The 225232-nt window shown below is 66.7% G+C and carries 211 protein-coding genes, 8 tRNA genes, 3 rRNA genes, 1 other RNA gene and 1 pseudogene (1 of these 224 cut by a window edge); 106 read left to right on the top strand and 118 right to left on the bottom strand.

Annotated elements, in window-relative coordinates:
* The 3 genes from hemL to ACZ45C_RS02750 form a co-directional block, all read left to right on the top strand.
* Positions 1–653 carry the 3' portion of a glutamate-1-semialdehyde 2,1-aminomutase gene (gene hemL / locus ACZ45C_RS02760; protein ID WP_460562851.1) on the top strand. Its footprint begins 685 nt before the window's first position, so 653 of the gene's 1338 nt are visible here — the last part of the coding sequence; the start codon falls outside the window, past its left edge; it ends in the stop codon at positions 651–653.
* 184 nt (positions 654–837) lie between these two features.
* Complete coding sequence (gene thsA / locus ACZ45C_RS02755; protein ID WP_460562919.1) at positions 838–2490, top strand: thermosome subunit alpha; 1653 nt, start codon at positions 838–840, stop codon at positions 2488–2490.
* Between the two features lie 399 nt (positions 2491–2889).
* Positions 2890–3546 carry a lactate utilization protein gene (locus ACZ45C_RS02750; RefSeq protein ID WP_460562852.1) on the top strand — a complete coding sequence of 219 codons (657 nt, stop codon included), beginning with the start codon at positions 2890–2892 and terminating at the stop codon, positions 3544–3546.
* A gap of 27 nt (positions 3547–3573) precedes the next feature.
* On the opposite strand, the gene ACZ45C_RS02745 is transcribed toward ACZ45C_RS02750, so the two are convergent.
* The 4 genes from ACZ45C_RS02745 to ACZ45C_RS02730 form a co-directional block, all read right to left on the bottom strand.
* Complete coding sequence (locus tag ACZ45C_RS02745) at positions 3574–4116, bottom strand: KH domain-containing protein (RefSeq protein ID WP_460562853.1); 543 nt, start codon at positions 4114–4116, stop codon at positions 3574–3576.
* Positions 4117–4215: 99 nt separating this feature from the next.
* The gene (rio1, locus tag ACZ45C_RS02740; RefSeq protein ID WP_460562854.1) at positions 4216–5196 is read right to left on the bottom strand and encodes a serine/threonine-protein kinase Rio1; all 981 of its coding nucleotides are present in this window, start codon (positions 5194–5196) and stop codon (positions 4216–4218) included.
* A 106-nt stretch (positions 5197–5302) separates the two neighbouring features.
* Positions 5303–5839, bottom strand: coding sequence for a Holliday junction resolvase Hjc (gene hjc, locus ACZ45C_RS02735; protein ID WP_460562855.1), 537 nt, complete (start codon positions 5837–5839; stop codon positions 5303–5305).
* A gap of 85 nt (positions 5840–5924) precedes the next feature.
* Positions 5925–6464, bottom strand: coding sequence for an NADPH-dependent FMN reductase (locus tag ACZ45C_RS02730; RefSeq protein WP_460562856.1), 540 nt, complete (start codon positions 6462–6464; stop codon positions 5925–5927).
* Between the two features lie 91 nt (positions 6465–6555).
* Here ACZ45C_RS02730 and ACZ45C_RS02725 point away from each other — a divergent pair, with 91 nt between their 5' ends.
* The 4 genes from ACZ45C_RS02725 (at position 6556) to ACZ45C_RS02710 (ending at position 10609) form a co-directional block, all read left to right on the top strand.
* Positions 6556–7959 (top strand): phosphohexomutase domain-containing protein, encoded by a 1404-nt coding sequence (locus ACZ45C_RS02725; protein WP_460562857.1) that lies wholly within the window; start codon positions 6556–6558, stop codon positions 7957–7959.
* A 63-nt stretch (positions 7960–8022) separates the two neighbouring features.
* Positions 8023–9297 (top strand): MFS transporter, encoded by a 1275-nt coding sequence (locus ACZ45C_RS02720; protein ID WP_460562858.1) that lies wholly within the window; start codon positions 8023–8025, stop codon positions 9295–9297.
* Between the two features lie 193 nt (positions 9298–9490).
* Positions 9491–10234 carry a DNA polymerase sliding clamp gene (locus tag ACZ45C_RS02715; protein WP_460562859.1) on the top strand — a complete coding sequence of 248 codons (744 nt, stop codon included), beginning with the start codon at positions 9491–9493 and terminating at the stop codon, positions 10232–10234.
* A gap of 108 nt (positions 10235–10342) precedes the next feature.
* The gene (locus ACZ45C_RS02710) at positions 10343–10609 is read left to right on the top strand and encodes a GIY-YIG nuclease family protein (protein ID WP_460562860.1); all 267 of its coding nucleotides are present in this window, start codon (positions 10343–10345) and stop codon (positions 10607–10609) included.
* 22 nt (positions 10610–10631) lie between these two features.
* Here ACZ45C_RS02710 and hisG read toward each other — a convergent pair whose 3' ends face one another.
* From hisG to ACZ45C_RS02675, 7 genes are all read right to left on the bottom strand, one after another.
* Positions 10632–11522: an ATP phosphoribosyltransferase gene (hisG, locus tag ACZ45C_RS02705; RefSeq protein ID WP_460562861.1), complete on the bottom strand. Its 891-nt coding sequence runs from the start codon at positions 11520–11522 to the stop codon at positions 10632–10634.
* 117 nt (positions 11523–11639) lie between these two features.
* Positions 11640–11713: transfer RNA gene (locus tag ACZ45C_RS02700), tRNA-Lys, on the bottom strand.
* A 48-nt stretch (positions 11714–11761) separates the two neighbouring features.
* The gene (locus ACZ45C_RS02695; protein ID WP_460562862.1) at positions 11762–12445 is read right to left on the bottom strand and encodes a DUF7119 family protein; all 684 of its coding nucleotides are present in this window, start codon (positions 12443–12445) and stop codon (positions 11762–11764) included.
* A 73-nt stretch (positions 12446–12518) separates the two neighbouring features.
* Positions 12519–12719: a dodecin gene (locus ACZ45C_RS02690; RefSeq protein ID WP_460562863.1), complete on the bottom strand. Its 201-nt coding sequence runs from the start codon at positions 12717–12719 to the stop codon at positions 12519–12521.
* A gap of 86 nt (positions 12720–12805) precedes the next feature.
* The gene (locus tag ACZ45C_RS02685; protein WP_460562864.1) at positions 12806–13147 is read right to left on the bottom strand and encodes a DUF7116 family protein; all 342 of its coding nucleotides are present in this window, start codon (positions 13145–13147) and stop codon (positions 12806–12808) included.
* 128 nt (positions 13148–13275) lie between these two features.
* Positions 13276–13521 (bottom strand): DUF5816 domain-containing protein, encoded by a 246-nt coding sequence (locus tag ACZ45C_RS02680; protein ID WP_460562865.1) that lies wholly within the window; start codon positions 13519–13521, stop codon positions 13276–13278.
* 105 nt (positions 13522–13626) lie between these two features.
* On the bottom strand, positions 13627–14001 hold the full coding sequence (locus ACZ45C_RS02675) for a HesB/IscA family protein (protein ID WP_460562866.1): 375 nt from the start codon (positions 13999–14001) through the stop codon (positions 13627–13629).
* A gap of 74 nt (positions 14002–14075) precedes the next feature.
* Here ACZ45C_RS02675 and ACZ45C_RS02670 point away from each other — a divergent pair, with 74 nt between their 5' ends.
* On the top strand, positions 14076–14822 hold the full coding sequence (locus tag ACZ45C_RS02670; RefSeq protein ID WP_460562867.1) for a hypothetical protein: 747 nt from the start codon (positions 14076–14078) through the stop codon (positions 14820–14822).
* A gap of 54 nt (positions 14823–14876) precedes the next feature.
* Here ACZ45C_RS02670 and ACZ45C_RS02665 read toward each other — a convergent pair whose 3' ends face one another.
* From ACZ45C_RS02665 to ACZ45C_RS02615, 11 genes are all read right to left on the bottom strand, one after another.
* Positions 14877–15563 (bottom strand): HAD family hydrolase, encoded by a 687-nt coding sequence (locus ACZ45C_RS02665; RefSeq protein WP_460562868.1) that lies wholly within the window; start codon positions 15561–15563, stop codon positions 14877–14879.
* A complete protein-coding gene (gene phnE / locus ACZ45C_RS02660; protein ID WP_460562869.1) occupies positions 15560–16360 on the bottom strand; it encodes a phosphonate ABC transporter, permease protein PhnE in 801 nt (266 codons plus the stop codon). The genes ACZ45C_RS02665 and phnE (ACZ45C_RS02660) overlap by 4 nt, the downstream gene beginning before the upstream one ends.
* Positions 16360–17160 carry a phosphonate ABC transporter, permease protein PhnE gene (gene phnE / locus ACZ45C_RS02655; protein WP_460562870.1) on the bottom strand — a complete coding sequence of 267 codons (801 nt, stop codon included), beginning with the start codon at positions 17158–17160 and terminating at the stop codon, positions 16360–16362. The genes phnE (ACZ45C_RS02660) and phnE (ACZ45C_RS02655) overlap by 1 nt, the downstream gene beginning before the upstream one ends.
* Before the next feature lies 1 nt (position 17161).
* On the bottom strand, positions 17162–18028 hold the full coding sequence (phnC, locus tag ACZ45C_RS02650) for a phosphonate ABC transporter ATP-binding protein (protein WP_460562871.1): 867 nt from the start codon (positions 18026–18028) through the stop codon (positions 17162–17164).
* 7 nt (positions 18029–18035) lie between these two features.
* Entirely contained in the window at positions 18036–19262 is a 1227-nt protein-coding gene (gene phnD / locus ACZ45C_RS02645; RefSeq protein WP_460562872.1) for a phosphate/phosphite/phosphonate ABC transporter substrate-binding protein, read from the bottom strand.
* A gap of 217 nt (positions 19263–19479) precedes the next feature.
* Entirely contained in the window at positions 19480–20757 is a 1278-nt protein-coding gene (gene hisD / locus ACZ45C_RS02640; protein ID WP_460562873.1) for a histidinol dehydrogenase, read from the bottom strand.
* Between the two features lie 65 nt (positions 20758–20822).
* A complete protein-coding gene (locus tag ACZ45C_RS02635; protein WP_460562874.1) occupies positions 20823–21032 on the bottom strand; it encodes a hypothetical protein in 210 nt (69 codons plus the stop codon).
* 3 nt (positions 21033–21035) lie between these two features.
* Positions 21036–22001 (bottom strand): phytoene/squalene synthase family protein, encoded by a 966-nt coding sequence (locus tag ACZ45C_RS02630; RefSeq protein WP_460562875.1) that lies wholly within the window; start codon positions 21999–22001, stop codon positions 21036–21038.
* Positions 22002–22184: 183 nt separating this feature from the next.
* Positions 22185–22313, bottom strand: a complete 129-nt coding sequence (locus tag ACZ45C_RS02625; RefSeq protein ID WP_460562876.1) for an HVO_2523 family zinc finger protein — start codon at positions 22311–22313, stop codon at positions 22185–22187.
* Between the two features lie 39 nt (positions 22314–22352).
* Entirely contained in the window at positions 22353–22913 is a 561-nt protein-coding gene (locus ACZ45C_RS02620; protein WP_460562877.1) for a hypothetical protein, read from the bottom strand.
* Between the two features lie 132 nt (positions 22914–23045).
* Positions 23046–23621 (bottom strand): cysteine hydrolase family protein, encoded by a 576-nt coding sequence (locus ACZ45C_RS02615; RefSeq protein ID WP_460562878.1) that lies wholly within the window; start codon positions 23619–23621, stop codon positions 23046–23048.
* Positions 23622–23738: 117 nt separating this feature from the next.
* Between ACZ45C_RS02615 and ACZ45C_RS02610 the strand changes: the two genes are divergently transcribed.
* Together ACZ45C_RS02610 and ACZ45C_RS02605 are read left to right on the top strand one after the other, a co-directional pair.
* Positions 23739–25559, top strand: a complete 1821-nt coding sequence (locus ACZ45C_RS02610; RefSeq protein ID WP_460562879.1) for an Hvo_1808 family surface protein — start codon at positions 23739–23741, stop codon at positions 25557–25559.
* A 60-nt stretch (positions 25560–25619) separates the two neighbouring features.
* The gene (locus ACZ45C_RS02605) at positions 25620–26786 is read left to right on the top strand and encodes a nicotinate phosphoribosyltransferase (RefSeq protein ID WP_460562880.1); all 1167 of its coding nucleotides are present in this window, start codon (positions 25620–25622) and stop codon (positions 26784–26786) included.
* Between the two features lie 101 nt (positions 26787–26887).
* Here ACZ45C_RS02605 and ACZ45C_RS02600 read toward each other — a convergent pair whose 3' ends face one another.
* Positions 26888–27490 (bottom strand): TIGR00296 family protein, encoded by a 603-nt coding sequence (locus tag ACZ45C_RS02600; protein ID WP_460562881.1) that lies wholly within the window; start codon positions 27488–27490, stop codon positions 26888–26890.
* Between the two features lie 137 nt (positions 27491–27627).
* On the opposite strand from ACZ45C_RS02600, the gene rnpB reads away from it, so the two are divergent.
* Positions 27628–27960: RNase P RNA component (gene rnpB / locus ACZ45C_RS02595), an RNA gene on the top strand.
* Positions 27961–28003: 43 nt separating this feature from the next.
* Here the strand turns inward: rnpB and ACZ45C_RS02590 are convergent.
* The gene (locus ACZ45C_RS02590) at positions 28004–29455 is read right to left on the bottom strand and encodes an MATE family efflux transporter (RefSeq protein WP_460562882.1); all 1452 of its coding nucleotides are present in this window, start codon (positions 29453–29455) and stop codon (positions 28004–28006) included.
* Between the two features lie 223 nt (positions 29456–29678).
* On the opposite strand from ACZ45C_RS02590, the gene ACZ45C_RS02585 reads away from it, so the two are divergent.
* Complete coding sequence (locus ACZ45C_RS02585) at positions 29679–30269, top strand: TetR/AcrR family transcriptional regulator (protein WP_460562883.1); 591 nt, start codon at positions 29679–29681, stop codon at positions 30267–30269.
* A gap of 22 nt (positions 30270–30291) precedes the next feature.
* Here the strand turns inward: ACZ45C_RS02585 and ACZ45C_RS02580 are convergent, their stop codons facing one another.
* A complete protein-coding gene (locus tag ACZ45C_RS02580; RefSeq protein ID WP_460562884.1) occupies positions 30292–30546 on the bottom strand; it encodes a hypothetical protein in 255 nt (84 codons plus the stop codon).
* Positions 30547–30889: 343 nt separating this feature from the next.
* Between ACZ45C_RS02580 and ACZ45C_RS02575 the strand changes: the two genes are divergently transcribed.
* Positions 30890–31132 carry a ferredoxin gene (locus ACZ45C_RS02575; RefSeq protein ID WP_460562885.1) on the top strand — a complete coding sequence of 81 codons (243 nt, stop codon included), beginning with the start codon at positions 30890–30892 and terminating at the stop codon, positions 31130–31132.
* 190 nt (positions 31133–31322) lie between these two features.
* Here the strand turns inward: ACZ45C_RS02575 and hemB are convergent, their stop codons facing one another.
* From hemB to ACZ45C_RS02560, 3 genes are all read right to left on the bottom strand, one after another.
* On the bottom strand, positions 31323–32303 hold the full coding sequence (gene hemB, locus ACZ45C_RS02570) for a porphobilinogen synthase (RefSeq protein ID WP_460562886.1): 981 nt from the start codon (positions 32301–32303) through the stop codon (positions 31323–31325).
* Between the two features lie 168 nt (positions 32304–32471).
* On the bottom strand, positions 32472–32636 hold the full coding sequence (locus tag ACZ45C_RS02565; RefSeq protein ID WP_199242194.1) for a DUF6757 family protein: 165 nt from the start codon (positions 32634–32636) through the stop codon (positions 32472–32474).
* Positions 32637–32711: 75 nt separating this feature from the next.
* Positions 32712–33509 carry a PHP domain-containing protein gene (locus ACZ45C_RS02560; protein WP_460562887.1) on the bottom strand — a complete coding sequence of 266 codons (798 nt, stop codon included), beginning with the start codon at positions 33507–33509 and terminating at the stop codon, positions 32712–32714.
* A gap of 143 nt (positions 33510–33652) precedes the next feature.
* On the opposite strand from ACZ45C_RS02560, the gene ACZ45C_RS02555 reads away from it, so the two are divergent.
* Positions 33653–33937: a DUF5789 family protein gene (locus tag ACZ45C_RS02555; RefSeq protein WP_460562888.1), complete on the top strand. Its 285-nt coding sequence runs from the start codon at positions 33653–33655 to the stop codon at positions 33935–33937.
* Positions 33938–34000: 63 nt separating this feature from the next.
* Here the strand turns inward: ACZ45C_RS02555 and ACZ45C_RS02550 are convergent, their stop codons facing one another.
* Positions 34001–35050 (bottom strand): DUF5784 family protein, encoded by a 1050-nt coding sequence (locus ACZ45C_RS02550; RefSeq protein ID WP_460562889.1) that lies wholly within the window; start codon positions 35048–35050, stop codon positions 34001–34003.
* 179 nt (positions 35051–35229) lie between these two features.
* Here ACZ45C_RS02550 and ACZ45C_RS02545 point away from each other — a divergent pair, with 179 nt between their 5' ends.
* Complete coding sequence (locus ACZ45C_RS02545) at positions 35230–35397, top strand: DUF5786 family protein (RefSeq protein ID WP_460562920.1); 168 nt, start codon at positions 35230–35232, stop codon at positions 35395–35397.
* A 91-nt stretch (positions 35398–35488) separates the two neighbouring features.
* Here the strand turns inward: ACZ45C_RS02545 and ACZ45C_RS02540 are convergent, their stop codons facing one another.
* The gene (locus ACZ45C_RS02540) at positions 35489–36157 is read right to left on the bottom strand and encodes a DUF7530 family protein (protein WP_460562890.1); all 669 of its coding nucleotides are present in this window, start codon (positions 36155–36157) and stop codon (positions 35489–35491) included.
* Positions 36154–37098 carry an NAD(P)H-binding protein gene (locus tag ACZ45C_RS02535; protein ID WP_460562891.1) on the bottom strand — a complete coding sequence of 315 codons (945 nt, stop codon included), beginning with the start codon at positions 37096–37098 and terminating at the stop codon, positions 36154–36156. Before ACZ45C_RS02535 ends, ACZ45C_RS02540 begins: the two co-directional genes overlap by 4 nt.
* 121 nt (positions 37099–37219) lie before the next feature.
* Here ACZ45C_RS02535 and ACZ45C_RS02530 point away from each other — a divergent pair, with 121 nt between their 5' ends.
* From ACZ45C_RS02530 to ACZ45C_RS02515, 4 genes are all read left to right on the top strand, one after another.
* Positions 37220–38134, top strand: coding sequence for an MBL fold metallo-hydrolase (locus ACZ45C_RS02530; RefSeq protein ID WP_460562892.1), 915 nt, complete (start codon positions 37220–37222; stop codon positions 38132–38134).
* Between the two features lie 103 nt (positions 38135–38237).
* Positions 38238–38843 carry a PspA-associated protein PspAB gene (gene pspAB, locus ACZ45C_RS02525; protein ID WP_460562893.1) on the top strand — a complete coding sequence of 202 codons (606 nt, stop codon included), beginning with the start codon at positions 38238–38240 and terminating at the stop codon, positions 38841–38843.
* Positions 38844–38847: 4 nt separating this feature from the next.
* Positions 38848–39384: a hypothetical protein gene (locus ACZ45C_RS02520; RefSeq protein WP_460562894.1), complete on the top strand. Its 537-nt coding sequence runs from the start codon at positions 38848–38850 to the stop codon at positions 39382–39384.
* Positions 39381–40013 (top strand): IMPACT family protein, encoded by a 633-nt coding sequence (locus tag ACZ45C_RS02515; protein ID WP_460562895.1) that lies wholly within the window; start codon positions 39381–39383, stop codon positions 40011–40013. Before ACZ45C_RS02520 ends, ACZ45C_RS02515 begins: the two co-directional genes overlap by 4 nt.
* A gap of 269 nt (positions 40014–40282) precedes the next feature.
* Here the strand turns inward: ACZ45C_RS02515 and ACZ45C_RS02510 are convergent, their stop codons facing one another.
* Positions 40283–41905 (bottom strand): DNA-directed DNA polymerase II small subunit, encoded by a 1623-nt coding sequence (locus tag ACZ45C_RS02510; RefSeq protein ID WP_460562896.1) that lies wholly within the window; start codon positions 41903–41905, stop codon positions 40283–40285.
* A 94-nt stretch (positions 41906–41999) separates the two neighbouring features.
* Between ACZ45C_RS02510 and ACZ45C_RS02505 the strand changes: the two genes are divergently transcribed.
* A complete protein-coding gene (locus ACZ45C_RS02505; RefSeq protein ID WP_460562897.1) occupies positions 42000–42935 on the top strand; it encodes a S24/S26 family peptidase in 936 nt (311 codons plus the stop codon).
* 119 nt (positions 42936–43054) lie between these two features.
* On the opposite strand, the gene ACZ45C_RS02500 is transcribed toward ACZ45C_RS02505, so the two are convergent.
* Positions 43055–44791 carry a Cdc6/Cdc18 family protein gene (locus ACZ45C_RS02500; protein WP_460562898.1) on the bottom strand — a complete coding sequence of 579 codons (1737 nt, stop codon included), beginning with the start codon at positions 44789–44791 and terminating at the stop codon, positions 43055–43057.
* Positions 44792–45849: 1058 nt separating this feature from the next.
* On the opposite strand from ACZ45C_RS02500, the gene ACZ45C_RS02495 reads away from it, so the two are divergent.
* The 4 genes from ACZ45C_RS02495 (at position 45850) to ACZ45C_RS02480 (ending at position 49247) form a co-directional block, all read left to right on the top strand.
* Entirely contained in the window at positions 45850–46491 is a 642-nt protein-coding gene (locus ACZ45C_RS02495) for an Era-like GTP-binding protein (protein ID WP_460562899.1), read from the top strand.
* Complete coding sequence (locus ACZ45C_RS02490) at positions 46491–46928, top strand: DUF2073 domain-containing protein (RefSeq protein ID WP_460562900.1); 438 nt, start codon at positions 46491–46493, stop codon at positions 46926–46928. The genes ACZ45C_RS02495 and ACZ45C_RS02490 overlap by 1 nt, the downstream gene beginning before the upstream one ends.
* Before the next feature lie 172 nt (positions 46929–47100).
* Positions 47101–47721, top strand: coding sequence for an OapC/ArvC family zinc-ribbon domain-containing protein (locus ACZ45C_RS02485; RefSeq protein WP_460562901.1), 621 nt, complete (start codon positions 47101–47103; stop codon positions 47719–47721).
* A 344-nt stretch (positions 47722–48065) separates the two neighbouring features.
* A complete protein-coding gene (locus ACZ45C_RS02480) occupies positions 48066–49247 on the top strand; it encodes an aspartate kinase (protein WP_460562902.1) in 1182 nt (393 codons plus the stop codon).
* A gap of 29 nt (positions 49248–49276) precedes the next feature.
* Here ACZ45C_RS02480 and ACZ45C_RS02475 read toward each other — a convergent pair whose 3' ends face one another.
* Positions 49277–49747, bottom strand: coding sequence for a hypothetical protein (locus tag ACZ45C_RS02475; RefSeq protein WP_460562903.1), 471 nt, complete (start codon positions 49745–49747; stop codon positions 49277–49279).
* 107 nt (positions 49748–49854) lie between these two features.
* Between ACZ45C_RS02475 and ACZ45C_RS02470 the strand changes: the two genes are divergently transcribed.
* On the top strand, positions 49855–49944 hold the full coding sequence (locus ACZ45C_RS02470) for a hypothetical protein (protein WP_460562904.1): 90 nt from the start codon (positions 49855–49857) through the stop codon (positions 49942–49944).
* Positions 49944–50875: pseudogene (locus ACZ45C_RS02465) on the top strand (DUF7089 family protein). Before ACZ45C_RS02470 ends, ACZ45C_RS02465 begins: the two are co-directional and overlap by 1 nt.
* Before the next feature lie 95 nt (positions 50876–50970).
* Here the strand turns inward: ACZ45C_RS02465 and ACZ45C_RS02460 are convergent.
* Positions 50971–51549 (bottom strand): DUF7090 family protein, encoded by a 579-nt coding sequence (locus ACZ45C_RS02460; protein WP_460562905.1) that lies wholly within the window; start codon positions 51547–51549, stop codon positions 50971–50973.
* Positions 51550–51669: 120 nt separating this feature from the next.
* Here ACZ45C_RS02460 and ACZ45C_RS02455 point away from each other — a divergent pair, with 120 nt between their 5' ends.
* Together ACZ45C_RS02455 and ACZ45C_RS02450 are read left to right on the top strand one after the other, a co-directional pair.
* Positions 51670–52242, top strand: coding sequence for a magnesium transporter (locus tag ACZ45C_RS02455; RefSeq protein ID WP_460562906.1), 573 nt, complete (start codon positions 51670–51672; stop codon positions 52240–52242).
* A complete protein-coding gene (locus ACZ45C_RS02450; protein WP_460562907.1) occupies positions 52239–52835 on the top strand; it encodes a magnesium transporter in 597 nt (198 codons plus the stop codon). The genes ACZ45C_RS02455 and ACZ45C_RS02450 overlap by 4 nt, the downstream gene beginning before the upstream one ends.
* A gap of 27 nt (positions 52836–52862) precedes the next feature.
* Here the strand turns inward: ACZ45C_RS02450 and ACZ45C_RS02445 are convergent, their stop codons facing one another.
* A complete protein-coding gene (locus ACZ45C_RS02445; RefSeq protein ID WP_460562908.1) occupies positions 52863–53306 on the bottom strand; it encodes a DUF2391 domain-containing protein in 444 nt (147 codons plus the stop codon).
* 153 nt (positions 53307–53459) lie between these two features.
* Here ACZ45C_RS02445 and ACZ45C_RS02440 point away from each other — a divergent pair, with 153 nt between their 5' ends.
* Both ACZ45C_RS02440 and ACZ45C_RS02435 read left to right on the top strand, forming a co-directional pair.
* Positions 53460–54137 (top strand): class I SAM-dependent methyltransferase, encoded by a 678-nt coding sequence (locus ACZ45C_RS02440; RefSeq protein WP_460562909.1) that lies wholly within the window; start codon positions 53460–53462, stop codon positions 54135–54137.
* Positions 54138–54356: 219 nt separating this feature from the next.
* Positions 54357–57038: a valine--tRNA ligase gene (locus ACZ45C_RS02435; protein ID WP_460562910.1), complete on the top strand. Its 2682-nt coding sequence runs from the start codon at positions 54357–54359 to the stop codon at positions 57036–57038.
* Between the two features lie 35 nt (positions 57039–57073).
* Here ACZ45C_RS02435 and ACZ45C_RS02430 read toward each other — a convergent pair whose 3' ends face one another.
* The gene (locus ACZ45C_RS02430; protein WP_460562911.1) at positions 57074–58129 is read right to left on the bottom strand and encodes a quinone-dependent dihydroorotate dehydrogenase; all 1056 of its coding nucleotides are present in this window, start codon (positions 58127–58129) and stop codon (positions 57074–57076) included.
* A gap of 147 nt (positions 58130–58276) precedes the next feature.
* Entirely contained in the window at positions 58277–58480 is a 204-nt protein-coding gene (locus ACZ45C_RS02425) for an AbrB/MazE/SpoVT family DNA-binding domain-containing protein (RefSeq protein ID WP_460562912.1), read from the bottom strand.
* 202 nt (positions 58481–58682) lie between these two features.
* Here ACZ45C_RS02425 and ACZ45C_RS02420 point away from each other — a divergent pair, with 202 nt between their 5' ends.
* The 6 genes from ACZ45C_RS02420 (at position 58683) to ACZ45C_RS02395 (ending at position 64854) form a co-directional block, all read left to right on the top strand.
* Entirely contained in the window at positions 58683–59012 is a 330-nt protein-coding gene (locus ACZ45C_RS02420; protein ID WP_460562913.1) for a non-histone chromosomal MC1 family protein, read from the top strand.
* Between the two features lie 461 nt (positions 59013–59473).
* Positions 59474–60943, top strand: a 16S ribosomal RNA gene (locus ACZ45C_RS02415).
* 163 nt (positions 60944–61106) lie between these two features.
* A tRNA-Ala gene (locus tag ACZ45C_RS02410) sits at positions 61107–61178 on the top strand.
* A gap of 275 nt (positions 61179–61453) precedes the next feature.
* Positions 61454–64366, top strand: a 23S ribosomal RNA gene (locus ACZ45C_RS02405).
* Between the two features lie 155 nt (positions 64367–64521).
* Positions 64522–64643, top strand: a 5S ribosomal RNA gene (gene rrf, locus ACZ45C_RS02400).
* The 16S, 23S and 5S rRNA genes sit together here with 2 tRNA genes alongside, the layout of an rRNA operon.
* A gap of 135 nt (positions 64644–64778) precedes the next feature.
* Positions 64779–64854: transfer RNA gene (locus tag ACZ45C_RS02395), tRNA-Cys, on the top strand.
* 494 nt (positions 64855–65348) lie between these two features.
* Here ACZ45C_RS02395 and ACZ45C_RS02390 read toward each other — a convergent pair.
* Complete coding sequence (locus ACZ45C_RS02390) at positions 65349–68192, bottom strand: AAA domain-containing protein (protein WP_460558854.1); 2844 nt, start codon at positions 68190–68192, stop codon at positions 65349–65351.
* Positions 68193–68396: 204 nt separating this feature from the next.
* Between ACZ45C_RS02390 and ACZ45C_RS02385 the strand changes: the two genes are divergently transcribed.
* From ACZ45C_RS02385 to ACZ45C_RS02370, 4 genes are all read left to right on the top strand, one after another.
* Positions 68397–69671: an IS4-like element ISH8B family transposase gene (locus ACZ45C_RS02385; protein WP_010890432.1), complete on the top strand. Its 1275-nt coding sequence runs from the start codon at positions 68397–68399 to the stop codon at positions 69669–69671.
* 181 nt (positions 69672–69852) lie between these two features.
* Positions 69853–72006: a BREX-5 system phosphatase PglZ gene (gene pglZ / locus ACZ45C_RS02380; protein ID WP_460561800.1), complete on the top strand. Its 2154-nt coding sequence runs from the start codon at positions 69853–69855 to the stop codon at positions 72004–72006.
* A 76-nt stretch (positions 72007–72082) separates the two neighbouring features.
* Complete coding sequence (locus ACZ45C_RS02375; protein WP_460561798.1) at positions 72083–72544, top strand: group I intron-associated PD-(D/E)XK endonuclease; 462 nt, start codon at positions 72083–72085, stop codon at positions 72542–72544.
* The gene (locus tag ACZ45C_RS02370) at positions 72541–75456 is read left to right on the top strand and encodes a helicase-related protein (protein ID WP_460561796.1); all 2916 of its coding nucleotides are present in this window, start codon (positions 72541–72543) and stop codon (positions 75454–75456) included. Before ACZ45C_RS02375 ends, ACZ45C_RS02370 begins: the two co-directional genes overlap by 4 nt.
* A gap of 82 nt (positions 75457–75538) precedes the next feature.
* Here ACZ45C_RS02370 and ACZ45C_RS02365 read toward each other — a convergent pair whose 3' ends face one another.
* Positions 75539–76342: a DUF7839 domain-containing protein gene (locus ACZ45C_RS02365; protein ID WP_460561794.1), complete on the bottom strand. Its 804-nt coding sequence runs from the start codon at positions 76340–76342 to the stop codon at positions 75539–75541.
* 209 nt (positions 76343–76551) lie between these two features.
* Between ACZ45C_RS02365 and ACZ45C_RS02360 the strand changes: the two genes are divergently transcribed.
* The 3 genes from ACZ45C_RS02360 to ACZ45C_RS02350 all read left to right on the top strand — a co-directional run bounded on the left by ACZ45C_RS02360 (position 76552) and on the right by ACZ45C_RS02350 (position 78848).
* Positions 76552–77358 carry a hypothetical protein gene (locus ACZ45C_RS02360; RefSeq protein ID WP_460561818.1) on the top strand — a complete coding sequence of 269 codons (807 nt, stop codon included), beginning with the start codon at positions 76552–76554 and terminating at the stop codon, positions 77356–77358.
* 117 nt (positions 77359–77475) lie between these two features.
* Positions 77476–78090: a VOC family protein gene (locus ACZ45C_RS02355; RefSeq protein ID WP_460561792.1), complete on the top strand. Its 615-nt coding sequence runs from the start codon at positions 77476–77478 to the stop codon at positions 78088–78090.
* Positions 78091–78152: 62 nt separating this feature from the next.
* A complete protein-coding gene (locus tag ACZ45C_RS02350; protein WP_460561790.1) occupies positions 78153–78848 on the top strand; it encodes a DUF1028 domain-containing protein in 696 nt (231 codons plus the stop codon).
* 25 nt (positions 78849–78873) lie between these two features.
* Here ACZ45C_RS02350 and ACZ45C_RS02345 read toward each other — a convergent pair whose 3' ends face one another.
* Positions 78874–79827 carry an endonuclease/exonuclease/phosphatase family protein gene (locus ACZ45C_RS02345; protein WP_460561788.1) on the bottom strand — a complete coding sequence of 318 codons (954 nt, stop codon included), beginning with the start codon at positions 79825–79827 and terminating at the stop codon, positions 78874–78876.
* A gap of 107 nt (positions 79828–79934) precedes the next feature.
* A complete protein-coding gene (locus tag ACZ45C_RS02340; RefSeq protein ID WP_460561786.1) occupies positions 79935–80417 on the bottom strand; it encodes an RNA-binding protein in 483 nt (160 codons plus the stop codon).
* Between the two features lie 106 nt (positions 80418–80523).
* On the opposite strand from ACZ45C_RS02340, the gene ACZ45C_RS02335 reads away from it, so the two are divergent.
* The 3 genes from ACZ45C_RS02335 to ACZ45C_RS02325 all read left to right on the top strand — a co-directional run bounded on the left by ACZ45C_RS02335 (position 80524) and on the right by ACZ45C_RS02325 (position 81976).
* A complete protein-coding gene (locus tag ACZ45C_RS02335) occupies positions 80524–81129 on the top strand; it encodes a 2Fe-2S iron-sulfur cluster-binding protein (protein ID WP_460561784.1) in 606 nt (201 codons plus the stop codon).
* 72 nt (positions 81130–81201) lie between these two features.
* Complete coding sequence (locus tag ACZ45C_RS02330) at positions 81202–81528, top strand: hypothetical protein (protein ID WP_460561782.1); 327 nt, start codon at positions 81202–81204, stop codon at positions 81526–81528.
* Positions 81529–81649: 121 nt separating this feature from the next.
* The gene (locus ACZ45C_RS02325; RefSeq protein WP_460561780.1) at positions 81650–81976 is read left to right on the top strand and encodes a NifU family protein; all 327 of its coding nucleotides are present in this window, start codon (positions 81650–81652) and stop codon (positions 81974–81976) included.
* A 103-nt stretch (positions 81977–82079) separates the two neighbouring features.
* On the opposite strand, the gene ACZ45C_RS02320 is transcribed toward ACZ45C_RS02325, so the two are convergent.
* Positions 82080–83552 (bottom strand): ribonuclease FAU-1 family protein, encoded by a 1473-nt coding sequence (locus ACZ45C_RS02320; RefSeq protein ID WP_460561778.1) that lies wholly within the window; start codon positions 83550–83552, stop codon positions 82080–82082.
* A gap of 2 nt (positions 83553–83554) precedes the next feature.
* Entirely contained in the window at positions 83555–83944 is a 390-nt protein-coding gene (locus ACZ45C_RS02315; protein WP_460561776.1) for a DUF7532 family protein, read from the bottom strand.
* Between the two features lie 82 nt (positions 83945–84026).
* Between ACZ45C_RS02315 and ACZ45C_RS02310 the strand changes: the two genes are divergently transcribed.
* The gene (locus ACZ45C_RS02310) at positions 84027–85037 is read left to right on the top strand and encodes a PrsW family intramembrane metalloprotease (protein WP_460561774.1); all 1011 of its coding nucleotides are present in this window, start codon (positions 84027–84029) and stop codon (positions 85035–85037) included.
* A gap of 15 nt (positions 85038–85052) precedes the next feature.
* On the opposite strand, the gene ACZ45C_RS02305 is transcribed toward ACZ45C_RS02310, so the two are convergent.
* From ACZ45C_RS02305 to ACZ45C_RS02290, 4 genes are all read right to left on the bottom strand, one after another.
* Positions 85053–86030, bottom strand: a complete 978-nt coding sequence (locus ACZ45C_RS02305; RefSeq protein ID WP_460561772.1) for an ROK family protein — start codon at positions 86028–86030, stop codon at positions 85053–85055.
* Positions 86031–86100: 70 nt separating this feature from the next.
* Positions 86101–86559, bottom strand: a complete 459-nt coding sequence (locus tag ACZ45C_RS02300) for a universal stress protein (RefSeq protein WP_460561770.1) — start codon at positions 86557–86559, stop codon at positions 86101–86103.
* Positions 86560–86746: 187 nt separating this feature from the next.
* Positions 86747–87130, bottom strand: coding sequence for a DUF5611 family protein (locus tag ACZ45C_RS02295; protein WP_460561768.1), 384 nt, complete (start codon positions 87128–87130; stop codon positions 86747–86749).
* Positions 87131–87218: 88 nt separating this feature from the next.
* Positions 87219–88277, bottom strand: coding sequence for a DUF7093 family protein (locus tag ACZ45C_RS02290; protein WP_460561766.1), 1059 nt, complete (start codon positions 88275–88277; stop codon positions 87219–87221).
* Positions 88278–88467: 190 nt separating this feature from the next.
* On the opposite strand from ACZ45C_RS02290, the gene ACZ45C_RS02285 reads away from it, so the two are divergent.
* A complete protein-coding gene (locus tag ACZ45C_RS02285; RefSeq protein WP_460561764.1) occupies positions 88468–88782 on the top strand; it encodes a 2Fe-2S iron-sulfur cluster-binding protein in 315 nt (104 codons plus the stop codon).
* 134 nt (positions 88783–88916) lie between these two features.
* Here ACZ45C_RS02285 and ACZ45C_RS02280 read toward each other — a convergent pair whose 3' ends face one another.
* From ACZ45C_RS02280 to ACZ45C_RS02240, 9 genes are all read right to left on the bottom strand, one after another.
* Entirely contained in the window at positions 88917–89111 is a 195-nt protein-coding gene (locus ACZ45C_RS02280; protein WP_049984094.1) for a cold-shock protein, read from the bottom strand.
* 646 nt (positions 89112–89757) lie between these two features.
* Positions 89758–89831 (bottom strand) — tRNA-Phe (locus ACZ45C_RS02275).
* A 225-nt stretch (positions 89832–90056) separates the two neighbouring features.
* Positions 90057–90127 (bottom strand) — tRNA-Pro (locus ACZ45C_RS02270).
* An 85-nt stretch (positions 90128–90212) separates the two neighbouring features.
* A complete protein-coding gene (locus ACZ45C_RS02265) occupies positions 90213–92267 on the bottom strand; it encodes a DEAD/DEAH box helicase (RefSeq protein ID WP_460561762.1) in 2055 nt (684 codons plus the stop codon).
* A 144-nt stretch (positions 92268–92411) separates the two neighbouring features.
* Complete coding sequence (locus ACZ45C_RS02260; protein WP_460561760.1) at positions 92412–92942, bottom strand: 50S ribosomal protein L16; 531 nt, start codon at positions 92940–92942, stop codon at positions 92412–92414.
* A gap of 100 nt (positions 92943–93042) precedes the next feature.
* A complete protein-coding gene (gene nucS, locus ACZ45C_RS02255) occupies positions 93043–93774 on the bottom strand; it encodes an endonuclease NucS (protein WP_460561758.1) in 732 nt (243 codons plus the stop codon).
* 83 nt (positions 93775–93857) lie between these two features.
* A complete protein-coding gene (locus ACZ45C_RS02250; RefSeq protein WP_460561756.1) occupies positions 93858–95147 on the bottom strand; it encodes an adenosylhomocysteinase in 1290 nt (429 codons plus the stop codon).
* 116 nt (positions 95148–95263) lie between these two features.
* The gene (locus tag ACZ45C_RS02245; RefSeq protein ID WP_460561754.1) at positions 95264–96562 is read right to left on the bottom strand and encodes a hypothetical protein; all 1299 of its coding nucleotides are present in this window, start codon (positions 96560–96562) and stop codon (positions 95264–95266) included.
* A gap of 198 nt (positions 96563–96760) precedes the next feature.
* Positions 96761–97375, bottom strand: a complete 615-nt coding sequence (locus ACZ45C_RS02240) for an AsnC family transcriptional regulator (RefSeq protein WP_460561752.1) — start codon at positions 97373–97375, stop codon at positions 96761–96763.
* A 128-nt stretch (positions 97376–97503) separates the two neighbouring features.
* Here ACZ45C_RS02240 and ACZ45C_RS02235 point away from each other — a divergent pair, with 128 nt between their 5' ends.
* Positions 97504–97701 carry a heavy-metal-associated domain-containing protein gene (locus tag ACZ45C_RS02235; RefSeq protein ID WP_460561750.1) on the top strand — a complete coding sequence of 66 codons (198 nt, stop codon included), beginning with the start codon at positions 97504–97506 and terminating at the stop codon, positions 97699–97701.
* Positions 97702–97728: 27 nt separating this feature from the next.
* Here ACZ45C_RS02235 and lpdA read toward each other — a convergent pair whose 3' ends face one another.
* From lpdA to ACZ45C_RS02190, 9 genes are all read right to left on the bottom strand, one after another.
* Positions 97729–99156 (bottom strand): dihydrolipoyl dehydrogenase, encoded by a 1428-nt coding sequence (gene lpdA / locus ACZ45C_RS02230; protein WP_460561748.1) that lies wholly within the window; start codon positions 99154–99156, stop codon positions 97729–97731.
* Positions 99150–100916 (bottom strand): dihydrolipoamide acetyltransferase family protein, encoded by a 1767-nt coding sequence (locus tag ACZ45C_RS02225; protein ID WP_460561746.1) that lies wholly within the window; start codon positions 100914–100916, stop codon positions 99150–99152. Before ACZ45C_RS02225 ends, lpdA begins: the two co-directional genes overlap by 7 nt.
* Before the next feature lie 2 nt (positions 100917–100918).
* Positions 100919–101905, bottom strand: coding sequence for an alpha-ketoacid dehydrogenase subunit beta (locus ACZ45C_RS02220; RefSeq protein WP_460561744.1), 987 nt, complete (start codon positions 101903–101905; stop codon positions 100919–100921).
* Complete coding sequence (pdhA, locus tag ACZ45C_RS02215) at positions 101906–103009, bottom strand: pyruvate dehydrogenase (acetyl-transferring) E1 component subunit alpha (protein WP_460561742.1); 1104 nt, start codon at positions 103007–103009, stop codon at positions 101906–101908. It lies immediately after the preceding gene.
* A 287-nt stretch (positions 103010–103296) separates the two neighbouring features.
* On the bottom strand, positions 103297–103701 hold the full coding sequence (locus ACZ45C_RS02210) for a hypothetical protein (RefSeq protein ID WP_004048800.1): 405 nt from the start codon (positions 103699–103701) through the stop codon (positions 103297–103299).
* Between the two features lie 161 nt (positions 103702–103862).
* Positions 103863–104531, bottom strand: coding sequence for an RPA family protein (locus ACZ45C_RS02205; RefSeq protein ID WP_460561740.1), 669 nt, complete (start codon positions 104529–104531; stop codon positions 103863–103865).
* A complete protein-coding gene (locus tag ACZ45C_RS02200) occupies positions 104532–105458 on the bottom strand; it encodes a replication factor A (protein WP_460561738.1) in 927 nt (308 codons plus the stop codon).
* Between the two features lie 248 nt (positions 105459–105706).
* The gene (locus ACZ45C_RS02195) at positions 105707–106357 is read right to left on the bottom strand and encodes an NUDIX hydrolase (RefSeq protein ID WP_460561816.1); all 651 of its coding nucleotides are present in this window, start codon (positions 106355–106357) and stop codon (positions 105707–105709) included.
* 104 nt (positions 106358–106461) lie between these two features.
* Positions 106462–106845 (bottom strand): hypothetical protein, encoded by a 384-nt coding sequence (locus tag ACZ45C_RS02190; protein ID WP_460561736.1) that lies wholly within the window; start codon positions 106843–106845, stop codon positions 106462–106464.
* 102 nt (positions 106846–106947) lie between these two features.
* Here ACZ45C_RS02190 and ACZ45C_RS02185 point away from each other — a divergent pair, with 102 nt between their 5' ends.
* Positions 106948–107904 carry a DUF5787 family protein gene (locus tag ACZ45C_RS02185; protein WP_460561734.1) on the top strand — a complete coding sequence of 319 codons (957 nt, stop codon included), beginning with the start codon at positions 106948–106950 and terminating at the stop codon, positions 107902–107904.
* A 98-nt stretch (positions 107905–108002) separates the two neighbouring features.
* Positions 108003–108410, top strand: a complete 408-nt coding sequence (locus tag ACZ45C_RS02180; RefSeq protein ID WP_460561732.1) for a CBS domain-containing protein — start codon at positions 108003–108005, stop codon at positions 108408–108410.
* Positions 108411–108676: 266 nt separating this feature from the next.
* Here the strand turns inward: ACZ45C_RS02180 and ACZ45C_RS02175 are convergent, their stop codons facing one another.
* A complete protein-coding gene (locus tag ACZ45C_RS02175) occupies positions 108677–109150 on the bottom strand; it encodes a deoxyuridine 5'-triphosphate nucleotidohydrolase (protein ID WP_460561730.1) in 474 nt (157 codons plus the stop codon).
* Positions 109151–109415: 265 nt separating this feature from the next.
* On the opposite strand from ACZ45C_RS02175, the gene ACZ45C_RS02170 reads away from it, so the two are divergent.
* Positions 109416–111401 (top strand): aconitate hydratase, encoded by a 1986-nt coding sequence (locus ACZ45C_RS02170; RefSeq protein ID WP_460561728.1) that lies wholly within the window; start codon positions 109416–109418, stop codon positions 111399–111401.
* A 161-nt stretch (positions 111402–111562) separates the two neighbouring features.
* Here the strand turns inward: ACZ45C_RS02170 and ACZ45C_RS02165 are convergent, their stop codons facing one another.
* The 8 genes from ACZ45C_RS02165 to ACZ45C_RS02130 all read right to left on the bottom strand — a co-directional run bounded on the left by ACZ45C_RS02165 (position 111563) and on the right by ACZ45C_RS02130 (position 121007).
* Entirely contained in the window at positions 111563–112216 is a 654-nt protein-coding gene (locus ACZ45C_RS02165) for a 30S ribosomal protein S7 (RefSeq protein WP_460561726.1), read from the bottom strand.
* Complete coding sequence (locus ACZ45C_RS02160) at positions 112213–112641, bottom strand: 30S ribosomal protein S12 (protein WP_004048726.1); 429 nt, start codon at positions 112639–112641, stop codon at positions 112213–112215. The genes ACZ45C_RS02165 and ACZ45C_RS02160 overlap by 4 nt, the downstream gene beginning before the upstream one ends.
* Before the next feature lie 185 nt (positions 112642–112826).
* Positions 112827–113246: a NusA-like transcription termination signal-binding factor gene (locus tag ACZ45C_RS02155; protein ID WP_460561724.1), complete on the bottom strand. Its 420-nt coding sequence runs from the start codon at positions 113244–113246 to the stop codon at positions 112827–112829.
* On the bottom strand, positions 113246–114460 hold the full coding sequence (gene rpoA2, locus ACZ45C_RS02150; protein ID WP_460561722.1) for a DNA-directed RNA polymerase subunit A'': 1215 nt from the start codon (positions 114458–114460) through the stop codon (positions 113246–113248). The genes ACZ45C_RS02155 and rpoA2 overlap by 1 nt, the downstream gene beginning before the upstream one ends.
* Complete coding sequence (locus tag ACZ45C_RS02145) at positions 114453–117380, bottom strand: DNA-directed RNA polymerase subunit A' (protein ID WP_460561720.1); 2928 nt, start codon at positions 117378–117380, stop codon at positions 114453–114455. The genes rpoA2 and ACZ45C_RS02145 overlap by 8 nt, the downstream gene beginning before the upstream one ends.
* Before the next feature lie 6 nt (positions 117381–117386).
* Positions 117387–119216, bottom strand: a complete 1830-nt coding sequence (gene rpoB / locus ACZ45C_RS02140; protein WP_460561718.1) for a DNA-directed RNA polymerase subunit B — start codon at positions 119214–119216, stop codon at positions 117387–117389.
* Position 119217: 1 nt separating this feature from the next.
* On the bottom strand, positions 119218–120783 hold the full coding sequence (locus ACZ45C_RS02135) for a DNA-directed RNA polymerase subunit B'' (protein WP_460561716.1): 1566 nt from the start codon (positions 120781–120783) through the stop codon (positions 119218–119220).
* Complete coding sequence (locus tag ACZ45C_RS02130) at positions 120780–121007, bottom strand: DNA-directed RNA polymerase subunit H (protein WP_137783077.1); 228 nt, start codon at positions 121005–121007, stop codon at positions 120780–120782. The genes ACZ45C_RS02135 and ACZ45C_RS02130 overlap by 4 nt, the downstream gene beginning before the upstream one ends.
* 329 nt (positions 121008–121336) lie before the next feature.
* On the opposite strand from ACZ45C_RS02130, the gene ACZ45C_RS02125 reads away from it, so the two are divergent.
* Together ACZ45C_RS02125 and ACZ45C_RS02120 are read left to right on the top strand one after the other, a co-directional pair.
* A tRNA-Asp gene (locus ACZ45C_RS02125) sits at positions 121337–121409 on the top strand.
* Between the two features lie 30 nt (positions 121410–121439).
* Positions 121440–121512: transfer RNA gene (locus tag ACZ45C_RS02120), tRNA-Asp, on the top strand.
* Between the two features lie 144 nt (positions 121513–121656).
* On the opposite strand, the gene ACZ45C_RS02115 is transcribed toward ACZ45C_RS02120, so the two are convergent.
* From ACZ45C_RS02115 to ACZ45C_RS02105, 3 genes are all read right to left on the bottom strand, one after another.
* Entirely contained in the window at positions 121657–122661 is a 1005-nt protein-coding gene (locus ACZ45C_RS02115) for a histone deacetylase family protein (protein WP_460561714.1), read from the bottom strand.
* Positions 122662–123093 (bottom strand): histone, encoded by a 432-nt coding sequence (locus ACZ45C_RS02110; RefSeq protein WP_460561712.1) that lies wholly within the window; start codon positions 123091–123093, stop codon positions 122662–122664. It lies immediately after the preceding gene.
* A gap of 94 nt (positions 123094–123187) precedes the next feature.
* Positions 123188–124681 (bottom strand): single-stranded DNA binding protein, encoded by a 1494-nt coding sequence (locus ACZ45C_RS02105; protein ID WP_460561710.1) that lies wholly within the window; start codon positions 124679–124681, stop codon positions 123188–123190.
* Between the two features lie 313 nt (positions 124682–124994).
* Here ACZ45C_RS02105 and ACZ45C_RS02100 point away from each other — a divergent pair.
* Positions 124995–125067, top strand: a tRNA-Arg gene (locus ACZ45C_RS02100).
* Between the two features lie 378 nt (positions 125068–125445).
* On the opposite strand, the gene ACZ45C_RS02095 is transcribed toward ACZ45C_RS02100, so the two are convergent.
* Positions 125446–127272 carry a cation:proton antiporter domain-containing protein gene (locus tag ACZ45C_RS02095; RefSeq protein WP_460561708.1) on the bottom strand — a complete coding sequence of 609 codons (1827 nt, stop codon included), beginning with the start codon at positions 127270–127272 and terminating at the stop codon, positions 125446–125448.
* A 424-nt stretch (positions 127273–127696) separates the two neighbouring features.
* Here ACZ45C_RS02095 and ACZ45C_RS02090 point away from each other — a divergent pair, with 424 nt between their 5' ends.
* The 15 genes from ACZ45C_RS02090 (at position 127697) to npdG (ending at position 142724) form a co-directional block, all read left to right on the top strand.
* On the top strand, positions 127697–128965 hold the full coding sequence (locus ACZ45C_RS02090; RefSeq protein WP_460561706.1) for an urea ABC transporter substrate-binding protein: 1269 nt from the start codon (positions 127697–127699) through the stop codon (positions 128963–128965).
* Between the two features lie 81 nt (positions 128966–129046).
* On the top strand, positions 129047–129970 hold the full coding sequence (urtB, locus tag ACZ45C_RS02085; protein WP_460561704.1) for an urea ABC transporter, permease protein UrtB: 924 nt from the start codon (positions 129047–129049) through the stop codon (positions 129968–129970).
* Positions 129967–131094, top strand: coding sequence for an ABC transporter permease subunit (locus ACZ45C_RS02080; protein WP_460561702.1), 1128 nt, complete (start codon positions 129967–129969; stop codon positions 131092–131094). The genes urtB and ACZ45C_RS02080 overlap by 4 nt, the downstream gene beginning before the upstream one ends.
* Positions 131091–131864, top strand: coding sequence for an ABC transporter ATP-binding protein (locus ACZ45C_RS02075; RefSeq protein WP_460561700.1), 774 nt, complete (start codon positions 131091–131093; stop codon positions 131862–131864). The genes ACZ45C_RS02080 and ACZ45C_RS02075 overlap by 4 nt, the downstream gene beginning before the upstream one ends.
* A complete protein-coding gene (locus tag ACZ45C_RS02070; RefSeq protein WP_460561698.1) occupies positions 131861–132559 on the top strand; it encodes an ABC transporter ATP-binding protein in 699 nt (232 codons plus the stop codon). The genes ACZ45C_RS02075 and ACZ45C_RS02070 overlap by 4 nt, the downstream gene beginning before the upstream one ends.
* Positions 132560–132569: 10 nt before the next feature.
* Complete coding sequence (locus tag ACZ45C_RS02065) at positions 132570–133820, top strand: nicotinate-nucleotide--dimethylbenzimidazole phosphoribosyltransferase (RefSeq protein WP_460561696.1); 1251 nt, start codon at positions 132570–132572, stop codon at positions 133818–133820.
* The gene (locus ACZ45C_RS02060; RefSeq protein WP_460561694.1) at positions 133817–135145 is read left to right on the top strand and encodes a cobyrinic acid a,c-diamide synthase; all 1329 of its coding nucleotides are present in this window, start codon (positions 133817–133819) and stop codon (positions 135143–135145) included. The genes ACZ45C_RS02065 and ACZ45C_RS02060 overlap by 4 nt, the downstream gene beginning before the upstream one ends.
* Positions 135146–135147: 2 nt before the next feature.
* Positions 135148–136200, top strand: a complete 1053-nt coding sequence (gene cbiB / locus ACZ45C_RS02055) for an adenosylcobinamide-phosphate synthase CbiB (protein ID WP_460561693.1) — start codon at positions 135148–135150, stop codon at positions 136198–136200.
* Positions 136191–136997, top strand: coding sequence for an adenosylcobinamide-GDP ribazoletransferase (gene cobS, locus ACZ45C_RS02050; RefSeq protein ID WP_460561691.1), 807 nt, complete (start codon positions 136191–136193; stop codon positions 136995–136997). Before cbiB ends, cobS begins: the two co-directional genes overlap by 10 nt.
* Positions 136997–137722, top strand: coding sequence for an NTP transferase domain-containing protein (locus ACZ45C_RS02045; RefSeq protein ID WP_460561814.1), 726 nt, complete (start codon positions 136997–136999; stop codon positions 137720–137722). The genes cobS and ACZ45C_RS02045 overlap by 1 nt, the downstream gene beginning before the upstream one ends.
* 36 nt (positions 137723–137758) lie before the next feature.
* Positions 137759–138808: an aminotransferase class I/II-fold pyridoxal phosphate-dependent enzyme gene (locus ACZ45C_RS02040; protein ID WP_460561689.1), complete on the top strand. Its 1050-nt coding sequence runs from the start codon at positions 137759–137761 to the stop codon at positions 138806–138808.
* Positions 138801–139631, top strand: coding sequence for an adenosylcobinamide amidohydrolase (locus tag ACZ45C_RS02035; RefSeq protein ID WP_460561687.1), 831 nt, complete (start codon positions 138801–138803; stop codon positions 139629–139631). Before ACZ45C_RS02040 ends, ACZ45C_RS02035 begins: the two co-directional genes overlap by 8 nt.
* The gene (locus ACZ45C_RS02030) at positions 139628–140335 is read left to right on the top strand and encodes a cob(I)yrinic acid a,c-diamide adenosyltransferase (protein WP_460561685.1); all 708 of its coding nucleotides are present in this window, start codon (positions 139628–139630) and stop codon (positions 140333–140335) included. The genes ACZ45C_RS02035 and ACZ45C_RS02030 overlap by 4 nt, the downstream gene beginning before the upstream one ends.
* A 16-nt stretch (positions 140336–140351) precedes the next feature.
* Positions 140352–141938: a cobyric acid synthase gene (locus ACZ45C_RS02025; RefSeq protein WP_460561683.1), complete on the top strand. Its 1587-nt coding sequence runs from the start codon at positions 140352–140354 to the stop codon at positions 141936–141938.
* A gap of 117 nt (positions 141939–142055) precedes the next feature.
* Complete coding sequence (gene npdG, locus ACZ45C_RS02020) at positions 142056–142724, top strand: NADPH-dependent F420 reductase (RefSeq protein ID WP_460561681.1); 669 nt, start codon at positions 142056–142058, stop codon at positions 142722–142724.
* Between the two features lie 54 nt (positions 142725–142778).
* Here npdG and ACZ45C_RS02015 read toward each other — a convergent pair whose 3' ends face one another.
* Both ACZ45C_RS02015 and ACZ45C_RS02010 read right to left on the bottom strand, forming a co-directional pair.
* Complete coding sequence (locus ACZ45C_RS02015) at positions 142779–143714, bottom strand: NAD-dependent epimerase/dehydratase family protein (RefSeq protein ID WP_460561679.1); 936 nt, start codon at positions 143712–143714, stop codon at positions 142779–142781.
* Between the two features lie 93 nt (positions 143715–143807).
* Complete coding sequence (locus ACZ45C_RS02010; protein ID WP_460561677.1) at positions 143808–145418, bottom strand: ABC transporter permease; 1611 nt, start codon at positions 145416–145418, stop codon at positions 143808–143810.
* A 116-nt stretch (positions 145419–145534) separates the two neighbouring features.
* Between ACZ45C_RS02010 and ACZ45C_RS02005 the strand changes: the two genes are divergently transcribed.
* The 3 genes from ACZ45C_RS02005 (at position 145535) to ACZ45C_RS01995 (ending at position 148692) form a co-directional block, all read left to right on the top strand.
* The gene (locus ACZ45C_RS02005; RefSeq protein ID WP_460561675.1) at positions 145535–146116 is read left to right on the top strand and encodes a gluconate 2-dehydrogenase subunit 3 family protein; all 582 of its coding nucleotides are present in this window, start codon (positions 145535–145537) and stop codon (positions 146114–146116) included.
* Complete coding sequence (locus ACZ45C_RS02000) at positions 146113–147753, top strand: GMC family oxidoreductase (RefSeq protein WP_460561674.1); 1641 nt, start codon at positions 146113–146115, stop codon at positions 147751–147753. The genes ACZ45C_RS02005 and ACZ45C_RS02000 overlap by 4 nt, the downstream gene beginning before the upstream one ends.
* 285 nt (positions 147754–148038) lie before the next feature.
* Positions 148039–148692 carry a dolichyl-phosphate hexose transferase gene (locus tag ACZ45C_RS01995; protein ID WP_460561812.1) on the top strand — a complete coding sequence of 218 codons (654 nt, stop codon included), beginning with the start codon at positions 148039–148041 and terminating at the stop codon, positions 148690–148692.
* A gap of 335 nt (positions 148693–149027) precedes the next feature.
* Here the strand turns inward: ACZ45C_RS01995 and ACZ45C_RS01990 are convergent, their stop codons facing one another.
* From ACZ45C_RS01990 to ACZ45C_RS01970, 5 genes are all read right to left on the bottom strand, one after another.
* Entirely contained in the window at positions 149028–150905 is a 1878-nt protein-coding gene (locus tag ACZ45C_RS01990) for an AAA family ATPase (protein WP_460561672.1), read from the bottom strand.
* Positions 150906–151152: 247 nt separating this feature from the next.
* Positions 151153–153390: a DUF7846 domain-containing protein gene (locus ACZ45C_RS01985; protein ID WP_460561670.1), complete on the bottom strand. Its 2238-nt coding sequence runs from the start codon at positions 153388–153390 to the stop codon at positions 151153–151155.
* A gap of 51 nt (positions 153391–153441) precedes the next feature.
* On the bottom strand, positions 153442–154620 hold the full coding sequence (locus ACZ45C_RS01980) for an extracellular solute-binding protein (protein ID WP_460561668.1): 1179 nt from the start codon (positions 154618–154620) through the stop codon (positions 153442–153444).
* Positions 154621–154659: 39 nt separating this feature from the next.
* Positions 154660–155841 carry an alpha-1 4-glucan-protein synthase gene (locus ACZ45C_RS01975; RefSeq protein WP_460561666.1) on the bottom strand — a complete coding sequence of 394 codons (1182 nt, stop codon included), beginning with the start codon at positions 155839–155841 and terminating at the stop codon, positions 154660–154662.
* 22 nt (positions 155842–155863) lie between these two features.
* Positions 155864–156982, bottom strand: a complete 1119-nt coding sequence (locus ACZ45C_RS01970) for a lysylphosphatidylglycerol synthase transmembrane domain-containing protein (protein ID WP_460561664.1) — start codon at positions 156980–156982, stop codon at positions 155864–155866.
* Positions 156983–157095: 113 nt separating this feature from the next.
* Between ACZ45C_RS01970 and ACZ45C_RS01965 the strand changes: the two genes are divergently transcribed.
* Together ACZ45C_RS01965 and ACZ45C_RS01960 are read left to right on the top strand one after the other, a co-directional pair.
* Complete coding sequence (locus tag ACZ45C_RS01965; protein ID WP_460561662.1) at positions 157096–157380, top strand: hypothetical protein; 285 nt, start codon at positions 157096–157098, stop codon at positions 157378–157380.
* A 45-nt stretch (positions 157381–157425) separates the two neighbouring features.
* Positions 157426–157986 carry a rhomboid family intramembrane serine protease gene (locus ACZ45C_RS01960; protein WP_460561660.1) on the top strand — a complete coding sequence of 187 codons (561 nt, stop codon included), beginning with the start codon at positions 157426–157428 and terminating at the stop codon, positions 157984–157986.
* A gap of 84 nt (positions 157987–158070) precedes the next feature.
* Here the strand turns inward: ACZ45C_RS01960 and rpsJ are convergent, their stop codons facing one another.
* The 5 genes from rpsJ to ACZ45C_RS01935 all read right to left on the bottom strand — a co-directional run bounded on the left by rpsJ (position 158071) and on the right by ACZ45C_RS01935 (position 163824).
* Positions 158071–158379: a 30S ribosomal protein S10 gene (rpsJ, locus tag ACZ45C_RS01955; protein WP_004048854.1), complete on the bottom strand. Its 309-nt coding sequence runs from the start codon at positions 158377–158379 to the stop codon at positions 158071–158073.
* Positions 158380–158382: 3 nt separating this feature from the next.
* On the bottom strand, positions 158383–159648 hold the full coding sequence (gene tuf / locus ACZ45C_RS01950; RefSeq protein WP_460561658.1) for a translation elongation factor EF-1 subunit alpha: 1266 nt from the start codon (positions 159646–159648) through the stop codon (positions 158383–158385).
* 210 nt (positions 159649–159858) lie between these two features.
* Complete coding sequence (locus tag ACZ45C_RS01945; protein WP_460561656.1) at positions 159859–160845, bottom strand: homoserine dehydrogenase; 987 nt, start codon at positions 160843–160845, stop codon at positions 159859–159861.
* Positions 160842–161426 carry an amino acid-binding protein gene (locus ACZ45C_RS01940; protein WP_460561654.1) on the bottom strand — a complete coding sequence of 195 codons (585 nt, stop codon included), beginning with the start codon at positions 161424–161426 and terminating at the stop codon, positions 160842–160844. Before ACZ45C_RS01940 ends, ACZ45C_RS01945 begins: the two co-directional genes overlap by 4 nt.
* 208 nt (positions 161427–161634) lie before the next feature.
* Positions 161635–163824 (bottom strand): elongation factor EF-2, encoded by a 2190-nt coding sequence (locus ACZ45C_RS01935; protein WP_460561652.1) that lies wholly within the window; start codon positions 163822–163824, stop codon positions 161635–161637.
* 373 nt (positions 163825–164197) lie between these two features.
* On the opposite strand from ACZ45C_RS01935, the gene ACZ45C_RS01930 reads away from it, so the two are divergent.
* Positions 164198–164842, top strand: a complete 645-nt coding sequence (locus ACZ45C_RS01930) for a bifunctional 4-hydroxy-2-oxoglutarate aldolase/2-dehydro-3-deoxy-phosphogluconate aldolase (RefSeq protein WP_460561650.1) — start codon at positions 164198–164200, stop codon at positions 164840–164842.
* A gap of 97 nt (positions 164843–164939) precedes the next feature.
* A complete protein-coding gene (locus ACZ45C_RS01925; protein ID WP_460561648.1) occupies positions 164940–165245 on the top strand; it encodes a putative quinol monooxygenase in 306 nt (101 codons plus the stop codon).
* Between the two features lie 107 nt (positions 165246–165352).
* On the opposite strand, the gene ACZ45C_RS01920 is transcribed toward ACZ45C_RS01925, so the two are convergent.
* The 6 genes from ACZ45C_RS01920 to ACZ45C_RS01895 form a co-directional block, all read right to left on the bottom strand.
* Positions 165353–169447, bottom strand: a complete 4095-nt coding sequence (locus ACZ45C_RS01920; RefSeq protein ID WP_460561646.1) for a DNA-directed DNA polymerase II large subunit — start codon at positions 169445–169447, stop codon at positions 165353–165355.
* Positions 169448–169463: 16 nt separating this feature from the next.
* Positions 169464–169883, bottom strand: coding sequence for a PPC domain-containing DNA-binding protein (locus tag ACZ45C_RS01915; RefSeq protein WP_460561644.1), 420 nt, complete (start codon positions 169881–169883; stop codon positions 169464–169466).
* A 195-nt stretch (positions 169884–170078) separates the two neighbouring features.
* Positions 170079–170453, bottom strand: coding sequence for a NifU family protein (locus ACZ45C_RS01910; protein ID WP_460561642.1), 375 nt, complete (start codon positions 170451–170453; stop codon positions 170079–170081).
* Positions 170454–170553: 100 nt separating this feature from the next.
* A complete protein-coding gene (locus tag ACZ45C_RS01905) occupies positions 170554–170883 on the bottom strand; it encodes a DUF5783 family protein (RefSeq protein ID WP_460561640.1) in 330 nt (109 codons plus the stop codon).
* Between the two features lie 175 nt (positions 170884–171058).
* The gene (locus ACZ45C_RS01900; protein ID WP_460561638.1) at positions 171059–173785 is read right to left on the bottom strand and encodes a heavy metal translocating P-type ATPase; all 2727 of its coding nucleotides are present in this window, start codon (positions 173783–173785) and stop codon (positions 171059–171061) included.
* Positions 173786–173921: 136 nt separating this feature from the next.
* On the bottom strand, positions 173922–175247 hold the full coding sequence (locus ACZ45C_RS01895) for an amidohydrolase (RefSeq protein WP_460561636.1): 1326 nt from the start codon (positions 175245–175247) through the stop codon (positions 173922–173924).
* 135 nt (positions 175248–175382) lie between these two features.
* On the opposite strand from ACZ45C_RS01895, the gene ACZ45C_RS01890 reads away from it, so the two are divergent.
* Entirely contained in the window at positions 175383–175727 is a 345-nt protein-coding gene (locus tag ACZ45C_RS01890; RefSeq protein ID WP_460561634.1) for a dihydroneopterin aldolase family protein, read from the top strand.
* Positions 175728–175752: 25 nt separating this feature from the next.
* Here ACZ45C_RS01890 and ACZ45C_RS01885 read toward each other — a convergent pair whose 3' ends face one another.
* Together ACZ45C_RS01885 and ACZ45C_RS01880 are read right to left on the bottom strand one after the other, a co-directional pair.
* A complete protein-coding gene (locus ACZ45C_RS01885; protein ID WP_460561632.1) occupies positions 175753–177384 on the bottom strand; it encodes a GTPBP1 family GTP-binding protein in 1632 nt (543 codons plus the stop codon).
* Positions 177385–177568: 184 nt separating this feature from the next.
* Entirely contained in the window at positions 177569–178498 is a 930-nt protein-coding gene (locus tag ACZ45C_RS01880; protein ID WP_460561630.1) for a transcription initiation factor IIB, read from the bottom strand.
* A gap of 162 nt (positions 178499–178660) precedes the next feature.
* Here ACZ45C_RS01880 and ACZ45C_RS01875 point away from each other — a divergent pair, with 162 nt between their 5' ends.
* The gene (locus tag ACZ45C_RS01875) at positions 178661–179218 is read left to right on the top strand and encodes a DUF7858 family protein (protein ID WP_460561628.1); all 558 of its coding nucleotides are present in this window, start codon (positions 178661–178663) and stop codon (positions 179216–179218) included.
* 35 nt (positions 179219–179253) lie between these two features.
* Here the strand turns inward: ACZ45C_RS01875 and ACZ45C_RS01870 are convergent, their stop codons facing one another.
* Positions 179254–180111, bottom strand: coding sequence for a P-loop NTPase family protein (locus tag ACZ45C_RS01870; RefSeq protein ID WP_460561626.1), 858 nt, complete (start codon positions 180109–180111; stop codon positions 179254–179256).
* 113 nt (positions 180112–180224) lie between these two features.
* On the opposite strand from ACZ45C_RS01870, the gene ACZ45C_RS01865 reads away from it, so the two are divergent.
* Positions 180225–181442, top strand: a complete 1218-nt coding sequence (locus tag ACZ45C_RS01865) for an MFS transporter (protein ID WP_460561624.1) — start codon at positions 180225–180227, stop codon at positions 181440–181442.
* A 30-nt stretch (positions 181443–181472) separates the two neighbouring features.
* Here the strand turns inward: ACZ45C_RS01865 and ACZ45C_RS01860 are convergent, their stop codons facing one another.
* The gene (locus ACZ45C_RS01860) at positions 181473–181904 is read right to left on the bottom strand and encodes an HIT family protein (protein ID WP_460561622.1); all 432 of its coding nucleotides are present in this window, start codon (positions 181902–181904) and stop codon (positions 181473–181475) included.
* A gap of 68 nt (positions 181905–181972) precedes the next feature.
* A complete protein-coding gene (rnz, locus tag ACZ45C_RS01855) occupies positions 181973–182905 on the bottom strand; it encodes a ribonuclease Z (RefSeq protein WP_460561621.1) in 933 nt (310 codons plus the stop codon).
* Positions 182906–183021: 116 nt separating this feature from the next.
* On the opposite strand from rnz, the gene ACZ45C_RS01850 reads away from it, so the two are divergent.
* Together ACZ45C_RS01850 and ACZ45C_RS01845 are read left to right on the top strand one after the other, a co-directional pair.
* Positions 183022–183297 (top strand): DUF7538 family protein, encoded by a 276-nt coding sequence (locus tag ACZ45C_RS01850; RefSeq protein WP_460561619.1) that lies wholly within the window; start codon positions 183022–183024, stop codon positions 183295–183297.
* Between the two features lie 67 nt (positions 183298–183364).
* Positions 183365–185311, top strand: coding sequence for an ABC transporter ATP-binding protein (locus ACZ45C_RS01845; protein ID WP_460561617.1), 1947 nt, complete (start codon positions 183365–183367; stop codon positions 185309–185311).
* 33 nt (positions 185312–185344) lie between these two features.
* Here the strand turns inward: ACZ45C_RS01845 and ACZ45C_RS01840 are convergent, their stop codons facing one another.
* Positions 185345–185689 (bottom strand): DUF5789 family protein, encoded by a 345-nt coding sequence (locus tag ACZ45C_RS01840; RefSeq protein ID WP_460561615.1) that lies wholly within the window; start codon positions 185687–185689, stop codon positions 185345–185347.
* An 80-nt stretch (positions 185690–185769) separates the two neighbouring features.
* On the opposite strand from ACZ45C_RS01840, the gene ACZ45C_RS01835 reads away from it, so the two are divergent.
* Complete coding sequence (locus ACZ45C_RS01835; RefSeq protein ID WP_460561613.1) at positions 185770–186543, top strand: creatininase family protein; 774 nt, start codon at positions 185770–185772, stop codon at positions 186541–186543.
* 52 nt (positions 186544–186595) lie between these two features.
* Here ACZ45C_RS01835 and ACZ45C_RS01830 read toward each other — a convergent pair whose 3' ends face one another.
* The gene (locus ACZ45C_RS01830; protein WP_460561611.1) at positions 186596–187015 is read right to left on the bottom strand and encodes a DUF5790 family protein; all 420 of its coding nucleotides are present in this window, start codon (positions 187013–187015) and stop codon (positions 186596–186598) included.
* Positions 187016–187248: 233 nt separating this feature from the next.
* Between ACZ45C_RS01830 and ACZ45C_RS01825 the strand changes: the two genes are divergently transcribed.
* From ACZ45C_RS01825 to ACZ45C_RS01815, 3 genes are all read left to right on the top strand, one after another.
* The gene (locus tag ACZ45C_RS01825; protein ID WP_460561609.1) at positions 187249–187803 is read left to right on the top strand and encodes a DoxX family protein; all 555 of its coding nucleotides are present in this window, start codon (positions 187249–187251) and stop codon (positions 187801–187803) included.
* Between the two features lie 195 nt (positions 187804–187998).
* Positions 187999–189687 (top strand): methyl-accepting chemotaxis protein, encoded by a 1689-nt coding sequence (locus tag ACZ45C_RS01820; RefSeq protein WP_460561607.1) that lies wholly within the window; start codon positions 187999–188001, stop codon positions 189685–189687.
* Positions 189684–190454 carry a bacteriorhodopsin gene (locus ACZ45C_RS01815; protein ID WP_460561605.1) on the top strand — a complete coding sequence of 257 codons (771 nt, stop codon included), beginning with the start codon at positions 189684–189686 and terminating at the stop codon, positions 190452–190454. The genes ACZ45C_RS01820 and ACZ45C_RS01815 overlap by 4 nt, the downstream gene beginning before the upstream one ends.
* A 22-nt stretch (positions 190455–190476) precedes the next feature.
* Here the strand turns inward: ACZ45C_RS01815 and ahbB are convergent, their stop codons facing one another.
* Together ahbB and ACZ45C_RS01805 are read right to left on the bottom strand one after the other, a co-directional pair.
* Positions 190477–191589 (bottom strand): siroheme decarboxylase subunit beta, encoded by a 1113-nt coding sequence (ahbB, locus tag ACZ45C_RS01810; RefSeq protein WP_460561603.1) that lies wholly within the window; start codon positions 191587–191589, stop codon positions 190477–190479.
* A 90-nt stretch (positions 191590–191679) separates the two neighbouring features.
* Complete coding sequence (locus ACZ45C_RS01805) at positions 191680–191838, bottom strand: DUF7317 family protein (RefSeq protein WP_460561601.1); 159 nt, start codon at positions 191836–191838, stop codon at positions 191680–191682.
* Positions 191839–192199: 361 nt separating this feature from the next.
* On the opposite strand from ACZ45C_RS01805, the gene ACZ45C_RS01800 reads away from it, so the two are divergent.
* Both ACZ45C_RS01800 and ACZ45C_RS01795 read left to right on the top strand, forming a co-directional pair.
* On the top strand, positions 192200–193306 hold the full coding sequence (locus ACZ45C_RS01800) for an anthranilate phosphoribosyltransferase (RefSeq protein ID WP_460561599.1): 1107 nt from the start codon (positions 192200–192202) through the stop codon (positions 193304–193306).
* 200 nt (positions 193307–193506) lie between these two features.
* On the top strand, positions 193507–193656 hold the full coding sequence (locus ACZ45C_RS01795) for a DUF7563 family protein (RefSeq protein WP_196219654.1): 150 nt from the start codon (positions 193507–193509) through the stop codon (positions 193654–193656).
* Positions 193657–193683: 27 nt separating this feature from the next.
* Here ACZ45C_RS01795 and ACZ45C_RS01790 read toward each other — a convergent pair whose 3' ends face one another.
* Positions 193684–194517 (bottom strand): NAD+ synthase, encoded by an 834-nt coding sequence (locus tag ACZ45C_RS01790; protein WP_460561597.1) that lies wholly within the window; start codon positions 194515–194517, stop codon positions 193684–193686.
* A 169-nt stretch (positions 194518–194686) separates the two neighbouring features.
* Between ACZ45C_RS01790 and ACZ45C_RS01785 the strand changes: the two genes are divergently transcribed.
* The 4 genes from ACZ45C_RS01785 (at position 194687) to ACZ45C_RS01770 (ending at position 199140) form a co-directional block, all read left to right on the top strand.
* Positions 194687–194989, top strand: coding sequence for a DUF7091 family protein (locus ACZ45C_RS01785; protein ID WP_460561595.1), 303 nt, complete (start codon positions 194687–194689; stop codon positions 194987–194989).
* Positions 194990–195068: 79 nt separating this feature from the next.
* Complete coding sequence (locus tag ACZ45C_RS01780; protein ID WP_460561593.1) at positions 195069–196268, top strand: hypothetical protein; 1200 nt, start codon at positions 195069–195071, stop codon at positions 196266–196268.
* 155 nt (positions 196269–196423) lie between these two features.
* Positions 196424–198343 carry an ABC transporter substrate-binding protein gene (locus tag ACZ45C_RS01775; protein ID WP_460561591.1) on the top strand — a complete coding sequence of 640 codons (1920 nt, stop codon included), beginning with the start codon at positions 196424–196426 and terminating at the stop codon, positions 198341–198343.
* Complete coding sequence (locus tag ACZ45C_RS01770; RefSeq protein ID WP_460561589.1) at positions 198340–199140, top strand: phosphatase PAP2 family protein; 801 nt, start codon at positions 198340–198342, stop codon at positions 199138–199140. The genes ACZ45C_RS01775 and ACZ45C_RS01770 overlap by 4 nt, the downstream gene beginning before the upstream one ends.
* 28 nt (positions 199141–199168) lie before the next feature.
* On the opposite strand, the gene ACZ45C_RS01765 is transcribed toward ACZ45C_RS01770, so the two are convergent.
* Entirely contained in the window at positions 199169–199828 is a 660-nt protein-coding gene (locus tag ACZ45C_RS01765) for a DsbA family oxidoreductase (protein ID WP_460561587.1), read from the bottom strand.
* An 84-nt stretch (positions 199829–199912) separates the two neighbouring features.
* On the opposite strand from ACZ45C_RS01765, the gene thiD reads away from it, so the two are divergent.
* Positions 199913–200842: a bifunctional hydroxymethylpyrimidine kinase/phosphomethylpyrimidine kinase gene (thiD, locus tag ACZ45C_RS01760; protein WP_460561585.1), complete on the top strand. Its 930-nt coding sequence runs from the start codon at positions 199913–199915 to the stop codon at positions 200840–200842.
* Between the two features lie 37 nt (positions 200843–200879).
* On the opposite strand, the gene ACZ45C_RS01755 is transcribed toward thiD, so the two are convergent.
* Together ACZ45C_RS01755 and ACZ45C_RS01750 are read right to left on the bottom strand one after the other, a co-directional pair.
* A complete protein-coding gene (locus ACZ45C_RS01755; protein WP_460561584.1) occupies positions 200880–201677 on the bottom strand; it encodes a ZIP family metal transporter in 798 nt (265 codons plus the stop codon).
* Between the two features lie 80 nt (positions 201678–201757).
* A complete protein-coding gene (locus ACZ45C_RS01750; RefSeq protein ID WP_460561582.1) occupies positions 201758–202597 on the bottom strand; it encodes a hypothetical protein in 840 nt (279 codons plus the stop codon).
* Between the two features lie 146 nt (positions 202598–202743).
* Here ACZ45C_RS01750 and mutS point away from each other — a divergent pair, with 146 nt between their 5' ends.
* The 3 genes from mutS to azf all read left to right on the top strand — a co-directional run bounded on the left by mutS (position 202744) and on the right by azf (position 206838).
* A complete protein-coding gene (gene mutS / locus ACZ45C_RS01745; protein WP_460561580.1) occupies positions 202744–205485 on the top strand; it encodes a DNA mismatch repair protein MutS in 2742 nt (913 codons plus the stop codon).
* A gap of 56 nt (positions 205486–205541) precedes the next feature.
* Entirely contained in the window at positions 205542–205892 is a 351-nt protein-coding gene (locus ACZ45C_RS01740; RefSeq protein ID WP_049984498.1) for a cell division protein SepF, read from the top strand.
* A gap of 76 nt (positions 205893–205968) precedes the next feature.
* On the top strand, positions 205969–206838 hold the full coding sequence (gene azf / locus ACZ45C_RS01735) for an NAD-dependent glucose-6-phosphate dehydrogenase Azf (RefSeq protein ID WP_460561578.1): 870 nt from the start codon (positions 205969–205971) through the stop codon (positions 206836–206838).
* A gap of 41 nt (positions 206839–206879) precedes the next feature.
* Here the strand turns inward: azf and ACZ45C_RS01730 are convergent, their stop codons facing one another.
* Positions 206880–207623 (bottom strand): DUF309 domain-containing protein, encoded by a 744-nt coding sequence (locus ACZ45C_RS01730; protein ID WP_460561576.1) that lies wholly within the window; start codon positions 207621–207623, stop codon positions 206880–206882.
* A 406-nt stretch (positions 207624–208029) separates the two neighbouring features.
* Here ACZ45C_RS01730 and ACZ45C_RS01725 point away from each other — a divergent pair, with 406 nt between their 5' ends.
* The 7 genes from ACZ45C_RS01725 to ACZ45C_RS01695 are packed head-to-tail and all read left to right on the top strand — an operon-like array spanning position 208030 to position 213576.
* Positions 208030–208413, top strand: a complete 384-nt coding sequence (locus ACZ45C_RS01725; protein ID WP_460561574.1) for an urease subunit beta — start codon at positions 208030–208032, stop codon at positions 208411–208413.
* Positions 208410–210122 (top strand): urease subunit alpha, encoded by a 1713-nt coding sequence (gene ureC / locus ACZ45C_RS01720; protein WP_460561572.1) that lies wholly within the window; start codon positions 208410–208412, stop codon positions 210120–210122. The genes ACZ45C_RS01725 and ureC overlap by 4 nt, the downstream gene beginning before the upstream one ends.
* Complete coding sequence (locus tag ACZ45C_RS01715) at positions 210119–210478, top strand: urease subunit gamma (RefSeq protein ID WP_460561570.1); 360 nt, start codon at positions 210119–210121, stop codon at positions 210476–210478. The genes ureC and ACZ45C_RS01715 overlap by 4 nt, the downstream gene beginning before the upstream one ends.
* Complete coding sequence (gene ureG, locus ACZ45C_RS01710; RefSeq protein ID WP_460561568.1) at positions 210475–211098, top strand: urease accessory protein UreG; 624 nt, start codon at positions 210475–210477, stop codon at positions 211096–211098. The genes ACZ45C_RS01715 and ureG overlap by 4 nt, the downstream gene beginning before the upstream one ends.
* Positions 211095–212120 carry an urease accessory protein UreD gene (locus ACZ45C_RS01705; protein ID WP_460561566.1) on the top strand — a complete coding sequence of 342 codons (1026 nt, stop codon included), beginning with the start codon at positions 211095–211097 and terminating at the stop codon, positions 212118–212120. The genes ureG and ACZ45C_RS01705 overlap by 4 nt, the downstream gene beginning before the upstream one ends.
* On the top strand, positions 212117–212824 hold the full coding sequence (gene ureE / locus ACZ45C_RS01700; protein WP_460561564.1) for an urease accessory protein UreE: 708 nt from the start codon (positions 212117–212119) through the stop codon (positions 212822–212824). Before ACZ45C_RS01705 ends, ureE begins: the two co-directional genes overlap by 4 nt.
* Positions 212821–213576, top strand: a complete 756-nt coding sequence (locus tag ACZ45C_RS01695; protein ID WP_460561562.1) for an urease accessory protein UreF — start codon at positions 212821–212823, stop codon at positions 213574–213576. Before ureE ends, ACZ45C_RS01695 begins: the two co-directional genes overlap by 4 nt.
* Before the next feature lie 8 nt (positions 213577–213584).
* Here the strand turns inward: ACZ45C_RS01695 and ACZ45C_RS01690 are convergent, their stop codons facing one another.
* Together ACZ45C_RS01690 and ACZ45C_RS01685 are read right to left on the bottom strand one after the other, a co-directional pair.
* Positions 213585–215540 carry a type II secretion system F family protein gene (locus ACZ45C_RS01690; RefSeq protein WP_460561810.1) on the bottom strand — a complete coding sequence of 652 codons (1956 nt, stop codon included), beginning with the start codon at positions 215538–215540 and terminating at the stop codon, positions 213585–213587.
* Between the two features lie 20 nt (positions 215541–215560).
* Positions 215561–217951, bottom strand: a complete 2391-nt coding sequence (locus ACZ45C_RS01685) for a type II/IV secretion system ATPase subunit (RefSeq protein WP_460561560.1) — start codon at positions 217949–217951, stop codon at positions 215561–215563.
* A gap of 260 nt (positions 217952–218211) precedes the next feature.
* On the opposite strand from ACZ45C_RS01685, the gene ACZ45C_RS01680 reads away from it, so the two are divergent.
* Positions 218212–219198, top strand: coding sequence for a bile acid:sodium symporter family protein (locus ACZ45C_RS01680; protein WP_460561558.1), 987 nt, complete (start codon positions 218212–218214; stop codon positions 219196–219198).
* A gap of 132 nt (positions 219199–219330) precedes the next feature.
* On the top strand, positions 219331–220242 hold the full coding sequence (locus ACZ45C_RS01675) for an HpcH/HpaI aldolase/citrate lyase family protein (protein WP_460561556.1): 912 nt from the start codon (positions 219331–219333) through the stop codon (positions 220240–220242).
* 161 nt (positions 220243–220403) lie between these two features.
* On the opposite strand, the gene ACZ45C_RS01670 is transcribed toward ACZ45C_RS01675, so the two are convergent.
* The 5 genes from ACZ45C_RS01670 to ACZ45C_RS01650 all read right to left on the bottom strand — a co-directional run bounded on the left by ACZ45C_RS01670 (position 220404) and on the right by ACZ45C_RS01650 (position 224583).
* Positions 220404–222155, bottom strand: coding sequence for an L-lactate permease (locus ACZ45C_RS01670; protein ID WP_460561554.1), 1752 nt, complete (start codon positions 222153–222155; stop codon positions 220404–220406).
* 176 nt (positions 222156–222331) lie between these two features.
* Positions 222332–222781 carry an acyl-CoA thioesterase gene (locus ACZ45C_RS01665; protein WP_460561552.1) on the bottom strand — a complete coding sequence of 150 codons (450 nt, stop codon included), beginning with the start codon at positions 222779–222781 and terminating at the stop codon, positions 222332–222334.
* Positions 222782–222973: 192 nt separating this feature from the next.
* Complete coding sequence (locus ACZ45C_RS01660) at positions 222974–223429, bottom strand: pyridoxamine 5'-phosphate oxidase family protein (RefSeq protein ID WP_460561550.1); 456 nt, start codon at positions 223427–223429, stop codon at positions 222974–222976.
* A 127-nt stretch (positions 223430–223556) separates the two neighbouring features.
* Positions 223557–223739 (bottom strand): DUF7560 family zinc ribbon protein, encoded by a 183-nt coding sequence (locus tag ACZ45C_RS01655; RefSeq protein WP_460561548.1) that lies wholly within the window; start codon positions 223737–223739, stop codon positions 223557–223559.
* Between the two features lie 208 nt (positions 223740–223947).
* Complete coding sequence (locus tag ACZ45C_RS01650; protein WP_460561546.1) at positions 223948–224583, bottom strand: helix-turn-helix domain-containing protein; 636 nt, start codon at positions 224581–224583, stop codon at positions 223948–223950.
* 169 nt (positions 224584–224752) lie between these two features.
* On the opposite strand from ACZ45C_RS01650, the gene ACZ45C_RS01645 reads away from it, so the two are divergent.
* Entirely contained in the window at positions 224753–225142 is a 390-nt protein-coding gene (locus tag ACZ45C_RS01645; protein WP_460561544.1) for a helix-turn-helix domain-containing protein, read from the top strand.
* Positions 225143–225232: the final 90 nt, after the last annotated feature.

Genomic DNA, 225232 nt, shown 5'->3' with positions numbered 1-225232 from the left:
CGCTGTTGGTCTTCGACGAGGTGATCACGGGGTTCCGCGTCGGCGGGCTCGGCTGCGCGCAGTCGAAGTTCGGCGTCACCCCCGACGTCACCACTTTCGGGAAGATCATCGGCGGGGGGTTCCCCGTCGGTGCGATCGGCGGAAAAGCGGAGATAATCGAGGAGTTCACGCCCGCGGGCGGCGTGTTTCAATCGGGGACGTTCTCCGGACACCCGGTGACGATGGCCGCGGGAAAGGCGACGCTGGAGTACGCCGCCGAGAACGACGTGTACGAGCACGTCAACCGCCTCGGTCGAAAGCTTCGGGAGGGGATCGCCGACGTCTGCGCCGAGCGCGCGCCCGAGTACACGGTCGTCGGAACCGATTCGATGTTCAAGACGGTGTTCACCCGCGAGACGCCGGCTGACACGACAGACAGCTGTGCGGACGGGTGCCGACAGGACGCCGACTGCGGGCGGTACGACACCTGTCCGAAGACCGGCGCGGACGTGGCGGCCGCGGAGACCGACCGCTGGGAGCGGGTGTTCTGGCAGGAGATGAAAGACCGCGGCGTGTTCCTCACCGCCAACCAGTTCGAGTGCCAGTTCACCTCCTACGCGCACACGGAGGCGGACGTCGAGAAGACGCTCGCGGCGTATCGCGAAGCGATCTGACCTCGCCTGCGGCGACGCTGACTGTCTGTCATTCTTTATAAATACCCGTGATAACGAGCCACACACAGGCGGTGTAACCGCCCCCGTGTGGCGATTTCGCACGGCATGAGCGACAGGTTTATATAGAATCACAAACAATCAATGGGTGATTATGTCTCAGCGACAGCGGATGGGCAATCAGCCCATGATCGTACTTTCCGAGGAGTCGCAGCGCACCTCCGGGAAGGACGCCCAGAACATGAACATCACGGCCGGCAAGGCGGTGGCGGAGTCCGTCCGCACGACGCTCGGCCCGAAAGGGATGGACAAGATGCTCGTCGACTCCGGCGGGTCCGTCGTCGTCACGAACGACGGCGTCACCATCCTCAAAGAGATGGACATCGACCACCCGGCGGCCAACATGATCGTCGAGGTCAGCGAGACGCAGGAGGAGGAAGTCGGCGACGGGACCACCTCCGCCGTCGTCGTCGCCGGTGAGCTTCTCGATCAGGCCGAGGAACTCCTCGATCAGGACATCCACGCGACCACGCTCGCGCAGGGGTACCGCCAGGCCGCAGAGAAGGCCAAGGAGATCCTCGAAGAGGAGGCCATCGACGTCTCCGCGGACGACTACGACACGCTCGTCGAAATCGCCGAGACGGCGATGACGGGTAAGGGCGCCGAAAACTCCAAGGACCTGCTCGCCGAGCTCGTCGTCGACGCCGTGCTGGCGGTCCAGGACGACGACGGCATCGACACGGAGAACGTCTCCGTCGAGAAGGTCGTCGGCAGCTCGATCGACCAGTCCGAGCTCGTCGAGGGCGTCATCGTCGACAAGGAGCGCGTCGACGAGAACATGCCCTTCGCGGTCGAGGACGCCGACGTCGCGCTGTTCGACGGCGCAATCGAAGTGAAGGAGACGGAGATCGACGCTGAGGTCAACGTCACGGACCCCGACCAGCTCCAGCAGTTCCTCGACCAGGAGGAAGAGCAGCTCCGCGAGATGGTCGACCACCTGAAGGGCATCGGCGCTGACGTCGTCTTCGTCGGTGACGGCATCGACGACATGGCCCAGCACTACCTCGCACAGGAGGGCATCCTGGCGGTCCGCCGTGCGAAGTCCGGCGACCTCAAACGCCTCGCTCGCGCGACCGGCGGCCGCGTCGTCTCCAACCTCGACGACATCGAATCCGACGACCTCGGCTTCGCCGGCTCCGTCGCCCAGAAGGACATCGGCGGCGACGAGCGCATCTTCGTCGAGGACGTCGAGGAAGCCAAGTCCGTCACGCTCATCCTCCGCGGCGGCACCGAGCACGTCGTCGACGAGGTCGAGCGCGCCATCGAGGACTCGCTCGGCGTCGTGCGCACGACGCTGCTCGACGGGCAGGTCCTGCCCGGCGGCGGCGCGCCCGAGGCCGAACTCGCGCTGCAGCTTCGCGACTTCGCCGACTCCGTCGGCGGTCGCGAGCAACTCGCGGTCGAGGCGTTCGCCGACGCGCTGGAAGTCGTCCCGCGCACGCTCGCCGAGAACGCCGGGCTCGACCCCATCGACTCGCTCGTCGACCTCCGCGCCCGCCACGACGGCGGCGAGTTCGGCGCGGGTCTCGACGCCTACACGGGCGACGTGATCGACATGGAGGCCGAGGGCGTCGTGGAGCCGCTCCGCGTCAAGACCCAGGCCATCGAGTCCGCCACCGAGGCGGCCGTCATGATCCTCCGCATCGACGACGTCATCGCGGCCGGCGACCTCAAGGGCGGCGGCTCCGACGACGGCGGCGACGAGGGCGGCCCCGGCGGCGCGCCCGGCGGAATGGGCGGCGGCATGGGCGGCATGGGCGGCATGGGCGGTGCGATGTAAGCGAGGTTCTGAAAGAACCTCGAAGCGAGCGGGACGATGCGTCCCGTGAGCGCACGCGACCCGCGAGGAGTGAAGTTCGGTTAACGCCTTCACACATCCACCCCACGCCGACCGCAGCCGTTCCGTCGAACCGCCTCCCGACCGACCGTCGCGCGACCCTTTCGGGTCTCGACGATACGCGATTTTTATCGACGACCGATGTGACGCCCGATCGCTTAGCCGTTGGCTCGTTCTTTGATTCGTGACCGATCGCTCCACCGACACGACGATAACACCGATGTCACCCCCCGACACGGGTGTTCGCGAGCCGTTAAGTGTCGTCCGCGCCTTCAATCGATCACGAGGCGGGTCCGCCGCGAGCGCGCGAGATGCGGCGCGATCCGTTCGATTCCCCTTACAATGCCACAGCAGAAAGCGGACTACACAGACGACACCGAGATCGACGAGACGCTGGACCAGCCTGCCGACGACGCGACCGTCGAGGAGACCGTATCGAACCTCGAAGATCGCGGATTCGACGTGATCGTCGTCGACGACGCCGACGAGGCGCTCGACGCGGTGGAGGCACAGATCCCCGCGGGCGCGTCGGTGATGAACGGCCACTCGACGACGCTCGAAGAGATCGGCTTCGAGGAGTTCCTCAGCGAGGGCGAACACGAGTGGGAGAGCCTCCCCGATGAGATCTGGAGTATCGACGACGACGCCGAACGACAGACCGCACGCCGCGAGTCACAGACGGCCGACTACTTCCTCGGCGGCATCAACGCGATCGCCGAGACGGGCGAACTGGTCGCCGCCGACCTCTCCGGCAGCCGGATCGGGGCGTACCCGTTCGCCGCCGGCAACGTGGTCATCGTCACCGGCACCAACAAGATCGTTCCGACGCTCTCCGATGCGTTCGACCGGCTGGAGTCGGTCGCGTATCCGCTAGAGAACGAGCGCGCACAGGACGCGTACGGCGTCGAGTCGGCGATCGCCAAACAGCTCGTCTACCGCCGAGAGACGGAGGAGGGGCGGACGACGGTCGTCCTCGTGCGCGATCGACTCGGGTACTAACGCGGACTGCCACGCGGTATCGCCGCGCTACTGCGGCGCGTTGAAGCTCACGTCGTCGTCGAGTTCGTTCGACATCCGCTCGAGGTACGAGTACACCGCGCCGTGCGGCGCGCCGTCGAGCAGCATGCCGACCGCGCGGCGGACGACCTCCAGTTCCTCGGGCTGTCCGACCGCGCCGACGGTGGTGCCGTAGACGACGACGTTCGCGCCGGACAGCTCTTCGAGGAGTTCGCGGGTCCGACCGTTTTCACCGATTATCCGACCCTTCTTCCGCTGGAGGTCGTTGTCGTTGCGCGTGTGCTCGGACAGGTCGATCAGATCGAGCGTGCGGAGGTCGTGATCGAGGATAGACAGCGCCGTCTCCGGCGTGAAGCCGCGACCGATCGCTTTGATCACGTCGGGAGCCACCATCGCGGCGACGGGGTCGTCTCGCTCCTCGATGGCGACGCTACCCGACTCCGAGTCGACGTCGAGACGCACGTTCGCCCGCTCTTCTATCTCCCGCATCGTCTCGCCACCGGCGCCGATGACGACGCCGATCCGGTCCTGCGGAACCGTCACGTGTTGCATGCCGGTGGATACCCGGCCGAGCCTTTTAAGCGTGTTCCGCTGCGGACGGCGTGTGGCCGCATGGCGCGCTCTTCGTCGGGGGAGAGGGTGCCGCCGTGGCTACTCGTCGGAGCGGTCGCTCGGTCCGCTCTCCGATGACCCGCTCGATCCGCTCTCCGGCGCTCCGCTCGGATCGGGTTCCGGTTCGGTCGCGTACGCGTGGAGGTCGTCGGGATCGACGTCGACCCCCTGTCTGGTGAAAAAGGCTGCGACGTTCTCGCAGTCGCGGTCGAGGAACTCGCCGGCGTTCGGGTGGTGGACCGTCACCGCCTGTCCCATGTCGATGATAACTAGTTCCCCGTCGTGGATGATCATGTTGTACTCGGAGAGGTCACCGTGGATCAGGCCGGCGCGGTAGAGCCGGCGCATGTACTCGCGGACGACCTCGTAGGCGGTCTCGGGGTTCTCGACGTCGACCTCCGAGAGACGGCGCGCGCGGTCGTCGGCGTGGCCGACCAGTTCCATCACGAGGACGTTCCGCTGGACCGCGATCGGTTCGGGGACTCGAACGCCCGCCGTGCGGGCGCGTTCGAGGTTGGCGAACTCCTTGCGGGTCCATGCCAACACGACGGCCTTCTTGTCGCTCGCGATCCCCTCGAATCGGGGGTCACCCTCTAGGTAGTCGCGCATCTGACGGAAGTTCGAGGAGTTGATCCGGTACACCTTCACGGCGACCTCGCGCTCCGGGTGAACGCCCTCGGGGCCGCCGCCGGCTGCGTCCGATCCCGGCTCGGGGCGCTCACCGGCCTGCCCGCCGAGCGCCTCGAAGACGCTCGCCTCCTTGCCGGTCGACACCGGGCCGCCGAAGGCGTCGACGTAGCCGTCCTGGACGAGCTTGTAGACGGCCGCGAGCGTCGCGTCGTCGAACACGGACTCCTGGAGTTTGAACTGTTCCGTGTTCTTGATCCGCTTGCGGAACTCGTCGAACTCACGGTCCTGCCGGCGCGCGACCCGGTCGGCCTCAGTGTCGGAAACGTCGAGCGTTTCCCACTCGTCCCCCGGGTTGTCAGCCGGCTCCAGCAGGCCGAAGTCCTCGCTCATTCGGGTGGACGTTCGACGCCGCGAGGGATAAGCGAGGGGGTCCGGAGCCGCGCGCGCCTCCGCGCCGCGTCGGATTCGCCGAGAGGGGTCACATCACCGAGATGAATCACAACACGTCGAGCGCGTCCGAGACCGGCATGTGTCCGTCTCGAACCGCCTCAAGGATCTCCCGTCGCTCCGCCGTTTCGGGGTCGTCCCCGCCGTCGCCGCCGACCTCGTCGAGCGTCACTTTCTCCGTCTCGCCGACGAACTCGGGGAAGTCGGTCCCGTCCGCGAGCGCTTTCTCCTTTTTGACGCGATAAGACCCCGCGTCGGTCGTGTACAGGTCACCGGGATGAAAGAAGTACCAGTCCTCGCGGTCGAAGCGGACCGCTATCCGGGCTTTCGCGCCGAAGTTCCGGGCGAAAAACAGCAGGGCCTCGACCTCCTCGCCGGTGAGGTAGATCGGGTTTCCGGCGCTCGATTTCGCCTCGATCGCGTAGAACGTCTCGCCGTCGCCGGCGAGTACGTCGGGCAGTTCCCGCTCCGTCGACGAGCCGCTGGCCGGGGCACGCATCACGGCGAATCCCGCCTCGTCCAGCGCGTTCACCAGCTCTCGCTCGCGGCGGTCGCCCTTCCGGTTAGCGGACACAGTCGTCGTCACCCGATTCGGTCATGGACGCCGTACGCGCGAGGCGCTCAAAAGGGCGGCGAGTCACGGAGCCGCGAGGCGGACACCGCTGTCCCCCTCACCCCCGCATCCGCTCCGCGTGTTCGAGTACGACCCGACCGAGTCGCTCGGTGCGCCGGCGGAGGTCCTCGTCCGTAATCCGTGGGTCGGTGCCGGTCTCGACCTTCGAAGAGGCGCGCTCTATCCCTACCTCGTCGGGGACCGTCCACGCGTGGACGTTTCGAAACGTCGACCGGAGGTGTTCGAGCGTCCCGCCGTAGGAGCCGCCGCCGGCGGTCGCGAGCAGACCCACGGCCGTGTTCTCGTACTCCGTCGAGCCGCAGAAATCGTGGAAGTTCTTGAACGTCGAGGAGTAGGAACCGCGGTAGACGGGGGTGCCCGCGAGCACGCCGTCGGCCTCTCGCACCCGCCGTGTCAGTGCCTCGCTGTCGCCCTGAGCGTCCTCGTCGGGGTGATACAGCGGGAGGTCGACCGCGCCCAGATCGATCAGATCCGTCTCCGCGCCGGCGTCGCCCGCGGCGTCGAGGGCGACGCGGAGCGCCGCTCGCGTCGTGCTCGCCGCTCGGCGGCTGCCGGATATCGCGACGATTCGAGTCATACGTCGGCTTCGGACCGCGGAGACAAAAACGAGGGCGTTCGCCGCGCCGGTCACACCGAGTCTTATTGTCCCCGCCCACGACGTGACGCCCATGGATCGGATTTCCTTCGGAACGGACGGGTGGCGAGCCACCCTCGACGTCTTCACCGATGAACGGGTGCGGATCGTGGGACAGGCGGTCGCGGACCACCTGAAAGCGGCGGGCCACGACGAGCCGGTCGCGGTCGGCTACGACGCCCGTGAGACCTCCGAGGGGTTCGCCGAGAGCCTCGCGGAGGTGCTCGCGGGCAACGGCTTCGACGTGCTGCTCCCCGAACGCGACGTCCCCACTCCGGTCATCGCTCACGCCATCGTCGACCGTGGACTCGCCGGTGCATGCATGGTCACCGCCTCGCACAACCCGCCGGAGTACAACGGCGTGAAGTTCATTCCGCACGACGGCGCGCCCGCGCTTCCGGACGTGACCGAGGACGTGGTCGACCGGCTCGCGGAGCCCGACCTGTTACCCGAGGCCGAGCGCGGCGAGGTCTCCCGCGTCGACCTAGTGGCCAGCCACGCCGCGTCTGCCCGCGCGGTGGTCGGGGGCGTCGCCGGAACCGGTTCCGGCGTCGACCTCTCCGGGCTCACGGTCGCGTACGACGCCATGCACGGGAGCGGGCGCGGGGTCACGGACGTCCTCCTCGAATCCGCCGGGGCCGAGGTGGTCCGGCTGCGCTGTGACCGCGACGTGACGTTCGGCGGCGACTCGCCGGAGCCGAGCGCGGAGCATCTCAGCGAGCTGGCCGACCGCGTCACCGATCCCGAGAACGAGGTCGATCTCGGCGTCGCAAACGACGGCGACGCCGACCGGATCGCCGTCGTCACGCCCGATCGGGGCGTGCTCGACGCTAACCTGTTTTACGCCGCCTGCTACGACCGGCTGCTCGAGACCGACGCCGGTCCCGCGGTCCGCACCGTCTCGACGACGTTCCTCGTCGACCGGATCGCGGAGGCGCACGGCGAGGAGGTGTACGAGACGCCGGTCGGCTTCAAGTGGGTTGCCGAGGCGATGGGCGATCACGACGCGCTGTTCGGCGGCGAGGAGTCGGGCGGGTTCACCCTCCGCGGACACGTCCGGGAGAAGGACGGCGTGTTGATGGCGCTCCTCGCCGCGAGCGCTCACGCCGCGGAGCCGTTCGACGACCGGGTCGACCGACTGCTCGACGAACACGGCCGTATCGCGTCCGGAAAGGTGTCTCTCGACTGCCCCGACGATCGGAAGGAGGGAGTCCTCGCCGACCTGGAAGATCACATCCCCGATTCGGTTCGGGGATCCCCGGTCGCGAAGGTGGTCACCCTCGACGGGTTCAAGCTCCTCTTGGAGAACGGCTCGTGGCTGCTCGTCCGCCCATCGGGAACCGAACCGAAGCTACGCGTGTACGCCGAAGCCGACAGCGACGAGGCGGTGGAGGCGCTCCTCGGCGAGGGACGCGAGATCGTCGAACCGCTGATATAGGGGTCGGACGGGTCGGCGGGGTCGCCCCAAGAGTATTTTCGCCCCCGTGCGAAGTGGGGAAGTATGCAGCTTCTTTCTGACCCGACACGGCGGCGCTGGGTGGCTTGGGGGTCGCTCGTCGGGGTGTTCTTACTCGTCAACATCCACCGGCTGTCGACGGCCGTGCTGTCCGAGCGGTTGATTTCGGCGTTCGGAGTGACGGCGGCCCAGTTGGGAACGCTCCACGCGTCGTTTTTCGTCATCTACGCGGCCGTCCAGATCCCGACGGGGATGCTGGCCGATCGGTACGGTGCACGGTCCGTCGGAACGGCCGGGGCCGTCACCCTCAGCGCCGGTGCGATCGGGTTCGCGCTCAGCGGCGGATACCGCTCGGCGTTTCTCTTTCGGGCGGTGATCGGGTTCGGAAGCGGCGTCGTCTTCATCTCCACGATCAGATTCTGCGCGAACTGGTTTCGGGCCGACGAGTTCGGAACGATGACGGGACTGACCGCGGGGACCGCGGGGCTCGGCGCGATCGTCGCGACGACGCCGCTGGCGTATCTCATCCGGTGGTTCGGCTGGCGGTCGACGATCCTCGCGTTCGCGGGCTTGGGGATCGTCGCGGGAGGGTGCGTCTGGCTGTTCGTTCGTCGATCGCCGGCCGCGGCCGGGCTCGATCCGATCGATAACGTCCCCGAGCGGCCCGCCGTGACGTTCGGCGAAACCGTTCGTCACGTGCGGACGCTGCTCGCCGACCCCGACCAGTGGCTGCTCTCGGTGGTCTTCTTCTGTTCCATGGGAACGATCCTGACCGTGATCGGGCTCTGGGGCGTACCGTATCTGGTCGTCGTCCACGGACTCTCGGTCACGACCGCGTCGTACTACACGCTGATCGGAGCCGTCGGGATGCTGATCGGCGGACCGACGGTCGGGTGGATATCCGACAGGATCGGACGCCGGTTGGCACCGATGATCGCCGGACTCGGACTCTTCGCGGCCGCACTCGGAGTGATACCCATCTTCGGTGCGCCGCCGCTGCCGGTGGTCGCAGTCGTCTACTTCGTGATCGGATTCAGTCTCGGAGTCACGATGCTCTCGCTGCCGGTGATAAAAGAGAAGTACCCGGCCGGGGCCAGCGGTGTCGCAACGGCGACCGTCAACGGGGCCGGGTTCTTCGGCGGGGCCGCACTGCCGCCGCTGATGGGGGCCGTACTCGACCGGTACCGGACCGAAGACGTCGTGGCGGGCGCGGTCGCGTACACCGATTTCGGCTATCGGGTCGCGTTCGCGGTCACGACCGTCGCCGTCGTGCTCGCCATCTGTTGTGCCGTCTGGTTCGCGCGTAGGCGGCGGTCGTGAGTCGCATGGCCGTCCGTCCGATGTCGGTCGCCGGTCCGATCCGTCCGTTCACCGCGGAGCAGTCGACTGAGTTGCCCGCGACGGATCGTCTCAGTCGGTGGCGCTCGAGCCGATCCCGCGGCGGTCGACACGCCGGAGCGATTCCGCTCCGATCGGGTGCCTTTTTAGGTGATACCGCCCTAGCCGAACGTATATGTTCAAGGCCATCGTGGGCGCGTCGACGTTTCAGGACGCGCTCGACTCGGTGAGCGTGTTGGTCGACGAGTGTAAGATCCGCCTGAACGAGGAGGAACTCTCGATCCGGGCGGTCGACCCCGCCAACGTCGGGATGGTCGACCTCACTCTCGAAGCCGCGGCGTTCGAGTCCTACGAGGCCGACGGCGGCGTCATCGGCGTCAATCTCGCCCGCTTAGAGGACATCGCCGGCATGGCCAACTCCGGCGATCTGATCCATCTCGAACTCGACGAAGAGACCCGCAAGCTCCACATCGAGATCGACGGGCTGTCGTACACGCTCGCGCTCATCGACCCCGACTCGATCCGTCAGGAGCCGGACATCCCCGAACTCGATCTCGCCGCCGAGATCGTCGTCGAAGGCGCACAGATCGACCGCGGCATCACCGCCGCCGACATGGTCTCTGATCACATCCGCCTCCGCGTCGACGAGAGCGACGAGGCCTTTTTCATCGAGGCCGAAGGCGACACCGACGACGTCGACCTGAAACTCGCCCGCGAGGACCTCATCGCGCTCACCGCCGGCCCCGCGGACTCGCTGTTCAGCCTGGACTATCTCAAAGACATGAACAAGGCGATACCCTCCGACGCTGAGGTGACCATCGAACTCGGCGAGGAGTTCCCCGTCAAACTCCACTACGGCTTCGCCGAAGGGCTGGGTCACGTGACGTTCATGCTCGCACCGCGGATCCAGAGCGAGTGAGCCGCGGCCGAGCGGTCCATCGCTGAGTCGCCCGACTCGCATCTGTGAGGCCGATCGGGGTGAGACCGTAATCCGTATCTCCTTAGTGTCCGAGGCGCAAGGCGACCCGTGGCCGACCACTACGTGTACGTGATAGAGTGTGCCGACGGGACGCTCTACACCGGGTACACCACCGACGTCGAGCGGCGCGTGACCGAGCACGACTCCGGCGAGGGTGCGAAATACACCCGCGGGCGGACGCCCGTGACGCTGCGGCACGTCGAGTCGTTCGAGTCGAAGTCGGCGGCGATGTCGAGAGAACACGCGGTCAAGTCGCTCACGCGACCGGAGAAAGACCGACTGATCGGTCGCGACGACGGGGGCGGTCAGAGCTGACCGGTGCCGCCCGTGTTTCGGCTCACTCCACCAGACGTTCGATCTCGGTGACGAGGATGCCGCTCGCGCCGACTTCCTTGAGTTCCGCGATCGTCGCGAACACGTCGCGCTCCTCGACGACTGCGTGGACGGCCACCATCCCGTTGCCGTTCTCGTCGGCCTCCACGTTCATCACGGTCGGGCCACCCAGTCCGGGGATCACGTCTTTCACCTCGGCGAGGCGGTCTTTCGGCGCGTTCATCATCAGGTAGCGCCGCCCGTCGGCGGCGAGGACGGACTCGAAGGCCGTCCGCACCTGTTCGACCTTCGGGTCGTCTGCGACGTCGGCGCGGGCGAACAGCCGCACGGACGAGGCGAGCACCTCGTCGATCACGACGAGGCGGTTCACCTGCAGCGTCGTTCCCGTCGAGGTGATGTCGACGATGGCGTCGGCCATGTCGACGTGCGGGGTCAGCTCCGTCGCGCCGGTCACGGTGACCACGTCGGCGTCGACACCCTTCCGGTCGAGGTACTCGCGAGTCACAGTCGGGAACTCGGTGGCGATCGTCGCGCCCGCGAGGTCCTCGACTGCCGTGATGTCGCCGTCCTCCGGTGCGGCGAGCACCAGGCGACAGGAGCCGTACCCGAGATCGAGGAGGTCGACGAGGTCGGCGTCGCCGGCCGTCTCGGGATCGTCGGCGACGCTACCGGACTCCGCGGCCTGATCGAGGCCCGTGACGCCGAGGTCGGCCGCGCCGTCGCTGACGTACTCGGGGATGTCGGCCGCGCGGGCGAAAAGCACCGTCACCTCGGGATCGACCGTGTCCGCGTACAGCTGTCGATCGGCGGTCTCCTCGACGTGGAGTCCGGCGCGTTCCAGAAGCGAGAGCGTCGGCTCGTGCAGGCGACCCTTGTTGGGGACGGCGATGCGCATACCCGACGACTCGTGGGGTGGCGGGGAAACGTTTTCGTCCGGGGCGGAATCGACAGGGGCGGCGAGTGGTACTCACCCGCACAGCACCGCCGCTCGCGATATGCTCGCGACAGGACACGGGCCGGGAGGGATTCGAACCCCCGACCGTCCGGTTAAAAGCCGGACGCTCTCCCTAACTGAGCTACCGGCCCAGACGAAATCGACTACGAGCACACCACGGATAAACGTTTAGAAACGCGCTACGGCGACCGGGGCGCGTCGTCGGAGGCGGCGGCGAAGTAGTCGTCGAGCGCGGCGGCGACGATGTCTCCCGGTGCGCGGCTCTCGTTCGAGGCGCGGCGGCGGAGTTCGACGTACGTGTCGCGCGGGAGGTCGACTCCGACGTGGCCGAGCTGTACGCCCGCCTCGCGGACCGCGCTCTCGACGTCGCTGCCGTCGTTGACCGCCGAGGCGATGGAGCGGACCTCCCGGACCGTCAGGTCGCCGTCGATGGTCGCCCACGCGAGCAGATAGCGGTCGGTGCCGCCGAGCCGCGCGATGTGCTTGGCCGCGCTCGGTGCGATCCGTCCGCTCGCGACCTGTCGGCGAATGGCCTGCGGGAGGTCGTGAACGCGCGCCCACTTGCGGATGAACGCCACGCTCACGTCGTCGCCGGCGCGTTCGGCCGCCGTTTTGTACGACCCGACGCCACGGACGAGCGCCGCGCACGCGGCCGCGCCGCGCAGCATCAACACGTGGTCGTCGTCGCCGACGTCGCCGGCCGCGAAGCGCGCCACCGTCTCGGCCGCCTCGGCGACGCTCTCGGGGTCGTCGGGGTCGAAGCCGACCGCCTCGGCGGCGCGGTCGCCCGTGACCGCCGGGTCCGATCGAACGACCGGCTCGCCGACCGGAGAGCGTCGGTCCGCGCGTGAATCCTCGGTCATGTCGTATTCGTTCGGGGCCGCCTATATAAGCGGTCGGCACTCGGGTAGCTCGATCCCGACTGAGACCGCCACGTCAGTCGGCCAGTTCGAAGGCGATCTCCACTTCGGCCTGATACTCCCTGTCGACCGCGTTCTGTAACTCGACACCGAACTCCTCGACTTCCGCCCAGTAGACGTTTTCGAGGGTGTCCTCGGCTCGGTCGATCGCGTCGTCGGCGGCGGCCTCGAAGCTCTCCTCGCTCGTTCCGATCATCGTGATCTTCTTAAATACCATGTCACGTGCTAATTCGGAACACGGGGATTTGAATGTATCCCCGACCGCAGCCGATCAGGAGAGGCTGGCCGCACCGACCGCGTCGGTCACGGACTGCCCGGTGCGCCTTCCATCACCGCGAAGTCCGCGCCGTCGTCTTCGATACCGATGACCGCCCAGTCGTACGGCGGCTTCTTCGAGACGAGTCGGTCCCGCAGGTCGCCCGCGTTCTCGCGCCACGTGACGAAACACCGCAGCCGGGGCGCGTCGCCGCCGTCCGCGAGATACGTGTCGAGGTCGTCGTCGTCAGCGGGACACAACACCGTCACGAGCACGCGCCGCCACTTCCGCTCCGCGACGAACTCGCGTCCGTCCTCGCTCACGGTGTATCCGAGTTCACGAAAGACGTCTCTGGCCTCCGTCGTCGGTGGGATGCTCGCAGGGGCCATCTACCTCGACGTTGGCCAGCATCCGTGATAAAGTTTCTCACGGTTCTGTCGCGGCGCGAGCACGCGGCGATCGTGGCGGTCCGACACCCATCGCGCGACGCTCTCGAGACCGCCCGCACTCGACGGGTTCACTCGTGGGCCGCGTCCCACTCGTCGGGCTTCTTGATGTTTCCACAGTCGGTACACTGGATCCGACCCATCGTGTCGATCGCGGTGTCGAACGACTCGCAGTTGCCACAGCGGAACCCCCAGCGCGACGATCCGTCGGCGTCTTCGAACACCACGTAGAAGGGGCCGTCCGCGCCGCGTTCGGCCAGCGTCCGGTCGGTGTACACCCGCTCCCCGTCGGTGGTCGTCGAGGCGTCGAGGCTCATGCGACCCGCTACCGTCCGAACGGGCTTAAAAACGCGACTCGAAGACGGACGCGACACGTCGAAAAATGGAGCTACTGCGACCGCCGGAAGCGGAAACGGTGACAGTCACGTCCGGAACGACTCGCCGCAGCCGCACTCGGAGACGATGTTCGGATTCTCGACCTCGAAGCCGGCGGCCTGGAGGCCGTGTTCGTAATCGAGCGTGCTCCCGCCGATGTAGTTCTGGCTCGCGGGGTCGACGAACACGCGGAGCCCGTGGTGTTCGACGACGAGGTCGTCGTCTTCGGGCTTCGTGTCGAACCGCATTCCGTACGAGAGGCCGGCACAACCGCCCTGCTGGACGAACAGCCGCAGCCCGGCCTCATCGGTGTCGAGTCCCTCGCCTTCCAGAAGAGAGAGCGCCTCCGCCGCGGCGTCGGTGGTCACCTCTATCGCCGGGTCGCTCCCACCTCCGTCCGTGTCGACAGTGTCGGTACTCATACCCGTCCGTTCCGTCCGAGCGGGCAAAACCCTGCCGGCGAATCCGCGTTCGGCGTGACCCCGAGTGGTTACACTTGCCAGCCGAGGACGGAAGCGAACGAGCGAAAGAGGGCGGCGTCCGGTACCGTGCGGGCGGCGAACGCGGAGCCGCCAGACCTACCTCGCTCGACGACGACCGGCAAGGCGTGACCGATCCACACGCCGACGCCGCAGACGCCGCAGACGGAGAGTCAAGAGACAGCGACGCCGCCGCCAGCGACGCCGCAGACGCGACATCGGACGCGGAGTCGCCCCCGGAGTCCGACGCCCCGGCCGGCGGCGTCGGCGACCGCGACGCGATCGATCCGGAGACCGTGATGTCGCGGCTCATCGAGGTCGACGCACTGGTCGAAGACGGAGAGACGCTCGGACTCACGGAGTCGTTCCGCGAGGCGATCGACGCGCGGACCGCGTCGATCCGGGAGGAGCCCGACGACACGATCGCCGAGCGGGCGGCCGCGATCGGTGGGGAGGGCGTCACTGGATACGCTCACGACGGGCGGATCATGCTCGCCGGAACGCCCGGCGTGTGGCTCCCCCGGGCGATAGCGATCGCCGAGATCGCGGCCGCGTCGGAGCTTCGCGAGCGGGGCGTCGGCGACGCGCTCTCCCGCGAGGCGGCCCGTCCCGTTCGGATGTTTCTCGACACCTGTCCGGTCTGTGACGGGGCGATAGCGGAGACGACGCTCGGAGAGTGCCGCGACGATCCGAACGGCGACCCCGACCTGTCCGTCCGCGTCTGCGGCGACTGCGACGCGATCGTCTTCGGCGACCAGCGGTAATTGGCCCTCGGCGGAGTCGGGGTCGCGACGACCCGATCGGATCGGGGCGTGCGCTCAGCGGGCTTCGATCAGCGGGGAGAGGTCGCGGAGGCTCTCGATCTCGGCTGCGGGTTCGACGTCGAGATCGAGGTCCGCGTTGTGGTCTCGCCGGATGAAGACGGCGTCGAGTCCGGCGCGCTCGGCGGCGATGACGTCGGTCGCTCGGTCGCCGACGTAGATCCCGTCGGAGGCGTCGAGCGCGTCGAGCGCCTCGTTGAGGTAGTGCGGGTCCGGCTTGCGCCGACGGAAGCCGTCCGGACCGAGGTCCCGACCGCGAGCGACGGCGAACGCGTCGAGCCGGAAGTGATCGACGACGAACGCGACGGTCGAGTCGTAGTTGTTGCTCACGAGCCCGACCGCGGCGCGGTCGGCCAGCTCGTCGATGGCGTCGACGTCGGCGCAGAGTCGCCGCGTTCCGGCCGCCAGTCGTTCGACGGAGCGCGTCGCGCTGCGCTCCTCGCGCGCTCTGAAGAACGCGGCCGGGTCGACGTCGAGCGTCTCGCAGGCGGCTCGGAAGTCGTCGTCGTAGGCGTTTCGCGCCAGCGTCGCGCGCACGTCGTCGCTCGCGTGGAGGTCGCGGTCCGCGAGGACGTCGTCGACCGCGCGGGCGTGGACCACCTCGTCGGTTCCCCAGCCGTCGAGGATCACGCCGTCCATATCGAAGAGGAGCGCCTCCGAATCGAACGCGTCGACCGCCGTCATCGGACCATCCTCCGAGTGGACGCCGAGAGCGCCTCGCTCGCGATCACCACGCCGAGAATGACGATCAGGACGGTCGCGACGGACTGCCACGCGAAGGCGTTGACCGCGCGGAACAGCTGGACGCCGATGCCGCCGGCGCCGACGAACCCGAGGATCGTCGAGTCCCGGACGTTGATGTCCCAGCGGTAGACGCTGAGGCCGACGAGCGCCGGTTTGACCTGCGGTAAGATTCCGTAGAGGAGCACCTGTACCGAGGAGGCCCCCGCGGCGCGGACGGCCTCGACCTGCCCGAAGTCGATCTCCTCTATCTCCTCGCCGAGCAGCTTCCCGAGGAACCCGACCGATCGGAACGCGATGGCGACCGCACCGGCGAGGGGGCCGCTTCCGAACACGACGACGAATATCAGCGCCCAGATGATCGTGTTCACCGACCGACTCACGGTCACGATCAGCTTCCCGAGCCAGTAGGTCGCGGCGTTCGGCGTGGTGTTCTCCGCCGCGAGCAGCGCGACCGGAACCGCGAGCACGAGCGCGCCGGCGGTCCCGAGCGCGGCGATGTGGACCGTCTCGATCAGCGGTCCCACGATCTCCGGGGCGTACGCCAGGTCCGGCGGGTACATCCGCGTGAGGAGGTCGCGTATCTCTCGCGGGACGGTGTCGACGTTCGTGATCCCGGTGTCGAGGTAGCGCCACGACGCGGCGAAGACGACGAACGCGCCGAGGAGTCCGAGGAACCGCCCGATCTGCCGGCGGCGGTCGAACCGGTCCCACGACCGGGACGCGTCGACGCCGGCCATCACTGGTACCTCCGTCTGACGAGCGCGCTCGCTCCCTCCGCGACGAGCACGACCGCGATAATCGCGATGAGGATCGCGGTGACGTACTGGTAGGAGTACCGGTTGAACGCGGTGAGAAGCACCGAGCCGATCCCGCCCGCGCCGACGATGCCGACGATGGTCGAGGTCCGGATGTTGATGTCCCACCGGTAGACGCTGAGCCCCGCGAACCGCGGGACGATCTGGGGGACGACGCCGTAGACGAGCGTCTGCAGCGGGGACGCTCCCGCCGCGCGCACCGCGTCGACGCTCCCCATGTCGATGTCCTCTAAGTCCTCCGCGAGCAGCTTCGCGAAGAAGCCGACCGTCTTGAACGTGATCGTGATGACGCCGGCCAGCGGGCCGAGCCCGACCGCCTTCACGACGAGGATGGCGACGATGATGGCGTTGAGCGCGCGCGAAAGCGAGATGAACCCCCGGTTCAGGTAGTACAGCGGCTTCGGCGAGAGGTTCTCGGCGGCCATGAACGCGACCGGGACGCTGATAGCGATCCCCGTGACCGTCGACACCATCGCCATCGCGACGCTCTCGACCATCTTGTCGACGATGCGCTGGGCCTGCCGCGGCGTCGCCTCCGGCGGGAAGAAGTCGCCGAGGAGCGTGAGACCGCGGCCGAACCCCTCCGCGACGCGCGACGGGTCGGCTCCGACGCCAAGCGCGGACCAGAGGAAGAACGCGACGAGTCCGAGGTAGGTCGCCCACTTGATCTCCCGGCGGCGGAAGGCCGTGGGTCGCCGCCAACTGCGCCGTTCGGCCGCCATCTCAGGACCCACCAGACGCCGATCGGTCCGGCGTTCTCCCGTCGGCCGATACCACCCCGTCCGCGGGCACGGCGGTGTCCGGTGAGGCGGAGTCGGTCACAGACGCCGACTCTGAGGTATCGTCGCCGTCGCCGCCGCGGTAGACGCGATCGAGTGCACCGTCTCGGAGATCGTCCGGCGGTCCGTCGAAGACGACTTCGCCGTCGTGGAGCCCGACGATCCGATCTGCGTACTCAGTCGCGAGGTCGACCTCGTGGATGTTGATCAACACGGGGATCTCCCGCTCGGCGGCGATCTCGGTGAGCAGTCGCATCACCGTGTTCGACGTCTCCGGATCCAGACTGGAGGTCGGCTCGTCGACGAGCAGGATCGTCGGCTGTTGGATGACCGCGCGGGCGATACCGACCCGCTGGCGCTGGCCGCCCGACAGCTCGTCGACGCGCTTGTTTTCCATGTCGCCGAGCCCGACGCGCTCTAAAATCTCATAAGCGCGCTCGACGTCGTCTGGCGGGAACGAGCGGCGGAACGCCTGCCAGCCGGAGACGTATCCCAGCCGGCCCGTGAGGACGTTCTCCATCACCGTGAGCCGCTCGACGAGGTTGTACTCCTGAAATATCATCCCGATGTCGCGACGGGCCTCCCGGAGGCCGTCGTCGTCGAGCGCCGTCAGGTCGGTGCCGTCGAGTTCGATCGATCCCTCCGTCGGTTCGGTGAGGCGATTGATACACCTGATGAAGGTGCTCTTGCCCGCGCCGCTCGGGCCGATCATCGCGGTCGTCTCGCTGCCGCCGATCGAGAGATCGACGCCTTTGAGCGCCTCGTCTCCGGTCGGGTACGTCTTCTGCAGGTCGGTCACGTCGAGTGTCATCGGTCGATCACTCACTCAGCGAGCCCTGCGTGTACTCGACGCCGTTGTACCGCTGGATGACCATGATGTTGTACCAGTGACGCCGGTACTCGATGGGAACGTACTCCTCGTAGCCGGTGCGCTCGGCGTATGCCGTGCCGGCGAAATCGGAGTCGAGCCACGCCGCCCGGATGCCCTCTTGAATGTCGGGATGGAGGTTGTAGCGGTAGGCGACGGGGCCGTTCGGGAACGGGTCCGACGCCCAGACGACTTTGAAATCGTCGAAGCTCAGGTTGCTGTCGCCCTCGACCGTGTCCATGAAACAGGTCGAACATATCGGCCCGGCGTCGTAGTCGCCGGCCGCGATGCCGCGGGTGGTCTGGGAGTGGCCGCCGGAGAAGTTGACCTCGTAGTCCTCCTCGGCGGTCACGTCGAAGTACTGGTCGAACAGCGCCGAGGGGGCCTGGTGGCCGGAGTTCGAGGCCGGCTCCGCGTGAGCCATCCGGACGTCGTCGTCCGCGAAGTCCTCGACGCTCTGGATCTCGTCGGCGTCGGCGCGAGTCGTGGCGAACAGTCGGTAGCCGAACGCGCCGTCGGGCGCGATCCCGGCGGTAAACGGCACCGCGCCGGCGAGGTTGACCGCGAACGCGGTGGTCCCGGTCGAGAAGTTCGCGATGTGGGCCCGCTCGGAGCGCATCGCCTCGACCGAGGCGGCGTAGTTGTTCACCCGGTTGTACTCGACCGGCAGGCCGGTCTCCTCCTCGATCCGGTCGAAGACGGCCGCGAAGTCCTCCTCGTAGCGCCCCTGTACGTCCTCGCTCGGGCTCTCCGTGAACACGAGCGTGTCCGGTTCGAGCCACTCACTCTCGTCTTCGGGCGTCTCCTGAACGGGGTCGCCGTGGGGGACCTCGTCGACCTCGCGGTTCCCCATCCGTTCCAAGTCGGCCTGCGTCCCGCGCTCGTATCCAGACTCGATAAGGGGGGACGACAGGTAGTTGTTCTCCTCCCAGCCTGGGCTCTCCGGGTCGAACGCGCTCGACTCGGCCAGCATCGGGTCGCCCGACTCTCCCGATCCCCCGCCCGAGCCACCGTCTTCCCCGCTGGAACTGCTTGTTCCGACGGTCTCACCGGACGAGCCGTCCTCGCCCGAGCCGCCGGAACAGCCGGCCAGTCCGGCGATCCCGGCCGCGCCGCCCGCCAGAATGAGCCGTCGTCTCGAACTCGTTCCCGTCAATCCGTCGGTGTCTTCCGCCATTACGGATGCACGATGCGAGTTTCGGCGTAAGAAGGCTGCTATGACCCGTATAGGGCGGATGTATCCGGAGGATATTCCTCCGTGACGCTCCGTACGAAGGAGTGCCGAACTGATCGATATATATCGGACAGGAACGGCATGTACGCCTCCGAACACTCCTGAGCCGTCTACTCGAATCGTCGACGTGATCGCCCACTCGAACAGTCGACGTGAGCGTCTACTCGAACCGCTTCCGAACGCTCTCGGCGTGGGCCTCGAGTCCCTCCGCCTCCGCGAGCGTCGTGATCGTTTCGGAGAGCCCGTCGAGCGCGTCGCGGTCGAGCCGCTGGACCGTCGAGGAACGGAGGAAGGTGTCGACGGAGAGCCCGCCGTAGCGCTTCGCGCCGCCGTTCGTCGGCAGCACGTGGTTCGTCCCGGTCGCGTAGTCGCCGGCGGCCACGGGAGAGTACGGCCCGAGGAAGACGGAGCCCGCGTTCGAGATCCGCGAGAGCAGCGCCTCGTCGTCGTCGGCCACGATCGAGAGGTGCTCGGCCGCGTACTCCTCCGCGAACAGCACCGCCTCCGACATCGAGCGGGCGTGCAGAACGCCGGAGGCCTCGTTGTCGAGGGCGGCCCGGATCGTCTCCTCGCGCTCGCGGTCCGCGACCTGCGCGTCGACCGCGTCGGCGACGGCGGCGGCGAGGTCGGCGTCGTCGGTGACGGCCACGACGGAGGCGTTGGGGTCGTGTTCGGCCTGCGCCACGAGGTCGGCCGCGACGAGGCCCGGGTCGGCGGTCTCGTCGGCGAGCACGAGCACCTCGCTCGGGCCGGCGAGAAAGTCGATCTCCACGTCGCCCTGCACGACCGCCTTCGCGGCGGTGACCCACTTGTTACCGGGACCCACGACCTTCTGCGCGTTCGTCACCGTCTCCGTCCCGTACGCGAGCGCGGCGACCGCCTGCGCACCGCCGACCTGGTACACCGCGTCCGCGCCGGCCTCGCGGATCGCCGCGAGCGTGACGGGGTTGAGTTCGTCGGCGGGCGGGGTCGCGACCGCGACGTGGTCGACGCCGGCCACGGTCGCGGGGATCACGCCCATCAGCGCGCTGGAGGGGTACGCCGCCGCGCCGCCGGGCACGTACACTCCCGCGCGGTCGATCGGGCGGAACCGACGGCCGAGTTCGCGGTCGCCGAACTCGTCGCGCCAGTCCTCCGGTCGCTGTCGCTCGTGGAACGCGCGGATGTTGGCGGCGGCGTCGCGGACCGCGTCGAGGACGGGGTCGTTCGCGTCGTCGAGTTCCGCGTGCGCACGTTCCGCGTCGTCGGTGACGTCGATGTTGCCGACGGTCACCCCGTCGAACTCTTCGGAGAACTCCCGGATCGCGGCGTCGCCCTCCTTGCGCACCCGGCCAACGATATCGGTCACGTCGTCGCGCACCGCCTCGACGCCGGCATCGCGCTCGAAGAGGGCGCGGCGCTCGGCCGGCGAGAGGTCGGCGACGGTTCGTACGTTCATACGTCCGTCTCCGCGCCGCGGTCAAAAGGGAATTCCGACTCGTCGCCGGCGAGGACGGATCCCCGTCACTCCAGCGGACGGATCCCCGTCACGTCCAGCGCCGCGCGGACCGAGAGCCCCGCGAGCAGCGCGACGGCGACGAAGAGCGGCGGCGCGGACACCGTCGCGGCGAGGTCATAAGAGCCGACCGTCCGGGTCACGCCGCGAACGATGAACGCCGCACAGCCGAGTCCGAACGCGAGCAGCGTGAGCGATACGAATCGGGACCTGTCCATTGGTCAGTCGGCCTGGGCGACGCCCGGTCCGTGCGGTCCGTGCTCGCGACGCTCGCGTGAAGCGTCGAAGCCGCGACACATCTCGTGGAAGACGGCCTCGGGATCGCGCGTCCACTGCCACTTCCAGCGGGTCCGGACGAGAAGCGAGAGCTTGCGCAAAAAGGGGAGTTCCGGCGTCGTCGAGACGGTGTCGTATCCCAAGTTCCGGATGAGTCGGTGGTGGTCCGCGTACAGCACCGACGCGAGCAACACCGCGAACTGGCAATCCTCTGGGAGGTACTTGATCCCCGCGACGCCCTCCTGGTAGAGCCGCTCGGTACGAGCGAGTTCCGCCCGGATCGCGGCCGCGACGCGGTCGTCGAACTCCAGATCGAGGATCTGTCGTTCGCTCACGCCGTGCGACTCCAACGTCTCGCGCGGGAGGTAGATCCGGTCGCGCTCGACGACGTCCTCGCGGACGTCGCGGATGAAGTTCGTCATCTGGAACGCCTCGCCGAGCTTCGTCGCGTGCGGGAGCGCCCGCGACTCGGACTCCGCGTCCAGGTCCATGATCGCCGTCATCATCCGGCCGACCGCCGCGGCCGACCCGTTCATGTACGTCTCCAACTCCTCGTAGGTCTCGTAGCGATCGGTGTCTACGTCACTTGCCATCGCGTCGACGAACGCGTGAACGTCGGCGTCGTCGATGCCGCGCTCCGCGCGGACAGACGCGAACGCGTCCAACACCGGATCGTCGGCCTGTGTTTCGCCAAGCGCGACCCGGCGGAGCCGGTCGAGTTCCGCCCGCTGCTCGTCTGGCGGCGCGGTGTCGGCGGCGTCGACGATTTCGTCTGCGATCCGAAAGAAGCCGTACAGCACGTACGTCGGGCGGCGGATCCGCTCCGGGAGCACCCGCGTCGCGACGTGGAAGGTCTTGCCGGTGCGGCGTTGGATCCGCTTGCTCCGGGCGACCTGTGTCTTCTCTACCATGCTGCCCTCTGCGGGCCGGCAGGGCGGATCGATAGCGGGTCGCCAGTCATGAAACAAAAGTGGGACTCCACGAACATAACAGTTCTCCCGGTGTCGATTTCGCGGGGAGCACCGCCGTCGAGAGACGCGGACACGGCCGCAAACCGCGTCGCACAGATCGACACTAGCGGGGTATGAACGTGTCTAGTAGAAGGTGTCGCTGCAGTCGTAGACGACACCGTGCGTCGGGCAGACGTACTTGCAGTGCCGATGGTACATCGGCGTCTCGCACATCGGACACGGCCGTCCGCCGGTGGCCTCCGAGTCGTCCATACGGTTCGGTGCGGTCGGAGGGGACATAACGGCTCTCGTTCACTCGCTCGCCAGCGACTCGTAGACCTCCGCGGCCACCGGCTCCTGCCCGAAGGGGAGCGTCAGGACGCCGCTCCACTCGTCGTCCGTGAGCGCCGTGACGCGCGCGTCGTCCAGTTCGACCCGACGCACCTCGGCCGAATCGAGCGTCATCGACACGACGAACCGGTCCGGCTCGTCGGTCGCACCCGCCTCGGCGAGTCGCTCCTGTACCGCGTCGATCCCGTCGTCGGAGAGGGCAACGTACACGAGGTGTTCGCGCTCCTCCGAGATCACGCCCTGCACGCGAGACAAGTCGGCCGCGTCGAACAGCGTGCCGGCGTCGTCGCCGTCGGCGACGAGCGTGGCCTCGAACGGCGCGGACCGGTCGGCGGCGACGGAGTCGGCCGCGCCGTCTCCGCCGGTTTCGCCGGCGGCGGCAGGTCCGATAGCCGGGCCGGAGCCGCCGTCGACCGGGGCGTCTCCCTCGTCGGTGACCGTGGCGGCTCCCGCGAAGCCGATCGCGCCGATCGCGAACGCGGACCCGACCCCGCCGAGCACGCCGCGTCGACTGAGTTCCATGCCCGACCCTCCCCGTCGGAGGTGAAAAGGGTTTCACGCCGATTCACGCGGCTGATAATCGCCATGTTCGCTGTGTTCGCCGGATTCACCGGGTTCGCCGTGTTCGTCCATCGACCGGATGCCAGGTCCGACCTACCCGCCGAACGCCACGTCCCCCCGCGTCGTCGTCTCCCCGAACAACCAGTCCGCGTGGTCGACGGCGTACTCGCGGTGGTCCGCGGTGATGTACCCGAGGGCGTCCTCGACGACGACCGGCCGGTAATCGCGCAGTCCGGCGCTACCGGCGGTGTGGAGCACGCAGACGTTCGCGAGCGTGCCGCAGATCAGGAGGTCGGCGATGCCGTGTGTGTCGAGGTACCCCTCCAAATCGGTCTGATAGAAGGCGTCGTAGGTGTGCTTTTCGACGACGTGATCCTCGTCGCGTACGTCGAAGTCGGCGACGAGTTCGGCGTCCCACGACCCCTCGACGACGTGTTCGCCCCACCGATCGAACTCGTCGTAGTAGTGCGCGTCCGCGAACTGCTCCGGAGGGTGGACGTCGCGGGTGTACACGACGCTCGCACCGGCGTCTCGCGCGCGATCGACGAGCGACGAGACGGGGCCGATAGCCGCCTCGCTCGGCTCCGCGTAGAGGCTCCCGTCGGGGTGACAGAAGCCGTTCTGCATGTCGACGACGATCACCGCGGTCTCGGTCGGGTCGTACGGCATACTCGTTCGTTGGGCGTCACGACTCAAAAAACCGGATCGGTCCGCGTCGTCGCCGGTGCGGACGGGGATCGTGTTCGGACCGACAAACTACTTACCGGGTGGGCTGTAATCGACCATATGCGACGGGTTCACACCCTCTCGTTCGTCCTCGCTGCGATCGCCCTCCTCGCGGTCGGCGTCGGCGGCGTCGCTGCAGCCGACGTCGGCGGCGTCGCTGCGGCCGACGTCGACGACATCACCGCAAGTGCCTCGCCGGCGCTCGAATCCGAGACGCCGGGGACGAGCGCGACGGCCGTACAGAGCGCGACGGCCGCGGCGTGTGACACCGGGGACAACACCGAGCTGATCGGCTGCTGGAACGGGACCCACTACGAGGACGAACTGGCGTTCGATCAGGACGACGGGCTCACAGAGGCGGAGCTGGAGGCGCTGACGCATCTGACGATGGCGCGGGTCGAGCACGTCCGCGAGCGGCCCTTCCGCGCGGCCGTCCCCGTCGAGACGGTCACGCGCTCGGAGTTCGCGAACGGGTCGATGGCGGGTGGCGGAGCCGACGAGACGAACGAGTCGGTCGCGGCGTCTCAGCGCTGGAACGATCAGGTGTGGGAGGCGTTGTTTGTCGTCGGCGAGGATGCGACCGCCGCAGAGGAGATAGACACCGTGTTCGGCGGCTCAGTCTCGGGGTTTTACTCCCCGGCGCAAGACCGGATCGTTCTGGTCGTGCCCGAAGGCGAGGCGGTCCAGATCGACCCGTCGACGCTCGCACACGAACTCGTCCACGGGATGCAAGACCAGTATCACGACCTCACGCGGCCCCGCTACGTGGGAGTCACGCAGGACTCCGACCTCGCCGTCGACGGAATCGTCGAGGGCGAGGCGGTCCACATCGAGGAGCGGTACGCGGCGCGCTGTGCGGACAACTGGACCTGTATCGACGCACCGTCCGGCGGCGGTGGCGGCGGTGGCGGGTCGGCAACCGAGTACAACTTCGGCATCCTCCAGACCGTCCTCCAGCCGTACGCCGAGGGGGCGTTCTACGCCGAATCGCTCGTCGAGTCGGAGGGCTGGTCGGCCGTCAACGAGACGATGACGAACCCGCCGGGATCGACCGCCGAGGTCATCCACGAGCGACCGGCGTACGAGACCCGTGCGGTCGAGTTCGAAGACACGGCGACCGACGGGTGGGAGACGTACCCGAACCAGGGAGTCGACGGCGCGGAGACGGCCGGCGAGGCCTCGATGTTCGTCATGTTCTGGTACCAGAGCTTCGAGTACGGACACGCCGTCCTCGAACCGACGCAGAGCCGCGCGGCGAACGTCCGCATCCACACGCAACCCGACGCGCAGCTCCGGACGCGCGCCAACTACAACTACGCGCACGAGGCTACGGCCGGGTGGGCCGGCGACGAGCTGTACCCGTACCGGAACGACGACGGCGACGAGACGCGCGACGGGTACGTCTGGGTGACCGAGTGGCAGACGCCGGCGGACGCGGCCGCGTTCCGCGAGACGTATCTCACGATGCTGGAGAGTCACGGCGACGGCTCTCACGTCGCGGGCGAGGTGTACGAGATCGACGACGGCGACTTCCCCGGAGCCTACGGAGTGAGACGCGAGAACACCACCGTGACGGTCGCGCACGCACCGGAGCCCGCCGGCGTGCTCGAACTCCGCCCGGGGATCGATCTCGACCTCCCCGTGACCAGCGACGGTGCCGACGGCGACGGGGTCGACAACGGGAGTGAGTTCGACGGGACCGACGGCGAGACGGACGCCACCGACGAACGCGGCTCCGACTCGGAGAGCGGCGACGGCGAGGCCCCCCCGGGCGACTCTGAAGGGTCGGACACGGCCGAGGAGACGCCCGGGTTCGGCGTCGCCGCCGCTCTCGTCGCGGTGATCGCGACGGTCGTCGTCTTCACGCGTCGTCGACGCTGAGACGAGGGGAGGGCCGCTCGACTCGGATGACTTTTCCTCCCCGGCGGACCTACCCCCAGTATGACCGAGTTCGAGTTCGACATCGTCGACGGGGCCGCGATCCGCGACGGCCGCGCGACGGACGCGTACTTCGATCGGACCGAGACCGCCCTCCGGCGGGCGGGACGGAATCCGCGAGTCGTCGCCGAAGTGACGGCCGATCAGTTCCCCGACGGGGAGTTCGAGGTTGTCGCGGGAGTCAAAGACGCCGTCGGGCTCCTCGCCGGCCGTGACGTCGACGTCGACGCGATCCCCGAGGGACGCCTGTTCGACGGCGGACCGGTGATGCGTATCGAGGGTCCGTACCTCGCGTTCGGCCGCCTCGAAACGTCGCTTCTGGGCTTCCTCTCGCACGCGTCCGGCATCGCGACCGCCGCGCTCGACTGCCGGGTGGCCGCGCCGGACGCGCAGGTGCTCTCGTTCGGGGCGCGACACGTCCACCCCTCGATGACCGCGGTCGTCGAACGCTCCGCGCTCGTGGGCGGGTTCGACGGGTTCTCGCACGTCGCCGCGGGCGAACTGATCGGGAGGGAGGCGTCGGGGACGATGCCGCACGCGCTCGCCATCTGCTTCGGGCGGGGCGAGCAGGAATCGGCGTGGCGGGCCTTCGACGAGGGCGTCGACGAGTCCGTCCCGCGGATCGCGCTCTGTGACACCTATTCCGACGAGGTCGACGAGGTCCTCCGCGCGGTCGAGACGCTCGGCGACCGGCTCGACGGCGTCCGACTCGACACCACCGGATCGCGCCGCGGGGACTTCAGACACATCGTCCGGGAGGTGCAGTGGGAGCTCGACGCGCGCGGCCACGGGGACATCGACGTGTACGTCTCCGGCGGGCTGGGCCCCGCCGACCTCCGCGACCTCCGCGACGTGGTCGACGGGTTCGGCGTTGGCGGCTACGTCTCGAACGCGGACCCGGTCGATTTCGCGCTCGACATCGTCGCCGTCGACGGCGACCCCGCCGCGAAACGCGGGAAGCTCTCGGGCGCGAAAGACGTGTATCGGACCGCCGACGGCGCGCACGCGGTCGGCCTCGCGAGTCGGGCGGGCCCCGACGACGCCGAGTCGCTCATGGAGCCCGTGATCCGCGACGGCGAGGTCGTCGACGGCGCGTTCGACCTCGACGCCGCGACGGAGCGGGCGCTCGCAGACGCGGAAGCGGTCGGCTACGGGAGACGAACAGAGTAGCGAGGCCGGGAAAGCCGGCCTCGAAAGCGGGGTGAAACGAGTCTCGAAGCGGGGGACGAAGCCAGTGTCCGATACCGGGGACGAAATCGGAGAACGGACGGCTACAGCTCTTCGACGGCTCCGCCGTCGGCGCGCTCTCGGAACACCTGTCCCTCGATGAGCGTCACCATCGTCTCCTCGTCTTCCCACGCTGTGGGCGAGAGCTTCGCCTTCCGGCAGGCGCGCGAGAGGAACTCGGCACCTGACCAGTCGTTCTCGACGGGGACCGTCGGATAGAGCCACCCGTGTGCGGTACCGCCGTCGACGGCGACGCCGTGGGTCCCGATCTCGAGATCGGCGAGCGGGTCGTTCGTGAGCACGGTGTTCGAGACGACGAACACGGAGACGGTGATGTTGTCGAGCTCCTTGGGTTCGACCTCGGAGCCGCAGGAGTCGCCGGAGGCGGCCTTGATAGCGGCCTCGACGATCGCGTGGCCGAGCTGGTCAGACGTCTCCCACGCGCCGGCACAGCCGCGGAGGCGGCCGCGACCCCGCGTGGACTCGATCCTGACGAACGCGCCAGTTCGGGCGTAAAACGCTTCGCGCATGCTTCCCGGTTGTTCTCGTTGCCCGTGTCGGACGAACGACTCGACCGCTTCCCGCGCGAGTTCGACCGCTCGTGCACCGTCGTCGTACGACAGCTGAACGGTCTGAGCCTCGGACATGAGAGTCTATTACGTTCCTGACGACTTGAACGCTTCCCTTGTCACTCAGTGTCTCACCTCCGCTCGCACCGGATGTGCCCCCGGGTGACCGTCGACGACCGAATCGCTTATTCGCGGCCGACGAGAAACGGGGTTCGGACAGAGGGAGCCCGACTCCCGTGCCTCCGGCATGAGGAAAGTCCCCCCACCGGCCGGACAGGCGACCGGGCACACGCCCGGAGTCGGAGACGGCTGGCTCTGGAACAGCAACGAGACCCCCCGCCTCGACCGATGATCCGCGCGAACCGACCCGCAAGGGAAGGGAGTTAACCCGGTGAGGGCGCGTGGCTCTGCCACGTTCCAGACGGGCGGGAACGGATGGAACGGCGAATCCTCGCCGGTGCAAGTCCGCGCCACAAGGTAGTCCGGCCACGGCGCGGACGCTCAGCCGAATGTCGGGACGAACCGAAGGGGGCTTACTCCCCTCAGTCCGCTCACACGCCGAGCGCCGCGGCCGGAACCGGAGAGCGCGAGTCAGTCGTCTGTCGACTCGACGGCCGCGACGGGATCGTCGACGTCGACGCGCTCGGCGGTGAGGTCGCCATCGCGCCACGTTCCTCGTTGGTACCACGCGTACGCGACGGCCGCACCGATGACGTTCGACACGGCGAACGACAGCCAGATCCCCGTCTCGCCGATCGCGCCGGCCGCGACCCACGCGATCGGGAACCGGACGAGCCCGAGCATCAGGACGGAGATCGCCGCCGCGGTGATCGTCTTACCTGCACCGCGGAAACTCCCCGTGTACGCCCGCATGATCCCGATGAACCCGAACGTCAGCGCGACGATCCGGAGGAACTGCGCGCCGACCGACGTCACGCGGGCCGCGTCGGCCTGATCGGCACCGACGAACACAGACACGATCGGCTCGGGCAGGAAGAACACGACGACGCCAGCGACGGACAGGATGGCGAACAGCGTCTTCGCGGCGAGCGCCGCCGCCCGTTCGGCCCGATCCGGGTTCCCGGACCCGATATTCTGCCCGGTCATTGTCTCGACACCGCGAGCGACCGCGATCGCCGGGAGGAATACCACGGAGAAGACACGTGTCCCGATCCCGTAGGCGGCGACCACCGGATCCGGAAACAGCGCGACGATGAACAGCAACAGGTTCATCGAGACGGCGCGTCCGGTCCCCTCGACGGACGCCGGCAGCCCGATGCGAACAAGTCGGCGCAGGTACGTGAGATCGGGCACCATGTCCCGGATGTTGATCTGCACGCCGCGGGTCCCGCGGAACATGATCGCAAGCCCCACCACGAGCGCCACACCCCGAGAGAACACGGTCGCGAGCGCCGCACCCTCGATCCCGAGCGCAGGGAACGGCCCCCATCCGAAGATGACGAACGGGTCGAGGATGATGTTGAGCACGACGGAGCCGAACATCACCAGCATGGGAGTGACCGTGTCGCCGTAGCCGCGCATGAGCGCGACGAACACGGCGAACCCGAACATCGCGACGAGTCCGAGAGAGATGACCTCCATGTAGCTCGACGCGAGCGGCAACACGTCCTCGGACGCGCCCATCAGATCGAGGAAGGCTCCGACGAACAGGTAGCCGCCGCCGCCGAGGATCACCGAGGCGATTGTCGCGAACGTCACGGTCTGTGAGGCGGCGTACTCGGCCCGATCGCCTTCTCCCGCGCCGGTGTACTGGGCGACGAGCACGCTGCCGGCGACGGAGATCCCCATCCCGAGCGAGATGAGAAGGAACACGAGCGGGAATGCGAAACTGATCGCCGCCAGCGCGTCCGTGCTGTACTGGCCGAGCCAGAACGTGTCAGCGAGGTTGTACGCCGTCTGAAAGAGGTTCGTGATGACGATGGGCATCGAGAGGAAAAACAGCGGCCTCCCGATCTCGCCGGAGGTGAGATCGAACTCGGACGGGCCCTTGAACAGCGCGCCGACGCGGTCGCCGATTCCCATCAGCGGGCGTCCTCCGCGATCCCGGTAGGTAACTCGTCGTCCATCGTGTCCGTACAGTGCTTACTAACTAGTAAGTCAAAAGCGTTCGGAAGCGCGTATATTCGTGAGTTCTTCGAGCAGTAGGCTACTTCCCCGTGTTTGCGGCTGAGGACATCGTAGGTTTTCGAAGGAATTCGTCGGATCAGCGCAACCGTTATCCACCCATGGACGCAATCGACGCCGCATGACCGAGCCACCGGGCGGGGCAGCCGCGGACGGGAACGAGGAGATCATGCGAGCGACCCACCGGGCCCTCCGTGACCACGGCTACGCGGACCTCACGGTACAGCGGATCGCAGACGAGTACGGCAAGTCGACCGCCGCGATCCACTACCACTACGACACCAAAGAGGAGCTGCTCGCCGCGTTTCTCGACCATCTCCTCGCCCGGTTCGTCGATACGATCCGCGACATCGAGACGACCGATCCCGACGCCCGGCTGTCGCTGCTGCTCGATGAACTGCTCGCGGTCCCGTCCGAGACGCAGGGGCTCTCCGTCGCCCTGCTGGAGATGCGGAGTCAGGCTCCGTACAACGACGCGTTCCGCGAGCAGTTCGCACAGAACGACGAGTACCTCCGGTACGTGCTCAAGGCGGTGATAAACCACGGCATCGACGAGGGCGCGTTCGTCACCGTCGACGCCGAGCGGACGGCCCGATCCCTGCTTTCGATCGTCGACGGCGGACGGACCCGAGCCGTGGTGTTCGACGACGCGAGCGAACTCGAACTCGCCCGTCAGGTCGCGAGCGAGTACGTCGACGCGACGCTCCGGTGAGACACGGAGCGATCGCGGGGCGTCACACCACGTCGTCGGGGTGGTGCTCGGCGGCCATCCGCGACGCCTCCGCGGCGAACCGCTCCCGATCGTCGACCGGGGCCTCGCCGAGCGCGCTCTCGTCGACGTCACGGCCGGCCGTGATCCCGTCGCCCGTGACGAGCCGCTGTTCGGCCAGTTCCTTCGTGTGCATCCGTTCGCCGTCCTCGGTGGCGTAGGTGAGCCGCACGAGCCCCTTCGAGTCGAACTGGCGGTCGACGAGCCAGACAGTGGTCATACGCGGCGATGGGTGCCTGCGACGCTTAAAAAGGACGGTCGCGGTGAGTGAACTGTCCAGCGGTGGGGTCCGATCGTGACGATTTCGGTCGGCGCGCGCCTCCGAGTGGCCGACGAGGCTGGGAGGCGTGAGGTGCTGTGCGGTCGGGGGCGGGGCGGGACTCAAATAGGTAGGCGCGAGCCCTCGCGTCTGGGGCTTTGGCGGTATTCACCTCGAGATCGATCGGAGATGGCTGAGCGACGGAGCCGCAACGTGTTCCGATCGGAGCCGGCCGGACTGTGCCGGACGTCCTGACGGAGTACGCGTCGCCAGCGCTTTGTACCGCCTCGTCGAACCGGGAGACATGCGCGTGAAGTTCGACCGCGACACCTGCGTCGGGATGTACCAGTGCGTCGCCGAGTGGGACGCCTTCGAGAAGAACATGAACGACGGGAAGGCCGACCTGCGTGGAAGCGAGGAGGAAGCCGAGGACGTGTTCGTCGTTGACGTGCCCGACGACGAGGAGTTCGACGCCAAGTTCGCGGCGCGAGTCTGCCCGGTCGACGCCATCGAAGTGTACGACGACGACGGCGAGCAGGTCGTCTGAGGGGACTTGGTATTGAGTCCCGCCCCCACCGCAACCGCAGCCTCACGCCTCCCCAACCTCGTCGGTGGTCCTCCGCTTCGCTCCGGACCACCGACTCCCTCGCACCGGCGGCTCGCGGCCCTCCGGGCCGCTCACCGGGGCGCGCCGGAGTGACTAATTAGCAAGAGCGTCGATCACCACCCGCCCCGATTTATAACCGCTCGGCCAGGTCCTCGGCGAAGTACGTCACGATCAGGTCCGCGCCGGCGCGCTTGATCGAGAGCAGCGACTCGTGGGCGGTCGCTTCGAGGTCGAGCCACCCCTTCTCCGCGGCCGCGTGGATCATCGCGTACTCGCCGGAGACGTTGTACGCGGCGATCGGGTGATCGAACTCCCGGCGGAGGTCGGAGACGACGTCGAGGTAGGAGAGTCCCGGCTTCACCATCAGCACGTCCGCGCCCTCCTCGGCGTCGATCCGGGCCTCACGAAGCGCCTCGCGGCGGTTCGCGGGGTCCATCTGATAGTGGCGGCGGTCGCCGAACGCGGGCGCGCCGTCGGCGGCGTCGCGGAACGGACCGTAGAAGGCGGACTCGTACTTGACGGCGTAGCTCATGAGCGCCACGTCCTCGTGGCCCGACGCGTCGAGCGCCTCGCGGATCGCCCGCACCTGCCCGTCCGTCATCGCCGAGGGCGCGACCATGTCCGCGCCCGCGTCCGCCTGTGACACCGCGGTCTCGGCGAGCAACTCCAGCGTCTCGTCGTTTTTCACCGTGAGCGTCGGGTCCGTCTCCGCCGACGCCTCTATCACGCCGCAGTGGCCGTGGTCGGTGTACTCACAGAGGCAGACGTCGCCGATCACGTAGGCGTCGGTCTCCGCGTCGATGCGACGGGTCGCGCGCTGGACCACGCCGTCGTGGGCGTACGCGCGGCTCCCCTTCGGGTCCTTCGACTCGGGGATCCCGAAGAGGATGACCGCCTCGACCCCGGTATCGCGGATCTCCTCGACGCGGTCGACGGCCTCGTCGACCGGGACGCGCTCGTGGCCGGGCATCGTCTCGATCGGGACGCGCTCGTCGGTCGTCGCGTCGACGAACACGGGCGCGACGAGGTCCGCGGCCGACAGGGAGGTCTCGCTGACGAGCGGGCGGACGCCGTCGGTCCGGAGCCGCCGCGGCCGGTCGGTGGGGTGCATGATCGAGGGGTTGGCCCCGGTCGGACTTTTATGCACCGTCCGCGGCGAAGCGGCTCACCGAGAGCGGAGAGAACACGGGTGACGGGACCGGTGAGCGCGGAGTCGGCTCGGGGCGGCGACCGAGTGAGACGGGGTGGCCGGAGGCGGAGATCGGTCCGCGGTCGCCGACTACTCCTGTGATTCGATGTCGATCCGGTCGCGGAGAGAGGCGAGCTCGTCGGACTCCGCGAGCTCCTCGACGCGCTCTTTGAAGTGCTCCTCGCAGAGGCCGACGACCACGCCGCTCTGTTCGGCCTCGTACGTGGCCTCTCGTTCACAGTAGTGACACCGCATACCGTCCACTCTATCGGCGTCGGGCTTAACCCTGTTCGTCGATCGGGACGGTTCGACGACCGCACACTACCCCGGTCACGTCGGGTCCGGCAGGCGGTCTCGGACCGGCTCGAACGCCTCGGCGGTCAGTCCCGCCTCGCCGAGCGTCCGCTCGTGTGCGTCGCTGCCGCCGGTCAAGAGGAGGTCGGATTCAGACGCGACCCGCTCGATGCGACCGTCGTCGACGGCGCGTCCGTACGGGTAAAACCGCTCGACTGCGTCGAGATCTCGGGCGACGTCGAGTGCCGCGTCGACGTCGTCGTAGCGGAACGGATGGGCGAGTCCGACGACCGCGGCCGCCTCGGATAACAGGTCGACGCCGCGTTCGAGATCCGTCACCTCGCGGGCGACGTAGCAGGGGCCGTCGCTGCCGATCAGTTCGTCGAAGGCCTCGGCGTAGTCGTACGGCGCGGCCGACTCGTCGATGGCGCGCGCGATGTGCGGGCGGCCGATCCCCGGGCCCGGTTCGATATCGAGGTCGACTCCCAACCGGTCCTCGACCGCGTCGCAGATAGCGGCTCCGCGTCGCTCCCGGTCGGTCTGGAGCCGCTCGATCTCCGCGTCGAGCGGCGTGGTGTGCTCGACGGCGTAGCCGAGGAGGTCGAGCCGCTCGACGCCGGCCTCGACGCGCAGTTCGACACCGCGTACGACGCGGACGCCGTCGCGCTCGACCACCGGGCGGGTGAGTTCCGGGTGGATCCGGTCGTGATCGGTGACCGCAACCCAGTCGATCCCCGCCTCGCGGGCCGTCGCCGTAAGCTCCGCGAGGGTCATCGTTCCGTCGGAGGCGGTCGTGTGCGCGTGGAGGTCCGCGACGATCCGGTCGGTGTCCATGGACCGGATTCGAGGACGGCGTACTAATCGACGGCGATAGAACCACGGTACCTCACACCAATATAAGGAACTATAATCGACTTCTTCGAACTAAGGTCATACATGGACAATCATTAAGAACCATCGGCGACTCGCGGTAGTTGATGCGCTTGAACGGCGTCGACGACCGACTCGAACGGCACCAATATCCGACGACCTCGGAAGAACTGATCGCGGCCCACGGCAACGCGACCGTAGAGCTCGCCGACGGCTCCGAGCGTCTCGGAGACGTGCTGGAGCGGTTCGGTGAGCAGACGTTCGACGACGCGGAAGACGTGTTCACCACGCTCCGGGCCGGCGTCTGTCACCGCGGGATCGGTCGGCGGTTCTACTCGGACCGCGACCCGACGACCGACGGCGAGGACGGTCCCTCGCCCGTCTCGTTCTGACTGGAAGAGCGGACACCCGTTTCCGTTTTCTGACCGAGACGACCGCCACCCTGTGAGCGACCGCTAGGAGAGCCAGTCTATCGCAGGAGAGAGGTCTATCGGCACCGATCCCTTCCGATACCCCTCGACGCGACCGTCGGGCCGCGCGCGGAGCACGACCGCGGGTCTGTGGCGGACATCGGGTTGCGTCGAACGGACCGTTTCCCACTCCGCGTCCGGGAACGACGAGCAGTCGACGAGGAGCGTGACGCCGCCGCCGTGGGCCTCCAGCTGTCCGCTCGTCTTGGTCTCCGCGGTGTCGCGGACCGCCGCGACCGGGTCGATCGCCGATCGTGCCGACGCCGGCTGCGGACGCGTCACCTCGACGAGCGAGGCGATCCCGGTGTCGGGGTCGGTCGCTCGGAAATCGAGCGAGTGACCCGTCGTCACCTCGATCTCGGGGGTGACCTCGTAGCCGGAACTAGAGAGGATCCACGCGGCGGTGAACTCGGCTATCGTCGCGCTCATCCGCACGATATCGGGCGAGGCCGAAGTCCCGAGTTTCCCGGCCATCGTCTCGCGGTACGGGTCGAGGGTTCCCGGACGGAGCGTCGTCTCGACGAATCCGGTCCCCTCCTCACGGGTCGCGTCGGGAAATCCGGCGGCGTGGTCGCGGAAGAACGCGCGAGTCGTCTCCGCGCCGTCTTTCGAACAGAACACCGGCAGGAAGTACCACGAGACGTGGGGGTACGCCGCGAGCCACGGCTCGTCGTCGTGAAGCGCCGCGAGCAGCTCGCGTTGCGCCCACCGAGAGACGGGGTACGGAACCGCGTCGAAGCCGTACTTGTCCGTCCGCCAGAGTTCACTCGGCGTTTCGGTGTTGCCGAGCCAGTAGCCGACCGGCCCGCCGTCTGCGTCGGGCGGAGGGTCGTCGTCGTTGTCGGTCCAACAGAACAGCGCGTACGATCCGTCGTCCATATCGAACCGACGGGCGTCGTATCCGGAGGGCGAACTGAACCACGGCTTCCCGGCGGTCGCTCCGAGGTTCTCATCGAGCGGACGTTCGAGCGTCGAGCGAACGCGGTCCACGCCCCAACGACCCGGGGCGCGTCTGAATCGGAGCGGTTGTGCCACGTCGGTGGTACCGCGTCCCGTGGTTAATTCGTTCCGGTGGCGGTCGACGCTCACGCGCCGCGTTCACTGGCCGATCCGATTCCACCGAGCGATCCACGTGCTGTCGTTTGTTTCACGGACGATACACTTCACCGATACATATTTACTATATAGCATCCAAGTGAAGATGTACCATGTCAATGGGTGCCTATGACGAAGACGAACACGAGCGTCGCGAGAAGAAGACCAGCGAAGTCGACGCCGATTTCGACGCCGAGCGACCCGAGTATTCCGGGACTCTCACGTACGACTCCGGCGATTCCGCGGAGGCACTCCTCGACAAGTTCCAAGAGCTGAACGGCGCGTGAGCGGAGCGGACGAAGTCTTTTCCAGTTCGATCGACGCCGCGTGACCACGGTATCCGACGCGATCGCACTCACGACTGTGTGAGGCGGGTTCCTACGATAATACGATCGCGGCCGTACAGACGATCGCGACGGCGAGAACGTGCCCGACGACCGCACCGAGCAGTATCGGTTCGGAGAGGAGGAACGGAACCAACGCGAGCTGTAGCGCTGAAAAACCGATGTTCTCGGCGTCGAGTCGCCGAACTGTCGCGGTGGCTTCGGGGTCCAGATCGACGTGGACGGCGCGCCACAGCGCGACGACGGCGCTCCACCACGAGGTGCCGATCCGGTACGTCAGGTCCCACAGGATGAGAAGCGTGAGGTAGACGACCGGAACTGGAGGGTTCAGTCCGAACAGCCGTTCGATGAGGGTCTCGTCCCACGCGAACAGATACGTCATCAGCGCGATGAACGCCAGCACGCCCAACACGATCTCGACGCTCGATCCGAACAGCAGCCGCTTGTGTGACGACGGCGTCGGGAGCAGTCTATTCCGCTCGCCGAGGCGGTGCATCTCGACGCTCCCGGCGGCCGCGATGACCACCGCGACCGTGCCGGCGACGACCGCGTCCCACACGCCGTAGTACCACCCCAGCGCCAAGACGCCGACCTGAAACAGGACGAACTGGATCGCGACCGCGAGCGCTCTGGAGAGACCGAGTCCCGGTATGCCACCGACGAGGCTCTCGTACACCCAGGTGTCGCCGTATTCGCGTGTCATGGTGACATACCTCTCGTGTCAGTGTCGCCGTCCGACGACGGTTCCCGTGGTCGGCACTCGTCGATGGCGCGTGCCACCGCGACCGGAAACGGCGTCAGCTCGACGGGGACGATCTCCCGGATCCGATCGTCTTCGACGATCACGGTGTTCCGGAGTCCCTCGACCAGCGACCGAGCGAGGTACGGGTTCACGTCGGTGACGAAACGGAGCCACGCGGCAGAGAGGTCCGGACTCAACACCGGTGCTCTGAGAATACGCAAGCCGTGACCGAGCTGTCGGCGTGTCTCCCGTAGGATCTCGGCGTACGTCAGCACGTTCGGCCCGCCGATCTCGAAGGTTTCCCCGGCCGTCTCCGGTGCCGTGAGAACGCCGAGGAGATAGGCGATGACGTCGTCGATCGCGATCGGTTGACACAGCGTGTCGACCCACTTCGGCGTGATCATCACCGGCAGCCGCCGCGAGAGATCGTAGACGACCTCGAAACTGGCGCTGCCGGCACCGACGATGATGGCCGCCCGGAGGGTGGTGAGCGCCGGTTCGCCGTCGTCGAGAATGCGTTCGACCGCCCGCCGGGAACGGAGGTGCTCGGAGAGTTCCGCACGGTCCTCACCGAGGCCGCCGAGGTAGAGGACCCGATCGACGTCGGCGGTCGACGCCGCGTCGATGAAGTGGCGTGCACACCGCTGATCCCGCTCGGCGTAGCCGGGACCGCCGTCCATCGAGTGGACGAGATAATAGGCGGCGTCGACGGCGTCGTTTCCGAAGGCAGGGCCGAGCGTCTCCGGCTCGAGGAGATCGCCCTCGACGACCCGGACGCCGTCGGGCGGCGCGTATGCCGAGGCGTCACGGACCAGCGCGGTCACCTCGTGACCCCCGTCGAGCAGCGCCGGCACCAACCGGGTCCCGACGAAGCCGGTCGCACCGGTGACGAGCACTCGCATACGGACCCATCGGAGCGCCGGACAATAATCCCCCGTCCCGCACGAAACGTCGGCGACGACGAGAGAAGGGACGGCGGGCGAGACCGATTGGTAAAAGAGGTCTCAGAGCGGTGCTTGCGGCATGCACGCTGGAGCGTTCGAACCGGTCCGCGGCGTCGACGATCTGTACGTCCACGACACCGGGATGTTCGACACAGACGAGTACGGCGCGGTGTACGTGTACGACACGGATCGGCCGATCGTCATCGACACCGGAACGGGCGGGAACCGAGAGGCGCTGTTCGAGACCGTCGAAGAGATCGGCATCGGTCGAGAAGAGTTGGAGTGGATACTCGCGACTCACGCCCACCTCGATCACGCGGGAGGCGCGGGCCACCTCGCGGAGCGCTATCCCAACGCCGAGGTGCTCGTCCCCGAGAAGGGCGTCAGACATCTCGTCGATCCGGAGGCGCTCGTCAGGGGAACGAAGTCCGCGGTGGGAGACCAGTGGGAGTACTACGCCGACCCCGCACCCGTTCCCGAAGACCGGATATCCGGACTCACGGAGGGCGATCGGATCGACCTCGGTGAGCGGGAACTGGTCGTTCACGAGGCACCCGGTCACGCGCCACACCACGCGGTGTACCACGACCCCGACGCCGACGTCGTCTTCGCGGCCGACGCCGGCGGGATCTACGTCCCGGAGACCGACGAGATAGTCGCGACGAGTCCCCCCCCGCAGTTCGACCTCAACCAGTGTCTCGACGACATCCAAACGATCGACGATCTCGACCCCGAGTACGTCTGCTTCGGCCACTTCGGGCCCCGAGAGTACGATCCGGCGCTGGCCGGCGAAGCCAAGCGAGCGTACGTGGAGTGGGTCGAAGCCGTCCGAGCGAAACGCGAGGAACTGAGCGACGACGACGCCGTCGTCGATCACTTCGAGACTGCAAGTCGGGACCTCGACTACTGGAACCCGGAACGCGCACGGGCGAACGCGAATCTGAACACGCGGGGCGTCCTCGCGTATCTCGACTACGTCGCCGACGAGGAGTGACCGGGAGGAGGGAAGCCCCGTGACGCCGACGCGACGAGCGACGCTGACGGCGACCGGGGACGGAAACGACCTAAACCCTCGACCGCCTACACCCTGCGCATAGATGGGTATCTTCGACACGATCCGCGCCGTGCTCGGGACGAACGCCGAGACGGACGCGACGCGCGAGGCCGATCCCGAGGACCTCTTCGGGATGTCGACCGCGTACATGACGATGGAGGCCGACCTCGGCTACGACCACTGCGGTGAGGCGGCGCTGTGTTTCTCCGGCGTCGATAGCACGCGCTTCGACGACGCCGTCGAGACGGTCGAGGCGATCCTGGAAGCGGGGGAGATCGATACCGGAACCGGATTCCACCGTCACGAGGACGATCACGGCTACGAGTGGTTCGTACTCGAAGACGACGATCCGGAGGACCTCGTGACGAGCGTCCACTTCGCCGCGGACCAGTTCATCGAAGAGGGGTTCGGCTCGCGGTTGCTCGCGGCCGTCTTCGGCTTCGAGGGAAGCGACGGGCCGGTCTACTGGGTCTACTCGTTCCGTCGCGGAGCGTACTATCCGTTCGCTCCCGACGGATCGAACGATCGCAACCAGCGCATCGAGTTCAAGCTCCAGTCCGTGCTCGACGGGGAACTGGGCCTCGAAGACGACGAGTCATACTGGTACCCGCTGTGGCCCGACGCGCCGGGAGACCATCCGTGGGAGTGAGCAGATGAGTTCCGCGAACGGCGACGGAGGCACCGCCAGCGATAGCGGGGAGGTCAGCGTCGATAACGGAGAAGCCACCGTCGATAACGGAGAGACTGCTTCCGGTGGCGGGAGCCGTACGTACCGCGGCCGCGACACGAGGGCGAAACGGGTGCTCCGAGCCGTCGCGGTGCAGGCCGCAACGGTGACCGCGGCGGTTCACGTCCTCTGGGCGTGGCCCCGCCTCGGCGGTCCGGGAGACGTGCGGCCCTACGCGTTCCTGCTCGGCGGCGCGTTCACCGTCGCCGTGGCGGTCGCGACGCTCCGGGCGGGCGAGTACCGCCGACTGTACGCTCTCGGGGCCGGAACGCTCGCGGCGTTCGCCGCCGGCTACGTCGTCTGGCACGGAGCCGCGACGACGTCGTCGCTCGCGACGGATCCGTTGGCGATCGTCGCGGTCGGTGCCGAGACGCTCGGGCTCGCCGCGTTCGTCGCGCTGTACCGGCTTGCGCCGCCGACCGGCGTCGCCGTCGAACGCCGGACGGAGGTGGACGGCGAGTGAGCGAGACGTACCTCACCGTCGAGACGACCGCGACGGCGACGTTCGAGGTTCGGGGCTCGGAGTTCCTCGGTCACGTCGCTCCGGTCGACACCGTCGACGACGCCGAGTCCTTCATCGAGCGGGTCAGAGCCGAGTACGGCGACGCGACGCACAACGTCCCGGCGTACAGAGTTCCGGCCGAGACCGCCACAGAGCGTCGTCTCGGCGATACGACGTTGCTTCGAGAATACTCCGACGACGACGGAGAGCCGACCGGTTCGGCCGGAAAGCCGGCGCTCAACGTGCTCCAGCAGCGTGAGATCCGAAACGTCGTCGCGGTGGTGACGAGGTACCACGGCGGACCGAACCTCGGTGTCGGCGGTCTCGCACGCGCCTACTCGCGCGCGGTGAAAGACGGCGTCGATGCGGCTGGCGTGGTCGAGGATCGGCCGCATCGACGACTGGTCGTCGACACCGAGTACGACGACTCCGGAACCGTCCGCGGCGTGATCGAGTCGGCGGACGTCGCGTTCGACGCCGACTACGACGAGCACGTTCGGTTCGAGATCCGAGTACCGATCGACGAGGTGCACGATCTGGTCGAGCGGCTCAACGACGCGACGAGCGGTCGGATCGATATCGATCGGTAGTCGGAGCTGTGGTCAGTGGGGCGAACAGGCGACGCCGGCGGATTTCCCGCGGTGGTGCGTCGCGCTCCCGTCCAGTGCACCGCGGGCGGTCGTCAGCTCACGGCGACGATGGCTGCGGTATCTGATATGAACTGTCGGATGAGATTTGGACGGGCACGATAGACCGATGGCAATCGGTGAACGACAGGTGAGAGAGAGAGGAATCGGTGAACGACAGGTGACGTAGAGAAATCAGCGACAGGTGTCGAATGGCGGTCGGCAGGCCGTGACTACGTGAACTTGCGGACCGTCATATCGAGAGTGTCGAGATCGAGAATGGGCGCGTAGCCGGCGTCGGGATCGATGTTGACAGATTTCTGGAAATCGGTCTGGGCCTGCCAGCAGCCGGAGTTGACCGCGAGGACGTTGTGGTATTTGCCCCAACCGAGCTTGTGGACGTGACCGGTATGGAATACGTCCGGAACGTCTTCGATGACGAGGTAATCGCGTTCTTCGGGCGCGACGCGAGTGTGCCCTCCGAACTGCGGCGCGACGTGTCGCTTCTTGAGCAATTGGTACATCGCTTTGTGCGGCTCGTCGTAGCTCGCCTTCTCCTCGGGTAGCTCCGCGATCACCTCGTCGAGCGAAACGCCGTGGTACATCAACACGTCGACCCCCTCGACGGTAACGGTGGCGGGGTTCGAGACGATCTGGGCGTCGTGGACGTCCATAATCTTCCGGATCTCGTCGTTGAATCCGGGCTGCGGTTCCGCGAGCCGAACTGCGTCGTGATTGCCCGGAATCATCACGATCTCCGTGTCACCCGGGACTTCCTTGAGATGCTCTGCGAACACCTCGTACTGCTCGTAGATGTCGACGATCTCCAGTTCTTCGTCTTGATTCGGATAGACGCCGACGCCCTCGACCATGTCGCCGGCGAGGAGGATGTACTCGACAGGCTCCGCTTCGGGGGTGTGGAGCCAGTCCGTGAACCGGCTCCACGCGTCGGCCATGAACTCGTCGCTACCGACGTGGACGTCGGAGATGAGCGCGGCCTGCACGTGACGGTCGGCCGCACCAGTCTGATGGGTACGGGGAACGTCGGGGAAATGAAGCGAATCGGCGAACAAGATGCCGGAATCGTCGGCGAGCGTTCCCTCGACCGCGAGACACTCGTCCAGCAGAATCTCGTCGACGACATCGGCGAGGCCCTTGTCTTTCATGATCAGCGCCGGAAAAGTGCCCGTCGTGTCCTCCAGTTCGACGAGCCAGTGACCGGACTTCGTCGACCGAACATCATTAACCAGCCCGATCATCGCGGCGTCGCTGCCGCCGGGCATGTCGGCGATGGCTTCGGCCGGTCGGTGGTTGACGCGCCCACGAAGCAGCTTCGAGAGCCGCTCGTAGCGGTCTCGGAAGGTTCGAACGAAGTCCGCGTACTCGCCGGTCCCGGTGCTGTGTCCGGTCATGTCGTTACCGACCGAAATCTCTCGCTGGGCGGAGTCGCTGGGGGAGTGTGATGCTGGTGAATTTCCAGATCGCGGAGTCTCAGAGCGACGTTCCGCTCCAGACGTCTGGGACCGACCGGTCCCTCCGGCCCGGTCCGATTCGGATGGTGACCCCCCTGTTTCGACTGGAGATCTGTCGGTTGATACGTCCGTACCCGTAGAATTATCCCCGCTCCGAGTTGACCGGTCACTCACCTCCGCCGAGTCGCGGGAGCGGTTCTTGGTGACCGCTCGGACGTGATCGGCGGTGATTCGGAGGGCGTCGTCCGGTGCCTTATCGACGGCAGCGTCGATGGCGGTTGCCGGATCCGGTTCGTTTGCCAGCAGGGTAACCGCCTCGCGTTCGGCGTTGTATCCCCGGCCGGCCAGTTCCCTGACGATACGGGCGTTCGACTCCAGCGGCACGAGAACCGAAAGGGGGGTGCGGCTCAAAACGGTTCCGGGTACGGCCGCAACCGTACCCGGAAGCTTATGACCGAAACCCCGCAACCTGACGGTAATGGACGACGAGGATCGGACGCGATCGGACGAGAATCTCTCCGACGGAACCGATCTGGCGGGCGACGGCGACGATGCGAACGGCATCGACGGTGCGAACGACGTCGGTAGCGGCGGATCAAAGGGGAATGACGACTCCCTCGTGAGCGACGAGAATTCTCATAGCGACGACGCAGTCCGATCGGGGGTACCGCTGGGAGACGACGAGCCGATAAAGAGTGACGAGCCGTCCGAACCGCCCGGTTGGAGCGATCGCGGGGGATCGCCCAGTTCAGGAGGAGATCGCGGGCTGTGGTATCGTTTCCTCCACGACAGAGACGGGGCGTTGATGTGGATCCGGGAGATTCTCTCGAGCGTCGCCATCGTGCTCGTCGTCGGGCTGCTCCTATTCGGCGTCAGCGGCGTGTGGCCGCCGATGGTCGCCGTCGAGTCCGGAAGCATGGAGCCGAACATGGAAGTCGGCGATCTCGTGTTCGTCACCGAACCGGGACGACTCGCGCCCGACGCCGCGGACAACGATATCGGAGTCGTGACCTACGATATCGGCGAGCGCGTCGACTATCGGACGTTCGGCTCGTACGGGTCCGTCGTGATCTACCAGCCGCCCGGACGGACGGCTTCGCCGATCATCCATCGGGCGATGTTTCACGTGGAAGAGGGTGAAAACTGGTACGACCGGGCGGACGACACGTACCACAGCGCCGAGAGTTGTAGCGATCTTCGACACTGTCCGGCCCCGCACGACGGGTACATCACGCTCGGAGACAACAACGGCGTCTACGACCAAGCGAGAGGGCTTTCAGAGCCGGTAAAAGGTGAGTGGGTGACCGGAGTCGCTCGGGTTCGGATTCCGTACCTCGGGTACGTTCGGTTGATCGCAACGGGGAAAGCAGAGCCGGGAGATGCAATCGATGCGGTCGCTGTGACAGGCGTATAGAGATCGGTGACAGGCAAATTGAGATCGGTGACAGGCAAATTGAGATCGGTGACAGGCGAATCGAGAGCGGTGGATCGACGGGCACACATTGCGATCGAATGTCGAAAGTGGTGCGGAGCTCAGTTGTCGAAGCGGGCCTGAACGAACGGCTGTGCGTTCTCGATGTCGCCCAGCCGTGAGTCCGAAAGGAGGACAGCCTCCGTCTCTTCGACTGGAACCGAGAGGCCCATCTCCTTGGTCCGGCCGTAGCGCCCCTTCGAAACGACGACGGCGTTGACGATTCCCAGCATGTCGAGTTCGCTGATGAGGTCGGTGACGCGGCGCTGAGTGAGTACGTCGGCGTCGATCTCCTCGCACAGGCGCTTGTAGATGTTGAATACCTCACCGGTGTTGATGTTGTGAACCCCGTTCTTTTCGAGGAGAATAACCGCGAACAGGACGATTTTGCTCTGCGTGGGAAGCGTTCGGACGACCTCGACGACGCGGTCGAGTTCGATCTTGTCCTGTGCCTGCCGGACGTGTTCCTCGGCGACGATCTCGGCCTGTGAGCGCTCGGCGAGTTCTCCGGCCGTGCGTAGGAGGTCAAGCGCGCGCCGGGCGTCACCGTGTTCCTGCGCGGCGAAGGCCGCACACAGAGGGATCACGTCGTCCGTGAGCGCGTCCTGTTTGAACGAGATGTCTGCGCGGTGCTGGAGGATATCCCGAAGCTGGTTGGCGTCGTACGGCGGGAAGACGATCTCCTCTTCGCCGAGGCTCGATTTGACCCGAGGATCGAGAAAGTCGGTGAACTTCAGGTCGTTAGAGATCCCCATGATGGAAATCCGCGAGCGGTCGAGCTCGGAGTTCATCCGGGAGAGGTTATACAGGGTGTCGTCGCCGCTTTTCTCGACGAGTTTGTCGATCTCGTCGAGCATGATCACGACCACGCGCTCGTGGTAGTCGACGGCCTCGAAGAACGTGGAGTAGACGCGGTCGGTCGGCCAGCCGGTCATCGGGACTTCCTCCATCTCGTCGGCGTCAGTCTCAAACTCCGCGATACGGGCGTCGAGATCGTCGATCGTCGAAAAATCCGAATCCGAGAGGACCTCGGGATCGTCACCCGCCGCAGAGCGGAGTTCCCGAAGTCGGTCGAGCCGGTCGGCGATGACCTGCTGGTTCTTTTCGATGAACGTGTTCGCGAGCTGGGCGAGCACGCGGTACTGCGTGTCGGTCACTTCGCAGTTGATGTACTCGACTTCACACGGGACGTCGTACTTCTGTGATGTCGACTCCAGCTCCTGTGAAACGAACTTGGCGGATGCCGTCTTCCCGGTTCCCGTCTTGCCGTAAATGAGGATGTTAGACGGGGTTTCACCACGGAGGGCAGAGACGAGAATCGTCGCCATCCTGTTGATTTGGTCGTTTCGGTGGGGGAGTTCGTGCGGCGTGTACGATGGACGCAAGACCTCTTTGTTCTCGAAGATAGGCTCTCCGGAGAGAAGGTCGTCGAACAGTCCTTGATTCTCGTCGTCGTCGAGGACGACGCCGTCGAAGTCGACATCGGGTGACGAGCGGTCTCTACCGCCGCTGCCAACGTCGACGTTTTCAACCGTATCGGGAGAGATGTCGGTCGAATCGGATGAAGTGGGATCGCGGGTCGCGTCGAGATCGGGGCCCGACTCGGAGTCGGCGGTCGATGTCGGCTTCGACGCGTCGTCTGGGGATGATAGCTTCGAAGGAGACGCTGAGGATGACGATTCGTCAGCGTCGACATCGATCTCACCGTCGATCTCGGCGTCACCCTCCGATGAATCCTCGCCAGCCCGGTCGCTGTCGCCCGATTCGTCCGCCGGCGGTGTGTGTTCGCCTTCGTCCATGTGAACCCCTCTATTTCAGGTGGAAGATCGACACGCGCAGATGAGGCGTCTCGTGTTCTGGCCTGAAACGTCGACATTCAACGAGTTCGATCGTTCAATGTGTCCAGTTGATGCAGTCGAACCAGACGAATAGGCGGCACAAAAGTGTTGCTCTCCGGACCCGAAACCGGGGGATATCTCGGTTCGGTCGACGGGTTGTCGCATTCGGGAAACGACCCGATCCCACCGCAGGTCAATCCCACCGCAGGTGACACCACAGGCCACATCGCGAGATCTATGCCGGTGTGAGTGGTGTCTCGTTGTTAGGTACAGTGTCGAATTCGAACACGGCCAGGTAGTGGCAGTAGCCCGCTGAGATCGTCTGATGACAGCCACTATATGACACGAATCATAACGCGGTTAGTCTGCACCCCCACACCCCTTTGTTTCGGGTGGAACATGGAATTGGTGGGGAGGGGGTTGGAGGGCGTATACTGTAACAGAGGGTTTTATGTATTATACAGTATAACAGTACCCTCGGTACTCCTGTTTCATAATTTGTAAGGCTATAGTTTGATTATTGAATACAATATACTCCCGAGATTAACGATCCGCCCTCAACCCGCCATCCACCGCTACCGGTTTCCAGTCGAAACGAAGGGGTGGGGGGAGGGAGGCGTCATGGGTGAGAGACGCGTCAGTGGGTGGAAGATGCGTCACGGTAAGACGACGTAACATGTGGAGTAACTCAACAATGAGACGACGCAACGCATGATACAGAGGTCGAGAAACACAGCTAACAAGAACACAAGCAGCGAGAATGCAGGCAGTGAGAACGGAGGATCGATGACTGTGAGAACGGAGGATCGTGAACGCGGTCAGCGAGAGGATCACTCTTCTGCGTAAGCGACGGCATCGGTGACCGTTGTTCACGACCCGTTTCATGTGTCTGACGCAGTTCTTAAGTGAGAGGGGTGTGGATTCTACGACAATTCCCCGAACCGCCGGCAGGTACACCGTACCGAGCGATACCACACGGCACGGAGTGTTTGGGAGAGAACACAGGATTGGAGGTCAGGATGGGACTGCTAACGAATCTCAAAGACAGCATATCACGGGTCACGGACGGGCTGTTCGCAGCCGATGAACCCAAACGAATCGGTATCTATGGACCGCCGAACGCCGGAAAAACGACCTTAGCGAACCGGATCGCACGCGATTGGACCGGTGACGCCGTCGGACCGGAGAGCCACATTCCACACGAAACGAGGCGCGCCCGCCGCAAGGAGAACGTGGAGATCGAACGGAACGGCCGGAAGGTCACGATCGACATCGTCGACACCCCCGGCGTGACGACGAAAGTCGACTACAAGGAGTTCCTCGACCACGACATGGACAAAGACGACGCCGTCCGTCGCTCCCGCGAGGCAACGGAGGGCGTCGCGGAGGCGATGCACTGGCTCCGCGAGGACGTCGACGGCGTCATCTACGTCCTCGACTCCACGACCGATCCGTTCACACAGGTGAACACGATGCTCATCGGGATCATCGAGTCACAGGACCTGCCGGCGCTCATCCTCGCCAACAAGACGGACCTCCCCGGCTCGGACGTCAAACAGATCGCGAACGCTTTCCCGCAACACGAGACGATCCCGCTGTCGGCGCTCGAGGGCGAGAACATGGACGAAGTGTACACGAAGATCGCGGAGTACTTCGGCTGATGCCTGGATCCCCCCCCAACGTCGACGGCGGTGACGCTCCCGCTGACGCCCCCGGGTCCGATGGGGAGTCGTCCGATAGTGGCGTCCGTATCGACATGATAAGCGGGGCTCGAATGCAGGGGCTCACCAGCATGGAGAAGATCCGGCTCATCCTCGACGGCGTCCGCGACGGCAACATCGTCATCCTAGAGGAAGGTCTCTCTCCGGACGAGGAGTCGAAGCTGATCGAGGTAACGATGACCGAGATCAGTCCCGACGATTTCACCGGAATCGAGATCGAGACGTATCCCAAAGCCGAGGCGAACGATCAGAGCTTCCTCGACAAGCTCATGGGACGCGAATCGACCCAGAAGCTCACGGTCATCGGTCCGGCTAACCGCATCGAGACGCTACACAAAGACGAGAACCTCATCAGCACGCTCGTCTCGCGCAAATAACAATAGCCCACGCCTCGAAACCGATTCAGCCGGCGTCCATCACGTCTCATCAACGTTTCCCAGACGACCCACCCAACACCACCCAGACGACCCACCCAACACCACCCAGACAACCCACGCCCACGCTGCTCCCCTCACCACAACCACACCGACCTCACAATCCAACCCATAAATGCCACACCAATGTACCACCTGCGGCCGGACGTTTCCCGACGGATCCAAAGAGATGCTCTCCGGCTGCCCGGACTGTGGTGGCAACAAGTTCCAGTTCAAACCCGAGAGCGCCTCGGATCCTGACGACACCTCACTCGACCGAGAACAACCGACTGGACCCGATCAGTCGACTGCCGACGCGGCCTCATCGTCTGCTTCCGATCCGTCCGCCGCTTCCGATCCGTCCGCCGCTTCCGATCCATCCCCTGCGTCTACGGACGACTCCGAACAGGTTCGCGAACGCACCGAAGAGGACACCGCGCAGGCGAGCGCTCGCTCCGACGTCGTCTCGCCCGACGAACTGGATCGAGCGAGCCGAGACGTCGACGCTCCGTCAGACCACGAGGAGCCGAATCCGGAAGAGTATCCGTCCGACGTGCCCGAAGAGTCCCGCCCGGACATCGATAACCTTCGCGAGGAACTCAACGAACAGTTCGAGAGCATTCGGATCGTGAGTCCTGGACAGTACGAACTCAACCTGATGGAGCTGTACGACCGCCAGGAGTACATAATTTCGCTCCAAGAGGACGGACGGTACGTCATCGAGATGCCCGACGCGTGGGGCATCGGCGACGAGTGATTCGTCTTTGTATCCTCGCGATTTTTATTCCAGTATCCTCTATTCATCCCGTTCTCAGCTAAACGAACAGATCATTCGTATCATTTCAACTCAAGAACTCGAGTTCCAGTCCGCACATTTGTCATTTTTCCTTCCAATGTCGAAGAAGACACAGTTATGCGGCTCCCTCTGATACTGGTGCGCATGTTTACCGATCACGTTACGGACAGCGGCTCCCGGTCGGGTCCGATTTGGACGCGACGACGCCTCGACTCCCAAGCGTTTCCCGTGGAAACTCGCGCACGTCACCAGCGTCACGCAGTTCGCGACAGTCACGATACCGATCACGATCCCGAGGTGCTCGCATGCGCGTAGTCGCCAAGTTCGGCGGGACGAGCCTCGGGAGCGGTGACCGGATCGAACGCGCGGCGGATTCGGTCGCGAACGCGGTCGAGACGGGCCACGAGATCGCCGTCGTTGCGAGCGCGATGGGATCGACGACCGACGATTTACTCGACGATATCACCTTCGAGACGGACGACGCCGACCGCGCGGAGATCGTCTCTATGGGCGAGCGGACGAGCGTCCGAATGCTGAAAGCCGCGCTCTCGGTCCGCGGGATCGACGCGGTGTTCCTGGAACCCGGTCATCCCGACTGGCCCGTCATCACGAACGAGGTCGGTGAGGTCGACGTCGAGGAGACCAAAAAACGCGCGAAACAGATCGTCGATCGGATGGACGGTGTCGTCCCGATCATCACCGGATTCCTTGCCGAGGATCACGACGGCAACGTCACGACGCTCGGTCGCGGCGGATCGGACACGACCGCCGTCATGCTCGGCAACTACATGGACGCGGACGAGGTCGTGATAGTCACCGACGTCGAGGGCGTGATGACCGGTGATCCCCGCGTCGTCGAGGGCGCTCGGAACGTCGGCCAGATCACGGTCGACGAGCTACGGAACCTCTCGTTCCGCGGTGCGGAGGTCGTCGCCCCGTCGGCGCTCTCGTACAAGGACGAGGACCTCGACGTTCGGGTCGTCCACTACCAGCACGGTGACCTGCTCCGCGGCGGCACGCGCATCGAGGGAGAGTTCGAGAGCTTGATCGACATGCGCGAGGAGCCGCTCGCGTGTCTCACGATTGCCGGACGAGCGATCCGAAATCGGTCCGGAATCCTTTCACAGCTCGCGAGCGCGCTCCGCGAAGAGGATATCAACATCGACGCGGTCGCCTCCGGTATGGACTCGGTCACGTTCTACGTCGACGTCGACACGGCCGAGACGGCCGAGGCGCTGCTTCACGAGGCGGTCGTCACCGACGAGGCGCTTTCGTCCGTCACCGTCGCCGATCCGATCGCGGTCATCCGCGTGACCGGCGGCGAACTGCCGAACCGACCCGGTGTCATTCAGGACATCATCGCACCGATCGCCGAGGCCAACATCAACATCATCGATCTCATCACGAGCGCCACCTCAGTCGCCGTGTTCGTCGACTGGGACGATCGGGAGGACGCGCTCGAAATCGTCCAGCAGCGCTTCGACTGACCCGCTCGCTGCCCGTTGCTCTCAAACTCCTACTCTTCATACTCTTCGGTGAGGTCGTCCGCCTCGATCCGGTATCGGGCGGTCTCTCGCCCGGCGAATCGCGGACCGGATCCGACGGCTTCGAATCCCATCTCGGACACCACCGACCGGACATCGTCGTCGACCGGCACGACGACTTCGAGGCTCATACTCTCTCGGGTCGCAAACCGACGAGGCTCGTCGAGCAGTCGACGGACCGCTGCCTCGTCTCCGGCGAAATCACTCACGTGAACGGTGTTCCCGCTCGCGTCGAACGCGACGAATCCGATCACATCGCCTTCGTCCGAGCGTCGTTCGAACTGCTCCGTCCCCGAATCGACTCTGTGTCCCTCTCCCATCGGGTCCGTGACCGCCACCCGGACCGACCGCTCGTGGATCGTATCGATCACGACGCTCCGCGGTCGATCGGTCGCCGCGGCTATGGCGTCACCGTCGGACTCCAGTGCGTCGCGAATCCGCATGCTGCGGCTTCTTCGGCGTGTCAACATAAAACCCACTTCCGACCGGACGACTCGAACGGCCGCATCGAGTGAGGAGGATTTAAGCGAAGGGATACCCGACGAGACGCATGACCAAATCAACCAAGATCGTGCTCGGTACGATCAGCGTCTCGGCAGTCATGTCGGTTCTCATCATCCTCTCGTACGTCTTCGGCTGATGTTCGCGTCCCGCCCGCTCGATGACGAGGTCGACGCGGTCCGGGACCGACACGCCCCCGACTCGCCGGTCCTCGACGTCGACAGTGACTTCGAGACGCTCCCGCCGGCCGCGGCGGAAGATATCGGACTGTTCGTCGACGGCCTCGACCCCGCGTCATTCCCGTCGGAGTGGCTTCCGGCCGAGACCCCGGAGTTGCTCCGAACGTACGCGGGGTCCGAGTTCACGGTTGGACTTCCCGGCGACGGAACCGTCGTCAGGACCACGCAGACGGAGCCACAAGCCGTGCTCGTCAAAGCCCGATCGGAGGGGACACCGGACGATTTCCTCGCGTTTCTGATCGCCGATCGACTGGTTCAGATCGGCGTCGATCCCGCGCCGGGCGCACTCCCGGACGCGACCCCGTCCACGCACCTCCCGGAGAGTTTCCTCCCGTTTTTCGGGAGCGGTACCGTGACCTCGACGCCGCGATCAGGCGTCCGGACCCGGAAATCGGCGAGTCGACGACCGGACAGGGCCCGGCCGACGTCTTTCAGATCGCGACCGCGCTGTTCGACGCGTGGGTCGGACTGTACACTCGAGACGTCTTCGCCACGTGGGGCGACGCGGCGGAGGGAAGAAACGCCGAGGATGGCGGGGCGGCGATCGGTCAGACGCCGTCGCCTCCACGGTCTCGGCTGTTCGACGCGTGGATCGACGCTGGTGACCGCCTCGACGGACGGCTCGGGGACCTCCCCGCCGAGGTCGCTCGCGGTGAGACCGACTTCGCGAGCGCGACGGAGTACGCGTGCTCGGCGGTCCGACACGGACTGGATCTACCCGCGCCGTTCGCCGCACTCGACACCGGGGCGTACCGAGACCGCGGTGCGCTCTACGCGGTGAAGTGGGCGGAGAAAACGTTCGAATCGATGGTTGCCGAGACAGCCGACTGACGTGCCAGTTCGCCCTCAGCGCTGTCGGAGCCGCCAACGCCAGTGCAGTTCACGGCTGGGTACAGATCAGATGTCGTTACGCGTCCATTCTATCTTCAGATCTCGACGGCGACGCGTCCGTTCCCGTCCAGTTCGATGATTCCTTCGAACAACTCCCGGAATCTGTCGAGCGTCGCGACCTCGTGGACCTCCTCGGAGAGGTGGAATATCCCGACCGCGTCGTGTTCGTCGAGAAGGTCGAGGATGTCGGCGGCGGCCTCGTAGACGGCCTCGTCGTCCGCGTAGTACGCCATCTCCGTGAGCGAGTCGACCGAGACGCGCCGCTTCCCCTCGTTTTCCGTCAGGAACCGTTCGACGCGATCGACGACCCCATCGAGGTCGTCGGGAGCGGAGACGTAGAACACGTCTTCCGATGACCGGCGGGAATATCCTCGCTCGACGGAGAGCGTGTCGAGAATCGTCGCTTTCGTCTCGTCTACGTCGTAGTACTCGAGTTTCTGTTCGACCTCGCGGGCGGTCGTCCGCGTCGACACCACGAGAAACGCGTCCGTGTCCGTCTTCAGGAAGTCCGTATCGATCCGGTCCGTCTCGCCGATGCTCGGGTGAATGAGCAGGAGTCCCGTGCCACCGGGGATCGTTTCCGGCCCGTTGTCGATGGCGAGCGAGTAGTCCATACTGACGGGAGTCGACGGACCGACTTAACCGTGCGGGACGCGACAGAACGTGATTCGGACCGTCCCACCGTCGGAGCCACTCGGTCGGTTTTTTCAGCGTTCCCCACATCGGTAGGCGTGATGCCCGGCCACGCGACCGCTCGCGACATCTACCGGCAGGCGCTCCCCGTGATCCTCGTCAGCCTCGTCGCGGGACTGTTCGCGGGGACGATCCTCGGGACCGAGACGATGCGGTCGTTCATCGGGGACGTCCCCGGTCTCCTCCTGTTGTTGCCCGCGTTTCTCGCTACCCGCGGCGGCGTGTACGGCTCCCTCGGTGCGCGTCTCTCGACCGGCCTCCATCAGGGGCTCATCGAACCTCGATTCCAGTCTGACAGGCGACTCACGAACGCGATCGTCGCCTCCTTCGTCAACGGGATGACCGTCTCCGTGTTCATCGCGGTCGTCACGTACCTCTGGCTCGGTCTCCTCGGTTCCGAGGGAAACCTCGTGGAACTCGTCGGGATCATGGTTGTCGCCGGGTTCCTCTCTGCGGCGCTCATGATCTCGGTCCTCATCACCGTCATCTTCGTCGGCTACCGTCGCGGACTTGACCCCGACAACGTGATCGGCCCGGTCGTGACGACGCTCGGTGACGTCTTCGGCGTCCTGTTCCTGCTCGTCGGCGTCGCCGTCGTGGGGGCCGTCGTATGAGCGCGAGCGGGGAGGCCTCGCCGAACGCGGACCGCACACTTCCCGACGAGTGGTCGATCCGGCGGATCGTTCGCACGATGATCCCTCTCTTGGCGGTCCTCTCCGTCCTCCAGCTCGTCTCCGGGACCGTCCTGCAGACGTACGAAGCCACGTTAGTGCGATACCCCGCCCTCCTCGTGCTCGTTCCGGTCCAAATCGGTACGGCGGGAAATCTCGCGTCGATCACCTGCTCGCGGCTCACCACCCAACTGCATCTCGGCACCTACGAACTGAGCGTCACCAACTCGGAGCTACGCGCGAACGCCGGCGCGGTCTTCGCGCTCGCGGGAACCGTCTTCGGCGCTGTCGGCGTCGCCGCGTGGGCCATCGGGCTCGCGCTCGGCGGCGGACTCGGTCTCGGCCGGGTGCTCCTCATCTCGCTGTCGTCAGGAATGATGCTCGCGGGACTCGTCGTGGTCACGAGCGTCGCCGCAGTCGAGGCGTCCTACCGGATCGGACTCAACCCCGACGACACCACCATTCCCGTCGTCACGAACGTCTGTGACATCGCCGGCGTGTTGATCCTCTTTGCCGTCGTCACGCTGGTGGTGTGACGACGCTCTCGTCGCCGGCGTCGTCGATCAGAACACGCTGTCGGCGGTCGCCGCGCCGACGACACTGAAGACGGCCCCGACCGAGACGGCCTTGAACGTCGTCGCCCACAGCTCGGTTCCGGTGACTCCCGCTTCGATGAGGAAGGTGTCTGGCGCGTCGAAAAGCACCGCGAGCACGAGCACCGATCCGAACGCGACGATCATGAGCGAGACGAACCGGACCGGTATCCCGGCGATGTCCCGCTCGTCGTCCGGATCACGACCCGTGTCGGCCCGGTAGAGCGCGGCGTAACCGATGAGAGCGACGATCGCGGCGGTCAGGACTCCCTGAACCCAGTTCATCCCCGCGGCGAGCACCCACACCTCCTCGGTGACGACGAACGGTCCCGCGAGGAGGAACCCACCGACTGCCTGCTGTGCGGAGTCGGCGACGCGGAACTTCGGTCGACGGAGCGCCTTCGGCCGTTTCATGCCCTTCGAAGGGAGACGAACCGGTAAAACATCGACGCTCCGACCGCGTACTCCCCGCCGTCCCCCACCCTCTCTCGGTCCGGCTTCTGGGTCACTTTCGAATTTCGATCTGGCTCCGAACTCGTTTTCACTCGTCCGCGCGTGCGAGCACGCATGAGCGTTCGAGAGGAGTTCGACGACTGGGCGGCGTCGGGGCGTGACCGCGGCATGGAAGACAGGCACTGGCACACAGCGAAGCACGTCCTCGCGCGGATGCCCGTCGAACCGGGCGACGTCGTGTTGGACCTCGGAACCGGGTCCGGCTACGCGCTTCGCGCGCTGCGCGAACGCGGGATCGGCCGCGGGTACGGACTCGACGGCGCACCCGAGATGGCGCGGAACGCCCGCGAGTACACCGACGACGACGCCGTCGAGTTCCTCGTCGGCGACTTCGACGAGCTCCCCTTCGCCGACGGGTCGATCGACCACGTCTTCTCGATGGAGGCGTTTTACTACGCGCGCGATCCGGTTCACACCCTCGACGAGATCCGACGCGCGCTCACCCCCGGCGGCACCTTCTACTGCGCGGTGAACTTCTTCGAGGAGAGCGAGTCGACACACGCGTGGCAGGAGAATATCTCCATCGAGATGACGCGCTGGTCGCGTGCGGAGTACCGCGAGGCGTTCAGGGAAGCCGGACTGTACGTCGCCGAACAGGACGCTATCCCGGACCGCGAGATCGATATCCCGCCCGAATCGGCGTTCCCGACCGACGACTGGGAGAGCCGAGAGTCGATGGTGGACCGCTACCGGACGTGGGGTACGCTCTTGACAGTCGGAGTCGCGCCCTGAGCCGGCCGAGACGCACCGACTACTGTCGACGCCCACGCGGCCGCTTGCGCGCGTGCGCGACTCGACTCTTCCAGTGGACCGCCGTGTTCGATGACCCTCCGTGTCCGATGAACCGCCGTGCCCGACACCCGCCGTGTTCGATGAACCGCCGTGCGCCCTCGGACGACCCTCTACACAACCGAGGCCGTTAAGAGGGAACCACCGGAACGTGAGCGTGAAATGCCCAGTGGTGAGTACGACCCCGACGCCGTCGAGCCGCGCTGGCAACGGCGATGGGTCGACGAGGAGACGTACGCCTACCCCGACGACCCGGTCGATCCGAACACCGTCTTCTCTATCGACACCCCGCCGCCGACGGTGTCGGGGAGCCTCCACATGGGCCACCTGTACGGGTTCACGCTCCAGGACTTCGTCGCGCGCTTCGAGCGCATGAACGGAGGTACGACGTTCTTCCCGTTCGGCTACGACGACAACGGGATCGCCTCCGAGCGCCTGACGGAGGGCGAACTCGATATCCGTCACCAGGACTTCGAGCGACGTGAGTTCCAAGCGAAGTGTCGGGAGGTCTGTGCCGAGTACGAAGAGCAGTTCACCGAGAACGTCCAGTCGCTCGGTGTCTCCGTCGACTGGGACCACACCTACCAGACCATCGAGCCGCGCGTCCAGCGCGTCTCACAGCTGTCGTTCGTCGATCTGTACGATCAGGGCCGCGAGTACCGCGAGAAGGCTCCCGCGATCTGGTGTCCCGAGTGCGAGACCGCCATCTCGCAGGTCGAGACCGAAGACGACGAACAGGACAGCCACTTCCACGACATCTCATTCCCCATCGTGCGCGACGACGCGACCGGCGTCGAGGACGCCGACACCGCCGAGACGTTCACCATCTCGACGACGCGGCCGGAACTCCTGCCCGCGTGCGTCGCCGTCTTCGTCCACCCCGACGACGAGGAGAACCGGTACCTCGTCGGCGAGTCCGCGGAGGTTCCGCTGTTCGGTCACGAGGTACCGATCATCGCCGACGAGCGCGTCGACATGGAGACCGGCTCCGGCATCGTGATGTGCTGTACGTTCGGCGACCAGAACGACATCGAGTGGTACCAGGTCCACGACTTGGACCTCCGTGTCGCCATCGACGAGTCCGGTCACATGACCGCGGTCGCCGAGGAGTACGAGGGGATGCACTCCGGCGAGGCGCGCGAGACCATCGTCGCCGACCTCGACGACGCGGGCGCGCTCGAAGAGCGCCGGGCGATCACGCACACGGTCAACGTCCACGAACGCTGCGGGACGAGCGTCGAGTTCCTCGTCACCGAGCAGTGGTACATCGAGATGCTCGATAAGACGGACGAGTACCTCGATATCGGTCGGGAGATGGAGTGGTCTCCCGAGAAGATGTTCACCCGGTACGAACACTGGGTCGAAGGGCTCCAGTGGGACTGGCTCATCTCGCGCCAGCGCTCCTCCGGTATTCCGTTCCCGGTGTGGTACTGCGCCGAGTGTGACGAGGAGATCATCGCCGAGAAGGCCGACCTTCCCGTCGATCCGCTCTCCGACGACCCGCCCGTCGACGCCTGTCCGGCCTGCGGACACGAGGCGTTCGAACCGGAAGACGACGTGCTCGACACCTGGGCAACCTCCAGTCTCACCCCGCTCATCAACGCCGGTTGGGACTGGGACGAGGAGGCCGAGGAGTTCACGATGGAACACCCCGAACTGTACCGGTTCGACCTCCGACCACAGGGTCACGACATCATCAGCTTCTGGCTGTTCCACACCCTCGTCAAGTGCTACGAGCACACCGATGAGGTCCCCTTCGAGGAGACGATGATCAACGGGCACGTCCTCGACGAGAACCGCGAGAAGATGTCCAAATCCGTCGGTAACGTCGTCGAGCCCGAGACGGTGCTCGAAGAGTTCCCCGTTGACGCCACGCGGTACTGGGCCGCCGGGACCGCCGTCGGCGACGACTTCCCGTTCAAACAGAAGGATCTCCGCGCCGGCGAGAAGCTGATCCGCAAGCTGTGGAACGCCTCGAAGCTCGTCGAGTCGCTGGCTCCGGAGCCGTTCCCCGCCGAACCGGCCGACGAGGACTTCCGCGAACTCGACCGCTGGCTCCTCGCCGAACTCGACGACGAGATCGAACGGATCACCGATCTGCTCGGAAACCGCGAGTTCTCGAAGGCGCGAGACGGCCTCCGGAGCTTCTTCTGGAACACGTTCTGTGACGACTACCTCGAAATCGCCAAACAGCGAGATGACGACGCCGCGGCGTACACCCTCCGGACCGCTCATCGCCGCTTCCTGAAGCTGTTCGCACCGCTTTTAGCACACGTCACCGAGGAACTGTGGCACGACATGTACGCAGACGCGGTCGGCTCGGCTGCTGTCGTCGACGCCGCCGACGGCGCGAGCGACTCGGTCCACCTCGCCGACTGGCCCGACCCGCTCGGAGTCGACGCCGACCACGACGCCGGCGCGGCCGCGACCGCCGTCGTCGGCGTCCTCCGGAAGTACAAAAGCGAAAACCAGCTTCCGCTGAACGCCGAACTCGACGCGGTCGAGGTGTACGCGGACGTCCGGGGCTTCGAGGCGGACATCACGGGCGTGATGCACGTCGCCGATCTCGCGGTTCACCCCGACGGCGACGCCCCGGTCGAAACGGTGGTCACGGGGATCGACCTCGATTACGCCACGGTCGGCCCGAAGTACGGCGATCAGGTCGGCGACATCGAGGCGGCGCTGGCACAGGACGACTACGAGATAGACGACGACGAACTCCACGTCGCGGGCGTCACGCTCCTCGGCGACGAGTTCTCGGTCGAGAAGACGCGGCAGTACCGAGGCGACGGAGAGCTACTCGAGGTTGACGACGTGGTCGTCATCGTCTCCAACGAGGCGTAACGTCTCGTTTCTCGCCCGGAGTTCCCTTCCCCGCACTACAGATCCGCGCCGACGGCCCGTTCGACCGACTCGAACCCGTCCCGTTCGAGCCGGTCGAGTACGCCCCGGTTGATGTCGCGTGCGATAGCCGGACCCTCGTACACGAGTCCGGTGTACAGCTGCACGATCGACGCACCCGCACGTATCTTCTCGTAGGCGCTTGCGGCGTCCGCAATTCCTCCCACGCCGATCACCGGCACGTCCGTCCGCTCGGCGACGAAGCGCACCCGTTCGGTGGCGAGATCCCTGATCGGCTTCCCCGACAGGCCGCCCCGCTCCGCCCGGTGCGGACTCCGCAGGGAATCGGGACGCGACGTGCTCGTGTTGGTCGCGATGACACCGTCAAGACCGAGGTCGTCGACGACGGCCAGCGCCTCTTCGACAGCCGGTTCCGGGAGATCCGGCGAGAGCTTCACGAGGAGCGGTGCAGCACCGGCATCGACGAGCGTTCCGAGGATCTCCTCCAGTGCATCCCGGTTCTGTAGGTCCCGAAGACCGGGCGTGTTCGGGCTGGAGACGTTGACGACGAAGTAGTCGCCCGCGTCGGCCACGCGTTCGTAGGTGTATCGATAATCGTCGGCTGCGTCGGCGAGCGGCGTCGACTTCGACTTACCGATGTTCACTCCGACCGGTACGTCGGGTAGCGGGTCCCGGTCGAGCCGCTCTCCGACGGCGTCTGCGCCCTCGTTGTTGAACCCCATGCGGTTTATCAACGCCTCGTCTTCCGCGAGGCGGAACAGTCGCGGTCGTGGATTTCCGGGCTGGCGCTCGGCCGTGACGCCGCCGATCTCGACGTGACCGAAGCCGAGAGACGCGAGTCCACGAGGTATCTCTGCGTTCTTATCGAACCCGGCGGCGACACCCACCGGGTTCGAAAAGTCGATCCCGAACGCGTTCACGCTCAAGCGGGAGCTGTCGACCGCGTATCGAGAACGGAGAAGCGCCGTGAGCGGCGTCTCTTGTGTGAGCTCCAATAGCCTGTGTGTCAGCCCGTGTGCAGTCTCCGGTGGAAGCCTGAACAACGCCGGCTTCAACAGATCGTACGCGTCCATCGTCTCTGAATCAGTACGAGCAGGTATCAATCCGCCGACCGACGTAGCCCCGTACTACCGGTCTCGCGTGTGAGATGTGTAACTCCGAGTAGTTCGTACTCTCGCCGGTGTGCCTCTCTATCGTGACAAACGCGAACCGCGTGAGACTCAGAAATCGTGTTCGAGATCCTCGGGGCTCGAATCCGCTTTTTGAATGATTATCTTTCCGTCTCTGACCCGGACGAACACCTCGTCGCCGATCTTCATTCCGGCGACAGCAAGCTCGTCTTCGTGGAGATTCACGTGGACGTTGTGATACTCTCCGTCGTCGTCTTTCGCGCCACTCGGGCTGAGCTTCTTTTTACGGACCATCGCGGTTGTACTGGTCGCACTTCGCCATAGCAGGCATATAAGTGTTGGTCACCTACCGCGACGCTCGGAACGCTTCTCGACTGCACGCGCCCGTAATCGCTAGCCCAGACCGATATACTATTTAAATATTTTGCACATCAGCTTTCATTTCCCCGATATATTTATTATGGACTATGTGCTGGGTTCCCATGGAGGATAAACCATGGTACGTGAAGACGGTAAGCGAAACTTCGCCCTTCGAGAAGAAGACGGATCGGAACCGAGCGAGTTCTCTGGAAACATGCCTCGGCAGGCCGCGCTCAAAGCGGCGCGTACTCTCGACCCCGCCCCGTCGGAAGACGAGGCCGAACGGATCACGCTTCGACTCCGCGAGAAGGGGACGAAGAAGGTCCACGAATACGAGGGATGGGCGTGGAAGGACAGCGCTCCGGAAGTCGATGATGCCGACGACGACTTCTGGCTCAACGACCTCAACGACATCACCAAGGCCAACGTCTCGAAACAGGGGATAGAGTACATCGACGAAGCGTAACTGTCGGGCGCTATTTTTCACCCGAGACCAGTGGCAATGCCGTGATATCGATCGAAAATTTTCCGCCCGCAATCGGGGACGTTGTCCGTGTCTCCCCCGTCATGAAACCGCATGACGTGGCGTCGATGCTTCGACGGGGTTAAATACAACCCGGCCATCGTGACTAATGCGAAGAACGCATCCGCGAACTCGGGCCGTTCAACTCGGCCCGGTTTCGCTGGACTTGAAACGCTTCGACGGGTTTATTACCCCTCGAAGGGTACAATCAGGTCCGCGAAGATGAGGATTTCGCCCCCTGCGCTCCGGCGTAAGAGGAAATCTGATGTGAGCCGTGGTCGTTCGGTGTCATCCAGGTCGCTGGATGGACCGGACACCATATCAGACCATGCAATGGTGTGTTGACACCGAGTCAACACCCGCCAACACCCCCTCTGTGCCGGGAACCAGGTACAGAGGTATACATTCCGGTTGATCCTGCCGGAGGCCATTGCTATTGGGATTCGATTTAGCCATGCTAGTCGCACGAGTTCAGACTCGTGGCGAATAGCTCAGTAACACGTGGCCAAACTACCCTTCGGACCAGCATACCCTCGGGAAACTGAGGCTAATACTGGACACCACAGTCCACCTGGAATGAGGACTGTGCCAAACGCTCCGGCGCCGAAGGATGTGGCTGCGGCCGATTAGGTAGACGGTGGGGTAACGGCCCACCGTGCCAATAATCGGTACGGGTCATGAGAGTGAGAACCCGGAGACGGAATCTGAGACAAGATTCCGGGCCCTACGGGGCGCAGCAGGCGCGAAACCTTTACACTGCACGACAGTGCGATAAGGGAATCCCAAGTGCACAGGCATAGAGCCTGTGCTTTTGTACACCCTAGGGCGGTGTACGAATAAGGGCTGGGCAAGACCGGTGCCAGCCGCCGCGGTAATACCGGCAGCCCAAGTGATGGCCGATCTTATTGGGCCTAAAGCGTCCGTAGCTGGCCGCACAAGTCCATCGGAAAATCCACCTGCTCAACAGGTGGGCGTCCGGTGGAAACTGTGTGGCTTGGGACCGGAAGGCGCGACGGGTACGTCCGGGGTAGGAGTGAAATCCTGTAATCCTGGACGGACCGCCGATGGCGAAAGCACGTCGCGAAAACGGATCCGACAGTGAGGGACGAAAGCCAGGGTCTCGAACCGGATTAGATACCCGGGTAGTCCTGGCCGTAAACAATGTCTGTTAGGTGTGGCTCCCACTACGAGTGGGTGCTGTGCCGTAGGGAAGCCGCTAAACAGACCGCCTGGGAAGTACGTCCGCAAGGATGAAACTTAAAGGAATTGGCGGGGGAGCACTACAACCGGAGGAGCCTGCGGTTTAATTGGACTCAACGCCGGACATCTCACCAGCATCGACTGTAATAATGACGACCAGGTTGATGACCTTGTCCGAGTTTCAGAGAGGAGGTGCATGGCCGCCGTCAGCTCGTACCGTGAGGCGTCCTGTTAAGTCAGGCAACGAGCGAGACCCGCATCCCTACTTGCCAGCAGTACTTCACAGTAGCTGGGGACAGTACGGAGACCGCCGTGGCCAACACGGAGGAAGGAACGGGCAACGGTAGGTCAGTATGCCCCGAATGTGCTGGGCAACACGCGGGCTACAATGGTCAGGACAAAGGGTTCCAACTCCGAAAGGAGACGGTAATCTCAGAAACCTGATCGTAGTTCGGATTGTGGGCTGCAACTCGCCCACATGAAGCTGGATTCGGTAGTAATCGCGTGTCACAAGCGCGCGGTGAATACGTCCCTGCTCCTTGCACACACCGCCCGTCAAAGCACCCGAGTGAGGTCCGGATGAGGCACGTTACACGTGTCGAATCTGGGCTTCGCAAGGGGGCTTAAGTCGTAACAAGGTAGCCGTAGGGGAATCTGCGGCTGGATCACCTCCACCGACCCGAGACTCACCCACACGGGTGAGCTCACCTTACGACCGTCTCTTCAGACGGTCACCACTCATGCATGTCTGTGTCCACCCACCCACCGACCTGGACACCCTAGAACGACCACGGCTCACACACACACGCCGACAAAGCCTTCCCCACCAGGGAAGGCGGGCTCATAGCTCAGCGGTAGAGTGCCTCCCTTGCAAGGAGGATGCCCTGGGTTCGAATCCCAGTGAGTCCATGTCCGTTCAGCCAGCTCGAAACGTGCCCCTTAAGGGGACGCCGACGAACTGACTGAACACGACGACCGATGCACCATCCCGGGAAACCGCGGATGGGAAGGGTTCGACGAACGCCCCGCCAGGGCGATTCAATGACGACCGTGTATACGTGCGATCCAGACGTCCACTGAACTCATCCGAGTTCGTGGAACGTCAGTGAACCATATACAGTCGGAACTACTCATACGAGTACTTCTGACACCGTCAGTCACTCTCTTCGGAGAACGACTGACAACACTACTGGCTACTGTGCCAGCTGGTGAATGGCTCGGCTCGAGAGCCGACGACGGACGTGCCAAGCTGCGAAAAGCTCATGGGACCCGCATGGAGGGAACGAACATGAGATCTCCCAATCGGAATCCGTATAACAATTGCCACGCGCAATAGGGAACCCCCCGAATTGAAACATCTCAGTAGGGGGAGGAACAGAACGCAACCGCGATGTCGCTAGTAACCGCGAGTGAACACGACACAGCCCAAACCGAAGGTCTTCGGACCAATGTGGTGTTCGGGTTGACAACCAAAACGCGAACTTCTCTCAGAAGTCTCCTGGAACGGAGCGTGATACAGGGTGACAACCCCGTACGAGAGAACAGTACCGTTGGCGTCAATACCAGAGTAGCAGGGGTCGGATATCCTCTGTGAACAACTCAGGCATCCCCTGAGAAGGCTAAACACTCCTCGAGACCGATAGCGAACAAGTAGCGTGAGCGAACGCTGAAAAGCACCCCGAGAAGGGCGGTGCAATAGGGCCTGAAATCAGCTGGCGATCGAGCGACAGGGCGTACAAGGCGTCTCTCAAAACGACCGAGGAGCGATCCTCCAGTAGGAAGAGAGACGAGCCGGCGTCGTGTCGTGCGTTTTGAAAAACGACCCAGGGAGTGTACCTACATGGCGAGTCTAACCCGTGAACCGGGGAAGGCGCAGGGAAACCGATACGGCCGCAGCATTGCGAGGGCCACCGTGTTCAAGCGCGGGGAGCCACGTGGGTACGACCCGAAACCAGGCGATCTATACACAGGCAGGGTGAAGCGTGGCGAAAGCCACGTGGAGGCCCGTTAGAGGTGGTATTCTACAATATCCTCTCGTGATCTGTGCATAGGGGTGAAAGGCCCATCGAGCCTGGCAACAGCTGGTTCCAACCGAAACATGTCGAAGCATGACCTCTTCCGAGGTAGCCCGCGGGGTAGAGCTACCGATTGGATGACCCGCCTCCGAGAGGAGTCGGCCATCCTGTCGAACTCCAAACCCGCAGGCGCTGTAGACGAAGGGAGTCCGGTGTGCGGGGTAAGCCTGTGCACCATGAGGGGAACAACCCAGAGCCGGGTTAAGGTCCCAAAGTGTAGATTAAGTGCGATTCGAAGGTGGTCTCAAGCCCTAAACAGCCGGGAGGTGAGCTTAGAAGCAGCTACCCTCTAAGAAAAGCGTAACAGCTTACCGGCCGAGGTTTGAGGCGCCCAAAATGATCGGGGCTCAAATCTACCACCGAGACCTGGCCGTGCCCGTGACAGGGCAACCGCGTAGGTTGGCGTACTGTTCGGACGGAAGCTCGGGCGAGAGCTCGCGTGGACCGTTCAGTAACGACAATCCTGGTCACAGTAGCAGCGATAGTCGGGTGAGAACCTCGACGGCCTGATGTGTAAGGGTTCCTCGGCACTGCCACTCAGCCGAGGGTTAGCCGGTCCTAAGACGTACCGTAACTCGACTACGTCAACGGGAAGCTGGTTAATATTCCAGCGCCATCATGCAGTGAACGCCGACGCCGTATGGACCGCTGAGCCGGGCCTTCGCCCGGTCGAATCATGGAAGCTCGTGGACGCCGTCACGGCACGAAGCGAGCGAAACGTGAAACAGCGCAAGTCAGCCGTACATAGGGCCCGTGAAAAGGCAAGCATGATGTCCGTACCAAGATCCGACACAGGTACACTCCCAGAGCAAGGGAAGGCCTGTCGGGAGAACCGACGTTAGGGAATTCGGCAAGTTAGTCCCGTACCTTCGGAAGAAGGGATGCCTGCTCTCTACGGAGCAGGTCGCAGTGACTCGGGCGCTCCGACTGTCTAATAACAACACAGGTGACCGCAAATCCGCAAGGACTCGTACGGTCACTGAATCCTGCCCAGTGCGGGTATCTGAACACCTCGTACAAGAGGACGAAGGACCCGTCAACGGCGGGGGTAACTATGACCCTCTTAAGGTAGCGTAGTACCTTGCCGCTTCAGTAGCGGCTTGCATGAATGGATAAACGAGAGCGCCACTGTCCCAACGTTGGACCCGGTGAACTGTACGTTCCAGTGCGGAGTCTGGAGACCCCCAAGGGGAAGCGAAGACCCTATAGAGCTTTACTGCAGGCTGTCGCTGAGACGTGGTCGCCGATGTGCAGCATAGGTAGGAGACACTACACAGGTACCCGCGCTAGCGGGCCACCGAGTCAGCATTGAAATACTACCCGTCGGTGACTGCGACTCTCACTCCGGGAGGAGTACACCGGTAGCCGGGCAGTTTGACTGGGGCGGTACGCGCTCGAAAAGATATCGAGCGCGCCCGAAGATCATCTCAGCCGGGTCGGGAATCCGGCGAAGAGCGCAAGAGCACAAGATGGTCTGACAGTGTCATTCCCAACGAGTGACGCTGACGCGAAAGCGTGGTCTAGCGAACCTACGAGGCTCCGGAATGGGGCCCGTAGATGACAGAAAAGCTACCTTAGGGATAACAGAGTCGTCACCCGCAAGAGCACATATCGACCGGGTGGCTTGCTACCTCGATGTCGGTTCCCTCCATCCTGCCCGTGCAGAAGCGGGCAAGGGTGAGGTTGTTCGCCTATTAAAGGAGGTCGTGAGCTGGGTTTAGACCGTCGTGAGACAGGTCGGCTGCTATCTATTGGGGGTGTCAAGGTACTTGACGTGAACGAACGTATAGTACGAGAGGAACTACGTTTGGTCGCCACTGGTGTACCGGTTGTTCGCAAGAGCACTGCCGGGTAGCCACGCGACACGGGGTAAGAGCTGAACGCATCTAAGCTCGAAACCCACATGGAAAAGAAGTACCACAGAGGTCACTCGTAGAAGACGAGATCGATAGACTCGGGATGTGCGCGCCGAGGCAACGAGGCGTTAAGTCCACGAGCACTAACAGACCGAAGCCACAATCATACGGCACTGACACCACACTCGCATGAGTTCAGGCGGTAACTGGATCGCACGTACACACGGTTGGCCGATCACACGATCGGAACCACCGACACAGGCGTCTCCCCATGCACACAACACGCATGGAGAGTCTCGGTTCGAGACCGAGAGTCGGCATGAAGGCGGCCAAAGCGGTGGGGCCACACCCGTACCCATTCCGAACACGGAAGTTAAGCCCACCAGCGTACCGGGAAGTACTGGAGTGAGCGATCCTCTGGGAACCGCGGTTCGCCGCCTACCCACTCATACCGGGAGCATATCTCCCACCCACGCCCAGAGACACCGTGTCTCTGGGCTTTTCGTCTATATTGCTGAGTCGCATCGCTCTCTCGCGACCGCTAGGCTTAAACGCTCGACTGCGGTACGTCCGATAGCGCCAAGGTGGCAGAGTCTGGTCAGACGCAGCGGCCTGCAGAGCCGCCCAACGCCGGTTCAAATCCGGCCCTTGGCTTACACCCATTACCCCAAATCCCAAAACGACATTCCCTATTGGGGTCTTTGCGCCGCGATATTGACGAATCAGCACCCGTTTTCACTTGCTGTCGTCGCCGGTGTTCTCTCTTCGCTTCAGGACGTCCCGTAAGGTGCCGACGGTGTTCCGTGGCCCTTGCCGTCGTACCCGTAGGCTTCGAAACTGACGGTGAGTGCGTACGTCTGCGGAATTCGTCGAGAAACCTACCTCGTTGCTCTGCATTAACCAGCAACTGTTAGCGAATCTTCGCTCCCGAGTATCTCGAGAAGTATATGCGTGGAGACGCGATCGGCGACGCAGCAGTCGACCACAGAGAAACGATCGACGTGTATCTCCACACGTGCTACGACGACATCGAAGACATATATCGTGAGAACGTCTTCAAGTTAGAAATTGAGTCGTATTAAATTCAGGTTGGCCGTTTTACTTCCCCTTGTTGTTTGGCAGAACTTCTGCCCCTAATGATTCCTGGACTAATATTCGTTCAGATCCGCATGATATATTTCAAAGCGGGCATCCTCTTCGAGGTCAGGGTTAATATCCTGAACTGGTCCTTCAAGCGCAGGCTCCACGTCTTCGTCAAGCGCACCGATTCGCTGATATAGCTGCTTCCAAGCAAGCTGGTCCTCATAACGATCCGCATCAGGATGTGAGGTCTGGAAGATAGATTCTGAGGCGACGATAATGAGTTTCCGTTTCATCCGACTCGCGGCCACGTTGAACCGATATGGACTCAAGAGGAACTCACTGAGTAGGTTTACATATCCGGGTTCGCTGGCGACCATCGACATGAGGATGAGGTCCCGTTCTCCACCCTGGAACTTCTCGACTGTTTGGGCTTGGACTGCGTCATCAAGTTCCCCTTGTAGCAGATCGCGTTGTGCCGTGAACGGTATAACAACTCCGGCGGATATTTGGTCGTTTTCGATGTCTTCGTCGTCCGGTTCGACGACATCGAACGCATTGACGACTTCTTCCGCAAGCGAACTTTCGATTTCGCTTGTCCGCTCATCACGATCACCCGAATGGATTAAAACCGAGATCCACTGATCTGGATCGGTGAGTTCCTCAACGACTGCTGAGTCACAGTCCCCTTCGGGAATTGGGTCTCGGTCATCAAGACCGCCGAGCTCAATTCCATCTTGGTCATAAAATAGGTCCGTTAGGAGTGCCGCGACCGGTTCCGGAAGACGGAAGGATTGGTCTAATGGATAGATTGGCAGCACTGCCTGTTCTTGCTCGTCAGTACCTAACCCTTCGTCAAGAGATGGCGATTCTCTTTCGATGAAGTCCATCTCCTCGATGTCTCCCTTAAGGAACCTGATGAAATCGAGAGCGGACAGGAAGGGAACTGTTTCCTCGATAGTCTCTCGGGTTTCTTCCTCCCACCCGTGGGCGCGAATTGGTTGCATCTGACGGTGATCTCCGGCGAGTAGTAGTTGACCAGAGTCCCGAAGGAACGCACCAACAAGGAATAACTGCGGAAGACTCATCATGCTCGCCTCGTCGACAACAGCCAAATCGAAGAGGTCGCCCCGCTCCAACTCGAGTAGTTCCCATACTGTTGGGTCCCAGTCACCGTCACGCTCCAGTTCGTCAATGTCGATGTGGAGTGGTGCGATCTTATCGACTGCGCCCCTGATGGAAGTCGGGGGACCGAAGATTATGAATTGCGTCGTACTTTGCTCGTTGAGGACGAACTCATCGTAGAGGTCACGGAGTCGCTGAGCACCATCGTCGTGGTGGTAAGCAATGTGCTCTACAAGTTGGTCGTCTGCCCTCTCGTCGTATGGTTGAGCATCGTCGGGAATATCACTTGGTCGAACACGCACGAGTTTCATCTGCTGGAAGCAGTCCTCATCTCGACAATCCTCTGCCACCGCTCGCACGTTCGAAAACACCTCATCGACGGCATCGTGAGAGAGCGCAGATACCGCACTACTGAACGACCGATCTTTCTGCTCGAACGCGTAAGCACGGCCGAGCACCGCCGGTGTCGTCGTGTAGCTTGTCTTTCCTGTTCCTGGGGGGCCTTGAACTACGACGAGGTGATTGTCTACCTCTCGGATGAACCGCTGCTGTGGTTCGTTCGGTGTGTTATCGATGGATTCTGCCTCCACAAACTGGGTTTCGATGAAACTCCCTGGTCCATTGTCTGGTTCGGGATTCCCTTCAATCAGGTTCTGATTGCAAAACTCAGTGTTCATCTCTTCCCGGTCACCAGTCAGGAGGTCATTCAACCAGTGGAGGACATGATTGTTGTCGCTCCGACCAAGGGCTCGAGAACAGTGATAGCTTACAACGTCGTCGTGAGCCTCATCGAGGATGAACGATGCCCCTTCGTCAATGACGATCTGATTTGCGTCGCCGTCGATTTCCTGAAACCGTGGGGCGTCCGGCCCAGCTTCTGCGCGCGAGACATATCGGTGATGATTATGGAGATAGTCGTGGTAGGAGCGGGGCCACCTATCCCAATCGTTCCAAGGGGCTGCGACGGTGATCTGTCCGTCCTCAATTTCGACAACATGGACTAGCGGCATTCGGGCGATGTCGCTCGCCTTGCCGACCGCCTCCTCGTCTTCAATCGGTGGATGCTGATCGTCGCTAACCGGCGTCATTACAACCCAGTCCCCCTCTGAAATACTACTTTCCGTATGCGTCACGTCGTCCGCTCCGGGTTCCCAGAGCTCTCCTTCAATTTCATTTGTTTCGTCATCTGGTTCCGGCGTGCTCGTACAGCGGAAGAGAACAGAATTCCCTTCAGAGACCCGGTAGGGAATCGATTGTCGCCAATCGCGGCGCAGTTGCCGGTCTCGTGCCCCATGTTCTAGATCCATATACTCCCGCGATGTCAGCGCCAGTTCGGGTTCGTCGAACTCCAGTTCTAGTAATTGATCAAGCGGAAGTGCCTGCTTTGGGACGGTCGAACTCTTATGCCACTCGACAATCGACGCCTCAATGTGTTCAACGGCCTCTGCCATCTTTTCGGCGAGGGCACGAAGATGTCGGGGTTCGAACCGTCTGCCCTCCCCCTCACCATCGCCGGTCCATCGGAACCGATGAATCAATTCCTGGAGTTCTTGCCCCTTCTCCGTGTCGTCGAAGGACTCTGGTTCGATCCAGTCGGGCGTTAGTTCATCGAACGCACCCCAGATATACTCAAGTGGGATGTCGTCCGTGTGACGGTGAGCGAACGGGAACTGGTCTTCATAATTTTCCCCGACTTCCGTTAGCTCCAGTCCAGAGTCGAGGTCGAACGATACCCGGTTACCTTGATTGTAACTGACTACGTTTTCGAAGAGGTGCTCGTCGAACAACGGCGCCAGCGGAAGTTCAACAGGTTCACCGTCGACCTCGTGTTGCCAGGAAAATCTTCGTGGTCCCCATGTTCGGTATCCTGGTGGCCCATCCGTCTTTAGTTAGGAGACGAACCGCGTGACAGTGGCGGCTTATCGAGGCTACTTTTCGGAAGGAATGAGGAGGTGTCGAGTGTGCACAACGAAACCTCCTCATCACGGATTATGCGTCGGCTCACTACACTGTTTCCCTCCGAATTCCTCGAAGAGCACGCCGAGGAACTCGGCGTGGTCGAACGCGACCGCAAGCTCCAGATTCCCGTCTTCGTCTGGGCATTCGTGTTCGGCTTCGCCGCAGGCGAACGCCGAACACTCGCAGGGTTTCGACGCAGCTACAACTCCACAGCTGACGAGCCGATCTCACCGGGTGGGTTCTATCAGCGGTTGACGCCGACGCTCGCGGAGTACTTCCGCGACCTCGTCGAGCACGGTCTCGACGAGGTCGCTGTTCCCGACACTGTTGACGTTGACATCGACCGATTCAGTGATGTAATGATCGCTGATGGAACGGTGTTGCGGTTACACGAGTTTCTCGCTGATCAGTTCGAAGCCCGCCACGAGGAGCAGGCTGGAGCGAAGCTCCACCTGCTCCACAATGCCACTGAACAGACGATTGAACGGATCGACGTTACCGACGAGAAAGCACACGACAGCACGCTGTTCAAGACAGGGTCGTGGCTTGAGAACCGCCTCGTATTGTTCGACCTCGCGTACTTCAAGTACCGACGGTTTGCGCGGATCGACGAGAACGGCGGCTCCTTCGTGAGCCGGCTGAAACAGAACGCGAATCCGGTGATTACGGATGAATTACGGGAATGGCGCGGCCGCGCCATTCCCTTGGAGGGCAAGCAACTCCGTGATGTGCTCGACGATCTCGACCGGACGTACATCGATGTGGAAGTCGAAGTCGAGTTCAAGCGCGGGCCGTACAACGGGACGCGGTCGCTGGATACGAAGCGGTTCCGCGTCGTCGGCGTCCGCGACGAGGACGCCGACGACTACCATCTATACGTGACAAATCTGTCGCGAGAGGAGTTCTTTCCGGCGGATTTAGCGCAGATCTACCGGTGTCGGTGGGAAGTGGAGTTGCTGTTCCGTGAGTTGAAGACGCAGTACGACCTGGACGAGTTCGACACGAGCAACGAGCACGTGGTGAAGATCTTGCTGTACGCAGCGTTGCTGTCACTGCTTGTGAGCCGTGATCTGTTGGATCTGGTCACCGAGCAGGCGGATGATGAGCTCGTGTTTCCACCGGAACGCTGGGCGGCGACCTTCCGGTCGCACGCCCAGCTCATCCTCCACGAACTCGGTGAGCACCTCGGTTATTCGCCACCGCCGCTGTTGGAGCGGCTGATCGAGGACGCACAGAAGATCCACAAGCAACGACCGATCTTACAAGAGACGCTCGCTACCGCTACACAACCGAGGTGTGAGTCTTAACTAAAGACGAATGCTTCCAAATACATTAAAGAGGATTGTGTGGCTCTGTGAGCACACGAACACCAATCATATGCTACGTGCCTTTCCGCGGGGGGACTCCTTTGATTTGCCCGTAATGCGATTAGCACACTTTGTAGTGAGTAGCACTGTATCGTGGCCGCTCGATACGGAGGGCCCGTAAATGCCCGCCACGAAAACCCTTCCTGAGTGCGCCCAAGACGCCATTGAGACGGCAATCACCGACGCTCAGGACGACGACCCGGTCGTCCTCTGGTGGGACGACGGCGGCCACCTCGCGGAGATCGTCGAAAACGTCAGCCACCAACTCGGCTGTCGGTTCCGAGCGGCCGAGCAGACTCCGCTCGAACTTCGGGCCGATGCTCCCCGCGATCGAACCGTCTGGTACGTTCCCCAGCCGAAACGCGACGACGTCGATTGGTTCCGGGACGTCGAGAACACTGGCGGCGTCGTTGAGGCTCATATCGGCAAGCTTGCAGCACGGTGTTTCGAGAACGATCGCCTTCAGTCGGCGTCGATCCGCACCGCCTACGAGGAGGCTGACGACCGTGAACAGGTCGCGACGACGCTCTATCAGGAACTCAACGGTGACGGCGGACTCCCCTCGCTCAACGGTCTCCAGACGAAGATAGTCCTCGACGGCCACGACGATCCCGTCAGGATCGTCCTCGAACACGGCACCGAGAACCTTCCCGATGACCACGATGACCTACTCCAGATCCGCGACCTACTCGTCGACGAGGGCATCGCGGCAGTCGAGGGCGTGACGGACGCGGACGTGATCGTCGACCGAACCCGACGCTTTGCGGTCGCTGAGTGGCTCGTCGACGCTGGCCTCGATGAATCAGCGCTTCCAGCCGAGTACCGTCCGGAGCCCAGTTCGGGACTCGGGATCTCTCGCCCGGACCTGCAGTCGTTGTTGAGCAACGTCGATAGCGACCGAGCCGCGGAACTGGCTAGGACCTACCTCGACCCGAACGCTGTCTTTTGGCACGACGTCCTCAGAACGCACGACGATCCGTGGGATCTCGCCGACTGTCCGGTCGACGCGACGCTCGAACACCAGCTGTGGGACGCCTGGACGCGAACGTTCCGAAACAACGAGTACGAGGCGTGTGTCGATCGGGCGACTGAGCGCCACGACCGTCTCGAGACGACCTACGGCGACGTTCCGTGGACTCGAACGTGGGCGCAAGCGACCGAGGTCGCGAGGCTCGCCCACGAACTCGATACGTGGGAAGAACGCGGCGACACGACTGACGTCGTCGATCTGTACGGCGACGTTGATCGAGGGACGTGGCAGATCGACAACGCCGTGTACAATCTCATCATCTCGGGCGAACCCGAAGCCGAACTCCCCGAGGAACACCCTGCGACCGCGACGCTCGGAGAGTTACGAACCTCCTTGACCGAGTCTCGGTATCTTGAGTACCTCGCCGAACTCGGCGACCTGGTCGTCGACCAGATCGAAGCGGGCTCCCCGTTCGTCGGCGAAAACTACGCCCACCAGTTCTTCGATCAGGAGAAAGAACACCTCCAGAGCGGCCAGAGTGTCGCGCTGTTCATTGTTGACGCACTCCGATTCGATCTCGCCCACGAACTGGCCGCATCCATCCGCCGGACGTTCCCGAGCCTCGAAGTCGACGAGACTCCGTGGGTCGGAACGCTCCCCTCTGATACGGAGTTCGGGAAAGCGGCCCTCACACCGGGAAGAAAGTTCAGCTTCTCCATCGAACTCGAGGACGGCGAACTCGTTCCCAAACGAAACGGTCAGGAGATCACCAATTACCGACGAGAGAAGCTCCTCGCGGAAGACGGCTGGAGCTACATTATGCAGAGCGAGGACGACGATTCGGGATGGACGAACCGCGTCGCCTACTACTGGAACGATCTCGATAAGACCGGTGAAGAGGAACTCACCGACTTCGAATCGGTGTTCTCGGACCGCATCGAGACGATCTCGGAGATCATCTGCGAGAAACTCGACCAGGGTGAGTGGGACCGGGCGTACATCCTGTCTGATCACGGATTTGTCTCGCTACCACGGAGCGTCGACATCGACGACATCTATCCGCCAGCTGATGCCGCAAAAGTGACGAGACGCTGGGTCGCCGGTACTGACCTCGACGACGCACCGGGTGTACTCCTCGACGAGAACGCCCATCTCGGCTATCTCGACGACGACACGGAGATCAGTGTCCTCGCGGATCCGATCCAACGGTTCCGAAATCAGGGGCTTCCCGACGCCCGGTTCTATCACGGTGGCGTCCTCCCCCAAGAGTTCATCTTGAATTTCGTCACGATCACACAGGAGTAACAACAGTGCCCCATCAAACTGTGACCGATGACGCTACTCATCCACCATCTCTGGCCGACTGGAGGCGAACAGCGTAATGAGTCGTAACAGGGGACACGTCGATGGGGAAGTAGCGGAATTCGCCGTCGCGGCCGATCTCGTTCGCAAGGACTGTCGTGTTTCCTATACTCACGGCCTGTACAAGTACGACCTCGTTGCTGACAGAGACGACGAGTTGCTTCGCGTTCAGGTCAAGAAAGCAAATCAGCTGACTGAGTCGCCTTGGAAGTATCGGATCTTCACGGAGCGGTACGAGGAAGGACAGGTCGACATCTTTGCGGGCTATATCGTCGATCTCGACGAGGTCTTCTACGCGACGTACGACGATGTCGGCGCTACGGAGTTCAGGATCAACACAAAGCAACGAGACGACCTTAGCGAATCAAACGCAGCGCGGGCGAAACTCCTCGAAGAATATACGTTCGAACGAGCTATCGAATTCGTACTGGACACTGAGGACTCGTCCGACAAGCGCGATGAGGAGACGAGTGATCGATGAGTACGTTCGAGCCGGGCGAGGCGATCGCCCTCAACGGAACCGCCGCAGAGGTCATCAAGACCTACTCGGTCGGAGATATCGACTACCTTCGGGCGTACGTCGAGGACCAAGGCGTCAAAACGGTCTGTATCGACGACGTCGAAATCGAACCGCAACGCGATTCACTCGCCGAGTTGGAGCCGGCGATAGCTGACCAACTCCATCCCGACCACGATCTCGTCTCGGCCGAATGGTTCGATCTCCGATCTCAGGCTCTGCAACTCCAGATAGCGCACGAACAGGGCCAGCTACTGAGCATCTCGAACTCGTTAGTCCGACTCGAACCCTACCAACTCGACGCGGTCAACTGGGTCACACAAAAGCTCCGTCAACGGGCGCTCATCGCCGACGACGTCGGTCTCGGGAAGACGATCGAAGCCGGACTGGTTCTCAAAGAACTCTCTGCCAGAAATCGTGCTGATCGCGTGCTGTTCGTCGTCCCGGCCCACCTACAGAAAAAGTGGCTCCGAGATATGGACCGCTTCTTCGACATCGACCTCACGCCGGCGGACAGGCAGTGGGTCGAAGGCGAGCGACGCCGCCTCGGGGACGCAGCGAATATCTGGGATCAAGACCACCAACGGATGGTGACGAGTATGGCCTTCCTCCGGCAGGACGAGTTCCAGCCTGCACTCGAGGATTCGTTCTGGGATGTCGTCGTTGTCGACGAGGCACACAAGGCCGCCAAACGTGGTGAATCCCCGAGCCAGACGTCGAAGATGGTCGATCGCGTCACGGGCAACTCCGATTCGCTGTTGTTACTCAGCGCGACGCCCCACGACGGCAAGGGCGAGGCGTTCCGATCGCTCGTCGAGTATATCGACCCGTTCCTCGTCGCGGAGGACCGCGACCTCTCGAAGGACGCCGTCGACCGAGTGATGATCCGCCGTGGCAAACAGTCGATCTACGACGACGACGGAGAGCGGATCTTCCCTGACCGGGACGTCCGGACGGTCGGCATCGAGATGAGCCACGAGGAGCGGCAGTTCTACCGCGCCGTCACCGATTACGTGAAACACGTCTATAACCGCTCCGAGAAGCTGAACGAGCCCGCAGTCGGCTTCGCGATGGCGCTCATGCAAAAACGGCTCGTCAGTAGTATCGGAGCGATTCAGGCGACGTTGAGTCGTCGGTTGCGAGATCTCGTCGACGAACAATCGACGGGGACGGATCTTTCGGAAGAAGCGGCTGCGTATCTTGACGGTGAAGACCTCGACGAAGACGACAAACAGCACGCCGAAGAAGAACTCGCTGGGCTGACCGTTACCGAAAGCGACGCGCAACTCGAAGAGGAGATCCAGACGCTTCGGGATCTCGTCGAACTCGCCGAAGGCATTCCCGTCGACTCGAAAGCCCAGACGGTTCGTCGGTACATCCAACGGCTCCTCGAGGAACAGCCCGACGAGAAGGTACTACTGTTCACCGAGTACCGCGATACCCTCGAGTATCTTCTGGACCTCGTGAAAGACGAACCGTGGGCTGACGAAATTCTCGTCATCCACGGCGACGTCGATACGGAGGAACGTGCTCGCATTGAAGAGGAGTTCAACCACGGTCAGTCCCGTCTACTCTTTGCGACCGACGCGGCGAGTGAAGGAATCGACCTCCAGCACAGCTGCCATATTATGGTGAACTACGAGTTGCCGTGGAATCCGAACCGTCTCGAACAACGGATCGGTCGAATCCACCGCTACGGGCAGGACAAGGAAGTCAAGGTCTGGAACTTCTCGTTCGAGGACACTCGAGAGGGAGAGATTTTTGAGATGCTCCAGAGCAAAGTCGAGAGCATTCGCGGCCAACTCGGCAACACTGCAGACGTCCTCGGGATGCTCGACGACATCAATATGGACTCGCTCATTATGCGATCCATTCGGAACGAGGAGCCTCCGAGTGCAACCAAGGAAGAACTCGAAGACCTCATCGACGAGCGCCAACAGACGCTTCAGGAGTGGTACGAGCGAAGTCTCATCGATACGAGTACGTTCGACCAAGAGAGCCGCGAGGAGATTCAGGAGGTAATGGACGACTCCGAGGATGTCTATGGCAGCGAGGGAGACATCCACGAGTTCGTCGAACGTGGCGTCGAGACGCTCGGTGGCGACGTCGAAAAGGCAGGAACGAGCCTCTATCGAGCGACGCTTCCTGAACCCCTCTACGACGGCACGGACGACGAATATGGGCCGTTCACGTTCAGCCGAGAATTCGCGATGGACCACGAGGGGATCGATTACGTCTCTCCCGATGCCGACCTCGTCCAGCGACTGATGGAGCACGTCCTCGCGACCGAGAACGGCACTGTCGGTTTGAAGCTCCTCCCGTTCGTCGACGAGCCCGGACTCACCTACACGTACCGGGTTGGATTCGAAGACGGGACTGGCGAAGTCATTCGCGAAGAGTTGCTCCCGGTCTTCGTTGACCGCAACCACCACGATCCACGGCATCGATTGGGGGAACGCGTCGTACAGGGCGATAGCATCGAGGGAACTCCGGATATGGAAAGTGTTCGATCGCTCATTCGGGAACAGTCGAAGTTACGCGAAGCTGCGGATAGCTACGTTAGCGGGCACGTCGAGTCGCTTCGAGAAGACCTCTGTGAACGTCGCAGAAGAGAGACGCGACAAGAACTCGATGACCTCGAAGCATACGCCGATGCTGAGCGGCAGCGAATCGAGGAGTTCATCGACGAGTACGAGCGGAAGGCCGAGGCCGGTTCCAATATGGACATCGCGATTCGCGGACAGCGAGAGCGACTCTCTAAACTCGAACGACGGATTGAGGACCGGAGAGCGGAACTCCGGCGGAAGGCGCAGGTGATCTCGGTAGCTCCCTCCGTCGAAGGGCTCTGTCTCACGCTTCCTGTCGACTCCATGTAACTTGTTCGTCTGACTGCCGGCCGTGCGACCGTGGGTGATGACTCGTGGCGGATCGAGTTGACCAGTTGGCGTACGGTCCCGATCACAGATCGGCGGCGTCGAGTACTTCGTGCGGGACGTTCGTCTCGCGGAACTTGGTGGTGTGGTGTGAAAGCTGGTCGGGGCCGACGACGAGGAGGATGTCGACGCCGCGGACCGCGGCCTCCGTCACGCCCTCGACCGTTCCGAACCGGATGTCGGGCTGGATGCCGGCACGCGTAACGAGGGCGTACGCTTCGGTTCCGGTGGTAGCGACGAGTCCGTCTCCCGAGTGCCACTCGGCAATGCGGTCCGGATCGGCGGCGGTCCTGTCGGTGACTTGCGGCACGCGCACGACGGTGACGTATCCGGTCTCGTAGTCCACGACCCCCTCGAAGTCGGTGACGCCGACGGCGTCGCCGCGGTCTCCGCTCGTGACGGCGACGGCGCGCGCCGTGCCGCCGTCGGGATCGGCGTGGAGGACTCCATCGCGCATTACCAACCCGACTTCCGTCCCCTCTTCGATTGGCTCGACCGCGATCGCCGCGTCGACCTCGACGCTTCCCAACACGTCGGAGGTGACTCGCTCCAGATACGCTTCGAGGTTGTCCGTTCGCGAGATGAGCCAGTCGACTCCCTCCTTCGTCACTTCGTACCGTCCTCGGCCGCGTTTGTCCACGTACTCGTGTTCTACGAGATCTCGGACGTAGTCGCTGACGGCCTGCGAGGTCACGCCGATCGTGTCCGCGATCTCGTGTTGGCTCACCGCCGGCTGCCGCGCGGCGATCTCCACTAACACCTGATAGCGCGTCGCGTCGCGCTTGCTGTCGAGAACCTCGGGAGGTGCGTCCCTGTCGGAGTCTGCCATTGGCGATCGTCGACGCTCTACAAGTAAAATTGTACTGTCCCAGCGTGGTGGTTCCACGCGTCCTCTCGGCGCTGTGGGATCGACGTCGGTCCACCGTCGTCCCGGATCGATTCGAATGGGCGCGTCGTTCCCACGGTGTGGCGATTGCGCCCGGCTTAGTAACCGTTATACACCGGGTGACCCATGCTGCAACTATGCAACGACGCGCTGTGGCCGTGTATGCCACGCTCTTCATTCTCATCGCGGGTGTGGCCGGTGTCCTCACTGCGACGGCTGAGAGTCCGGAAATAGCGCTCGAAAACCCAGATTTCGAGGTGTCTGAGGGTGATCCGATCGACGTAGACGGTCAGACGTACACGGTGGCCGGTATCTCCGAGGGCGAAGAGTCGGTCTCGGGAACGCTCGAACGCGAGTTCCAGACGCAGATGTCCGAGTCGTGGGCCAACGAGTCGACGGTGACTATCGACGACACCGAGTGGCGCGTCGAGATCACGGGCGAGGACCCGAGTTCGTTCACGCTCGTCGAGGTTCTCGACCGGCAGGCGATCCTCGAGAGCGACGACTCGGCCGACAACGAGACGGTCACTCGCGATGACGGCGAGTACGTCGCGGTCACCGAGGGTGGCGAGACGACGCTGGTCCCGGTCGAGGAGTACTTCCCGGCACCCGACGAGCGCGCTCTCTCCACCGGCGACACGATCGAGTACCAGGACCGAACCGTGACCGTCGATGAGGTCACGACCGATCAGGCGGTCGTCGTCTGGGAGGGAACGCAGACGGAGACGATAGACGTCGCACAGGACTCCACGGTCACCGTCGGCGAGACCGAGTTCGTCGCGCACTACCCGGACGCATCGACGCTGACGCTGTCGACGGACATCGCCGCCTACGAGGCGCAGGTCGACCAGATCGACCAGCACCAGCGGTACACCAACGGACTCACACGGGTGATCGTCCTCAGCATCCTCTCGACGTTGCTGCTCGCTGCGACCGCGTTCATGCCCTCTCGATACTGAGACGCTCCTCCGATTTTCTCGGCGCGTCCGTCGTGAACTCGCCGCGATAACATCGGTGTCAGCCGATCACCTCGCGGTCCCGTTCGTATTTTTACGTATCCGTCCCGTACCCGACGTATGAGCGAGGACCACTCGGCGCCGGTCACGACAGACCTCCCTGACGCACCGTTTCACACCACAGGCACTGATCACATCACCGTCTGGGGGAGCAACGAGGCCGACACGATCGCGTTCTACCGCGACCTGCTCGGCATGCCGCTCGTGTTACGACAGCCGAACCTCGACGACCCGTCACAGACGCACCTGTTCTTCGATACGGGCGACGGCCGGATCTTGACGTTCTTCGTGAGCGACGACCGCCCCTCCGCCCGCGGACAGCGAGCGGGTACCGGTGCGGTTCACCACCTCTGTTTCAGCGTTGACCCCGACGAGTACGAGGATATCATGGCCGCGCTCTCGGAGGCCGGCAAGGGGTACAACGTGTTCGATCGCGGGATATTCCACTCGATTTACACCCAGGACAACAACGGGCTCGTCATCGAACTCTCGTCTGACAAGTACGAGATCCCGGACGACCGAAAGGGCGAGGTGCTCGCGACGGCACAGCGGATCCGCGAGGAGGACGGCGCCGATTTCGCGCAGGACCGACACATGGAGGCCGCACTGGAGGAACTGGGTCTCCCCGTCAACAAGTACGACCTCCCGGACGCCGACGCGGGCGTCGGCGTCTGAGACGGGTTCGTCTCGGCGCTTCCGAGCCGCACCCTTTTGTCGCGCGACGAGTCAACTCGGACGTGACGTTCAGTATCTGCGTTCGCGAGCGGTACACCGACGACTCCGATGACGGGCAGATCAGATACGGTGTGGCGGCGGCGGCCCGGCTTCCGGGTGTCGGCACGCTGTGTCCGTTCGCGTCGACTGACGGTGCGGTGGCGACCCAGTCGTTCGCCAATCCCGATCTCGGTCGGAAGGGGATCGAGTACCTCGGAGACGGACTCACCGTCGACGACGCGCTTCCGGCGTTGTTGAACGCCGACGACGGTCGACGGAAGCGCCAGCTTCACGGCGTCGACGCCGAGGACGTCTTCGCGTTCACGGGCGAGGGGTGTCGTGACTGGAGCGGTCATACCGTCGGTGAGAACGTCACCGTCGCGGGCAACCTCCTGACCGGCCCGGACGTAATCGAGGACACCGAGGCTGCCTACGAATCGAACGCACACGGAGACGCGCCGCTCGCGGCACGGCTGATAGACGCGCTCGCGGCCGGCCACGACGCGGGCGGGGACCGGCGAGACGACCTCGAGATCCAGTCTGCAGCACTGCTCGTCACGACCACCGAGACGGACGCGGTTGACCCGTACTACAACGACCTTCGGATCGACGCCACGGAGGCGCCGATCGCGGACCTCCGAGAGACCTACGACGCGGCAAAGCGCGGCTACGACGCGGTGATGGAGAAGTACGCGCCCGCGTCGGATGCCACCGAGTAACGCTGTTTTCCCGTTCCCGACTCGGTCAGGGACTCGGAAGCGTTAGCTTCGCGAGCACCGGCAGGTGGTCCGACGGGTACCGCCCGCGGTCGTCGCGGTCGGTCAGCGTCGCGAACGCCGCAACCTCGATGGCGGGCGAGACGAGCACGTGGTCGATCCGTCGCCCGTCGATCAGCCGCACGAAGTCGGTCAGACTCGTCGCCGGTCCGTGTCGGAGGTCGGCGACCGCGGCGGCGTCACGGAGCGCGAGTTGACCGGCGGTCGAGTCGCCTCCGCCGGTCGGACAATCTCTACGCTCGGCGTCCTCGTCGAGGAGGATCTGGTGTGGCCTCGACCCCGGCGTGCAGTTGAGGTCTCCCGCGAGCACTATCGGCAGGGACGGGTCCGTCTCTCCACCCGCCGGAGTCTCGCCCGCGTCCGCGGCGATCGTCGGGAGCCGACGCCGGAGCAGCCGTGCCGACTCCCGACGGGCGTGGTCGCTCACGTGATCGAAGTGGGTGTTGGCGACGAGAAACGACCGCCGCTTCCCGCTGTCCGTCATCTCCGCTCCGACGTGCCCGTCTCCCTCGGACCCGCCTGCGTTGTGCCCCTCCTCGTCGTCACTCCGGTCCGGTCGCACGTGGGCCCACGTCGCGATCCGCGGGTGTGTAGCCTCCCAGTCTACAGATGGCGAATCCGGCGTCGCCGAGAGCCAGAACGTCCCGTGGTCGGCGATCTGCCAGCGATCCGTGCGAACGCCGATCGGACACCCCTCGCCGTCGCCGTCGGCGGTGCGGCCGCGACCGACGAACGCGTACTCCGGGAGGCGCTCGCGGAGGTCACGTCGCTGGTCGGCGATCGGCTCTTGGACGGCGAGGACGTCCGGGCGATGAAAGAGGACGAGACCTGCGACAGCGTCGCGCCGCTCGTGCCACGCGTCGTGATGATCGCTGCGGTTCGCGTAGCGGACGTTGTAGCTCACGACCCGGATCCCGGTCATTATCATCGCAGTCGCGGGGCGTCCGATTAAAAGGTCCGGCGCGTCGGCCGGTGGAACTCCTCGGCTGCTCGGCGCGGCCGCACCGTCGACGGCGCTGTGACGACGCCCTACGCGGAGAACTCGTACAGATCGTCACCGACGTGATGGATCGAGGTGACGACCTTGCCGCTGTCTCCGGCCATCTCGTCGCCGTCGACCATCGCGCGGCCGACTGCGAGCACCTTCTCGTGGGTCTCCTCGGCGATCACGACCAGGTCGCCCTCGCGGATCGCTGGATCGGCCTCGACGATCCCCGGCCGCATCACGTCGGCACCGTCGGAGACGAACGATATCGCCCCGGCGTCCACCGTGACGACCCCCGTCTTCGGCTCGTAGTCGTTCGCGCCCCGAACGGTGAGGAACGGTTCGTCGTCGTCGACGTAGAAGACGGCGGGATCGCCGTCGACCAACACGACCTCGTAGTCGGCGTCGACGAACTCGACGAATTCGAACGTATCCCCGTCGACGTCGACTCCGAGGTGGTCCGCAACCGCCTCGCGGATCGCCGTGATGTCGTCGCTCCGGAGATGGTGCCGAGATTTCACTTGCATGGACGCTCTGTCGACCGCTCGGCCGATAAATGGTCCGTTCCGCGCTGACTCTCACTCGGTTGGACCGATCAAAACGGCCTTATGCCACCTCTCCATATCCGTTCGTATGCTTAACCCACTGGCGATCACGTCGCTCGCGAATCCGCTCGCGATCGTTATCGCGGGGATCGCGACGCTGACCGTGGTCCTCGTCGGCTCGCTGAAGGGGACGGAGTGGGAACCGACGACCGACATCTCCGACACGGTTCTCGAACGGCGCGCGTCGGCGGTTCCGGAGACCGACTTCCCCGAACCGAGTAACCGCGCGATCGGTGGCGGTGGCGGCGGCGGCGCGATTCCCGCCGGCGGAGAGGGAGACGGCGGCGAACTCGAAGACGGAAGCACGGCGAGTTCCGGTCCCGGCGACATCCCCGAAGACGAGGTCGAGTACTTCGAGGTCGAGTTCGTCAAGCAGGGAGAGACCATCGAACTCTCGAACGACCAGCCGATCCTCGAACAGGGCGAAGACCAAGGCTGGGACCTGCCGTACGCCTGCCGACAGGGGCAGTGCGTCTCCTGTGCCGGCCGCATCGGTGACGGCCCGTCCGAGGACTACGTCGAACACGACAACCAGCAGATGCTCGAGGAGGCCGAACTCGACGACGGTTACACGCTGACCTGTGTCGCGTACCCCCGCGACTCCTTCAGCCTCGAGACCGGCGAGGCACCCTAATCGTCCCTGACGCCGTCGCCGAGCGGTCCCGCCGTCGCGACACCCTTTTTCCGTCTCGCGTGAAGGATACGTATGTCTCTCACCACCGTTCTCGGCGGGGGAGTCGTCGCCGCGCTCGCCGTCCTCGTGGCTGCCCTCGTCTACCGCGACGCGGTGCGCGTCGGCGTCGACGTCGGCTCGCCGTCGCTGTGGGCCGCGCTCGTCGTCCTCTCGTTCGGCGCGAGCGCGGTCACGGCGCTCGTCGTCCCCGACGCCCCGCTCCCGGGAGTGCTCGTGTTGGCCGTGATGGGGCCGCTCTTGTACCTCCTCGAACGCGACGACTCGATGCACGACGACGGACCGCCGGATCCGACGCATCTCCCCGGCGGGTCGGACGCCACCGATGACCGCGACGAGTGACCGGTCTGTTGGTCACACGCCGGAACAGACCCGTCGGATCGACGATGACACAGTTCGTTTCGCTCGTCTAGTGTGCTCGCAAACCGCAAGCTTCCATAGGGTCGGGAGCCAAGGCGAGGTAATGAGCGACGAGAGCCTCGCCCAGCGGGTCGAACAATGGATGGTCGGGCAGATGCCGATCATTCAGATGCATGGCGGCACGAGCGTCGTCCGCGAGGCCGACGCCGAGACCGGTGAGGTCGTCGTCGAACTCGGCGGCACCTGCTCCGGCTGCGGCATCTCGAACATCACCGCCGACAACATCCGTCGCGACCTGATCATGGACTTCGAGGAGGTCACGAACGTGACCGTGCGCACCGCCTCCTCCGGCGATCAGGGCGCGTCCACGGTCGAGGGCGGCCGCGGCGGCGAGCTGAAACACGAGACCGAATCTGCGAACCACTTTTAACGATCCCTCCGCCGACCCGGGAGACGCTCGGCCGCTCCGGATCGGCTTCCGACTGGCGTGAGCCTCGCTCCGACTGCGGCTCCGACCGGCTTCCGATCCTCGACTACAGAGCGTTTTCGAGCGCCTCCGCGACGCTTCTGGCTTTTTCCGCCAACGGCTCCGAGACGTCGTCCGCGGCGACCGCCCCCCGGAGGACGTCGTCGTCGACGCGCTCGACGGTCCCGTCGGGTCGCTTCACCACGTCCACGTGGAGGTCGACGTAGCGGGCGGCGTCGGGGAACACCTCGACCGGGGTACAGACGTTAACGTACGTCCCTCTGACCGTTCCGTCGCCGCCGCGGTAGGTCGTCGGGTACCACCACCGACCCTCCTTCAGGCTCGTCTCCGCCACGTCGCCGGCCTCGCGCTGGACTCCCAACCCGTCGTAGGTGCCGCCGCCGGTCATCTCGCGTTCGACGGTGACCGTTCCGTCCGCCTCGACGGCGGTCACCGTCCCCTCGCCGAGCGTGATGACCCGACCGTCGGGTTTGCCGTGTTCGATCCTGAGCGCGTCGCCGTCGTTCGGACCGAACGCGTCAGTCACGACGCCGAACGGGAACTCGGCGTCCGGGTCGGGCTCGCACAGCGCCTCCGCGAGGTCGACGCCCGCGGACGCGTCGGCGGCTCCCGCCTTCACCCGGTGGTGTCCCGGCATCGTCGCGGTCACCTCTCGGCGGGCGCCGTCGAGCCCGAACCGACTCTCCCGCCCGAACCAGACCCAGAACCCGGCGTTCGGCGTCGCTATCGGTCCGTCGCGGAGGCGGTCCCGATCGTCGAGGACGCCGACGCCGCCGGCCGCGTCGACGGCCGAATCCAGCCTTTCGGTCGCCTCGACGGCGCGCCGGAGCCCGGCGTCCAACTCGTCGGTTCCCGCGTCGACCGCGGGCGGCTTCCACGCGGCTCGCCAGCCGTCCGGCGGCTCCAGTCCGAGCAGGTCGACCATGCCCGAGAGTTCGCGCGCGGCCGCGTCGTTCCGGACGTCGACTCGGGTTCCTGATCCCGGTTCGAGCGCGACGAGGTCGCCGCCGACGCGGAGCGAGCCGTCGAGTTCCGGACGCCGGTCCGTCCACGGCGCTGCGGACGCGCGGACCTGGACGCGGACCGGATCCCCGGACTCGACGCGGTCATCGACGTCTCCGTACGGGAGGTACCCCTCGGCGGTAGCGGGGTCGCCACCCTCGGTGTCTTCCGCGCCCTCGTCGTCGACGCGAAGCCGCACGACCGCGCCCCCGCCGAGCGTCTCTGTCACCTCGCCGTCCAGCACCGCGCCGGGCGGGGTCGGATCCGTCCACGCGAGCGTGTCGAGACCGACGCCGGCGAGCAGATCGCGGAGAACCGCGGTCGCCTCCGGATCGCCGTACGCGCCGACGCCCTGTCTGTCCGCCGTCGTCTCCACCCGCACGTCGGGTGGTACGTTCGGAAACGCCGCGTCGAACCGCCGCCGGATCGGAGCGGACGCGTCCACGACCTCGTGGTCCGCCTCCAACAGCAGCCGCGTGAGCGCCGTCGTGTAGATGCCGCGAACGCGCGCGTTCACCGTCACAACACCTCTCGGTCGCGGGCGAATCGGACCCGGTCGTGGACCGTCTCCCCGAGCGAGAGTTCGACGAGGACGGGCTCGTCGCTTTCCGACCGCAACACCCGCCCGCCCTCGATCGGTACGCCCCATCCGTCGAGCGAGAGGTATCCCCGGAGGTCGCTACCGTGAGTGAACAGATCGACGGCGGCCGTCGGGTGTTCCTGGACCGATGCGGTGCTGTGTGCAAGCTCCATGTCCGAGTAGTACGGACCGTCCCCGTCGAAAAATGCCCGGAGCCGCTCGGCGTCCTCGTCGACCAGTTCGGCGACGCGGTCGGACGCCGACGCGATCGCATCGGTGTCGAGTCCCGCCTCGCGGAGCGCCTGCTGGGTCCGGCTGTCGAAGTGCATACGTCCCGTTTCGCGCGCTCGCGTTTCAAATCGACGCTGTCGTCCGTCACCGATTAAGTGTCTGTGGGTTGAACCCGGCGGTATGCCGTCCCAGTCGGATCCGATCGAGTCGCGCGCCGACGACGATCGAGACCTCTACGACATCGCAACGTGGGAAGAGCGGACGTCTCTCGACGGACTTTCGGTCGCGTTACACTGGTTCATCACCCGTTCGGCGAAGGCGTTCGTGGTCCTCGTCGCCCTCCTCGGTCTCCTCACGGTGCTCGGGTCGATCGGGCTCGGACTCGTCTTCGATCCGGCGGTCGCGATTCTCGTCGGGCTGTCCGCGGTCCCGGCGCTCGGATTCGCCGCGTACGTGTACGTCTCGGATGTCACGAGCGGCGAACCGCTCTCGCTCCTCGTCGCGACGTTCCTGTTGTCGATTCTGACCGCCACGTTCGCAGCGGTCCTCAACAGCGTCGCGCAGCCGTACTTTCAGCGGTTCGGGTTCCTCGGCATGGTCGCGTTCTTCTTCGTCATCGTCGGTCCCATCGAGGAGACGGTGAAGCTGCTCGCAGTCCGGCTGTACGCGTACACCGACGCGCGGTTCGACGCGGTCATCGACGGGGCGGTGTACGGCGCGATCGCCGGCCTCGGGTTCGCCGTCATCGAGAATCTCGTGTACATCGCACAGTCCGTCGACCTCGCGGAACTCACCCTCGGGATCGCCGTGCTGGGCGCGGGCGACGGGATCGCGGCGCTTCGCGCACTGGCGGGACCGGGACACGTCATCTACTCCGCGTTCGCGGGGTACTACCTCGGGCTCGCGAAGTTCAACCCCGACGACCGCGGGCCGATCATCGTGAAGGGACTGATACTCGCGGCCGTCATCCACGCCCTGTACAACACGCTCGTCGGCCCCGTCACGACGATCGTCTCTACGGTCACCGGACTCCCGTCCGTCGGCAGTCTGCTCCTGTTCGTCCTCGTGTTCCAAGGCGCGTTCGGGTACGTGTTGTTACAGAAGGTGTGGCGCTACCGCGACGCGTATCTCGACACCCGCGATGCGGTCGATCCCGCGGTCGATCCCGAGCTTACCGAGTTCGAGAACTGAGACGTGCCGCGCCGGCTACGGCGGATTCTCCACTCGGGATCGGTCGCCGGTCCCGCCCGTGAGCGCGCTCGCGAGCGCTCCCTTGACCACGACCTCGTCGCCGAGCGCGGTCAGTCTGATCTCGGGGACGTTGATGAACACCATGTCCGCGAGCTTCTCGCGAACGGGGTCTAAGACGCGATCCGGATTGTTGAGCGCGACCGCGCCGCCGACGCTCACGACGAGCGGGGCGTACGCGTGTATTACGTTTGCAATTCCCATGGCGTTCCAATGGGCGACCTGCTCTATCACGTGATCGGCGAAGGTGTCCTCGCCTGCGGCCTCGAACACGTCGACCGCAGAGAAATCGGGATCTTCGACGGGGAGGCTCGTCTCGATCGGGTCCTCCTCGTGTAGTTCGCGGGCGTACTCCGGGATGTTGTTGCCCGAGCAGTATCCCTCCCAGTGGCCGTCGAGGCCGCACCCGCAGGTCATGAATCCGTGGGGATCGACCGTCATGTGCCCCACTTCACCGGCGTTGCCGTCCCATCCCGAGAGCACGTTGCCGTCGACGGCGACGCCCGCACCGATCCCCGAGGAGATGGTGAGATACACCATGTCGTCCGGGTTGCGGTCGGCGTGAAACCGCTCGCCGATGACGCCCGCGATGGTGTCGTTGTGGAGGTACACCTCGTCGGTGTCCAAAAGCTGTGAGATCGGACCGACGAGCGGGATACGCTCGACCGTGTCCGGAAGGTTCGCCGGGCCCTGAATCACGCCGGCGGCGAGATCGAGCGGACCGATCGAGCCGACGCCGGCGGCCGAGACGTCGCTCGGGTCGATCCCGGCGTCCGCACACGCCCCGCGGACGACGCCTAACACGGCCTCGGTCACGGCGATTCCGCTCGGTCCTCGGGGCGTTCCCCGCGAGTCGCTACCGAGCACGGTCGCGGAACCGTCGCCGACGACCGCCCGGACGTTCGTCGCTCCGAGGTCGACGCCCACGTAGTACATCGGCTAAACGGGCGGACCGGTATCACTTAAGCGGGACGCTTCTTCCGATCCGCCCCGCTCCGGTGTCGGCTTACGCCGCGACCGCTCGAACGAACGTCACCGGACACGGCGCAGAGAGCATGACCTCCTGTGCGACGCTGCCGAACACGGCCTTTCCGGTCGGCGAGCGCTGGCGACCGCCGACGACGACCCGGTCCGCCCCGACCGCGCTCGCCGTCTCGACGACCTCGTCGGCGAGGTCGCCGACCCTCCCGCGGATCGAGTATCGCACGCCGGCCTCGGAGAGCGCGTTCGCGACCGCGCGAGTCGTGGTGTGCCGCTCCGCGACGGCGTCGGGCGTCGAGCCCTCGTCATCCTCGTCGACGCCGAGTTTCGCTCGGACGCTCTCGAACTCCGCATCGCCGAACACGTGGGTCAACACGACTTCCGCGTCCGCCGGCTCCGCCACGGCGACGGCCTCTTCTGCCAGTCGTTCGGTTCGTTCCTCGTCTTCGGTACCGACCGCCAGTACCACTGTCTCGATGCTCATATCTCCTATTGGTACCCGATCGAGTTAAAAGGGGCGCATTTTAACTCAATTTCGAATAAATTTTCATTCGATCGATCCTGACAGTCACCGACGGTACTCCGGCGTCTGACGAAGGCACGTGGTGGTGACCGCCACAGAAAGAACAAGAATACTCGTCGGCCGCGCGATCGGGTGTCCGGTGGGCCGTTCAGTAGTCCGGTGCGTCGTCTTCGACTTTGCGCTTCAGCGAATCGCGTCGCGATTTCGCGTCGCGGCCGGTGGCCTCGAGCAGGAACTCGTTTTTCGCGTCGACGGCGTCGGCGGCGGCGTCGGCGTTGCCCTCGGCGATGACGTCTTCCGCGGGACGCTCTTCGAAGTGGACCGCGAGCTTGTCCTTCTTACTGCCGTACTCGGCCGCGCCGGCTACGATACGCTCGAACACGGGGTTGTCGGGGTCCTCGACGACGTACAGCTCATGGCCCTCCCACTCGTCGATGCCGCTGACCTCACCGAAGTACTCCTCGATAGAGCCCTTCAGGTCGGGCATGCGGTCTCCGAGATGCTCGCCGCGTCGCATCTTGTACTCCTTCATACCGGCACCGTTCGACAGGGGCGCCTAAACCAGTTTCGTCACGGGATTTCGCCGCCGCTGAGCGCCCTCTCGACGCAACGCCGCCCGATCAGATCGGCCGCTCGTCGACGTAGCCTCGCTTGCACTCAGGACAGATGTCGCCCGCCCGCATGGAGTTGCCGTCGGCGGACCGCGTCATCTCACACTCGGGACAGTAGTACTCCGTCGTCACGTCGTCGCTCGCAGTTCCGAGGTCTGGGCTTCCGCCCCGAGTGATCGGCGCTCCGTCGTCGACCGCGGACCGACCCGTGCTGCCGGCTCCGCCCGTACCGCTCGGATCCGGCGCGGTCACGTACTCGACATCCTCATCCGCGGCCGTCTCGGCCGCCTCCGGGGTGAGCCCGCCGCCGAACTCGACGCTCCCGTCCGCGTCGCTGTCGTCGATCTCCGCGCTGAATCCCTCGTCTTCACCCCGTTGCTCGGGCCACGGTGTCGGATCCTCCGCCGCCGACTGCGCCTCCTCGACGTCCGGCCACGCGCCCCGATCCCTGTCGCCGTCTCGGGCGTCACCCTCCTCGTCGAGGATCACGCCGTCGTCGGTTCCATCCGCGGCTCCGTCCGTCGCCGAGGTCTCTGCGCCCCCCGCGTTCGGGTACGCCGCGTATTCGCCGTCGTCACCGAGCGACCCGTCGCCGCCTTCGGCTCCGTCGTCGAGGAGTTCTGCACCCTCCTCGTCGGCACCGACATCCGCTCCGCTTTCGGCCGCAGTCGGTGTGTCGGTCGTCGGCTCTTCTCTCGCTCCCGCGTCGTCCGGTCCGTCGTCGATGATCACCGCGTCCTCTTCGGTCGCGTCGGCGTCGGCGAGATCGACGGCTCCTCCCGATCCACCGAGGTCCGGTTCGGCCGCTCCGCCGGCCGCGGGTTCGGTGGTCGCGACCTCGCCCGCGCCGTCGGACGGCGCGGGCGAGTCGGCCTCGACGGCGGCCTCCTCGGCCAACTGCTCCATGGTCGTGACCTCGGTGTTTTCGCTGACGATCTGCGTCTCGCCGCAGCGAGCGCAGGTTTTCACCTCGGTGACGGTCGTGACGACCTCGTTCCCGTCTTCGTCCCGTTCGCGCTGTAGTTCGGGTTCGTCGAAGTCGTGCCCGAGCAGACACCTGAGTCCCATTATGCCACCTCTGCGGTGCCGAAGAGTAAAAAACGCCCCGTCCAACGTCTGACGAACGGCACACGATGTGGAACCGCGCGGCCGCTACGGTCGCTGCCCTTCGCCGCCCATCCGCGAACGCGATCTGCGACACCGCTCGGCCGACGCGACACAGACTCTTTGTGGGTTGCCCCCATACCACTCGATGTCTATGCCGACAGTATCCTATCAAGGCGAGGAGATCGAGTGCGAAGAGGGAGCCGTCTTACGCGACGTGCTGGCGGAGGCCGGTCTCTCCGTGTACAACGGGAAATCCGAGACGTTCAACTGTCGCGGCATGGGATCGTGCGGTACCTGCGCGGTCAAAATCGAGGGGGAGGTCAGCGAGCCGGACCGCAAGGAGAAGGCCCGTCTCTGGCTCCCGCCGCACCACCCCAGCCACGACGTGCGCCTCGCGTGTCAGGCTCGCGTCCAGGGCGACGTCGAGGTGACGAAGGGCCGCGGACTGTGGGGCCAACACGTCTAGGGTCGTCGCTGCCGCTCAGTGTGTAGATAAGACCCGCAACGGACGAGGTCCGCAGCGCGGGTAGAACGTCTCGGTATCGCGTGTCAGAGCCGTGTTCGGCGTCAGCCGGACCGACCCGCCTAATCGGTATCGGCTTACTGCCGAACGACGTTGGACGCGCGCGGGCCCTTGTCGGAGGACTCGATGTCGAACTCGAGCTCCTGTCCCTCTTCGAGGTCCGGGCCGCCGACGTCTTCCATGTGGAAGAACACGTCGTCGTCTGCGTCGTCAGTCTCGATAAATCCGTAGCCGCCAGTGTCGTTGAAGAAATCAACCTTTCCGGTCGCCATTGCATCTAAACTCACGGCCGGACGAGGCATAACAGTTGCGAGTGTACAGTTACCACGACTACCGGCAGACGTTCGTCTTCCGTATCGGTGCGTATCGCGGCGATCTGTGACCGTACACGCGAACTCGACGATCAAGTACGATCGGATTGTCGGTTCCTCTCCGAAAATGCGTCGAACCCGTGACCCGACTGTATGCGCCTCTCGAACGGCCGTGAATCGTCTCCGTGTCCCCAATTAACACTCTTTCCGCCCTTCACAATAGTTGCGGAATCAAATCTCTCTGTACGAATTACACGACCGTGGCGGTTTTCGCGGTGACAGATTCAGTGAGAGAGAATGTCGCCTCCCCGATTTGAACTCGCCGAGACATTCGCCCTCGCTCCGCTCGGGCTCGCGCCTCGTCTGCTCAAACCGGCTCGGCGTCGTTTCTTCACCCACTCGCTGTCGCTCACCGTCTCGAAATATGCCGCCTCCCCGATTTGAAACGCGTGATACTCTCTTCGGTCGTCTCACTGTTCCCCGCTCGCTTCGTCGCCGGCCTACGGCCGGCTTCCAGCGGGACCTCCGGTCCCGCACGGCTCGCGGGGACGGGAGACAGCTCGATCTTCAGTCGTGACCAACGAATGCGGATCGCGTTGAAAAGGTATGCCGCCTCCCCGATTTGAACGGGGGACAGCTCGATCTTCAGTCGAGTGCTCTCCCAATCTGAGCTAAGGCGGCTCGCACTCGGACCAACGCCGATTCGAGACAAAAGGATTTCGAAAGGCGGCAGCCGGATCGGTCTCGACTGAACTGCTGGCCGCAGTGCTCGCGATATCGCTCACAGCAGTAGAATGGGACCGCCCGGATTCGAACCTCACTCGTTTCGCTCTCGTTGTTCGCTTCACTCCCTGCTTCGAATCCGCTCCACTGCTGCTGCTCGCGGTATCGCTCGCAGCAGCAGAATGGGACCGCCCGGATTCGAACCGGGGTCACGGGCACCCAAGGCCCGGAGTATACCACTAACCCACGGTCCCGCGTCCTTCTATACCCGCATCGGCCGCTAAAGCGTTTCGTTGCGCATCGACCCGCGCGGCCGATTCACACGCGTCCGGTGGCGACTCACTCCTCGTCTTCACGCAGTTCGAGGTCGGCGACGATGTCGTACGGATCCGACCCCTTCCGGATCGCATCGAGGATGAAAAAGGCCTCGTCGGGGGCGAGAAAGTGCCTCGTGATCCCGCGGCCGAGCGGCGTCGGCTCGAAGCCGTCGATAAAGTCCCACTCCAAGAGCTTCCCGATCGCGTGTTTCGTCGGCACCTCGCCGATCATCCGGTCGTTGAGCCGTTTGGCCTTCTTGCCGGCGACGACGACGTTCGCGAGCGTCTCTTCGACCGCGGCGGTCTCGTCGTAGTGAGTCGCCACGTCCTCCATCTCGCCTTTGAGCAGGGTGAACGCCACTTCGTCTTCGGTGCGCTCCATCGAGTTGTGGTAAACGCCGTCGGGCTCGACGAGGAGGTACACCCGACCGCGGTCGTGGTAGTCCGGCCGCCCCGCTCGCCCGAGCATCTGTGAGAACTCCTGTACCGACAGCCACTCGATCCCCATCGCCAACGAGTCGAAGATCACCTGCGAGGCGGGGAAGTCGACCCCCGCGGCGAGCGCGGCGGTCGTGACGACCGCGGACAGATCTTGATTCCCGAACTGCCGCTCGACCGTCTTCCGGCGCTTGTAGTCGAGGCCGGCGTGGTACGGCGCGGAGTCGTACCGGAGCTTCCGACTGATCTCGTGGCAGCGCCGCCGCGAGTTCGTGAAGATGATCGTCTGCCCGCGGTACCCCTTCGACGACTTCGTGTCGAACTCCCGCTTGACGAGCTTGTCGGCGATATCGGCCTTCTCGCGGCTGTCGGCGAAGGTGACGTGTCGCTCGATCGGGACGGGGCGCTCCTCGTACTCGATCAGCGTGGCACGGAGCTTCTCGGCGAGCCACTCGGGATTCCCGACCGTCGCCGAGAGGTAGACGAACTGCGTGCCGCCGTATCCCGAGTGCGTCTCCATCCGGTTCTCGCTGTAGTACTTCAGTCGAGAGATGAGCCCGTCGAGCCGGTGGCCGCGCTCGCCCTCCTTCAGCGTGTGGACCTCGTCGATAACGACCGTCCCCACGTCACCCAGATCCTTGCCGGTCCGGAGCGCGTGGTCGATCCCCTCGTAGGTGCCGACGATCACGTCGGCGTTCGGGTCGAACCGATTGCCGTCGTCGTTCACCCGCGAGGAGCCGACGCGGATCGAGACGTCGAGGAGGTCCCCGTAGCGGTCCTCGAAGTCCTCGTGTTTCTGGTTGGCGAGCGCGACGAGCGGCACCAAAAAGAGCAGCTTCCCGTCACCGTTCAGCGCTCGGTCGATACCGGTCAACTCGCCGATCAGCGTCTTCCCCGTCGCGGTCGCGCTCACGACGAGCTGGTCGTCGCCCTCCAGGAGGCCGTTCCGCACCGAGAGGCTCTGGACGGGGAGCAGTTCGTCGAACCGCCCCTGCACGTGGTCTGCGAGATCGGGATGCAGATCGAGGTCGGCGGTCGACACCGGCGAGATGTCGTCGACGTTCGCCGACACCTCGTCGTACTTCGTGAGGTCCGGGTCGAGCCCGCCCTGCAGCAGATTGACGATCCGGTCGAGATCCCCGGACTCGTACAGTAACTCTTCGAGTCGTTCCTCGGCCGCCCCCGTGAACTCGCCTTTATACGACAGCTCGCGCTCCAGTTCTCGGCGGGCGCAGTCTCGACAGATCAACTCGCCGTTGTGCTCGATCGCGCCGTCGCTCGTGATCGGTCCGTACCGGCCGTCGTTCGCGCACCGGCGACAGGTCCGAACGGTGAGCGCGTCCAGTTGGTAGCCGTCGAGCATCGCTCCCAGACGGTCGCGGTTCTCGGTGCCAGTCTGCTCCGAGATTCGAATCCGATCGGCCGCGCGCGCGAGGTCGACGAACTCGTCCGGGCGGCGAGGCTCCTCTTCGCCGTCGCGAACGACGCGGAACTTCCCCGGTCGCGGACCCGCAGACGTCTCCTTGAGTTCGAGCCGGCCGCGGAGCACCCGGTTGCCGTCGCGGGTGGCGACCACCGTGTAGTCGCTCCGCGCCTCGTGGAGAAACAGCGTCTCGACCTCGGCCAACTGCTGTGACACTGCCCGTCGGTACGCGAGCGAGGTATTTTAGGAGTTCGGCTCGTCGCGTCCCGGCCTCTGCGGGCCGCGCTGCCGTCCCGATCGCGGTCGTATCGGCGTCGCTGTCGGGATCGCGAACCGCGCCTCGAAAAGCCGGCGGGCCGTCTACGAGACGAGCAGCTTCTCGCCGCGGTCGACCGTGATCCGGCACGGTGGCGAGAGCTTGTTGTACGCGCGTCGGAACGCCTCCTTCACGACGGGGGCCTGCTCGACGTCGCAGTAGGCGGTGAAGACGATGTCGTCTTTGTTCAGTCGCGCGGCGGTTCCGACCGGCTTACCGAACGCCTGCCGCATCCCGTCGGAAACGCGGTCCGCGCCGGCGCCGGTCGCCTGCTTGTTCTCCCGGATGACCTGGTGGGGGAACTTGCGCAGCGTCATCTTGTAGTTGCCCTCGCCGAGCTCCTTGATGAGGTGACGGTTCGCCGAGAGACGCGCGCTCTCCAGGGAGCCGTGACGGATCTGGAGTTCCTCCTCGACGCGGAGGCTGATCTGGACGGGGTAGTCGTCCGGCTCCGCGGACAGGTCGCCCATGTTGTGCTGGGCGATCTTCGAGCCGGGAATGCCGGTGATGTACTCGCGCCGGGTGTACGAGGGTTTATCGATCGTCCGATACATAGAGGCGGGTTTGTCAGACATGGCTACTTGTCCGATGTAGCCCGTGCTGCGTCGATAAACCCTTCGATACGGCGGCGTCGACCTCTTCGCGGCGGTCGGACGCGGAGCGATACGCTCCGCGTCACTCCGGCGACGGATCGAGTGCGACGTGGTCGAATCCTCGGTCCGCCAGCCGCTCAGCGGCCCGATCGGTCACCGACGGCGCGACGAGAACCCCGCGGACCGTGAGATCGCGCTCCTCGGCTCCCACCTCCTCCTCCAACGCTCGGACGTACCGCGCCAACTGTCCGACCGCGTCCGGGCCGACCCGCCGCCGTTTCAGTTCCACGACGACCGGAGTCCCGTCGGCGTCGACGCCGAACACGTCCATCGGCCCGGCGCTGGAGGGGCGTTCGGTCGCTTTCGGTTCGAAGCCCGGTTCGACGAGTTCGGGCCGCTCTAAGATGCGCGTCCGGAGGTCCTCCTCGCTGCCGTGGAGCGTGAGGTCACGCCCGCCGGTGACGGCCATCGCGGAGAGTTGGTGAACGTCCTCGAAGGCGACCGTGAGCGTCTCGTCGGGGTTCGTCCGCGTGGAGACCACCCGGAGTCGTCCGTCGCGGACCGCGGCACGGTGTTCGGAGCCGGGCGGCTGCCAGTTGACGGGCTGGTGCCCCTCGTCGGTATGGACGAGTGCGGCTCCGTCGGGCTTCAACACGAGTAGCCGGTCGCCACCGCCGAGATCGGAGGCCGCGCGGCCCTCGTACGTGACCGTACAGCGGCCGAAGAGGCTGACGAGGTCGCCGCGCTCGAAGGCGTCCTCCAGTTCCCAGAGGGCCTCTCGATGGCTCGGATCGTGGAGGGTTGTCACTGTCACTGAGTGGTGTACGGGGGTGCGGCTCAAAAAGGGCGCGAGGGGCGACTCGCGCGGGCCGATCGCGCCACCGCTGGTATCCCCGCCTACGTCCCGTGCTCCCAACTGCCCATGTACTCGCGCTGCTCGTCGGTGAGTTCGTCGTACTCGACGCCCTCGGCGGCGAGTTTGATGTCCGCGACCTCGCGGTCGAGGTCGTCGGGCACGTCGTGGACGCCGGCGTCGTACGCGTCGCCGTTGGCGGCGAGTTCGCGGACGACGACCGCCTGGACGCCGAAGCTCTGGTCCATCACTTCCACGGGGTGGCCGAGCGAGATTGGCGCCGCGAGGTTGACGAGCCGCCCCTCCGCGATCACGTTCAGCACGCGGCCGTCCGCCATCTCGAACCCTTCGACGCCGTCACGGACCTCGTAGCGGTCGACCGCGAGGTCGTCGAGGTGATCGAGATTCACCTCCACGTCGAAGTGGCCGGCGTTGGCGAGCAGGACGCCGTCGTTCATCGCCTTGAAGTGCTCGCGGGTGATCACGTCGCGGTTGCCCGTCGTCGTGATGAACACGTCGCCCGTCTTCGCAGCCTCTCGCATCGGTAGCACCTCGTACCCCTCCATGTGGGCCTCCAAGGCCTTCCGCGGGTCGACCTCGCAGACGATCACGTTCGCGTTCTGGCCCGAGGCCTTCTTTGCGACGCCCTTGCCGCACTGGCCGAACCCGCCGACGACGACGTTCTTCCCGGCCCACGAGAGGTTCGTCGTCATCGCGATGGTCGCGAGCGACGACTCGCCCGTGCCGTGGACGTTGTCGAACAGCTGTTTCATCGGCGTGTCGTTCACAGCGAAGACGGGGTAGTGCAGCTCGCCGTCGGCGTCCATCGCACGCAGACGGTCGACGCCGGTGGTCGTCTCCTCGGCCCCGCCGATTATGGAGTCGATGAGGTCGGGGTACTCCTCGTGGACGAGTTTCACCATGTCCATCCCGTCGTCGACGGTGATGGTGGGCTCGTGGGCGATACAAGCGTGCATCGCGTCGTAGTACGCCTCGTCGTCGACGCCCCGGACCGCGTAGGAGGTGATCGACTCGTGGGAGTCGAGCGCGGCCGACACGTCGTCGTGCGTCGAGAGCGGGTTACACCCGGTGATAGCGACGTCGGCCCCGCCGTCCGCCAGCAACTCGACGAGGTTCGCGGTCTTCGCCTCGACGTGCATCGCCATCGCGATCGTCTCGCCGGCGAGCGGCTGCGTCTCCTCGAACTCCTCGCGAAGCGCGTTCAAGATCGGCATGTGCTGGAGCGCCCAGTCCATCTTCCGGCGACCCTCCTCCCGAGCCGACTCCACGTCCGAGAGGTGGTGTGACACCGGCTGGTATGCGGTTTCGCTCATACCACTCAGTTCGCTCACGCCGCACTAAACCCTGCCGACAGGGGACTGTGAAGAAACGAGCCCGATTGCCGCGTTCGCGATCGCGGCTACGCTCCGCCCGCTACCTCGCGTCGTGTCTACGGCGGTCCGTTTCCGTTGCCGGGGCCGTTCCCGTTGCCGGCTCCGTTTCCGCTGCTGGAGCCGCCATCGTCGTCATCTGCGTCGCTGTCGTCATCGTCCTCGTCCGCATCGTTCTCATCTGCATCATCTGCGTCGTCCGCGTCGTCTTCATCCGCATCGTCCTCGTCCGCATCATCCTCGTCTGCGTCGTCTTCATCCGCATCGTCCTCATCAGTGTCGTCGCTATCGTCGCTCTCATCGTCCGCATCGTCGTCACGGTCGGGTCCCGCGTGGTCCGGCGGTCCCCGCTCTCCGTCTGCGTCGTCACCGTTTGCGTCGTCGCCACCCGCGTCGTCGCTCTCGTCGTCCGCGTCGTCGTCGCTGTTCGGCCCGACGTTCTCGGGCGGTCCCCGCTCGCCGTCGTTTCCGTTGCCCGCGCGGTCCGGCGCGTTGCCGGGACCGTCGCTCTCGTTGCCCGCGTCGCCGTCGTCGCTCGCGTTACCGTCCGCGTCGTTCGGGCCGCCGGGAGAGCCGGCGTCATCCGGCGCGTTCCCCGGGTTGTTCTCCCTCACGAAGTCCGAGACTGCGGCACCGATGCCGCCCTCGCGCTCGCCGAGACGGTCGATGAAGTCACGCACCAACTGCCCGAACGGGCCCTCGGACTCCGGTTCCTCGGCCACCGGTTCTTCGGCCTCCCCGACGGTCAACTCCACCGTCGCCGCGATGGAGTCGTTCCCGACGGTCGCGGTCACGTCGACCGTGACGTTCTCCTCGGGCGCGGGGAGCCTCACCGTGCCGTTCTCGTCGGTCTCGTAGTCTCCCTCGCCAGCGTAGGTGACATTCTGCCCGTCGACCGTGGTGACGTTGACCGAGGCGTTCTCGACCGCGTCACCGCCGTCGGTCACGGTGACGACCGGATCGCCGTCGTCGATCGCCACGTCGAGCCCGAGTTCGGACTCGGCCGTCGCTTCGAGATCGACCGTCGTGGACGCGCTCCGGTTGTCAGCCGTCGCGGTCACGTCGACCGTGACGTTCTCCTCGGGCGCGGGGAGTCCGACCGTTCCGTTCTCGTCGGTCGTGTACTCGCCCGCCCCGGCGTACGATTCGTTGGTCGGATCCGCGACGGTGACGTTGACCGTCGCGTTCTCGACTGCGGTACCGTTCTCCGTCACCGTCACTGTCGGCTCTCCGTCGGTGTCGTCGACGGTCACGCCGAGTTCGCCGTCGGCGACCGCGACGCCCGCCATCGCGCCGAGCGCGACGGCCGCGACCAACAGCAGCGCGACCAATTTCGTCCCAATCGTTCTGTCGCTCATGTCCACTCGGGTCGTGCCGCCGTTACCACATAAAAAGGAGACTCCGTTAACGCGGTTTAATCCGGATTGTGTCCCGGTTAACGCGGCTGAAACGGTTATTTTGGATAGCCGGGATCACGCCGGGGGTTGCCGCCGGCTTGACGTCGATTCGCCCACCGATCGACGGCGATCCGATCCGACCCGCGGATCGCTTCGGCGTCACGCGCCCTCTTCCAGCCGCTGGTAGCGATCGCGGAACCGCGACAGACAAGAGGAACAACAGAAGTGGTACACTTCGCCGTCGATTCGGGCCGTCTCGCCTTCGCTGTCGACCGTGTTCGAACACTCCGCGCAGGTCAGCGCGAACTCGACGCCGTCGATCGAGGGGGTCCACTCGACTTCGTCGACGAGCGTGACCGTCCAGTCGTCGACCGGCACCCCCTCGAAGGTCCCGGAGAGCCACTCCCGGACGGTTCGTCCCTCGACGCGGGCGTAAAACCGGAGATCGCCCTCGGCAGTGATGAACACGTGTTCGACGGGATTGGCGTCGCGGAGGCGCTCACGGGCAGCCTCCAGCGGCTCTGAGTCGGAATCCGCGCCGGCGTCTACCGCGAGGTCGACGTCGACCATGACGGGGACGCCACCGCGGAGCTTCGTTCGGTCGACGTCGACGGTGAACCCTTCGATGACGCCGGTCTCCTCCAGTCGCGTGACGCGGTCTGACACCGCCGGGCCGGACAGCCCCACGCGCTCGCCGATCTCGCTGAACGGCCGGCGGGCGTCCGTGGCCAGCAGCGAGAGGATCTCCACGTCGGTCTCGTCCAGATCGCGCATGGCCGACCCGAGACGCGGCAGGTATAAATCGTTGCCGTCGAGGCTTTCGAATCGAAACTCACACGGGATCTGAGAACCGATATCGAAGCGAAAACTCACAAATTCCTCGGTCCCGTATCGACTCACGCATGAGCCGAACCATCACCGTCGAAGGGATGTCGTGTGATCACTGTGAGCAGAGCGTCGAGGAGGCGCTCTCGGGCGTCGCCGGCGTCACCGACGCGCGTGCGGACCGCGAGCGCGACACAGCGATCGTGGAGGGTGACGCCGACCTCGCCGCGCTCGTGCGCGCGGTCGAGGACGTCGGATACGAGGCGTCCGCGTAGCTCACTCCGTTTTCTGGCTCGACGGCCTCAGCGGTTCAGCGTGTGTATCGCCTGTCCGCGGGCGTTCTCCGCGGCTTCCATCACCGCCTCTGCGAGCGTCGGGTGAGTGTGGACCGTCGCCGCGACGTCCTCGAGCGTCGCGCTCATCTCGACCGCGAGCGCGACCTCCGCGATCAGCTCGGACGCCTCGGGGCCGACGATCTGTCCACCCAGCACGAACCCGGTCTCCTCGTCGGCGACGATCCGAACGAACCCCTCCGTGTGGCCGGTCGTCATGGCGCGGCCGGAGGCGTTGAACGGCATCTCGCCGACCGCGGGGTCGAACCCGGCCGCCTCGGCCTCGGCCTCGGTCATCCCAACCGTGCCGATCTCGGGGTCGGTGAAGACGGCTGCGGGGACGGCCTGTCGGTCGAGTGCAGCCGGCTCGCCCGCGATCACCTCGGCGGCGACGATCCCCTCGTTCGAGGCCGCGTGCGCGAGCATCGGATCGCCCGCGACGTCGCCGACCGCGTGGACGTGATCGGTCGTGGTCCGGGTCCGATCGTCCGTTTCGACGAACCCGCGGTCGTCCGTCTCGATATCGGCGTTTTCGAGGTCGAGACCGTCGGTGACGGGCTGGCGGCCGACCGCGACGAGGACCTTGTCGACCGGGTACGAGGACTCCGATCCGTCCTCCGTCTCGGTGTGGAGCAGATACCCACCGTCGCCGCCCTCGGACCAGCCGCTCGCGCCCTCGCCGAAGCGGAATTCCACGCCGAGTTCCTCTGCGCGCTTCCGGACGAGCCGCTTCACGTCGTCTTCGTAGGGATCGAGGATATCGTCGAGCATTTCGACGACGGTCACGTCGGCCCCGAGCTTGGCGAACGTCGTCGCCAGTTCCATGCCGATGTAGCCGCCTCCGACGATTCCGAGCCGGTCGGGAACCGCATCGGCGTCGAGCGCGTCGGCCGAACTCCAGACGTGGTCGTCCGAAAAGTCGAAGCCGGGGATCCGGATCGGCCGCGACCCGGTCGCGACGATCGCGTGCTCGAACGCGATCGACTCCGAACCCTGTCCGTCGCCGCCGTGCGCGACGCGGACGGTGTGCTCGTCGACGAACGACGCGGTCCCCTCGATCAGGTTCACGCCGTTGGCCTTACAGAGCTTCTCGACCCCGCCGGTGAGCCGGTCGACCACGCCGTCTTTCCACTCGATCATCTTGCCGAGGTCGACTGCGGGGTCGGCGTGGACCCCCATGAACTCCGCGTTGCCGGCCTCGTGGGCCAGCCCCGCGCCCGTGATGAGCGCCTTCGAGGGAATACAGCCGCGGTTGAGACAGGCGCCGCCGTAGGCGTCCTTCTCGACGAGCGTCGTGTCGAGCCCCTCCTGTGCGGCGCGAATGGCGGCGACGTAGCCGCCCGGTCCCGCGCCGATGACCAGTACCTCCGTTCCCGTCGTGACGTCTCCGACTACCATTGTTCGTTCAAGAGCAACAGCGGGTGTTCAAGGTGTTCCATGACTGTGTTCGCGAACTCGGCTGCGACCGCGCCGTCGACGACGCGGTGGTCGATCGACAGCGACAGCGGCAGCGTCGGGGCGGCGACCACCTCGCTGCCGCTCCCGCGGCCGACCGCGTCTCCGCTCCCGGCCCCGTCACCGCCGACCCCTCCGCCGTCGCGCTCGCGCACGACGGGACGCTCCTCGATGGCTCCGAGGCCCACGATTGCGGTCTCGGGGTAGTTGATGATCGGCGTGGCGTACTCCCCACCGATAGCGCCGAAATTGGTGACGGAGAACGTGCCGCCCTTCATCTCGCCGGGCTTCAGCGTCCGGTCCCGAGCCCGCGCCGCCAGGTCCGCGATCTCGTCGGCCAGTTCGAAGAGCCCCTTCTCGTCCACGTCCTCGACGACGGGAACCATCAGCCCGGCGTCGGTCGCGACGGCGATCCCGAGATTGTACTCCCTCTTCAAGACGATCTCCTCGTCGTCCTCGCGCAGTTCGCTGTTGAGCACGGGGTATTCTTTCAGCCCCGCCACGATCGCCTTCATCACGAACGGCATGTAGGTGAGTCGCACGCCCCGTTCCTCGGCGGCGGGTTTCAGCCGCTCGCGGGCCTCGACGAGCCGGTCGACCCTGACGGTGTCGTGATGCGTGACGTGCGGCGCGGTGTACTTCGACCGCTCCATCTGTTTGCCGATCGTGCGACGCACGCCGCGGTAGGGGATCGTCTCCGCGGGCTCGGCGGCCGTCTCCGCGGTGGCGTCGGCGACGGTTCCCTTCGTCGACTCCGAGTCGCCCGCAGATGCGCCCACCGTCGCGGACGCGGTGGCGTCGAAGTCGACCGCCCTCGGCGACGCCGTCTCCTCGCCCGATCCGGTCACACCGGTCTCGCCCGTCGCCTCGCTCGCCTCCAGCGCGTCGGCGTACGCGCGCACGTCCGCCTCGGTGACGAACGCCTCTCCGTCGCGGGTCTCCTCTGTGGGCACGTCGTCGACGTCGACGCCGCGGTCGCGGGCGACCTTTCGAGTCGCTGGCGTCGCGAGGGTAGTCTCGCGGTCGGCTGGTTCCGGTGCGGCCTCTGCGATTCCCGTGGTTTTCTCCCCGCTCCGCTTCGTAACTGCGGTCTTCCTCTCGTCCGCGTGGCCGGGGTCAGATCGCGGGGTCGGAGCCTCGTCGCGGTCGCCGACGACCGCGTCTCCGTCGCCGTTCCCCGAACCGCTCTCGGCGACCGTTCGCACGTCGGCCTCGGTCACTCGCCCTCCGGGACCGCTTCCGTCGACGGCATCGATCTCGACGCCCAGTTCGCGCGCGAGCCGGCGTGCCGACGGCGGAGCGAACGTCCGGCCGGCGGCAACGGCGGGCTCCGGCTCACCGTCGGATTCGAGTTCGGCGTCTGATTCGAGTTCGACGTCTGATTCGGGCGTGTCGTCCGACTCCTCGGTCGCGTTCCCCCCGCCGGCCGCGGCGGCCGACTCGCCGTCACTCTCTTCGCCCTCGTCGACTCGAAACGAGATGATCACGTCGCCGACGGGGACGACGTCGCCCTCCTCGACGAACAGCTCCTCGACGACGCCGTCGTACCGCGACGGCACCTCCACGAGCGCCTTGTCGGTTTCCACTTCCGCCACCGGTTGGTCCTCCTCGACGCGGTCGCCGGGCGCGACGAGCCAAGTGACGAGCTCGCCCTCCGCCACTCCCTCGCCGACGTCGGGCAGCGTGAACTCCTTGACGGTCATGGTCAGAACTCCACCGCCTCCCTGATACCGTCCTCGATGCGTGCCGCCGTCGGGAGGTAGTAGTCCTCCAGCGCGTACAGCGGGTACGGCACGTCGAAGCCGGTCACCCGACCGATCGGGGCCTCTTGGTACAACAGCGACTCCTCTTGGATGATCGCAGTGATCTCGCCGGCGAGTCCGCCCGTCTTCGGTGCCTCGTGGACGACGACCGCTCGGCCGGTCGCCTCAAACGCCTCGACGATCGCCTCCCTGTCGAGCGGGGAGACGGTGCGGAGGTCGACGACACTGCAGTCGATTCCCTCCTCGGCGAGCGTCTCGACGGCCTCAAGCGTCGGGCGAGTCATCGCGCCGTAGGTGAACACGGCGACGTCGTCGCCCTCGCGCCGCGTGACCGCCTCGCCGATCGGGACGGTGTACGGCTCCTCGGGTACCGCCTCGCGGAACGCCCGGTAGATGAGCTTCGGTTCGAGGAAGATCACGGGGTCGGGGTCGCGGATCGACGCCGCCAACAGCCCCTTCGCGTCGTGCGGCGTCGAGGGGACGACGACCTTCAGCCCCGCCTCGTGGGCGTAAAAGGCCTCCTTCGACTCGGAGTGGTGTTCCGGCGCGCGGATGCCGCCGCCGTAGGGGGCCCGCAGCGTCAGCGGGACCGTGAACTGCCCGCGGCTGCGCGCGCGGAACCGGGCCACGTGCGAGACGATCTGGTCGAACCCGGGGTACATGAACCCGGAGAACTGGATCTCCGGAACCGGGCGGAGCCCCATCGCGGCCATGCCGACCGCGGCTCCGACGATGCCCGACTCCGCGAGCGGCGTGTCGACGACGCGGTCGCCGCCGAACTCGTCGAACAGCCCTTCCGTCGCCCGGAACACGCCGCCGTTCTTCCCGACGTCTTGGCCCAACACGAGCACGTCGTCGTCCTCGCGCATCTCGGTGTACAGTCCGTCTCGTACCGCCTGCACCAGGGTGAGGTTCTGTGTCTCTGTCATTCACTCCTCCAGGAACGCCGCGTCGCCGCGCGACTCGCGGAGCGCGGCGAGTTCGTCGTACTGTCGTTCGAGTTCCGCGGGCACCGACGCGTACGCGTGTTCGAACAGCTCGCGCGGCTCCGGCGGCGCCGCCGACTCCGCCGCCTCGATGGCGTCGGCGACCCGCGTTTCGACCGCCGATTCGACCTCGGCGACGCGCTCGTCGTCGAGTACCCCTTCCGACCGGAGATACGCCTCCAACCGCGGGATCGGGTCTTTCTTCCGCCACCGGTCGACCTCGTCGTCGTCGCGGTAGACGGTGGGGTCGTCGGCGGTCGTGTGCGCGCCGAACCGGTACTGGACCGCCTCGATGAGCGTCGGTCGCGGACGGTCCGTCTCGGTATCGCGCGCCTTCTCGACGGCCGCCTCCGTGACCCGGTACACCGCGAGCGGGTCCATCCCGTCGACCTGCACGCCGTCGATCCCGTACGCCTCCGCCTTCTGCGCCAGCGTCGCGCTGCGGGTCTGCCGTTCGCGCGGAACCGAGATCGCCCACTGGTTGTTGTTACAGAAGAACACCGTAGGCGTGTCGAACACGCCGGCGAAGTTGACGCCCTCGTGGAAGTCGCCCTCGCTCGTGGCACCGTCGCCGAAGTAACAGCAGAACACCTCGTCGGTTCCCCGCAGCGACGCCGCCCACGACGCGCCCGTCGCGTGGGGTACCTGCGAGGCGATGGGGACGGCGACCGGAAAGACGTTGGTGCCGGGCTCGACCCGGTTCCCGTCCGGGTGACCCATCCAGTAGAGCAGGGTCCGCTTCAGCGAGCGCCCCCGAACGAAGCCGGCGGCGTGCTCGCGGTAGGACGGAACGACCCAGTCGTCCTCGCCGAGCGCCGCGGCGGAGCCGACCTGTGCTCCCTCCTGTCCCGACAGCGGCGGGTACGTTCCCATCCGCCCCTGTCGCTGGAGGCTCACCGCCCGCGCGTCGAAGTGTCGGGCGAGTCGCATCTGCCGATAGATGTCGACGAGCGTCTCGTCGTCGACGTCGGGGACGTCGCCCACGACCGCGCCCTCCTCGTCGAGTACGCGGACCGGATCGTCGTACGGCCTGTCGAACACGCTCACGGCCGAACCCACCTGTTCATACGTAAACCGTCCACCGCCCGGGTATTATTGGTTTCGTACGTGGTTTATGATGGACAGAAATCGTCCAGCAAAGTACGGAAACGTCCAACGTATTTCGGAATAACTCGACGAGCTTGATCGAGTCGGGCGACGACCGGAGCTGTTTCTGCCGATATCGCCGTATCTGCGTCCCATTCCGTCGCACCGCTACTCTCAGACGCGGTGTGAACGCGGTCCGGATCGTCCGTCTGGAACGCGGGACCCCCTCCCGGTGCCACGGACGCCGCTCACCCGAGCCGGAAGGAGGGTTCGTCCGGCTCGCCGTCGAGGTCCTCCAGCTGGATCACTTCTTCGTCGCCGTCCTCCAACTGCTCGCGGAGGTAGTTGACGTAGCGTTTGTGCTCTTCTAACTGCTCGCGGAGGTGGTCCGCCTCCAACTCCAGCCGCTCGTGCTCGCGGACGAAGCTCTTCGGGACCTCGATCTTCGGGGGGAACGACTCCCCGCTCTCTCCCATGCTGTCCAGTTCCGCCTCCGGAACGACCCGGACCTGTCCGTCGTGGGCAACGAGCGTATCCACGTAGTCTCGGAAGACCGCCGACAGCGAGATGTCTCGCTCCTCGGCGATGTCGCGGAGAGTCTCGAACGCGTCCTCGTTGACGCGGAACGAGATCGTCTTGTTCTTGTTGCCCATTATCGGACCGATCGTCGCGCAGAATACTTAAACGTTTGTCAGACGATCGCAGGATCCGCATCGGAACCGGCACGAAAAGGGGTCGAATCCCTCGATCGGGCCGCGGCCGCAGTCGCTCGGCCGGCTTCTACCGGCCGATCGGCCGGCTCGACGGTCGCGCGCTACAGTTCCGGGGTCTCGGTCGGCTCGTCGACCGCGGAATCGTCGCCTGCGGGAGCGTCGTCGTCGCCCGCGGAGCCGTCGCCGGCCAGTTCGTCGCCGTCGCTCTCGTCGAGGTCTTCGAGCGCCGACAGCGCGGCGGCCTTGTACGTCTCGGGGTCGAGTTCGTACTCCTCGCGGGCCATCCGCGCGTACTCGTTCCCGTCGTCGAAGGCGGCGACGCGCTCGATGGTCCTGTTGGCGGTCTCTACGACCCACCGGTCGCGGGTGACCGCGTCGACTTCGGTGATCGACTCGGGGCGGACCGAGACGCGGACCGTGCCGTCGTCGGTCTCGTACGTCCGGGGCTTCCCCACGACTGCGACGTAGGCGGGCGCGTCGAGTTCTCGGAGCTTCGAGGCGGCCTCGGGTTGGTACTGGCCGGCGTACACGAAGAACGTTCCCGTCGGGTCGACGATGCGGCCGCGCCAGTACTCGCTGTCCTCGCCGACGTCCTCCTTCTCGGTGAGGGTGCCGACGAAGAACACGCGGTTGGCGGACTCGCCCGTCGGAAGCAGCGCGTAGACGGGCGCGCGCTCGTCGTCGGACTCGGTGAACGTGAAGCCGGCGTCGTTGAACTCGGTCGCGAACACGCGCCGGGCGACCTCTCGGGTCGGGGCTGATTGACTCATTTATATCGACCTCGCTTCGATCAGCGCGCTCTCTGCGTCTATTCGACCGGGATTTTCCATCTCGTCGACCAGGACGTACCGGCGGAACGTGGGGCCGGTGACGCGGTAGTACCGGCCGAGCACGTCGTCGGCCATCTCCTCGGCGACGACCGTGGTGTCGAGCGCGTCCATCGCCATGTCCTTGGCCTCTTCGAGGGTCATGCCGGTCAGTTCCTCGGTCGCCTCGCGGTCGAAGATGACCTCGGTGACCGTCTCACCGTCGTCCAACACGCCCTTGATCCGGAGATCGAACTCCCCGTCGACCTGGCCGTGTTCGGAACACCGCCCGTTCTGGAGGACGCGGGTGCAGTCGTCTTCTGGGCACCGCTTGATCAGCCCGGAACCGGACTGGATGTCGACGAGCGCGCCCTCGACCGTGTCGGCGTTGTCGCCGACCTCGATCGCCTCGTCGATCTCGGTGATCTGGGTCGTCCGGTTGAGTTTCACCGAGTAGCTCCCCTCGTACTCGTCGGTGACGACGTTCGAGAGTTCATAGCACGCGCCCTCGTCGAGTTCGGGGAGGTCTGAGGTCTCGAAGGCGACGAACTTGATCGTGCCCGACTCGTCGCCGAGGAGCCCGACCTGTGAGATCGAGTCGCTTCGGGGCTCCCAGAGGTCGACCAGCTTCACGCGCAGGTCGACCCACTGTTCGTCCTCGTCGATGTCGTTGACGAGGACCGACTCGCTGCCGCCGCGCCCGAGTTCGTCGCGCTCCATGCCGGCGTCTTCGAGGTAGCTGTTGGTGACGCTCCGACTCGCCTCGTCGAGCGGCACGCGGTACTCGTCGACGAGCGTCTCCAGTCGTTCTTCGACGTCGTCGGGGGCCACGTCGAGGTGGTCCGAGAACTGTTCCGCTATCGCTTCCGCTTCCTGTCGCAGTTCGCTCATGGGTGTCTCCGCCTCCGATCTGGTTTCACTGGGAGGCGTACGACGGTTGGGTCCTCTTGGTATTAAAACGACCGCCACCGCGGTGAAAGTGAACAGAACTGGGCGTTTTCGGGCGTCTCACGTCTGTTTCGCCGACGGCGTCGGAGTCGAGTCGAGAGCGGTCGCGCCAGCGTCAGACGCCAGTCAGCCAGACGCGGGCTCCGTTTCGAGTGGAACCGTACCACGCGAACCGATCACGGGCGAGCCGATCACAGGAATCCGTCGCGCTCGGCCAACAGCAGCCCCTCCAGCGTCGCGTCGTTCGTCGGGGGCGAACGCGCGAGCGACAGCGCCTCGTCGATCGGCACCGCCCGCGGTTCGAGGAATTCGTTGCTGTCGGCCTCCACGTCGACCGGTTCGAGCCCTTCGGCGACCACGTAGCCGCGCCTGTGCCGGAGCACGCCGGTCGAACACCACACCTCCTGTAAGAGCGCGGTCGAGTCGGGTGTAAACCCCGTCTCTTCGGCGAGTTCGCGCGCCCCCGCCTCGGCGTACGTCTCACCGGGCTCGACGATCCCCGCGGGCAGCTCCAACTGCGTGTTTCGCACCGTGGGACGGTACTGCTCGACGAACAGCACGTCACCGTCGGCTACCGCGATCACGACTGTCGCGGGCGACAGCTCGGCCCAGTAGTACCGCTTTTCGGTGCCGTCCGGCTGCTCGACGCGGTCGTAGCCGCCAACGAACCAGCCTTCGTCGTACTCGACGACGACCTCCCTGACCGGCCACTCTGGCTCGCCGGGCAGCGAGTGCGTGCGGCCGTCCGTGAACGCCGGAAGGTCGCGGAGGTCGCTGGCGGGATCGCGGCGATCGACGGCGGGATCGCGGTGGTCGGCGGCGGGATCGCGGCGGTCGACGATGACCTCGCCGTCCCCGTCGCTGTCGATATCGCCGTCCCCGTCGCTGTCGCCGCCTCCGTCTCTGTCGGCGTCGCCGTCCCCGTCCTTTCCACTCTCTCCGTCGTTCACGCTCGGACCACCTCAACGCGGTAGGTCTCGCCCTCGTAGCGGACGCGCGCCGTCTCCGTCGTCGCGGCCGCCGGCCGCTGTTGGACGAGCGACCCCATCTCGTCGAAGGGGCTGTGCGTGAACGGCTCTTTGATCCCGTACGGATCGGTCTGGTAGCCGTCTGAGCGGCCGTCGTCGCTCGTGAGCGCACCGATGAGATACGGGTACCGCCGCTCGGAGACGTTGGTCACGTCGACCGTCGGTTCGTCTGTCTCGATCGGCTCGGCGTCGAGGTAGTAGGGGTCGCCGCTGCCGAGATAGCTCGGGAGCGCGCCCAGCGCGAGCAGCGCGACGACGACCAACGCGACGGCGACGACGAGGTTCCGGGTGACCCGACGCATACTCGGCGTTGGCACCGACGCGGAATACCGGTTTCGCCGTCGCCGCGGTTCGGCTCGTTCGCACCCCGATGCGTTTTAGCCCGCGGCGCTCCTCGCACGGGCATGGAGTACCGATTCGAGCTCGCGCTCTGTGCCGTGCTCGAATCGCCCGACTCGGTCGTCGCGAGACAGTTGGGCGCCGGCGTCACGAACCCCGGCGGTCGGATCGTCGACGTCTGCGTGCTCTCGCCCGGTCCCGGGTTCGACCGCCGCGCGTCGATCACCGCAGACCGGATCCCTGACCCCGCTATCGAGGCCGCCGTCGGGCCGGGGGAGGCGGTCCCCGTCTCGGTGGCGGTTGACCTCCCGGCAGACAGGGCCGCCGCGGTCGTCGACCGCTCGGTCGAGGTCGGCTACCTCGAACGCGAGCGTCGAGACGGCCGACCGGTCGTCCGCGCGACGGCCCGGTACCCCGACGACTGGTTCGGATCGCTGACGGCGATCGAGAACAAGCCGGACCTCTCGACGCCGGGTGACCTGACCGCCCAACTGCGGTACGACGTCGCGCTCGGACTGTTCGACGAAGTCGTGCTCGCGACCGCCTCGTACGTCACGCGCGCGCACCTCAACCGGATCCCGGAGGACGTCGGTGTCTGGCGATTCGATCCCGAGAGCGGCGACCGCGAAGTGGTCCGCGAACCGACTCGACTCGACCCCGACGCACCGGGCGTCGAGATCCTCGACGAGCGCGCGCTCCGGACAGACGTCTCGCTCGTCGATCCCGCCTCGAAGGCCCGAAAGCGGCGGCGTCTCGCGGAGCGCGCCTACGGGAAGGGATGGCGACCCGACCCGCCTCGCTGCGTGCACGCGGCGACGACCGACGACGGCCGTCCCCGCTGTGACCGCTTCGACCGCGTCGTCGACCCGGGTCGCGACTGCGGTGAGGCCTGCGCCGCGTTCGACCCGGCCGACCCGCCGGCGACCGATCGAGACCGCCTGCGCGACGCGCGAACCGCGTGGGTCGCCGACCCCGACGGCGACGGTCCACGCCGTCAGTCGGGGCTCTCGCAGTTCCGATGACGCTTGGGGCGACTCCGTTCGGGAGTCGCGGTCCGAACGAGTACCGCGGTACGGTGTAACGTGAGAACGCTTATACGTCGACGGCGGGACTCTCTGGTATGGACGATATCGACGACGTGTTCGTCGCGCGATTGATGACGAGCGACCTCTACACCGTGACGCCGGACACGCTCGTGGAAGACGCCGCGGCGGTGTTGCTCGACAACGACGTCAGCTCGGCGCTCGTCGTCGATGACGACGGCGCACTCGTGGGGATCCTCACGACGACCGACTTCGTCGACATCGTGGCCAAGAGCCAGCCGAAAGCCGAGACGACCGTCGAGCGGTACATGAGTCCCGACCCGATCACGGCGGGTGCACAGGACTCCGTCGCGGCCGTCGCGGCGACGATGGTCGAACACGGGATCCACCACGTGCCCGTCGTCGACGGCACGACGCCGATCGGGATCATCACGACTTCCGACTTCGCCGCGTACGTCTCCTCGCCCGAGACGCCCTCGCCGTAGCACTCGCGAGCGCCCGCCGGTCGCTTCCTCGGTTTTGCCGCCATCTCTGACGCCAACGCTGCCGCCCCCGGCACGCTTAAGTATTCTCCGCCGCTTGTCACGGGTGACGCTTCGCTTGGAGGGCCGAAGCGTCAGCGGGGACCTACTGAACGACGCGCCCGCGCCACTTTTTCCGGCACGGGCGCGCCGTTCGTTCCTTTCGACCGACGAACAGCGGCGCCGCCTCTCGCCGTCCGTCCATCACATTCCACCGGACTCCCGTCTCGTCAGAGGTTTTCTCCCTGATAGGCGCCCGTGTAGGTTCCCTCGTGGTCCGCCTCGGCCAATACCAACTGCGCGATCCGCGCCCCCGGCTCGATATCGATCGCGTGCCCCACGTCCAGACGCCCCTCGCCGACCCCCTCGTAGCCCGCGTCCCACACCGCGGTGTCGAGCGTACACGAGTTCCGAAGCAGCGTCGACCGCGGGAGTACGAACCCGATCCGCTCCTCCGGGATCCGCACCGGTTCGCCGTACCGCACCACGTACGCTCCGGCATCCAGCCGGTAGATCCCGTCGTCGGGCGCGAGTTCCTCGCGCTCGCCGACCCGTTTCTCGTCGCGGCCGACGAACCCCGATTCGGCCTGTTCGAAGACCGCTCCGAGCGTGAGGTCGACGCCGTTCGGCTGCTGCTGCGTGTCGTCGAGGTCGGCGTCTCCCGCTTCGAGCGACGCGGCGACCGCCGCACCTGAGTCGAACATGTCCGCTTGAATCCGCGGGCGAGACTAAACCGTGTCGACCCCTCGATCCGTCGAATCGGCCGTCGATCGCTCCCGCCGTGTCAAGGGCTGAGACGCCGATATTGGCCTTTATGTGCCTTATACACTCGTTACGCCTATTCCTATCGTGGTGTATGATACCACACGATGTTCGGGCCGAAAATTGCTGGTTCGGCCGATCTAACACGGTCGATCTTTCGGAAAACTCGCGGGTTTTATATCCACGGGAAAGCCAACTCAGGATGATATGGGACAAACGATTACCGAGAAGATCCTCGATGACCATCTCGTCGAGGGCGAGCTGACGCCCGGCGAGGAGATCGGCATCGACATCGACCAAGTGCTGACCCAAGACACCACGGGTACGATGGTGTGGCTCCAGTTCGAGGCACTGGAGATGGACGAGGTCCAGACGGAACTCGCCGCGCAGTACTGCGACCACCAGACGTACCAGTTCGACTTCAAGAACACCGACGACCACCGCTTCCTCCGCTCTGCGGCCGGCACCTACGGCGCGTACTTCTCCCGGCCCGGCAACGGGATCTGTCACCAGGTCCACAAGGAGAACTTCGCCGCCCCCGGCAAGACGCTGCTCGGCTCCGACTCGCACACGCCGACGCCTGGCGGGCTCGGTCAGCTCGCGATCGGCGCGGGCGGGCTCGACATCGCCGTCGCGATGGGCGGTGGCCCGTACTACGTCGAGATGCCCGAGGTCGTCAACGTTCACCTCGAAGGCGAACTGCCCGAGTGGGCGACCGCGAAAGATATCGCGCTCCATCTGCTCGGCGAACTGACCGTCAAGGGCGGCGTCGGCAAGATCTTCGAGTACACCGGCCCCGGTGCTGAGAACCTCACCATTCCCGAGCGGACGACGATCACGAACCTCGGCACGGAACTCGGCGCGACCTCCTCGATCTTCGCCACCGACGAGAAGACGAAAGACTGGCTCGCGCGCCAGGACCGCGAAGAGGAGTACGTCGACCTCCAGCCCGACGACGACGCGGAGTACGCCGAGACGATCGAGGTCGACCTCACCGAACTCGAACCGCTCGTGGCCGCGCCGTCGATGCCCGACAACGTCGCGCCCGTCAGCGAGTACGAGGGCACCGACGTCGAGCAGGTCATCGTCGGCTCCTGTACGAACGGCGCCTACGAGGACATCCTCCCCAGCGCGAAGATGCTGGAGGGCCGCGAGGTCGCCAAACAGACCGAGATGATCGTTGCGCCCGGCTCCAAGCAGGCCTCCGAGATGCTGGCCCGCGAGGGCTGGACCGCGGAGATGATGGCAGCCGGCGTCAACTTCTCCGAGGCGACGTGTGGTGCGTGTATCGGTATCGGCCACGTGCCCGCCTCCGACTCCGTCTCGCTGCGCACCTTCAACCGCAACTTCGAGGGTCGCTCGGGCATTGAAGACGACTCCGTGTTCCTCTGTTCGCCCGAGGTCGCCACCGCGGCGGCCATCACGGGAGAAATCGTCGACCCGCGCGATCTGGCCGACGACCTCGGCGACCTCGAAGCGCCCGGCCTGGAGATGGGAACGAAGTACGGTCCCGGCATGGGTCAGGACGACTCCGACATCATCTCGCCCGACGAGGCGATCGACGACGGCCTCGTCAAGGGACCGAACATCGGCGACGTGCCGCTCAAAGACGGGATCGACGTGGACGGCGGCGAGGCCCTCCTCAAGATGGAGGACAACATCACCACCGACCACATCATCCCGGCGACGGCGGACATCCTGAAGTTCCGTTCCAACATCGAGAAGCTCTCCGAGTTCACGCTCTCGCGCGTCGACGACACGTTCGCGCAGCGCGCGCTCGACGCCGACGGCGGCGTCCTCGTCGCCGGCGAGAACTACGGACAGGGCTCCTCGCGTGAACACGCCGCCCTCTGTCCGATGTACCTCGGCATCGAGGCGGTCTTCGCGCAGAGCTTCGCCCGCATCCACAAGGCGAACCTGTTCAACTTCGGTATCGTCCCGCTCGCGATCGACGCGGAGACGTACGAGCAGATCGATCAGGGCGACGACATCGAGATCGTCGACGACGTGCCCGCGGGCGTCAACTCCGGCCAGACGGAGTTCACCGCGCGCGTGAACGACGACTGGGAGTTCACCGCCGAACTCGACGCCTCCGAACGCGAGCGAGAGATCCTCGCCGCCGGCGGCAAGCTCTCGTGGGTCAAACAGCAGCACGCCGACGACGGCTCCGGCGCTGCTCCGGCCGACGACTGAGTTCGCGGACCCAGCAGCTCTTTCCGTTTTTCTCTTTCCCGCGTCCACACGACGGTGAGCGTCGCTCCCGGCGATCGACGGCCGTGATCGCCGCTGCTACCGCTCGTCGAAACAGGTCGGTCGGAAAAACGCGTCCCGTCGGTTCGACGTTCGAACCGGCGTTAGCGGGCCGCAGCGGCGACGCGTTCGCGTTCTTCTTTCTGCGAGATGGAGTAGGAGCGCTCGGCGTCGTAGTCGGCGGCGGTGATAAGCTCGTTCGCGAGCGCGTCGGCGGCGGAGGTGCTCGACTTGTACGTCGCGTTAGCGACGCCGTCGGAGATGAACAACAGAGCCTGGTCGACGCGGCGCTGCGGTGCGACGTCGACCGCCTTCGGGACGGAGATACCGCCGTACTTCAGGCGGACGGTCTCTTCGCGGGGTGCGGCGTTCTCGACGGCGCTCACGAGGATCTGGACCGGATTCTCTTCGGTTCGCTCGTGGACGATGTCGAAGGCGTCGCGGACGATCCGGGTCGCCTGCTGTTTCTTGCCCGTGTTCTCATCGGTCTGCATCAGGCGGTTGATCATCCGCTCGACTAAGGAGATCTCCGACTTCTTGAACTGCTTGGACGCGTGACGACCCATGGTGTGTGCGATTGGGGTCACGGTCATGTACCGCTTCGTAGAGGGGTCGTCGTAGGCGATCTCGGTGACGTCCCACACGCCGAACAGCTTCGCGTTCTCGTTCGCAGCCTCGCTCGACGCGGGCGCGTCCGGGTCCGGCTCGTCGGCGGCAACGTCCTCCGCGGACGCCGCCTCGGACTCCTCTCCGCTCATCGGACGGGTTTCTCCGCGTTGCCGCGCACCAGTTCGATCATGGAGACGCCGTTGACCTTCTCGACTTTGTAGTTGACGCCGGAGAGGTCGCCCATCGCGCGACCTTTGGCCCCGCCGATCCCGGCGATCGTGACCTCGTCGTGCTCGTCGATGAACGAGATGGCACCGTCACCGGGACAGAACGCGGTGACCTGCTTCCCGTTCTTGATGAGCTGGACGCGGACGCACTTTCGGATCGCCGAATTCGGCTGCTTTGCCTCGATTCCGACCTTCTCCAGTACGATCCCGCGAGCCTGCGGGGCACCTTCGAGGGGGTCGGACTTCTTTTTGAGCCCGCGCTCGCGCCGAGCGTACTCGGAGTCGGACCAGCGGCGCTTCTGCCGGTCCTGTTTGAGCTTACGGGCCGCGTACTTGCCGTTCGCCATCGTACGCCTACTTCCGAACGGAGCTACTTAAGCGTCGTCTTTCGGACCAGAGAAACGCCCGCAGATCGCTCGAACGGTACCTCTCGTCGGATCTGAGGCAGTTTCACGATCGAAGGACGGCCGCACAGAAACGCTGAGCGGATAAGCGGCGGTGAGAACCCGTCGTTTCCGTCCCGGATCGCCCGTCAGGTCAACTGGATGTCGTCGATGTCGTGATGGCGTTTCGCCAGTCGTCGCGCCGTCTCGATGTTGCTGCCGTCCGCGCCGATGGCGACCCCGCGGTCCGCGTCCCGCACCTCGACGTACGCGACCCGATCGTTTTGTTCGGAGATCGTCACCGCGTTCACCGCCGCCGGCGAGAGGGCGTTCGCGACGAACGCCTCCGGCGTGTCGGCGTCTTCGATCAGCTCGATCGAGAGGTCGAGTCGTCGTTCGGCCTCCTCGACGGTCTCGCCGGCCTGTCCGATCGCCGATGCCATCTCGCCGGCCGGCACGAGGAACACGAGCCGATCGCCCTCCACGAGGCAGTCCGTCGGTGCGACCCCGGTTAGTTCGTCGAACCGACCGATGTAGCGTCGCGCCTCGTCGGAGAGCTCGACGTACATCAATCGTCGCCGACGACTCGCGAGCCCATCCGGAGGTCGACGTCACCGGTGCCGAGCGAGATCGGCTTGCCCGCGATGACGTTCTCTATGACCCCATCGAGCTCGTCGTACTCGCCGTGGACCGCGGCGTCGAGCAGGTGGTTGACCGTTACCTCGAATGCCGCGCGCGCGAGCACCGAGTCCTTCGACCCGGAGATACCGTGACGGCCGATCGACTCGATCTCGCCGTTGTTCGTCATGATGTCAGCGACGAGCATGAGGTGCCGGACGTTCACGTCGTCGAGCCCCTGCTCTTCGAGCGTGTTCTTGGTCTCGTCGATGATCGTCTCGCGGGCCGCCTCGACGCCGAGGTTCCGGTACACCTCGTGGATGTTGTTACACGTCGTGCGCGAGGCGTCGACGCCCTCGATCGAGAGCGTGTCGCCGAACGCCGATCCCTCGGTGTAGAGAACGAATTCCTCTTCTCCGTCGATCTCCTCTTTGCGAATGACGACGCGCTCGATCTCTTCTATCCCCTTGAACACGATGTCGCGGAGCTGCTCGACGAGCTGGAGAAGCTCCCGGTAGCTCGGCTCGTTCGGACCGAACTCGATCACCGTGCCCGATTGCCGGGTGTCGACGCCGAGCGAGTCCTCGATCGTCTCCGCGATGATCTCCGCGACTTCGGCGGGGTCCGAGTGGGTCGGCCACCGCTCCAAGAGGGTATCGTCGTTCAGGTCTATCCGGACCAGCATGTCGGCGACGTTCGTCGACACGTCGCCGAGAGCGAGGATTCTGGTTGCCTCGATCGACCAGACGACCTCGTGGGCCTTCTGTCGGTCCGTCGCGTACTCGCCTTCTAGGTGGACCGTCATCATCGGCGTGTCCGGCGTCTTCCGGGCGTCCACCAGCTCGATGAGCCGGGGGAGCCCTTGGGTGACGTCGATCTCCGCGACGCCGGCGTAGTGGAACGTGTTCATCGTCATCTGTGTTCCGGGCTCGCCGATCGACTGCGCGGAGACGGTGCCGACGGGGTCGAGGGGATCGACCCGCGTCTCGAGGTAGCGGTTCTCGACGCCCGTCGCGATGTCGGTGGCCTGCTCGATGGTGACCTCGCCGGTCTCCTCGGCCTTCCGGTGTATCGCCTCGTACACCTCGTCTTTGAGGCGGGGCGGAAGCTCGGTCGCCTCCACGACCGCCTCCATGTCGTCGGTGACGTGGTCCGACTCAGTCATCGGACTCCACCTCCGTGCCCGCGGCCTTGTTCAGGCCGGGACCCGCGTGCTCCGAGAGGTTCGTCGGCGGCGCGCGCTCGCCGAGGAACCGCTCTTTCTCGTCGTCGGAGTCGAACTCCGCGTCGACGACGCGATCGACGATCCCGTCGACGTCGATGCCGTCGCCCTCGCCGGAGGAGACCTTCACCGGCGAGGTGCCGTCCTCGCCGAACTCGAACTGGACGATCCGACCCGAGGTGTCCCGGACCGTGCCGTCGTACTGCGCCTCGAGTTCCGAGAGCGCGTTGATGAGCCGGCGCTGGAGGTAGCCGGACTTCGAGGTCCGGACTGCCGTGTCGACGAGCCCCTCGCGGCCGCCCATCGCGTGGAAGAAGAACTCCTCGGGGGTGAGCCCGCCGCGGTAGGAGTTCTCCACGAAGCCGTGCGCCTCCGCAGAGAGGTCGTTCTCCTTGTAGTGTGAGAGCGTCCGGTCCTCGTAGCCGCGGTTGATCCGCTCGCCGCGGACCGCCTGTTGACCGACGGAGCCGGCCATCTGCGTCAGGTTCAGCATCGAGCCACGCGCCCCGGATCGGGCCATCACGACCGCCGGGTTGTCGTCGCCGAAGTGCTGGTCGGCGATCTCACCGGCCGAGTCTCGGGCCTTCCCGAGCGTCTGCATGATCTTCATCTCAAGCGTCTCGTCGACGCCGCGGCCCGGCAGCGACTCCAGCTCGCCGGCCTCGTACGTCGAGATCAGCTCTTGGACGCGGTCGTAGGCGCTCTCGATCGCGTCGTCGACCTGCTCTTCGGCCTCCGGCGGAATCGACTCGTCGTCGATCCCGATCGAGAAGCCGAAGTGCATTATCGCACGCATCGCGAGCGACGCGATTTCGTTGATAAACACGCGCGAGCGCGTCTCGCCGTACTCCTTAGTGAGGGTGTCGACGACCTCGCCGCCGAACGCCCCGACGGCGTCCTCGTCGATCGTCCCCTCGATCAGCTGGCCGTTCTCGATGATGACCTCGTCGCCGGTCGACGAGGAGAAGTGCAGCGATAGGTCCTCCGGAAGCAGCTCGGAGAACAGCGTCCGGCCCGTCCAGAACTCGTTGCCGTCGTCGTCGACGCCGTCGGCTTCGGGCAGCTCGTCGACCCGCGTGGCGCGAAGCAGGTCGAGCGCCTGCGTCTCCGTGAACTCGGGGTTCGTGTGGGTGAGCAGGTACGTCCCGGAGATGTGGTCTTGGATCGCGCCGATGATGTTCCCGCCGAACCGGGGCGAGAGGATCTGCTCTTGAACGCGCATCAACACGCGCGCTTCCGCGCGCGCCTCCTCGTTCTGGAGCGCGTGCATGTTCATCTCGTCGCCGTCGAAGTCGGCGTTGTACGGCGGACAGACGACGGTGTTGAGACGGAACGTCTTGTACGGCATCACCACGACCTCGTGGGCCATGATGGACATCCGGTGGAGCGACGGCTGCCGGTTGAATATCACGATGTCGCCGTCCACGAGGTGGCGGTTCACCTCCCAGTCGGCCTCCACCTTCTCCGCGAGTTCCTCGCAGTTCTTCTCGGTCACCTTCAGGCGGCGACCGTCGGGTCGGCGCACGTAGTTCGCGCCGGGGTGCGCCTCCGGTCCGTTCCGGACGTACTGACGTGCCTCCTCGACGTTGCGCTCGGTGACGTTGAGCGTCTGGGTCATCTCCTTTGCGACCCGATCCGGGACGCCGACCTCGTTCAGTGAGAGCGTCGGGTCCGGCGAGATGACGGTCCGGGCGGAGAAGTTGACGCGCTTGCCGGACAGCGATCCGCGGAAGCGACCCTCCTTCCCCTTCAGCCGCTGACTGAGGGTCTTGAGAGGACGGCCGGAGCGGTGTCGCGCCGGCGGCGTCCCGCTGATCTCGTTGTCGACGAACGTGGTGACGTGGTACTGTAACAGCTCCCAGAGGTCCTCGATAATGAGCTGTGGCGCGCCCGCCTCGCGGTTCTCCATGAACCGCTGGTTGATGCGGATGATGTCGACGAGCTTGTGGGTGAGGTCGTCCTCTGAGCGCTGGCCGTTGTCGAGCGTGATGGACGGACGGGTGGTGACCGGCGGGACCGGAAGGACCGTCAGGATCATCCACTCCGGGCGGGAGTGCTCGGAGTCGATACCGAGGACTTCGAGGTCCTCGTCCGGGATGTCCTCGAACCAGTCGCGGATGTCCGAAGGCATCAGCTTGTTCATGTCCTCTTCGGTGAGATCGATGTCGAGCGCCTTCTCGATAGCGCGGCGGTCCTCCTTGCGGGGACGGAACTCACCGGCCATGATCTCGTTGATCCGATCTAAGGCGATGTCCGTCTCCTCGGCGAGTTCCTGCGGCGAGGTACCGGGATCGTCCGCCTCTTCGTCGGGCTGCATCGCGGCCGCGATTCGCTCCGAATACTCGCCCGAGAGCACGTCTTGTACCTCGTAGTACGTAGTCGGCTTCTCGTGTTTGATGTCCGCCTGCGGCTCGCCGCAGAACGGACAGGTCGACGCCTTCCGCGCCTGCCGGACCGCGGCCTTCAGCACGTCGTGTTCGTCGTCGCCGAGTTCCTTCGCGCGCTCGTACCGGTCGCGGAACTCGTCCCGCTGGGCCTCGTCCAAGGCCAGCTGTCCGCACTCGCGGCACGTCGAGCGGAGCAGCCGCCGGATGAGCTTCGTGAAGCCCACGTGAATGACGGGAGCCGCCAGTTCGATGTGACCGAAGTGGCCGTTACAGGACCCCGAGTGAGAGCCGCAGGTCCGACACTCCAGACCGGGATCGATGACGCCCAGTCGCGGGTCCATCAGCCCCATGTCGATCGGGTAACCGTCGTCGTCGTACGTGTCGGCCGTGATCACCTTCGTCGCGGACATGTCCCGGTACGTCTCCGGGTCCATCAGGCCGAAGTCGATGCCGCCGAGCACTTTCGGTGTTTGCATTGACATTTAAATCGCGTCCTCCAGTTCGAGTTTCGGTCGGATGCCTAAGGCGATCATCTCGTCGAGGAGCAACTTGAACGCGTAGCTCACTTCCAGCTCGTGGATGTCGTCCTCGTCGCCCGTGACCGGGTCGTACACCCGGCGCTGCTCGCGGTCCTCGACGGCGACGAGCCCGGTCTCGGCGGAGACGTGAACCGTCTCCGCGTCCGACGATTCCAAGAGCCGTTCGTTGAGCACCATCGACGCGCCGTGGCCGATGATCGTGTCGCGCTCCATCTCTCCCACTCGGAGTCCGCCCTCGCGGGCGCGTCCCTCGGTGGGCTGGCGCGTGAGCACCTGAACCGGCCCGCGCGAGCGAGCGTGGAGCTTGTTCGACACCATGTGGTACAGCTTGTGGTAGAAGATCGTCCCGACGAAGATCTCCGCCTCGATCTTCTCGCCTGTGACGCCGGAGTACATGACCTCCTTACCGGAGGACTTGAACCCGTGCTCTTCGAGTCCGCCGCGGAGTTCCTCCTCGTCTTCGCCTTGGAACGGAGTCCCGTCGACGCGCGATCCGCGCAGCGAACCGACCTTTCCGCCGAGCATCTCCAGCACGTGGCCGACCGTCATCCGCGACGGGAGCGCGTGCGGATTCATGACGAGGTCAGGAACGACCCCCTCCTCGGTGAAGGGCATGTCCTCCTGCGGTGCGAGGTGGCCGACGACACCCTTCTGACCGTGTCGGGACGCGAACTTGTCGCCCAGTTCGGGGACGCGCTGGTCGCGCACCTTCACCTTCGAGAGCTTCGACCCGTCTTCGCCCTCCATCAGCGTGACGGTGTCGACGACACCGTCCTCGCCCGACCGCATCGTGACCGAGGTCTCTCGACGCTTCTGCGGCGAGAGACCGCCCATGTCGTCCGGCTCTTCGAGGAAGCGCGGCGGGCTCGTCTTACCTAAAAGCACCGAGGACTCGTCGACTTTCGTCTCCGGGTTGACGAGGCCGTCCTCGTCGAGGTGCGTGTACGCGTCCTCACCGCGCGCGCCGCGGACGTCTTGGTCTGGGATCTCGAATCGGTCCTCCTGACCGCCGGGGTACCGCCGCTCTTCGCCCTCGTAGGTCCGGAAGAAGTGCGACCGCATCAGCGCGCGGTCCACGGAGCCCTGGTTCATCACCAGCGCGTCCTCGATGTTGAACCCCTCGTAGCTCATCACGGCGACGACGAAGTTCTGCGCCGCCGGTCGCTTGTCGAAGCTGATCTGGTCCGAGGTCTGCGTCTTCACCATCGCCAGCTGCGGGTAGTGCAGCAGGTGTTGGCGGGTGTCTGGCCGGATCCGGTAGTTCGCCGACGGGAGTCCGAGCGACTGCTTCATCATCCCCGCACCCATTGTGATGCGCGGACTCGCGTTGTGCTCGGGGTACGGGATCATCCCCGCACCGATACCGAAGACGAGCTGCGGGTCGATCTCGAGGTGCGTGTGGTCGTCGGTCACGTCCTCCTCGTCGACGGCGACGAGGATGTCTTCCTCCTCTTCGGCGTCGATGAACTCGACGTAGCCTCGGTCGACGAGGTCTTCGAACTCGACGTCGCCGCGTTCCAGCGCGTCGATCTCCTCGTCGCCCAAGAGCGGCTCGCCGTTCTCGACGACGATCAGCGGTCGGCGGGCGCGTCCAGCGTCCGCGTTGACGATCACTTCTTGGGTGCGCTCTTTGACCGAGACGTTCACCATCTCCGAGACGTCGCCGCGTCGGCGGGCCTCGCGAATCTGTTCGGCGAGTGCCTCCGGGTCCGCGTGCGTCCCCACGAGACTCCCGTTGACGTACACTTTCGCTTCGCGTTCTGCCTGAGCCATGTTAGTCGTCCGCCGTCTGTCGTTCGACGCCCTCGATGCCGGGGATCCCCTCGACACCCATCGACGCCAGTTCTCGTTTCAGCCCCTGTTCGTCCTCGACGGTCTGTGAGAGTTCCATCGCCTGCGCGAAGTTCTTCACGAGCCCGCAGTTCGGTCCCTCCGGCGTTTCGGAGGGACAGATGCGACCCCACTGGGTCGCGTGGAGGTCTCGTGCCTTGAAGTGCGGCTGCGACCGCGACAGCGGCGACCGCAGGCGGCGCAGGTGCGAGAGCACCCCCATGTAGTCGGTTCGATCGACGAGCTGGGAGACGCCGGACCGACCGCCGACCCAGTTCCCCGTCGCGATCGGGTGTTCGAGTCGCTCGGTCAGCACGTCCGAGCGGACGACGGTGTTCACCGTGAGCTGCCGGTTCCGCATGTTGGCCCGTTCGAGCTGGTATTTCACGTCGCGCGCCAGCTTGTTCAGGGCGGTGCGGAACAGGTCGCGCATCAGGTCGCCGGAGACCTTCAGCCGCTTGTTCGAGTAGTGGTCCTTGTCGTCGGCCTCTCGGCGATCCAAGGCGAGCTCGAAGCACGCTTCGGCCATCCGACAGAGGTAGTACGCCTTGTTGATCCGCACGTCCTCCTCGTCGACGCCCTCCTCGTGGAGGTGCGGGAGAAGGTAGCGGTCGATGACGTAGTTCGCCCGCTTGAGCTGGTAGTTTTTCCCCTGACCGCTGGCGACGCGCTCGCCGAGCGTCTCGATGGCTTCCTCGGTCGTCTGGACCGAGGCCTCCTCTAAGTTCTCCAGCATGAACTTCACGATCTCCGGATCGTCGCTCACGCGGTGGACGATCTCCTCGTCCGATTCGAGTCCGAGCGCGCGTACGAGAGTGACGAAGTCGATAGAGCCCGAGACGGACGGGAACGACACTTCGAGCAGCCCTTCGCGGTTGCGCTCACAGAGGACTAGCGCGCGGTACCCGCGGCGCTGGGAGAACGTCTTCGCGACTTGGATTTCATCGCCGTACTTCGAGTCGTACTCGGCGAGAATCTTGTTCGGTGCGAGGTCCTCCGAGGTCATCAGCACGCGCTCGGAGCCGTTGACGATGAAGTAGCCGCCGGGGTCGACGGGGTCTTCGCCGATGTCGATGAGTTCCTCGTCGGAGAAGCCCGCCATGTTGCACTTCTCGGAGCCGACCATGATCGGCATCCGGCCGACCTTGGTCTCCGTCGTATCGACGACCTGCTCCGGTTCGTCCTCGCCGCCGCGCACGATGGACATCTCCATGAAGACGGGCGCGGAGTAGGTGATGTTCCTGAGCCGAGCCTCTTGGGGGTACAGCAGTTCTTCGGAGCCGTCGGCCTCGCGGACGCGCGGAGTGACCATTCGCACGTCGCCGAGTTCGACGTAGACGGGCTCTTGACCCTCCTTGTCGCCGATGTCGGTCTCGATCCGCTCTTTCTCGTCGACGACTTCCTGCATGCCGCGGTCGAGGAAGTTGTTGAACGATCGGAAGTGGTGTTCGGCCAGCCGTTCGTCCGAGAAATACTCGCGTGACACCACGCGTCGGTCTTGCCTGTTCATGAGACGACTAATCGGTACACGACCGCTTCCTCGGTCGTGCGAGAGTTTCGTGTGATCTTCACCACGTCGCCGACCTCGGCCTCGTCGGGGAGCGCGGGATCCGTGCGTTTGATCTTCGGGAGTTCCGTTCTCTTCACATCGTACTCCGCCAGAACCTCGTCGATCTCGTCGGCGTCGAGAAGGACGTGGTCCGGGACGAGTTCGTGTTGGCTTACGTCTACCATGGGTGGTGGTTATTGAGAGAAGCTATCACGAGATACTACAGTTTGATATATGCGCCAACGTCATAAGGCTTGCCAAGCGTCTCCGCCGTGCGCGGCTCACGACGACGCGGGGCGTGCGATACCCCAACACATGCGGGACGCACACAAAAGGGTACCGCCGAGCGGTGTGTCCCGTTCGCCCCGCCCACTCAGTCGATCCCGTGAGTCGATCCCGTGGAAACGAGTGCACCCGCCTGCGGCCGTGCCGCGGTCTCCCTGTCACCTGTCCCCACCCCCGCCGCCGATGACAAGCCTTATTTGCCAGACAGGGATACGAGTGAGTGCGACAAGCCCGGATGGTGTAGTGGCCCATCATACGACCCTGTCACGGTCGTGACGCGGGTTCAAATCCCGCTCCGGGCGTCCCCCGTTTCGGGGCGCTGTCGCCTGTTTGCCCGGATGGTGTAGTGGCCCATCATACGACCCTGTCACGGTCGTGACGCGGGTTCAAATCCCGCTCCGGGCGTTCCTGTCGACGCCGACTATGAGCGAAGAGCGCTAGCGACGAGCGAGTCCGGCGTCGACGAACCGTTTGACAAGTCTGTATCTGGGGATGTAGCGAGTACAACGGGCGGAACAATTACACGCCCCGCTCGGGCGGTGAAGACTACTACAGACCCAGCAGCGACCGCGACTCCGCGACGATCGACTCCGTCTTCTCGTCGGGCTCGTCGTCGCCGTCGACGGGGGTCCGTCCGTCGTACGTCTCGTGGACCATCGAAACTCCTTCCGCGAGGGTGTCGAGTCCGTATCCCCCTTCCAGCACGTAGGCGTCAGCGGCTCCGACGTCGTCGGCGATCGATCGGATCCGGTCAGTCATCAGCGCGTACCCCTCAGAGGAGACGCGCATCCGCGAGATCGGGTCGTGGCGGTGCGCGTCGAACCCCGCCGAGACGATTACGAGATCCGGATCGAACCGGTCCAGCGCCGGCGCGATCGCCTCGTCGATGGCGTAACAGTAGTCGGCGTCGCCAGCGCCGGCGGCGAGCGGGAGGTTCACCGTCGCGGCCTCGCCGTCTCCCTCTCCGGTCTCTTCGAGCGCCCCGGTGTCGGGGTAGAGCCCGTCCTCGTGGATCGACGCGTAGAGCACGTCGCCCCGGTCGTAGAAGATGTCCTGCGTGCCGTTGCCGTGGTGGACGTCCCAGTCGAAGATGGCGACGCGGTCTGCGACCCCCTCGTCGAGGACCGTCTGGGCCGCGACGGCGGCGTTGTTGAAAAAACAAAATCCCATCGCGTCGTCGATGACCGCGTGATGTCCCGGTGGTCGGCCGATCGCGAACGGTGTGTCCCGGTCGCTCGCGCCGTCGAGCGCCACCTGTGCCGCCCACTGTGCGAGCCCGGCCGAGGTGAGCGCGGCGTCCCACGTCCCCTCGCTCGCGACGGTGTCCGGGTCCCAGCTCCCCCCGCCGTCGTCGAGGAACGCCTCAAGCTCGTCGACGTACTCCTCGTCGTGTACGGCGACCACGTCCTCGCGGGCCGCCGGCTCGGCGTCAACGTACTCGACGCCGTGTCGCTTCGCCAGTCCTCGGCGGATCGCGCGGAGCCGGTCCGGGTTCTCGGGGTGTCTCTCACCTGTGTCGTGTTCGAGACACCGCTCGCTGTAGCCGAACCGCATCTACTCGAACAGCGCGAAGTACGTCTCGATGTCCTCGGCCTGTACGGTCCGTCTGTCGGCGTGGCGCGCGAGCGTGGCGGCCGCGCTCGCGACGTTGTCGGCGTAGTCCTCCAGGATGTCGGCCAACGCGATCCTCGCGTCCACGCCGACGCGGTACCGGTCGTCGATGCGGAGCCGCGCGATCCGATCGATGGGCGCGACCGGCAGCGTGAGGGCCTCGCGGTCGATCACCTGTTCGACCCCGAAATCAGACGCCATCAGCGTCTTCCGTCCGTCCTCGGTTGCGCGTTCGGCCGCGTCGATCGCCAGATCCGCGCCGTGTGACTGGATCCGCCGAGCCAGTTCTTCGGCGGCGTCCGCGCTGACGCGGAGTTCCCCCGCGTTCCGCCGGATGATCCCGTCGACCGGCGCGAACGGCAACTCGACACTCATACACACAGTCGCGTCCGTGTACCGTATAACGCTTTCCGTTAGACGCCTTCCGCGATCGGTCTCGACACGTCTGCGGTCGCGTTCGCTCCCCCGATCAGAACACGTCTTCGGCGTGGATCGTCCCGTCCCGCTCCGCCCCGCGGACGGTGACTTCCTCGCCAAGTCGGAGGCTCGCGTCTGTCTCGACCCGCTTCGTCTGCTGACCGTCGTCTACCACCACGGGATCTCCGGTCTGGACGACCGTTCCGGTGAACTCGACCTCGTCACCGTCCGTTCGCTCCGCCGTTGCGGCCGCCGCGCCGCCGTCGGCCGCTCCGCCGGCTGCGACGCCGTCGGTTGCCGTTCCGCTGGCGGGAGTTCCGTCAGCGTCGCTCCCGTCGCCGGTGTCTCCGAACGCGTCGAGTCCGGTTTCGCTCTCCTTCGGACTCCCGCCGTCGGCTCCCGAACCGCCCGTCGCCGCGCCGTCCGTCGCCGAGCCCGCCTCTCCGTCGAGGACCGCGACCGTCGATCGCCAGTTCGCCGACGCCTCGAGGTCGTCCTGCCAGCCGTCTTGGATCTCGATGTCGGTGAAGACGACGCGGTCCGCGAGATCGACCTCGCGGTCGGCCTTGTCGCCCCAGAGCGCGACGCGGATCTCTCCCGTCTCGTCTTTGATCCGGACGTTCCGCACCTGACCTTCGCTGCCGTCGTCGCGGTCGAACGTCCGCTTTGGGTCCGTCTCGATGACGCCGCCGCCGATGTCGACGGTCTGGCCGATCTCCACGTCGGCGATGTCGGTCGTCTCCGGGACGTACTCCACGTCCTCGTCGACGCGCTCGACCGTTCCGCGGTCGCCGACGTGCAGCTCCAGATCGCCGTCGCGCTCGCGGACGTACCCGTCACCGACCTCGACCACCTCGCCCGCCGCGAACTCGTCGGCGAGGTCGGCCTTGTCGTCCCACAGCGTGACGCGCACGCGTCCGGTCTCGTCGCCGACGGTGAGGTTCGCGACGCGCCCCTCGCTGCCGTCGTCGCGGTCGAACGTCCGGACCGCGTCCGTATCGAGCACCTGCCCGACGAGGTCGACGTCGGAGGCACCGAGCGAGAGGTCATCGACGCGGTAAGTGTCGAGCACCTGCACGTCGACCTCCGCGTCCTCGTCCGGCTCGACCTTGTCGGCGCTCACTTCGAGCCCGCTGTAGCCTTCTTTCGGTCGGCCCATGACGCGGAGCACCTGCCCGACCTCGAGTTGGTCTTCGGCCGCTCCCGCCATATCGTCCCAGAGCGCGACTCGCACGGAGCCGGACGCGTCGGCCACGTCGATGTTACAGACGCGTCCCTCTTCGGCATCTTCGTCGTCGCGGTCGAACGTCCGAATCTCGCCGATGGAGGTCACCTTCCCGAGGAACTTCACGTCGTTCATGCCGGGTTCGATGTCAGCGATCGTGTCGGCCTCCTCGTCGCGGAGTTCGTGGGCGATGAGCATCGCGGCGGTCTCGTCGTCGGCGAGCCCGCCCATCTGCTCGACTTTGTCCTCGACGGCCGCCTCGAACTCCTCGAACTCGACGTCCGTGTCGAGATCCTCGTAGACGTCCTCTATCACTCCCATACGCGTACCTCTTCGGTTGTCGAGTCCGCGGATAAACGTTGTCCTTGCCGGGGTCTCGCGGCCGAAATACCCGCCGCTATCGGCCGGTTCCGCAGCGTCGCCCTCGCCGTTCGAAGCCTCGTCATACCCGTTCGTGGTCCCCGCCGATACAAAAGGTGTGCAGTCCGGATCTGCACCCGCCGTGCTCTCGTTGGTCTCTACAGATCGCCCCGCTGTCGCCTATTTTCGCCGCCGTCCACGACGCGTGCGACCGTTCGCCACAGGGCTTGCGGACCGTAACCGTCTTAAGTTCAACCGCGGTACGTCGTATTGAGTCCTGGTAGGGTAGTGGACTATCCTCTTGGCTTGCGGAGCCAGGGACCGGAGTTCAAATCTCCGTCAGGACGTTCACTTTGCGGCTGTCTCACTTCGTTCGACAGCCGCGCGTTCGCGTCCTGACGTGCCCTGCGCTCGCTTCGCTCGCGCAGGACTCCGTCAGGACATTTCTTTCAGAACAACGCTGCGAGCGCAGCGAGCCGTACGTGCCTCGAAAAACTCCGCGGAGATTTGAGCAGAAAAGTCGCAGCCGGGAGCGAACGCAGTGAGCGACCGGATCGTCTTTTCGAGTTCAAATCTCCGTCAGGACGTTCACTTTGCGACTGTCTCACTTCGTTCGACAGCCGCGCGTTCGCGCCCTGACGTGCCCTGCGCTCGCTTCGCTCGCGCAGGACTCCATCAGGACGTTTCTCTCAGCACAATACTGCGAGCGTAGCGAGCCGCGGCGGCTAATCGTGCGGGTGGAACCGGTTCATCGCTTGCCTGACCGCGCCGGCGTCGCCGACGAACGTGACGTGGTCGCCGCGCTCGACCACGCGATCGGCCGACGGAACGTAGTTCTCTCCGTCCCGGCTGACGACGGCGACGAACGCGCCGTCGGGGATCGTCGAGTTGAGATCCCGAATCGTCTTGCCGGCGACGCCCTCGGCCGTCACGACGATCTCCTGTACGTCGTGGTCGTCGCCGAGTTCGTTCATCCAGTGGGCGAGCGCCGGTCGCTCGATCTCGTCGTCGATCGCCACCGCGGTCGCCGTCGACGAGTCGATCGAGGTCACGTCGATGCTCTCGAAGGCGTCGACGTTCGTCGGGTCGTTCACGCGCGAGTACACCGCGTCGACCCCGAATTTCGTTCTGGCGAGCTGGCAGGCGAGGAGGTTGATGTCGTCGTCCGCTGTCGTCGCGACGAAACGCTTCGCCTCGTCGACGCGCGCGTCGCGTAACGTCTCCGCGTCGCTGCCGTCGCCCTCGCGCACGGTGAACCCCTCCGTCCGCGTTCGTTCGGCTTCGTCGCCGTCGCGTTCGACGATGACGACGAACTCGCCCCGATTCTCCAGTCGTGTGGCGAGCGCCCGGCCGACCCGGCCCCCGCCGACGATTATCGTGCGCATTGGTGTCACTCCGAGGAAGTCGCCGATCTGGCGCGCGAGCCCCGCCTCGATCGCGACGGTCGCGAAGATGACGGCGAACACCGTCCCGACGAGCAGCTGTCCGGCCGCGATGTTTCCCGCCAGCTCCAGTTCGATCGCGAACAGCGTCGCCACGCTCGCCGGGATGATCCCCCGCGGACCGACCCCCGCGATGAACAGCCGCTCCGGCCGCGTGAACCGCTCGACGCCGGCGGTGGCGATGAACGCCCCGAGCGGCCGGAGCACGAGCATGATCACGGCCACGAGCGCGACCGCGCCCAGGCCGAGGCTCCGGATCGCGGCCACGTCGATCAGCGCGGCCAGCGAGATGAACACGAACGACAGCACGATGAGCGTCGTGTTCTGTGCGAACCGCTCGATCTCCTCGCGGTTGTCGATGTCGAGGTTCCCGAGCAGCATGCCGCTCGTCGCCGCGGCCGCGATCCCGGCCTCGGCGGCGACGGCCTCCGCGGCCGCGAACGACCCGACCGCCGCCGCCAACACCAGGAACTGCGAGGCCTGCACGTCTCGCTCCGGGACGAAGTCGCTTTCCAACAGCAGGTAGATGACGACCGTCGCCAGCACGCCCGCGGCCACGCCGACGCCGAACCGCTGGAGGAACGCGCCGACGGTCGCCCGGACGCCGAGGTCGTCGAGCAGCAGCGTCTCGAAGATGACCACCGCGACGATCGCGGCCGTCACGTCGTTGATGATCCCTTCCGTTTCGAGCGCCGTCGCGACGTGGTCCCTGACGCGGACGACGTCGAGGATCGGCGTGATGACCGTCGGTCCGGTCGCCACGAGCAGCGCGCCGACGAGCAGCGCGATCTCCCAGCTCGCCCCTTCGAAGGTCCGAACGGCCGCCGCGGTTCCGAGGAACATCACGAGCGCGCTAATCGTCACGAGCCGGAGCGACACCGTCGACGCGCGCCTGATACGGTCGATCTCCAAGGCGAACGCCCCTTCGAAGACGATGATCGCGACGCTGAGCCCGACGATGATCTCCAGTCCGCTCCCGAACGTTTCGAGCGTCACGACCCCCAGCACCTCCGGCCCCAACACCACGCCGATGAGGAGGTAGAAGATGACGCTCGGAATTCGCAGGCGATGAGCGAGCAGTTGCACCGCCAGCCCCGAGACCAGTATCATCGCGATAACCGGGAGTAAGCTGCTCGACACGACTACGTCGAATACGCTTCCCCGGCTGGTTAGGTGTACTGGTTGGCTACTTCTCCGCGCGGACCGCGCTCGCGCGAGCGCGCCGCAGATCGTATTACTCAACCCACATTACCTCCGATCGTCGAAGTGGTCGGTTATCGTCTCGTCGTTTGAAATATCTTGTCTGTATCAGATGTAATTCGGTATACGATAAAACGATCGGTCAGTATATTATCGTATATTATTTCTATCAGGCAACTATGAGTGTATTTCCTCTTCGTAGGTCATTCGAGGAAGGGCTTTTATAATTCCATTATCACCGAGTGAGTGTCGATATGAGCGGACAATCGATTTGGAAAATCGCTACTCGGGTCGTATCTATTCAAAAATCTGCGGCTGTTCTCGCGGGGCGCGAATGACGCACCGCTCGCTGTCTCGGCGGTCGGTGTTGGCGTCCGGTGCGACCGCGCTCGGCGTCTCGCTGGCCGGGTGTTCCGGTGGGGGAGGTGGCGGGGGCAGCGGGCCGACCGTCGGAATTCTCGAAGACCGATCGGGGAACTTCCAGCTCAACGGGACCTCGAAGTGGCAGGCGACCCGGCTCGCCATCGAGGAGATCAACGAGAACGGGGGGCTTCTCGGGGAGGAGATAGAGATCGTCGACCCCGACCCGCAGTCCGACAACTCCCGGTACCAGGAACTCACGGAGCGACTGATCCTCCAAGACGAGGTCGACGCGCTCTGGGCCGGCTACTCCTCGGCGACCCGCGAGGCCATCCGGCCGATCATCAACGAGAACGAGCAGCTGTACTTCTACACGACCCAGTACGAGGGCGGCGTCTGTGACAACACGATCTTCCCGGTCGGCGCGACCGCGCGCCAGCAGCTCGGGATCGTGACGCCGTACCTCGCCGATGAGTTCGGCGAGGACATCTACATCATCGCCGCCGACTACAACTTCGGCCAGCTCTCCGGTGACTGGGTGAACGTCCTCGCACAGGAGAACGACTACAACATCGTCGGCGAGGAGTACATCCCGCTGGACGAGACCGACTTCTCATCGGTCATCAACCGGATCCAGGACGAGGATCCCGACTTCATCATGTCGATGCTCGTGGGAGCCAACCACGAGAACTTCTACGACCAGCGGGCGACAAACGACCTCGAATCGATTCCGATCGGCACCTCGACGGCGATGGCGCAGGGACACGAGCACATCCGCTACGACCCGCCGGCGCTCACGAACGTCTACGCCGGCGTGAGTTACATGGAAGAACTCGGTGACCTCCGCGAGGGCGAGAACTTCGTCGAGGACTTCTACGAGCGCTGGCCGGACGCGAACTACCTCAATCAGGAGGCCCAGAACAACTACTTCTCGGTGTACCTGTGGGCGGACGCGGTCGAGGAGGCCGGCACCTTCGATCAACAGGAGGTCATCAGCGTCCTCGAAGCGGGCCGCGACGTCAGCGCGCCCTCGGGCGACCTCACGCTGGACGGCGCGACCCACCACATGGAACACGAGATGCGGGTCGCCCGCGCCGACGAGAACCACGACATATCGTTCACCAACAACGAGCGAATCGATCCGAGCTTCCTCCGCGAGGAGGTCGAGGGCGGCGACGGCTGTGACCTCCGCGAGGAAGACAAAACGACCCAGTACGTCCCGAGCGATGTCTACGATGTCTGAGAGCGCAGCGAACGCCGGTGAACCGGACCGCCGACACGACCGGACTGGTAACGGTGTGCGTCCGCGCGCCGGGGGAGCACCGTGATCGAGGCGACGGCCACGCCGCTGACGTTCTCGGCGTACAGCCTGATCGCCCTGCTGTTCCAGTTCCTGAACAGCTTCGGGTTCATCGTCCTCGCGACCGTCGGGCTGGCGATCATCTTCGGCATGATGGGCGTCATCAATCTCGCGCACGGCGAGTTCATCCTGATCGGCGTCTACGGCACCGCGCTGCCGTACCACGCGGGAGTTCCGTTACCGATCGCGATGGGCGTCGGCATCGTCGCCACGACGGTCTTCGGCATCCTCGTCGAGTGGGCGATAGTCAACCGGTTCTACGACCGGCTTCTGGACTCCATGGTCGCGACGTGGGGGCTGGCGCTCGTGGTCTCCCAGCTGCTGTTGATCGTCTTCGGGTCGAGCCTCGACAGCATCTCGACGCCGATGGGCAGCGTCGCCTACGGGCCGTTCTCCTCGTCGGTCTACCGGAGCGTCTTCCTCCCGGCGGTCGCGCTCGTGGTTCTCGCCGGGCTCTACGCGCTTTTCACCCGAACTCGGTTCGGGATCAAAGCGCGGGCGACCATCGAGGACCCCGAGACCGCTCGGGCGATGGGGATCGACACCGATAGGATGTACACCGCGACGTTCGCCATCGGCTCCGCGCTCGCCGGGCTCACCGGGGCGCTGTACGCGCCCGCGCTCGGCTCGATCACGCCCAACCGCGGGAGCACGTTCCTCGTCGAGGCGTTCGTCGCCGTCGTCGTCGGCGGGCCGTCGGTGATCGTCGGCACGCTGTCGGCGGCCGGCGTCCTCAGCGTGTTCAACGCGACCGGGAGCTTCCTCTTCGGAACGTTCGTCGGGCAGATGCTGCTGTTGCTCGTCGCCATCGTCGCGCTCCGACTCCTGCCCGACGGGATCACGGGGTACGTCGAGGACTGGCGGCAACGCCGGAGGGCCGAGGAATGAGCGACCGCCTCGACGGCGGCTCGACCTCGCTCGTCGGCCGCCTCCGCGACCGGCTCGAAGGCCCGAACACGATCGGCGAGTCGGCGCCGTTCTGGATCGGCTTCGTCGTCGCGGTCGCGGCGCTCGCCGCCTACCCGCTGACGACCGACCCGTACACGGTCATCCAGAGTTCGCGATACCTCGCGCTCTCGTTTCTCGCCCTGAGCCTCTGTTTCATCTGGGGGTACGCGGGCGTGTTGAGCTTCGGGCAGGTGGCCTTCTTCGGCGTCTCTGCCTACGCGTTCGGCGTGATCGGGATCAACTTCTCGTCGTCGATAGGCGTCGGCCTCGCCATCGTCGGCGCGCTGCTCGCCGGGACGCTGAGCGCGGCGCTGCTCGGCTACTTCATGTTCTACGGTGGCGTTCGAGAGACCTACGTCACGATCATGACGCTCGTCGTCGCGCTGGTGTTGAACACGTTCATGGCTCAGACCGCCGGTAGCGAGTGGGCCGTCGGCGCGGCCCAACTCGGCGGGTTCAACGGGATGACGAACATCCCCAGCCTCACGATCGGCGTCGGCGAGACCGCGCTGGTGTTGGAGGGAGTCGGGCTCTACTACGCCCTGCTCGTCGCGCTCGTCGCCGCGTATCTCGGGCTCCGCGTCCTCGTCAACGGCAGCTTCGGGATGACGATGGTCGCGGTCCGCGAAGACGAGGCCCGGACCACGACGTTCGGCTACGACGTGCCGTTCGTGAAGCTCGTCGTCTTCACGATCGGCGGCGCGCTGGCCGCCGTCGGCGGCGTCTTCTACGCCAGCTGGGGCAACTACATCGACCCGAGCGTCTTCGGGATCGCCTTCGCCGCGCTTCCCGTCGTCTGGGTCAGCGTCGGCGGCCGCGAGTCGCTGCTCGGGGCGATCGGCGCGACGCTGGCGATCGAACGCATGCGGACCGGGCTGTCGAGCGGGATCGGCCCGGTCGGCTCCGAGTGGGCTCTCGTGATCGTCGGCGGGCTCCTGCTCGGCGTCATCCTCTTTCTGCCCGCCGGCGTCGTGCCGGCGCTCGACGACTTCGTTGGCGAACTGCGCGAGAAACGCGACGAGCGGTCGCAGTCGACACCGGCCACGGAGGAACCAGCCGAATGAGCACACCACAGGACATCAACGTCAGACGGAAGCCGGCGGTCGCCGCGACCGGCGGCGCGACGAGCACGGTACTTGCCACCAAGCAACTCACGAAGAACTTCGGCGGACTGACCGCGGTCGACGGCGTCGACTTCTCGGTCGAGGAGGGTGAGATACGGTGTCTCATCGGACCGAACGGCGCCGGGAAGAGCACGCTGCTCGAACTGATCACGGGGCAGCTCTCGCCGAGTGAGGGCGACATCTACTTCGACGGGACGGACCTCACCGAGATGGACACGCACGACCGGATCGACACCGGGATCAGCGTCAAGTTCCAGTCGCCGCACGTCTACGAGAACCTCTCCGTCGAGGAGAACCTCCGGGTGCCGCTCCAGCGGACCGACCGCGACACGGGACGGGTGTTGGCCGAAACCTTGGATCGGACTGCGCTCGCGGCCAAGCGGGAGGAACCGGCCAGCGACCTCTCTCACGGCGAGAAACAGCGGCTGGAGATCGGCATGGCGGTGACGCTCGATCCGACGCTCATGCTGCTCGACGAGCCCGTCGCGGGTATGTCAGTCGACGAAACTGCCGACATCGCCTCGCTGATCCGCTCGCTGCACGACGACGGCATGACGTTCCTCGTCGTCGAACACGACATGGACTTCGTCCGCCGGATATCGGACCGCGTCACGGTGTTGAACCAAGGAGAGATCTTCCGGGAGGGACCGATAGAGGAGATCGAAGCCGACGAGGACGTCCGTCGGATCTACCTGGGTGAGAACGCGTGAGCCTCGAGGTGTCGAGCCTCGACGCCGGGTACGACGGTACGCCGATCCTCCGCGACGTCGATCTCACCGTCGAAGACGGCGAGATCGTCGGTATCGTCGGTCGGAACGGCGTCGGGAAGACCACGCTGTTGAAGGCGATCATGGGGCTTCTCGCGCCCGAGTCCGGGACGATCCGGTTCAACGGTACGGACGTCACCGGCGAGCCCGCGGACGTCCACGCTCGCGGTGGAATCGGCTACGTGCCGCAGGGCCGCGACGTGTTCTCGGGGCTGACCGTCGAGCAGAACCTCGCTCTCGGTGAGGGGATCGGCGAGGGCGACGAGACCCGTTACGAGCAGGTGTACGACTATTTCCCGATCCTCGAAGAGCGCGCGGACCAGGACGCCGGCACGATGAGCGGCGGGCAACAGCAGATGCTCGCCATCGGGCGTGCGCTCGTCGGCGACCCCGACCTGCTGGTCGTCGACGAGCCCTCCGAGGGGGTCCAGCCGTCGATCGTCCAGTCGATCACGGCCGACCTCGAACGGATCAACGAGACGTTCGGGACGACGATCCTCTTCGTCGAACAGAATCTCTCGGTGATTCAGGGGCTCTCGGAGCGGTGTTACGCGATCGACCACGGGACGATCGTAGACGAGATCAACGGCGAGGGAGTCGCCGACCGCCAGCGGCTCGAAGAGTACCTCGTCGTCTGACTCGGCGGTCGTGCGACCGACCGCCGCCCGTCGAGGTGCGCCGTTCCGTCCGCGTCCGAGACCGCAGAGGCCGCGACCCGATCGATTAAAGTCCGCTTGTGCTAATCAGTCGCCAGTAGATGTACTCGAACCCACCGCGGTCGACGGTCGTGGGCGCCGGGCGCGGTCGCGGTCGACACGGGAGCGGACGCGGAGGTGGCGCGTGTCCGAGGTGACCCTCGTCGCCGTCGCCGGAACGACGGCGACGGCCGCGATCGACGGCATCAGCGCCGCGGGTGCCGACCCGGAGCTTCGGACGCACACGCCGAGCGCCGACCTCGAGATCGTCGCGGACGGGAGCCCCGCGCCCGACTCGCCGGTCCCCGTCAGTCCCTCCGGCTGTCCGACGCCGGCGGTCGTCACCCGGGCGGTCAGAGAGCGGGTGGGGTTCAGTTTCACCGCGATCGACGCCGGGCTCGCGGTGCCGACCGGCGCGCCGGTTCGCGGCGTCGGCGCTTCCCCCGGCGGCGACGTGCGCGACCGCGAGCCGGTACCGGACGCCGCCGCGGTCTTCGAGACCGCCCGAAATCTCGCCCCCGAGATCGCCGCCGGCGAGGGGGGCCCGGGAGCGACCGGCGAACTCCTCGTCGCCGAGACGGTCCCCGGCGGCACTACCACCGCGCTCGGCGTGTTGACCGCGCTCGGCGAGCGGCCGGTCGTCTCGTCGTCGCTCGCGGCCAACCCGCTCGAACGGAAGCGCGCCGTCGTCGAGGAGGGGCTCGCCGCGAGCGGTCTCGCCGCCGGCGACGCCGCCGGCGACCCCCTCGACGCGGTCCGGCTGATGGGTGACCCCGTGCTCGCCGCCGCCGCGGGGCTGGTCGTCGGCTCCCTCGAAGCCGAGGTCGACGTGACGCTCGCGGGGGGCACCCAGCTGGCCGCGGTCGCGGCGCTTGCGCGACACGCCGGCGTCGATCGGCGGCTCCCGCTCGCGACGACGACGTTCGTCGCGGACGACCCGACCGCGGACGTGGCGGCGCTCGCCGCCGACCTCGACCTGTCGCTCACCGCGACGGACCCCGCGTTCGGGTCGAGCGACCACCCCGCGATGGCGGCGTACGCCCGCGGCGAGGCGAAAGAGGGCGTCGGCATGGGTGGCGCGCTGGCGCTCGCCGATCGCGCGGGGGTGCCGGCCGCCGAGGTGCGCGACCGCGTCGCGGCGATCACCGACCGGCTGCTGGCCGAGCGGGAGGCGGCGGATGCGACCGGGGGCGGGTCCCGATGAGGGGAGTCGTCCTCGGCGGCGTCAGTTCGGGGGTGGGAAAGACGGTCGCCGCCCTCGCGGCGATCCGCGCGCTCTCCGACGCCGGCCACGCGGTCCAGCCGGCGAAGGCGGGACCGGACTTCATCGACCCGAGCCACCACGCGCACGTGGCGGGGCGACCCTCGCGCACGCTCGACCTGTGGCTGCAGGGCGAGGCGGGGCTCCGCCGGAACTACGCCCGGGGCGAGGGCGACGTCTGCGTCGTCGAGGGCGTCATGGGACTGTACGACGGGGACAAATCGAGCACGGCCGCGGTCGCCGAGGCGCTCGACCTCCCCGTGGTGCTCGTCGTCGACGCGAGCGCGGGCATGGAGAGCGTCGCCGCGACCGCCCTCGGATTTCAGACGTACGCGGAGCGCGCCGGCCGCGACGTCGACGTGGTCGGCGTGATCGCCCAGCGCGCGCACGGCGGCCGACACGCGCGCGGGATCCGCGAGGCGCTCCCGGACGAACTGACGTACTTCGGCCGTATCCCGCCCCGCGACGACCTAGAGATCCCGGATCGGCACCTCGGGTTGCACATGGGCGAGGAGTCGCCGATCGGCGAGGACGCGCTCGGCGCGGCCGCCGAAGCGATCCGAACCGAGCGACTGATCGAGGCCGCTCGGGAGCCGACGCCGGTCGGCGCGTCCGGCGACGCGGCCGCGATCTCTGACGGTCCGACGGAGACCGACTGCGACCGCCCGCGCGTCGCGCTCGCCCGCGACGACGCCTTCCGGTTCGTCTACCCGGCCACCGTCGAGCGGCTGCGCGAGCGGGCGACCGTGGTCACCTTCGAGCCGACCGCCGGCGACCCGCTTCCCCCCTGCGACGGGGTCTACCTCCCCGGCGGCTACCCGGAGAACCACGCCGCGGCGCTCGCCGAGAGCCAGGCGCTCTCCGACGTCGCCGACGCGGCCGCGGACGGGACGCCCGTCCTCGGCGAGTGCGGCGGGCTGATGGCTCTCGCCGAGTCGCTGACGACCGTCGACGGCGACACGCACCGGATGGCGGGCGCGCTCCCGGCCGACGTGACGATGCGGGAGCGGTATCAGGCGCTCGACCACGTGGAGCTGCGCGCGACGCGGGACGCGCCGACCGCCGCTGCGGGCGAGACGCGCCGCGGCCACGAGTTCCACTACTCGTCTGCCGAGGCCGCGGACGACGCTCGGTTCGCCTTCGAGGTCGAGCGCGGAACCGGCATCGACGGCGATCACGACGGGCTGATCGAACACCGAACGCTCGGGACGTACTGTCACCTCCACCCCGAGAGCGGGGCGTTCGACGCGTTCCTCGACGGACTCTGACGATGTCCGCCGCCTCCCACCTCGCTCCCGTGGCCTCCCTCCTCGCTCCCGTCTCTCCCGCGCTCGCGGCCCTCGCTCTCGCCGTCGCGGCCGACCTCTCTGTCGGCGAACCGCCGAGACGCCTCCACCCCGTCGCGTGGTTCGGCTCGCTGGTCGATCGGACCGATCGGGAGTGGAGCCGACCCCGTCTCGTCGGCGTCGCGGTCGCGGTAGCGCTCCCGCTCGCCGCCGCGGTCGCTCTCGGCGTCCTCGTCGCGGTCGCGGCCGGGGTCGGGCCGCGGGCTGCCGGGGTCCCGCTCGTCGCGGTCGCGGTCGCGGCCGGCGTCCTCTTCGCGGCCGCGAGCCTCCGGATGCTGCTCGACGTCACGAGCGAGGTCGTCGCGCTGACCGAGACGGATCCGGCGGCCGCCCGCGAGTCGGTCCGGGCGCTCGTGGGCCGCGACCCGACGGCGCTCTCGTCGGCCGACCTCCGGAGCGCGGCCGTCGAGAGCGCGACCGAGAACCTCGCGGACGGGTTCGTCGCCCCCCTGTGGTGGTTCGCGGTCGGTGCGACCGTCGGAGCGTTCGCCGCGACGGCCGGAACCGCGACCGCGACGTCGCTCGCGCTCCCGCTCGGCGTCGCCGGCGCGGTCTGGGTCAAGGGGGTGAACACGCTCGACTCGATGCTCGGCTACCGCTCGAAGCCGGTCGGGTGGGCGAGCGCCCGGCTCGACGACCTCGCCATGTACCTCCCCGCCCGCGCGAGCGCCGCCTGTCTCGCCGTCGCCGCGCTCGCGGTCCACGGTGGCTCCCCTACCGGTGTCCTCCGGCGGGCCCGCCCGTGGGCGCGCGAGCCGACCTCGCCGAACTCGGGCTGGCCGATGGCGACCGGCGCGGCCGCCCTCGGCGTCCGGCTCGAGAAGCCCGGGAGCTACGCGTTGAACTCCGGCGTCGACCTCCCGACCGCGGCCGACGCCGAGCGCGCTGTGCGGCTCGTCGGTGCGGCCGGCGGCGTCGCGGTCGTCGTCGCCGCGGGCTGGCTCCTCGCGCTCGCGGGGGTGATCGCGTGGCTCTGATCGGCGCGGGGGCCGCCGCCTTGGGGGACGCCGCCGCGGCGATCCGGGGCGCGCTCGGCTTCCTCACCCGCCTCCCGGTCGGCCGCGACGAGGCCGCGTGGGAATCGTTCTCGCGATCGCCGTGGAGCCTCCCGGCCGTCGGGTACCTCGTCGGCGCGCTCGTCGCCCTGCCGCTCCTCGCTCCCGTGCCCGCGTCGACGGTCGCGTTCGGATTCGTCGCCGGAATCTACGCCCTGACCGGGGTCACGCACCTCGACGGGGTCGCGGACCTCGGCGACGCCGCGGTCGTCCACGGCGACGCCGACGCGCGCCGGGCGGTGCTGAAAGACGCCGCGCTCGGCGTCGGCGGCACCGTCGCGCTCGCGCTCGTCGTCCTCGGGCTCGCGACGGCGGGACTGTCGTTGGCCCCGATCGCGTCGACGGCTCCGGCCGCCGCGGTCGCGATCGTCGTCGTCGCCGAGGTGGGAGCGAAGGCCGCGACGGCGACGCTCGTCTGCGTCGGCGACGCCGCCCACCAGGGACTCGGATCGGCACTCGCCGACGCGACCGCCCCCCGCGACGCGCTCGTCGTCCTCCTCGTCGCGACGCCCGCGGCGCTGCTCGCGTGGCCGGTCGCCGGCTCGTTTGCCTCGGTTCTCGCCGCCGCGTTCGTCGTCGCGTTCGCGATCGCCGCCGCGCTCCGCCGGTGGAGCGCGCGGCGGCTCGGTGGAATCTCCGGCGACGTGCTCGGTGCGACGACCGAACTGGCGCGCGTCGCCGCGTTACACGCGGGGGTGATCGCGTGGACGCGCTTCTGATGTGCGGCGGCCGCGGAACCCGCCTCGGCGGCGACACCGAGAAGCCGCTGGTCCGGGTCGCGGGTCGGTCGATGGTCGACCGCGTCCTCGCGGCGCTCGCCGAGAGTCGGACCGAGGCGGTCCGCGCCGTCGTCTCGCCGCACGCGACCGCGACTCGGGCGCACCTCGCCGAGCGGGCGGCGCGTGAACACGCGGACGCCGACCTCCGGATCGTCGACGCCCCGGGCGACGGCTACGTCGCCGACCTTCGGTACGCGCTGACTGAGAGCGACGCCGACGCCGGTCGTTCCTCCAGCGCCGGTCGCACCTCCACCGCCGATCCCCCCGTCCTCACCGTCGCCGCGGACCTCCCTCTTCTCGACGGCGAGGCGGTCGACCGCGTGCTCGACGCCGCCGAATCGGCCGCCGACTCGCTCTCGCTCACGGTCTGCGTCCCCGCGGACCGCAAGCGCGAGTTGGGCGTCAGTGCCGACGGGGCGTTCGAGAACGACGGCCGCGCCGTCGTCCCGGCGGGGATCAACGTGGTCGGTGGTCGTGGCGGGAGCACCCCCGAGGAGAGCGGGGACGCGCCGGACGACGGTGACGCGGGCGGGGACGCACTCGACGCCACGCCAGACGACGGCGTCCACCTCACCGACGACCGCCGGCTCGCCGTCAACGTCAACTACCCGTCGGACGTTCGGATCGCCGAGGCGCTCCTCGCGGAGGGGCGGACGACTCGCTGACACGCCGTTTCCACCGACTGACTCGCCACCCACGCCATGCACTTCGACCGAGCCGCCGACCTCGACCGCGCGCCCCACGGGAGCAGCGACGACCCCGACGTACTGGATTTCTCGGCGAACACGAACCCCGCGGTCCCGGACGGCGTCGAGGCCGTCTACCGGGCGGCGTTCGACTCGGCGCGGACCTACCCGCCGGAGCCGCCGGCCGACTTCCGGCGGGCGGCGGCCGAGTACGTCGACTGCGATCCGGACGCAGTGGTGCCGACGCCCGGCGGGCTCGCTGCGATCCGGCTCGCCGTGTCGCTGGCGGTCGACGACGGCGACACCGTCCTCGTGCCCGCCCCGAGCTTCGGCGAGTACGCCCGCGAGGTGCGACTGCAGGGCGGAGATCCCGTCTTCGTCCCGGCGGATGCGGTCTTGGAGGCCGACCCCGCGGATCACGCGCTCGCGGTCGTCTGCGCGCCGAACAACCCGACGGGGTCAGACTACGCCCCCGCCGAGTTGGAGCGGTTCGCGGCGCGCTGTCGGGCGACCGAGACGCCGCTGCTCGTCGACGAGGCGTTCCGGGGGTTCACCGATCGCCCCTCGCTTGCGGGGACCGACGGCGTCGTCGTCGCCCGCTCTCTCACGAAGCTGTTCGGGCTCCCCGGGATCCGGGCGGGATTCGCGGTCGCGACCGGCGGCCTCGGAGCGGCGATGCGCGGTGCGCGACGCGCGTGGAACGTGAGCGCTCCGGCGCTCGCAACGGGCGCGCACTGCATGCGGCAGGAGGGGTTCATCCGGGAGACCCGAGAGCGCGTGCGGGCGGAGCGCGAGCGGCTTCGCGAGTCCCTCCGGACGCGCTACGCCGTCTCCCCCTCGAACGCCCCGTTCCTGCTCGTCGACGTCGGCGGTGGTTGCGATGACGGCGAACCTCCCGCCGGCCGCTCCGTCGACGCGGTCGTCGCGGCCGCCCGCGAGCGCGGGGTCGCGGTCCGCGACGCGACGACCTTCCGCGGGCTCGACTCGCACGTCCGCGTCGCGGTGCGGAGACCGGACGAGAACGACCGTCTGCTCGCGGCGCTAGGGGTGGACGACGGTGTTTGACGCGACCGTCAGCGAGGGCGTCCTCCGACTGCGGCGGCCGGGGACGCGCTGGCTCTCGACCGGCTGGGCGGGCGGCCGCTCGCGGGGCGACGCCGCCTACAACGTCTCGGTGCCCGAGGGGTTCGAGCGGACCGACCTCGCGGCGTACCGCGACGAGCGGCTTGCGCGCGCGGGATTCGGCGGAGAGGCGAACGGTGTCGACCGCGACCCCGACAGCCATGCCGACCGCGACGATGGCCGCGACCCCGACCGCTCACGCGCTCCGACCGCCGACCGCGACGACCCGCCCACGCTGTTCACCGGGGTGGCGATGGAGCACGCCCGCGGCGCGCGGAGCGGTCCGGTCGTCGCGTACGCGACCGCCGGGCTCTCGAACCCCGCGACGCTGTCGATGAATCCCGAAGGCGGAGCGAGCCGGACGGCCGCGGTCGACCCGTCTCTCCCGGTCGACCCGGCCGAGTCGCCCCCGCACGGACCCGGCACCGTCAACCTGATCCTCGGGACGACCCGGCGGCTCGCGCCCGGTGCCGCGGCCAACCTCGTCGCCGTCGCGGCCGAGGCGAAGGCGGCGACGCTGCTCGACGCGGCGGGCGTCCCGGGGACGACGAGCGACGCGGTGGTCGTCGGCGACGACCCGACCGGCGACCCGGCGTCCTTCTCGGGCAGCGCGACGCCGGTCGGCGCGGCCGCCCGCGTCTGCGTCCGGGACGCGGTCCGCGCGAGCCTGCGATCGCGGTATCCGGACGACGAGTTTCCCGGTGCGCCGGCCGACGCCGCACACGGCGTCGTCGCCGACGACCGAGCGGAGGTTTTCCACCCATGACGACTGAGACATCCACAGACGACGGTACCGACGACGAACGCCCAGACTCCCGGTCTCCCGGTGGTGGCGCGGCTCCGGAGCCGGAGTCGATCTCGCCGGCCGCGCCCGAGGAGTTCGGACTCGTGCAGGCGTGGTGGGGCGACGGCAAGGGGAAGACGACGGCGGCGATGGGGATGGGATTTCGGGCGGCCGGCCACGGCTACCGCGTCCACATGCTCCAGTTCATGAAGGGCGGTGCCGACAGCGTCGACGCCGTCCGCGGCGAGTACAACGCCATCGCGGCGATGCCGGGATTCTCCTTCGAGAACGCCGGCCACTACGGCTGGCACGGGCTGCTCGACGGCTCCGCGGACGACGACCACGAGGCGAAAGCGCTGGCCGCCTTCGAGCGGGCGGAGGCGCTCGTCGACGGCGCACGCGCGGCCGACCTCGACGCTCCGATCCCGCTCGACGGCGACCCCGACGCGGGCGTCCACATGCTCATCTTAGACGAGATCCTGTACGCGGCAGACCGTGGGCTCGTCGATCCCGGGGCGGTCATCGACCTCGTCGAGTCGACGCCGGACGGGCTCGAACTCGTCCTCACCGGCGGCCACGCGGAGCCGACGTACCTCGACGGCGTCGCCGACCTGATCACGAACGTTCGGAAGGTGGCGCACCCGTTCGACGACGGCCAGCGCGCGCGCCGCGGAACGGAGTTCTGACGACGGTGACCCGCTGATGTCCGATCCCGACGCTCGGACCGTCCTCGTCGCCGGCACGGCGAGCCACGCCGGAAAGAGCACGCTCGCGGCCGGTCTCTGTCGGCTCCTCGCGCGCCGGGGGGTTTCGGTCGCGCCGTTCAAGGCGCAGAACATGAGCAACAACGCCCGCGTCGCGCTCTCGCCCGACGGCGAGTGGGGCGAGATTGGCGTCTCCCAGTACGTGCAGTCGCGGGCCGCGGAAATACCAGCGACCACCGACGCGAACCCCGTCCTGCTCAAGCCTCGCGGCGACGGTGAGAGCCAAGTCGTGATCGACGGCGACGCGGTCGCGACCGTCGCGGCCGGCGCGTACTACGACGACCACTGGGAGCGCGCGCGGTCGGCGGCGATCGACGCGCACCGTCGGCTGGCGGCCGACCACGACGTGATCGTCGCGGAGGGCGCTGGAAGCATCGCCGAGATCAACCTCCACGATCGCGACCTGGCGAACGTCGAGTGCGCCCTGTTCGCCGACGCCGACGTCCTGATCGCCGTCGACATCGAGCGTGGCGGCGCGTTCGCGAGCCTCTACGGAACCCTCGAACTGCTCCCCGACGACGTCCGCGATCGCGTCGCTGGCGCGGTGATAACCAAGTTCCGCGGCGACCCCGCCCTGCTCGCGCCCGGAATCGACGAAATCGAGTCGCGCACGGGGGTCCCGATCGTCGGAGTCGTCCCCCACGACGACCCCGGTCTCCCGGCAGAAGACAGCCTCTCGCTGCCGGGTGCGGGAGACACCGGGGGAAGCGACGGCACCGCCGATGCCGTCTGGGGCGACGACGACGGCGTCCCGGAGACCGAAGCGGTCCGGGTCGCCGTTCCGCGGCTCCCCCGAATCTCGAACTTCACCGATCTGGAGCCCCTGGCGCGCGAGCCGGGCGTCCGGATCGCGTACGTTCCGATCGACGCCGATGCCTCGTCGCCTCTCGCCGACGCCGATGTCCCGTCGCCTCTCGCCGACGCCGACGCGGTCGTCCTTCCGGGCTCGAAGAACACCGTCGACGACCTGCTCGCGCTTCGGAACGCCGGCATGGACGGGGCCATCGGAGAGTTCTCCGGACCGATCGTCGGGCTCTGCGGCGGTTACCAGATCCTCGGTGAGCGACTGACGAACGCGGCGATCGAGGGGACGGGGGAGGTGACGGAGGTCGAGGGCGTCGGCGTCCTCCCGGTAGCGACGCGCTTTTCGACCGACAAGCGCGTCGAGCGGGTGACGCGCGACGTCGACGCGGCGGAGGCGGGCCCGATCTCGGGAGCGACCGGCTCCGCGACCGGCTACGAGATCCACATGGGCCGGTCGTCGCCGACCGGGGCGGTCGCCCAGCCGCTCGGCCCCGAGAGCGCGGCGACCGACAGCGCGCTCGGGACGTACCTCCACGGGATCTTCGAGAACGCGAACGTCCGAGACGCGTTCGTCGAGGCGGTCTTCGACGCGGCGGGGCGGTCGCGCCCCTCCGGCTCCGACGGCGATTTCGACGACTCGGAGAGTCCGTACGACCGCGCCGCGGACCTCGTCGCCGAGCACGTCGACCTCTCGGCCGCGGGACTCGACGATCTCGGGTGAGTTCCCGGTCGTCCGCGCCGCAGGCGGACCCCGTCTCTCGATCTCACCGCCGTCTCCGTCCGTGGCGAGGACGGCCGGTCACGGAACCCCTAAGGCCGGAGCGACCCCACGAGCGGTATGCACATCGCGATACTCGGCGGCACCGGCGACATCGGTCAGGGGCTCGCGCTCCGGCTCGCGGCCGACACGGCTCACGAGGTCACGATCGGCTCGCGCGAGGCGGAGAAGGCCGAGACGAAAGCCGAGGAATACACCACCGAACTCGACAGTCGCGGCATCGACGCCGCGGTCGCGGGAGCGGAGAACGCGGCCGCCGCCGCCGACGCGCGCGTGGTCGTCCTCGCGGTGCCGCCGTACCACGTCGGCGACACCGTCGAGGCGATCGCGGACGCCCTCGACCCCGGCGACGTGCTCGTCTCCCCGGCGACCGGAATGAAACGCGACGACGAGGGGTTCCACTACCACAGGCCCGGAGCCGGCTCGGTGACGGAGATCGTCGCCGACGCCGCGCCCGACGGCGTCGCCGTCGTCGGCGCGTTCCACAACCTCGCGGCCGCGCGGCTCGCGAACCTCGACGCCGACCTCGGGATCGACACGCTCGTGATCGGCGACGACGACGACGCGAAGGCGACGGTGACCGCCGTCGCCGAGGGGATCGAGGGACTGCGCGCGCTCGACGCCGGCGGGATCGCCAACGCTCCCGAGATCGAGGGCCTCACGCCGCTTCTCATCAACGTCGCGTCGAACAACGACGGGCTCCACGACCTCGGCGTTCGCTTCGAGTGAGGAGTCGGGCGGGGTAGCGGTCGGGACGATCGACGAGGGACCGTGTGTGCCTTCTCACCCGACGATCTCGTCGATCAGCTCGCGCGCGCTCCGGCGGACCGCGGCGTCGCTCTCGATCGACGGTTCCCAGCCGAGGGCCGCCAGCTTCTCGATCGAGAGGCGCATCTTCGGCACGTCGCCGGTCCAGCCCCGGTCGCCGCCGGTGTAGACGTACTCGGGGTCGACGCCGAGTTCGTCGCTGACGATGTCGGCGATCCGCGTCACCGACGTGGTCGTCCGCGTGCCGAGGTTGTAGACGTTCAGGTCGGCATTCGCGTGCTCGACGACGTGCGCCATCGCGTCGACGCACTCCGTGACGTGCATGTAGGACTTCTCCTGACGGCCGTCGCCGAGAATTTCCAGTTGCGTGGGGTCGTCATTTAGCTTCTCGATGAAGTCGGGCACCACGTTGCCGCGCTGGCGGGGACCGACGATGTTCGCGAAACGGAACACCCACGACTGGATCCCGTACGAGTGCGCGTGCGTGGAGATGAGCGCCTCGTCGGCGAGCTTCGAGGACCCGTAGATGGAGATGGGCGCGAGCGGCGCGTAGTCTTCCGGCGTCGGGCGCGGGGCCTCGCCGTAGACGGTCGACGAGGAGGTGAACGCGAATCGATCGACCCCGACCTCGCGCATCCGGTCCAAGACGTTGTACGTCATCTCGGTGTTCTCCTCGAACAGCTCGCGGTCGTCGTCATAGTTCGTGTCAGTGTACGCGGCGAAGTGGAAGACGACGTCGAGGTCGGCGGTGACCGCCTCTGTGACCGCGTCCGGGTCGGTCATGTCCGCCTCGACGAAGGCCGCGCCGTCGGGGACCCGGTCGCGCGTCCCCTTCGAGAGGTCGTCTGCGACGCGGACGGTCGCGCCGCGGTCGAGCAGGCTGGCGGCGAGGTGACTTCCGACGAGCCCCGCACCGCCCGTGACGAGCACGTGTGCATCGGACAGATCCATACGCGTTCGTGCGGCGGTATCCGATAAGTACGTGTGGAATCGGAACGAGGTCGGAGACCGGACGCTCGCTGATAAGCCGTTCCCGAAACGCGCTCACAGCCCTTCTTTACTCCCTTCCTGCGCGAGGATGACGAGCATCGACAGCCCGGAGATGACGAGCAGGATGAGCGTGGGGACGACGGCGTACTGGTACAGCGCGGTCTCCTGTGCCCGCCAGATCTGGGTCACGATCGTCTCGAACCCGGACGGCCGGAGCACGAGGGTGACGGGGAGTTCCTTCATCGTCGTGAGGAAGACGAGCGCGGCCCCAGCGACGATCCCCGAGCGCGTGAGTGGGAGAGTCACGCGCTTGAACGCCCCGCTCGGAGATTCGCCGAGGGTGCGTCCGGCCTCGACGAGCCGCTGGTCGACCTGCAGGATCGCGGTCCGACTCGACCCGACCGCCTGCGGCAGGAAGCGGACGACGTACGCGAACACCAGAAGCGGGAGAGTCTGGTAGATCCCCGGCAGGTACCCCGACCCGAAGTAGACGAGCGCGAGCGCCAGCACGATGCCGGGGACGGCGAACCCGACGTACGTCGCCCGTTCGAAGATCGTCGCGAGCGGCGAGTCGTGGTTCGCGGCGAAGTACGCGATGGGGATCGCCGCGAGCGCGGCGACGACAGCGGCGGCCGCGGAGACCGACACCGAGTTCAGCACCTGTATCGGATCGAACGCCATCGACGGCCGGCGGCCGGCCTCCGAGCGGACCAGCCACAGCCCGAGAATCCACAGCGGAACGAGCAGCGCGAATCCGGACACGCCGGCCGGAAGCAGCGTCGCCGGCCAGCGCAGCCGACCGAGCGACACCCGGTCGGTCGTCTGTCCCGCGTCGTCGCCTCCGCCCGACCGCTCGGAGCGGATCGCCCACTCCAGCGCGAGCACGACGAGCACGACGACGAGCAGCTGCAGGGAGAGCAGCGCGGCGTAGTCGCTTCCGAAGGACCTGTACTCGGCGTATATCTGCTGGGTGAACACCGGGAGCCGCATGATCGACGGGGTCCCAAAGTCGGAGACGGCGTACAGCGCCGCCAGCAGAGAACCGGCCGCGACCGCGGGTCGGATCGTCGGCAGGGTCACCCGCCGGAACGCCGCGATCCGGCCGTGGTTCAGCGTCCGAGCCGCCTCCAAGAGGGTCGTGTCGAACGACAGCAGGGCGGCGCGGGTCGTCAGGTAGACGTACGGGTACGTGTACAGCGTGATGACGAGAACCGAGCCGGAGAGCCCGTGTATCTCGGGGACGCGCTCGACGCCGAGGGGGGCGAGCACGTCGTGAAACTCGCCGCGCCGTCCGAACGCGGAGACGAACGAGAACGCTCCGACGTAGCTCGGCACGACGAGTGGGAGGGCGGCTGCGACCGACCAGAACCGCCGAAACGGCAGGTCCGTCCGGACGGTGAGGTACGCGAGCGGAACGCCGAGCGCGATGGAGAAGGCTGTGACGCCGCCCATCAACAGCAGGCTGTTGACGAGCACGTCGGCGGTGTTGGCGCTGAACACGAGGTCGAGCGCCCGCTCGCGCTCGACGGTCGTCGCCTCGATGACGAGCCATGCCAGCGGAAAGACGAGCGTCGCGGCGATCGCCGCGCAGAGCAGCGTCAACCCGAGGGGTACCCGGCCGTCGCCGTCCGTCAACCGCTCGCGGATCCGGTGTCTCAAGCTCATTGTCCGGGAACGAATCGCTCGGTTCGAGCGAGAGCGCGCCCGCCGTTAGCAGTTCCGATTCCCGTCGCGAGCGCGCTCCGACGGATATATTAGTTTAGGGTAACCTAAAAGCTTCCATGGAACTGACGCGACGCGACGCGGCGGCCGCGCTGGCCGCGATCGGCGCGGGCGGCGGCGTCGCGCTCGGCGTCCGTCGGGCGGGAGCCGGCGGAGAGGACGAATGCGGTTCGCCGGGCGACGACGGTGCGGGCGGCGAGTCGACGGCGGACGAGGGACTCCCCGACGACGAGTCGGTTCGCGAGGCGATGCGGGCGGTCGCGGCCGTCGTCTATCCCGGAGCCGTCTCGGGCGTCGACGCGTTCGTCGACGCGTTCGTCGACGGCCGCCTCGACGGCTCGGCGCACGACGAGGGGATCAGGGCGGCGGTCGCCGACGTCGAGTCGGCGGCACGGTCGTGGTACGGCGCCTCGCTCTCCGACCTTCCGGCGGCGGACCGCGAGGCGGTGCTCCGCGAACTCGGCGTGGACACGGCCGAGGAGAACCCGCACGGAACGACGGCCGAGCGCGCCCGGTACTACGTCCTCAACGAACTGCTCGTGGCTCTGTACACCTCGCCGACGGGCGGCGAGTTGGTCGGCATCGAGAACCCCCAGGGGTACGCCGGCGGTGCCGCAAGCTACGCGAGGGGGCCGCAGTGAGCGGTGCTGAGAGCGTCGGGGGCGAGCGGTCGGACTCGGAGGCGGTCGACCGCACCCCCGTCTCGGACGCGGACGTCTGCGTCGTCGGCGCGGGACCGGCGGGCGCGCTCGTCGCCGACCGGCTGGCGGCCGATCACGAGGTCGTGGTGCTCGACGCGGGTCCGCGATTCGACCCCGCGGACCGACTGGCGAGACAGGAGCGCGCGATCCGCCCGTTCTACGACCGCCCGGACGTGTGGGGCGTCGGCGGCGAGCGCGACGCCCACGAGAATGCGGGCGATCGGTTCTACCCGCTGAACCACGCCCGTGTGAAAGGGATCGGCGGGTCGACGCTCCACTGGCAGGGGATGGTGATGCGGCTCCACGAGGACGACTTCAACTCCGAGACGGCCCGCGGCGTCGGCTCCGACTGGCCGATAGCATACGAGGACCTGCGACCCTACTACGCGGAGGCGGAGCGCGAACTCGGCGTCGCTGGCGCGTCGGACAACCCCTACGCGCCGCCTCGCGAGGAGCCGCACCCGATGCCCGCGTTCGAGCCCTCCTACAGCGACTCGCTGTTCGCCGAGGCCTGCGAGGAACTGGAGATCGACATGCACTCGGTGCCGAACGCGCGCAACTCCGAGCCGTACGACGACCGGTCGCCCTGCGTTGGTTACGGTACCTGTCAGCCCGTCTGTCCGAGCGGCGCGAAGTACGACGCGACCGTCCACATCGAGCGCGCGGAAGCGCGGGGAGCGACCGTGATCGACCGCGCATCGGTCCGGTCGCTCGACCACGACGACGACGACCGCGTGACCGCCGCCGTCTACGCGACGCCCGAGGGCGAGGAGCACAGACAGACGGCGGACGCGTTCGTCGTCGCCGCGGGCGGCGTGGAGACGCCGCGGCTCCTCCTGTTGTCCGCCTCGGACCGCTACCCCGATGGGCTCGCGAACGGGAGCGGTCACGTCGGCGAGTTCTTCATGGACCACCTGTTCGCGGGCGCGGGCGGCACGCTCGACGAGCCGACTCGCCAGAACCACGTCGGCTTCTACACGAGCGCCTGCGACCAGTTCTACGACGAGGCCGACGAGACGCAGGCCCCGTTCAAACTGGAGTTCTTCAACTACGCCGGCCCCTCACCGGTTGAGATGGCGCTGTCGGGCGACGATTGGGGCGACCCGCTCTTGGACCGGCTGCGAGACGGGTACGGTACCCACGTCGCGATGGGCGGGCTCGTCGAGCAGCTCCCGGACGCGGAGAGCCGCGTGACCCTCGCGGAGGACCGCACCGACGACCACGGAAGCTCCGTCCCGCAGATCGAGTGGACCGTGGACGACCGCGCGCTCGACACGATCGAGCGCGCGAACGAGATCCAGGTCGAGATTCTGGAGGAACTCGGCGCGGACGTGGAGTGGGTCTCCGGTCCGGACGCGACCGGTCCCGCCTACCACCACATGGGAACGACGCGAATGAGCGACGACTCCGCGGCCGGCGTCGTCGACGCCGACTGTCGGACGCACGACCTGGCGAACTGCTGGATCGCCTCCAGCTCCGTCTTCCCCACGAGCGGCGCGATGAACCCCACGCTCACCATCGCCGCGCTCGCGCTCCGCGTCGCCGACGACGTCGACGCGCGGCTCGCCGGGGAGTGAGCCGGCCGCGCCGCTCGCGGATGCGTGACACCGGCACCCACTTGTTTTAGGCAAACCTAAAAATTCAAGTGCATGCGACGTGAGATGCGGGTAATGAGCGATTCAGCGCACGCGACGAACGGGACGGCGACCGCCGTCGAGACGGAGTCTACGGACGATGCGGAAGAGACGACCGACGAGCAACAGGCGGCGGGCGACGCTCCGAGCGCCGATTCGATCGACGGCGACGCCGCGAACGGGGACGACGTCTCGGGCGAGTACACCTTCGACGACCTGAGCGTCGTGATGGGTACGTACAACGAGGAGGAGGCGATCGGGACGGTGCTCGACGACATCGCCGAGATCACCGACGGGCGCGCCGAGGTCGTCTGCGTCGACGGCTCCTCGGACCGGACGCCGGAGATCGCCCGGGAGCACGGCGCGCGCGTCGTCGAACAGGAACCGCAGGGGTACGGTGTCGCGGTGCGCGAGGCGATCTTGACGCCGGACCGTCCCGTGGTCGTCACGACCGACTGCGACGACACGTACCCGATGGAGGCGCTCCCTGAGTTCCTCGCCGAGATCAACGACGGGGCGGACGTGGTGAGCGGCGACCGGCTCTACCACGGCGCGAAGGCGATGCCGGCGTTCAACCGTCTCGGCAACCACACGTTCGCGGCCGTCGCCAGCCTGCTCATGGGCGAGCGCGTCCACGACACCACCACCGGGATGCGCGCGTACCGCCGCGAGGTCGTCGAGGAGATCGGCTGGACGGAGAACACCGGCCTCTCCGCCGAACTCCTGATCCGCCCGCTGATGCGCGGCTACGACGTGCGCGAGCGCCCGATCGCCTACGCCGAGCGACTCGGCGAGACGAAGCTCGACCCGATCGGCGGCGGCGTCGCCATCGCGAAGTCGATCGTCACCGTCTGTCTCGAAGAGCAGCTCCGCCGGTTCTGAGCCACCGAGCAGCGACTCGAACGCCGAACGGCGGTCCACCGAACGACAGTGGGCACAGCGGACCGCCGTCGGCGGCGTTTTTATAGAACACAAGGAGAATGCTCCGGGGCTTGACCCCGAGGCGATTCACACTCGCGAGTGACGGCGCCGACTAGTTATAAACATGTTCGGTGTGGTCGGCGCGTAGTGCCGGCTGCCAGAGGAATCTCCCTCCTTCGCTGGAGTCACTGGCCGCTGACGCCGCCAACTGCCAGAGATGCGTTTCGCTACCGCGAGGCGGGCGCACGCTCGCTGCGGTGCTTGTGTCGCCTGCGCCCCTCACGGTGAGGGTTAATTTACGATTTAGATTTTTGAAGAAACCGTCTAGTTTCATCGGGCAAATCTTCCACATCCAACCTTCTTGCGCACATACGAAGCAGTCGCTCCGTTTTTATATTAAATTCATTTGATATTCCTTTGAGAATCTCTTTCCCTTGAAGCTGGTCGATGTTTCCACTTTCCGCTAGTTGTTCAACTTCTCTCCTGATCTGGAGGAATTCTGTTACCTTATCTAATTTATTTTCTAATTCATTTTTCGCAAATGAGTCTATATTCTCAAATCCACTCGATTTTTCATAACTCCTATAACTAATATGTAACTCACCAAATTGTTCGTTCCATCTGGTGTGTGCCTCTTTTTCAATAAAATCCTCGTCTGAGACAATACTGAATAACAGTTCCTCAATATCTTGTGGTGATTTATATCCTCTATTTTCTAACTCCCTTCCAAGAATTTCTTCCACCGTCTCAAATATCACATCTGGTTTTAAAATTAGATTCTCTACAGAGGTAACCGGGAGAACATGTATATTATCCAAGATATTCTCATTCAATTTTAGATTCCTATCACGGTCTACAATAGCGTACAAATTCACACCATCCAGTTTTGGTATCATTTTACTGAATGTCTCTTCGAGATTTACTATTGGATCTTTTCCTCCCATCTCAATCACACTAAGCTCTTTTTCGATTTCATCGTCTATTCTTTGAATAACCTCTCTATCATCTCTTCCTTCTACGAGTAGTATATCTTCACCAGATGATAATGCTGTTAGACCCATTTCTTTACTGATCAATTTCCGAAGTTCATCTGGAACTTCTGAAGCAGGACGTAGCTGGTTCTTCTCAACTTGATCTGGATAAAATAAAAAGTAGAGAGATTCGTCTGGAGTATTCTCAACAATCATTTTTGAGTGTGTACAGATAACAATCTGTATTTTCCTATTCGAATCTGATTTTCTATTGAGATAATCTTTAATATAGTTTAAAAAGTTTAACTGTAGTTGTGGATGTAAATATGCTTCAGGGCTATCATATAGGACAACAAGATCATCCTCCGATTTATCGACAATATCTGTGTCTCTGAATTGTTCCTCAATCCCGTCTTCAACTAATAAGAATAATAACGCAACAGCATCTTTTTCTCCAGAGCTAAGATCGTCAAAATTAACAATAGAACCATCTCGGTTCTCAAATTTTAAGACATACTCATGTTCATCTGTTTTTTCTACCTCTTTTAATTTTATTCCCGGTAATACCTCTCTAATAGCCTCTTGAAGTGGTGATAGCCATTTTAAAATATCAGGTTCTTCAACTTCTCCCCCTTCTTCGAAAAATTCCTCTGTGATATGCTCTTCAATATTAGAATGTATTTGTGCCAGTCGTCTTCTTACTTCATAGTAAGGTAGTTCATCTAACATCCCTTTTTCAGTACCAAACATGTTTGAACGGAAGTTTCCCTGTCCTTTATTGAGCCAATATTGAGTAGCGTTTCGAGGTAGCCTAGATAACGAATGTAGAAACTTAGTACTATAAGTCGGCATACCAATCAGATCCCTTTCTCGAATAGGAATATCTTTACTCATCCCTCTATGTGGGCCCACAAATGCAACGTTTGTGTCGTCAGGCAAAGAGCTCTCATCTTCAAATGATTCTCTTATATTCTTGATCTCTGCCTCTGAAATTTCAGTTTCGGCTAGCACCTTTTCTAATTCACCAGACTGACGCAAACGAGATGTAGCAAAATAATCTTGAGATTCCTTAGCGATATTGTCAAGAAGTGTCGACTTTCCCACCCCGTTAGGTCCCGCTAGTACCATTAAATCGGGTACACTCTCACATTTTACTTCCTTGAGTGGTCCAGTATCTTCATACTCAAAGCTTGGAAGAGCCATGGAATCCGATTTGATTGAGTGATACAAAATGTCTTGGGTGGTGCTAGAATAGATGGCCAACGAGAGTTCTCCCATGGTGAGAAGATACTAATTTCAAGCTCCTATATTTTGTATGTCATTTCTAACGTATTGTGTGGATTGGTGATATGCGTCGGTATGTAGATCGCCGTGCTGACCGCAGAAGTATCAATATAACATACATATTAAATATTTGGATAGATTCACTATTATTTTATAAATGCTCGTCTCACTCCTCGTTCGTCTCGGCGTCCGTCTCGAAGACGACCCACTCGGGGTGGGTGTCGGGTTCGTCGGGGAGGTACGTCCCCTCGTTGCCGCACTCCGTGACGAGCCGACAGGTCGAGCGCTCGGGCGGCCAGACGGCCTCGACGCCGTCGTCGCTCTCTCTGACTGTGACTTCCTGCCGGTAGGTGTACGTCGCGCCCGCCGGGTCGACGAGCGTCACCGTCACGGCGACCACGTCGCCCTCGGGGTCGAAGGGAACGGGCTCGGTCGAGCCCCCGCCCGCGTCGGCCGCCGTACCCGCGCCGGGCAGCCGCACCCCCTCCGGCGTCACCGTCCAGTCGACCGCGAGCGAGTCGTCGGGGTCGGTCACGGTGTAGGTGGTCCGGTCGGGGCCGTCAGCGGCACCTCGCCGCGGGTCGACGCGCACCGTTGCGCGGGCGACGCGGTCCGGGACGCCGACCGTCGTTTCCGCGTCGATCCGGTCTCCGGACCGCCGGTCGAGCGACTCCAACTTCGGCGTGACGTGCGCGTCCGGGTCCGCGGTCCAGACGCCGTGGTAGCCGTAGCGGTACAGGGTCCGATTCGGATAGGCGTCGAGCACCGCGAAGTTCTCCACCGGATCGCGGTCGAGCGCGTACACGACCTCGCCGTCGAGCCCCGGACCGTTCCGGAGGTACTGGAACGGGTGGTTCTGCCACTCGCCGTACGGCGTGGGCACGAACACCAGTCCGTCCTCGAACTCCGTCTCGTCGACGGACGCGTACGCGGCCTCGTGTTTCGCGTCGACGGCGGCGTTCCGGTCGATCGGCTCCGAGGCCGCGTCCACGGCGGCCACGCCTGCGACGACGACCGCGCTCGCGACGACGACCGCGACCGCGACGCGCGCGACCTGCTGGGATCCCGTCCGCGCGGCGAGCCAGCGACTGGCTCGCGGAAGCGTTCGAGCGCCGGCGGCGACGCCCAGCCCGCCGAAAATCGACAGCGGCACCAGGAGATCGAAGTGGTAGAACGGGCCGAACAGCGACGCGAGCCCGTCGGTCGGGTCGGAGAGATCGGCGAGCGCGTTGTGCGTCCCCCAGAAGAACAGGTTACCGACGACGACCGAGACCGTGACCCCGCCGAGGAGCGGGGTCGCCGTCCGTCGTAATCCTAGCGTGCCGGATGAGGTGCCGGAACGCACTGATCCGTCGTCTGCGCCGCCGACGCCCGGGTCCCCACTCGCACGCCAGCCCCGGACCGCGACCGCGCCGCCGAGGAGGGCGAGCGCCGTCCCGAGCGGCCCGGCGGCGAGCCAGCGGGTCGCGATCTCGACGAGCGCGTACCGGTTCGACTCCAGCGCCAGCGCCGGAGTGTACTCGACCGAGTGATCGAGGATCCGGCGCTCGCCGAAGCCGGGGCCGTCCATCGGTGCGAACGCCTGGTAGGGGAAGGTGAGAGGCGACCCCGTCATCCGGACGTTGTACGCGAGCGTGATCGCGACGAAGCAGGTGCCGAAAAGCGCCGTGAGCCCGTGGCGGCGGATCGGATCCGGGAGCGACGAGAACGCCGAGAGCGACGACGGGTCGTCGACGCGTCTGGCCGCCCCCGCGACTCGCCACAGCGCGTGACAGATGAATGGCGCGGCGAACAACACCGCCGTGTACGGCCGCGAGAAGAAGGCGATCCCGATCGCGATCCCTGCGACGGCAGCGGCACCCGTGGACCCGTCACGGACGCTTCGGAGGTACGCGACCGCGAAGGTCAGGTTACAAAGCGTCGTGGGCGCGTACGGGAGGAACGCCGAGGAGGTCGCGATCGCCATCGGCGAGGCGGCGAAGAGGACGGCCGCGGCGAGTCCGGCGCGGCGGCCGAAGGTCAGCGAGCCGAGTAGGTACACCAAGGCGGCGTTGCCGGCGGCGACCGCCGCGAGCGTCACGCGCGGTTCGCCGAACAGCCCCATCGAGGTCGCGAACAGCGCCGCCGGAACCGGGTTGTACTTCGGGTACAGGCGGCCGCCGTCCTCGATGAAAAACCAGGGGTGGAACGCGTCCGCGAGCGGTCCGGCGTGGAACTCCAACTGGCCGCCCAAAAGCAGCGCGGCCTGCGTGAGGTAGACGCCCTCGTCGTGGTTCGCGGAGTGGTGCGAGAAGACGGTAGCGGCGACCGCGAACGTCAGGACGCCGGCCGCGAGCGAGACTATCACGGCCGCCCACGAAACGCGGTCGAGCCGTGCGAGCCGCTCGCGTAAGCGGGTCGTCACGCGGCTCGGACGGGGGATATCGGGAAACGAGGACACTGGCGATGCGATCGATCAGACCTGAATGCCGGCCTCGCGCATGAGGTCGATAGTCGGTTCGAGGTTCGACAGCTCCGCCAGGTCGATGTCGGGAACGTCGAGTTCGTCGATCGTCGGGAGGTCGCCGATGGGCTCCACCTCGGGGATGAGCGGGTACTCGAAGGTAGACCGCGCGAAGTAGTCCTGCGCCTCCGCCGACAGCAGGTGTCGGACGAAGTTCGCGGCGAGGTCGGCGTCGCTCGTGGTGTCGACGACCGCAGCGCCGGCCACGTTGAACATCGCGCCCGCGTCGCCCTGCGTGAACGCGGTGGCGATCGGGGCCTCGGGGTTCCCGTCGAGGACGCGCTGGATGTAGTAGTGGTTCGTGAACGCCGCGTCGATCGTCCCGTCCGCGATCTCCTGACAGGTGCGGAACTCGTCCGGGTACGCCGTGGCACCCGCCTCGACCATCGCTTCCAGCCACTCGCGGGTGTCCTCCTCGCCTTCGAGGAGGCGCATCGCGGTCACGAACGCCTGACAGGAACCGTACGACGGCGCCCAGCCGAGGTCTCCCGGGAACTCTTCGGGGTACGCCATGATGTCGTCGGGCAGGTCGCTCTCGTCGAACTCGTCTGTGTTGTACGGGACGGTTCGGGCCCGTCCGGAGGTACCGATCCACTGGTCGGTGCGGAACTCGGAGCGGACCAGTTCGGCGACGTCGTCCGGAAGCGCCTGCGTGCGCCCCGCGTCGGCGAGCGCGCCGAGCGCGCCGGCGTTGACCGAGTAGAACACGTCCGCGGGCGACCCCTCGCCCTCGTTGACGATCGCGTTCACGTGGTCGGTCGAGCCGGCGTACCGAACGGTAAGGTCGAGGTCGTCGTAGAGGTCGTCGATGTAGCTGACGAGTTCGCCGACGAGGAACTCACCGCGGCCGGAGTAGACGGTGAGTTCGCCCTCCAAGGCGGGCATCTCCGCCATCGGCGTCCCACCGGGTGCGTCCCTCCCCTCGCGGCCCGAGCCGACTTGGCCGATCGACGACTCCGCGTCGCCGCCGTCGCCACCGTCGCCGCCGTCACCGCTGTCCTCGCCGTCGCCGCCGTCTCCGCCGCCCGTACAGCCGGCTATCCCGACGGTTCCGACCGCTCCCGTCGCCGCGAGGAACCGTCGTCGTCGAACGTTGCGCCCGTCCCGTCCATCGGATTCGTGTCTCGTCATGTGTTTTAGGCAACCCTAAATTAACTTAGTCGTGTCGGTTCAGTCGTCCGCGAGCGCTCGCGTTCGGCCGAGCGCGTCGAGACAGTCGAGCCAGTCGCGCATGTACTCGCCGCAGTGGTTGAGGAACGCGCCGTTGTTCCACTCGGAGAAGTCTCCCTCCGCGAGCGCGTCGGCCATCTCCGCGAACGCCGCCTCGAAGGTGTCCGCGTCGTCCGCCACGTCGTCGAGCACCTCCCAGACGTGCTCGTTCAGCTCCAGCCCCGCCACCTCGTTCGCGAGGTCGTCGAACGTCGAGCGCGGGGCCTTGTTGTGCTCGCACAGCGGACCGCCGTTGTAGATGCGCTTGTCGAGTTCGTCGGCGGCGCGCTTGAGAAACAGCCCCGACCAGATGTCGTCGAACCGCCCGACATCCCACTCGTTGTCGTCCATCGGGAGCTGGTAGAACGCGGGGATAACCTCGCGGCGGAACGCGAGGTTCATCGAACAGACGGTGAGGTAGTTGTCCCGGGCGGCCACGAAGTCCTCGCCGAAGTCCTCCGCGGTCGTCCGCGTCTGCGCCTGTCCCTCCAAGTCCCCGTCCATCAGGATCCGGACCGCGTCGAGGTCGGGCACGTTCGTCCACAGCCCCTGCGACGCGACGACCCCGCCCGAGTCGACCTCGACCGCGTCGGTCTCGACCGTCTCGTCCATCGCCGAGTACGGGTACCCGCGCGGGTAGAGGCCGTGCTCGTCGGCGTTCTGATAGAGGACGTTCACCCACTGTTCGTCCGAACTGACGCGCTCTATTGAACCGCCGAACGCGAGGTTCTCCATGTGGCGGCCGAAGTAGTCCGCGTCGTCGTGCGGGAGCGTGTCATCATCGATGAAGACCCCGTACTCGAACGACGGGTCGTTCCACATGTAGAGGAGCCCGAAGCTCGTCTCGGCGTGGCTCGCGGCCGGCACGACGTGACCGTACTCCGCGACGTCGTTCTCAGCGTACCACTCCTCGCGGCGCGTCCCGTCGAACACCTCGCCGGAGACGTCCAAGTCGTCGAGCATCGCCCGCATCTCCGCGACGTCACAGAAGTCCTCGGTGACCAAGACGAAGTGGAGCCGCGAGACGTCGAACCCGTGCTCGCGGGCGTTCGCGACGTACGCGCGGAGGCACTCGTATTCGCGGATCGTCGGTACGATGACGCAGATGTCAGACTCGTCGCTTCCTGAGCGGCGTTCGTCCATACGCCTCAATTTTTAGGCCAACCTAAAAGTCTGCTGATTCGGCGTGATCGTCGGTCGCGCCGCCGTTCGGCGGCGTCTCGTCGACAGAGAGGGTCGGCGAGACGTTGAGCGAGACGGCCGCGGCGGCGCCGCCGGCGAGCGTGACGGCGTTTTTGAGCGCGTGATCGAGGACGGCCGCGGCGATCGCCGTCTCGACCGGGATCGCGGTGGTGCCGACGACCAGTCCGGTGAACGCGGCCTCGTACAGGCCGACCCCGCCCTGTGAGAGCGGTAACACCTTCGCGAGGTTGCCCGCGCTGACCGCGAGCGTGCAGACGGCGAGCAGGACCGGCAACGCGACGACGCCACCGTCGAACCCACCGAGGAGGGCGGCCAACACGAGAACGGCGGTCGCAACGTCGATCCCCCAGACGAGGAGACTCCAGCCGAACACCGCTCCGAGTCGACGCGGTCGGACGGCGACGACTCGGACCGCCGCGCCGAATCGTATCGCGGCGTCTACCGGTTGGGCGAGTCGCGTCCCGGCGGTCCGATCGCGAAGTGCGGGACCGACGCGTCGGTCGCTCCGGGCGAACGCAACCGTCGCTCCGGCGAGTACGACTGCGGCGACGGCGAGTCCGGCGGCGGCGGCGAGCGGTGTCATCCCCCCGCGCGTATCGACCGACCGATCGCCCGCGGCGAGCGCCGCGAGCGCGAGGGCACCGAGCGTCGCGATCGCCACGAGGTCGAACGCACGCTCGACCGCCAGCGAGGCGACGCCGGTCGGGTACGAGACGTCGCGTTTGCGCTTCAGGAGGTACGCGCGGACCCCGTCGCCGGCGCGCGCCGGGACGATCAGGTTCGCGGTCTGGCTCGCGAACACGGCGGCGGTGAGGAATCCGGTCCGGAGCGGAGCGCCCATCGCCGCGAGCACGTCGCCGTACCGCCGTCCCCGAAGGGGCCACGAGAGCGCGTACGCGACGAGCGCGAAGCCGAGAAGGGTCGGATCCGCGTCGGCCGCGGCGGTGACGATCGCTCCCACGTCGAGGTACCGAGCTATGAACCACCCGGCGACGGCGAGCACGAGGGCCGTCCCGACGAGCGTGAGCCGCCCGCGAGTGAGATGGTCGCGAAATCGAACGGAACCGAGCCGGCTCGTCATACAACTGTTTAGGTTGGCCTAAACAATATAACGGTGGCGGTTCGGCCTCTCTCCGTTCGCGAAACGAGGTCTCCGCCGCAAGCTGTTTGTGCACAGAAAACGAAATTCTACACATGACCGAGTCAGCCGCCGGTCGTCGCCGACTGTGGCTCGTCGAGCGGACCTACTCCGACGACGAGCAAAACATGGTGATCCTCACCTACGCCACCGAAGACGGCGCGCGGTACTTCCGCAAGGAGCGAGCGCTCACCTCCTTTTCAGACGTTCGGGACACGACCGCCGCCGTCGAGCCCGACCCCGCGAACATCGGACGCGTCGACGACCCGGACGACCGCGAACGGTACGCGACCGAGGCCGAGCGAATGGCCCGGACCCACGATCCGGACGACGTGATCTGACCGCCGCGGCCGCGTTTAAGCCAGTTCGGCCCGAACGGCCTCGCGATGCGTGCGACGCTCGAAACTCTCGCGGCCGCGGTCCTCGCTCGCCTCGTCCAACTCGCGCTCGGAGCCGTCGGACTCGTCGGCGCGCTCGCGCTGTCGACGCCGCTGTCGGTCTCACCGTGGACGCTCGTCACCAGCGTGTACGCGCACGGCTCCGCCGGCCACCTGCTCGCCAACGCGCTCGCCCTCCTGCTCGTCGGTCCGCTCGTCGAGCGTCGAACGACGCGGCTCCGATTCCACGCGTTCGTGGTCGGGTCCGGCATGCTCGCCGGAATCGCGCAGGTGACGCTCGGCGGTCTGCTCGGACCCCCGCCGGCGGTGATGGGGCTGAGCGGTGCGATCTTCGCGCTCGGTGGCTATCTCCTCGCGGGCAACGTCGTGAGCGCGACGCTGTTCGATCGAGTCCGGCTCTCGACGCGCACACAGCTCGCGCTGTTCGGCGTCGTCGCGCTCGCACTCACCCTGACGACCGCGGCGCCCGGTGTCGCGCTGATCGCACACGCCGCCGGCGCGTTCTGCGGACTCCTCGCCGGTCGACTCGGCCTTCTGGACGCGCGGTGAGCCGCTTTAGTCCGTGAGACGGTGATCGGCGGCGTCGCTATCGGGTGTGAAGAAAACGAAGAGAGCGTACGGACGCCCTAGCGCTTAGTCTTCGAGAACGATCTCGATGCTGACGTCGTTGGGCACTTGGACGCGCATGAGCTGACGGAGCGCGCGTTCGTCGGCGTCGATGTCGATCAGACGCTTGTGGACGCGCATCTCCCAGTGCTCCCACGTCGCCGTCCCCTCACCGTCCGGGGACTTTCGCGACGGGATCTCGAGCGTCTTCGTCGGCAGCGGGATCGGGCCCGACAGGGCGACCCCCGTCGAGTCCGCGATCTCGCGGACGTCGTCGCAGATGTCGTCGAGGTCCTCGGGGCTCGTGCCGGCGAGGCGGACGCGTGCCTGCTGCATCGATTATCGCTCGTTGACTTCGAGCACCTTGCCGGCCGCGATGGTCTGACCCATGTCGCGGATGGCGAAGCTGCCGAGTTCCGGGATCTCGCCGGACGGCTCGATGCTGAGCGGTTTCTGCGGGCGCACGGTGACGACGGCGGCGTCGCCGGACTTGATGAAGTCCGGGTTCTCCTCGGCGACCTCGCCCGAGGACGGGTCGATCTTCTGATCGATGGACTCGATCGTACAGGCGACCTGCGCCGTGTGGGCGTGGAAGACGGGCGTGTACCCGGCCGTGATGACCGACGGGTGCTGCATGACGACGACCTGCGCCTTGAACGTCTCGGCGACGCTCGGCGGGTCGTCGGCGGGACCACACACGTCGCCGCGACGGATGTCGTCCTTGCCGATGCCACGGACGTTGAACCCGACGTTGTCGCCGGGCTCGGCCTTGGGCACTTCCTCGTGGTGCATCTCGACCGTCTTCACCTCGCCGCCCACGTCGGACGGCTGGAAGGAGACGTTGTCGCCGGTGTTGAGAATCCCGGTCTCGACGCGTCCCACGGGGACGGTCCCGATGCCGGAGATGGTGTAGACGTCCTGAATGGGGAGTCGGAGCGGCGCGTCCGTCGGCGGCTCGGACTCCGGCAGGTCGTTGAGCGACTCCAGCAGCGTGGGGCCGTCGTACCACGACGTGTTCTCGGATTCCTCGGCGATGTTGTCGCCCTCGAACGCGGAGATCGGCACGAAGGTCGTGTCGTCGGTCGCGAAGCGGACCTGGTTGAGCAGGTTCTCGACCTCCTCGATGACCTCGTTGTACGTGGACTCCTGGTAGTCGACCAGGTCCATCTTGTTGACACCGATGATGAGCTCGTTGATACCCAGCGTGCGGGCTAGGAACACGTGCTCTCGGGTCTGGGGCGCGACGCCGTCGTCGGCCGCGACGACGAGCACCGCGTTGTCGGCCTGCGAGGCACCCGTGATCATGTTCTTCACGAAGTCACGGTGGCCCGGGCAGTCGACGATGGTGAAGTAGTAGTTGTCCGTGTCGAACTCCTGGTGGGCGATGTCGATCGTGACGCCACGCTCGCGCTCCTCGGCGAGGTTGTCCATCACGTAGGCGAACTCGAATCCGCCTTTGCCCTTCTCTTCGGCTTCCTCGCGGTGCTGCTCGATTACGTGCTCGGGGACGCTCCCCGTCTCGAAGAGGAGGCGACCCACGAGCGTACTCTTGCCGTGGTCGACGTGGCCGATGATGGCCAAGTTCTGGTGCGGTTTGTCACTCATGGGGTAATCACGCGCTAAGGCGCTCTGTGAGTAGGTTTCGGTAGATTCCACTAAAACGGTTTCGATACGGACCACAGACGATCTCGACGCCGTCGGTCGATTATCGACAACGCGGGTCACGGTACTGCGGCGCACGGACGGGCCGATACCCCTCGCGATTTCTGCGCGCGAGCCGGTCACGGTGCCTCTGCTCCGACGTTCGTCACCTCCCTACTCCAGCCGTCCGACGTCTCCGAGCACCGCGCTCGCGGTCTCGGGGCCGCCGGCACCGCGGCCGGAGATGTTGAGCCGACCGGCGTGACTGGTCTCGATCTGCACGATGTTCTGAGTTCCAGAGACCGCCAGCGTGCCGTTCTCGGGGACGAGCCGCGGCGCGACGCGGACGGTCTCGCCGGTCGCCTCGCCGATGAGTCGGACCGTCCGCCCGTCCTCGGCGGCGAGCCGGAGCGCGGAGCCGGGCACGTCGCGGATCCCCTCGACTGCGGCGTCGTCGAGGGTGAACTCGCGGGCGTCGTCGGGGTCGTCGACCGCGCCGAACGAAAGCACATTGGCGAGGATGACGCACTTGAGCGCCGCGTCGGTGCCGTCCACGTCAAACGAGGGATCCGCCTCCGCGACGCCCAAGTCCTGCGCCTCGGCGAGCACGTGTTCGTAGTCGAGTCCCTCCGCGGCCATGCGCGTGAGGATGAAATTCGCCGTCCCGTTGAGCACCCCCCGAACGGCCGTGACGTGGCCGGGCTCGATGTCCTCGACGGTCGACACCGCCGGGATCGCGCCGCCGACGGTCGCCTCGAAGCGGACCTCGCCCGCGCTGGCGGCTTCGGCTGCGCGCAGGTCGCCGAACCGCTCCGCGACCGGTCCCTTGTTCGCGAGCACGGCGTGGCGGTCACGCTCCAGCGCCGTCGTGACGTGTGAGAACCCGGGCTCGGCGTCACCGAGCGTCGTCGGCGTCGCCTCCACCAGCGCGTCGTACTCAGCTGCGAGCGCGTCCGACGGGTCGGCGTCCCCGACGACGCCCCGCTCGGCCTTGCGGGCCACCACCGCGTCGGCGTCGACGCCGGGGTCCCGACCGCCCGTCCCGTCCGCGACAACCGCGCTCGACGAGTCCGCGACCGCGACGACCTCGTGGCCGTACTCCCCCGCCAACTCGACGACGGAGCGCCCGACTGCGCCCGCACCGACGACGGCGAGTCTCACGCCTCCACCCCCGCGAGCGGCTCGACCAGTCGCAGCCCCTTCTCGTCGGACAGCTCTCGCACCGCCGCGAGCGCCGTCTCCGTCTCGCCGGCGCGGGCCTCGACCCGAAGCCGGGCGCTCGACGACTCCTCGGTTCCCTGGGGTGCCGCGAGCGATACGTCGGCGACCGAGGCCGACTCGCAGGCCTCGATCCGCGAGAGCGTGTCGGAGAGATCGGTGTCGATGAGGTGGCCGAACAACAGCAGCGTCACCTCCTCGGCGTACCGCTCCGTCCCCGCCTGCATCACGTTCACGCCTTCGCCGCGAAGCGCGTCGACGATCTCCTTGAAGCGCTCGTGGCTCGCCTCGAAATCGACCTCGACGGGGATCCGACCGCGGGGGGTCTTGTTCCCTCGCTCGTGGTAGATCGAGAGGAGGTTCCCGCCGTTGTCCGCAATCGGGTGGAGCGCGGAGAGGAGCTGTCCGGGCTCGTCGACGAGTTCGAGCCGAACCGTATGCGTCGACGAGGTCGTGGCGGCACGTCCGCCGTCGGCCTCGGGTGCTACGCTCTCTGCGGGCTCCCCGTCACGGCGATCGCTCACGCGATCACCTCCGCGACGGCCGTCGCGGGAGCAGTGCGCCGAACGGGAGTCGTACCGGTCTGCATACCTCAACGGAGTCGGACGACCCGGTATAAGCCTTCGGCGCTGGCAGGCGTTGCCTCTCCGGCGCGTCCGCCACTCGTCTCGCGATCGGACGGGACACGCGAAGCCGACGCGAAAAACGAAAACCGCGTTCCGCGCGACCGAGTTAGAAGTAGTCGATCGACTGCGGCAGTTCCAGCTTCATGCCCTTGCGCTCGCGGATCTCCATGATCTTCTCGCGCTGGAGGTTGTCGACGAGCACGCGGAAGCCCGCGTTCTCGGTGTTCCACGAGGCGCGCCCCTCGGTGGCCGAGCGGATGTCGGAGGAGAATCCTATCATCTCCTCGACGGGCGCGATGCCCTCGACGACCATGAGGTCGCCCTCTTGGTACATGTCGTCGACGCGGCCGCGACGACCCTGAATCTCGCCCGAGGCGGCGCCCATGTGTTCGCTGGGCACGTCGATCCGCACGTCCTGGATCGGCTCCAGCAGACGAACTTCGCCGTCGATCAGCGCGCGGTGGACCGCGTCGCGGACCGCGGGGATGACCTGCGCGGGACCGCGGTGGATGGTGTCCTCGTGGAGCTTCGCGTCGTGCAGGCGGAACAGCGACCCCTGGACGGGTTCGGCGGCGAGCGGCCCGTCGTCGAGGGCCTCCTGAAGCCCTTCGAGGACGAGTTCCATCGTCTCGTTGAGGTGCTGGATACCCTTCGTGTCGTCGATGAGGATGTTCGTCCGGTGGATGTCCTCGACGTTCTGTGAGGTGTCCTTGTCCATGCCGGCCTCCTGGAGCGCCTCGCGGCGCTCCAGTTCGGGCATGTCCATCGAGACCTCGCCGAGCTGGATGGCATCGACGATCTCCTGGGCCATCGGCTCGACGGTGATGTAGAACTTGTTGTGGCGGTTCGGCGACTGCCCCTCGACCTCGCGGGAGGCCTCCTGTGGCTGCTCGCGGTAGACGACGATCGGCTCACCGGTGATGACCGGAATGCCCTGGTTGTCGCGGATCCGCTGGGTGATCACTTCGAGGTGAAGCTCACCCTGCCCGCTGATGAGGTGCTCGCCGGTGTCCTCGTTGATCTCGATCTGGATCGTCGGGTCCTCTTTCGCGACCTGCTGGAGCGTCTCGATGAGTTTCGGCAGGTCGTCCATGTTCTGAGCCTCGACGGACTTCGTGATGACCGGCTCGGAGATGTGCTCGATCGACTCGAACGGCGTCATCTCGACGGAAGAGACCGTGGAGCCGGCGATGGCGTCGCGCAGGCCGGTGACGGAGGCGATGTTGCCGGCGGGAACGTGCTCCACTTCCTCGCGTTCCGACCCCATGAAGAGGCCGACGCTCTGGATGCGGTTCTTGCCCGCGGTGCCGGAGACGTACAGCTCTTGGCCCTTCTCCAGCGTGCCGGAGAAGACGCGGCCCGTCGCGATCTCGCCCGCGTGCGGGTCCATCGAGATGTCGGTGACCATGAAGACGACGTCGCCGTTCTCGTCGACGAGCTGCATCCCCTCGGCCAGTTCGGAGTCGGGGTCGCCGCGCCAGATGCGCGGGACACGACGGGGCTGTGCGTCGACCGGATTCGGGAAGTGCTCACAGACCATGTCGAGCACGACGTCCGAAAGCGGCGTGCGCTCGTGAAGCTCGTCGCGCTTGTCGTTCTGTTCGAGGTCCATGATGTCGCCGAAGTCCATGCCGGTCCGCTGCATCGACGGCATCGAGACGCCCCACTTGTACAGCGCGGAGCCGAACCCGACCGTGCCGTCCTCGACGGAGACGGTCCAGTCCTCGGGGATGTCGTCCATGTTCTCGGCCATCCCGCGGATGAGTTCGTTGACGTCGGCGATGACGGAGAGGAGCCGCTCCTGCATCTCCTGGGGCCCCTCCTGAAGCTCACTGATGAGGCGGTCGACCTTGTTGATGAAAAGCGCCGGCTTCACTCCCTCGCGGAGCGCCTGCCGGAGCACGGTCTCGGTCTGCGGCATCGCGCCCTCGACGGCGTCGACGACCACTAAGGCGCCGTCGACCGCGCGCATCGCGCGGGTGACGTCGCCACCGAAGTCCACGTGACCCGGCGTGTCGATGAGGTTGATGAGGTGGTTGGTGTCCTCGTACTCGTGGGTCATCGAGACGTTCGCCGCGTCGATGGTGATTCCGCGCTCCTGCTCGTCCTCCTTCGTGTCCATCGCGAGCTGCTCGCCGGCGGTGTCCTGCGAGATCATGCCGGCGCCCGCAAGCAGGTTGTCTGAAAGCGTCGTCTTCCCGTGGTCGACGTGGGCGGCGATGGCGATGTTCCGGATGTGCTCCGGATTGTCCATCAGCCGCTCGCACTCTTGAACGATCTTCTTGCGTCGGCCCATTATACCGGTTGGTACCGACAGCAGGGTCAAAAGGGTAGTGTTTCGCTCCGGCCGTTTCGGGGTGGATCGGCCCGGATCGACGCCGATCTGTCGCTTTGGCGTGCCGGTGGATCGCACGATCGGTGTGCGGTCACGTATCACTTCGATACGTGGTCACATGGAACACGACCCGACGGACCGCTCTCACCTCCCGACGGACCGCTCTCACCTCCCGACGGACCGCTCTCACCTCCCGCGACCTTTTTCATCTCGCTGAACTCCCCGCTCGCGACGAGCGCTATCCACCTCGCCGCTCACCTCGACACAGCGCCGCCTGTCGGCGAGCCGAGACGGCGGCACGCGGATTTAAGTGTTTACTCGGAAACGGACGAACATGAACGAGACGCTCTCACGGATCGTTGACAGCGGCGTAGTTGCGGTGTTGCGCGGCGTCCCAGCCGATCAGCTCATTGGAATCGCGGAGGCGCTTCACGACGGCGGCGTCAGCGCCATCGAGGTCACCGCGGACACGCCGAACGTCGCCGACCTCATCGGCGAGGTCACCGGCTCGTTCGACGACGAGGTCGTCGTCGGCACCGGAACCGTGCTCGACAGCGAGACCGCGCGGACGGCGCTTTTGGCCGGCGCGGAGTTCGTCGTCTCGCCGAGCCTCCACGAGGACGTCATCGAGACGTGCAACCGCTACGGGGCGGTCAGCGCGCCGGGCGTGATGACCCCGACGGAGGCGGTCCGCGGATACGAGGCCGGCGCGGACTTCGTGAAGGTGTTCCCGGCGAAGACGGTCGGCCCGGCCCACGTCGGGGCGATGAAGGGGCCCCTCGGGCAGATCCCCATGATGCCGACCGGCGGCGTCGGCCCCGACAACGCGGCCGACTACATCGACGCCGGCGCGTTCGCCGTCGGGGCCGGCGGCGCGCTCGTCGACTACGACGCGGCCGCGCGCGGCGACTACGGCGAGATCACCGAGACCGCGCGCGAGTTCACGCGCGTCGTCGAGGAGGCGCGGGCGGACGACTAGGCGCGGGCGGACGACTGATCTCGATCTCGGACGCCACTCGGATCGACGCGGCCGCGCGCGGCGTTTTTCACTGTCGCTCTCGTACGCCTCTCCGTCGATGATCGTGTCAAACGCCGTGTTCCCGATCGCGGAGGACAGTCTCGACGAGGCGCTCGACCACGCGGAGACGCTCGTCGAGGAGTCGAACGGCGAGGACGGAATGATCGAGTACCGTGCGGCCACCGATGTCGAGGACGGAACGACGCTCCGCTTCTTCGAGCAGTACGAGGACGCGGACGCGTTCGAGTCGCACACGCAGACCGATCACTTCCAGGCGTTCGAATCGGCGCTGCCCGACCTCCTCGCCGGGGAGCCCGACGTGACGCGGTTCGAGGTCGAATCGGCGACGAAACTCGAGTTGTGAGGCGGTAGCGACCGGCTTCGGGGAGTGGTGAATCGATGCCTGCGCGGAGAACCCGCGATCCCCGCGGCCGTTCGGGTCACGATTCGCCGCCGGCGACGCCGGCCGCGTCACATGAAGTCCGCTATCCCCGACTGCTTGTTTGTGTCGTCCTCGAAGATCGACTCCAGCGACTGGTCTAACACCTTCAGCCGCTGTTTCGTGTAGGGCCGGCAGCCGAACCGATCTGCGACCTCTATCGCCGTGTCCACGTACTTGCTCACGGACCCCTCGTGGACGGTGAGGTTCACCCGGCCGCCGCACTCCCGACACTCCCCGCTCAGGGGCATCCGGCGGTACTTCTCGCCGCAGTCGAGACACCGCGTCTCCTGTCGCGAAAAGGCGCGCAAGTTCCCGATGATGTCCGGCAGGAAGTGGTACTCGATGACCCGCTCGGCCACGTCGGTCTCGTCGACGGCGCGCAGCTTCCGGGCCAGTTCCAGCTGCGCGTCCATCTTCTCCATCATGTCCCCGAGCGTCTTGTACGCCGACAGATCCGGTCCCATCGCGATGTCAGTCGTGTCGTGCGTGTGGTCGAACCCGTGGTACTCGTCGTCGGTCCCGAGCGTGTCCTCGCCGATCTGGATCAGATCCTCGACCGACTCCGGATCGGCCATCTCCAGCGACGCCTCGTACAACTCGCGCGGGTACTCGCGCACGATGTCGACGTTGTGCGCCTCGTCGTCGATCTCCGAGGGGTCGATCCGCGAGGACATCACTAAGGGTGCGTCCATTCTTCCACCTCTTTGATCGGGTAAATACGTTTTAGAGAAGTTGAGAAGGCCGTCCATGAGTAGCATCACGCAGTCCTCGTCGCCGTCACATTGAGCGACTGATAAGTCGTTCGCTGCGAGCGTGTGCGTCTCGGCGACGGTGAGATTGTACGTATACTCGACGTCGCTTTCGAGGAACGAGACCGACGTTACCTCGTCAGTCGCGACTCCACCGTCCGTCGACGTGCTGGCGGCGGCGTCGATCGGTGCGTTCCGCCGCGAGGGACTCGCCGGAACCATATCGCCGACCGCCAGTTCGTTCGCGGCGATCTTTCGAACTCCCCCGTCCACGACTCGCAGCATCGTGTGGTCGGGCGTCACGCGGATCGAACGCCCGCGCTGGGTCTCGACCCGAATGAGGTGTTCTTGGCTCGGGTGTTTCGAGACGGCGGTCACCGACTGTGTCGACCTGATTCCGCGCTCGTCGATCGACGGGACCTCGATCGCGCCGTCGAGTTCCTCGACGAGCGTTCCGAAGTCGTCAGTCTCGGGGTTGTCCAATCGATCCTCGACGAACGTCTCGATCGTTTCGCGGTGCCACCCTGCGCCCTCTCGATACTCGATCTCCGTCTCTGGATGGAAGCAGTTACGCCGTTTCGCGGCGTGAAAGTACGGATGCGCGTATCCGACCGCGGCCGAGGTGAATCCGACCACTCTCCCGACAGTTGCGGCGCTCGTGTGGGGGGCCATCCCGAAGACCAGTTCGCCGACGAGGTCGTCGCGCTCGTTGACCTCGTAGAAGCGATCGAGCCCGTAGAACTGCTCTAAGAGATCGTCGACGAAGTCCGCGGTCTTCAGCATGTGCTCTGCCGCGCCGTCCGAGAGGACGATGTCTTGTACCCGCAGTTCGATCAGTTGGTCGTCGTGACGGAGCGGCTCGCCGTCGATGTCCGTCTCGTAGCCCAGCTCTCGGAAGTGGTCAGCGGTGACGTCGAGTTCCTCGGGCCGGACCGACGTGACCGGGAGGTCGGTCATATCGTACCTGACCGTCCCGTCCTTGAACGAGGTGACGCCGTTTTTCGCGCGGAGGACGCCCTTCTCTATCGGCTCCGGTGTCTTGTTCCGCGAGGTGAGCCCCTGAACGCCCTTCAGGATCTCGAAGGCCGACTCGCGCTCGCCGACCGTCTCCATCGCCGAGCGGTAGGCGTCGTTCACGTCGATCTCCTGGCGGGTCGCCGCGGTCACTTCCCACTCGCAGCGCGGGCAGACGACGCGGCCGGCCTCGTCGGGCTCACAGACGGTCCCGCACCCGCCGCACTCGTAGTGGAGTTCGGTGTGGGTCTCGCAGTCGGGACACAGCGCCCGATAGGTGGGATCGCCGCAGTCGGGGCAGACGCGCTCTGCGATCTCCACGTCCAGCCGGCCGCGGCGGCCCTGATCGTCCATCACGTTCGCGGCCTCCGCGACGTCGCGCTGGGGCCCGCCGGCCTCGGTGATCGGGAACAGCGTGTGGACCGCAGGAGAGAGGTCGCGGCTCTCCGACTTCTCCGGACGGCCCATCCGGTTGCCGATCCGGGTCGGCGCGCGCTCCCGGACCTCGAACGGGGCCACCTCGTTGACCGCCCGCACCGCGTTGTCGCCGCCGGCCCACTCGCGGGCGTCCGCCGAGAGGTCCGCCGCGCTCCACGTCTTCCGGAGACCGTCGTCGACGCCGAGCGAGCGCGCCAGCGGCCGCCACGTCGGGATGCGGAGTGCGTCCGGCGTCGCGGCGTGTTCCACCAACAGCGCCTCCAGCGCCTCGCGGGTCGTCTCCGTGCGCTCGATCGCGAGGACGCCCTCGACCACGTCGCCCCCGGCGACCGCGTCGGCGAGCGTCTCGAACGTCTCGACCGAGACGTCGTGCCAGAGGTAGGTGTACTCGGGATGGAGCGGGCAGTCGTACGCGTCGGCCCAGTCGAGCGCCGCCTCGACGCTCGGGTGTTCGAGATCGACGTGGGGGTCGTCAGAGAGCGCCTGAACGTCCGCGCCGGCCGCCTCGAACTCCTGTACCCACCACTCGTACACGTACGACGCGGGCGCGAGCGCGTGGTTGTTCTCGATGAACTCCCCGTAGTTGACGAGGTACTCGCCCAAGTCGAGCACCTTCTCTATCCCGTTGCGGACCGCCTTCGCCTCCTCGGGGTCGTCGATCTGACGGACCTCGCCGTTGGCGAGCCGGACGGTCGGCCCGTCGATGGAGTCGACGGGGACGACGCCGTGGGCCTTCCCCGGTCGTTCGGTCTTGATCTGCGTCCCGGCCGCGAGGAAGTCGTCGACGATGTGCATCGTCGCGGGGTGGACGCCGCCGGTCGCGAAGCCGTGGTTGCGCGCGCGACCGTACCGGAGCCGGAATCCGCCGGCCTCGCTCGGGTGGGTAAACACCGGTCGGCCGGCGATGAGGTCCCGCAGGAACTTCTGGGCGGGCTCCGCTCTGGACGGTCCGACCGGATCGGACGGTGACTCGTCGTCCCCGCCTTCGTCGTCCGCACCGTCGTCTGTGGAATCGCCGTCTCCGCCGTCGGCGTCGTCCCCGCCGCCGCTCTCGACGGCGTCGCCGTCGCCCGCCCCGTCCTTCCCGATCGTCCCGTCGATCAGGTCTTGGAGCCACGGCCAGTCGACCTCGTCGAGGTCGCGCGTGTACCGCTGGATCTTGGGTGCTTTGAGCGCGATCCCCTCGGCTGCGACGAGACACATCCCTCCGCGAGCGGAGTTGGTATCGACGCGCTCCAAGTCGCGGAACCCCGAGACCTCCTCGTCGCTCGTCGCCTCCCCGTCCAGCATGATGGGGATGTGCTTGGCGATGAACTTCGATTCCTTGTCTTTCGGCGTGTACTGGAGTCCCGTCTCCGTGTCGTAGAGAGCGATCTCCTCGGCGTACCGCTCCACCTCCTCGTCTCGCGGCTTGTACTCGTCGATTCCCAGAAGCGACCGAGCGTAGTCCGCGACCAGCACCGACAGCGCCTGCGCGGTCCCGCCGGCGGACCGGATCGGCCCGGCGTAGTAGACGTTGACGAACTCCGTGCCGTCGTCGTTCTCCAGTAGCTCGACGCGGTCGATCCCCTCGATCGGCGCGGCGACGACCCCCTCGGTGAGCAGCGCGACCGCGGTCCGGACCGCCCCTTCGACTTTCCCCTCGCGGGAGTCGTAGTCGCCGACGTTGCCGTCGACGAAGTCCTTCACCAGCTCTAAGGCCGCCTCTTCGCGGGACATCTCGCCTTCCAGCTCGCGGACGCGCTCTGCGACGCCGTCGATGCCCAAGATGTTCTCCACGCGGTCGGCCATGTCGCGGGCGACCGGGATCTCGATCTCGGGCCTCGGATCGTGTCCCTGCCGTTTGGCGGCCTCCGCGACGTCCCACGCCTCGTCCAGCCGGTCTTCGATCCGAGCGAAGTATCGCTCGTCGTCGGGCCTCATCGCCGCCGCCGTCGCCTCAGAGCCATAAGTCGAGGTCGGTCGTCGGATCGTGTTCGCGCTCCAGCGGCTCGTCGAACGCCCGGAGGTGACACTCGCCCGCCCAGACGGTCGCGGAATCGAGATGGCCGGCCAGCGCCTGCCCGCTCGGCCGCGAGAGCACGGCGTGGGTGTGCGCGAACACGTCGCCCTCCAGCAGGGAGATGTTCCCGACGCAGGCGGCGACCTCGAGCGGTTCGTCGAACGTCACCGACTCGTACTCGGTGTCATCCTGATCGTAGAACCAGACGTCGGCGTCTTGGACCGCACCGAGTGCCGTGAACCAGCCCGCCTCGACGTCTTCCGCACGGGCGAGGTCCTCGATCTCCTCGCGCCAGTCGGCTCCGGTCTCGAACCGCGCGACGTACTCCGCAGTCGTCTCGACTTCTCGGTGGTGCATGAAACCGCCAACGACCGCCCAAGCAAAAAGTCTTCACTCAGCGGGCGATGACGCGTTCTGTCGAACTCGTGTAATTAATATAGCGAAATACAATTTATAGGTGGGGGACAGAGAACGAGTACACCGGCCATGACGAAACGCACAGCAGGCGCTACGGGACGGAAAAACTCGGAGAGAAGTACGGAACGCGCCGATTCAGAACGGGGCCTGCGGTCCTTCATCGCCGTCGTCCTCGGACGTCTCGCCGGGGAACGAGGGCGACATACCGTCGCTGCTGGTACCGCCGAGGTCGCCGTCCGCGCCGGCTCCCATCCCGGTGTCGGCGTGCACTGTCTCGATCTCGGGGATCTCTTTGACCATCCGGGACTTGATCGCCTGAATCGTCATCGGCGAGATGCCGCAGCCGGAACACGCCCCGCCGAGTTGCACCGTGACCTCGCCGTTCTCACGGTCGAGATGGTTGATCGCGGCGCTCCCGCCGTGCATCTGGATCTGCGGGAAGTTGCGCCGCAGGAAGTTCGTGATCCGCTCGCGGAGGTCGTTGTCCGCGTCGCTCGTATCCGTGCTCATGCCCGGGAGTTGGCGGTCGGCGGGCTTATGCCTTTGGTTCGACCGAACGCGAACCGCGAAAACCGGCGCTTCGGGCGGTGAACAGACGAATACGGCCGACTCACTCTGGCCGGTCGACGCCGAGCGTCCGATACAGTTCCGCCTCGATACGGTCGACGTACTCGTCGAGTGTCTCCTCGAACGTCTCGTCGTCGACGGAAACGGCACCGCGGATGCGCTCCCGGGGGTTCTCGGGGAGTTCGACGTAGAACTCGCCGTTCTCGTAGAACGGTTCGGACTCGTTGAGCACCGTCTGGTCGATCCCGTGGATCAGCTCCGAGTCGTGCCGGTCGTTCATCTGGTTGAACGCGTTCTTGTACGCCCGCTGAAGCTCGTTGAAGTAGTGGGCGTACTTATCCTCGAACTTCTCTGGGTCGAACTCGTCGGCCATACCGGAGTCGACGGTACGGTCGGAAAAAAGCCGGTCGATCGGTGCTGGGACGACTGATACGAACGATTTCACGTCGCCAACACGGCCGAATAGTTCGGATCGGAACGACACGCCGTCGGTAGGTGTGTATTCTATACCGCTATACAAAATGTAAACTCGTCGGCTCTCGTCTCGCTCACCGCAGCCGGCCGAGCAGCCGGTAGTCACGGTCGGGCTCGTACCGGCGGAACAGCAGGCTGTTAGTGAGCACGCTCACGCTGGAGAAGGCCATCGCCGCGGCGGCGAGTGCGGGCTGGAGCAGCCCGAGCGACGCCAGCGGGATCATCGCCGTGTTGTATCCGAGCGCCCACACGAGGTTCTGTTTGATCTTCTGAAGGGTGGCGTCGGAGACGCGGATCGCCCGAACCACGTCGAGCGGGTCGTCGCGCATCAGCGTCACGTCAGCGGCCTCGATGGCCACGTCCGTGCCGCTCCCGATGGCGGTGCCGACGTACGCGACCGCGAGCGCCGGCGCGTCGTTGACGCCGTCACCGACCATCATTGCCTTGCGTCCGTCGGCTTGAATCGAGTCCACCGCGTCGGATTTGTCCTCGGGGAGGACCTCGGCGCGGACGTTTCCGGGATCGATCCCGACTCGGTCGGCGACCGAGCGCGCGGTGCGCTCGTTGTCACCCGTGATCATCATCACGTCGAGGCCGCGGTCGCGGAGGGCGGAAACGGCGTCCGCGGCGCTCGACTTCACCGAATCGGCGTCGGCGACGACGCCGACGAGCCTCCCTCCGTACGCAACGAGCATCGCCGTCTTCCCCTCGCTTTCCAGACGCTCCATCGTCTCCGCGGCGGAGTCGGGGTCGATCCCGTTGTCGCGGAGGAGCTTTCGGTTCCCCACGAGCACGCTCTCCCCCTCTATCTGAGCACGGACGCCGTGACCGGGGACGTTCTCGAACTCGTCCGGTTCGGGTACGTCGACGCCCCTCGCCTCGGCCCCGTCGACGATGGCGCGAGCGAGCGGGTGCTCACTGCCACGCTCGGCGATCGCGGCGAGTCGGAGCACCTCGTCGTCGGAGAGGGCGGCGGTGCCGTCCGCGCCGGATTCGACATTCTCGCCGACCGCCTCGGCGGACCCGCCGTCGGGGCGGGGCTCACCGTCGGGGCCGAATGCGACCACGTCGGTGAGTTCCATCTCCCCTTCGGTGAGCGTCCCCGTCTTGTCGAAGACGACCGTGTCGACGTCCCGCGCGCGTTCGAGCACGTCGCCGCCCTTGAACAGGACGCCGTTGCGCGCGCCGATGGACGTGCCGACCATCGTGGCCGCGGGCGTCGCCAGCCCGAGCGCGCAGGGACACGCGATGAGCACCGCGGAGGCGAACACGACGACCGCGAACTCGAAGACGGAGACGCCGCCGGCCACTGCCGGCCCGCCGGCGACGAGTCCCCACAGCGGGAGCGCGTTCACGACTCCGGCGAGCGTCTCGGGGAACAGGAACCAGACGATGCTCCACAGCAGGGCGTTGACGATGACCGCGGGGACGAAGTACGCCGAGATGCGGTCGGCGAGGTTCTGGATGTCGGGCTGGCGCGACTGCGCCTGTTTCACCGTTTCGACGATCTGCTGGAGCGCGGTGTCCGCGCCGACCTTCGTCGCCTCCACGACGAGCACGCCGTTCTCGTTGATCGTGGATCCGACCACCTCGTCGCCCTCGCTTTTCTCCACGGGGACCGACTCTCCGGTCACCATCGACTCGTCGACCGCGCTCTGTCCGTCGACCACGACGCCGTCGGTCGGAATCTTCTCGCCGGGGCGAACCTTCATGCGATCGCCGGGCTCCACCGCCTCGAGCGGGACCTCCTCTTCTTCTCCGTCCTCGCTGACGGCTTCGCCGTCTGCATGCGGCGTCTCCGACGCCGCTCTGCCGACGAGCGTCGCCGTCTCGGCTTCCATCTCCAGCAGCTTCCGGAGCGCCTCGCCGGCCCGCCCCTTCGAGCGCGCTTCGAGGTAGTTACCGAGCGTGATGAACACGAGGATGAGCGCGGCCGTGTCGAAGTAGAGGCTCCCGGCGATCGCCCCTGAGAGGACCGCGACCGAGTAGGCGTACGCGGTGGTGGAGCCGAGCGCGATCAGCACGTCCATGTTGGCGCGGCCGTTCCTGACGAGCGCTTTGTAGGAGTTCTCGTAGAACGGTCGACCGAGCGCGACCTGCACGGGCGTCGCGAGCAGGAACTGCACCCAGCCGACGCCGACCCCGAACACTTCGTCGGGCAAGAGCGCGCCGTCGAAGAGGAGGTGGTCGGCCATGAACGCGAGGAGGGGGACCGCGAGCGCGGCCCCGAACAGCGTCAGGCGGAGCTGTTTGCGTATCTCCTCCTCGCGTGCTGCGTCGCGGGCGCTCTGGCCGCCGTCGCCGCCAGATCCGGAGCCCGCTTCGCCGCTCGCGTCGCTCGCGCCGGAGCCGTCAGAGTCGCCGGTCGCGCCGCTTCCGTCCTCACGCACCGGCGAGTAGCCGGCCGATTCGATGGCGTCGTAGAGGTCGGAACGAGAGACGTCGGCGGGGTTGTAGGTGACCTGCGCCTCGTCGGTGGCGTAGTTCACGTCGGCGTCGACGACGCCCGGTGTGTCTTCGAGGGCGTCCGCGTTCGTCTCGGCGCAGTTCGCACACGACATGTCCGTGATCGCGATCGTGACCGTCTCCGAGACCGCGCCGTAGCCCGCCGATTCGATGGCGTCGTACAGTTCACGGAGCGATACCGCCGCGGGGTCGTACTCGACCGTCGCCTCGTCGGTGGCGTAGTTCGCCGTCGCCGACGCCACGCCGTCGAGGCCCTCCAGGGCGTCCTGTATCGTCGCCGAGCAGTTGGCACAGGACATCCCCGTGATGTCGAGGTGAGCTGTTCTGTCTGGCATACCCGTTACTAGGGGCTCCACTCTTAGCTGGTTTACTACTTCTAGAGTCGGGTTGATATGTGGTCGAAACTTTTGATTCAAAAGTAAACCGGCCAGACCGCTATATACTCCTCGACGACAGGCAGTACACGCGCCGTCACTCCCGCTCGACGCGGTCGATCAGGTCGCGTGCGGCGGCGGCCGCGCGCGCTCGCACGCCGTCGGCGTCGAGCGTCAGCACGTCGCGGTCGCGCATGAGGACCGCGCCGTCGCACACGGTGTGTCGCACGTCGCTCCCGCGCGCCGCGTACGCGAGGTGCGAGACGGGGTCGTGAACCGGCGTCAGGTGCGGGGCATCGAGGTCGACGACGGCGAGGTCGGCGGCCGCACCGGGCTCGATCCGACCGCCGGGGAGCCCGACGGCGGTCGCGCCTCCCGCGGTCGCCATCTCCACTGCGGCCTCGGCGGGGACCGCGCTCGCGTCGTCCGCGGCGAGCTTTCCCAGCATCGCGGCGTCGCGCATCTCGTCGAAGAGGTCGAGATCGTTGTTCGAGGCCGCGCCGTCGGTGCCGAGCGCGACCGTGACGCCCGCCTCGCGGAGCCGCTGGACGGGGGCCATCCCGCTCGCGAGCTTCATGTTCGAGGCCGGACAGTGGACGATCGCGGTCCCCGACCCGGCGAGCCGTTCGATCTCGCCGTCGTCGAGGTGGACGCCGTGCGCGAAGAAGTCGTCCGCGCCGAGCGCGTCGACATCGTCGGCGTACGCGATCGGACGCTCGCCGCGCTCGTCGACGATCGGGTCGACCTCGTCGACCGTCTCGTTCGCGTGGAGGTGCACCGGGACGCCCGCCTCGCGGGCCGCGGCCACGCCCTCGCGGAGGTGCTCCTCGCCGACCGTCGTCAGCGAGTGCGGCATGAAGGCTGTCCGGATCCGCCCGTTTGCGGCCCCGTCGAGGTCTCGGGCGACGGCGAGGCTCTCCTCGACGTCCGCCCGCGCGTCCCCGTCGTCTTTGCCGACCGTGACCGCCCCGTGGCCGAGTCGCGCGCGCAGTCCCGCGCGGTCGACCACGTCCGCGACCCGGTCCATCGCGAAGTACATGTCGGCGAACGCCGTCGTCCCCGATCGGATCATTTCCAAGACGCCGAGTTCGGCACCGGCCTCGATGTCGTCGGGAGTGAGTTCCGCCTCCGCCGGCCAGATGTCCTCGCGCAGCCACGGGCCGAGCGGCTTGTCGTCGGCGTACCCGCGGAGCAGCGTCATCGCGACGTGCGTGTGCGCGTTGACGAGCCCCGGAATCACGAGCGACCCGGACGCGTCGAGGGTCTCGTCGGCCTCGTCGGGCGGAGCGGCGTCCGCTCCGTCGACCGCCGTCTCACCCACGGCGACTATCGTGCCCGCGTCGCGGTCGATCGTCACGTCCGACTCGGTCACGCGGCAGTCCGGGCGAAGCACCCGGCCGCCCGTCACGCGAAGCGCGTTCATGCCCACGGGTTCCGGCCGCCGAACCTAACGCCTTCCGTTCGGCGTCGACGCGCCGGTGACGCGGCCTCGCCCCGCTGACCGGCGTCGATCGCTCGCCCACAGAAGTTCTTTCCCCGCCGCTGCCGGAGGTGGAGCATGGCAACCGACGCCCAGCAGGCGTGTTTCGAGGCGGGGATCAAGTTCGGCTCGCTGTACCACCAGTTCGCGGGAACGCCCGTCAGCCCGTCGAGCGCCCGGAGCCTAGAGGCCGCGATGGCGGAGGCGATCGAGAACCAGCCGTTCTGCGAGTCGGTGACCGTCGAGATCCGCGACGACCGCGTCGCCAACGCCATCGACCACGAGAACGGCTACACGGAACTCACGGGCTCGCTGATGGACGTCGAGATGCGGATCGACTACGAGGGCGTGGGCGTCAGCACCCGGATGACGATGACTGACGGCTACCCGCTGATGGAGCTCGTCGACGTCGACGACAGCTGACCGGTTCCGTACCCATTTCGCCGATTCACTTCTCCGGGTTCACTCCTCGAATCGTCCCGACGCCCTTGCTCGACCCCTCGCGGAAGACGAACCGCTGTCCCTCCTCGACGAGGTACGGCCGGAACTTGAACCGGACGCGCGTCCGTCCGGTGTCACCGGGGAGGAGCTGGCCCCCCTCGGGCTCGAAGACGGCCGCCTCGGAGACGGTCTCGACGTGGACCACGGGCTCGTAGCCCGCCTGTATCCGCGTCGGGTGATTGAGAACCATCGCCTCCGCCTCGAACTCGCGGACCGGTTCCGGGTCACTGTCGCGGGGGACCAGGGCCATTCCGCGCTCGATCTCCGCCTCGTCGACGCCCTTGAGCGCGATACCGACGATCCGGCCGGCCGTCGCCTTGTCGACGCGGTGGTAGTGCATCTCGATGGAGCGCACCTCGACCTCGCGGAAGGTGCCGTCGGCCATCGGTCCTAACAGGAGTTCGTCGCCGGCCTCGACGGTGCCGGAGTTGACGGTGCCGGACGCGACCGCCCCGACGCCCGTCACCTTGTAGCTGCGGTCGACGTACAGCCGGAACTCCGCGCGCTCGGGCGTCGCCCGCTTCGGAAGCGTCTCGAAGAGCCGGTCGAGCGTCTCGACGCCCGCCTTCGTCACCGCGCTCGTCGACAGCAGCGGGACGACCCCGTCGCCGACCTCCGCGACCGCCGTGTCGATCCCGTGGCGGTCGACGAGGAGCGGCGTCTGACCGGCGTCCCGCAGCATCGATTCGACCTCGCGTTCGACCGCGGTGAGCCGTTCATCGCTCACGGCATCCGCCTTCGTTATCGCGACGATAGTGGGCAGTTCCGTCGCCAGCAGGATGCCGAGGTGTTCGCGCGTCGTCTTCGTCGGTCCGTCGTCGGCGGCGACGACCAAGAGTCCGTAGTCGAGCTTCTGGCCCACGAGCCCGCGGATCGTCGTCCGGAGCCACGGCTCGTGCCCCACGGTGTCGACGAACGAGACGAGCCGGTCGGCTTCCTCGACGATCCGCGCGCGGTCGGACTTCCGGTGAGGGTTGTCCATCCGTACCGGCTCGTCGTCGCCGTCGGCGAAGCCGTAGACGGCGTACGAGAGGTCCGCCGAGAGTCCCCGCTCGACCTCGTGCGGCTGTACGTCGAGGAATCCCCGCGTGCCGCCCTGTCCGTCGTCCGCCCGTCCCGTAACGAGGGTGCCGACGAGCGTCGACTTCCCGTGGTCGACGTGGCCCGCGGTCCCGATCACGAGGTGGTCGTCGTCGGTCTCGAACATCCCCCCATCGCGGAGCGTGGCGAGCCCGACGAGTCCGTCAGTGCTCCCGTTGCCGGACGAGCCGGCGCTCCACGTCTCGACGTCAGCGATGTGCGCGTCCGCCTCGCTCGCGAGCAGCGAGAGCACGTCCATCGTCTCGGAGAATGTCTCGGGTTCGACGCCCGCGAGCCCGCCGTCGTCGGTGACGCCGAGGACGTAGGTGGCCTCGCCGTCGCCCGAGAGCACGCGATGCCGGAGCTGGGCCACGAGCGACTCCATCCGGCCGTCGGCCAGGTGGACCTCGCGGGTGAGCCGCTCCTTGAACTCTATCGCGCCGCCGTCCCGTTCGCCGCGCTCGATGGCCCGCAACAGGGCGGACCGGTCAGCGCTCATACCCGCTCGTACGCGACTGCCGGGCTTAACGGTTTTCGTGTTATCCGTCCCCACGTGTCGTGATCGCTCACGAGCGTTCGGGAGCCCTCCGGAGCGGCCGCGCGTTCGCTTGTCTGTATCGCGTCCGCCCCGCGTCCGCTTCGCGCCCGTCCGCCGGTCTGCCCGTCCGAACTTCGCCGCTCACTCAGGCGGTCAGTTCGACGAAGGTCCGGCGGACGGTCACGGGCGTGACGCCGGCGGCGTCGGCGGCCTCCTGTTGCGTGCAGTCGGCGTCGCGCTCGCGGGCCGCGGTGTAGATGCAGGCGGCGGCGACGCCGACCGGGTTGCGGCCGTTCGCGATCCCCTCTGCGACGGCGCGCTCGGCCAGTTCGCCGGCGCGGCGCTCGACGTCGGATGCGACCCCGAGGTCGCTCGCGAATCTCGGCAGGTACTCCGCGGGACCGGTCGGACCGATCGGGAGCCCGAGCTCGCGGTTCATGGCGTCGAAGGCGGCGCGGTGCTCTGCCTCCGTCGCCTTCGCCTCGACACAGATCTCACCGACGGTTCGGGCGACGTTCGCGGTGCGGCAGGCGACGTAGACGCACGCGGCCGAAAAGCCCTCCAGCGATCGCCCGCGCAGCAGGCTCTCCTTCTGTGCGGAGTCGAACAGGGTGCAGGCCGTGTCGCGGACGCCGTTCGGCAGCTCCAGCGCGCCGGTCAACCGCCGGATCTCGGTGTAGGCGTACACCTTGTTGCGGTCGCGCTTCGTCGAGATCCGCGCGCGATTGTGCTGGGTCCGCATCCGAGCGAGCCGGCGGCGCTTGCGCCCCTTCACGCGGGTCGACCGCCCGATCTCGGTCGAGAGCCCGCGGTCGTGTCGCGAGCGCGTCAACGGGGCACCCGTGCGCTTCGGGTTCGTGTCGTCGTCCGAAAAGGAGCGCCACTCGGGACCGTGGTCGATCCGGTCCGCCTCCACCACGAGCCCGCAGTCGCGACAGACGCGCTCGGCCGCGTCGACCCGCGTCCGGCCGCCGCACTCGGGACACTCGTCGACGGAGGCTCGCTCCGTCTCCGCGACGCCGTCGGTGGTTTCGGTGCGGTGCGAACGGATCCGGGTCGGACGTGCTTGGCTCATCGTACTTCGAACTCCGGCCCGATCCCTTACTTAAACCCGGGTGGATCGACGGGTGTTCGACCCGATCCGCGCGCTCGAACCGACCGGTTACCGGTCGGTGGATTGCCGTCGACCCCGTCGCAGTACGGGAGGTTTAACACCCCGTCCGGCGCATCGACTCCCATGACGCTCTCGGAGATCGCGGCCGGTCTCGAAGTGACCTCGCGCCAGCGCGACCGCGGGGTCGCCGTCGCAGACGACACCGCGACTCCGCTCGTCGATCGCCTCGCCGCCCACGCCGGCGATCTCCCGTGTACGCCGGCCGCGACCGCGACGCTCGTCGACGCGTACTCGGCCGGACGGAGCGTGGGAGATGCCGCCGCCGAGGCTGGTGTGACACCGATGATCGCCGCGAAGACGCTCCACCGCTGCGGCGTCGCAGGCGTCAGTCCGCTCGCCCCGACCCGCCGCGGCGTCGTCCGCGACTGGCTCGACGGCCGGATCGCCCGCAGCGACGCCGTCGCGCTCGCCGGCGGCGACGAGGCGGACTTCGCGCTGGCGACGTACGTCGAGACGCACGACCCGTTGTCCGCAGTCTCCGACGCCGTCGACGCCCATCTCGCCGGCTCCGCCCCGCTCGGTGCGGGTGGTTCTGCCGGTGCGGATCGCGGGCGCGACGCGCTCGGATCGGACTCCGACGCACCCGGCGGCGCGCTCGGTGACCCCAACGGCCTCCGCTGAGTCGGTCGTTTCCGCTCCCGTCCCGAGAGTCCCGGTCAGCGCGACGGTCGCAGCCGATCTATCAGTCCGTGATCGTCGAACTCGAGCCCGAGCGACGCGCCGAACGCGCGCTCGTAGGCGTCGGCGGCGGCACGCGCGTACGCATCGTCGCCGCTGGCCGCGGTCGGTGCGGCCGCGACCGCCGGCTCGACGGCCGGAAGCACCGTCTCGGCGTCGGTTCGCTCCTCGGTGCGCTCGCCGCGACCGCCGCGCGCCACCGCGATCGCTCCGTCGACGGTCGCACTCACGTCGGCTATCCGCCCGCGGAGTCGCTGGAGCGCGTCGCGTCCGTGCGCCGACGCCGGGCGTACCGCCTCGACGCGGTCGGCGGCGGTGACCGCGGCGACGGCCTCGTTCGAACCGACGGGGGCGACGTCGAGGATCACGGCGTCGTACGTCGAGACCGCCTCGTCGATGCGACGCTCTAGCTTCCGCGCGGCCGCCGCGGTCTTCGACCGCGCCAGACGCTCGAACGGTGCTCGCGCGGGGACGGCGTCGACGCGGCCCGGAGTGTCGGTATCTCTCGTTCGCGGGTTTTCGTCCCGTCTCGGTTCCCTGTTCGTCTCCGAGTCTCTCTCCGGACCCGGTTTCGTGTCCCTCTCGGCTCCGCTTCTGTCACCGATCGGATACGCAGCCGCCGACAGCGACGACTCCGTCTCGTCGGTGACGAGCGCCGTGAGATCGGTGTCGATCCGGCCCGCGACGTACTCCGAGAGTCCCTGCGTGGTGAACGCGGCGTCGATGACGACCACGTCGTGGCCGCCTCGCGCCCCGACCGCCGCCAGTTCGACGGCGGTCCGCGTCGTCCCCGCGCCGCCGGTCGCCCCGACCAGCGCGAGCGTCGTGGTATGCATGGCACCGGTCTCTGGAGTCGGCTGTTAAGCGTCGCGGATCGTCGCGATGCCTCGTGGTGTTCTCTCAACATCGACCCCAATATCTATACCATATATTTGCCATTAGATGGCGTATGGCGGCCATCGCAGACGGGAAGTGGCGCGCGCTCGCACTCGTCGGCGTCGCGGAGCTGTTCGCCATGACGCTCTGGTTCAGCGGGACCGCCGTCGGCCCGGAACTGGCCGCGGCGTGGGGCCTCTCGTCCGCCGAAACGGCGTGGCTGACCAACGCGGTCCAACTGGGGTTCGTCGTCGGTGCCCTCCTGTCGGCGTCGCTCACGATCGCCGACGTCGTCCCGCCGCGCTACCTGTTCGCCGGTTCCGCGCTGGCCGGTGCCGCGGGGACGGCGGTCATCGCGGCGGTCGTCGAAAGCGGCGTGCCGGCGATCCTCCTGCGATTTCTGACGGGCGTCGCGCTCGCTGGCGTGTATCCCACCGGCATGAAGATGATGGCGTCGTGGTTCGACGAGGGACGCGGGCTGGCCATCGGCGTGCTGGTCGGCGCGCTGACGGTCGGGTCGGCCTCGCCGCATCTCCTCCGGGCGGTCAGCGGGATCGGTCGGCCCGACGCGGTCCTGTATGGCACCGCCGCGCTCGCCGCGCTCGGCGGCGCGCTCGTCCTCGCGTACGAGGACGGGCCGCACCAGCCGGAGACGGCCCCGTTCGATCCGAGCGCGATCCGCCGGATCGTCACCGACCGTGGAGTCGTCCTCGCAAACACCGGCTACTTCGGGCACATGTGGGAGCTGTACGCGGTCTGGACGTGGATCCCCGTCTACCTCGTCGCGAGCTTCGAGGCCGGCGGCGTCGCCGACGCCGACCGCAGCGCCGCGCTGTTGGCGTTCGCGACAATCTCCGTCGGCGGCGTCGGCGCGTGGCTGGCCGGCTCCGCGGCCGACCGCTGGGGGCGGTCGGTCGTCACGAGCCTGTCGATGGGCGTCTCCGGGGCGGCCTGCCTGCTCGCGGGCGTCGTGTTCGGGGCGTCGCCGCTCGTGGTCGCCCCGTTCGTTCTCGTCTGGGGATTCTTCATCGTGGCCGACTCCGCGCAGTTCTCCGCGGCGGTCTCAGAACTCGCCGACGAGAGCTACGTCGGCTCCGCGCTGACGCTCCAAACCGCGGTCGGCTTCCTCATCACCATCGCGTCGATCCAACTCGTTCCCGTCGTGCAAGACGCCGTCGGCTGGCGGTGGGCGTTCGCCCCGCTCGTCGTCGGCCCGATCGTGGGGACCGGCGCGATGCTGTGGCTCCGGACGCTACCGGCCGCAGACCGGCTGGCGGGCGGGCGCGGGTGATCGACGAAGGCCGATCGGCTCGGGCGAGTGTCACCCGTCTATCGCGGCCGACACGTCGTCGGCGATCGCGTCGAGTTCCTCGTCTGCGAGGTCGGGTCGCTCGCCGGCGACCGCGTGGATCGGCGCGCCGCCGTCGCCGTCGAACCGCGGGACAACGTGGACGTGGACGTGCGGAACCTCCTGACCGGCCGCCTCGCCGTCGTTGATTCCGACGTTCGCGCCGTCGGCGTCGACGGCGCGTTCGACCTCCGGCGTGATCGCTGCCACCGCGTCGAAGACGGCGCTCGCGAGGTCGGCGTCGAGGTCGCCGACGCGTTCGGCGTGATATTTGGGGATCACGAGCGTGTGTCCCGGAGCGAGCGGGTTGGCGTCGAGGAAGGCCACCACGTCGTCGGTCTCGTGGACGGTTCGCGCCGGGATCTCGCCGTCGACGATCGCACAGAAGATGCAGTTGTCGGACATACGCCAGGGTCGTCGCCGCGGCCCATCAAGGTTTCCCGGGCGGCGATCCGGCGCGACCGGGAAGCGGCCTACTCGTCCGCGTCGGGGAACGGCACCTCGATGAGCGTCCCGTCGTCGGGGAGGAGACACTCGCCGTCGAACGCCTTGAGCGCGTCTCGGCGGATCGGCGAGGCGTCGGCCGCGTACCGCGAGGAGACGTGGACGAGCGCCAGCCGCTTCGCGTTCGCGCGCGCCGCGATCGACCCGGCCTCGCGGCCGGTCGAGTGCGCGGTGTCGCGGGCGCGGTCGGCCATGTCGTCGGCGAAGGTGGCGTCGTGGACCAGCAGGTCGGCGTCGCGGGCGACCTCGACGGTTCGCTCTCGCGGTCGCGTGTCCGCCGTGTAGACGAGCTTCCGCCCGGGGCGCGGCGGGCCGACGACCTGATCGGGCTCGACTATCGTCCCATCTTCGGCCTCGACGGACTCGCCGTCGTGGAGTCGGCCGAACTTCGGGCCGACGGGGACGCCGAGTTCCTCCGCCTTCGGACGGTCGAACCGGCCGGGGCGGTCCGCCTCCTCCAAGACGTACCCCTGTGATCTGGTGCGGTGTTCCGTCTCGAACGCGCGGACCGCGTAGCCGTCGGCGTCGAGGGCGACCTCGCCCGGAGCGACGGGATCGATCCGGACCCGAAACGCCGGGTCGTGGCCGACCGCGTGGACGAGATCGCGGAGGTCGTCGCCGGTGTTCGGCGGGCAGTGGATCGTGAGCGGCTCCGTGCGGTCGTTGAACCCGAGCGTCTGGACGAGACCGGGGATCCCGAGGACGTGGTCGCCGTGGAGGTGCGAGACGAACAGGTGGTCGATCCCGAAGCCGGTGCCGTACCGCATCATGCCGCGCTGGGTGCCCTCGCCGCAGTCGAACAGCAGCCGGTCGCCCTCGCGGTTGACGAACAGGGCGCTCGGCGCGCGTTCGGTGGTCGGGACGGCGCCGCCCGTCCCGAGGAAGGTGACGCGAAGGGACATACCCGCCCTGTGGCCGGCGGGGCTAAACTCCTTTCGAGGCGTGCTCGTCGACGCGGTTGTCGAGTGGACCGGCGACCGGTCGAAGCCGACATGAGTCTCCCGTCCCGAGTCCGTCCATGCACGAGGAGATCGCCGCACTCATCGATCAGGAGGGGTGGCGCGCCGAGGGGGCCGCCGCGCGCGTCCACTACGACGGCGGAGGCAACCGGGTCGCGATCGAGTTCTACGCCGCCGCCGAGCGCGTCCTCTACTGGACGGTGCCGACCGACGAGGACCGCGACACGGCCGCGCCGATCCCCCGCGAGACGGTCCCGAACCCGCTCCGCCGACGGATTCGCGAGGACCTCGACGCCGCCGGCGTCGACCCGGCGATCGAGCGGGCGAACGTCTGACGTATGCTTCACCGTCCAGATCGATCCGAAGGAAACGCACTTGCCTCGCGGCCCGGTAGTCTCGGTGATGAGTAGCGCCGAGTGGGAAGACGACGACCCGTTCGAGGAGCAGCGCGAGGAGGTCGAGAATCCGATGCGGCGGCTGTTCGCCGTGTACGGCCGAGAGTACCTCCCGCAGGTCTCCGTCGGCGTTCTCGCCAGCATCTTCGCGCGGCTCCTCGATCTGCTCCCGCCGCTCATGCTCGGGATCGCCATCGACGCCGTGTTCTATCAGGACGCCCTGTTCCGCGAGCAGATTCCGCTCGTCTTGCTACCCGACGCGTGGCTCCCGACCGAACAGGCGGCGCAGTTCTGGTTCACGGTCAGCGTCATCGCGGGCGCGTTCGTGCTCGGTGCCGGGTTCCACTGGGTCCGAAACTGGGGGTTCAACGCCTTCGCCCAGCACATCCAACACGACGTCCGGACCGACACGTACGACAAGATGCAGCGGCTGAACATGGAGTTTTTCTCCGATAAGCAGACCGGCGAGATGATGTCCATCCTCTCGAACGACGTGAACCGGCTCGAACGATTCTTGAACGACGGGATGAACTCGCTGTTCCGGCTCTCCGTGATGGTCGTCGGGATCGGCGTGCTGCTCGTGTGGATCAACTGGCAACTGGCGCTCGTGGCGCTCCTCCCCGTGCCCATCATCGCCGGGTTCACCTACCTGTTCATCAAGACGATCCAGCCGAAGTACGCCGAGGTGCGCTCCTCGGTCGGGACGATGAATTCACGGTTGGAGAACAACCTCGGCGGCATTCAGGTGATCAAGTCCTCGAACACCGAGCCGTACGAGTCCGACCGCGTCGACGACGTGTCGATGGACTACTTCGACGCCAACTGGGACGCGATCCGCACCCGGATCACCTTCTTCCCGGCGCTGCGCGTGTTCGCCGGTATCGGCTTCGTGATCACTTTCGTCATCGGCGGCCTCTGGGTGTTTCAGGAGACCCCGCCGGGACCGTTCACCGGAACGCTCACCGTCGGGAACTTCGTCGTCTTCATCCTCTACACCCAGCGGTTCATCTGGCCCATGGCGCAGTTCGGACAGATAATCAACATGTATCAGCGCGCTCGCGCCTCCTCCGCGCGGATCTTCGGGCTGATGGACGAGCCCTCGCGGCTCGCCGAGGATCCGAACGCAGAGGACCTCGTCGTCGACGACGGCGCGGTCGCGTACGACCACGTCTCGTTCGGCTACGACGACGAGACGATCGTCTCGGACATCGACTTCGAAGTCGAAGGGGGTGAGACGCTCGCGTTGGTCGGACCCACCGGAGCCGGAAAATCGACCGTGCTCAAACTGTTGCTCCGGATGTACGACGTCGACGAGGGCGCGATCCGGATCGACGGCCAAGACGTCCGCGACGTGACGCTCACGTCGCTGCGCCGCTCGATCGGCTACGTCGGTCAGTCGTCGTACCTCTTCTACGGCACCGTCCGCGAGAACATCACGTACGGTACCTTCGACGCGACTGACGAGGAGGTCCGGGAGGCCGCGCGCGCCGCGGAGGCACACGAGTTCATCGAGAACCTCCCCGACGGCTACGACACGATGGTCGGCGAGCGCGGGGTGAAGCTCTCCGGCGGCCAGCGCCAGCGTGTCACCATCGCGCGGGCGGTGCTCAAGGACCCCGACGTCCTCGTCTTGGACGAGGCGACCTCCGACGTCGACACCGAGACGGAGATGCTGATCCAGCGCTCGCTCGACCGGCTCACGGCCGACCGGACGACGTTCGCGATCGCACACCGGCTCTCGACGATCAAAGACGCCGACGCGATCCTCGTGTTGGAGGACGGCGAGGTCGTCGAGCGGGGGACCCACGAGGAACTTCTCGACGACGACGGGCTGTACGCGCACCTCTGGGGCGTGCAGGCCGGCGAGATCGACGAGCTGCCACAGGAATTCATCGACCGCGCACAAGAGCGGACCGCGCAACTGATCGAAGACGCCGAGGGCGACGACGACTGAGCCGCGGCCGTACCGGCGACGCCTCGGACGGTGTCACTCCTCGCTCTCCAGCCGGCTCCAGTCGCCCGCCGCGTCGACCTCGGTGGGGTCGTCGCCGCTCTCGTCCGCGCGAGCGGCTCGTCCTCGCACCGCGCCGTCGTCGAGGCCGTCCAAGATCGCGTCGCGGACCTCCCACGGCTCGCCGAACCGCGCCGTCTCGGTTCCCTCCAACGCCGTTTCGAGCCGCTCGTTTCCCGTCGCGGTCTCCAGTTCGAACCCCCCGTACTGCTCGATCAGCTCCGCGGCCGACACCGGGTACCTGTGCTCGCGGAGCGCGCGCTTGAGCGGTCCGAACGTGACCCCGTACGCCCGTGCGTGATCCCCGCTATCGTCTACCATGACATCCCGTTCACGACCCATCCGAATAACTCTCCTGTTCGGACCGTCGCCTATACGGTCCGTCGCGGCGACGTCCCGGTATGCGACTCGCGGACGCCACCTGGACCGACGTGCGCGACGCCGACGTCGACGTCGCGTTCGTTCCCGTCGGCAGCACCGAACAGCACGGCCCCCACGCGCCGCTCGGCACCGACACGCTCGACGCGGTCGCGGTCGCGGAGGCGGGCGCGACGGCCTACGAGACGTCCGTCGGCGACGACGCATCCGGTGACGGCGCACTCGGCGAGGTCGTCGTCGCTCCGCCGATACCCGTCGGCGTCGCGGAGGAGCACCGTGCGTTCGACGGGACGATGTGGGTCTCGCCCGACACCTTCCGGGCGTACGTCCGCGAGGCCGCGGAGTCGCTGCCGAGCCACGGGATCGACCGAGTCGTGTTCGTCAACGGCCACGGCGGCAACGTCGAGGCGCTCGCGGAGGTCGCGCGGCGATTCTCCCGAGACGACGCTCACGACGGCTACGCGGTCGCGTTCACGTGGTTCGAGGCGGTCGGCGAGCACGCGAGCGACATGGGTCACGCCGGTCCGCTGGAGACGTCGCTGTTGCGCGCGACACACCCGCATCTCGTCCGAGAGGATCGCGTCGCGACCGCGAGCGATGGGGCCGCCGACCGCTGGGGCGAGTGGGTCGCGGGCGTGAACCTCGCGCACGACTCGGACGAGTTCACCGACAACGGCGTCGTCGGCGACCCCAGCGCGGGCGACGCCGCGCGCGGCGAGGAACTGCTCGACCGCGCGGGCGACGCGCTCGCGGATCTGGCGACGGCGGTCGTCGATCGGGAGCCGACGTCACGATAAGCTCACAGAGAGTCAAGAGAAAGCCCCGCCCTGACGGGCGGGGACGGATCCGTCACTCCTCGCTCTCCTCTTCGTCCCGTTCGGCCGCCGCGTCCTGCAGCGCACCGCGAATCGCGGGGACGGTGCCGGTGAGCGACGCGACCTCCTCGGCGGCGGCCTCGATGTCGCCCACGAGTTCCTCCAGTTCCTCGATCTCCGCCTTCAGGTCGGCTGCGTCCTCGAAGGCGTCGGCGCGTTCGCCGAGGACGTACGCCTTCTTCGCCGAGCGCACGCTGCCGACCGCGTCGCCCACGTCGAGCGCCGACTTCAGTCCGTTGAGCACGCCGAGCACGTTGTCCGCGTCCGTCTCCCAGACCGAGTCCGGGTCGGGGAGTTCCGTGCGGGCGGCCGCCAGGTGATCTTCGACCTCCGCGCGGGTCTCCGCGGCCGCCTCGCCGAACAGGTCGTCGTCGTCGAACGTGGACTGGCTCATACCCAAACTGTCGACCCGGTGGGTGTTAAAAACGACCCCGAAAGCGAAAGTGAAACCGACGCCGACACGCGCGACGCCGGTCGATACGAGACGGATCGCCGTCCAGTTTCGACCCGGTGGGTCGGACGGGTTCCGACGGGTCGCGTTTCCGTCCGATGCCGGTGCGCTCGACGTCTCTCCGCGCCCGAGAATCCGCCGCTATGTTTATTTAGTAATATGTCATCTCTCCGTGTATGTCAATGAAAGAAGTTTCGCTACAGAGCACTGTTGCCGGTATCTCTGCCGAAGGGAAGCTCCACACCCTCAGCGTCTGGTTCATTCTCGCTTTGCGGCTGATGATGGGGCTGGCGTTCCTCCAGGCCGGGCTGGGTAAACTCCTCGGTGAGCCGTTCAGCGCAGCGAGCTACTTGGCGAGCGCGCCGGCCGGAAACGGTAGCCCGCTCGCCGGGCTGTTCATCGCGATGTCCGAGACGGCGTGGTTCATGGCGTTCGTTGACGTCGCCGTTCCGTGGGGTCAGGTGTTCATCGGGCTCGGCCTGCTGGTCGGCTTTCTCACCCGACTCGCCGCCTTCTGGGGAGCGTTCATGATGGTCCTCTTTTATTTCGGCAACTGGAACATCGCGCACGGATACGTCAACGGCGACTTCGCGTACATGCTCGTGTTCCTCTCCGTCGCCGCGTTCGGGGCCGGTCGGATCCTCGGGCTCGACGCGTACGTCGAGGAGTACAGGGTCGGCGGCCGGCCGCTCGTCGAGCGGTACCCGTGGGCGCGGTACGTTCTGGGGTAGCCCGCTCGGCTCATCCGCTCGTCGCGGTTGCGCGCCCCCGCGTGGGTCTCGTTGTACCCCCGCTCTGTTTTGTTCGTTTTCCCGCCGTCGTGGGGTGCTGGCTGATCCTCGATTGTGAACCGCTGACGGGGGTTATCAGCCCTAATATTTAGGTGCTAGTTATTATACGAAGTCGATCGCTGGTAGTTGACACACATGCAATGGGGACCGTTCTCCCGTGTCCGGTCGAGTTACGGCGCGAAACTCGCGCTGTCTCTCGTCGCCGTCATGGGAATTTCAGTTTCGTACGGGGTACTCGTCTACCTCAGGGCGGAGGGGCTCGGCGCGGCGGGCGCGGAGATTCGGTCCGGGCTCATCGGTATGACGCTTCTCACCGTCATCGGGCTCGCGCTCATCGGGGTAACTGTCGGGTCGAACACCGTCATCTCGCTGCGACAGCTCACCGCGAAGGCGGAGCGCATGGCCGACGGCGACCTCGACGTGCCGCTGCAGACGGGGCGGACCGACGAGATCGGGCGGCTGTTCCGGGCGTTCGACGCCATGCGATCGTCGCTCCGATCGGAGATCGACGACGCGGAGACCGCCCGTGAGGAGGCCGAACGCGCCCGCCGCGAGGCGACCGAGCGCGCGGAGACGGTGGAGCAGAAGGCGACCGAGTACGAGTCGGCGATGCGCGCGCTCGCCGACGGCGACCTCACTCAGCGGGTCGACCCCGACGGCGACAACGAGTCGATGGCGCGCGTCGGCGCGGCGTTCAACGAGATGGCCGCCGAACTGGAGGAGACGGTCACCTCGGTCGCGACGGTCGCCGAGGACACCGCCGACGTCGCCGGCACCGTCGACGACCGCACGGAGAACCTGCGGGCGACGACCGGTACCGTGAGCGAGGCGGTCGAGGAGATCGCTCAGGGAGCGCGCACCCAGCGCGACGACCTCCGTGCGGCGACGGACGAGGCCGAGAACCTCGCGTCCTCGGCCGAGGAGGTCGCCTCGACCGTCACCGACGTGGCCGAGACGGCGGAACACGCCGCGTCGGTCGGCGAGGAAGGTCGCGAGGCCGCCGAGGAGGCGCTCGCGGAGATGGACGCCGTCGAGGAGACGACCGCGGAGACGACCGCGGAGGTCGAGGCGCTCGCCGCGGAGGTCGAGGAGATCGGCGAGGTCGTCGACACCATCTCGGAGATCGCAGAACAGACCAACCTGCTCGCCCTGAACGCCTCCATCGAGGCGGCGCGGTCGGGGGCCGAGGGGGCGGGCTTCGCGGTCGTCGCCGAAGAGGTGAAGTCGCTCGCCGAGGAGACGCAGGAGTCCGCGAGCGAGATCGAAGCGCGCATCCACGCGGTCCAGGAGCGCGCGGAGACAGGCGCGGACGCGATGGAGCGGACCGAACAGCGGATCTCTGCCGGCGTCGAGACCGTCGAGACGTCGATCGACGCGCTCGAACGACTCGCGGAGGCCTCGGAGCGGACCGACACGAGCATGACGGAGATCACCCGCGCGACGGAGACGCAGGCGGACTCCGTCGACGCCGTCGTCGGTCACGTCGAGGACGTCTCCGCGATCAGCGCCCAGACCGCGAGCGCGGCCGGCGACGTGACCGGCGCGGTCGACGAACAGGAGCGGACGCTCGGCGCGGTGGAGACCGCCGCCGAGTCGTTGTCCGCCCGAGCACGCGACCTGCGCGACGCCGTCGACGACTTCGAGTTCGCGGCCGACGCCGAACTCGACGCCCCTCCAGTACCGAGCGACGCGACCAGTCAGGCCGTCTCGGACGGCGGGACGGACCCGCCCGCCGCCGACGAGGACGAACCCGACGGAGACGCGGCCTTCGACTTCTCGCGCGCGGCCGATCCCGCGGACGACGAGGGAGGTGACCGGCGGTGATCGTCGACACGACCGTGTGGGCGTGGCTCGGCTTCGTCGCGATGGCCGCCGGGACGGTCGCGCCGCTCTGGGCGTGGATCGCGCAGGACGCGGCCTCCGGTGAGTCGCACGCGAAATACTACCTCACGCTTGCGGGTGTCACCGGCGTCGCGGCGCTCGCGTACCTCGCGATGGCGCTCGGTGTCGGCGTGGTGTCCACGCCGGCTGGCGACCTCGAGATCGTGCGCTACGCCGACTGGCTCGTGACGACGCCGCTGCTGTTGCTGTACCTCGGTCTCCTCGCGCGGCCGTCGCGCGCGGTCCTCGCCGGGCTGATCGGGGTCGACGTGGTGATCATCGCGGCCGGTATCGCCGCGAGCGCCACCACGGGAACGCTCTCGTGGGCGCTTTTCGCCGTCGGCGGCGTCGCGTACCTCGCGTTAGTGTACGGGCTCCTCGTGGCGCTTCCGCGGTCGGCATCGGCCGCGGACGACCGCGTCCGGGCCGTCTTCGGGACGCTCCGGAACATCACCGTGGTCCTCTGGACGCTCTACCCGGTCGTCTGGGCGCTCGCGCCCACCGGTCTCGAGCTGCTGACGCCCGCGACCGAGATGCTCGTGTTCGTCTACCTCGACGTCGTCTCGAAGGTCGGCTTCGTCGTCGTCGCGGTCGCGGGAGCCGACGCGCTCGCTCACCTCGGCCCCGACGCCGCCGACGGCAGCGCCGAGCCGGTCGCGGCCGACGGCGCTGACGACACGGAGCGGCCGACCGTCCTGGCCGACGACTGAGCCGACCGACGGCCGATTCCTTTCACTCCTCGTTCGCGACGAGGTCCTCGTAGCGCGCGCCGGTCTGTTTCAGCGTCCCCGTCGAGTAGAGTCGCTCGTGGGTGAAGGGGAGGTGGTCGACCGCCAACTCGTCTATCTTCGCGTCGACGGCGTCGGCCTCGCGACCGTGGATCATCGTGAACAGATTGTACTCCCATCCCTGATCCGGCCGGCGCGGGCGGTGGTAACAGAGGGTGACGTACGGCAGGCTCCCGACCGCCTCGCCGCGTGCGTCGAGTTCGTCGTCGGGCACGTCCCAGACGACCATGCAGTTGTTCGTGAACCCGGTGACGACGTGGTTGACGACGCAGCCGATCCGCTTGATACAGCCGTCGTCGAGCAGGCGTTCGACGGCCGCGAGCACGTCGTCGCGGTCGGCGTCGATCGATCGGGCCACGTCGGCGTAGGGGGTCGCCGACAGCGGGAAACCGTCTTGGATCGCCAAGAGGAGATCGGCCTCCAGAGCGCTCAGGTCGCCGCGGGCGTCCTCCGAGATGCGGGTGGCGGAGACGTCGGTTTCGGACGCTCGCGGATCGCTTCGATCTCCGCTCGCGGAGTTCGAGGCGCTTCGCGCCTCGCCCGATTCCCGCGCGAACCGATCCCCGTTCACCACCGGGAACTCAAGGTCGATGTAGTAGTCCGTGAGCATCGGGAGGTCCAGCACCGCACGGCCGGTCCGCTCTTCGATCTCAGTGAGGATCGCGTCGCGCTTCTCGCGGGAGCCCGCGGTGACGACGAACCACTGATTCCACGCGTGATCGCGGCGGTAGTTGTGGTTCACCTGCGGGTAGCCGTTGATGATCTCTGCGACCTCGTCGAACCGCCCGTCGGGGACCCGCACGGCCGCGAGCGTCGAGGACCCGATGACCGGCGGGTTCAGCACCGCACCGAACCGGCGGAACACGCCGCGATCGCGCAGGTCTCGGACGCGGTCGAGGACTGCGTCGGCGTCGAGGTCGGTTCCCGTCTCGGCCGCGACCTCGCGGGCCACCCGCTCGAACGGACGCGGCTCGACGGGGAAGCCGCTCTGGTACTCGTCGATGAGGGCCGCGTCGACCACGTCGATGCCGGCCCGCCAGTCGGCGTCCAGACTCATTGCCCGGATCAGGTGCCGCGCGTACCTACCGGTTTCGGAGACGGCCAGTCGGTGACAATCGTCGACGGCGGTCAACCGGGCCGGGAGCGGTCAGTCGTCAGCGGGAGCGTCACCGGCCGCCGGCGCGAACGCCCGAGCGCTCTCTTCGAGTTGCGCCGTCGAGCACCCGCCGACGGTGGCGGCCTGTTCGAGTGTGAGGGTCCGAGAGCGATACAGCGTAAGCGCGGTTGACACGGATTTGGACGTCATTGGGTACGCATCTACACTAGATGGACGAACATATAGTTCTAACGCTTTTTGCACCTCGTTACAGATTTCTCTGAAACAGAATTTGGCTGTATGTAGGGTAAACTGTCTCAATAGTGGACGAATACTTATTTAGTATGTGTGAAGCACTTGCACGGATCCGTCGTGTAGACTCATCGACCGGCTTCGGTTGGTTCGCGCGCATCCCAGATCGTGTGCGCCCCGGATCGCGTGCGCCCCGGATCGCGTGCGCCCCGGATCGCGTGTGCCCTGTGATCGTCGCGCATCCGCTCTCGTGGCAGTCCGTTCTCACGGCTCGGGAGGCGAGCGAGGGACTTTTCGTTCGGAGCCCCGAACGGGGCGTATGGCTCAGGCGACCCAGGAGTTCGGCGAGTGGCCCCTCAAGCGGCTGATGACCGAGGTCTGCGGTTCCGGGCACAAGTCGGCCGACGACCTGACGCGCGTGCAGGCGACCGAGGCGTTCGAGCGCATCCTCGCGGACGAGCCCGACCCGACGACGCTCGGGGCGTTCTGGCTCGCGAACCGCTGGAAGCGGAACACGTCCGAGGAGTTGGGGGCGTACGTCGACGTGATGTGCGACCGCGTCGAGTACGCCGAACCCGATGCCGACCCCGTCGACTGCGGCGCGAACTACGACGGGAAGGGCCGCTCCGCGATCCTCGGTGTCGCCGCGGGCGCTGTCGCGGCCGCCGCCGGGACCCCTGTGGTCGTCCACTCCGGCGACCGCGTCCCCACGCAGAAACAGGACGCGTACAAACACGTCCTCGACGAGCTGGGCGTCCACACGGAGCTGACGCCCGCGGACTCCGCCGATATGGTCGATCAAACCGGCTTCGGCTTCTACTACCAGCCCGCCTTCAACCCCGTCGTCGACGACCTGTTCCACCGCCGCGACATGATGGGCGTCCGAACCTTCGTCAACACGATCGAGACGCTGGCGAACCCCGCCGGTGCGTCGGTCCACCTCGGCTCCTTCTACCATCTCGCGTTCGCGAAGAAGGTGGTCGACACGTTCGTCGAGAGCGAGTTCCACGACCTCGACCGCGTCCTGATGTTCCAGGGGATGGAGGGATACGACGACGTGCGCCCCGGCTACACCAAGGTCGCGGAGTGGGACGCGGGCGACGCGGACGGAACCGGCGACGAGGAGGCCGGCAGCGAAAGCGCCTCCTTCGACGACTTCGAGATCGAGACCGCCGAGTACGGGATGGACCTGGAAGAGGCCGACCTCGAGGTCGACGACGTCGCGGTCGACTCCGCGCAGATCACCGAGGAGGTCCTGGCGGGCGAGCGCGAGGACGCCTTCGCCGACGCGGTCGCGGTCAACGCCGCCCTGCGGATCTACGCCCGCGAGGATGCCGACTCGATCGAGGCGGGGCTGGAGGCCGCCCGCGACGCGATCGACGACGGCTCCGCGATGGACGTGCTCGACGCGCTCCGCGACTTCTGAGACGACGGTTCGTTTGAGACGGTCGGATCGCTGGCACGCTGGCGACCTCGCCGCGCGCCGCGATCGATCACCTCCGTCGGGGTTTTCGGACGAATTTTGGACGGAGTTCGGAAAGGCCACTTAGGCGTTCGTGACCAACTCACGCGTGCGTAGAACTGCCATGACACGAAACGTCACTAGTCACCCGGAGTCCCCCGTCCATGCCCACGTGTGAGCACTGCGACGCGCACGTCTCGGACCGGTTCGCTCGGGTGTTCTCCGACGAGCGCGGACAGATCCACGCGTGCCCGAACTGCTCGGCCAACGCCGGTATCGCGGAGGTCACGAAACAACGGGCGCACGACGCCTGAGCGGGCGCGGAACCCTCGTCCCTCCGGTTACCGCTCGGGAGCCGGCGGCATCGACCGCTTGTGCGCGCTGCCCTCGTACAGGTCGACCACGCGGTCGACGGCCTCGGCCGGCACGTCGAGTTCACGGACCGTCGCCGACCGCGAGAGACCGCCGTCGACGTGCACCGCCAAGATCGCGTCGACGGTGTCGTAGTCGAACCCCATCTCCGCCGCGTCCGTCTGTCCCTCCCACATGCCGGCCGTGGGCTCTTGCATCACGAGGTCGCGGGGGACGCCGACGTGAGCGGCCAGCTGTCGCACCTGCTGTTTGTAGAGGTTCCCGATCGGGTTGCAGTCGACGGCCTGATCACCGTACTTCGTGAAGTAGCCCGTCATCGCCTCCGCGCGGTTGCCCGTGCCCAACACCACGCGATTCTCTGCGTTGGCGACGAAGTAGTTCACGACCGCACGGGTCCGGACGTACACGTTCCCCGTCGCCGTGCGGTCGTCGGTCGCCTCCGGGAACGCCTCGAAGAACCGCTCGGCGATCGGCTGGATCTCGACCACGTCGTACTCGATCCCGAGGTCGCGAGCGACGCGCTCGGCGTCGCTCATCACGTCGGGGTCGTTCACCTCGGCCGGCATCGTGACCCCGTGAAGGCCGTCCTCGCCGAGCGCCTCGACCGCGAGGTGAGCGGTCAGCGTCGAGTCGATCCCGCCGGAGAGCCCGAGAACTGCCCCGTCAGCGCCCGCATCGTCGACGACGTCGGCGATGAACGACGTGATTCGGTCGCGGGCGGCGTCGAGTTCTGCCGTCGAGAGTCGGAGGTCGAGCGGGGGGTCGTCCGACAGCAACACCGACTCCGCTGGGGTCTGGCTCATGGACGCTCCGTGGAGCCGAGGCGACTAATACCTCCCCGTCTCCTCCCCGAACTGAACGTTCGTCGTGTTTTCTCTCCATCAGGGGGACAGACACGCGACGTATTCGGGCTCGAACGTGCTCGAACACGACGGCCAACGGACCTATGGTTCGCGGGACGAACCGAGTCGTATGGACGACCGATTCGAACGCGCCATCCGCCGGCAGCTCCGCAGGGCGGGCCGTCAGTTCGAGGCGGCCAAACGCGCCTACGCCGAGGGGCGCGACGACCCCGCGGGGGCCGCGTCGGGTGCGGCGCGGTACGACCTCCCGGCTGACGAGGAGGGACGCGCGCGGATCGTCTGTCGACGCCACGCGGAGCGGCGGGCGATCTCTGTCGACGACGCGGGGCGCCCGGCGTGTTTCGAGTCCGGACACCCCGACTGCGAGGGGTGTGCCGAAGACGTTCGCGACGGGGTCGTCGAGACATGGTGAGCGCGGGCGAGCGCGAGCAGACGGCGTCCGGGAGAGAGACACCCGAACCGGTTTTGCCTCTCGCCTCCACGTGTGCCGCATGAGACGGACGACCGTCGTCGCCGTGCTGCTGGTCGTGGTCGGCGTCGGGCTGGCGCTCTCGGGGATATTCGCCGGACCGCCGCCGGACGATCCGGCGACGACGGTCCCCGCGGAATCGCTCATCGAGGTCGAGGGCGACTACGAACTGTGGCCGTACACGAGCCGGAGCACGTCGGTCGAGGGGCGGACGCTCGCGATCAACGTCGTGTTCCACGCCGACGCCGAGGCGACCCGCCGGGCGATCGAACACCGGCCGGACGCGAGCTGGGAGGAGACAGACGAGGAGGAGTCCGAGGCCGCCGTCGACGCCGACCAGATACGGGCGATCGTCGAGCGCGACTGGGAGGACGCGCGCAGTTCGACTCGGTACGGGTACGTTCAGGGGCCCGAGAGCGGACTCTGGCTGCGGGAGACGTTCGAACTCCACGACGGCTCGTATCTCGGCGTCCGCGACCACCTCCGGGCCTACGAGTCGCCCGACGGGGCGTACACCGCGGTGCAGGCCCACGAGGAGTACTACGACTGGTTCCGACTTCGTCACACTGTCCCCGCGATCGACGAGCCCAAGACCCGACTGGAGAACGAACTCATTCGCGGCTCGATCGACGCCGAGGTCAGACGCGAGTACCGCGGCATCGACGGCGGGTGGAGCGACGGCTGGCTCACGGTGGTCGAACTGGCGTCGGCGGCGTCGCTCGCGGCGGTCGGGGGGACGCTGCTCCGGCGGCGGACCCGACGGGCCGCCGCCGACCTCGCTCGGCGGAGCCGGCGGGAGGCCAGCCGACACGCGCGGGCCGCGGCGCTCGGCGTCGTTCTCGGACTCGTCGTCGTCGGCGTGCGCGCCGTCGGCGTGGCGACGGAGACCGCGGTTCCGGCGCTCCCACCGAAGGCGATCGCCGCCCCGCTGTACCTCGTCCTCGCCGCCGGCCTGCCCGCAATCGTCGTCGCCAGAGCGCGCGAGTGTGACCCGACGGCGGCAGCGCTGGCCGTCGGCTCGGGACTCGGGGCCGGGTTCGTCGCCGACTTCGCCGCGCTCGGCGTCGCCGTGCCGCCGGACCTCATCGTCCACCGGGTCGCCCTGATTGCCGCTCTCGGCGTGGTCGCACTGGGTCGGGCGGTCGACGACAGGCCCGTTCTCGCCGCCGGGCTGGCCGCGTGGACGGTCGGGTTGGCGCTCCCGCTCGCCGACGTCATCTGATCGATGCCGACGCGTTCCACGCACGCCACTGAACCGCGCGAAAATCGGCCGCACCGAACCGTGCAAAAATCGGCTGAGGCGGCTGTATATCTCTGATATCCGTCGACGGACGACCACAGAAGAAATATACCTCGGCGGCGAATGTGCACCGACGCATGCCTCGACCGATCAGCCGACGGCGGACGCTCGCGGGACTCGGCGCCGCGGCCGCGAGCGGCGGCTGTCTCGGTCGCACGCGCAACCTCGCGGGACGCGGGATGTCCTCGCAGTTGACCCTCCAGATAGACGCGGTGCCCGCCGATCGGGACCCGAACGCGATCCGGATCGCCAGACACCTCGCGGAGAACCTCAACGCGGTGGGTGTCGACGCTCGGATCAACACGCTCGATCAGACCACGCTCTGGCGGAAGGTGCTCATCAACCAGAACTTCGACGCGTACGTCGGTCAGTTCCTCGAACCGGAGCCGTTCGACCCGGACGCGATGTACGCGTTCACGCACTCGCGGTTCGCCGCGGAGGTGGGACGACAGAACCCGTTCGGATTCGCCGACCTCAACGGCGTCGACGAGGAGCTCGAGAGCCAGCGCCGGGCGGAGTCGGACCGGAGTGAGCCGGTAGCGGAACTCCAGCGCTCTCTCGGCGAGCTACAGCCGTTCACCGTCGTGGCGTTTCCCGACCCGCTCACCGCCGTCCGCGAAGAGCGGTTCGACGGCTGGAGTCGGGAGCAGCCGCTGACGGTCATCGGCTTGCTATCGCTCACTCGTACGGCAACGACCGGTGACGCGACCGACGGCGACGGGAACGCAACCGCGGCCGGAGAGTCCCTCGGAGGCGACGAAAACGCCACCGCGGCCGGCGAGTTCCTCGACGGCGACGACACACACGCGGGAACGGCCACGCTTCGGCTGGTGACGACCGACAGCGGCATCACGGAGAACTGGAACCCGATCGCGGCGGAGTACCGCCGCCAGGGAACGTTCACGTCGCTGCTGTACGACCGACTCGTGGCGATCGACTCCGGCGACGTCGTCCCGTGGCTCGCGACGGACTGGGAGCGCGTCGGCCCGGAGACCGTCGAGGTCTCGCTGCGCGACGCGACTTGGCACGACGGAGAACCGCTCACCGCCGACGACGTCGCGTTCACCTACGAGTTCCTCCGCGACACGTCGATGGGGGGCATGGAGACGCCGGTGCCGACGCCGCGGTTCCGGGGTCGGAGTTCGGTCGTCCAGTCGGCCCTCGCGGTCGACGATCGCACCGTCCGGCTCGGCGTCGAGAACGTCAACCGAGCGGTGATCGTCCGCGCGCTCCGCGTGCCGATCCTGCCGGCGCACGTGTGGTCCGACCGCACCGACGTCGCGACGATCGGCGGTTTCGAGTTCGACGTGGAGACGACGGAGGCGGTCGTCTCGACAAACGAGGACCCGGTGGGGAGCGGGCCGATTCGGTTCGTGGAGGCGACGGCGGAGGAGTCCGCCGTATTCGAACGAAATTCGGATCACTTCCTCGCGCGGGCCGAGCGGTGGGACGGCGGGGAAACGGAGAACCCCGCGGCCGGCGTCCCCGAGCGGCTCCACGGAAAGCCGGCGTTCGACCGACTCGAAGTCGACGTGATGCCCTCGGACATCGCGGCGGTACAGGCGGTCGGAGACGGGTTCGCCGACGCCACCGTCTCGAACCTCGGTCCCGACGCGATCCCGCGAATCGGTCGCGAGGCCGACGCCCGTCTCGTGGCCGGGCGCTCGGGCGCGTTCTACCACGTCGGATACAACGCGCGGCGGACGCCGCTTTCGAACCCGCGATTCCGCGGGGCCCTCGCGTCGCTGATCGACAAGCAGATGCTCGTCGAGGAGGCGTTCCACGGGTACGCGGAGCCGGCGTCGTCACCGCTTTCAGCCTCTCCCGAGTGGATCCCTGACGACCTGCGGTGGGGGGACAAAGCGGCGGACCCGATCTACCCGTTCGCCGGCGATCCGGGCACCGGCTCGCTCGACGTCGAGCGGGCACGAGATCTGCTCCGGGAGGCGGGGTACCGGTTCGATGACGAGGGGCGACTGCTCGCGAGGCAACAGTGAGTCCGCTCCTGTCCGTCGTCGGATCGGTCGTGTTGTGGCTCTGCGCGTCGCTTCTCGTCGCCGCGCTCGCAATCGTCCGACCGAACCGCCTCTATGGCCTCTTGAGGAATCTCGTGCCGCGGCTGCGGGACGCGCGACGGGAACTCGCCGCGCTCGGCGCGGTGCTGCTCACCAGCGCCGTCGGCCGGAGTTCGCTACAGACGGTCTCCGAGCTGTTCGGGCTGCGGCTGACCGGGCTCATCTGGGCGCTCGAAGGGAATTTCGTCGGGTGGCTCCAGCAGACGTACGCCACTCCCGAGCTGACGATGTACTTCTCGTGGGTGTACGTGTACGGCTACGCGTTTCTGCTCGCGTTCCCCTTCCTCGCGTACCTCGCGCTCCCGAAGACGACGACCCTGAAACGGCTGCTCGTCGCGTACGCGTTCAACTACGCCATCGGTCTCGCGCTCTACACGCTCGTGTTCGCGCACGGCCCGCGGAACCTGGACATCGGGACGTCGCTGCTGTTCACGCACAACCCGAACTTCAGCGCGCTGACGAGCGAGGTGAACGAGGCGACGAACGTCTTCCCGTCGCTGCACACGTCTCTTTCGGTGACCGTCGCGACCTTCGCGGTGCTGACTCGCGAGGAGTACCCCCTGTGGACGCCGCTGGCCGTGTGGGTCGCGGGGTCCGTGGTGATCGCGACGATGTATCTCGGCATTCACTGGCTCACAGACGTGATCGGCGGGATCGTCCTCGCGCTCGGCTGCGTGTACCTCTCGTATCGGATCGTCGATCCGGACGCGGCCGCGTGACCGCGGCTCCGTCTCGGACCAGTCGGAATCAGACCCCCTCGACGAGCCGCTCGAGCTGTTCCGGCGGGACCGCGCCCCGGGCGGCGTGCCCGTCGAACGCGAACGTGGGGACCCCGGTGATCCCGCGCTGTTTCGCCGCGTCGAACAGATCCGTCACGCGCTCGCGGAGGGTCTCGTCGGCGAGCGCGGCGTCGACCACGTCGGCGTCGAGCCCCTCTACGTCGTCCGCGAGGGCGGCGAGCACCTCCCGGTCGCCGATGTCGCGGCCGTCCTGCCAGAGCGCGTCGAAGACCGCCTCGTCGAACGCGGGCCACGCCTCGGGTGCGGTCTCTTTCACGTGGACGGAGACGACCTGCGCCGGGAGGGAGTCGACGTCGGTGGCGATCTCTTGGGCCATGTCGACGCCATACTCCGACTGCAGCCGCCGGACGTTCTCGCGGGCCTGCGCGTAGTAGTCCTCGTCTTTCCCGTCGTCCGCCTCGTGGTCGATCGACCCGTCCGGGTTGCGCTTGCCGGCGCGGAGGTCGAACGGGTGCCAGTCGACGGCGAGCGGCTCGGAGCGCTCCGATCGGTACTGCGCGAGCGACTCCCGCCCTAGGTAACAGAAGGGACAGACGTAATCGGAGTAGACGGTGATCGACTCGGTCGCCTCGTCGGCCGGATCGGCGGCGAAGTCCGTGTTCGACATACGCCCGATTCGGTCCCGAACGGCAAAGGGCGTTCGACGTCGGCGATCGCCACGGTTTATAACTACCTCGTGGTACCACTAATTATGACACACGAGACGGCTCGCGCGCACGATCCGATCTCGCCGCCCGTCGCGCTCACGGTCGCCGGAAGCGACTCCGGTGGCGGGGCGGGGATACAGGCCGATCTGAAGGCGATGACGGCCCACGGCGTCTTCGGAACCGCCGTCGTGACCGCGACGACGGCACAGAACACGCGGGGCGTGTCCGGGGTTCACGCGCTTCCGGTCGACCACGTCGAGGCCCAGTACGCCGCCGTCGCCGACGACTTTGATGTCGGCGCGGTGAAGACGGGAATGCTCGCCACGGCGGAGACCGTCGGGGCGGTGACCGAGCTGCTCGCGGGGTTCGGGGGACCGGTCGTCGTCGATCCGGTGATGGTCGCGGCGACCGGCGACCGACTGCTCTCGCCCGCGGCCGAGGACGCCTACGACGACCTGGTCGCCGCCGCGACGCTCGTCACGCCGAACGCCGACGAGGCGGCGGTGCTGGTCGGCGACGAGGTCGAGACGTCGGCCGACGCCGCGCGCGCCGGACGCGAGATCGTCGCACGCGGCGCAGACGCGGCCCTCGTCAAGGGCGGCCACCTCGCCACCGACGACACCGTGGTCGACACGCTCGTTCTCGGCGAGAGCGCGGCGGCGGAGGCGGGCGGCGCCGTGTCGGCCGCCGAGGACGACGGGACCGCAGTCGTCCGGTTCGAGTCGCCGCGGGTCGCGACCGACGCGACGCACGGATCCGGCTGCACCCTGTCGAGCGCGATCGCGTCGCGGCTCGCGCGCGGCGAGCCGCTGCCCGCGGCGGTCGAGGCCGCTGTCGGCGAGATGAGCGCGGCGATCCGACGCGGCTACGACGTGGGCGAGGGGCCGGGCGCGGTGAACCCGACGGTGCTCGACGGCGCGGAGTCACGCCTTCGCGACGGCGCGGAGTCACGCCTTCGCGACGGCGCGGAGTAGCGTCGTCGCGGCCCGCCGGTCGACGGCGGAGCCGAGGTCACACGAAGTTGAGCGGCACCATCAGCGCGACGCCGATCGCGAGCCCGATCGCGAGCGTCGGCTTCCCGCCTCGCGGAAGGTCCGAGCCCGTGTCGAGCGCCTCGGGGATGAACTCGGTGAGGACCAGATAGATCATCGCACCGGCGGCGAACCCGAACCCGTAGGGCAGGAACTCGCGGGCGTACCGGACGAACGCGAACGCGATGACCGCCCCGATCGGCTGCGGGAGACTGGAGAACACCGACCACCAGACCATCTTCCACTTCGAGACGCCCATCGACCGCAGCGGGATCGAGATGGCGGTCCCCTCGGGGACGTTGTGGATCGAGATCGCGACCGTCATGAACACGGCGAGAAGCGGCACGGTGAACCCGAGAAGCTGCGTCCCGCCCGCCAGCCCGAGGTCGGCGAAGGAGACGCCGACGGCGATCCCTTCCGGAAAGCTGTGGACCGTCAGCACGCCGAGGATCAATATCAGCTTCTTGAAGTCGGCCTCCTCGTACTCCCGGGGGTCGATCTCGGCGTCCAGCAGTATCTCGTGAGCGAGGACGACGAGGGCGACGCCGGCGAGCACGCCGACCCCGATTTGTACCGGCGTCCCCTCCGCGAGCCCCTCCTGAACGAGCCCGAAGAGCGACGCAGAGAGCATGATTCCCGACGCGAACCCCCACAGCGCCACGTTTCCGCGGTCGCTGATCGAGTCGAAAAAGAAGAACGGCAGCGCCCCGATCCCGGTCGCCAGCGCCGTGATCAGCCCCGCGACGAAGACGAACCCGAACGCGGCGATGTCGGCCATGCGTCGAAATTCACGGAGGATGAGGATAAATACGGCGGGCGTCCTCGCCGAGCAAAAAGTCGACGCTCGGAGCCCCGCTGTCAGTCGGCGGCGGTGTCGAGGGAACCGGGCTCGATCTCGAGGAGTCGGGCGTCACAGCCTTCACACCGGGCGACGACCACGTCGCGGGTGGTACAGCAAGACGAGACGACTTCCTCTCCGAGCGACACGTCCCCACCGCAGCTCGGACACGTCTCGACGAACAGCCGCAGCCCACCGAGCACGGTGCTTCGCGCCGATTGCGAGAGGTTTGACCAGCCATCGCTGCGCTCTCGCAACACGCGGTCCGCGGCGACGTCCGCCCGGAACGCGGCCCGCGACACCCAGTGGCCGACGCGCTCGCCGTCGACGGCGGCGAACACCGCGTTCCCGCGCTCTTCGACCACGAGAGACGCGTCGTCGACCTCCCCGATGTCGGCGATCCGGGTGACGGCCGCGGCGTCGTCGATCTCGTCGCCGTCGAGGTGCGCTCGCCACGCCGACGCGAACCACGGGGCGTACGTCAGATCGCTCCCGTCGTCGGTCTCGACGAGGACCCCCTCGGACAGCAGGTACGACTCGGGGTCGACATCCGCCGCCGCGTCCGCCGCGCGCTGGCCGGGTTCGTCGGGCACCTTTCCGAACAGCGCGAGCACTCGTTTCGGCAGGTAGCGCTTCGTCAGTTGGGGCGTTCCCGGGACGAGATATCCGCGAAGCCAGATCGCGGCCAGCGAGGCGGCGACCACGACCGCGCCGGCCGCGGGCGCGACGCCGATGCCCACGGCGACGCCGAGGGCGACGGCGATACCGGCGTTGACGGCCGTACAGGGCAGACACCGGTTCTCGCCGGTGTGTTCGGGATGCCGGATCCGATCGACGATTCCGCCGCGTGGCGTGTTCATACGCGTCATCACGAGCGGTGAGGTTTTGTATGTCGGGGCGGCGCGATCGCGCCGGTCGCTCTCGCGGCCCGGCCGGTCGTCGCGTCTGCCGCCGTCCGCCCCCAGACCCGTAGGGTTTTAGCCGCGCACGGCGGGAATACGGACATATGGCTACGGGGATCGTCGGGGAGTTCCTCGATCTCAAGGCGGAGACGGACGCGGACGTCCTCGCGATGCAGTGCGGCGACTTCTACGAGTTCTTCGCGGACGACGCGGAACTGGTGGCAGAGGAACTGGACTTGACCGTCTCACAGAAGTCCTCGCACGGCTCGTCGTACCCGATGGCGGGCGTGCCCCTCTCGGAACTGACGCCGTACGTGAGCGCGCTCGTCGAGCGCGGATACCGCGTGGCCGTCGCGGACCAGTACGAGACCGACGACGGCCACGCCCGCGAGATCACTCGCGTCGTCACGCCCGGTACGATCCTGGAGACGACGGGCGACGACGCGCGGTACCTCGCGGCCATCGTCCGTGAACGCGACGCCGACGCCCCCTACGGGCTCGCGCTCGCCGACGTGACCACCGGCCGGTTCCTCGTCACCGAGGTCGCCGACGCCGGCGACCTCCGGGCGGAGCTGTACCGGTTCGACCCCGCGGAGGTGTTGCCCGGTCCCGCGCTCCGCACCGACGACGACCTGATCGCGGCGGTCCGCGAGGACCTGTCCGGATCGATCTCGCTGTTCGACGCCGAGGCGTTCGCCCCCGGACGAGCGACCCACGCGGTCCGCGAGCAGTTCGGCCGCGAGACCGCGGACAGCGTGGGGATAGACTCCGAGCTGGCCCTGCGGGCGGCGGGCGCGGTGCTGGGGTACGTCGAGGAGACCGGTGCGGGCGTGCTGGCGTCGATGACGCGGCTCACCGCCTACGGCGACGACGACCACGTCGAACTCGACGCGACCACCCAGCGCAACCTGGAGATCACGGAGACCATGCGCGGCGACGCGGACGGAACACTGTTCGACGCGGTCGATCACACCGTCACCGCGGCCGGCGGCCGGCTGCTCCGGGAGTGGCTCACCCGCCCGCGGCGCGACCGAAACGCGCTGGAGCGGCGGCTCGACGCGGTCGAGTCGCTGGCCGCCGCCGCGCTCGCGCGCGACCGGCTCCGCGACACGCTCGGCGACGCCGCCGATCTCGAACGGCTGGCCGCGCGGGCGACGAGCGGGAGCGCCGGCGCGCGGGAACTGCTCTCGGTCCGTGACACGCTCGCGCTGCTGCCGGCGCTCGTCGACGCGGTCTCCGGGAGCGACCTCGCGGACTCGCCGGTCGCGACGGTTCTCGACGGAATCGACCGCGGCCGCGCGGCCGAGTGGCGCGCGGAACTGGCCGCCGCGCTCGCCGAGGACCCGCCCAAGACGACGACGCAGGGCGGGCTGATACGGGAGGGGTACGACGACGAACTCGACGAGCTGATCGCGAGCCACGAGGAGTCGAAGGAGTGGCTCGACACGCTCGCGGACCGGGAGAAGCGTCAGTACGGGCTCAGTCACGTCACCGTCGACCGCAACAAGACGGACGGCTACTACATCCAGGTCGGCAAGTCGGTGGCCGATCAGGTCCCCGAGCACTACCGCGAGATCAAGACGCTGAAGAACTCGAAGCGGTTCGTCACCGCCGAACTGGAGGAGCGGGAACGCGAGGTGCTCCGATTGGAGGAGGCCCGCGGCGACCTGGAGTACGAGCTGTTCGAGGAGATTCGCGAGCGCGTCGCCGGCGACACCGAACTGCTGCAGGACGCGGGGCGAGCGATCGCCGAACTCGACGCGCTCGCCTCGCTCGCGACCCACGCGGCCGGCAACGACTGGACGCGCCCCGACCTGACCGACGACCGCCGCCTCGCGGTCGAGGCCGGCCGCCACCCGGTCGTCGAGCGGACGACGGACTTCGTCCCGAACGACCTCGAACTGGACGCCGAGCGGGGCTTCCTCATCGTCACCGGCCCGAACATGAGCGGGAAGTCGACGTACATGCGGCAGGCCGCGCTGATCCAGCTTCTCGCGCAGGCAGGATCGTTCGTCCCCGCACGCTCGGCGGCGGTCGGGCTCGTGGACGGCATCTACACCCGCGTCGGGGCGCTCGACGAGCTGGCGCAGGGCCGGTCGACGTTCATGGTCGAGATGCAGGAACTGTCGAACATCCTCCACTCGGCTACCGAAGACTCCCTCGTGATCTTAGACGAGGTGGGCCGCGGCACGGCCACCTACGACGGAATTTCGATCGCGTGGGCGGCAACCGAGTACCTCCACAACGAGGTCCGCGCGCGGACCCTCTTCGCCACGCACTACCACGAGTTGACCGCCCTGGCCGACCACCTCCCGCGAGTCGCGAACGTCCACGTCGCCGTCGACGAGCGCGACGGTGACGTGACGTTCCTCCGGAGCGTCCACGACGGCCCGACGAACCGCTCGTACGGCGTCCACGTCGCCGATCTGGCGGGCGTCCCCGACCCGGTCGTCGAGCGGGCCGACGCGGTGCTCGACCGACTCCGCGAAGAGAAGGCGATCGAGGCGAAGGGCGGGACCGGCGGCGGCGCCGGGGGCGGAAAATCCGTCGGCGACACGGAGCAGGTCGTCTTCGACCTCTCGTCGGGGTCGTTTGCGAGCGACGAGAGCGGACAGGCGGACGCGGCCGCGACGGGCTCGGCCGGAACGGGAGCGCCCGGCGACGCCGACCGGACCGGAAACGGCGGGTCGACGGCGACGGCGGCGAGCGAGTCGGTCGACGAACCGGAGTCCGACGCCGAAGCGGTGCTCGCAGACCTGCGCGACGTCGACGTCGCGGCGACCGCACCGGTCGAGTTGCTGTCTCGGGTGCAGGAGTGGCAAGCGCGGCTCGACGACTCGACCTGACCAGAGCGACGGCGTCTGACGTAAGAACTAATGTCCGACCTCGTCGTGTAGTGTGTATGGGTATTATGAGCAAGATCCTCGGCGGGGGCGGGAATCGGTCCGTCGACGACTACGTCGAGCTCGACCTCGACGATTTCGCCGAGGCGCACGCGGAAACGGGAATGCAGGTACACATCGCGGAGATCGGCGATCAGAGCGACATCATCCCGATCAAAGACGCCGTCTACGACGGCGACTTCGTCATCGCTGACATCACCCGCCACTCCACGTCAGACCGGACGATAGAACACATCATCGACGAGCTTCGACAGGTCGCTCAGGAGGTCGACGGCGACATCGTCCAGAAGGGCGACGATCAGATCGTCGTTACCCCGACCGGCGTCAACATCTCCCGCGAGAAACTCTAGCTCTCGTCTACGCCCGAACGACCGCCCACGGTCGAACCGTGCATTATATGCCCGTCTCTCGCCCATAGACGAGCGAATGGACGAGCCGGTCCTGCTAACTGGTGCCGGGGGGCGGGTTGGACAAGCCATCCTCGACGGCATCGGCGGCGAGTACGACTGGCGGCTCCTCGACCGTGAGCCGCTCCCGCGAGCGAAGGTTCCGGACGGCGTCACCGACGCCGATCTGCACGTCGCGGACATCACCGACGAGCGCTCGATCGCGGAGGCGATGGCTGACGTCAACGCCGTGGTCCACCTCGCCGGCGACCCGCGCAAGACCGCTCCGTGGGACTCGGTGCTCCGGAACAACATCGACGGGACGCAGGTCGTGATGCGCGCCGCCGTCGACGCCGGCGTCGACCGGTTCGTGTTCGCCTCATCGAACCACGCGGTCGGGGGGTACGAGACCGACGACCGGACGCCCGAGTTGTACCGCACCGACGACGACTACCGACTCGACGGCACCGAACTCCCCAGACCGGGGAACCTCTACGGCGTCTCGAAGGCGACCGGCGAGGCGCTCGGCCGGCTGTACCACGACGCACACGAGATGAGCGTCGTCTGCGTCCGCATCGGCAATCTCACCAAGGACCATCCGCCGCGGGAGTACGAGCGCGGGCAGGCGATGTGGCTCTCACACCGCGACTGCGCGCACCTGTTCGATCGCTGCCTGCAGGCGGAGTACGGCTACGAGATCGTTTACGGGATCTCGAACAACGACCGCCGATACTACTCCATCGAGCGCGCCCGTGAGGCGCTCGGCTACGACCCCGCCGACAACTCCGCGGACTACACGTTCGAGGGCGAGCCGAAAGACGGGGCCGACGGCGGGAGCGGACCGATCGACGACACCGCCGCAGAGCCGAACTTCCCCTCCGACCCCGACACGCCGACCGACGGGGCCTGATAGCTCTCCGCGACCGCGACGGCCGTCGCACGCTCTCCGCCTCAAAACAGCCCGTCGACGTCGCGCCGCTTTCGTCGCTCTCGCTCGACGCGATCCGCGAGCCGCGCGGCCACCTGCGGACGCGACGACGGGTCGCGGCAGAACGCGAAGAGCAGCTCCGCGAAGGTGGTCCGTCCGGTCCCGCGCTCAGCGCGCGCGAGGCTCGCGGCCTCCTCGACGGTCTCCTCCGTACCGGGCTCGACCGCGCCGGCGAGTGCAGGGGCGGCGAGCAGCGTCGTCGAGAGGTCGAGTTCGCCGAACGTGCGGACCGCGCCGTCGATCCGGATCGCTGGCGGCGTCGCGCGCTCGATCACCTCCGGGTCGGCGGCGAGTCGCCGACACCAGTCGCGGATAGCGCGCGTGTCGACGCCGCGGGTCGCGTCGGCGTCATCGTTTTCGTGGTTATCGGCCTGATCACGGCTGTCGGTGTCGCCGTGGGCGTTTCCGCCCTCGTCGCCGTCGCCGGGGGTGTCGCCGTCCTCGCTCCCGTCGCCGATCCCGCCGAGATATCGGACCGCGTTCTCCGCGCAGCCGACCGCGCCGGACCAGTTCCGCTCGGTCGCGTGGTGTGTCGCCGCCGCGGCCACGATCAACCCGTGGAACAGCCGCTCGTCCGTCCCGGAGTCGAGCGGTAACCACGCCGCCTCCCAGGGATCGTGTGCCGCGAGCGGGTAGCCCGCGTTGAACAGCGCGGCCCCCGCGGCGAGCGCGGCGTCGAGGCCGACGTCTGTGCGACGCTCAGTCACGGCGAGTCGTCCGTACTGCCGATATATAAGGACTGAGTCAGCGGAGGCGCTCCGTGGGTCACGTGTCAACGCATCCACAGCGATCACCTCACCCATCACCTCGTCCATCACCGAGCACCCCATTCACCCGTCTCCCACTGCCCGTCCACTCACCTCGCTCACTCACCCACCGCTATCTGCGACTTTTCGTGAACAAACGACGAGTTTTGCCACCGGTATTCGTCTGAACGGACGACTCGATCGAAAATATTGCCAGTGAAGTGCGTATCAGACAACTACACGACGACATAACCGCATAGAAATACACTAAAAGGAAGTATTTTACACGTAATGTTCGAACAGCTCCCTAGTATGATGGACGAACTCGCAATCGACTGCGTGCGGTCTCGACGCGGTGATCGGGCCGATGAGTGATCTCGTGCCAGGCGAACTGCTGCCGGCGGACGAGCCGGTCGAGATCAACGCCGACCGGGAGACGGCGTCGGTCACCGTCGAGAACACGGGTGACCGTCCCTCGCAGGTCGGCTCTCACTTCCACTTTTTCGAGTGCAACAAGGCGCTCGAATTCGACCGAGAGGCTGCCTACGGCATGCGACTCGACATCCCGGCCGGCACGGCCGTCCGGTTCGAGCCGGGCTGTGAGGAGGACGTCGACCTCGTCGCGTACGGCGGGAACCGAGTCCTCCGCGGGATGGGCGGGCTCGTCGAGGGCGACCTCGACGACGAGGAGGTCCGGGAGGCGGCCTTCGAGCGGGCCCGCGAGGCGGGGTATATGAGGGCCGACGAATGAGTCGCGATCTTTCCCGGAAGGCGTACACCGACCTGTTCGGGGCCACGGAGGGCGACCGACTGCGGCTCGGCGACACCAACCTCCTCGCGAAGATCGAGACGGACCACGGCACCTACGGGGACGAGGCGGTGTTCGGCGGCGGCAAGACGATGCGCGACGGGATGGGAATGCAGCCCGGTACGACGCAGGCCGACGGGGCCCTTGATTGGGTATACACCAATGTCGTCGTCATCGACCCCATCCTCGGCGTCCAGAAGGGTGACATCGGCGTGCGCAACGGGGAGGTCGTCGGTGTCGGCAAGGCCGGCAACCCGGACACGATGGACGGCGTCGACGACAACCTCGTCATCGGCGCGAGCACCGACACGGTTCCGGCAGACGGGCTCATCGCGACGCCGGGGGCGTTCGACATCCACGTCCACTTCAACAGCAAGGAGCTGTTCGAACACGCCCTCGCGAGCGGGATCACGACGATGTTCGGCGGCGGGTACGGCGGCGGCGCGACGACCTGCACGCCCGGCCCCGAGAACGTCAAACGCTTCCTGCAGGCGGCGGAGGAGTGGCCGATGAACGTCGGCTTCTACGCGAAGGGGAACAGCAGCCAGCCCGAACCCATCCGCGAACAGATCGAGGCCGGTGCCTGCGGGCTCAAGCTTCACGAGGACTGGGGCTCGACCCCGGCGGTGATCGACTGTGCGCTCGACGTGGCCGACGAGGAGGACGTGCAGGTGTGTATCCACACCGACACGCTGAACGAGTCCGGCTTCGTCGAAGACACCTTCGACGCCGTCGACGGGCGGACGATCCACACCTTCCACATCGAGGGCGCGGGCGGCGGCCACGCGCCCGACGTGCTCGAACTGATCGGTCACGAGCACATGCTGCCGTCGTCGACGAACCCGTCGATGCCGTACACCGTCAACACGTTCGACGAGCATCTGGACATGGTGATGGTCTGTCACCATCTCAATCCGGACGTTCCCGAGGACGTCGCCTTCGCCGAGTCTCGCATCCGGTCGGAGACCATCGCCGCCGAGGACGTGCTCCACGACATGGGCGCGATCAGTATGATGACCTCAGACTCCCAGGCGATGGGTCGCATGGCCGAGGTGATCTGTCGAACGTGGCAGACCGCCCACAAGATGAAGGCCCAGCGCGGACCGCTTCCGGCCGACGAGGGGACGGACGCGGACAACGCCCGGATCGAACGCTACGTCGCGAAGTACACGCTCAACCCCGCGAAGGTCGCCGGCATCGACGAGTACGTCGGCTCGCTGGAGACGGGGAAGATGGCCGACATCGTGCTCTGGGAGCCGGAGTTCTTCGGCATCAAACCGAAGTACGTCATCAAGGGCGGCTTCCCGGTCCACAGCGAGATGGGCGAGGCCAACGGCTCGCTTATGACCTGCGAGCCGGTGATGCAACGCTCCCGGGCCGGCGCGGTCGGCAAGGCGAAGAACGCCCTCAGCACGACGTTCGTCAGCGAAGCGGCCTACGAGAACGACGTCGGCGAGGATCTGGGGCTGGACTCGACGGTCCGGCCGGTCGAGGGCACCCGCGACGTCGGCAAGTCGGACATGCTGCACAACGATTACTCGCCCGAGAACATCGAGATCGACGCTCAGACGTTCGAAGTCGAAGTCGACGGCGAACACGTCACCTGCGAGCCGGCCGAGGAGGTCCCGCTCGCACAGAGGTACACGCTATGAAACTCTCACCCAAGGACAACGAACGGCTCACGATATTCATGGCCGCGGAGCTGGCCAGACGCCGGAAGGAACGCGGGATCGAACTCAACCACCCGGAGACGGTCGCGTATATCTCCGACTGGGTCTGCGAGCGCGCTCGCGAGGGGGAAAACGTCGCGGAGATCCGCGCCGAGGCGACGAGCCTCCTCTCCCGCGAGGACGTGATGGAGGGCGTTCCCGAGATGGTGGACATGGTGCAGGTCGAGCCGACCTTCCCCGACGGCACCAAGCTCGTGACCGTCCACGACCCGATCCGGAGCGACAGCCGAGAGCAGCTGAACCAGGGCGGCGATTCCGTGGCAGGTGACGGGGCGTGACGGGCCACAGAGACGTGGCCACGGTCGGGCTCGGCGGTCCCGTCGGCTCCGGGAAGACCGCGCTCGTCCAGCATCTCGTTCCGCGGCTCGACGACGCCGGCTACGACGTCGGCGTCATCGCCAACGACATCATGACGCAGGAGGACGCCGACCGCCTCCGCGAGTCGTTCGCCGATCGCCTCCCGCCGGATCTGGTGGCCGGCGTCGAGACTGGAGCCTGTCCCCACACCGGGATCCGGGAGGACCCTTCGATGAACCTCGCGAAGATCGACGAGTTCACAGAGCGGCACCCGGAGCTCGACGTGGTGTTGATCGAGTCCGGCGGCGACAACCTCGCGGCGACGTTCAACCCGGAACTCGCCGACTACTTCGTGTTCGTCATCTCCGTCGCCGAGGGCGACGACATCCCGCGCAAGCGCGGCCCAGGCGTCACGCAGGCCGACCTGCTCGTCGTCAACAAGACGGACCTCGCGCCGCACGTCGACGCCGACCTCGACGTGATCCGCGAGGACGCCGCGACGGTCCGAGGGGACGACCCGACGGCGTTCACCGACTGCAAGTCAGACGAGGGCGTCGACGCCGTTGCCGACGCCATCGAACGGAGCGTCCTGTTCGCGTGAGCGCAGACACCGACATCTCGGAGTTCGACGGCGACGGAGACGCGGTCGCCGTCCCGCCGGCGTTCCGCGAGTACGGCGAGCAGAAGCTTCGACAGTCCCCGGCATTCGGCCACGGCAAAGACGGCGTCGCGGACCTCGTGGTCGCCCGCGAGGGCGACAACCCCACCCGGCTGCTGTCTGACTTCGTGAAGGTGCCGTACCACCTGACGGGCACGCTCGACAGCGACTCCGCGCCGGGACTGACGACGATCTGTCTACAGGACCCGACCGCCGTCGTCACCCAGGGCGACCGCCGGCGCCTCTCGGTCGAGGCCCGCTCCGGCTCTCTCGCGCGCGTCACCACTCAGAGCGCGACGAAGGTCCAGTCGATGAACGCCAGCTACGCCCACCTCGACGCGACGCTCGTCGCGGAGTCGGGCGCGTACCTCGAATACCTCCCCGGGCCGACCATCCTCAACGAGGACGCTCGGTGTCTCCAGACGACCGCGGTGTCCGCGGCCGCGGACGCGACGGTCGTCGTCGGCGACGTGTTCGTCCCGGACGGGCTCTCGGATCACGACCCGTTCGGGTTCGACCACTACCACAGCCGGTTCGAGGCGCGCGTCGAGGGAGACCTCGTCTGTGCGGACGCCGTCGACCTCCGGCCCGACGAGCGCGACCCGCGCGACCCGGCGACCGTCGGAGAGCACAGCGTCGTCGGGACGCTCTACGTCGTCTCCCCCGCGGGACCCGACGTCGGCGCGCTCGCCGACCGGGTTCACGACCGGATCGCGGACGGGGTCGGCGATGACGACTCGGGAGAGGCCGACGCCACAGACGACGGCTCCACGGACGACGAGCCGGCGGCCGACGAGCCGACCGTGGTCGCGGGCGCGTCGGTGCTGCGAGACGACGCCGGCGTCGCGGTCCGCGTCCTCGGCGATCGGAGCGCGGACGTGACGGCCGCCGTCGAGGCGGCCTGGGACGAGACGCGCGAGGCGTGTCTGGGCGTCGGAGCGCCGCTGGAGGGGCGCGGCCGATGAGACGCGTCGACGGGATCGTCGGCAACGTCGACGACGATCCGGATCTCGCCGAGGCTGTCGCGGCTCACGAGCGGGAGGGGACGCTCGAACGGATCGTCCTCGACGACACCGAGCGGCGGCGGTCGCGGCTGCGCGTGACGACCGAGGCGGGCACCGAACTCGGCGTGCTCGTCGACCGGCCCGAGCTGACCGCGGGCGACGTGCTCCTGATGGACGACGACCGCGCGGTCGTCGTCGCCTTCGAGCCGCGCGAGGCGTTCGTCGTCGAGTTCCCGGCCGCCGAGGCCGCGGTGTCGACCGCAGTGGAGTTCGGTCACCGAGTCGGGAACCAACACTGGGACGTCGCGGTCGAGGGCACCGCCGTCTACATTCCGGTCGCGGCCGATCGAGCGATCATCGAAGACGTGCTCGGACCGTACCTGCCGCCCGAGGCGACGACGCGGTACGAGACCGTCGCGGCCGAGCGCTTCATCGAGGACAGCGACTCGGGAGGCGACCGCGGACACGGCTCCGCCGCCGATCACAAGCACGGGCAGTCCCACGAACAGAATCACTCCCACGATCACGAGTCCGGCCACGGGCACGACGGTCACGGCCACGAACACGAGACTGGCCACGGGCACGGCGATCACAGTCACAATCACGAGCACAGCCACGATCACAACGGCGATACCCAGCCGTCGACTCGGGAGGGAGACCGATGAACGACCGCGCTCTGTTGACGGCGATGCGTCTGTCGGACTCGCTGCTCCCGGTGGGGACGTACACCGCCTCCTACGGTATCGAGCAGTACCTCAACGAGGACGGAATCGAGACGGCGGACCAGTTGGGAAACCTGATCGAGGGGTACCTCCATGGGGTGATCGGACCAGCCGAGATCGTCGCGCTCGGCCACGCGCACCGATCGGCCGCGGCCGACGACCTCGACGGGGTGCTCGCGGCCGACGAGCGGCTCGGCGCGGCGACGCTCCCGGCGGAGTTCCGCGACAGTTCGCGCAAGGCCGGCGGGAAGCTCCTCGAACTGCTCGCCGAGACCGACGACGCGACGGCCGCTTCGGGGGCGAGCGAGTCACCCTCCGCCGCCGACGCGCTCGGAGAGGTCCAGATCGAGGGTGTGGTCGTGGAGTACACCGCGGCCTGTGAGGCGGGCCGCACCGACGGCCACTACCCGGTCGCGCTCGGCGTCGTCTGCCAGCGGGCCGGCCTCGACGCCCGCGACGCGGCCCTGGTGAACGCGTACGCCTCCGTGACGGGTCTCCTCGCGGCGGCCCAGCGGCTCGGACGGTTCGGCCACACCGCGATCCAATCCCAGCTTTCGGGGCTGTTCCCCGCGATCGAGGCCGTCTGCGACCGCTACCACGACGCCGACCTCACCGCGATGTGCTCGTTCGCGCCGCTCGCTGACGCGATGGGCATGCGCCACGAGCGCGCCGACCGCCGGCTCTTCATGAGCTGACGCCGCCCTCACAACAGCCCGCCGCGCGTGAACGCCGCGTGACAGAGCGCGACGAGGACACCCGAGTGCAGGAGCGCAGCGTATCGCCCCCGGGAGGCGGTGCCGGCGAACCAGCCGGACGCGAGCATCGTCGCCTGCGTGACGACGTACAGCCGAAAGCGTTCGAGGTCCGGATGAACCGTCTCCGGCTCGGTCACGAGGTCGGTGGCGGCGGCAAGCTCTGCCAGCCGCGCCGCGTCTATCACCTGCGTGTTGACGACGGCGACGACGCCCGCGACCAGCGCGGCGGCCGCCCAGCCGACCGCGACGTACGGGTGCATCGACGACCGGAGCGCGCGCTGTTCGCTGTACAGCTGACCGACCTCGATCCGCAGCGTCTCGAAGACGGCGTCGGCGTCGCTTCCGGCATTTAACGCTCCCGTGACGAGTCCGAGCGTACCTTCTGCGAGCGGCGTCCCGACGCGGTCGACGAATCGGTCGACCGCGGCCGCGCGAACGTTGACGGTCCCCTTGACGTCCGAACCCGACCCGCCGGTCGCGGTCGTCGATCGGAGCGCGAACGCGAGGGCGGCGACATCCCCGTCTAACACGCCGAGGTCGGCGTCGCCAGCGACGGCCGCGACCGCGTCCGGAAACGGTCGTCCGTGTGCCACGTGTCCGGAGACGGCGTGGACGAAGTCGGCGAGTTCGCGATCCTTCGCGTCGTCGATCCGGGTGCGACGTCCCGCGACGACCCCGACGGGCACCGCGAACGTCGCGTACGCGAGCAGCGTCACGTTGACGAGGGTGTACCCCGTGATCGCGAGCCACGCCGCGAGACAGAGCGCGATCGGCGCGGCGACGACCGCGGCGCTCGCCGGGTTCCGACCGACGGACGCGAGGACCGCCCGCGGCGAGCCGGGACGGTCGTAGCTCGCGCGCTGGTTCGGCGGACGGAGCGTCCCGACGGCGACCGCGCCAGCGAGTCCGAGCGCGACGAGGAAGACGACGGCGCCGTAGAGCACGACCGCCCGCGTCGGAACCACCCCCACCGGCGTGTCCACCGGCGGGAGGAACTCGGGGATCACCACGCTGAGCGCCGTCGCCGCGATCACGAGCAGCGCCGGGAGCACGAGCACCGCGACGAACAGCTCCGTGAGCAGTTCCAAGAATCGGCGGGCCCGCTTGCGGGCGCGATCCTGTCTGTGAGCCAGCATCCGACTCTCCGTCCGGAGGTACGCCGCGAGCGCCGCGTCTCCGGTCGCAGCGTGCTTGCGGAACTTGAGTAAGAACGGCGCGAGCAGCTCTCGCGAGGGCGTGTCTCGGGCGACGCGTCGGAGTCCCTCGTCGAGGCTTCCGGCGAGCCGAGCCGCGTTGAGCGCCTTCCGCAGGGAGGTCGCGGTCCCGCCGTACGCGTCGCTCGCGGCGGCCTTCGCGATCATCGCGCGCGGCCCGTCGCTCCCGGACGCGAGCAGTTCAAGGTAGCGGACCGCTCCGGGGAGCGTCCGCTCGATGTCGGTTCGGCGGGTCGCCGTCAGCCACCGGAGGCGAACCCCGCCGAGCCGCACCGTCGCGCGCTTCGCGAGGAGGCCGACGACCGCGGCGATCCCCACGGCGGTCCACCCGGGAGAGCGCGCGGCCGCAGACAGCGTCGCCCCGCTTCCGACACGCGCGTCGACCGCCGCGAGCAGCGCCGGTGTCACGCCAGACGCGACGAGACACGTCGGCACGGCGACGACGACGCAGACGAGCCACGACAGCCCGTACACCCGAGACAGATACGTCTCGAACCCCGCACCGAGTGCGGTTCCGCGATAGCGTTTGCGGTCCGCGTCGTGGCGTCGGTCGCCCGCGTGGCGCGCGAACAGCGCATACAACACGCGGTCGGCGACCGACGCGCGCCCGCTCCGCAGGAACCCGTCGTCCGCGGCGGCGGCCAGCGTGCTCCCGCTCGCGCCGTCTACCTGCCCGGAGGCGTCGTCCAGCCCGGATCGCGGGCCCGTGCTCACGGTTCTCCCCGTTCGCGCCCGTTCCGTGTACCGCCCCCGGTCTGCGTGTCACATCCGGTCCGCGTGCCGTGTTCGGTCTGTGTCTGCCGATCGCGGATCGTGCGCGCGGCCCGCTCGACCGTCGCCGCCTCGTCGGTGCGGAGGTCGGCGAGGAACTCGAACAGGTCGTCGGCGTCGTCGACGCCCTCTCGAACGAGGTACTCGACGTAGCGCCGCTTGGCGGCGAACTCGGACGCCACGGCGTCGACATCGCGGTCGGTCCTGGCGGCCAGACGGGCGAACGCGTGGACTGGCCGCTCCTCCCGACCCGTCGGTGCCCCCGGGCCGACGCCGGCGGCGGACTGGTCCGCTTGCGGCGCGCCGGGGAACCGGAACTCCCCGTCGGCGGTGCGCCACGCGATCGTGTTGTAGTACACCGCCGTTTCACCCTTGTCGACGACGCCGGCCCCGCCGTGTTTCGGATTCCCGGTCGGACTGTGTGTCGCGTCCGGATCGAGCGACTCGTACTCGTCGGCCGAGAGCAGTTCGACCACCCGAGAGACGTATCGATCGCCGCCGACCTGTCGCGGAAAGACGATAACGTCGATCTCGCGCAGCAGCGAGGGTCGGAGCCCCCGCTCGATCACGCGATTGACGAGCGACTCCACGTCTTCGGCGTGCGTCGTCCCGATCACGCCGTGGCCGGTGTTCAACGTCTCGGCGAACGTCTCGAAGCTCGCCGGCGTGTTGATCTCGGCGATCACCTCTATATCGGGGTTGAGGTAGTTCGCCTCGGTCATCAGATCCGACATGCTCACCGCCTTGTAGGCGTCCTCGTGGTCGCGCGTCGTGAGCGACACGCCGGTCTCGTGGGGCAGCCGGACCTCCCGGGACCCCTCGTCGATCGAGACGGGGCGGTCGTCGAACGGGATGAACGGTGTGTGGGCGTTGAGAAGCGTCGTCTTTCCCACGCCGGTCGGTCCGGCGAAGAGAACGACGCCGCGGTGTTCGTACAGCAGCCACAGCAGCGTGACGAGGTCGACCGACAGCGCCCCGCGTTCGATCAGGTCGACCGGCGTCAGCGCATCAGGCGACTGCTTGCGGATCGAGACGTGCGGACCGCCCTCGGAGATGACCGGGAGCGCCACCGCACACCGGACCGTCTCCTCGACGCCGTCGATGTCGAGGTTCACCTTCGCGGACGGCGTCGAGGCGTTGAGTTCGGTTCCGTCGCGGGCCGCCAGCCCGGTGACGACGTTGACGAAGGCGGTCTCGTCGGCGAACGCGAGGTTGGTCGGAACGCGCCGCCCGGCGCCGTCGACACCCGCCCCCCGCAGGACCGACGAGCGCGGGATCGCTTTCACGCGCTCGCCGACGCGATTCGCCTCCACGTCCTCGAGGTTCGGATCGCGGATCGGGACGGTCAAGATACCCTCGCCGACGAAGTCGCGGAGCACGTAGTACGCGAGATCGTCGAGCCGGTCGCGTGCGTACCGCGAGTCGACCGGCGGCACCGCGAGGCCGCGGGCCGCGAGCGTCGAGCGCACTCGGTGGGTCGCCGCGTCGATCCACGCGCGGGTGTCGCGCGCGGTGAGCCGTCGCGTGAGGAACCGCCGGGCGTGAGCGGCGACGAACGACTCCCGATCGTCGACGACGCCGTTCACCGACGTCTCCCAGATCCGCTCTTTACACTCCTCTATGAGCGCCGCGTCGCCCGGGAGCAGGTCGGGTTCGAGCGCGGCGTACTTCGTCTCGAACGCGTCGGAGCCGAGCAGTCGCTCGCGGTATATCACCACGTCGACGGAGAGCCCCGCGAAGTCGACGGCGTACTGCGCGAGCCGCTCGGCCGCGACCCGCTCGACGTACGGGGCGTCCGCGTCGATTCCCGTCTCCAGCGGCGCGAACGTCTCCGTGTGGACGACCAGTTCGCGCTCGTCGCCCACGTCGGCTATCTCGATCCGATCGTCGAGGGCAACGGGCGTCAACTCGCCGAGCAGTCGGAGGTCGCGGAGGGCGTGGTAGCCGACCCGTCGCCGCGCGGCGGCGCTCGCGTCGAGCAGCCGGTCGAGCGCGCGCTCGTATTTCGGTTCGAACCCGGCGGACGCACGCTCTACCACTCCGATCCGCGTGAGCGGTCGGCGGTGACGGACGGCGGAGAAGTGGTCGTACACGCGGTCGAGCGCCCGCTTGTCACCCGGAGAGAGCGGCGGCTCACGCACGGAGTAGCCGAACCGCCCGCCGTCGCGCTCTCGAACCGTCGCCACGACGCCCGGGGCGGCCTCGTACTGCGCGCGGACCTCGGGCGCGTACCACGCCTCCGGGTCGTCCGGGGGAACCGGAGCGGGCACCGCGCCGGTGGGCTCGTCGGCCGCCTCGTCGCCAATACGGAGCGTCGGCCCCTCGCTCACGTCTCGGCCCCTCGCGTCGCTGGTCGATCCGCCGCGCCGTCGCCGTCCCTGCTCGTCGTCATCGTCGGTCGCGGGTGGCCCTCCCCCGAGTTAAGCGTTTGTTTTGTACCTGACATATAGTTTCAGCGAAGGGAAACGTCCGGCCGTCGGCGGACCGAATCCCCGCCACCGCCAGCTTTTCCCGCGCGTCGCCCCGCAGTCTCCGGGTATTGTTGCCAGTTGTGGTCGATACTTGACGCGGTCGGGCGAACGGCGACGCGATGAGCACACTCGACACGCTCGAACGCGTGGGAACGTTCACGAGCAAGTACTTCGTCCTCTGGGTGGTGATCGCCTCGGGTGCCGCGTTGTACGCCCCCGGCGCGTTCACGCCGATCGGCAACTACATCACGCCGCTTCTCGGGGTCATCATGCTCGGGATGGGACTGACGCTCACGCCCGCAGACTTCAAGCGGATCGTGGAGCGTCCACGTGACGTGTTGATCGGGGCGGTCGCGCAGTGGCTGGTGATGCCGACGCTCGCGTACGCGCTCGTCGTCGCCCTCGGGATCCCGTGGGAGATCGGGATCGGGCTGATCCTCGTCGGAGCCGCGCCCGGCGGGACCGCCTCGAACGTGATGACGTACCTCGGTCGAGGCGACGTCGCGCTGTCGGTGACGATCACGACGGTGACGACCATCGCGGCCCCGCTCGTGATGCCGGCGTGGATCGTCGCACTCGCGGGCGAGCAGATCTCCGTTACGTTCGCACAGCTCTCCCAAACGATCATCTGGGTCGTGCTCGTTCCGGTCGTGGCCGGACTCGCGTTGCGGCTCGCGCTCGACCGCTACGCGCCGACGGCGGCGAAGATCGGACTCTCGGTGTTCCCCGCGATCAGCGTCGTGGCGATCGTCGCTATCGTGGCAGCCGTCGTCGGACTCAACGTCGAGGACATCCTCACCGCGAGCGGTATCGTCGCGCTCGCGGTCGTCCTGCACAACGGGATCGGGCTCGGTGCGGGATACGGGATCGGCAAGCTCACCCGGATGCCGGAAGACCGCGCTCGCGCCTGTGCCTTCGAGGTCGGCCTCCAGAACAGCGGACTCGCCGTCGCGCTCGCGGTCGCGTTCTTCGATCCCGTCGCCGCGCTGATCCCGGCGCTGTTCAGCGTCTGGCACAACGTCTCCGGGCCGGCGCTCGCGACCGTGTTCACCCGGATCGACGGCGAACCGGTCTCGGAGTACGAGCCCGCGGTCGAATCAGACTGAGCCGTACGGCGACGGAATCGACCCCGCGAACCGCGATCCGAACGCTCTGTGTGGATGTACTCGCTTTCGCCTCGGAGAAAACCAAGTGAGGTAGATTTATTTTCATGGATGAACGTCGTAGATCCGTCACACATGACGGACGTTACTCTTCGTCGGACGCAACTGGCAACGCCCGCGAGCGACGAGAAAATGATGCACTCGGCGGCCGACAGCGACGCTGACGAGGTCTTCCTCGATCTGGAAGACTCCGTCGCGCCGAACGCGAAGCCCGACGCGCGCGCGCCGCTCATCAAGGCCGCTCGCGAAGAGGACTGGAGCGACAAGGTCCTCAGCTTCCGGATGAACGGAATCGACACCCAGTGGTGGTACGACGACCTGATCACCGTCGTCGGCGAGGCCGGCGAGTTTATCGACGACATCATCGTGCCCAAGGTCAAGTCCGCCAGCGACATTCACACGGTCGAGAACCTCCTCGAACAGATCGAGGTGAACAACGACCTGGAGGTCGGCGGTATCGGCCTCGAACCCCAGATCGAAGACGGCGAAGGGATCCACAACGTCCACGACATCGCGCACGCCTCCGACCGACTCTCCTCGATCATCTTCGGTCCCGGCGACTACTCCGCCGCGATGGGGACCCCCGGCCTCGACATCGGCCAGTTCCCGGAGTATCCCGGACACTATTGGCACCACGCCCTCTCCGAGTGTAACTCCGCAGCGAAGTCCGCCGGCCTGCCGTGTCTCGACGGCCCGTACGCCGACATCGAGGACCCCGAGGGCTTCCGTGAGTCCGCCAACAACGCCAACATGATCGGCTGTGACGGCAAGTGGGCGATCCACCCGTCGCAGATCGAGATCGGAAACGAAGTGTTCGCGCCGGACCCGGAGGTCGCCGAGCGCGCGAAGCGCATCGTCGACGCCTACGCCGAGGCGATGGAAGAAGGCAAGGGTGCCGTGAGCGTCGACGGCCAGATGGTCGACGAGGCGACGAACAAGATGGCACAGGACATCGTCGAGACCGCGGAAGCCGCCGGCATCCTGTAGTCGGGCCGCCGCGCGCTCGACCGGCCGATCTCCGTTTTTTTGCGACGCTCGCGACGAGGAGCCGCCGGTGTAGCGATGCAGTCGAGATCACGAACACGCTCGACGCTCGGCTACCGCAGCGGCGACGCGTCAAAAAAACCGCGACCGAGTCCGAACGCCGTTCAGAAGACGTTCGGGAACAGCACGTAGCTGAACACCATACACAGGATTCCGACTCCCGTCGCGTAGTAGAGTAGCGGGATGAGGTTCAGCCGCATCACCCGGCCCTCCTGTCCGAGGAGCCCAACCGTCGCCAGCGCGGCGACGAGGTTGTGGATCGCGACGAGGTTCCCGATGGCACCGCCGACGGCCTGTGCGCCGACGATGATCGTCCGCGGGAGCCCGAGTTGCGTCGCCGCCTCGAACTGGAACGCGCCGAAGGTGATGTTCGAGACGGTGTTCGACCCGGCCATCGCCGCACCGAGCGCGCCGATCAGCGAGGCGAACGCCGGGTACGCGACGCCGAGTGTGTCGGCGGTCGTCTGCGCGAGTAAGACGATCATACTCCCGACCTCGGGCGCGCCCGGATGCGCGCCGGACTGGAGCATCACCTGCACCATCGCGATGACGAAGACCAGCGCGATGAACGGCGAGACGATCTTCCGACCGGCCTCCTTCCACGCGTCGCCGACCTCTTGGCTCGACATGCCGAAGATCGGGATCGCGAGCACGGCGCTAACGAGCAGCCAGAAGCCCGGCACGTTCATCCACGCGACCGCGCCGCTGAGCGTGGTACCGAGGATCCCGTCCCAGCTGACGATGAAGATGTCTCGGTTGATGAAGTTCGAGATCGGGGTGACCGCACGGGTCACGACCAGAAGCAGCACGAGCAGGACGTACGGCGACCACGCCTTGAACAGCGTCATGTCCTCGCCGCCGCTGAGGTCGGCCGCCTCCGCCTCGGGCGAGTCGGCGTCAACGCCGTTCGAACCGTTCGATTGCCCCGGCTCGATCGAGCCGACCCAGTGGTCGGCCCACTTCTCGCGCTCGGGGAACTCCCAGTCATCGTCGGGAAGGAGGTACCCCGCGCGCAGAATGCTCAGGATGATCGTACCGCCGACCATCGATCCGATGAGCGACGGGAACTCGGCCGTGAGGAACCACGCCGAGATCCAGTACGGCACGGCGAAGGCGATTCCGGAAAGCAGGCACAGCGGCGCGACCTCCCAGGCCGGTGCCAGCGAGCGGTCGTCCGGATCACCGAAGAAGTAGACGACCATTCCGACGGCGAAAAGCGGCATCACGAACCCGACCAGGGCGTGATACGTCGCCGCCCACGCCGCCACCTCGACCGAGAACTCCTGGACGGACATGCCGCCCTCCTCGATGGCGGTACGGGTGAACTCCACGCTCTCCATCGGGCTCTGGATTCCGACCACGATCGGGGTCCCCACCGCCCCGTACGTGACCGCGATGATGTGTCCGATGACGCCGGCGACCACGGCGGCGAGCGCCGGGAAGCCGAGACCGAGAAGCAGCGGCGCGACGACGGCGGCCGGCGTTCCGAAGCCGGCGGCGCCCTCGATGAACGTCGCCATGAAGAAGGCGATCAACACGATCTGGACGCGCCGATCGTCGCTGACCGTCGCGAATCCGCGGTTGATCCGGTCGAACGCCCCCGCCTCCATCAACGTGTACAAGAGGACGAGCGCGCCGAAGACGATCCAGAGGATCTCGATCGCCGTCATCACCCCGACGGCGGACGCCCCGGCCAGCCAGTTCACGGGCATGTTCCACGCGAAGTACCCGACCGCGAGCGCGGCCACCCACGCCAGCGGCATCGCGCGGGTCGCCGGCCAGAGGAACCCGACCAGCAGTACGCCCGCGAGCAGCAGCGGAACCGCTGCGATGGCGATATCGATTCCAGTTGTCATGCGTCTCCCCCCCGGTAAGGTGTTACTACCCTCTGCCGTCCACGACTCGTGTCATGCGTTGACATCAACATGCGACGCGAGTTGCATCACATTCATTAATTATAAATCCCCGACTTCCCGCAGGATTAATCGCGTACCTCCTCGGGCGATGACTGTCCCTTCGTGTCGGATCGCCTTCACGACGTTTCGTCCGGTTCGGCGTCGAGCGCCGCGTCGCGTAGGGCTCGACACCGCTTTCCGGCCGTTTCGAGGTCGGGAACGGGGGTCGGCTCACCGCGCTCGTCGACCGCGACGAACACGAAGTACGACTCGGTCGTCACCTCTCTCTCGCCGGTTCGGGGCGATTCGCGGAACGCGCGCAGCCGAACGCGGACGCTCGTCCGCCCGGCCGCGTACGCGTACGACTCGATGACACAGGTGTCGCCCTGCGGGATCGGGCGCTTGAAGTCGAGTTCGTTGATCTTGGCCGTGACACACGTCTCGCCGGCGTGACGCATCGCCGACATCGCGCCGACCTCGTCCATCCACTTGACGACGTTCCCCCCGTGTGCCGATTCGTAGTTGTTCGTGTGCGTCGGCTGGACGCGCTGGCGGTTCTCGATGTACGTGTCGCTGACGGTCGGCATACGCCGACATCACCCGGACGCGGGAAAGACCCGTCGGCGGAACCGCCCAATCTGCGGGACCGACCCGTGGCGATCGCCCCGCCGGCATCGACGGTCCTCGCTGTCGGAGTCACGGAACGGCAACGCGGATCGTGACGCCTCTCGCGACGCGGACGCCAATCGGCACGAGGCGACGGTTCGATCGCGTCGGTCCTACGCGTCGTCGCGGTCGACGACGACGGTTCGTCCCGTGAGCCGGTCAGGGGTGAATCGGTAGAGATCGATATCGAGGTCGGACTTCCCGTCCGCCCATATCTCGAAGAGCGGTCGGCGCGTCTCGCCGTACTGCGCGATCGTCTCCGGAGTCAACTCGTCGAGGTCGACGCGGTGGAGGCGTCCGACGCCGACGACGCTACTGTACTCGTCTCCGCTCTCCTCGTACACCACGACCCGGGCCCGCGGGTCGGATCCGAGAAACTCGCGTTTCTCGCTGTCGGGGGTCGACACCAAGCGGAGGAACGCGTCTCGAGAGTCCGTGTCGAAGCCGTACGAGATGGGGATCGCGTAGGGGGTCTCGTCCCGCGCGAGCGAGAGCACTCCGGTCTCGTGTCGGGACAGGAACGCGTCGACCTCCGCAGCGGACATCTCGGTCTCGCTGTTCGTCGTCATACGCACAGTCTCTGTGCACGCCGGGATAAAGGATACGAGACGCGCGACGGAGATTCGACTGCGCCGCGTCGTGACTCCGTTCCGCCCCGAACCTCCGACGACGAACCCGCACGGCGAACTGCCGGTCTCACGAGAGGTGGTCGGCCGTCGGCGTCACCGCGGTCGAGGGACTCTCGAGATCGGCTTCTGTGACGGCCGCACCGCAGACGACACAGCCAACGTCGAGCAGCGTCGCCCGCATCGCGTCGTCCACCTCGATCGATCGGCGACACTCCGGGCAGACGAAGGTGTGTGTCCGTGAGTCCGTCATGGATACACGTCGGTACGGAACGCTCATCAAGGATGGATCGGATTCCTGTCGTTTCGGAATTCGATCAGGTGGGTTCGCAAACAATTCGATCTGGCTAACTAGCAAACGATTCAATCAGGTGGACGCACAACCGCTGTCTCACGCGCGGACGGCGACCCGTGATCGCGCCGACCGCCCGTCCGGGTCGCGCGAGACGCGCCGGTCGCCGTCAGGTGAGGACCGTCGAGAGCAACTTCCGCTGGGCGGCCGCGACGTGCTCGGAGAACGTCGAGCGATCGATCCCGAGCGACTCTGCGACCTCGCCAGCGTTGGCTCCCTTGGGGTGGTCGAAGTACCCGGCCTCGTACGCGGCGGTGAGCACCTCGCGCTGCCGCTCGGTCAACTCGCTTCGATCGACGGTGACCAGATCCGACTCCTCGGACGCCGAGGATGACTGGAGCAACTGTAACACTTGCATGTCGGCACACGACTCCCGAAAGTCGTCGAGCACGGAGCGAAGCGTCGGGAGGTCGGCGGCGTGGAACGTGACTATCAGCCGCCCGTCTCGGATCGTCGTCCCCGAGAGCGGGACTCCGTGGCGGTCGAGGACCGAAAACGGCGAGTCGCTTCGACACGCCGTTTCGAAGCGATACGCGGCTCTGGCCCCGTAGTCGAACACCACCTCGGCGTCGTCGGAGACCGAGAGGTCGGCGTCGGCGATGAACTCGAACACGACGGTATCCGCGTCTCCGTTGGGACCGCTTCGTGCGACGCTGTAGACCGGCGTCGAGCCGTCGACAATCTCCGCGAACGGCGACGGCGACGTCATCGGAAGCGACACTTCCGCTCTGATACCGGATCCCATCTACGTCCGTCCGTGTCCGCCGTCGGGCAAAACGTTGACGCCGCGGGGGTTCGCCCGCGGCGACCCGCACGCGACGGACGTGCGAGCGACCGTGACGCAGTTCGAGTTTATAAAATACCCCTCATATACAGGGGCGGTGTTGGGGTGTCTTGACTCGTTACCTACATCCATGAAGCGAAGCGCTCCGCACACGGCCGGATCGATCACCGCGACGGAAGGAGACGAGACGCTGGACGAGGCGTTCGACCTCCTCTCGGATCCCGATTGCCGCGCGATCCTCCGCGCTGCCGACACGGCCATGACGACGGGCGAACTCGCAGAGACGTGTGACATCGCGCTATCGACCGCATACCGAAAGGTCGAGCGGCTGAGCGATACTCCCCTGTTGGTCGAAGGCGTCCGGTTCGACCCTGGCGGAGACCACGCGGCGGAGTACACGCGCGGAGCCAGCGACGCGACGATCGAGTTCACGGACGACGGCGTCTCGCTGACGCTCGAAGCGCCGGACACGTCGGATCTCGCCGGTGGCTTCGATGCGACGGGCGTTTCGGCGGACTGACTCGCGCGGCCGCCGCGGGCTGACGCGACGCGCGCGCACGACAACGAAAATACCAGACCGGCGCGGGTTTTTGGAACTGATAATTCGAGA

The organism is Halorubrum pallidum (assembly GCF_055380345.1).
Note: the sequence above shows the minus strand (reverse complement) of the source record. Positions and strands in the feature narration are given on the sequence as shown.

What these genes read in the sequence shown, in the direction of transcription:
- thsA (WP_460562919.1), top strand. Translation starts at nt 838, where the DNA reads ATGATCGTACTTTCCGAGGAGTCGCAGCGCACCTCCGGGAAGGACGCC.
- ACZ45C_RS02750 (WP_460562852.1), top strand. Translation starts at nt 2,890, where the DNA reads ATGCCACAGCAGAAAGCGGACTACACAGACGACACCGAGATCGACGAG.
- ACZ45C_RS02745 (WP_460562853.1), bottom strand. Translation starts at nt 4,116, where the DNA reads ATGCAACACGTGACGGTTCCGCAGGACCGGATCGGCGTCGTCATCGGC.
- rio1 (WP_460562854.1), bottom strand. Translation starts at nt 5,196, where the DNA reads ATGAGCGAGGACTTCGGCCTGCTGGAGCCGGCTGACAACCCGGGGGAC.
- ACZ45C_RS02730 (WP_460562856.1), bottom strand. Translation starts at nt 6,464, where the DNA reads ATGACTCGAATCGTCGCGATATCCGGCAGCCGCCGAGCGGCGAGCACG.
- ACZ45C_RS02725 (WP_460562857.1), top strand. Translation starts at nt 6,556, where the DNA reads ATGGATCGGATTTCCTTCGGAACGGACGGGTGGCGAGCCACCCTCGAC.
- ACZ45C_RS02720 (WP_460562858.1), top strand. Translation starts at nt 8,023, where the DNA reads ATGCAGCTTCTTTCTGACCCGACACGGCGGCGCTGGGTGGCTTGGGGG.
- ACZ45C_RS02715 (WP_460562859.1), top strand. Translation starts at nt 9,491, where the DNA reads ATGTTCAAGGCCATCGTGGGCGCGTCGACGTTTCAGGACGCGCTCGAC.
- hisG (WP_460562861.1), bottom strand. Translation starts at nt 11,522, where the DNA reads ATGCGCATCGCCGTCCCCAACAAGGGTCGCCTGCACGAGCCGACGCTC.
- ACZ45C_RS02695 (WP_460562862.1), bottom strand. Translation starts at nt 12,445, where the DNA reads ATGACCGAGGATTCACGCGCGGACCGACGCTCTCCGGTCGGCGAGCCG.
- ACZ45C_RS02690 (WP_460562863.1), bottom strand. Translation starts at nt 12,719, where the DNA reads ATGGTATTTAAGAAGATCACGATGATCGGAACGAGCGAGGAGAGCTTC.
- ACZ45C_RS02685 (WP_460562864.1), bottom strand. Translation starts at nt 13,147, where the DNA reads ATGGCCCCTGCGAGCATCCCACCGACGACGGAGGCCAGAGACGTCTTT.
- ACZ45C_RS02680 (WP_460562865.1), bottom strand. Translation starts at nt 13,521, where the DNA reads ATGAGCCTCGACGCCTCGACGACCACCGACGGGGAGCGGGTGTACACC.
- ACZ45C_RS02675 (WP_460562866.1), bottom strand. Translation starts at nt 14,001, where the DNA reads ATGAGTACCGACACTGTCGACACGGACGGAGGTGGGAGCGACCCGGCG.
- ACZ45C_RS02665 (WP_460562868.1), bottom strand. Translation starts at nt 15,563, where the DNA reads ATGACGGCGGTCGACGCGTTCGATTCGGAGGCGCTCCTCTTCGATATG.
- phnE (WP_460562869.1), bottom strand. Translation starts at nt 16,360, where the DNA reads ATGGCCGGCGTCGACGCGTCCCGGTCGTGGGACCGGTTCGACCGCCGC.
- phnE (WP_460562870.1), bottom strand. Translation starts at nt 17,160, where the DNA reads ATGGCGGCCGAACGGCGCAGTTGGCGGCGACCCACGGCCTTCCGCCGC.
- phnC (WP_460562871.1), bottom strand. Translation starts at nt 18,028, where the DNA reads ATGACACTCGACGTGACCGACCTGCAGAAGACGTACCCGACCGGAGAC.
- phnD (WP_460562872.1), bottom strand. Translation starts at nt 19,262, where the DNA reads ATGGCGGAAGACACCGACGGATTGACGGGAACGAGTTCGAGACGACGG.
- hisD (WP_460562873.1), bottom strand. Translation starts at nt 20,757, where the DNA reads ATGAACGTACGAACCGTCGCCGACCTCTCGCCGGCCGAGCGCCGCGCC.
- ACZ45C_RS02635 (WP_460562874.1), bottom strand. Translation starts at nt 21,032, where the DNA reads ATGGACAGGTCCCGATTCGTATCGCTCACGCTGCTCGCGTTCGGACTC.
- ACZ45C_RS02630 (WP_460562875.1), bottom strand. Translation starts at nt 22,001, where the DNA reads ATGGTAGAGAAGACACAGGTCGCCCGGAGCAAGCGGATCCAACGCCGC.
- ACZ45C_RS02625 (WP_460562876.1), bottom strand. Translation starts at nt 22,313, where the DNA reads ATGGACGACTCGGAGGCCACCGGCGGACGGCCGTGTCCGATGTGCGAG.
- ACZ45C_RS02620 (WP_460562877.1), bottom strand. Translation starts at nt 22,913, where the DNA reads ATGGAACTCAGTCGACGCGGCGTGCTCGGCGGGGTCGGGTCCGCGTTC.
- ACZ45C_RS02615 (WP_460562878.1), bottom strand. Translation starts at nt 23,621, where the DNA reads ATGCCGTACGACCCGACCGAGACCGCGGTGATCGTCGTCGACATGCAG.
- ACZ45C_RS02610 (WP_460562879.1), top strand. Translation starts at nt 23,739, where the DNA reads ATGCGACGGGTTCACACCCTCTCGTTCGTCCTCGCTGCGATCGCCCTC.
- ACZ45C_RS02605 (WP_460562880.1), top strand. Translation starts at nt 25,620, where the DNA reads ATGACCGAGTTCGAGTTCGACATCGTCGACGGGGCCGCGATCCGCGAC.
- ACZ45C_RS02600 (WP_460562881.1), bottom strand. Translation starts at nt 27,490, where the DNA reads ATGTCCGAGGCTCAGACCGTTCAGCTGTCGTACGACGACGGTGCACGA.
- ACZ45C_RS02590 (WP_460562882.1), bottom strand. Translation starts at nt 29,455, where the DNA reads ATGGGAATCGGCGACCGCGTCGGCGCGCTGTTCAAGGGCCCGTCCGAG.
- ACZ45C_RS02585 (WP_460562883.1), top strand. Translation starts at nt 29,679, where the DNA reads ATGACCGAGCCACCGGGCGGGGCAGCCGCGGACGGGAACGAGGAGATC.
- ACZ45C_RS02580 (WP_460562884.1), bottom strand. Translation starts at nt 30,546, where the DNA reads ATGACCACTGTCTGGCTCGTCGACCGCCAGTTCGACTCGAAGGGGCTC.
- ACZ45C_RS02575 (WP_460562885.1), top strand. Translation starts at nt 30,890, where the DNA reads ATGCGCGTGAAGTTCGACCGCGACACCTGCGTCGGGATGTACCAGTGC.
- hemB (WP_460562886.1), bottom strand. Translation starts at nt 32,303, where the DNA reads ATGCACCCCACCGACCGGCCGCGGCGGCTCCGGACCGACGGCGTCCGC.
- ACZ45C_RS02565 (WP_199242194.1), bottom strand. Translation starts at nt 32,636, where the DNA reads ATGCGGTGTCACTACTGTGAACGAGAGGCCACGTACGAGGCCGAACAG.
- ACZ45C_RS02560 (WP_460562887.1), bottom strand. Translation starts at nt 33,509, where the DNA reads ATGGACACCGACCGGATCGTCGCGGACCTCCACGCGCACACGACCGCC.
- ACZ45C_RS02555 (WP_460562888.1), top strand. Translation starts at nt 33,653, where the DNA reads ATGCGCTTGAACGGCGTCGACGACCGACTCGAACGGCACCAATATCCG.
- ACZ45C_RS02545 (WP_460562920.1), top strand. Translation starts at nt 35,230, where the DNA reads ATGGGTGCCTATGACGAAGACGAACACGAGCGTCGCGAGAAGAAGACC.
- ACZ45C_RS02540 (WP_460562890.1), bottom strand. Translation starts at nt 36,157, where the DNA reads ATGACACGCGAATACGGCGACACCTGGGTGTACGAGAGCCTCGTCGGT.
- ACZ45C_RS02535 (WP_460562891.1), bottom strand. Translation starts at nt 37,098, where the DNA reads ATGCGAGTGCTCGTCACCGGTGCGACCGGCTTCGTCGGGACCCGGTTG.
- ACZ45C_RS02530 (WP_460562892.1), top strand. Translation starts at nt 37,220, where the DNA reads ATGCACGCTGGAGCGTTCGAACCGGTCCGCGGCGTCGACGATCTGTAC.
- pspAB (WP_460562893.1), top strand. Translation starts at nt 38,238, where the DNA reads ATGGGTATCTTCGACACGATCCGCGCCGTGCTCGGGACGAACGCCGAG.
- ACZ45C_RS02520 (WP_460562894.1), top strand. Translation starts at nt 38,848, where the DNA reads ATGAGTTCCGCGAACGGCGACGGAGGCACCGCCAGCGATAGCGGGGAG.
- ACZ45C_RS02505 (WP_460562897.1), top strand. Translation starts at nt 42,000, where the DNA reads ATGGACGACGAGGATCGGACGCGATCGGACGAGAATCTCTCCGACGGA.
- ACZ45C_RS02500 (WP_460562898.1), bottom strand. Translation starts at nt 44,791, where the DNA reads ATGGACGAAGGCGAACACACACCGCCGGCGGACGAATCGGGCGACAGC.
- ACZ45C_RS02495 (WP_460562899.1), top strand. Translation starts at nt 45,850, where the DNA reads ATGGGACTGCTAACGAATCTCAAAGACAGCATATCACGGGTCACGGAC.
- ACZ45C_RS02490 (WP_460562900.1), top strand. Translation starts at nt 46,491, where the DNA reads ATGCCTGGATCCCCCCCCAACGTCGACGGCGGTGACGCTCCCGCTGAC.
- ACZ45C_RS02485 (WP_460562901.1), top strand. Translation starts at nt 47,101, where the DNA reads ATGCCACACCAATGTACCACCTGCGGCCGGACGTTTCCCGACGGATCC.
- ACZ45C_RS02480 (WP_460562902.1), top strand. Translation starts at nt 48,066, where the DNA reads ATGCGCGTAGTCGCCAAGTTCGGCGGGACGAGCCTCGGGAGCGGTGAC.
- ACZ45C_RS02475 (WP_460562903.1), bottom strand. Translation starts at nt 49,747, where the DNA reads ATGCGGATTCGCGACGCACTGGAGTCCGACGGTGACGCCATAGCCGCG.
- ACZ45C_RS02470 (WP_460562904.1), top strand. Translation starts at nt 49,855, where the DNA reads ATGACCAAATCAACCAAGATCGTGCTCGGTACGATCAGCGTCTCGGCA.
- ACZ45C_RS02460 (WP_460562905.1), bottom strand. Translation starts at nt 51,549, where the DNA reads ATGGACTACTCGCTCGCCATCGACAACGGGCCGGAAACGATCCCCGGT.
- ACZ45C_RS02455 (WP_460562906.1), top strand. Translation starts at nt 51,670, where the DNA reads ATGCCCGGCCACGCGACCGCTCGCGACATCTACCGGCAGGCGCTCCCC.
- ACZ45C_RS02450 (WP_460562907.1), top strand. Translation starts at nt 52,239, where the DNA reads ATGAGCGCGAGCGGGGAGGCCTCGCCGAACGCGGACCGCACACTTCCC.
- ACZ45C_RS02445 (WP_460562908.1), bottom strand. Translation starts at nt 53,306, where the DNA reads ATGAAACGGCCGAAGGCGCTCCGTCGACCGAAGTTCCGCGTCGCCGAC.
- ACZ45C_RS02440 (WP_460562909.1), top strand. Translation starts at nt 53,460, where the DNA reads ATGAGCGTTCGAGAGGAGTTCGACGACTGGGCGGCGTCGGGGCGTGAC.
- ACZ45C_RS02435 (WP_460562910.1), top strand. Translation starts at nt 54,357, where the DNA reads ATGCCCAGTGGTGAGTACGACCCCGACGCCGTCGAGCCGCGCTGGCAA.
- ACZ45C_RS02430 (WP_460562911.1), bottom strand. Translation starts at nt 58,129, where the DNA reads ATGGACGCGTACGATCTGTTGAAGCCGGCGTTGTTCAGGCTTCCACCG.
- ACZ45C_RS02425 (WP_460562912.1), bottom strand. Translation starts at nt 58,480, where the DNA reads ATGGTCCGTAAAAAGAAGCTCAGCCCGAGTGGCGCGAAAGACGACGAC.
- ACZ45C_RS02420 (WP_460562913.1), top strand. Translation starts at nt 58,683, where the DNA reads ATGGTACGTGAAGACGGTAAGCGAAACTTCGCCCTTCGAGAAGAAGAC.
- ACZ45C_RS02385 (WP_010890432.1), top strand. Translation starts at nt 68,397, where the DNA reads ATGCGTCGGCTCACTACACTGTTTCCCTCCGAATTCCTCGAAGAGCAC.
- pglZ (WP_460561800.1), top strand. Translation starts at nt 69,853, where the DNA reads ATGCCCGCCACGAAAACCCTTCCTGAGTGCGCCCAAGACGCCATTGAG.
- ACZ45C_RS02375 (WP_460561798.1), top strand. Translation starts at nt 72,083, where the DNA reads ATGAGTCGTAACAGGGGACACGTCGATGGGGAAGTAGCGGAATTCGCC.
- ACZ45C_RS02370 (WP_460561796.1), top strand. Translation starts at nt 72,541, where the DNA reads ATGAGTACGTTCGAGCCGGGCGAGGCGATCGCCCTCAACGGAACCGCC.
- ACZ45C_RS02365 (WP_460561794.1), bottom strand. Translation starts at nt 76,342, where the DNA reads ATGGCAGACTCCGACAGGGACGCACCTCCCGAGGTTCTCGACAGCAAG.
- ACZ45C_RS02355 (WP_460561792.1), top strand. Translation starts at nt 77,476, where the DNA reads ATGAGCGAGGACCACTCGGCGCCGGTCACGACAGACCTCCCTGACGCA.
- ACZ45C_RS02345 (WP_460561788.1), bottom strand. Translation starts at nt 79,827, where the DNA reads ATGACCGGGATCCGGGTCGTGAGCTACAACGTCCGCTACGCGAACCGC.
- ACZ45C_RS02340 (WP_460561786.1), bottom strand. Translation starts at nt 80,417, where the DNA reads ATGCAAGTGAAATCTCGGCACCATCTCCGGAGCGACGACATCACGGCG.
- ACZ45C_RS02335 (WP_460561784.1), top strand. Translation starts at nt 80,524, where the DNA reads ATGCTTAACCCACTGGCGATCACGTCGCTCGCGAATCCGCTCGCGATC.
- ACZ45C_RS02330 (WP_460561782.1), top strand. Translation starts at nt 81,202, where the DNA reads ATGTCTCTCACCACCGTTCTCGGCGGGGGAGTCGTCGCCGCGCTCGCC.
- ACZ45C_RS02325 (WP_460561780.1), top strand. Translation starts at nt 81,650, where the DNA reads ATGAGCGACGAGAGCCTCGCCCAGCGGGTCGAACAATGGATGGTCGGG.
- ACZ45C_RS02315 (WP_460561776.1), bottom strand. Translation starts at nt 83,944, where the DNA reads ATGCACTTCGACAGCCGGACCCAGCAGGCGCTCCGCGAGGCGGGACTC.
- ACZ45C_RS02310 (WP_460561774.1), top strand. Translation starts at nt 84,027, where the DNA reads ATGCCGTCCCAGTCGGATCCGATCGAGTCGCGCGCCGACGACGATCGA.
- ACZ45C_RS02305 (WP_460561772.1), bottom strand. Translation starts at nt 86,030, where the DNA reads ATGTACTACGTGGGCGTCGACCTCGGAGCGACGAACGTCCGGGCGGTC.
- ACZ45C_RS02300 (WP_460561770.1), bottom strand. Translation starts at nt 86,559, where the DNA reads ATGAGCATCGAGACAGTGGTACTGGCGGTCGGTACCGAAGACGAGGAA.
- ACZ45C_RS02295 (WP_460561768.1), bottom strand. Translation starts at nt 87,130, where the DNA reads ATGAAGGAGTACAAGATGCGACGCGGCGAGCATCTCGGAGACCGCATG.
- ACZ45C_RS02290 (WP_460561766.1), bottom strand. Translation starts at nt 88,277, where the DNA reads ATGGGACTCAGGTGTCTGCTCGGGCACGACTTCGACGAACCCGAACTA.
- ACZ45C_RS02285 (WP_460561764.1), top strand. Translation starts at nt 88,468, where the DNA reads ATGCCGACAGTATCCTATCAAGGCGAGGAGATCGAGTGCGAAGAGGGA.
- ACZ45C_RS02280 (WP_049984094.1), bottom strand. Translation starts at nt 89,111, where the DNA reads ATGGCGACCGGAAAGGTTGATTTCTTCAACGACACTGGCGGCTACGGA.
- ACZ45C_RS02260 (WP_460561760.1), bottom strand. Translation starts at nt 92,942, where the DNA reads ATGTCTGACAAACCCGCCTCTATGTATCGGACGATCGATAAACCCTCG.
- ACZ45C_RS02250 (WP_460561756.1), bottom strand. Translation starts at nt 95,147, where the DNA reads ATGAGCGAAACCGCATACCAGCCGGTGTCACACCACCTCTCGGACGTG.
- ACZ45C_RS02245 (WP_460561754.1), bottom strand. Translation starts at nt 96,562, where the DNA reads ATGAGCGACAGAACGATTGGGACGAAATTGGTCGCGCTGCTGTTGGTC.
- ACZ45C_RS02240 (WP_460561752.1), bottom strand. Translation starts at nt 97,375, where the DNA reads ATGCGCGATCTGGACGAGACCGACGTGGAGATCCTCTCGCTGCTGGCC.
- ACZ45C_RS02235 (WP_460561750.1), top strand. Translation starts at nt 97,504, where the DNA reads ATGAGCCGAACCATCACCGTCGAAGGGATGTCGTGTGATCACTGTGAG.
- lpdA (WP_460561748.1), bottom strand. Translation starts at nt 99,156, where the DNA reads ATGGTAGTCGGAGACGTCACGACGGGAACGGAGGTACTGGTCATCGGC.
- ACZ45C_RS02225 (WP_460561746.1), bottom strand. Translation starts at nt 100,916, where the DNA reads ATGACCGTCAAGGAGTTCACGCTGCCCGACGTCGGCGAGGGAGTGGCG.
- ACZ45C_RS02220 (WP_460561744.1), bottom strand. Translation starts at nt 101,905, where the DNA reads ATGACAGAGACACAGAACCTCACCCTGGTGCAGGCGGTACGAGACGGA.
- ACZ45C_RS02210 (WP_004048800.1), bottom strand. Translation starts at nt 103,701, where the DNA reads ATGGGCAACAAGAACAAGACGATCTCGTTCCGCGTCAACGAGGACGCG.
- ACZ45C_RS02205 (WP_460561740.1), bottom strand. Translation starts at nt 104,531, where the DNA reads ATGAGTCAATCAGCCCCGACCCGAGAGGTCGCCCGGCGCGTGTTCGCG.
- ACZ45C_RS02200 (WP_460561738.1), bottom strand. Translation starts at nt 105,458, where the DNA reads ATGAGCGAACTGCGACAGGAAGCGGAAGCGATAGCGGAACAGTTCTCG.
- ACZ45C_RS02190 (WP_460561736.1), bottom strand. Translation starts at nt 106,845, where the DNA reads ATGCGTCGGGTCACCCGGAACCTCGTCGTCGCCGTCGCGTTGGTCGTC.
- ACZ45C_RS02185 (WP_460561734.1), top strand. Translation starts at nt 106,948, where the DNA reads ATGGAGTACCGATTCGAGCTCGCGCTCTGTGCCGTGCTCGAATCGCCC.
- ACZ45C_RS02180 (WP_460561732.1), top strand. Translation starts at nt 108,003, where the DNA reads ATGGACGATATCGACGACGTGTTCGTCGCGCGATTGATGACGAGCGAC.
- ACZ45C_RS02175 (WP_460561730.1), bottom strand. Translation starts at nt 109,150, where the DNA reads ATGTTCGACTCAGGTGCGGCGGTCGCCGCGTCGCTCGAAGCGGGAGAC.
- ACZ45C_RS02170 (WP_460561728.1), top strand. Translation starts at nt 109,416, where the DNA reads ATGGGACAAACGATTACCGAGAAGATCCTCGATGACCATCTCGTCGAG.
- ACZ45C_RS02165 (WP_460561726.1), bottom strand. Translation starts at nt 112,216, where the DNA reads ATGAGCGGAGAGGAGTCCGAGGCGGCGTCCGCGGAGGACGTTGCCGCC.
- ACZ45C_RS02160 (WP_004048726.1), bottom strand. Translation starts at nt 112,641, where the DNA reads ATGGCGAACGGCAAGTACGCGGCCCGTAAGCTCAAACAGGACCGGCAG.
- ACZ45C_RS02155 (WP_460561724.1), bottom strand. Translation starts at nt 113,246, where the DNA reads ATGTACGTCGAGCTCTCCGACGAGGCGCGACGCTACATCGGTCGGTTC.
- rpoA2 (WP_460561722.1), bottom strand. Translation starts at nt 114,460, where the DNA reads ATGACTGAGTCGGACCACGTCACCGACGACATGGAGGCGGTCGTGGAG.
- ACZ45C_RS02145 (WP_460561720.1), bottom strand. Translation starts at nt 117,380, where the DNA reads ATGCAAACACCGAAAGTGCTCGGCGGCATCGACTTCGGCCTGATGGAC.
- rpoB (WP_460561718.1), bottom strand. Translation starts at nt 119,216, where the DNA reads ATGGCTCAGGCAGAACGCGAAGCGAAAGTGTACGTCAACGGGAGTCTC.
- ACZ45C_RS02135 (WP_460561716.1), bottom strand. Translation starts at nt 120,783, where the DNA reads ATGAACAGGCAAGACCGACGCGTGGTGTCACGCGAGTATTTCTCGGAC.
- ACZ45C_RS02130 (WP_137783077.1), bottom strand. Translation starts at nt 121,007, where the DNA reads ATGGTAGACGTAAGCCAACACGAACTCGTCCCGGACCACGTCCTTCTC.
- ACZ45C_RS02115 (WP_460561714.1), bottom strand. Translation starts at nt 122,661, where the DNA reads ATGCGGTTCGGCTACAGCGAGCGGTGTCTCGAACACGACACAGGTGAG.
- ACZ45C_RS02110 (WP_460561712.1), bottom strand. Translation starts at nt 123,093, where the DNA reads ATGAGTGTCGAGTTGCCGTTCGCGCCGGTCGACGGGATCATCCGGCGG.
- ACZ45C_RS02105 (WP_460561710.1), bottom strand. Translation starts at nt 124,681, where the DNA reads ATGGGAGTGATAGAGGACGTCTACGAGGATCTCGACACGGACGTCGAG.
- ACZ45C_RS02095 (WP_460561708.1), bottom strand. Translation starts at nt 127,272, where the DNA reads ATGATACTGGTCTCGGGGCTGGCGGTGCAACTGCTCGCTCATCGCCTG.
- ACZ45C_RS02090 (WP_460561706.1), top strand. Translation starts at nt 127,697, where the DNA reads ATGACGCACCGCTCGCTGTCTCGGCGGTCGGTGTTGGCGTCCGGTGCG.
- ACZ45C_RS02080 (WP_460561702.1), top strand. Translation starts at nt 129,967, where the DNA reads ATGAGCGACCGCCTCGACGGCGGCTCGACCTCGCTCGTCGGCCGCCTC.
- ACZ45C_RS02075 (WP_460561700.1), top strand. Translation starts at nt 131,091, where the DNA reads ATGAGCACACCACAGGACATCAACGTCAGACGGAAGCCGGCGGTCGCC.
- ACZ45C_RS02060 (WP_460561694.1), top strand. Translation starts at nt 133,817, where the DNA reads ATGAGGGGAGTCGTCCTCGGCGGCGTCAGTTCGGGGGTGGGAAAGACG.
- cbiB (WP_460561693.1), top strand. Translation starts at nt 135,148, where the DNA reads ATGTCCGCCGCCTCCCACCTCGCTCCCGTGGCCTCCCTCCTCGCTCCC.
- ACZ45C_RS02045 (WP_460561814.1), top strand. Translation starts at nt 136,997, where the DNA reads ATGTGCGGCGGCCGCGGAACCCGCCTCGGCGGCGACACCGAGAAGCCG.
- ACZ45C_RS02040 (WP_460561689.1), top strand. Translation starts at nt 137,759, where the DNA reads ATGCACTTCGACCGAGCCGCCGACCTCGACCGCGCGCCCCACGGGAGC.
- ACZ45C_RS02030 (WP_460561685.1), top strand. Translation starts at nt 139,628, where the DNA reads ATGACGACTGAGACATCCACAGACGACGGTACCGACGACGAACGCCCA.
- ACZ45C_RS02025 (WP_460561683.1), top strand. Translation starts at nt 140,352, where the DNA reads ATGTCCGATCCCGACGCTCGGACCGTCCTCGTCGCCGGCACGGCGAGC.
- npdG (WP_460561681.1), top strand. Translation starts at nt 142,056, where the DNA reads ATGCACATCGCGATACTCGGCGGCACCGGCGACATCGGTCAGGGGCTC.
- ACZ45C_RS02015 (WP_460561679.1), bottom strand. Translation starts at nt 143,714, where the DNA reads ATGGATCTGTCCGATGCACACGTGCTCGTCACGGGCGGTGCGGGGCTC.
- ACZ45C_RS02010 (WP_460561677.1), bottom strand. Translation starts at nt 145,418, where the DNA reads ATGAGCTTGAGACACCGGATCCGCGAGCGGTTGACGGACGGCGACGGC.
- ACZ45C_RS02005 (WP_460561675.1), top strand. Translation starts at nt 145,535, where the DNA reads ATGGAACTGACGCGACGCGACGCGGCGGCCGCGCTGGCCGCGATCGGC.
- ACZ45C_RS01995 (WP_460561812.1), top strand. Translation starts at nt 148,039, where the DNA reads ATGGGTACGTACAACGAGGAGGAGGCGATCGGGACGGTGCTCGACGAC.
- ACZ45C_RS01990 (WP_460561672.1), bottom strand. Translation starts at nt 150,905, where the DNA reads ATGGCTCTTCCAAGCTTTGAGTATGAAGATACTGGACCACTCAAGGAA.
- ACZ45C_RS01980 (WP_460561668.1), bottom strand. Translation starts at nt 154,620, where the DNA reads ATGACGAGACACGAATCCGATGGACGGGACGGGCGCAACGTTCGACGA.
- ACZ45C_RS01975 (WP_460561666.1), bottom strand. Translation starts at nt 155,841, where the DNA reads ATGGACGAACGCCGCTCAGGAAGCGACGAGTCTGACATCTGCGTCATC.
- ACZ45C_RS01970 (WP_460561664.1), bottom strand. Translation starts at nt 156,982, where the DNA reads ATGACGAGCCGGCTCGGTTCCGTTCGATTTCGCGACCATCTCACTCGC.
- ACZ45C_RS01965 (WP_460561662.1), top strand. Translation starts at nt 157,096, where the DNA reads ATGACCGAGTCAGCCGCCGGTCGTCGCCGACTGTGGCTCGTCGAGCGG.
- ACZ45C_RS01960 (WP_460561660.1), top strand. Translation starts at nt 157,426, where the DNA reads ATGCGTGCGACGCTCGAAACTCTCGCGGCCGCGGTCCTCGCTCGCCTC.
- rpsJ (WP_004048854.1), bottom strand. Translation starts at nt 158,379, where the DNA reads ATGCAGCAGGCACGCGTCCGCCTCGCCGGCACGAGCCCCGAGGACCTC.
- tuf (WP_460561658.1), bottom strand. Translation starts at nt 159,648, where the DNA reads ATGAGTGACAAACCGCACCAGAACTTGGCCATCATCGGCCACGTCGAC.
- ACZ45C_RS01935 (WP_460561652.1), bottom strand. Translation starts at nt 163,824, where the DNA reads ATGGGCCGACGCAAGAAGATCGTTCAAGAGTGCGAGCGGCTGATGGAC.
- ACZ45C_RS01930 (WP_460561650.1), top strand. Translation starts at nt 164,198, where the DNA reads ATGAACGAGACGCTCTCACGGATCGTTGACAGCGGCGTAGTTGCGGTG.
- ACZ45C_RS01925 (WP_460561648.1), top strand. Translation starts at nt 164,940, where the DNA reads ATGATCGTGTCAAACGCCGTGTTCCCGATCGCGGAGGACAGTCTCGAC.
- ACZ45C_RS01920 (WP_460561646.1), bottom strand. Translation starts at nt 169,447, where the DNA reads ATGAGGCCCGACGACGAGCGATACTTCGCTCGGATCGAAGACCGGCTG.
- ACZ45C_RS01915 (WP_460561644.1), bottom strand. Translation starts at nt 169,883, where the DNA reads ATGCACCACCGAGAAGTCGAGACGACTGCGGAGTACGTCGCGCGGTTC.
- ACZ45C_RS01910 (WP_460561642.1), bottom strand. Translation starts at nt 170,453, where the DNA reads ATGAGCACGGATACGAGCGACGCGGACAACGACCTCCGCGAGCGGATC.
- ACZ45C_RS01905 (WP_460561640.1), bottom strand. Translation starts at nt 170,883, where the DNA reads ATGGCCGACGAGTTCGACCCAGAGAAGTTCGAGGATAAGTACGCCCAC.
- ACZ45C_RS01900 (WP_460561638.1), bottom strand. Translation starts at nt 173,785, where the DNA reads ATGCCAGACAGAACAGCTCACCTCGACATCACGGGGATGTCCTGTGCC.
- ACZ45C_RS01895 (WP_460561636.1), bottom strand. Translation starts at nt 175,247, where the DNA reads ATGAACGCGCTTCGCGTGACGGGCGGCCGGGTGCTTCGCCCGGACTGC.
- ACZ45C_RS01890 (WP_460561634.1), top strand. Translation starts at nt 175,383, where the DNA reads ATGGCAACCGACGCCCAGCAGGCGTGTTTCGAGGCGGGGATCAAGTTC.
- ACZ45C_RS01885 (WP_460561632.1), bottom strand. Translation starts at nt 177,384, where the DNA reads ATGAGCGCTGACCGGTCCGCCCTGTTGCGGGCCATCGAGCGCGGCGAA.
- ACZ45C_RS01880 (WP_460561630.1), bottom strand. Translation starts at nt 178,498, where the DNA reads ATGAGCCAAGCACGTCCGACCCGGATCCGTTCGCACCGCACCGAAACC.
- ACZ45C_RS01875 (WP_460561628.1), top strand. Translation starts at nt 178,661, where the DNA reads ATGACGCTCTCGGAGATCGCGGCCGGTCTCGAAGTGACCTCGCGCCAG.
- ACZ45C_RS01870 (WP_460561626.1), bottom strand. Translation starts at nt 180,111, where the DNA reads ATGCATACCACGACGCTCGCGCTGGTCGGGGCGACCGGCGGCGCGGGG.
- ACZ45C_RS01865 (WP_460561624.1), top strand. Translation starts at nt 180,225, where the DNA reads ATGGCGGCCATCGCAGACGGGAAGTGGCGCGCGCTCGCACTCGTCGGC.
- ACZ45C_RS01860 (WP_460561622.1), bottom strand. Translation starts at nt 181,904, where the DNA reads ATGTCCGACAACTGCATCTTCTGTGCGATCGTCGACGGCGAGATCCCG.
- rnz (WP_460561621.1), bottom strand. Translation starts at nt 182,905, where the DNA reads ATGTCCCTTCGCGTCACCTTCCTCGGGACGGGCGGCGCCGTCCCGACC.
- ACZ45C_RS01850 (WP_460561619.1), top strand. Translation starts at nt 183,022, where the DNA reads ATGCACGAGGAGATCGCCGCACTCATCGATCAGGAGGGGTGGCGCGCC.
- ACZ45C_RS01845 (WP_460561617.1), top strand. Translation starts at nt 183,365, where the DNA reads ATGAGTAGCGCCGAGTGGGAAGACGACGACCCGTTCGAGGAGCAGCGC.
- ACZ45C_RS01840 (WP_460561615.1), bottom strand. Translation starts at nt 185,689, where the DNA reads ATGGTAGACGATAGCGGGGATCACGCACGGGCGTACGGGGTCACGTTC.
- ACZ45C_RS01835 (WP_460561613.1), top strand. Translation starts at nt 185,770, where the DNA reads ATGCGACTCGCGGACGCCACCTGGACCGACGTGCGCGACGCCGACGTC.
- ACZ45C_RS01830 (WP_460561611.1), bottom strand. Translation starts at nt 187,015, where the DNA reads ATGAGCCAGTCCACGTTCGACGACGACGACCTGTTCGGCGAGGCGGCC.
- ACZ45C_RS01825 (WP_460561609.1), top strand. Translation starts at nt 187,249, where the DNA reads ATGTCAATGAAAGAAGTTTCGCTACAGAGCACTGTTGCCGGTATCTCT.
- ACZ45C_RS01820 (WP_460561607.1), top strand. Translation starts at nt 187,999, where the DNA reads ATGCAATGGGGACCGTTCTCCCGTGTCCGGTCGAGTTACGGCGCGAAA.
- ahbB (WP_460561603.1), bottom strand. Translation starts at nt 191,589, where the DNA reads ATGAGTCTGGACGCCGACTGGCGGGCCGGCATCGACGTGGTCGACGCG.
- ACZ45C_RS01805 (WP_460561601.1), bottom strand. Translation starts at nt 191,838, where the DNA reads ATGACGTCCAAATCCGTGTCAACCGCGCTTACGCTGTATCGCTCTCGG.
- ACZ45C_RS01800 (WP_460561599.1), top strand. Translation starts at nt 192,200, where the DNA reads ATGGCTCAGGCGACCCAGGAGTTCGGCGAGTGGCCCCTCAAGCGGCTG.
- ACZ45C_RS01795 (WP_196219654.1), top strand. Translation starts at nt 193,507, where the DNA reads ATGCCCACGTGTGAGCACTGCGACGCGCACGTCTCGGACCGGTTCGCT.
- ACZ45C_RS01790 (WP_460561597.1), bottom strand. Translation starts at nt 194,517, where the DNA reads ATGAGCCAGACCCCAGCGGAGTCGGTGTTGCTGTCGGACGACCCCCCG.
- ACZ45C_RS01785 (WP_460561595.1), top strand. Translation starts at nt 194,687, where the DNA reads ATGGACGACCGATTCGAACGCGCCATCCGCCGGCAGCTCCGCAGGGCG.
- ACZ45C_RS01780 (WP_460561593.1), top strand. Translation starts at nt 195,069, where the DNA reads ATGAGACGGACGACCGTCGTCGCCGTGCTGCTGGTCGTGGTCGGCGTC.
- ACZ45C_RS01775 (WP_460561591.1), top strand. Translation starts at nt 196,424, where the DNA reads ATGCCTCGACCGATCAGCCGACGGCGGACGCTCGCGGGACTCGGCGCC.
- ACZ45C_RS01765 (WP_460561587.1), bottom strand. Translation starts at nt 199,828, where the DNA reads ATGTCGAACACGGACTTCGCCGCCGATCCGGCCGACGAGGCGACCGAG.
- thiD (WP_460561585.1), top strand. Translation starts at nt 199,913, where the DNA reads ATGACACACGAGACGGCTCGCGCGCACGATCCGATCTCGCCGCCCGTC.
- ACZ45C_RS01755 (WP_460561584.1), bottom strand. Translation starts at nt 201,677, where the DNA reads ATGGCCGACATCGCCGCGTTCGGGTTCGTCTTCGTCGCGGGGCTGATC.
- ACZ45C_RS01750 (WP_460561582.1), bottom strand. Translation starts at nt 202,597, where the DNA reads ATGAACACGCCACGCGGCGGAATCGTCGATCGGATCCGGCATCCCGAA.
- mutS (WP_460561580.1), top strand. Translation starts at nt 202,744, where the DNA reads ATGGCTACGGGGATCGTCGGGGAGTTCCTCGATCTCAAGGCGGAGACG.
- ACZ45C_RS01740 (WP_049984498.1), top strand. Translation starts at nt 205,542, where the DNA reads ATGGGTATTATGAGCAAGATCCTCGGCGGGGGCGGGAATCGGTCCGTC.
- azf (WP_460561578.1), top strand. Translation starts at nt 205,969, where the DNA reads ATGGACGAGCCGGTCCTGCTAACTGGTGCCGGGGGGCGGGTTGGACAA.
- ACZ45C_RS01725 (WP_460561574.1), top strand. Translation starts at nt 208,030, where the DNA reads ATGAGTGATCTCGTGCCAGGCGAACTGCTGCCGGCGGACGAGCCGGTC.
- ureC (WP_460561572.1), top strand. Translation starts at nt 208,410, where the DNA reads ATGAGTCGCGATCTTTCCCGGAAGGCGTACACCGACCTGTTCGGGGCC.
- ACZ45C_RS01715 (WP_460561570.1), top strand. Translation starts at nt 210,119, where the DNA reads ATGAAACTCTCACCCAAGGACAACGAACGGCTCACGATATTCATGGCC.
- ureE (WP_460561564.1), top strand. Translation starts at nt 212,117, where the DNA reads ATGAGACGCGTCGACGGGATCGTCGGCAACGTCGACGACGATCCGGAT.
- ACZ45C_RS01695 (WP_460561562.1), top strand. Translation starts at nt 212,821, where the DNA reads ATGAACGACCGCGCTCTGTTGACGGCGATGCGTCTGTCGGACTCGCTG.
- ACZ45C_RS01680 (WP_460561558.1), top strand. Translation starts at nt 218,212, where the DNA reads ATGAGCACACTCGACACGCTCGAACGCGTGGGAACGTTCACGAGCAAG.
- ACZ45C_RS01675 (WP_460561556.1), top strand. Translation starts at nt 219,331, where the DNA reads ATGACGGACGTTACTCTTCGTCGGACGCAACTGGCAACGCCCGCGAGC.
- ACZ45C_RS01670 (WP_460561554.1), bottom strand. Translation starts at nt 222,155, where the DNA reads ATGACAACTGGAATCGATATCGCCATCGCAGCGGTTCCGCTGCTGCTC.
- ACZ45C_RS01665 (WP_460561552.1), bottom strand. Translation starts at nt 222,781, where the DNA reads ATGCCGACCGTCAGCGACACGTACATCGAGAACCGCCAGCGCGTCCAG.
- ACZ45C_RS01660 (WP_460561550.1), bottom strand. Translation starts at nt 223,429, where the DNA reads ATGACGACGAACAGCGAGACCGAGATGTCCGCTGCGGAGGTCGACGCG.
- ACZ45C_RS01655 (WP_460561548.1), bottom strand. Translation starts at nt 223,739, where the DNA reads ATGACGGACTCACGGACACACACCTTCGTCTGCCCGGAGTGTCGCCGA.
- ACZ45C_RS01650 (WP_460561546.1), bottom strand. Translation starts at nt 224,583, where the DNA reads ATGGGATCCGGTATCAGAGCGGAAGTGTCGCTTCCGATGACGTCGCCG.
- ACZ45C_RS01645 (WP_460561544.1), top strand. Translation starts at nt 224,753, where the DNA reads ATGAAGCGAAGCGCTCCGCACACGGCCGGATCGATCACCGCGACGGAA.